Genomic DNA, 226,431 nt, shown 5'->3' on the forward strand with positions numbered 1-226,431 from the left:
TGGATCTGTACGCGGTGGAACCGCTCTAGCACCTCCCTGGCGTGACGGATTTCGGCCCAGCGTTTTTCTGCGTCCCAGCCCAGCGGACCGGCGAGCACCTCACACACCTCGTTGAGCAGCTCGCCCGTGACCAGCCCCCGAAAGGCAAGGGACGTACGTCGGATGAGGACATCTACAAGATGTCCGATCTGCTCATGCCCGGCCATGTACTCCAGTTCGCGGACGCTGAGCTCACGGGTTGAGGAGAGCATCCGGTCAGGACCGCCGTCCAGGTAGCGGATGACGTCTCCGGCACGGGTGCCGTAGCGCGTCAGCAGGACCTCAGTCCTTGCGGCGTCGCGGGTCTCCGATACGTGGGCCTTGATCCATTTCTGGATCCCGGCCTGGTCCGCGGGGAATCCGGCGCCGCCGCCGATGGCAAGCGACGCCGTCGATACGGTCCGTTCGGTACCCAGCTCTGCCAGCACCTTGTCTGTCAGGTGTTCGGCGAGGGCGCGGAAGGTTGTCCACTTGCCGCCCACCAGGCTGAGTACGACGGCGCCTGTGACGCTGTCCTGCCGCTCGATGCGGTAGTCCCGGGAGACAAATCCGGGCTGGGTTGCGTCGTGACGCGGCAGCGGGCGGACACCCGAAAACGTGTAGACGATATCTTCAGGCTTTACCGGGATGTCCGGAAAGACGTGGCCAATGAGTTCGAGGAAGTAGTCGATTTCCCCATCCGTGCACACTGCGTCTTCGCCCATGTCGGCATCCACGTCGGTGGTGCCCACGAGGACCCGGTCCCCCATGGGATAGATCAGGACAATCCGGCCGTCGGTGTGTTCAAAGAAGATCTCCCGGCCCTGGCACGCGTCAAGAAGTTCCGGGTGGTCCAGCACGATGTGCGATCCCTTGGTGCCGCCCATGAACGTCGACGCGGCGCCCATGGCCTGGTTGGTCAGGTCCACCCACGCCCCGGTGGTGTTGACGATGACGTCCGCCGTGAAATCAAAGACGCCGCCGGTGAGTTCGTCACGGAGCCGGACCGTGCTGCCGGAGGGGCTGCTGCCGGCAGCAGCCCCGGCGGTGCCCGGAACCATGGACTGGAGCGACACATAGTTGCTGGCCCGCGCCCCGGTCTGCGCGGAAACACCGCGGGACTGTCCGGCCTTTTCGCCGTCCTGGAGCACGTCGAGGGTGAGCCGCTCGGGATTGTGCACGGAGGCATCAAAGTAGGTTGCGGCGTACTTGATGCCGGGGTGGAGGCGCGGGAGTTCGGCCAGGGCACGCTTCCGGCCGCGGAACTGGTGGCGCGGGACGGTGCCGCCGTCGCGGGAAAACGAGTCGTACAGGCTGAGCCCCAGCTTGATCAGGAAAGCGCCGCGTTCCTTCGGCTTGCCCTGTTTGTGGGTCAGGAACCGCACGGGTGCCGAAAGTACACCGGAGAAGGTGCTGAAGATGGGGATGGTGGTCTGGAGCGGCTTGACGTAGTGGGGGGCAATCCGCAGGAGCCGGTTACGCTCCACCACCGATTCCTGGACCAGGCGGAATTCACCGTTCTCGAGGTAGCGGATGCCGCCGTGGATCATGTGGGACGAGGCGCCGCTGGCACCTTGGCAGTAGTCGCCGCGCTCAACCAGGGCAACATCCACACCCTGCAGGGCCAGGTCCCGGAACGTGCCGACGCCGTTAATACCGCCGCCGATGATCAGCACTTTAGCGTGCGGCCGCTCCCGGAGTGCCTCCAGCGAGGCTCGTGCATTTTTGGCGGGAGACGGCATGGCTCCACCGTGGCCGAATAAGTTCCTGGGTCCCAAAAACTGCTCCTTGGGTTTAGTCCTTGGGGCTACCTTCGCAGGTCAGCCGCCCTTCTTCAACTATTGTTTGGACTAATGGAAAATGGAGTCAAGCTCTATGCACAAACGTGCAGAATGGAAGCGATATGACGCTCTCACGCCACTCGGATGCGCTCCGGGCTGCACAGATGTATTACCTGCAGGACCTGACCATGGATGCGATCGCCAGGGAGCTCCGAACGTCCCGGTCCACTGTTTCCAGGCTCCTTTCCGCCGCCCGCGACACAGGCCTTGTCCAGATCCAGATCCGCAACCCCCTGGACACGGGCCCCGAGCTGGAGAGCATCATCCGCAGGGAGTACAACGTGGACGTCCACGTTGTCCCGGTGCTTGAATCCCTCAACGAGGCCGAAACCCTGGACCGGGTGGCCCTGCAGGCCGCGCGCACCATCGGCCCGCTCGTCGACTCCAACGCGATCATCGGCGTCGCCTGGGGGTCCACGCTTAGCGCCGTCAGCAGGCACCTGACACGGAAGATCACCCATGACACGGTGGTGGTCCAGCTGAACGGAGCCGGAAACATGCACACCACTGGCATTACATACGCCAGCGACATCATGCGCCGCTTTGGCAGTGCCTATGGCGCCCGGGTGGAACAGTTCCCCGTGCCGGCTTTTTTTGACCACGCCGCCACCAAGACCGCCATGTGGAATGAGCGCAGCGTGCAGCGCATCCTTGCCCTGCAGGCCCGGATGAGCATCGCCATTTTCGGGGTTGGTTCCGTTGAAGCCGACTACCCCAGCCACGTATACGCCGGCGGCTACCTGGACGAAAACGACCTTCGGATGCTGGCCAGTTCGGATGTGGTGGGCGATGTTGCCACCGTGTTCTTCCGGCGCGACGGATCCTCCCACGGCATTGTGCTCAACGAACGCTCAACAGGACCGGCACTCTCGGAGCTGCGGCAGGTCCGGCGCCGGATCTGCGTTGTGTCCGGGGCATCGAAGATCAACGGGCTCCGTGGTGCACTCTCCGCAGGCCTCGCCACGGACCTGATCCTGGACGAAGCCACAGCGCGCCGACTGGTGGGTTTCGGCGGGGTCTTGTCATCGAATGGGTAAAGTCAGTCGTATGAAACCCTCTCCCCGCCTCAGTCTCAACAACGGCGTGCTGATCGACCAGTTGGGTTACGGGCTCTACAAGGTTCCGGCCCACGACGCGTCATCGCTGGTGGCCATTGCCCTGGGCACCGGCTACCGCCATCTCGACACCGCCGCGATGTACGGCAACGAAAGCGGTGTGGCGAAAGCACTGGGCGCGGCGATTGATGCCGACGGCGGCAGCGGAGGTTCCGGGGAAGCCTCGCCGGGGCTCCGGCGTGAGGACGTCTTTGTCACCACCAAGGTCTGGAACGATGACCACGGGTACGACGCCACGCTCCGGGCCTTTGACACCTCCATGATCAACCTGGGCCTGGATTACGTGGACATGTACCTGATCCATTGGCCCTGCGCCCGGCGGGGTCTTTTCGCCGAGACGTACAGGGCCATGGAAACGCTTTACCGTGAAGGGAAGGTCCGGGCCATCGGGGTCTGCAACTTCCAGCCGGTGCACCTGGACCGGCTGCTCGAGAGCGCTGAAGTGGTGCCGGCGGTAAACCAGATTGAACTGCACCCCTGGCTGCAGCAGGCGGAACTCAGGGAAAAGCACCACAGCCTGGGGATCCTGACGGAAGCCTGGAGCCCGCTGGGCCGCGGGCAGGTGCTGGCAGATCCCGTGGTGCTGGCCCTGGCGGCTGAACACCGCAGGACAGCTGCCCAGATCATCCTTCGATGGCACATCCAGCTCGGGAACATCGCCATCCCCAAAGCAAGCTCCGAGGCCCGGATCCGGGAAAACCTGGACGTCTTCGGCTTTGCCCTGTCAGACCGCGACATGGCAGCTTTGGCTGAACTTGACCGCGGGCAGCGCACCGGCTCCCACCCTGACAACGTCAACTAGGACCGAGGGTCATGAAAACAACTGCCCACCGGCCATCCGACGCGCCGTCCTACTTCAGTGCCGGGCTGGCAGCCCGGACCCGGGCCGCCGAGATCGAACTTAACGGCAGCACCGTGGCCTACTGGACCTACGAACCAGTGCAGGCCACCGACGACACCCGCACCATCCTTGTCATCCATGGATTCCGTGGCGACCACCACGGCCTGCTCCGCGTGGCTGACCGGCTGCCGGAAATGCGCATCATCATGCCCGACCTTCCGGGCTTCGGCAGCTCCGCCGCGTTCGCGGCCGTTGAACATTCGGTGGAACAGTACGGCGCGTTCATCAGCAGGTTCATGGCTGCACTGGGGCTGGGACCCGAAACCGTCCTGCTGGGGCATTCCTTTGGCTCAATCGTCGCCGCCCACTTCGTGGCTGCCCATCCCGGGACGGTCACGCCGCTGATCCTCATCAATCCAATCGCCGCGCCGGCCCTGGAAGGCCCCAAGGGCATCATGACCAAGCTCGCCGTGCTCTATTACCGGCTGGCTGCCCGCCTGCCCCGCACACTGGGGCTGGCGCTGCTGCGCAGCCCGCTGATTGTCCGGGTCATGAGCGAGGCCATGGCCAAGACCGGCGACAAGGACCTGCGCCGGTTCATCCATGGCCAGCACCACTCCTACTTCAGCGCATTTGCGGACCGGGACAGCCTGCTTGAGTCATTTACGGCCTCTGTCAGCGGCCACGTCGCTGAAGTCGCAGCGAAGCTCACGCTGCCCGTCCTGCTGGTGGCCGGGGAAAAAGACGAAATTGCCACCCTCCCGGACCAGCACCACCTTGCCACGCTCCTCCCGGACGGGGTCCTCAAAGTCATTCCCGGCGTCGGCCATCTCATTCACTACGAGACGCCGGGACCGGCCGCCGGTTTCATCCGCAGCTTCCTTAAGGACCACCCCGCGTGAAGATTGTCATCGATGCACGGTTCACCAGGCTTGACCACCACGACGGCATCAGCCGCTACGGGGCCAGCCTGATTGCCGCGGCGGCCAAGCTTGCCGACGTCTCCATGCTGATCAGCGATACGCGGCAGCTGCCCCTGCTCCCCGACGTTCCGTACACGCTGATCAACAGCCCGCTGTCTCCGCTGGAGCTGTTTGTGGCACGCAAAATCAATCCCCTCGGCGCGGATGTGGTGGTCTGCCCCATGCAGACCATGGGCAGCTGGGGACGCCGGTACGGCCTGGTGCTGACCCTGCACGACCTCATCTACTATGAGCACCCCGCTCCCCCGGGCTTCCTTCCGGCACCGGTGCGGGTGCTGTGGCGGCTGTACCACAAGGCCTTCTGGCCCCAGCGCCTCCTGCTTAACCGCGCAGACACCGTGGCCACCATCAGCCGCACCACTGAAGCGCTGATGACCAAATACCGGCTGACGAAGCGGCCCGTGCGGATCATCAGCAATGCTCCCCAGCCAGCGCAGGACCCTCGTGATCCTGCGGCCGGGGCGGACCATTCGCTCGTGTACATGGGTTCGTTTATGCCCTACAAAAACGTGGAGACCATGGTGGCCGGCATGGCCGGACTGCCCGACTTCACCCTGCACCTGCTGAGCAGGATCACGCCTGAACGGCGGGCCCAGCTGGAAATCATGGTTCCCGCCGGCGCCAAGGTGGTCTTCCACAACGGTGTTACTGACGACGAATACGCTGTCCTGCTCAAGCGCGCCACCGCCTTGGTGAGCCTCTCCCGCGCCGAAGGGTACGGGCTGCCCCTGGTGGAGGCCATGTCCTTGGGCACACCCGTGATCGCCAGCGATATCCCGATTTTTCGGGAAGTCGGCGGCGACGCGGCCTCCTACGTTGAGCCCGGCTCCGCCACGGACTTCGCAGCCGCCGTCAAGACCCTGCGGGATGAAGAGCACTGGCAGGACGTGTCACGCCGTTCCGTGGCCCGCGCGGCGGAGTTCAGCTGGGACGAGTCGGCCCGTCAGCTCGTTGACGTGGCCCACGACATTGTGGCCACCCGTTCACCCCGCAAGCTTCCGCGCTAAAGGACGTCCACGCCGTCGAGCCGGACCTGCACCGGTTCGTCGCTCCTCTTGGCGGCCGCGGCAGCCTTTGTGGCGCGCAGTACACGCGTTACCGTCCCGGCCTGGCCGTAGGGAAAGAACAGCAGGGTGCGGACGTCGTCACCCTGCAGAGCCGCCGCAGGGCCGACGAGGATCACCGGTGCCGGACCGACACTCCGCAGCGTCACGCCGGACCCGGCCAGCTGCTTTTGCACCGCCGCAGTGAAATGCGCGACGGCGGTCCGCGGGCCCGTTACGGAAGCAATCCGGACAGCAGGCGGCAGCTGGAGTTCCATCCGGAGCTCTAGCTCACGCCTGGCGTACCCGGCCGGGTCCCACCGCAGCAGCGCACCCACGGCTGCGCTCTCCGTTGCCGTGATGACCACCAGGCCACCGTCGGATGCCGGACGGACCAGCGCTGCGGCGTTGAACCAGCGGCGGACGGTGTCCTCGCCGGCCCGGAGGTTCTCCCGGCGCAGCAGCGAGTCGCCGTCGAGCAGCAGCGCAGCAGCGTAGCCGCCCTCGGCGACGGGCTCGGCTCCTACGGTGGCCACCACCAGCGCACCGGCGCTGCCGACAGCGGCCTTGACATGGTCGCCGGAGGATGTGATGACAGGCTTTCCCGGGAACGCACGGCCCAGTTCCTCGGCGGTCCGCAGGACTCCGGTAGCGCCTTTTCGCAGCCTGCGCCCCGAGCAGTGCGGGCACTGCCAGGCCGGAGCCGGGGTTGAACACCAGCGGCACTGCGGGATGGCCGAGCTCCCAGTGGCGCCGGCCAGGGCCAGTGGCCCTTGGCAGGACTGGCAGCGCGAAGGCTCGCGGCACGTCTCACACACCAGCGAGGGCGCATAGCCGGCCCTGGCCACCTGGACCAGCACCGGCCCGCGTTCCAGGCCGTCCTTGGCGGCCCGCCAGGCGGCGCCGGGAAGACGCGCCACAAGGGCCAGCGGGTCGCGTTCCTGTTCAAAACTGTCGGCGGTGTTCAGGACGCGCGGAACCGTCCGGCGGACGATGGTCCGCTCCGCCTCGACGGGCATTGCCCATCCAGCCTCCACCAGCCGCTGCAGTTCGGTGCTCCGTGCGTGACCTGCCATCAGGCAGGCCGTGCCGTCCTGGTCAGCGCGCAGCAGGAGTACCTCCCGGGCGTGGGCGTACGGGGCCCGCTGTTCAATGTGCAGGTCGTTGCCGTCATCCCAGCAGGCCACAAGGCCGAGGTCCCGGACGGGAGCGAACGCTGCGGACCGGGTTCCGATAGCCACCCGCGCGGATCCGGCCAGCAGGCGCAGGAAATTCCGGTAGCGGGGAGTTGGTCCGTCGTCTGCGGTCAGGCGCGCGATGTCAGTTTCGGGCAGCACCTCGAGGAGTGCCTGTTCGAGTTGGTTGAGATCGCGGTAGTCGGGCACCACCACCACGGCGCCGCGGCCGGAGGCACGCACCGCGGCCACTGCCTCCGCGATCAGCCGCGGCCAGGCGCCGGGACCGTACCCCTGGAGAGGGTTGAAGACTGCCCGCGGGGATCCGCCCTCCCGCAGGTGGCGGACAAAGGCGGGCCCGTTGCGGTAGCCCGTCCAGCCAGTGGCGGGCGGGGCATCGGCGGCGGGGCCAGCGGATACTGCTGATGCTTCCGGTGCGGCGGTTGCTTCGGATGCGTTTTCCGCAGCGCCGTAAGGCACGGCACCGTACGGCGCAGCACCGGCGAGGAAGTCCTTCTCCAGCCGTGCCATCCTCGGCGGCACGGCAACGCGCAGGACGTCGCTGACCGTTCCGGCGTACCGGGCCGCAACAGCGGACACCAGATCCCGTACGGCGGGCGTGAGGACGGCGACCGGGGAAATCACTTTCTGCAGCGGCACCAGGGTGTGGCCGGCGTCGGACTCTGCGGTGCGTTCAATAATGAAGCCGCTGAGTTCCTGGCCACTGAACCGGACCTTGACGCGGACACCCGCCTGCGCAGCCTGATCGAGGTCGGCGGGCACACTGTAGTCAAACGGCCGGTCAAGGTGCGGCAGGGGCGTCTCGACGATGACCCTGGCAACCGGAAGGTGCGCGGCCAGCAGGGGTCCGTCCGATCGGGCGGCGGACGGAAACCCCTGCAGCAGCGACGGCTGGGCTAAGCCGGGAAGGGCAGTCTCACGAGAGGCCATAACAGCGCAGCCTACGCGTTAAAGAAGGCCTTCAGGTCGTCCACGCGGTCCAGCCGCTCCCAGGTGAAATCGGGATCGTCGCGGCCGAAGTGGCCGTGGGCGGCAGTCTTGGCGTAGATGGGGCGCTTGAGGTCCAAAGCGTCGATGATGGCGCGCGGGCGGAGGTCGAAGATTTCCGCGATGGCAGCACTGATCCGTGCGGGGTCCACAGTTTCCGTACCGAAGGTCTCCACATAGGTACCCACCGGGCGGGCCTGGCCGATCGCGTAGGCGATCTGGATCTCGGCGCGCTTGGCCAGGCCGGCAGCCACCACGTTTTTCGCAACCCACCGCATCGCGTAGGCCGCGGAACGGTCCACCTTCGACGGGTCCTTGCCGGAGAAGGCGCCACCGCCATGGCGGGCCATGCCGCCGTAGGTGTCCACGATGATCTTGCGGCCGGTCAGCCCCGCGTCACCCACGGGTCCGCCGATGACAAACTCGCCGGCCGGGTTGAGGATGTTGGCTGCCCGGGAGATGTCCAGGTTGGCGGCGGCCAGCACGGGCGCAATCACGAACGAGGCGAGGTCGGCGCGCAGCCTGTCCAGGCTGGTGCCTTCGGCATGCTGGCTGGAAATGACAACCGTCTCAACGGAGACAGGCACGTCTTTGTCGTAGCCGACGGTGACCTGGGTCTTGCCGTCGGGACGGAGGTAGGACAGTTCACCGGACTTGCGCACTTCGGTGAGGCGTTCGGAGAGGCGGTGCGCCAGCCAGATCGGCGTCGGCATGTACGAGGGGGTTTCGTCGCTTGCGTACCCGAACATCAGGCCCTGGTCGCCGGCGCCCTGGAGGTCGTAGTCGTCCTCCTGGCGGCCTTCGCGGGCTTCAAGGGAGTTGAAGACGCCGCCTGCGATGTCGTTGGACTGCTGGCCGATGGACACGGAGACACCGCACCGGGCGCCGTCGAAGCCGTTCGCCGAGGAATCGTAGCCGATGCCGAGGATGGTCTCGCGGACAATCTGCGGAATTTCGACGTAGGCGTCGGTGGTAACCTCACCGGCAACATGGACCAGGCCGGTGGTGGCCATGGTCTCGACGGCAACGCGCGACTCGGGATCGGCGGCCAGCAGGGCGTCGAGGATGGCGTCACTGATCTGATCGCAGATCTTGTCCGGATGGCCCTCGGTCACGGACTCGGACGTGAAGAGCCGGAGGGCGGAGGGCGTGGCCCCGTGGGTGTGGGGAATGTGCAGCGGTAAAGTCACTCAACTACCTTACTGGTTGGGAACCGGGCGTCCGGCGGCGTGTGTCCCCGTGCTAAGGAAACGTGGCATGGCTGTCCGGTCAGGCGCGGGGTGAAACGTGGGCCAGCTCCTGGCTGACCCTCGCGATCACGGCGGCCGAGACCTCCGCTTTGGAGCCGGCCGCCTGTTGTGCTTCGGCGCCCGAGCGGGCAAGGATGACTACCGAGTTGGTGTCCTGGCCAAAAACCTTGTCTGTGCCCACATGGTTGACCACCAGGAGGTCACAGCCTTTACGCTTCAGCTTCGCCTCGGCATAGGCCAGGACATCTCCCTGCCCGTCACCGGTTTCCGCCGCAAAACCCACAATCAGCTGGCTGCGCCGGGCTGCCTGGTTTTCCGGGGCGTTGCGCGCCTCCACCAGCTCCTGCAGGATGTCCGGGTTGCGGACCAAGGTAATGACCGGGTCCGCAGTGTCATCGCGTTTTTTGATTTTTGTGCCGGAGATCTCCGCCGGGCGGAAGTCCGCCACCGCGGCAGCCATGATTACGACGTCGGAACCGGCAGCCGCTGCCAGCGCGGCTTCGCGAAGCTGCAGGGCCGTTTCGACCCTGATCACGTCGACGCCGGCCGGGGCCGGTACATCCATGTGGGCGGCGATGAGCCGCACGGTGGCACCGGCGTTGCGGGCCGCTACGGCCAGTGCGACGCCCTGCTTGCCTGAGGAGCGGTTGCCGAGGAACCGGACAGGATCCAGGGGTTCCCTGGTGCCGCCGGCGCTGATGGTCACTGTCCTGCCCGCCAGTGGCAGCTGGTAATCGGCCTGGCCATGGGCAAGGGCCATGGCGGCGTCGAAGATGGCCTCCGGCTCGGGCAGGCGGCCGGGACCGGAATCCGTACCGGTGAGCCGGCCGCTGGCCGGTTCCAGGACGGCGACGCCCCTGCTCCGCAGGGTTTCAACGTTGGCGCGGGTGGCGGCGTGCTGCCACATTTCGGTATGCATTGCCGGCGCGAAAAGGACTGGTCCGCCCGCCATGAGGAGCGTGTTGGTGAGGAGGTCATTGGCCTGCCCGGTTGCAGCGCGGGCCAGCAGGTCAGCCGTTGCCGGTGCCACCACGATCAGGTCCGCTTCATGGCCGAGCCGGACGTGGTTGACCTGGTGGACGTCGTCGAAGACGCTATTGCTGACCGGGTTGCCGGACAGAGCCTCCCACGTTGCGACACCCACAAAGCGGGTGGCCGCCTCGGTGGGAATCACCGTGACGTTGTGGCCGGCTTCAGTAAAAAGCCGGAGGAGCGATGCGACCTTGTAGGCCGCAATCCCTCCCCCGACTCCGAGGACTATGCGCACGTGACCTCCGTCAACAGGCAGTCTTGCTTACTCTGCAGCTTCGATCGGCGTGGAAACGAGCTTGCCTTCGTTGATCTCGCGCAGGGCGATGGACAGCGACTTCTCGTTCAGCTTGGTGTCGACCAGGGGGCCAACGTACTCGAACAGGCCCTCGTGCAGCTGCGCGTAGTAAGCGTTGATCTGACGTGCACGCTTGGCGCCGAAGATCACCAGGCCGTACTTGGAATCAGCTGCCTCCAGCAGTGAGTCGATCGGCGGGTTGATGATGCCTTCAAGGTTCGTGGACACGAATTCTCCAAATTCTAACGGGCTGGCCCGGACCGGCTACTGGTGCGGGTGCGGGGTCAGCCCCATGAGTGAAACAAGCTCGTCCGCTGCCCGGCGAATGTCATCGTTAATAACGGTGTAGTCAAACTCCGGCTCAGCGGCAAGTTCCAGTTTAGCGGTTTCCAGGCGTCGCTGCTGCTCGTCGGCACTTTCGGTGCCGCGGCCCACAAGCCGGCGCACCATTTCATCCCACGTGGGTGGCGCCAGGAAGACGAACTGCGCGTCCGGAACGGCCGCTTTGACCTGGCGGGCACCTTGCAGGTCTATTTCCAGCAGCACGGACTTTCCATCCGCAATGGCCTGGTTCACCGTGCTCTTGAGTGTGCCGTACGTGTTCTCGCCGTGGACCACGGCCCACTCCAGCAGTTCGCCCGCCGCCACGAGGGCTTCAAACTCTTCCTTGGACTTGAAGAAGTAATGGACCCCGTCCTGCTCACCGGGGCGCGGAGCGCGCGTGGTGGCTGATACGGAAAGCCAGACTTCGGGGTAGTTATCCCGGATGTAGGTGGACACGGTGCCTTTGCCAACAGCCGTCGGACCAGCGAGGACTGTCAGTCCCGGTTTCTTGCTCACGTATTCCTTTGCGGCGGTGTATGAATCGGCGAAGAGTGGTTCGCCCTACTTCTCGTCTATAAAATCTACCAGCGCCTGGCGTTGGTGGATGCCCAGGCCCCGGACCCGCCGGGACGCCGCGATCCCCAGCTGTTCCATGATTGCCGCTGCCCTGACTTTGCCGATGCCGGGCAGGGCCTCCAACAGTTCGGCCACCCGCATCCGGGCCAGGGCATCGTCCGTGGCTGCCGAGCTGATGATGTCCGCCGCTGAGGTCTCGCCGTTCTTGAGCCGCTCCTTGACTGCGGCACGGGCTGCCCGGGCCGCAGCAGCCTTCTGCAAGGCATCAGCGCGTTCTGACGCGGATAAGGGTCGCAGGCTCATGGCGGACACCCCCGGGGAGTTCAGATGCGTCCAAGGCGGCCGCCGTTGGACATGTCCTGAAACTACCCTTTGGTGCCCTTTGAATCAATGGACCACGGCAATAACGGGGAGGGCGTCAAGCAGCACAACCGCAGGTCAGCCCGCGCGAAGCCCATCCAGGGTCCGCCGCGCCGCACTCTGGAGGCCCCGGACACCGGGACCGGCGGCCAGGATGTCCCGGCTCGATGTTCCCAGTACCTGCGGGTACGCAGCGCCGAACGTTCGGCGAAGGTCGGCCGGGGTTGCCCCCTGTGCGCCCAGCCCCGGCGCCAGGATGGGGCCGCGGACGGCTTCCAGGTCCAAATGCAGGTCAGTCAATGCAGAGCCCACTGTTGCGCCAACTACCAGTCCCACCGAGCCCAGGGACCCTTCGTACCGGCCGTTTTCTGCTGCGGCCGCTTCCGTGATCCGGCGCGCCACGGAATCGCTGCCGCCAACGTGCTGGACGGAGGCGCCCTCCGGGTTGGAGGTCAAGGCCAGGACAAACACACCCCGGCCGGACTCCGCTGCCAGGTCCAGGGCCGGGCGGAGTGACTCAAAGCCCAGGTACGGGCTGAGTGTCACCGAGTCGGCGGCCAGCGGCGAGCTGTCCCGGAGCCACGCATCCGCGTAGGCGGCCATCGTGGAGCCAATGTCTCCGCGCTTGGCGTCGGCAATGGTGAGCACCGATGCGTCCCGGGCCTCGGCAAGGAGTTCCTCAAGGACGGCCATCCCGGCGGATCCGTGGCGCTCGTAGAGCGCCACCTGCGGCTTGACCGCGGCAGCGAGCGAACCCACCGCCTCCAGGACGGTCAGCGAAAACCGCCGCAGCCCGGCGGCGTCGTCGTCCAGTCCCCAGCTCTTCAGCAGTGCGGGGTGCGGGTCAATGCCCACACAGAGCGGGCCGCGGGCAGCCATGGCTGCCCCCAGCCGGGAGCCGAAGGACTCCCGGCCGGGGGCAGCTGCCGGTGTGAAGCCGTGCTCAGGCATTCTGCGTTACCTGCGCAGCGGACTGTGCGGCGGACTGCGCAGCGGCCGTGGACGCGATCAGCGCGGCCGCGTGCTCCTGAAGGCTGGTCACTGACCACTCGTACGTGCGCATGGCCTCGATGGCCTGCACCGCTGCGTTGATCTCGGCCACCGTGGTGATGCAGGGAATGCCGATGGACGTCGCCGCGGCGCGCAGGGCATAGCCGTCGCTGCGTGCTTCCCCGCCGGAGGGCGTGTTGAACACCATGTCGATCTCGCCGGCGATCACCAGGTCCGCGATGGTGCCCTCGCCTTCGGCGCTGCTGCCTTCGGCGACCTTGCGGACCGTGCTGGCCTGGATGCCGTTGCGGCGCAGGACATCGGCGGTGCCGCCGGTGGAGACAATCTCGAAGCCAAGATCCGAAAGTCGCTTGATGGCCATGATGACCGCACGCTTGTCCCGGTTGGCCACGGAGACAAAGATCTTGCCCTCAGTGGGCAGCGCGTTGTTTGCGGCTGCCTGGCTCTTGGCGAAAGCGGTGTCGAAGTGCTTGTCGATGCCCATGACTTCACCGGTGGAACGCATCTCAGGGCCGAGCAGCGAATCCACCACCTTGCCCTCAGGCGTGCGGAAGCGGCTGAACGGCAGCACGGCTTCCTTGACCGAGACGGGAGCGTCCAGCGGCAGTGTGGAGCCGTCGCCGGTCTCCGGCAGCATCTTGTACGCGGTGCGCAGCTGGTTGATGGTGACGCCGGTGCCGATCAGGGCAGCGGCCTTGGCCATCTGTACGCCGGTGGCCTTGGAGACGAACGGCACGGTCCGGGAAGCACGCGGGTTCGCTTCCAGGACGTAGAGCACGTCCGAGGCCAGCGCGAACTGGATGTTGATCAGGCCACGCACGCCCACACCCTCGGCGATGGCGCGGGTTGCCGTCCGGACACGCTCGATCACGTTGTTGCCCAAGGTGATCGGGGGCAGCACGCAGGCGGAGTCACCGGAGTGGATACCGGCTTCCTCGATGTGCTCCATGATGCCGCCGAGGTACATGTCCGTGCCGTCGAAGAGTGCGTCGACGTCGATTTCGACGGCGTCTTCCAGGAACCGGTCGATCAGGACCGGGTGGTCCGGGGTGATTTCGGTGGCGTTCGCGATGTAGCGGGAGAGGTTGGGCTCGTCGTAGACGATCTCCATGCCGCGGCCGCCAAGAACGTAGGACGGACGGACCAGGACCGGGTAGCCGATTTCGTCGGCGATCTTCTTGGCGTCTTCGAAGGACACGGCGGTGCCGTTCTTCGGAGCAATCAGGCCGGCGTTGTCCAGGACGCGGGAGAATTCGCCGCGGTGCTCGGCGAGGTCGATCGCTTCCGGGGACGTGCCCAGGATGGGGACGCCGGCGTCGGCAAGCTGCTGCGCCAGCTTCAGCGGGGTCTGGCCGCCCAGCTGGACAAACACGCCCATCACGCCGCCGGTGCGCTCTTCGGCGGCGATGACCTCCAGGACGTCTTCTAGCGTCAGCGGCTCGAAGTACAGGCGGGTGGAGACGTCGTAGTCGGTGGAGACGGTCTCCGGGTTGCAGTTAACCATCACGGTCTCGTAGCCGGCCTTGCGCAGCGCCATGGAGGCGTGCACGCAGGAGTAGTCGAACTCGATGCCCTGCCCGATGCGGTTGGGCCCGGAGCCCAGGATCAGGATGGAGGGCTTGGAGTGCAGCGCAATCTCGTCCTCCTCGTCGTAGGACGAGTAGTGGTACGGGGTGTACGCGGCGAACTCGGCGGCGCAGGTGTCCACAGTCTTGTAGACCGGGCGGATGCCGAGGGCCTGGCGGACACCGCGGACCACGGCTTCGGAGTTGTGCGTCAGGGCACCGATCTGCTCGTCCGAGAAGCCGTGGCGCTTGGCGCGCTGGAGCATCTCCACGGTCAGGGCCCCGGCCTTGCGGATCTCGTGCGAGATTTCGTTGAGCAGCTGCAGCTGGTCCAGGTACCAGGGATCGATCTTGGTGGCTTCGAAGAGCTGTTCCACAGTGGCACCGCCCAGCATGGCGCGCTGGACCTGGTGGAGGCGCTCCGTGGTGGGGCGCTTGGCCTTCTCGATGAGCTCAGGGACTTCCCATTCGGGGACGGAGCTGAAGTCCAGCTGCGAGCCCTTCTGTTCGAGGGAGCGCAGTGCCTTCTGCAGGGCTTCGGTGAAGTTGCGGCCCATGGCCATCGCTTCGCCGACCGACTTCATGGTGGTTGTCAGGGTGTCGTCTGCCGCCGGGAACTTCTCGAAGGCGAAACGCGGGACCTTGACCACGACGTAGTCCAGGGTGGGCTCGAAGGACGCGGGGGTCTTCTGAGTGATGTCGTTCGGGATCTCATCCAGCGTGTAGCCGAGGGAGAGCTTGGTGGCGATCTTGGCAATCGCAAACCCCGTGGCCTTCGAGGCCAGCGCAGAGGAGCGGGAAACGCGCGGGTTCATTTCGATGACCACAACACGGCCGGTGTCGGGCTCGACGGCGAACTGGATGTTGCAGCCGCCGGTGTCTACGCCCACTTCGCGGATGACGGCGATGGAGATGTCACGCAGCCGCTGGTATTCGCGGTCGGTGAGGGTCAGCGCGGGGGCCACGGTGATGGAGTCGCCGGTGTGGACGCCTACGGGATCGAAGTTCTCGATGGAACAGACAACCACCACGTTGTCGTTCTTGTCCCGCATCATCTCGAGCTCGTACTCCTTCCAGCCGAGGATGCTCTCTTCGAGCAGCACCTCGGACGTGGGGCTGTACTGCAGGCCCTGGCCGACGATCCGGCGGAGGTCGCCTTCGTCATAGGCCAGGCCGGAGCCGAGGCCGCCCATGGTGAAGGAGGGACGGACCACCATGGGGTAGCCGAGGTCCTCGGCCGCCTTGAGTGCCTCGTCGATGGTGTGGATGATGTGGCTGCGGGCCGATTCGGCGCCGCAGCGTTCCACCACGCCCTTGAACTTTTCGCGGTCCTCCCCGAGCTCGATGGCGGCGATGTTGGCGCCGATGAGCTCCACGTTGTACTTTTCCAGCACACCGTTCTTGTCCAGCGCGATGGCGGTGTTCAGCGCGGTCTGGCCACCCAGGGTGGGCAGGATGGCGTCCGGCCGTTCCTTGGCGATGATCTTCTCCACCACCTCGGGGGTGATGGGCTCGATGTACGTGGCGTCGGCAAACTCGGGGTCCGTCATGATGGTGGCCGGGTTGGAGTTCACCAGGATGACCCGGAGGCCCTCCTCTTTCAGGACACGCAGTGCCTGGGTGCCGGAGTAATCGAACTCAGCGGCCTGGCCAATGACGATGGGGCCGGAACCAATGACGAGGACGCTCTTGAGATCTGTACGTTTCGGCATTACTTCTTGTCCTCAGTCTTGGAGTCGGTGGTGTTCTTTGCGCCGTCGGTTTTTGCTTTGGTTTCCGCCATCAGGTCGATAAAGCGGTCGAACAGGTAGGCGGCGTCGTGCGGGCCGGCGGCGGCTTCGGGGTGGTACTGGACCGAGAAGGCGGGGATGTCGAGGCAGGCGAGGCCTTCCACGACGTCGTCGTTCAGGCTGATGTGGCTGACCTCAACCCGGCCGTAACGCTCTTCAGGGGCCTGGGTGGCGCCGTCCAGCGGGGCATCGACGGCGAAGCCATGGTTCTGGGAGGTGATCTCCACCTTGCCGGTGCGGCGGTCCATCACGGGCTGGTTGATGCCGCGGTGGCCGTAGCGGAGCTTGTAGGTGCCGAAGCCGAGCGCGCGGCCAAGGATCTGGTTGCCGAAGCAGATCCCGAAGTATGGGATTCTCGCGTCCAGGACAGAGCGGAGCAGCTTGACCTGCGGGTCGGCGGTGGCGGGGTCGCCGGGACCGTTGGACATAAAGAAGCCGTCCGGGTTGACCGCCTTGACGTCCTCAAGGGTGGCCGTGGCGGGCAGGACGTGGACACGCACGCCGCGCTCGGCGAAGCGGACGGGGGTCATGGATTTAATGCCCAGGTCCACCGCGGCGATGCTGAAGGCGGGCTCGCCTTCCCAGCCGTGGTCCTTGGGGTCCACAACGTAGGCCTCATCGACGCTTACTTCCTCGGCAAGGCGGGCACCTTCCATCGGGGCACTGGCCAGGACCGCGTCCAGGAGTTCCTTGTCCGCGACCTTGGCTGCGTCGCCGGAGAAGATGCCGGCGCGCATGGTCTTGTGCTCGCGCAGGTGGCGGGTGATGGCGCGGGTGTCCACACCCTGGATGCCCACGATCCCCTGCTCAATGAGTTCCTCGTCCAGGGGCCGTTCGGAGCGCCAGTTGGAGGGGCGCCGGGCGGCGTCGCGCACGATGTAGCCGGCCACCCAGATCCGGCGCGATTCGGCGTCGTCACTGTTGACGCCGGTGTTGCCAATGTGCGGGGCCGTCTGGACTACGAGCTGGCGGGCGTAGGACGGATCCGTGATGGTTTCCTGGTAGCCGGTCATGCCGGTGGCGAACACGGCCTCGCCCAGGGCGGTGCCTTGGGCGCCGTAGCTGGTGCCGCGGAACATGCGGCCGTCTTCCAGGACGAAAACCGCCGGGGTGGACGGAGCCGAAGCCGCTGGGTTTGCTGTCACTGTTTCTGTCACTGTCTTACTTTCCACTCTGGGGATCCTGGGAATGTTCCTGGCGGGCTGCGGCGATCAATTGCCGCAGGGAGTCATGGAGGGCTTCTTTGTCGGCGGCCCTGCGGGTCCGGAAGCCGGTGTCAAGGGTGTGGGTTCCGAGGTCCCAGGTCAGGACCAGGAGGCCTTCCTTTTCCACGAACTTGCCGGCCATGCCGCTTTCCTGGCGGACACCGGTCAGGCTCGCGGCCGGGATGTAAACGGCGGGGGCACCGGACCGGTCCAGGAGCACGCCGTGGGAGTACACGCTGAGTACGGCGTTGGTCCTGATGCCGAGGCTGTGCACGGCGATCCGGTCAAGCCAGTCACCGGCGGTGGTGGAGGCAACGTACTGGCCTTCGGCCCGGGCGCTTGGCACGCCCGGTTCCAGGGGCACCTCGGGCAAGGGGTCGACGTCGGCCTGCCGCCTGAGGCGGTTACGCCAGCCGAACCCGATCATGACCAGCACAACGGCGATGATCGCCAGGGTGCTGACCAGCGTAAGCATTTGGGTGTCCATCAGGAGGCGCCTGCCGCAGCTGCCGCCGATTCCCGGTACGGGGTGTTGAGGCGGCCGTCCAACACGGTGGGGTGGCCCTTGTAGAAGGTGGCCACCACCTTGCCCGGCAGCTCCAGGCCGGCAAACGGGGAGTTGCGGCCCATGGTTGCCATGGTGGCGGGGTCAACGGTCCAGCGTGCGGCGGGGTCCACCAGGATGACGTTGGCGGGCTCGCCGGCGTCCAGCGGACGGCCCTGGTCCGCTACCCGGCCAATCCTGGCGGCCGCGCTGGAGGTCACGCGGGCGAAGCCGGCCCAGGTCATCAGGCCGGTCTCGATCATGGTGTGCTGGACGACGGACAGGGCAGTTTCCAGTCCGGTCATGCCCATGGCGGCCTGCGCCCACTCGCATTCCTTATGCTCGCTGGGGTGCGGGGCGTGGTCGGTGCCCACCACGTCGATGGTTCCGTCAGCCAGGCCGGCGCGCAGGGCCTGCACATCGGCGTCCGTGCGCAGCGGCGGGTTGACCTTGTAGACGGGGTTGTAGCTGCGGACCAGGTCATCGGTCAGCAGCAGGTGGTGCGGGGTGACTTCGGCCGTGACGTTGATGCCGCGTTCCTTGGCCCAGCGGATGATCTCCACGGAACCGGCGGTGGAGACGTGGCAGACGTGCAGGCGGGAGTCCACGTGCTGTGCCAGCAGGACATCGCGGGCGATGATGCTTTCCTCTGCCACTGCGGGCCAGCCGGTGAGGCCCAGGACTGCGGAGACGGCGCCCTCGTTCATCTGTGCCCCGGCGGTGAGGCGGGGTTCCTGCGCATGCTGGGCCACCACGCCGTCGAACGCTTTGACGTACTCCAGGGCGCGGCGCATCAGCACCGGATCGTGGACGCAGATGCCGTCGTCAGAGAACATCCGTACCTGCGCGCGGGAATCAGCCATGGCGCCAAGTTCGGCGAGCTGCTCCCCCGCCAGGCCAACGGTCACGGCACCGACCGGACGGACGTCCACCCAGCCGGCTGCGCGGCCCAGGCTGTGGACCTGCTCCACCACGCCGGCCGTGTCTGCCACCGGGTTGCTGTTGGCCATGGCGTGGACGGCGGTGAAGCCGCCCAGGGCTGCGGCGCGCGTTCCGGTCTCGACTGTTTCGGCGTCTTCGCGGCCGGGTTCGCGCAGGTGGGTGTGCACGTCCACCATGCCGGGCAGGGCTACCAGTCCGGCGGCTTCGATGACGTTGGCGTCCTTCGCGTCGGGGTGCGTGGCCGCGCCGGCGCCGCGGGCGGCGATCACGCCGTCACGGATGAGCAGGTCCTCGGCGTCGCCGCCCAGGATGGCCGCACCGCGGATCAGGTACGTTCCGTTGTTGTCTGCCATTAGTTGCTCTTCTCTGTGGAACGGTATGCGTTGGTGGGGGCTGTGCCGATGTGGGCTGCGCCCGCTGTGGCTGGTTCGCGGGTGTCCCCGGAGAGCAGCAGATACAGGGCGGCCATGCGGACCGAGACGCCGTTGCGCACCTGTGCGAGCACGGTGGAGCGGGGCGAATCGGCGGCCGCTGCTGAAATTTCCAGGCCGCGGTTCATCGGGCCGGGATGCATGATGATGGTGTCCTTCAGCCCGAGGCTGTCCAGTGCCCGGAGCCTGTTGTCGTCGAAGCCCCAGCGGCGGGAGTATTCGCGGGTGGACGGGAAGAATGAGGCGTTCATCCGCTCGCCCTGCACCCGGAGCATCATCACCGCGTCCACGCCCTTTTCGAGGGTCTCGTCCATGTTGTAGCTGACTTTGCAGGGCCAGTGCCCGACGCCGATGGGCAGAAGGGTGGGCGGCGCCACGAGGGTCACCTTGGCACCCAGTGTGCGGAGCAGCCAGACATTGGAGCGCGCCACGCGGGAATGCAGGACGTCGCCGGCGATGGCGACGCGCATTCCCTTGAGGTCCGCACCGATGGACCCGTTGCCGGACAGCCTGGCCCAGTGGCGGCGCATGGTGAAGGCGTCCAGGAGGGCCTGGGTGGGGTGTTCGTGGGTGCCGTCGCCGGCATTGATCACGGCGGCGTCGATCCAGTCGGTCGCGGCGAGCCGGTGCGGGGCGCCGGAGGCCCAGTGACGGATGACGACGGCGTCCGCGCCCATTGCTGCCAGCGTCTGGGCGGTGTCCTTGAGGGATTCGCCCTTGGAGACGGAGGAGCCCTTGGCGGCGAAGTTGATGACGTCAGCGGAGAGCCGTTTGGCGGCCGCTTCGAAGGAGATCCGCGTCCGGGTGGAGTCTTCGAAGAAGAGGTTCACCACGGTGCGACCGCGCAGGGCCGGGAGCTTCTTGACTTCGCGGTCCCCTACGGCTGCCATTTCTTCGGCGGTGTCGAGGATGCGGATGGCGTTGGTGAGGCTGAGGTCTTCGGTGGAGAGGAGGTGTTTCACGCGCCGCCCTCAATGACCACTTCGTTGACCTTGGCACCGTCAGCGGCGGTGTCCGTTTCCTCGAGCCGGACCCGTACCTTCTCGGCGGACGAGGTGGGAAGGTTCTTTCCCACGTGGTCGGCCCGGATGGGAAGTTCACGGTGGCCGCGGTCGATCAGCACGGCAAGCCTGACAATCCTGGGACGGCCCAGGTCGATGATGGCGTCCAGGGCGGCCCGGATGGTGCGGCCTGAGTACAGGACGTCATCAATGAGCACCACAACCTTGTTATCGATTCCCGTGCGCGGGAGCTGGGTGGGGTACGGCGGCCTGGTGGGCTGGTGCGAGAGGTCGTCGCGGAACATGGTGACATCGAGTTGGCCAACAATTGCCGTGGCGTCCACGGTGGGGTCCGCTGCTGCGATTTTGTGGGCCAGGCGAAGTGCCAGCGGGTAACCGCGGCGCGGGATGCCCAGCAGGACCAGGTCCTTGGAGCCTTTGTTGGCTTCGAGGATTTCGTGGGCGATACGAGTAAGGGCACGGTCAATATCGGCCTGGTTGAGGACAACCCTGGCTGGAACCGGTGCGCTTGTGACTGAAGTCAACGCTCGTCTCCCCTTTCCCCGCCTCACAGGACGGAATTAAAAAAGGATCATGTGCGGTTCAAAATTACCACATTGGCGCCGGGCATTAGGCTTTCCCGTATGTCCACCAACCCTTATCAGCAGGGCCCCGGCCAGCCAGGCGGCCCCGCCGGACCCCGGGAACCTTTCCCCGGCCAGGCGAACCCCAGCTGGATGGGCCGGATCGAGCCCGAGTACTACCGGCCGGCGCCGGGAACCTACACGGCTCCCCTGCCCGCCCTGGGACCTCCGCAGCCAGGCAGGGCCGGCTCAGGCATGCGGGCGGGCGGCCTGCTGGCCCTCACGATAGGGGGCGCCATGCTGGCGTTCCTGAGCCTGCTGCTGGTGGTTCCGTTCCTGGTGGCGAACACCGGTGTGGGCGGGTTCATTGTGGGCTTTGTGGTTTCGCTCATCCCGCTGTCCGCTGTGCTCCTGACCGTCCACGCCATCGACCGCTGGGAACCGGAACCCAAACGGCTCCTCTTCTTCGCGTTCACCTGGGGCGCGGCGGTGTCAGTTGCCGTCACACTCCTGATCCAGCCGTTCTTTGCCCTGACCTTTCAGTTCAGTGACGTGGCTGACCTGCCGACCTACATGGCCACAGTCCAGGCCCCGGTGGTGGAGGAGTTCGCCAAGGCTTCGGGCCTTCTGCTGCTCCTGCTGCTGGCCCGGAAACACTTCGACGGCCCGGTGGACGGTGTGGTGTTCGCTTTTACCATCGCCGGCGGTTTCGCCTTCACGGAAAACATCCTCTACTTTGGCCGCGCCATCGCGGAATCAGTGAGCCCGGCCACTGACCTGGCCCAGATCTTCCTGCTTCGAGGTGTGATGTCGCCCTTCGCGCACGCGATTTTCACGGGGACAACGGGCCTCATCATGGGTTTCGCGGCACGGCGCTGGCATTCGGGGGCCTCTGTGCTGGCCTTTTTCGTAGGACTGGTCCCGGCGATGATCCTGCACAACCGGTGGAACAGCATGGGTGCAGGGTTCCTGGCCGAGTACATCCTCATCCAGGTGCCCATTTTTGTGCTGGCCGTGGTGGGAATCATCCTGCTGCGCGTCGCGGAAAACCGGCTCACGCGCCAGCGGCTCATGGAGTACTCCGCGGCCGGCTGGTTCAGCTCCGCGGAGGTGGACCTGCTGGCAACGCCACGCGGCCGGCGTACCGCCCTGCACTGGGCAGCCGGCTACAACCGCAGGCCGCAGATGAAGGCCTTCCTGCACGCCGCAACCCAGCTCGCGTTCATCAGGCAGCGGATCCTGAGCGGCCGGGACGTCCCGCTCCACCAGGCCGAGGAACAGCAGCAGCTGCAGCGGATCCTGGCGTTGCGCGCCGCCGTCGCGGGCTGAACCCCGCCCGCCCAAACAGAAGGGACCAGCGTCCACCGTGCGGTGGCCACTGGTCCCTATTTGTGGTGTTGTGGGTCTGAAGAATCCTCAGGCGAGCAGTGAGGGCTTCAGCTGCTGCAGGCGGCCCAGGAGGCCGTTGATGAACGACGGCGATTCGTCAGTTGAGAGCGTCTTGGCCAATGCCACTGCCTCGCTGACGGCAACGCCGTCGGGCACGTCGTCGTTGTAGAGCAGTTCCCAGGTGCCGATCCGCAGGATGATCCGGTCCACAGAAGGCATCCGCTCCAGTGTCCAGCCCTGGGAATAGGTTTCCAGGAATTCGTCAATGGCGGTCTGCTGTGAGACGACGCCCTCGACGATTTCGAGGGTGTACGGGTTGATGATCTGATCAGTCTTTTCCCGCCGCGCCCGCAGCACGTCAAAAGCCGAAACCGAGCGCTGCTCAGCTTCGAAAAGTACATCCAGAGCCCGGTTCCGGGCCTTACCGCGGGCGCTCACTACTCGCTGACCCGGCCGAGGTAGCTTCCGTCGCGGGTATCAACCTTGACCTTGGTGTTGTTCTCGACGAACAGCGGAACTTGGATTTCGTAACCGGTTTCCAGGGTTGCGGGCTTGGTGCCGGCCGAGGAGCGGTCTCCCTGCAGGCCGGGTTCGGTGTAGGTGATCTCCAGGACAACGCTGGCAGGGAGTTCGATGTAGAGCGGGTTGCCTTCGTGGATGGCAATGTTGACCATCTGGTTTTCCAGCATGAAGTTGGTGGCATCGCCCACAGTTGCACCGGGAACGGTGATCTGGTCGTAGTCGGAGGTGTCCATGAACACGAAGTCGGCGCCGTCCTGGTACAGGTACTGGTAATCGCGGCGGTCAACCGTGGCGGTCTCGATCTTAAGGCCGGCGTTAAACGTCTTGTCCACAACCTTGCCGGACATCACGTTCCGCATCTTGGTCCGTACGAAGGCGCCACCCTTGCCGGGCTTGACGTGCTGGAATTCGATGACGTTCCAAAGCTGGCCCTCGAGCTTCAGGACGGTGCCGTTCTTGATGTCGTTAGTGGTTGCCACAGGTTTCCTTTGGTTTCTACAGTCCGGTGAGTTATCAGACGTTTATGCCGGCCGGACAAGCCAGGAGGCCAGCCAGCGCGTGTTTGTCAAAAATCCAAGAACTATTCTACCGGTAAAACGGGTAGTGCCCGTGTTCCGGGGTCCGGGGGCCGCTCAGCAGGCGAGGTCCAGGACGTCACGGGCCCGCTGCAAAGCCACCGTGGACGAGTAAATCTGGGCGGCATCTGCCGACTGCGCCACACGCAGGTCCAAAGCCCGGGCGAAGGCCTCCACGGCGGCGGCGATGTGGCCCGAGGAGTACTGGACCTTCCCCATGTAGTGCAGGATCAGTGCTTCGCGGTCGGTTCCCTGGAACTCCGCAAGCAGCTGGCGGAACAGCTCCAGTGCACGGTCAGGGCGGTGCGAGACCCGCAGGACTTCGGCTTCAAAAGCCCTCAGCCGGAACGACTCGGGGTCCTTGAACCGGGCTTCAGCCAGCAGCTCGGCTGCCTCGGCGGCATGTCCTTCCACGATGAGGACGAAGATGTGGTCCGCGGGGTCGGTGGACCCCGCGAGGGCCGTGCTGCAGGCATCCTCGTTGACGACCTCGGGCAGCAGGGTCATCGGGTTGATCCTGACGCCCGGGAAGCCTGCCTCAGGCCATTCGCTGGTGCCGGCCAGGTCGCCCTGCATCAGGAGGCAATTTCCTGATAGGCGGCAAATAGCAGGGAGGTGTCCGGGACATCCAGGATGCCCGGCTTCGCGATTCCGTCGAGCACCACGAATCTGAGGAGGTCTCCACGCGACTTTTTGTCCCGGCGCATGCCGTCCAAAAGCCCCTGCCAGCGGTCCCTGCGGTACGTGACCGGGAGCCCGAGGGTATCGAGGATGCTGCGGTGGCGGTCGGCGTCGGCGTCGCTGAGGCGGCCCACGCTGCGTGCAAGCTCAGCGGCAAACATCATGCCCACAGACACGGCCGCACCGTGCCGCCAGGAGTAGCGCTCCACCAGCTCGATGGCGTGGCCCAGGGTGTGGCCGTAGTTCAGGATCTCGCGCAGGCCGGATTCCTTGAGGTCTTCGGAAACCACTTTTGCCTTGACGGCGATAGCCCGTTCAATAAGTTCACGCAGGACATCCGATCCGGGATCGGTGGCCGCCGCGGCATCCTTTTCCACAAGCTCGAGGATGGCGGGATCTGCAATGAAGCCGCATTTGATGACTTCGGCCATCCCGGAGATGATCTCGTTCCGGGGCAGGGTATTCAGCGTGTCCAGGTCCACCAGCACTCCGGCCGGCGGGTGGAAGGAGCCCACCAGGTTTTTGCCTTCTGCGGTGTTGATGCCGGTTTTGCCGCCCACGGAAGCGTCCACCATGCCCAGCAGGCTGGTGGGCATTTGGATGACCTTCACGCCGCGCAGCCACGTTGCCGCCACAAATCCGGCGAGGTCCGTGACAGCGCCGCCGCCCACGGCCACGATGGCGTCGGAGCGGGTGAAGTCGTTTTGTCCCAGTACCTGCCAGCAGAACGCGGCAACCTGGACGTGCTTGCCCTCTTCGGCATCCGGGATTTCGGCGGTCAGCGAGGTGAAACCCGCAGCTGCCAGTTCATCACGGACGGTATCCCCGGTGAGGCGCAGAGCGCGGGGGTGGATAACCAGCACCCGGCGGACCCGCTCGCCCAGCAGGGCCGGAAGGTCTCCCAGCAGGCCGCGGCCGACGACGACGTCGTAATTCTGCCCTGCGGATTCGCCGGTGACCTTGATGATGGTTGATTCGACGCTCAATGTTCAACTTCCTGTTTGGCAGCTGCGTATTCACGCAGCGCAACTTCAAGCCGGTGTCCCAACTCGGTGATGGAGCCGTGACGGACGTCCAGGACCAGGTCGGCCAGCCGTTCGTAGACCGGTTTCCTGGTGGCAAAGAGTGCTGACCAGCGGGCCATGGCATCGCCCGCCAGCAGCGGGCGCCCCGAGTTCCTGGCGATCCTCGAAGCAACGGTCTGCGCATCACATTCGAGATACACCACGGTGCAGCGGGCCAGGACCTGCTGGGTCCCGGAGTCAAGCACGGCCCCGCCGCCAAGGGAAATCACGGCGGGTGTGACTTCAGCATGCTCCACGGCAACTGCAACTGTCCGGGCTTCAATTTCCCGGAATGCATGCTCACCGCGGCCGGCGAAGATGGACGGGATGCTGCCATGAGCCTCCACGATGAGAACATCCGTATCGACGTGCGGCACGTCCAGGCGTTTGGCCAGTTCGTGGGCAATCGCGGACTTGCCCACTGCCATGGGCCCGATGAGGACGATGGGCCGGTTACCCGGCACACCGTTTTTGCTGCCCCGGGGCACTACTGGCCGATCGAGTCCAGGGATGCCGGAATGTTGTCCAGGTAACCCTTGATGTTGCGTGCGGTCTCCGCAACGGAGTCGCCGCCAAACTTTTCCGTCACGGCTTCCGCGAGGACCAGGGCCACCATCGCCTCGGCGACCACGCCGGCAGCCGGGACGGCACACACGTCGGAACGCTGGTGATGGGCTTTGGCGGGCTCCCCTGTGCTGACGTCGACGGTGCGCAGGGCGCGCGGCACCGTTGCGATCGGCTTCATGGCGGCGCGGACGCGCAGGACATCGCCGATGCTCATGCCGCCTTCGATGCCGCCCGCACGGTTGCTGGTGCGGATAATCCGGCCGTCCGAATCCTTGACGATTTCGTCGTGGGCAGCCGAGCCGCGGCGCGCCGCTGTCAGGAACCCGTCGCCGACTTCCACGCCCTTGATCGCCTGGATGCCCATCAGGGCGGCTGCCAGCCGTGAATCGAGCCGGCGGTCCCAGTGGACATAGCTGCCCAGTCCGGGCGGCAGGCCGTAGGCGAGGACCTCTACCACTCCGCCGAGGGTTTCGCCTTCCTTGTGGGCGGCGTCCACCTCGGCCACCATGGCGTCGGAGGTCTCGCGGTCAAAGCAGCGCAACGGGTCTGCGTCGAGGGCGATCACGTTGGCCGGAACAGGCAGCGGACGGCCTTCCGGAACGGTGACGCTGGCGATCGAGACGGTGTGGCTGACCAGTTCGATCCCCAGTTGCTTGAGGAACCGGGACGCCACGGTCCCCATGGCCACCCGGGTTGCCGTTTCCCGGGCGCTGGCGCGCTCCAGCACCGGACGGGCTTCGTCGAAGCCATACTTCTGCATACCGGTGAAATCTGCGTGGCCCGGGCGGGGCCGGGTCAGCGGTGCGTTGCGTGCCTGGTCGGCAAGGATCTCAGGGTCAACGGGGTCGGCAGCCATGATCTGTTCCCACTTGGGCCACTCGGTGTTGGCCACCTGGACGGCAACCGGCCCGCCCTGCGTGAGGCCGTGGCGGACGCCGCCCAAAATAGTCACCACGTCCTGCTCAAACTTCATCCGGGCGCCCCGGCCATAGCCCAGGCGGCGGCGAGCCAGTGATTCGGCGATCTGACCGCTGGTGATCTCAACACCGGCGGGGACGCCTTCAATAATTCCCATCAGAGCCGGACCATGGGATTCACCGGCTGTCAACCAACGCAACATAATTTCCATCCTGCCACGTATGGCCGTTAGAACGCCCGTCGGGGAAGGCCGACTGAGTCGCACATCACATCTATGACAGCCGCATTAACCTCTTCGCCGCGGCCAGTGAACAGGCGAACCTGTTCCACCGCCTGGTAAAGCAGCATTTCCAGGCCCGGCACCACAGCACCGCCGCCTTCCTGCCACACCGTGGCAATCCGGCTGGGCCAGGGATCGTAGGCCACGTCGAGCAGGACGCCGTGGGTTCCGGTTCCCAATCCGGCGATCTCATCAGCCAGGCTGTCCGCTGCGCGCGGCGGGAGCGTGGAGATGACGACGTCGGCACTGGCCGTGGGCGTGGCAGCCTGCGTCATCGGCCGGACGTCGATGGCAAGGCCGACGCCTGCGGCGGCAGCCCGCGCTTCGGCTGCCCGCGACGTGTCCCGGACGAACACCTGAGCCTTTGCCGTACCCAGCTCCTTCAGCGCGGCGACCGCGGCCGCCGCCGTTCCGCCGCCGCCCAGGATGACGGCTGACGGGCTGGAGACCACCCCGGCGTTGAGGACCGCGTTGACGATTCCCGCGACGTCGGTGTTGTAGCCGATCCGCCGGACGGAACCGCCGGCTTCCTCAAAGGCGACAGTGTTGACCACGCCCAGGGTGCCGGCCACGCCGCGGACTTCGTCGACTTCCGAAACCATGCCGGTTTTCAGCGGCATGGTGACTGAAAGTCCGCACCACCCGTCCTGGTTCCTTACCCGCTGCATAAAGGCCGGCAAGGCCTGCTCGGTCAGGTCCACAGCCGTGTACCCGATGTCCACCCCCAGTTTGGCGTAGGCCGCCAGGTGCAGGGCCGGTGACTTGGAGTGGCTGATCGGATGGCCCAGGACGGCAGCCCGCAGGCTCATGCGCAGCGGCCCACGTTGGCCTTGCACCAGGTGTTGTACTGCTCGACGTACGTGTTGTGCTCAGCGAGGGTCTTGGAGAATTTCGTCTCCTTGGTGTCCAGGTTGATGGTCACCCAGTACAGGTAGTCGTTGGTCTTCGGCTTTGCAGCGGCATCGATAGCGGTCTTGCCGGGCGAGCCGATGGGGCCCGGCGGCAGGCCCGGGTTGGCATACGTGTTGTAGACGTTGGACTTGTCCTGGCGTTCTTCTTCCGTGAAGTTGAAGCTCCTGGTTCCCAGGCCGTAGGTCACGGCGGAGTCCACCTGCAGGAAACCGGACGTCTGGTCATTGGGCTTGAGCCGGTTGTAGATGGCACCGGCGACGTCGCCGTACTCGGCCTGGCCGCCTTCGGCCTGAACAATACTGGCCACAATAACCGCCTCGTACTGCTTGGCGGGATCGGTGATGCCCTGGGCCACCAGTTCGTCGGTGGTCGTCTTGACCAGGGTCTGGAGGATGTCCTTTGCCGGCGTACCCAGCGGGAACCTGTACTCCCCGGGGTGGAGGAAGCCTTCCAGGTTCTTCGCGCCGGCCGGGAGGCCAAACTGCTGCGGGGAGTCGCTGAATTCCTTCAGCTGCTGCACCCGGATGCCTGATCCATCGGAAATCGCCTGCAGGGATTCGTCAATCCGCAGGCCCGCGCTCAGGGCGAAGTAGATGACCTTGGCCTTGTCCTGGCCAAGCAGCACGTCTACAGCATCGGAGTTCTTCATCTCAGACTTGAAGGTGAAGTTCCCCGGTGACAGCGTCGCGCCTGAGGCTGTGAATGCCTGCAGGAAGGTGTCTGCATTTGCCACGACCCTGTTGGCTTCCAGTTTGGCGGCCAACGAGCGCGTGCCCTCGCCGGGCTCGACCGAAACCATGACTTCGCCGGAGCCGGGCCCGGGATAGTCACTCGCCTTGTCACTTCCCAGCAGGGGCTTGAGGAACTGCGCACCCACGGCAATAGCGGCCACAAACACCACCAGCGTCAGGAACAGGGCCAGGAGACGCCGCCTGCGCCGTACCTTCTTCGAGGGCTTTGTTACCACTGCCGCCCCGGCCGCACCGCCGAGAAGCCCGGTGTCAGGGTGGGTCTCATGTGTGTCGTCGACGAAATGCCCATGGGGATCGTGTTCGTCGTAATGGTGGTCCTCGTAATGGGCGTCAGCGTAGTGCGGGTCCTGGTAGACGTGACCGTCCTCAGCGTGGGCGTAGCCGGTCGGGTGCCCCTCGAAGGGCTCGGCATCCCGGGCGTAGGCTGCCGGCCCGGCGTTGAATTCCTCCACAGGCTCAGGGTGAACATCATGAACGGTTTCCGGTTGGTGGTCTTCCCCGCCGGGTGCGGTTTCCTGGATGGACGGCTGAGTATCCGGCAACGAGGGCACAACCGGCTGGGGTGCCTGAACGGGCTCGGCGACCTGCCCTGCCGCCGGCTCGGCAACCGGCTGGGCAGGCACAGCAGGTTCGCGCGCCGGCACCTCCGGTGCAGCATCCGCTGGAGCTGGAGCTGGAGCTGGAGCGTCGAAAGCGTCAGGCTCGTGCGCTGGTACCGGCGGGTACTGGCCTGTCTGGTAGGCCTGTTCCGGAACCGCGTTGGTGTCGTCGGTGTGCTTCTCCAATGCGCGGAGCTCTTTTCGGGTCAGCGGCCTGGCGCCATCGTGGTTGGTGGCGCCTGAGGCGTCGTCGTTATTGGACGGGCTCACTGTAGCCTTCCGTGTTCTGAGATCGAGACTTGCCTTCGGCGGCCGCGGTGCCAGCATGCGCTGACTCCCCCGGCCCGGAAGGCTGCGGACGGGGCGGCACGCTCACGCGGCTCCCAACGTCCGTTCCCCTGGCTTTTTGCATGTCAATGGCGTGCTGGAGAATACCTGCCGCTGCAACCTGATCCACTACTTTACGGTGGTTCCGGCTGCTCATGCCAGCTTCGTGCAGGTTACGGTGGGCCGTGACACTGCTGAGCCTCTCGTCAACGAGGTTGACGGGCACGTCCAGGCCGCGGCCTGCCAGTTCCGCAACAAGCAGCTCCGCGTACTCGGTGGCCATCCGGGCGGAGGCGTGCTCCTCCCCCTTCATGGTGCGGGGCAGTCCCACGAAGATCTGGCGGGCGCCGAGTTCCTGCGCGAGCGAGGCGATCACCCTGACGTCGGAGTTCTTTTTCGCGTTCCGGTCCAGGGTCTTGTACGGCGTGGCCAGGATGGCATCGCGGTCGCAGACGGCGACACCCACCCGGACGGTGCCCACGTCTACCCCCAGTTTGATGCCCTGGGGGTAGCCGACGGCTGCAACGGGTTCAGTCATGGGGCCCTAGCGCCGGGTAATGGCGTCCACGACGGCGCTAAGCGCCGGGGCAACCTTGGTAGCGTCAGTACCGCCACCCTGGGCCACATCGTCCTTGCCGCCGCCGCCGCCGCCCAGGATTCCTGCCGCGAGCCGCACCAGGGCGCCTGCTTTCACGCCTGCTGCCCGGGCGGCCTCGTTGGTGGCCACCAGGATCATGGGACGGTCATTGCTGACACCGGCCACTGCCACGGTGGACGCTTCGGAACCGAGCCGGTTGCGCAGGTCAAGGGCAAGGTTGCGGACGTCGTCGGCACCGCCAATCTGGCCGGCGTCGTGCGCGATGACCTTAACCCCGGCGGCATCCCTGGCGGTGCCCACAAGGTTGGCTGCCGCAGCGGTGAGCTGTTCCTTGCGGAGACGGTCAAGTTCCTTCTCGGTGGCCTTGAGCTTGTTCAGCGTACTGGCGATCCGGTCGGCGAGCTGCCCGGACGGGACTTTGAGCATCTCGGTGAGCTCGGTCACCAGCGCGCGCTCGGCGGCCAGGTGGCGGAAGGCATCCATGCCCACGAAGGCTTCAACACGGCGGTTGCCTGAACCGACCGACTGTTCACCGAGCAGCGACAGGCTGCCGATCAGTGACGTGTTGGCAACATGCGTGCCACCACAGAGCTCACGGGACCACGCGCCGTCGATCTCCACAACACGTACTTCGCTGCCGTAGTTCTCGCCGAACAGCGCCATGGCGCCCAGGGCCTTGGCCTCGGCCAGGCCCATGACCTTGGTGTCCACCCGGAAATTGTTGCGGATGGCCAGGTTGGACACTTCCTCGATTTCCGAGCGGGTGGCGGTACTCAGGCCTTCGCCCCAGGCGAAGTCGAAGCGCAGGTACCCGGCCTTGTTGTAGGAACCGCGCTGGGTGGCCTGCGGGCCGAGGATCTGGTGGAGGGCTGCATGCACGATGTGCGTACCGGTGTGGGCCTGCTCTGCAGCGTGGCGGCGTTCACGATCGACGGCGGCGCGAACCAGGGCGTCCGAGGAGATCTCGCCTTCGCGGACAATCGCTTTGTGCACGCTCAGGCCCTTGACGGGGCGCTGGACGTCCAGGACTTCCACGACGAAGCCGTCTCCGGTGATGAGCCCGGTGTCAGCGGACTGGCCACCGGCTTCGGCATAGAAGGGGGTTTCGTTGAGGACGAGTTCGATTTCGTCTCCGGTAGCGGCGTGGGCAACACGCTGGCCGCCGCTGAGGAGTCCGCGGACGCGGGATTCGCCGTCGAGCTCTCCGTAGCCGGTGAAGACGGTCTCGCCCTCCCCCAGCATCTCCTGGTAAGCGCTGAGGTCGGCGTGGCCGCCCTTTTTGCCCTTGGCATCGGCCTGGGCGCGCTGGCGCTGTTCCAGCATGAGGGCGCGGAAACCGGCCTCGTCCACCTTGAGCCCGGCTTCCTCAGCCATCTCCAGGGTGAGGTCGATCGGGAAGCCATAGGTATCGTGCAGGGCGAACGCATCGGCGCCGGACAGCGGTGTGCCGGCGGCCTTGGACACCGTCACGGCATCCTCCAGGCGGGCCGTGCCCGAAGCAATGGTCCGCAGGAAGGCCCGCTCTTCGGCATAGGCAATCCGGCTGATGCGGTCGAAGTCCGTCTCCACGATCGGGTAGACGCCCTTCATCGCATCGCGCGAGGCGGGCAGAAGGTCCGGCAGGCAGGCCTTTTCGACGCCGAGCAGGCGCATCGAGCGGACTGCACGCCTGATGAGGCGGCGCAGGACGTAACCACGGCCTTCGTTGGATGGCGTCACGCCGTCGGCGATCAGCATCAGGGCGGAGCGGACATGGTCGCCCACTACACGCATGCGGACATCGTCCGTGTGGTGCGGATCGTCCGCCGTTTCGGCTGAGGTGTACTCCCGGCCGGACAGCTCGGCGGCCTTGTCGATCACAGGCCGGACCTGGTCGGTCTCGTACATGTTCTCGACGCCCTGCAGGATCATGGCAAGTCGTTCCATGCCCAGGCCGGTGTCGATGTTCTTCTTGGGCAGTTCACCCACGATGTCGAAGTCGTCCTTGGAGCGGACATTGTCGATCTGGTACTGCATAAAGACGAGGTTCCAGATTTCGACGTAACGGTTCTCGTCCGCGAGCGGGCCGCCTTCAGCACCGTAGGCGGGACCGCGGTCGTAGTAGATTTCCGAGCACGGGCCGGCGGGACCGGGCTGGCCGGTGTGCCAGTAGTTGTCAGCCTTGCCCATGCGCTGGATCCGCTCAGACGGGACGCCGGTGTTCTTCAGCCACAGGTCCCGGGCTTCGTCATCGTCCTGGTACACGGTGACCCACAGGAGTTCGGCCGGCAGGCCGTAGCCGCCGTCGTCCACGCTCTTGGTGAGCAGTTCCCAGGCGAACTTGATGGCGTCTTCCTTGAAGTAATCGCCGAAGGAGAAGTTGCCGCACATCTGGAAGAACGTGCCGTGGCGGGCAGTCTTGCCCACTTCCTCGATGTCACCGGTGCGGATGCACTTCTGGATGCTGGTGGCGCGCGAGTACGGGGCCTCTTCGCGGGCAGTCAGGTATGGAATGAACGGAACCATGCCGGCAACGGTGAACAGCAGGGAGGGGTCGCTGGAGACCAGCGAGGCGGAGGGAACCGCTGTGTGGCCTTTGCTGACAAAAAAGTCCACCCAGCGCTTTGTGATCTCCTGCGACTTCATGAGCTGTTTATTACCCTTCTTGGATCACGCGGACAGACGCGTGACGGTTTGATTCAGACGGCAGTACCGGCAACCGGAAACTGCTGGTTTAATTCTCGCGCGTTTTCCGGCCGCTTAGCGCCGGGCCACTTCCTGGGATTCAACACCAAGGGCGGTACGGAGGTCCGCTTCACGCTCGTGCATGCCGGACCGGACGGCGTCGGCAAAGTCGTAGAGGCCGTCGGCCAGGCGGCCCACAGCCCTGTTCAGGCCCTCGGGCCCCAGATTCGATTGGGCTTCGGTGACCTTTCGGAACGCGATGACTCCGATCGCGACGCCGATTCCCATCCAGACAAGTCGTTTCATGTTCTGTTCTTCCGTCGCTTAGCGGCTGCGGCGGCCGGCCGCGGGCTTCTTGCGGTTGGCAAGGGCTGTGCGCACGCCGTAGCTGAAGGCGGCCACCTTGATCAGCGGCGAGCCCACCGTCGCTGCAACGAGGGAGGACAGCGCGGAGAGGTTTGCTGACGCATCAGAAACGTTGGAGGCGATGCCGTCCACCTTCTTCAGCTGCTGGTTTGTGGTGGTGACTGTGGCGGTGACCTCGTCCATCAGGGGCGTGGCGCCGTCGCTGATGGACCGGATGGAGGTCCGGATCTCTTCCAGGACACTGCCCAGCTTCAGGATCGGTACGGCGAGCAGCAGCACCAGGAGTGCAAACACCCCGGCCGCGATCAGGCCGGCAATATCGCCACCAGACATAGACGTTCAACTCCTTGAAACTGACGTGGATTTCTTCGCACCGCGCACGCTGCCTTTTTGCGTTCCGCAGATGTCCCCCAAGTACCTTACATACAAAGAAGCCCGTGGCGCTTGCCACGGGCTTCTTTGTATACGCTGCTGGGATTTAGCGTGCGTAGAATTCGACGACGAGCTGCTCTTCGCAGGTTACGGGAACCTCGGAGCGCTTCGGGCGACGGACCAGGCGTGCCTGCAGGGCGTCAAGCTTGACGTCCAGGTAGGCCGGAACCTGGGGCAGGACGTCGCGGTGCGCGCCGGCTGCTGCAACCTGGAGCGGAACCATGGTTTCGCTGCGGCTGTGGACGTGGACCAGCTGGCCCTCGCCGACGCGGAAGGACGGGCGGTCAACGCGGATGCCGTCAACCAGGATGTGGCGGTGCACAACCAGCTGGCGGGCCTGGGCGATGGTGCGGGCGAAGCCGGCACGCAGCACGAGGGCGTCGAGACGCATTTCGAGCAGTTCGATCAGGTTTTCACCGGTCAGGCCCTTGGTGCGGCGTGCTTCTTCGAAGGCACGGGTCATCTGGGCTTCGCGGATGCCGTACTGGGCGCGCAGACGCTGCTTTTCGCGCAGGCGTACGGCGTAGTCGGAGTCCTGCTTCTTGCGGGCACGGCCATGCTCACCGGGGCCGTACGGGCGGCGCTCCATGTACTTGGCGGCCTTAGGGGTCAGAGCAATGCCGAGTGCACGCGAGAGGCGTGCTGTACGGCGAGCACGAGTGTTGTTAGCCACTTGTGTCCTTCCAATATCTGCGGTGTGTCAGTGTTACTGGCCTCCACGATGGAGAGCATCGGCCAACCGCTGCCTTTTGCTACTGGGCACAGTGCTACCCCGACATGAAGCAGTGAATACTGAAAAATGTGGGAGATTGCGTCCGTGCCTTGCCAGACAACGAACCATCTTAGCAGGATTTCCCCTGCAATCCCCCATTCGCCCCTGCCAGGTGCTGCCAGGCTCAGGTGCCGCGGATGATCTTCCGCAGCCGGTCCAGGCGGACTGCGATGTCCCGCTCCGCGCCGTTGGCGGTGGGCTCATAGTAATCACGGCCCACGAGGTCGTCCGGCGGGTACTGCTGGCTTGCCACTGAGTGCGGCGCATCGTGGGCGTACTTGTAGCCCTTGCCGTGGCCGAGCTGTTTCGAGCCCGGGTAATGCGCATCGCGCAGGTGCGCCGGAATTCCGTTGCCCAGGCCCGCGCGGACGTCCGCGATGGCCTTGTTTATCCCCATGTACGCAGCGTTCGATTTCGGTGCCGTGGCGAGATGCACCACGGCTTCGGCCAGGACGATCCGGCCTTCAGGCATGCCGATCAGCTGCACGGCGGTGGCCGCGGCCACGGCCGTCTGCAAGGCAGTGGGGTCGGCCATGCCCACGTCCTCTGCGGCGGAAATCACAATGCGCCGGGCAATAAAGCGGGGGTCCTCCCCCGCCTCAAGCATTCTGGCCAGGTAGTGCAGGGCGGCGTCCACGTCGGAGCCGCGGACTGATTTGATGAAGGCGCTTGCCACGTCGTAATGCTGGTCGCCGGCCCGGTCGTACCGCACGGCCGCCACATCCAGGGCGCGTTCGGTGTGCTTGAGCTCAACGGTGACCGGCGAGTCCGCGTCGGCGTCATCGGCGTCACCGAATGCGACTCCGGCGGCTGCCTCCAGGGCGGTCAGCGCCCGCCGGGCGTCGCCGCCGGACAGCCTGACGAGGTGGCCCAGCGCCTCCGGGCTGAGCTCCACCTTCCCGTTCAGGCCCCGCCCGTCCGCGACGGCGCGCTGCAAAAGCCCCTCGATGTCCGCGTCCGTCAGTGGTTTCAGCGTGAGCAGGAGCGACCTGGACAGCAGCGGCGAGACGACTGAGAAGGACGGGTTCTCCGTCGTTGCCGCCACGAGGACAACCCAGCGGTTTTCCACGCCGGGCAGGAGCGCATCCTGCTGTGCTTTGTTGAACCGGTGGATCTCATCCAGGAACAGCACGGTGGTGGTCTTGTAGAGGTCACGCGCCGTGAGGGCTTCGTCCATCACACGCCGGACATCCTTGACGCCGGCGGTGATCGCGGAGAGTTCCACGAATTTCCGGCCCTTGCCCTTGGCAATGACATGCGCCAGCGTGGTCTTTCCGGTTCCCGGGGGTCCCCAGAGGATCAGCGAGCTCGGTCCCGCCGGCCCTACGGCGTCGGTCCCGGCCGCAAGCTGACGAAGTGGCGAGCCCTGGCCGAGGAGGTGCTGCTGTCCCACAACGTCGTCAAGGGTGCGCGGCCGCATCCTGACGGCCAGGGGGCTCCGCTGCGCCGCGCTGCGGCTTGCCGCCGCGCGGTCGGCCGGCGACGGTTCGTCACTGCCGTCGTCGTCATTGCCGGGCACTTGGCCGAAGAGATCATCCACATAGATAGGCTACTCATAGTTCACCACTACGATTTCGCACCGCTCAAAGGACCGCCATGACCGCTCGCAGCACCGACAGTCCGCGCCGTGCGGGATCCGGTGGCGCGGGCTCCGGCCGCGCGGGGTCGGTCAGGACGGCTTTTGTGCCGGCCGCGCGCCTCGCCGGGTGGACCGGGCGCTTCAGCGCCGCGCACGGCGGCTTTCGGCTCAGCGATGACGACGACGGCGTGCGGCTTCTGGCGGCCGACGGCACCGTCGCGCTGCTCCAGGCACCGTGGCCGGCAGACGGGCGGCCGGGTCGCGGCGCCGATCCGCTGGAGCGCCTGGCGTCCGTGGCCGGCCAGCCCCGGACTGTGGGCCTGGTGCTGGTGCGGCGCGGCGGCTATGCAGCGGCCGTGGTGCAGGAAGGCGCCGTGCTGGCGTCAAAGACCGGGTCCGGCTATGTGCAGTCACGGTCCGCGGCCGGCGGCCAGTCCCAGCAGCGGTTCGCCCGCCGCCGGGCCAATCAGGCCGACGGGCTGGTGGAGAAGGTGGCAGTCCACGCGGCAGCAGTCTTTGGCGACCACGTCATCGAGTACCTGGCCCCCGGCGGTGACCGGACCCTGGCGGGTCTGGTCATGGACGAACCTGTCATGAGGCCCTGCGCCTCACTCTCCCGGCTGGCGTTCCTGGATGTGGCCGACCCCAACGGCTCAGTCCTGAAGAAGGCCGCATCGGATGTCTGCGCCGTGCGGATCCAGGTTACGGACCCGTGACTCCTACGTCAGGGTCCAGGAGCGCTTCGACAAGCCGTACCAGAAGCCGTCGATGGCAGTTTTAGCATTCAGGTCACCGGAGCCGTAGGCTGCGCCGAGCGCCACGTACAGCGGAGCCCAGTGCTCACTGCGCGGGTGCGCCTGACGGGCGGCCGGGGCTTTGTTCAGGAAGTCGAGGATTGCATCAACGTCGCCCCGCGCCATGGCTTCTTCAGCCCAGTGGTCAAACTCGCTGGAGGCCGCCGGCGGAGCACTGTCCGGGCCGCCGGCAGGGTTGAACCAGCGCAGGTTGTGCGTCGTGAACCCTGAACCGACAATCAGGGTGCCGCGCTCGCGCAGCGGTGCCAGCGTCATGCCGAGGTTGAACAGGCCCTGCGGATCCAGTGTGGGCATGGACATCTGGACGACCGGCACATCGGCGTCCGGGAACATCTCCTTGAGCGGCACGTAGGCGCCGTGGTCGAGCCCGCGGCTCTCATCGCGCTCGACGTGGTGGCCATGGACGGCAACAAGCCGCTCCACCTCCGCAGCGAGCTCCGGAGCCTGCGGCGCGTCGTATTGAACCTCGTAGTACTTCTGGGCGAAACCGCCAAAGTCATACACAAGGCCGGGATCCCGCTGCGTTGCACTCAGGGTTACCGGGGCATTCTCCCAGTGTGCCGAGACCATCAGGATGTCCTTGGGCTTCGTGAAGGTGCCGGACCAGTCGTGCAGCTGGCGGGTCCAGGTGGCGTCGTCGGCAAGCGGCGGCGCACCGTGGCTGAGGAAGAGAACCGGGGGCTGGCCAAGTGTCTGTGTCATGGATTCATACTAACCGGTTTTCATTGAAGCTTCAAGTATAAGAAGATCCCCTCATCCAATGCGGAGTCATTTGTCGCCGGATAGGCGGTGCTTAGGGGGCGGAAAGTGACCCCGGGTTGCATCCGACAGCGGGCGCCGGCCCGGTTTCAGCAGCCGGTCAGGTGCCGCTTCAGCCGGTCCTGGCGGTAGAGATAGCGCCCGGCTTCGCTGAATCCCGCGCCGGCATAGAGCTGCTGCGCTCCCTGGTTCGCGGCAGTGACCAGCAGCCAGTACCCGGCCAGCCGGCGTGCAGTGCCTTCGTTCAGGAGTGCCTGCATGATCTGACGGGCGTAGCCGCGGCGCCGGGCATCGGGGCGGGTGGCCATGCCATACAGCCCGCCCCAACGAGCTGCTTCGCCGCCAAGGACCTCTCCCCTGCCGCCGGGCCGGCCAGGCGGCAGGGCGAGCCGGCCGACGGCGGCGGCAACCCCGTCATCGGACCTCACCAGCGCGTATATCGAGGGGCAGCCCGTCAGAATCGTGCGCGCAGTGGCGAGCTCGGCGCCGCCACCGCGGCCGTCCACCTGCCACCACAGTTCCAGCCACTCGGGCGAGGGTTCTGCGGAGAGTTCGACGCCGGACACCGGCACCGCCGGTTGGGGCACGGCTGGTTGCGGCACGGCTGGTTGCGGCACGGCTGGTTGGGGCACGGCTGGTTGCGGCACGGCTGGTTGCGGCACGGCTGGTTGGGGCACGGCTGGTTGCGGCACGGCTGGTTGGGGCACGGCTGGTTGCGGCACGGCTGGTTGCGGCACGGCTGGTTGGGGCACGGCTGGTTGGGGCACGGCTGGTTGGGGCACGGCGCTGTCCGCGCTGGCGGGTGTTGTTCCCGCGTCCCGCCACATCACCAGGGTTTCGGATTGGCGGGTGAAGCCTTCCGCGTCCAGGAAAGCATGCAGCCCGGCGGAGCGGGGATCATCAAACAGCTGGAAGATCAGCGGCAGCCGGCGGTCGCGGTACCAAAGCCGGGCCGCCCGCAGTGCCGCATGGCGACCAGGGGAATCGCTGCCCGGCTCGCGCGGCCAGACCGAGTTGGCCCGCTGCGTCACTCCCGATGCCGCCCGCAACACCCAGCCGTTGGCTTCAGCACGGTCCGGAGCAGGCCAGGCAGCGTCCATCAGCGCTTCAAGGTCCCGCAGAGATGGCGCTGTCATGTGATCCTTCCGCGACGAAAAGCCCCCGGGTGTGAACTGGTCCAGTTCACACCCGGGGGCTTGGTCATTACCGTGCCTGAATTACTCGGCCTTTTTGGGCTCGTCCGGTTTCGTCTGTGGCTTGAAGTCCACGCCGGCTTCCTTGCGCTGCTGCGCCGTGATGGGCGCCGGAGCCTGGGTCAGCGGGTCATAGCCGTTGCCGGTCTTCGGGAACGCGATGACGTCGCGGATCGACTCGACGCCGGCCAGCAGTGCCACAACGCGGTCCCAGCCGAAAGCGATCCCACCGTGCGGAGGTGCGCCGAACTTGAAGCCTTCGAGCAGGAATCCGAACTTCGTCTGTGCGTCTGCCCGGTCCAGTCCCATAAGTTCGAACACGCGTTCCTGGACGTCGCGCTCGTGGATACGGATGGAGCCGCCGCCGATTTCGTTGCCGTTGCAGACAATGTCGTAAGCGTAGGACAGCGCCGATTCCGGGTCCTTGTCGAACGTGTCCATGAACTCCGGCTTGGGCGACGTGAAGGCATGGTGGACGGCAGTCCAGGAGCCGCCGCCAACGGCCACGTCGCCGGAGGCAACCGCAGCGGCAGCAGGCTCGAACATCGGCGCGTCGACCACCCAGCAGAAGGCCCAGGCCTCGGGGTCGATCAGGCCGGTGCGGTGGCCGATCTCCACGCGCGCGGCGCCGAGAAGGCCGCGGGCGGCAGATTTCTCGCCCGCGGCGAAGAAGATGCAGTCGCCCGGCTTGGCGCCCACGGCGTCGGCCAGGCCGGCACGCTCAGTGTCTGTCAGGTTCTTGGCTACCGGACCGGCCAGTTCGCCGTCCTCCTTGAAGAGGACATATGCCAGGCCCTTGTGGCCGCGCTGCTTGGCAAATTCCTGCCAGCCATCCAGGGTGCGGCGGGGCTGGGAAGCACCGCCGGGCATCACCACTGCACCGACATACGGGGCCTTGAAAACGCCGAAGTTGGTGTCCTTGAAGAAGTCCGTAAGCTCCGTCAGCTCCACGCCGAAGCGAAGGTCGGGCTTGTCCGAGCCGTACCGGGCCATCGCATCCGCGTAGGTGATGCGCTGGATAGGCGTGGGGATCTCGACGTCGATCAGCTTCCACAGTGCCTTGACGATGTTTTCGCCGAGGGCAATGATGTCGTCCTGGTCCACGAAGCTGGCTTCGATGTCCAGCTGGGTGAACTCCGGCTGGCGGTCGGCGCGGAAGTCCTCATCGCGGTAGCAGCGCGCGATCTGGTAGTACTTCTCGAAACCGCCCACCTGCAGCAGCTGCTTGAAAAGCTGCGGGGACTGCGGAAGTGCATACCAGGAACCCGGTGCCAGGCGTGCGGGGACCACGAAGTCGCGGGCGCCTTCCGGCGTCGAACGCGTCAGCGTGGGCGTCTCGATCTCGACGAAACCGTCCTGGTGCAGCAGTTCGCGGGCAACCCGGTTGGCTTCGGAGCGCAGCCGCAGGTTCCGGGCGGGGCCGGGGCGGCGAAGGTCCAGGTAGCGGTGCTTCAGGCGGGCTTCCTCGCCTACTTCGACGTGCTCGTCGATCTGGAACGGCAGCGGATCAGCGGTGTTCAGGATGACCACCTTATCCGCCATGACCTCGATGCTGCCGGTGGCCAGGGCGGGGTTCTCGTTGCCCTCGGGGCGCTGGGAAACGGTGCCCGTGACCTGCAGGACGTACTCGTTGCGCAGGCCGTGGAAGACCTCTTCTTCACGGACCACAACCTGGGCCACGCCGGACGCATCGCGGAGATCCACGAATGCAACACCACCGTGATCGCGGCGGCGGCCTACCCAGCCGGCCAGGGTTACGGTTTGTCCAATGTGCTCGGAGCGAAGGGATCCGAGGTCATGTGTGCGCAGCACAGCACGCCTTTCTGAAGAGACAGCAGGGAAAACTAAAGACTTAAAGATGCATAGGATCATTCCGGGAACAATCCCGTTCGAGTTTACCCGCTGGAAAGGCCCGCCTCCCCCATGAACCAGCACCGCCAGCTTCAACGGAGGCTCGGCGTGTTTGACGCCACCTCCATCGGACTCGGCTCCATGCTCGGCGCCGGAGTTTTTGTTGTCTTCGCTCCGGCGGCCGGCCTGGCCGGAAATTTCCTTGTGCTGGCCGTACTCCTCGCGGGAGCCGTTGCGTACTGCAACGCTGTGGCGTCGGCTGAATTGGCTGCCCGTTATCCGGCCAGCGGCGGGACCTACGTGTACGGCCGGGAGCGGCTCGGCGACTGGCCCGGATTCGTGGCTGGCTGGGGATTTGTCAGCGGAAAGACGGCTTCCTGCGCTGCCATGGCCCTCACCTTCGGCCACTACGTCGCCCCTGGCTACGCGGTTCCCGTTGCGGTGGCAGCAGTGGTTGTGCTGACGGCGGTCAATCTCTTCGGGATCACACGCACGGCATTGCTCACGCGGATCCTACTGTGCGTGGTGCTGGCAACCCTGGTGTTCGTGGCTGTCGCCGCCCTCGTGGGGCCGCATCCATCCGGGGCCCCCTCCGCCCCGGGCCGTTCCACGGGCGGGCTCGGCGGCGTTCTGCCGGCGGCCGGCCTGATGTTCTTCGCTTTTGCCGGCTACGCCCGCATCGCGACGCTGGGCGAGGAAGTCAAGGATCCGGCCAAGACCATTCCACGCGCCATCCTTGCCGCGTTGGGCGGGGCGTTCGTCATTTATCTGGGACTTGCCGTCGTGCTTCAAACCCACTTGCCGGACGGCCGGCTGGCGGCAACCGCGGTTCCGCTTCTGGAGGCCGTGGTCAATTCACGGTTCGCGGCCGGTGCCCCGCTGGTCCAGGCCGGCGCCGCAGCGGCGTGCCTCGGAGCACTGCTGGCGCTCATCACAGGGGTGGGCAGAACTGCATTGGCGATGGCACGGGAGCGGGACCTGCCTTCGCCGCTGGCGCGGGTGGGCGGCAGGCACACGGTGCCGTTCGTCGCGGAACTCGCGGTAGCCGCCGTCGTCATCCTGCTGCTCCTGACCACGGACGTGATGACCGTGGTGGGCTTCTCCAGTTTCGGTGTACTGATCTATTACGCTGTCACCAACGCTGCGGCCTACACGCTGGATGAACACCCCTACCATGCGCCCAGATGGCTGAACGTTGTTGGCTTTGCCAGCTGCCTGCTGCTGGCGTTCACACTGCCGCCCGCTTCGGTGCTGGGGATGGCGGCAGTCCTTGCCTTGGGGGTGGCCGTGAGGTTCCTCGTGCTCAGGCTGCGCCGCTAGCCAACCGTGCCCGCCGCGCCGCAGGTAGACGTCTGGTCAGGCGGGGAGGGCTGCTGCCGTTGTTACCTGAACGGTCAGATCTTCCGACGGCGGTGTCCATAGTGCGGGATCGGCAGGGGTCTGGTCTCCGGAGCGGATGTCCTTGACCTGGTGATTGCCGTCGTCGTCCGTGAACCAGACGAACGGGATGCCCCGGCGGTCCGCGAACTTGATTTGCTTGCCGAACTTCTCAGCCTTCGCCGCAACTTCCGTGGCGATGCCCCGGCTTCGGAGCTGAGCCGCGACATCCTGCGCGGCGCCCCAGCTATCGTCCGTGGTCAATGCCACCAGCACGGCGGTGGGAACGGACCGCGAGGCCTTGGCCAGGTCCTGGCTGAGGATGCGCGACACCAGCCGGGTGACGCCGATGGAGAGTCCGACGCCGGGGAACTTGCGGTTACCCTTGCTCGCCAAGGCGTCATAGCGGCCGCCGGAGCAAATCGATCCGAGCTGCTCGTGGCCCACCAGGACAGTCTCAACCACGGTGCCCGTGTAGTAGTCCAGCCCGCGGGCAATGCTGAGGTCGGCAATCACCTTGCCGGGCGCGCGCTGCACGGCGGCGTCGATGACCTGCTCCAGTTCGTTGAGGCCCTCTTCCAGCAGGTCATTGGTTACGCCGAGCGCGCGGACCTGGGCCACAAACGAAGCGTCTTCAGTGCGGATCCCGGCCAGCTTCAGGGCCAGCTCTGCCTGCCCGTCGGTGGCACCGAGCTCCGATTTGAGCAGTTCAGCGACCTTGGACGGACCGATTTTTTCGAGCTTGTCGATGCTGCGAAGCACGCCGGCGGTGTCGTCCAGGCCGATCCCGCGGTAGAAACCTTCGGCGAGTTTACGGTTGTTGATGCGCAGGCGGAAGTCCGGGATGGGGAGGGCACTGAGGGCCTCGGCAATCACCAGTGCAATCTCCACGTCATAGCGGAAGGGCAGCTCGCCGTCCCCTACGACGTCGATGTCAGCCTGCGTGAATTCGCGGGCGCGGCCTTCCTGCGGGCGTTCGCCGCGCCAGACTTTCTGGATCTGGTAACGCCTGAACGGGAACGCCAGGTAGCCGGCATTTTCGACGACGTAGCGGGCAAAGGGCACCGTCAGGTCGAAGTGCAGGGCCAGGGCGTGCGGATCGGACTTTCCCGCCTTGGTTCCTTCTGCCGAGTCAGCCTCGTCATCCTGGAGCCGGCTGAGGCCATAAACCTCTTTGTCGATCTCGCCCTTGCGGAGCAACTGGCTGACGGTTTCCACGGCGCGGGTCTCGATGGACGCGAACCCGTGCAGTTCAAAAACCTTGCGCAGGGTGTCCAGCACGTGCAGCTCCACCAGCCGCTCCTCGGGAAGCCACTCTGGGAATCCGGACAGGGAGGCGGTGCGTGCCATGGTGGAAGTTCTCCTCTTGATGAAGGGCGCCTGGGACTTTCCCGGCATTCCGCCCGAAACGGGCCAGGAACGGCGGCTGTCCAGCAACTCGTGCATAAACTATGTGCGGCAGTCAGTTTATGCGCCTTCCGCCTGCATCTCTAATACGCCGGCAGGGTGCTGCGATGACTGCCGGCAGACAACTGTGCCCGGACCTTGCCGGCCGGGCCGCAGACCGACATACAGGAGGACCCTTGGCGGCCAGTTCACGCAGTGCACGCGAGGCCAAACGGCGCATCCAGCAGATGGAGGCGAAGCGCGGGCTGCGGCGGGACCAGGAAGCACGGCGTAAACGCGACAATATTATCGCCGCCGGTGCCGGAACCGCCGCCGTGGTGCTCGCCGTCGTGCTTCAACTCACTGCCTTTGCAGGCAACCCCACGGAAGACGAATTCGCAGCTCTTGAGGCAGGGCTCACCACGCCCTCAGCTTCCCCTACTGCCTCGGCGCCGCCCACCAATGCTGCCAACATACCGGCACCTGAAACAGCCGCCGGGAAGGTGTTCACCGGGGAGCTGGCGTTGAACCGGGGTGCGGTGGGCGTCGAACTTGACGGCACTAAAGCGCCCCAGGCTGCCGCAGTCTTCAAGTCCCTCAGCGACGAAGGCTACTTCACCGGCAAAACGTGCCACCGGCTGACCACCAGTGAAAGCTTCGGCGTCCTGCAGTGCGGATCCGCCGATGGCCAAGGCAGCGGAAATCCCGACTACACCTGGGGTCCGCTGGAAAACGTCCCGGCCGACAACGTCTATCCCGCCGGCACCATCGCCGTTGCGAGGACCGGCAACAATGCCTACGGAAACGGGACGCAGTTCTTCATCGTCTATAAAGACACAACGATTCCCGCGGATGCTGCCGGCGGCTATAGCGTGGTGGGCAAGGTGACGTCGGGACTGGATGTGGTGTCCGGAATCGCTGCGGCAGGTATTACTCCGGGCAGCAGCGACACGGACGGCGCCCCCGTCGAACCAGTCACGATAGACTCGTTCTCTCTGAAGTAGGAAGCCCGGCCTCACGGCTGCGGTGCAGTATGTGAGTATTTTCCTCCAAGCGAAAGACTTTTAGCGGTGACAGACAGTCAGAAATCCGACGAAACAGCAGCAGACCTGACCGACGCAACGGCCCCCGAGGCCGAGCAGTCAGTAGCTGACCAGGCAGTGGCCGATAACGCAACGGCCGATGACGCCGCCGCGGAGGCACCCGTGGCCCATGAGGCGGTGACTGAGGAAGCACCAGTTGAGGCGCCCGTCGCTGACAAGCCTGCGGCTGACGAGACAGCGGCTGACGAAGCGGTGGTCGAAGAGGCCGCCACTGACGCGTCCGTGGGTGGAGAGCCTGCGGCCGAAGAGGCCGCAGCTGACGCGTCCGTCGCGGAAGAGCCCGCGGCTGCGCAGCCCGCTGCACCCGCCCCCGCTCCCCGTCCGGCTCCATCACCTGCCGCCTTCGCCGCCAGGCCCAAGCCGGCCGCTGCCGCACCGGCTGCGGCCGCTGCGCCCGTCGCGTCTGCGACCTCGCTGGCCGAAGCTGCACGCTGGGGCCGCGTCGAAGGCGACGGCCACGTGTTCCTGACGATCGACGGCGAAGAGCACCCGGTGGGCCAGTACCCCGGCGTAAGCAATGACGAGGCGCTGGGGTACTTCGCGCGGAAATATGACGACATCGTGGCGCAGGTCCTGCTCCTCGAGCAGCGTGTCAGTTCCAAGGCGCCCAGCACCGACATGCAAAAGACTGTCACCCACCTGCGTGAGCAGCTGGCAGAGCGGAACATGGTGGGGGATCTCCGCTCGGCGGAAGCCCGCCTGGATGCCGTTTCCGCCCAGATCACCGAGCTGGAGAAGACAGAGAAGGCGGAGCATGATGCCGTTCGCACAGCCGAGCTGGCAGCCCGCGAAGCAATCGTTGCCGAAGCCGAAAGCATCTCCGGCCAGGATCCGGCGCAGATCCAGTGGAAAACCTCCAGCGCGCGCATGAATGAACTCTTCGAAAGCTGGAAGACGGCCCAGAAGAGCGGCGTCCGGCTTGGCCGCAGCAACGAGGACGCACTGTGGAAGCGGTTCCGTGCTGCACGGACTGTTTTCGACCGCCACCGCCGCGCGTACTTCTCCCAGCTGGACAGCACCAACTCCGCGGCGAAGTCGGCCAAGGAAAAGCTCATCGCCGAGGCCGAGGCACTGTCCTCATCCACCGACTGGGGCTTCGCCGCCGGCGAGTACCGCAGGCTGATGGACGAGTGGAAGGCGTCGCCGCGCGCGAGCCGCAAGGACGATGACGCCCTGTGGGCACGGTTCCGGGCGGCCCAGGACGTGTTCTTCACGTCCCGGCAGGCGGCCAACGAGGAGATCGACCAGGAATACGCGGCCAACCTGACTGTGAAGGAAGCCCTCCTGGTGGAGGCCGGCGCCATCCTGCCGGTCAAGGACCTGAACGCCGCCAAGAAGGCGCTCCAGTCCATCCGTGACCGCTGGGAAGAGGCCGGGAAGGTTCCCCGCGCCGACATGGGACGGATCGAAGCCGGCCTGCGCAAGGTGGAGGACGCTGTCCGTCACGCTGAAGAGGAAAACTGGCAGCGCTCCAACCCCGAAACCAAAGCGCGCACCAACAGCGCACTCTCGCAGTTGGAAGCAGCAATCTCCGGCCTCCAGGACGATCTCGCCAAGGCAGAGAACGCCGGCGACCAGCGCAAGATCAAGGCAGCCCGCGAAGCCCTCGAGGCGAGGCAGGCCTGGCTTGACCAGATCCAGCGTTCCGCCAGCGAGCTCTCCTAACGCGCCAGGCAGTACCGCACAGGCCCCGTTCCGGTTATCCACATAACCGGAACGGGGCCTGTGTGTTTAAGGACCCGCGCGGCAGGATGGGTGAATGGCCACCACGTCACTGCCCCAGCACCCGGACATGTACTCGCCAGGGCAACCCTTTACGTGGACCGAACTGCAGACGCTGGCGACGGATGGTGTCCTGTCGAAGTTCCACCACCAGGGCTACACCCTGCCCGATGTCCAGGTCTCGGCCCAGCTCAGGGCCAGGGCCGCGGCCGCTGCGGTCCCGGCTGCTGTCCGGCAGCGGGTAGTGGCCGGCAGGATGACGGCGGCCTGGATCTACGGCTGCGCTGACGAACCGGACCGGCTGGCGCTGCTTGTGGATGCGAAACGGCGGATTTCGAGTCTCCGCAACACCCGGGGCTGCACACTCCATGAAGTCAGGCTCGGCCCTTTCGACGTCGTCAGCATGGGCGGGCTGATGGTCTCAAGCCCGCTGAGGACGGCCGTGGATATTGCGCTGCACGTTGACGCACACCGTGCCATACCGGCGCTGGCGGGACTGCTGGCGCGCCCGCAAAAGGACGTACGGCTCCGCCTGCTCGTTCTCGCCATCGAAGCCACGCCCCGGGTCCCGCACAAGCGCGCAGCCCTGGAGAAGCTCGCCCTGCTAGCTCCGGCGCTTGTTGCCGGTCGTCCGGTAGACGTCGAACACCCCGTCGATGCGCCGGACGGCGCTCAGGACGTGGCTGAGGTACTTGGGATCGCCCATCTCGAAAGCAAACCGTGAGATGGCCACCCGGTCGCTGGAGGTGTTCACGCTGGCGGCCAGGATGTTGACGTGGTTCTCCGACAGGACCCGCGTCACGTCCGAGAGAAGCGACTTCCGGTCCAGCGCCTCAACCTGGATCTCCACCAGGAAAACGCTCGACTGCGTGGGGGCCCAGTCAACATCCACGATCCGGTCCGGCTGGTCCTTGAGGTCCGAGATGTTGGTGCAGTCCGTACGGTGCACCGAAACACCGGAGCCGCGGGTGACGAATCCCAGGATCGGGTCCGGCGGAACGGGCGTGCAGCAGCGGGCGAGCTTTACCCAGACATCGCCGACGCCCCGCACCACCACGCCGGAGTCCGAGAACTTGGTCTTGGCCACCTGCGTCGGGATGCTGACTTCGGTGATGTCCTCGTCGGTGCTCTCGTTGCCGCCCAGGCTTTCGACAAGCTTCTCCATGACGGACTGGGCTGAGGTGTGTCCATCGCCGACACCGGCATAGAGGCCGGAGATGTCCACATACTTGAACTCGGCGGCCACCGCGGCGAGGGCCTCGTGTGTCATCAGGCGCTGCAGGGGGAGGTTCTGCTTCCGCATGGCCCGGGTGAGGAGCTCCTTCCCCCGGTCGATTGCCTCTTCGCGGCGTTCCTTGCTGAACCATTGACGGATTTTGTTCCGTGCGCGGGCACTCTTGACGAAATGCTGCCAGTCCTGGCTCGGGCCGGCGCCCTCGGCCTTGGACGTGAAGATCTCCACCCAGTCGCCGTGGTTGAGCTCGCTGTTCAACGGAACCAGTTTGCCGTTGACCCGTGCGCCGATGGTCCGGTGGCCCACTTCGGTATGGACGGCGTACGCGAAATCGACAGGGGTTGAGCCGGCAGGCAGGGCCATGACTTCACCCTTGGGAGTAAAGACAAACACTTCACGCGCGTTGATCTCGAACCGCAGGGAATCCAGGAACTCACCCGGATCCGACGTCTCCTGCTGCCAGTCAACCAGGGACCTCAGCCACCCCATGTCGCCGTCGCGGGGGCTTCCGGGGCCAACGGCCGTGCGGTTGGGCTGGTCCTTGTACTTCCAGTGTGCGGCCACACCATACTCTGCCCTGCGGTGCATCTCGTGCGTGCGGATCTGGATCTCAACAGGCTTGCCGCCCGGGCCGATCACCGTGGTGTGCAGGGACTGGTACATGTTGAACTTGGGCATGGCAATGTAATCCTTGAACCGCCCCGGCAGCGGGTTCCAACGAGAATGCATGGTGCCCAGCGCTGCATAGCAGTCCCGCACCGAATCGACCAGCACACGGACGCCCATGAGGTCGTTGATGTCGTCGAAGTCCTTGTCCCGGACCACCATCTTCTGGTAGATCGAGTAATAGTGCTTCGGCCGGCCGGTGATGGTGGCCTTGATCCGAGCTTCCCGGAGGTCCTCGGTAATCTGGTCACGGATGACGCCGAGGCTCTTCTCGCGCTCCGGCGTGCGGTCCCCCACCATCCGGACGATCTCTTCGTACACCTTCGGATACAGCGCAGCGAAGGACAGATCCTCCAACTCCCACTTGATGGTGTTCATGCCGAGGCGGTGGGCAAGGGGCGCGAAAATTTCCAGGGTTTCACGGGCTTTGCGGGCCGATGACTCTGCTGAGACAAAACGCCAGGTCCGGGCGTTGTGGAGCCTGTCCGCAAGCTTGATCATCAGGACCCGGATGTCCTTGGCCATCGCCACAACCATCTTGCGGACGGTCTCGGACTGGGCGGCCTCACCGAAGCTGACCTTGTCCAGTTTGGTGACGCCGTCCACCAGCATGGCGACTTCGGGCCCGAAGTCCCTTTTGAGGTCCGCCAGGGTGTACGGGGTATCCTCAACCGTGTCATGGAGCAGGGCAGCGGCCAGGGTGGTGCCGCTGAGGCCCAGTTCGGCAAGGATGGTGGCGACAGCGACGGGGTGGGTGATATACGGATCACCGCTCTTGCGCTTCTGCCCGCGGTGGCTGTTCTCAGCGACGTCAAAGGCGCGCTGGATCAGGTCGAAATCCTCTTTGGGGTTGTTCGCCCGGACGGTACGGAGCAGCGGCTCAAGGATGGGTGAATACGTGGGGGCTCCGCGGCCGGTCAGGCGGGCCAAGCGGGAGCGCGTGCGTTCCCGCCGGCCGGGGAACGTTGGCCGGGCACCCGAATTGTCCACCGGGACAACCGGAGCAGGGCGTGGGAAAGCCGTCAACCCGGCCTGTACTCCGCGGCCGGATGTCTCGTCCCCGCCTGCCATTGGCACCGATGCCGAACGTTCTTCCAATGAAGCACCCCTCACGACCTGTTTAACTACCCAGTCTATTCCTCCGCCCGTTCACTTCTGTAACCGGCGCTTAAATGCGTACGGGCCAGGCAGCGTGGTTTCCATCGCCGCCCGGCCCGTAGCGTTTTTTGTCGTCAGGCCCCTGCGGGTGCTGCCGGTTCTTCCGTCCGGACAGCGGTCCCGGCGCGGCGGTGTTCAACGCGTTTGGCCTGCTTCACCAGGTCGGGTTCGTTCTGGCGCAGCCACGCATACATGGGGGCTGCCACAAAGATCGTTGCAGCCGTACCGATGAAGATGCCAACGAACAGGGCAAGCGACAAGTCACGCAGCGTGCCCGCCCCGAGGAGGCCGGCTCCGATGAACAGGATGGCGCCGACCGGAAGGATGGCGACCATCATGGTGTTGATGGAACGGACCAGGGTCTGGTTCACCGCGAGGTTGACCTCCTCTGCGAAGGTCCGGCGCGTCGACGCATCCAGGTCGGCGGTGTTTTCCCGGATCTTGTCAAAGACCACCACCGTGTCATACAGCGAATAGCTAAGCACCGTCAGGAACCCGATGATGGCTGAGGGTGTCACCTCGAAGTCGCTCAGGGCGTACACGCCCGCGGTCACGAACATGGTGACGAGCATGGCCGTCAGAGCTGACACCGACATCTTCCAGGTCCGGAAGTAGAGGGCCATCAGCACGGCCGCGAGGGCCACAAAGACGAGCAGACCCATCAGCGCCTGCTTTGTCACATCCGCACCCCATGTGGGGCCGATGAAGGTCGAGGTCACTTCGTTGTCCGTGACGCCGTAGGCGGAAGCGAGGCCTTCCTTGATCCTGAGCGTCTCGTCATCAGTGAGCTTGTCGGTCTGGATCCGCATGGTGGTGCCTGCGACATTCGCAACCCGGGGCACGCTGCCGGCCACCACGTCTTCGACCACAGTTTCCCCAAGCGCGGAGTCGGTGTCCTTCACGTTGGACACAGTGAATTCCGAACCGCCCCGGAATTCGATGCCCAGGTTGAAGCCGCCTTTGACCAGGGGAATCAGAATGGACAGCGCAACCAGGACAGCCGCGATCAGGAACCAGATCTTCTTGGCCCCCACGAAGTTGTAGGAGCGCTTGCCCGTGTAGAGCTCGTTACCGAATGTGGAAAAGCTGGACATTACTTGTTCTCCTTGGCTGCGCTCTTGGAGGAGCCGGTGAGCTGCTCCTGCTTTTCCGCGAGGCGGCGTTCCGCGATGGTCATGCGCCGCTCAGCTTCCGCGGCCGCGCCGGTGTTCTTTGCCCGGACCACGGCAGGCTTTGCCTCCCGCGTACGGAGGCGGCCTGCGCCGCGGTACAGCGGGACGGCACCGAGGCGCTTGGGGTCAAGGCCGGAGAACGGGTGGCCTTCCCCAAAGAACTTGGTGCGGGCCAGGAGCTGCAGGGTCGGGTGGGTGAACATAAAGACCACGATGAGGTCGGCGATGGCTGTCAGGCCCAGCGTAAAGGCGAACCCGCGGACGTTCCCGACGGCCACGAAGTAGAGCACCAGGGCGGCGAGCAGGTTGACGGCTTTGGAGGCCAGCACGGTCCGCTTGGCTCGCTTCCACCCGTTCTCCACTGCGGAGACAAGGCCGCGGCCTTCGCGGAGCTCATCACGGATTCGTTCGAAGTACACAATGAACGAGTCAGCGGTCTGGCCGATGGCCACGATGATGCCGGCCACGCCGGCGAGGGACAGCCGGTAGTTCTCCGTCCAGCCCAGGATGGCGATGGCCAGGTAGGTCAGTGCCCCTGCCACCACGAGGGAGGCGATGGTGACAAAGCCCAGGGCGCGGTACTGGAAGAGGGAGTAGACCACAACCAGGAGCAAACCGATGACGCCGGCGAGGAGGCCCATTCGCAGCTGTTCGCCACCGAGTGTTGCGGAGATCTGCTGGTCGCTCTGGATTTCGAAGCTGATGGGCAGCGCCCCGAAGCGAAGCTGGTCCGAAAGGGCCTTGGCCGTCTGCTCGGTGAAGCCACCGGTGATCTGCGGACGACCGTCGGTGATGACTGCAAGGGACCGGGGCGCGGAAATGACCTGGTCATCGAGCACAATGGCGAACTGCGCCTTCGGATCGGTGCCGGTCTCGCCGCCGGCGGCCACGTAGAACTGGTTCAGCCGCTCGGTGACCTCTTTGAACTTGGCGGTGCCTTCGTCGTCGAACTGGATGTTGACGGCCCACTCGTTGGTGACGGCGCCCTGGGCACCCTGCTGCAGCTGGAAGGAGGACGTGACGATGTTGCCGCCCTTTACCTCCACAGGTCCAAGGATGTACTTGATGGCAGGCGTCGTGGCGGTAGCCGGTTCGCAGGTCACAAGGGGCTTGGCGGGATCGGAGGCCTCAGGGCTTTCCGGTCCGGGGTTGTTGCAGTCCAGGGTTTCAAACTGTCGGTACACCTCGGGGCTGATCCAGTTGACGTCGCTGCTGTTGGCGGGTTCCGCAGTGGGCTTGGGCAGCTGGTCCTCGGGCGTCAGGGCCTCAGTAGGGACGGCTGCGCCGTCACCGTTGAGCAGGACCGGGCGGAAGTTCATGTCCGCGGAAGCCTGGATGAGGTCGCGGGTTTCCTTGGTGGGTGTGCCGGGAAGGCTGACCACCACGTTGCGTCCGGACTGGGTGCTGATCTCTGCTTCGGCAACACCGGAGCCGTCAACGCGCTGACGGATGATGGCCACGGCCTGGTTGAGCTGCTCTTCGTTAATGTCCGAACCGCCCTCAACCTTGGGCGCCAGGATCATCTGGGTGCCGCCTTCGAGGTCCAGGGCGAGCTTTGGTGCCCAGCTGGCCTGACCGGCGAGGTTGCCACCTGCCAGGACAGCGGTCAGCACGGCGAGGATTACGCCGAGCCACACCAGTACCCGCAGGCCTGGGATTTTGGGGCCAGTTCGTGCCATTGTCGATCTTTCTCTTATTACGGAGGAACCGCCGATGCGAGCCTGTTGCTCCCACCGGCGGCGGTCCGCGGCCGTAGAGGTGTTGTGAAGCCTGGTGCCGGGAGGCAGCGGGGCTAGTTGTCCTTTTTGCCCTCGTCATTGAGGCGCTTCAGGGTCTCGTCCGGGGTTTCGGCGGTCGGGGCCGGCGTGCCCAGGTCCTGGGAAGTCAGTGACGAAGCGTCATCGGGAACAACAGCGGGCTCGTCCTCGGCGACGACGGCAGGTTCCACGATCTTGGTTACTGCCTGGCGGTGAACTGTGGCGAGGTTTCCGGGAGAAAGCTCCAGGACCACCTTGTTTTCGGCGTCGTCCATGGAGACGATCCGGCCGAAGAGGCCAAAGCTGGTCATGACCTCGACACCGGGAGCGAACTGGGACTGCAGCGTGGCCTGCTGCTCCTTGGTCTTCTTGTTGCGGCGGAACATCATAAAGATAAAGATGCCGAGCATTGCGAACAAGACGATGTTCATGGGATCCACAGGGAAGTTTCCGATCTGTACTGGCGTATCTGGTGTGTGGCAGCGTCCGCTTCGTTCCGCCATGCAGATGTTCGTGCTGGCCGGCTACGGCCCCTCGGAGCCGCCGGCGGGAACAAAGACCCGAACGTGCCGGGTGTCATACCCAGTCTAAAGGGAAAAGCTGAAAGGACGGGCTTATTGGCTGTTCGGCGCCCAGCCGGCCTCGACGTCACTGCTGTCCGGGTCCGTTTCGAAGAGGTCCAGGGGTTCCTGTCCGAACACACCGGCCGGTACGGCGTAACCCAGATGGGTCCAGGCCGGGGCCATGGCGATGCGGCCCCGGGGTGTCCGGCCCAGGAGTCCTTCACGGACCAGAAACGGCTCGGCCACGGTTTCGACGGTCTCGGTTTCCTCCCCCACGGCGATGGCCAGGGTGGACAGTCCGACGGGACCGCCGCCGAACTTGGTGATCAGGGCTTCGAGGACGGCACGGTCCAGCCGGTCCAGGCCCCGTTTGTCCACTTCGTACATATCCAGGGCTGCTGATGCTGCACGTGAATCGATCTGCTCTATCCCGTGCACCAGGGCCCAGTCCCGGACCCGGCGCAGCAGGCGGTTGGCGATTCGGGGCGTGCCGCGGGAACGGCCGGCTATTTCACTGAACCCCGCGGAGTTGACCTTGAGATCCAGCAGGCCGGCGGAACGGCGAAGCACCAGCTCGAGTTCAGCCACGCTGTAAAACTCCAGGTGCCCGGTAAAGCCGAACCTGTCCCGCAGCGGCCCCGGCAGCAGCCCGGCGCGGGTGGTTGCTCCCACCAGGGTGAAGGGCGGGAGTTCCAGCGGGATGGCGGTGGCCCCGGCCCCTTTACCCACCACGATGTCCACCCGGAAATCTTCCATGGCCATGTAGAGCATTTCCTCAGCAGGCCGGGACATCCGGTGGATTTCGTCCAGGAAGAGGACCTCCCCTTCCGACAGGGAGGAGAGGATGGCTGCGAGGTCGCCGGCATGCTGGATGGCCGGGCCGCTGCTGATCCGCAGGGGCGCGTTCATCTCGGCCGCCACGATCATGGCCAGGGTGGTTTTACCCAGCCCGGGCGGGCCGGAAAACAGCACGTGGTCCGCGCTGCGGTTCCGCATCCGGGAGGCTTGGAGCACCAGGGAGAGTTGCTTGCGGACCCGGTGCTGGCCCACAAAATCGTCAAGGTTCTTTGGCCTGAGGGCAGCTTCGATGACCCGTTCCTCGGGCTCCTCCCCCGCCGCAACAACGGACGGCTCAGCCACGGCTGCCTACGCGGTTGCCGGCCCGCGCGCCATCCTGGCCGAGCCAGCGGAGTGTGGTCCGCAGGATTTCAGCGACATTTCCGCGGAACGACACCTCGGGATCGTCGGCCAGGGCCTTGTCGATACTGGCCGTGGCATCTTTTTCGGACCAGCCGAGGCTGGTCATGGCGGCCACCACCTGGGGCTTCCAGGCGGCTTCGGCAGCGGTGGCCGGCGCGGCCGTACCGGCAGTGCCGTGCGGCACCAGCTTGCCGGCGAGTTCCAGCACAATCCGGCCAGCCACTTTCGGACCGATGCCGGGCACCTTGGTGAACGTTTTGCTGTCGCCGGTGTGGGCCGCAACCCGGATGGCTTCGGGCTCGTGGACCGCAAGGACGGCAAGCGCAAGACGCGGACCCACGCCGCTGACGCTGAGCAGGACATCGAAGACTTCGCGTTCGTCGTCGGAGGCAAAACCGAACAGGGTCAGCGAATCCTCGCGCACGATCAGCGACGTGAAGAGCTTGCCCTCTTCGCCGGTGCGGAGGCCGCTCAGCGTCTGGGGCGTTGCGTTGACACTCATTCCGGCGCCGTTGAGGTCAATCACTGCTGTGGAAAGGCCAACGTGCGCCACGGTCCCGCGAAGGAAACTGATCAAAACCCTGGCTCCTGGTGTACTGCCGGGTCCCGAGGGGCGCAACCGGCTATCCGAACATATCTACGAATACCCTAGCAAGCACCGCGGACATTCAGCGTGCGCGGCGCGCCTTCGCCTCGGCATCGGCCCATGCGCGCTGCGCTGGTGTCAGGGACATGCTGCCCGGGCCGGTTGTCGCTATGGCGGCCCCGCTGCCGGCCCGCCAGGCGTGGGTGATGGCCAGCGCCAGTGCATCCGCGGCATCGGCCGGGCGGGGCGGCGCATCCAGCCGGAGAATCTTGGTGACGAGCTTGGTCACCGCGTCCTTATTGGACGTGCCGCTGCCGGTGACGGCCGCTTTAACTTCCGACGGCGTGTGGAGCGCCACCGGGATCCCGCGGCGGGCCGCCGCGGCAATCACCACGCCGGACGCCTGCGCCACGCCCATCACGGTACTGACATTCAGCTGTGAGAAGACGCGTTCGACGGCGAGGACCTGGGGTTCGTAGCGGTCCAGCCAGTCGTCGATGGCGAGGGCAATGACAAGAAGCCGCTGGTCCAGGGTTTCCTCCGGGGAGGTTCCCACCACGCCGACGGCCACCATCGTGGCCCGCCTGTTCCGCTCGACGTCCACCACACCGATGCCGCAGCGGGTCAGGCCCGGGTCAACGCCGAGTACGCGCAGCGTCACGCTCCCCCAACCGCCCTAGGCTGCAAGGCGGTGGTTCACTCAGATTCCAGGGCGGCCTGGACTTCGTCGCTGAGGTCGGCGTTGCTATAGACGTTCTGGACGTCGTCGAGCTCTTCGAGTGCGTCAACCAGCTTCATGAACTTCTTGGCGGCCTCAAGATCAAGCGGCACTTCCATGGACGGGACAAATTCCGCCTCGTCGGTGTCGTACTCGATGCCGGCTTCCTTCAGTGCGTCACGGACGGCCTGGAGGTCCTTCGGGTCCGAGTGGATGTCGAATGTGTCGCCGTTGTCCTTAACTTCCTCGGCGCCAGCGTCCAGGACTGCCATCAGGACGTCGTCCTCGGTGAGGTCCTTCTTCGGCAAGGACACCACGCCCTTGCGGCTGAAGAGGTAGCTGACCGAGCCGGGATCGGCGATGGTGCCGCCGTTGCGGGAAATGGCCAGGCGGACCTCGGAGGCGGCACGGTTCTTGTTGTCCGTCAGGCACTCGATGAGCAGGGCTGAACCCTGCGGGCCACGGCATTCGTACATGATCTCGGTGTAGTCAACCACTTCACCGGTCAGGCCGGCGCCGCGCTTGATGGCGCGGTCAATGTTGTCCGCCGGAACCGAGGTCTTCTTGGCCTTGGTCACGGCCAGTTCCAGGCCGGGGTTTCCCTGGAGGTCGGGGCCGCCCATCCTGGCCGCAACTTCGATGTTCTTGATCAGCTTGGCGAACGATTTGGCGCGGCGGCTATCGAGGATGGCCTTCTTATGCTTTGTTGTTGCCCATTTGGAGTGGCCTGACATGCTTTACGCGTCTCCTCTGATCATCCGGATAAAAAGTTCGTGTACGCGTTTCTCCCCAGTCACTTCCGGGTGGAAGGAGGTGGCCAGCAGGTGGCCGGAACGCACTGCAACAATTCTAGCTGTCCCGGGCAGGGCCGCGGCGTGGGACGCGTGTTCAGGATCCGCCGGCTCCACCTGGGCTAGAACCTCCACACCCGCCCCGACGCGCTCCACCCACGGGCCTCGGATGAACACCGCGTGAACCGGAGCCACCCCGGATTCCGTGGCACTGAAGTCCAGGCCCTTGAAGTCCAGATCGGTTTCGAATGATTCGCGCTGCCGGCCGAACGCGTTACGCCGCACGGTAATGTCGAGGCCGCCGAAGGTCTGCTGCGGGTTGCCGGCAAGGTCCGTGGCCGGATCCGCGATGTCGTTGGCCAGGAGGATCATGCCGGCGCAGGAACCGTACACCGGCAGTCCGCCATGGATGCGGTCCTTCAGGGGTTCGGCCAGTTCAAAGGCGCGCGCCAGCTTGTCGATGGCAGTGGATTCGCCGCCCGGAATGATGAGCCCGTCCAGGCCGTCCAGTTCCTTGGGCCTGCGGATCCCGACGCCGGCAGCGCCGGACGCTTCGACGGCACGAAGGTGTTCGCGGAAGTCACCCTGGAGCGCCAGGACACCGATCCGAAGGCCTGCGCCCAGGCGTGCGGAAGCGGCCGAAAGGGGGTTTGTCATCCATTCAGCATAATGTGCCATCGGCCCGGAACCGTGCGGGCCGCCCTCCCCGCGCAGGGTTCTATGCCGTTGCTGGGATATATTACAGAGCATGCTTTACATCAGTGTTCCGCTCGGCAAGCTGGTCCGCCGGGTGTCCCGGCTCAGGGGTGGCGGCTCCGCCCTGCCCGGGCTGGTGGTCGAAAAAATCGACCCCGGCTTTATGCAGCGGACACTCGCCACCCTCCCTCACGGCGTGGCCGTCGTGAGCGGAACCAACGGCAAAACCACCACCACCAAAATGGTGGTGGAACTCCTGGAAAGCCAGGGCCTGAAGGTATTCACCAACCGCACCGGAAGTAACTTCACCCGTGGCGTGGCGGCTGCGCTGCTCGGCGAGGTGGACTGGCGCGGCCGGCTCAAGGCCGATGTCGCCGTCCTGGAACTGGACGAAGCCCACGCCGTGCATTTCGTGAACCGTGTCCCGCCGCGCTACAGCCTCCTGCTCAACGTCCTGCGGGACCAGCTGGACCGCTTTGGTGAAATCGACAAAACGGCCCAGCTCCTGCAACACATCGCTGCCAAAACCACCGGAACGGTGGTCCTCAACCGGGAGGACCCGCGCGTGGCCCGTATCGCGGACACACTGACCGGCGGCCAGGACGTCCAGTACTTTGGCCTCGACGATTCGCTCCTCAGCACCTTTCCGAACGACGACGACATGCGGGCAGCCCCCGGCAGCCCCGCGCCCGCAGCGCCCTCCCACAAGCCGCCCGCCGACGTCGTACTCCGGAGGGTGGGTCCGGACACCGCAGATTTCGAGTACGACGGCGTCACCGTCACCACAGCGATGAAGCTCCGCGGCGTCTACAACATCTTTAATGCCGCGGCGGCGCTGGTCCTGGCGCGCAGCATCTGCGGCGGCGGCGCCGCCACGGCAGACCACGCAACACTGCTGACCGCGCTCTCCCAGGTGGAGCCCGCGTTCGGCCGCGGCGAAAGCCTCACGGTGGACGGCCAGCCCCTGGACCTGGTGCTGGTCAAAAACCCCAGCGGTTTCCGGCTGGGACTGAAGTCATTCCCCGCAGGCGGCTACGCCACCATGATCGCCATCAACGACAACTATGCCGACGGCCGGGACATGTCCTGGCTGTGGGACGTGGAGTTCGATTCACTTCGCGAGGGCGGCGTTGACCAGCTGACCGGGTCCCGAGCGTACGACATGGCCCTGCGGCTGCAGTATGACGAGGTGCCGATCGGCGCGGTCCAGACGGACATCGCCCCGGCGCTTGCTGCTTTCATCCGTGAAGGCAGGGGCAAGCCGAAGCGGATTTTCTGCACGTACACAGCCATGCTGGCCATCCGCCGCGAGCTGTCCAAAATAACCGAAGTGGAGGTGGTCTCGTGAGCATCGAACCAAGCGGAACCGCTCCGGAGAGCAAGGGCGCCCTCCGCGTCCTGCAGCTGTATCCGCGGGACATGAACATCTACGGTGACTGGGGCAACGCCCTGGTCCTGAAGCAGCGGATCAGCTGGCATGGCTATACGCCGGAACTGCTTGAGTACAACGTGGGTGACGACTTTCCCGCCGACGTGGACCTCATCGTGGGCGGCGGCGGCCAGGACAGCGGTCAGCTGGTCATCCAGAATGACCTGCACTCACGGGCCGACGTCCTGACCGGACTCGCCGAGGACGGCGCACCCATACTGGTGATCTGCGGGCTTTACCAACTGTTCGGGCGCTTTTTCAAGACCCACCTGGGTACGGTCATTCCGGGCATCGGTATCCTGGATGTCGAAACCCACGGCACGGACGAACGCCTGATCGGCAACGTCAAGGTGTCCACCCCGGAGTTCGGCGAGGTGCTGGGCTACGAAAACCACAGCGGCCAGACAACGCTCGGGCCCGGCGTCCGGCCCCTCGGAACCGTGGCCAAGGGGACCGGCAACAACAGCAGTGACGGCCACGAAGGCGCCCGCTACAAGAATGTGGTGGCCAGCTACCTGCATGGTTCCCTGTTGCCCAAGAACCCCGCCATCGCCGACTTCCTGATCCGTACCGCTGCGGAACGCAAGTTCGGGGCTTTCGTCCCGGGCACTCCTGATGACAGCTTCGCGGTGCTGGCCCGCGAACACGCCGCCCGGCGTCCGCGCTGACTCTTTAGGGCAGCGGTTCGGGCCGCACACGGGGCTGGGCTGCGGGTTCCTTGGTGATCAGCAGTTCGTGCGCACCGGCAGCCGCCGCGCCCATCGACTCCACCACGGTGCTGGTCCGCAGCCTCGTGGCGGCGTCAGAATCGGGCGTTGCGCAGACACCCTGTGGTGCGTCGGATGCCACTGAACACCAGCGGTACGGATCGCGGACGATGACCGACGGAGCCCAGGCAAGGTCCGACGCCGTCCAGTTGCCGGCCGCATCCTGGCTGAACTGCGCACGGACCAGCAGGCCCTCGTTGTTCACCGCGTACCAAGGCGACAGTTCGGTCACCCCGTTGCCCAGGCCGTAGGCGATCCATGTGCCCTTGTAGTTCTCGATCGGCAGCACCGAATGTGTGTGATGGCCGTAGATCATGCTGAACTGGCCGCTGTCCACCAGGGCGCGGGCCGTTTCCTGCTGCTGGGTATTCGCTGCGCCGGCGTACTCATCCCCCGCGTGCATGGCGCCCAGCACAATGTCGGCGCCGAGGGCACGTGCCTTGACGGCCTTGGCTATCATGGTGGGCGCGTCCAGCATGTCCACCTGCCAGCTGTACTCCGGGTACAGCCCGTTGAGCCCGTAAGTTCCCTGGATGATGGCGACTTTTGCGGCTCCGGTCTGCAGAATCAGGATCCCCTCCGATTCGGTTTCGGTGCGGTAGGACCCGGTGTGTTTAAGCCCGGCAGCGTCCAAAGCGTCCAGGGTGCGCAGCAGTCCGTCCGTGCTCCGGCCGATGCTGTGCTCGCTCGCGGTGGTACAGGCCTGGTACCCCACGGCCTTTGCGGCACTGATGACCTGCGGCGGAACGTTGAAGGACGGGTACGCCGCGAACGGGCCGTCGGACCCGGCCACGGGTGTCTCCTGATGGCAGATGGCCAGGTCGCTTCCCCGGATGTACCGGCGCTGGCCTGCCAGGAGCGGGGTGAAGTCGAGGCCGGGTTTGCCTGCCGCAGCGGCGTCGTCGCCGGCCTGCTGCCAGAGCCCGGCATGGACCAGCATGTCCCCGGTCATCAGGACGGACGTGCACCGGAGCGTTGGGCACGCCGGTCCTGCACCCGGCGTGGGGGTGGGGGTTGGAACCGGTGAGGGCGTCGGGGTTTGCTGTTCCGTCCCGGAACGGGCGCCCGGCACCGTGCTGGAGGACGGCGGGTTCCGTTCGGCAACCAGGCCGCACGCCGCGAGCAGCACGGCCATCGTGACAGCCATGAGCACGGCCCGGATTCGGGCAGCGGCAGTGCCGGATGTGTTCCCCATACGCGCCATTGTAGGTTTGGCCACCCGCAAAACCGGGACGCCGCGCATTGAGAAGGATGCGCCGGTATGAAAGGTTAGCGTGATGACGAATCCACTCCTCAGCACCAGTGACCTGCCCTACGGGCTGCCGCCGTTTGCCCGGCTCGGACCAGCCGAATACTCCGAGGCAGTGGCCGCCGGTTTTGCAGAACACCTGGCCGAAATCCAGGCGATCGTGGACAACGCCGCGGACGTGACCTTCGAAAACACCGCCGTGGCCATGGAGAAATCCGGCCAGCTGCTGCAGCGGGCCGCGGCTGCTTTCTTCACCCTTGTCTCCGCCGATGCAACTGACGCGATCCGGGACCTGGAGACCGAACTTTCCCCCCGGTTCTCTGCCCACCAGGACGAGGTCTACCTCAACCGGGCCCTCTTTGACCGGTTCGCCGCCATTGATGTCTCCGGTCTGGATCCTGAATCCGTACGCCTCGTGGAGGAATACCTGAAGGAGTTCCGCCAGACCGGCATCCAGCTCGATCCGCCCGGGCAGGAGCGGCTGAAAGGAATCAACGCAGAGCTGTCACGGCTTGGCACGGAGTTTGGCCAGCGGGTCAAGGAAGGCATGAAGTCTGCGGCCCTGCTGGTGGACAGCGCCGGGGAACTGGCGGGGCTGCCCGCGGACGATCTCGCCAGCGCCGCTGAGGCGGCCCGCGAGGCTGGCCACGGGGACAAATTCCTCCTGACACTGATCCAGCCCAGCAACCAGCCCGCGATGGCTGCGCTCGAAAACCGGGACGTCCGCCGTCGACTGTTTGAAGCATCGCTGGCCCGGGGCAGCGACGGCGGCACCCTGGACGTCATGGACCTGGTCAGGTCCATGGCCGGGCTGCGGGCTGAAAAGGCCGCCCTTCTTGGCTTCGCCAACTATGCCGAACTCGTGGTGGAACGCCAGACGGCCCCCAGCTTCGAGGCGGTCCAGTCCATGCTGAACAGGATGGCCCCCGCAGCCGTCCGCAATGCGGACGCCGAGGCGGCCGCCCTGGCCGAGGTCGCCGGGCACCCGCTGGAGGCCTGGGACTGGGCGTTCTACTCAGCGAAAGTCCGCCGGGAGAAATACTCCGTGGACGAACAGGGGCTCCGCCCCTACTTCGAGCTGGACCGCGTCCTCCGGGACGGCGTCTTTTTCGCTGCCACATCCCTCTTCGGCATTACCTTCCACGAACGCCATGACCTTGACGGATACCACCCCGACGTCCGGGTCTGGGAGGTTCGGGACCAGGACGGTGAGGGCCTCGGACTGTTCCTGGGCGACTACTACACCCGCGAAACCAAGCGGGGCGGCGCGTGGATGAATTCGCTGGTGGAACAGTCGGCCCTGCTCGGCAATAAACCTGTGGTGATCAACAACCTCAACATCTCGAAGCCCCCGGCGGGTGAGCCGACCCTCCTGACGCTGGACGAGCTGCGGACCACCTTCCATGAGTTCGGCCATGCGCTCCATGGCCTGTTTTCCAACGTGACGTATCCGCGTTTCTCCGGGACCGCGGTCCCCCGGGACTTCGTGGAATACCCCTCGCAGGTCAACGAGATGTGGATCCTCTGGCCCGAGGTGCTGGCGAACTATGCCCGGCACCATCTCACGGGCGAGGCGCTCCCCCAGGACACCGTGGACCGGCTCAATGAATCCCGGCTGTGGGGCGAAGGGTTCGCCACCACCGAATACCTGGGCGCCGCGCTGCTGGACCTGGCCTGGCATGTGCTGGACGAAGCGGGAATCCCGGACGATGTGCTGGCTTTCGAGGCTAAGTCACTGGCCGCAGCGGGCGTGGCCCACGCCCTGATTCCACCGCGCTACCGAACGGGCTATTTCCAGCACATCTTCGCCGGCGACGGCTATGCGGCCGGCTACTACTCGTACATCTGGAGCGAGATCCTGGACGCCGAAACAGTGGACTGGTTCACCGAGAACGGCGGCCTGGACCGCACCAATGGCGAACGCTTCCGCCAGGAGCTCCTGTCCCGCGGCAATAGCCGCGACCCGCTGGAATCACTCCGAACGCTCCGGGGCTGCGAAGCGAAGCTGGAGCCCCTCCTCAAGCGCCGCGGCCTCGACTAACCCCTCATCGATTGCTCCGTAACGGCCGTTTTGAGGCCCCATAACGGCGGTTACGGAGCAATCGATGGGGAAACAACGACGGCGGGTGGCCGCCTTCGAAAAGGTGGCCACCCGCCGTCGTACTGCTTATGGAGCTGTTACCAGCCGCGCTCAGCGAGGCGGTGCGGCTGCGGGATCTCGTCCACGTTGATGCCCACCATGGCTTCGCCCAGGCCGCGGGATGCCTTGGCGATGACGTCGGGGTCATCGAAGAACGTGGTGGCCTTGACCACGGCAGCGGCACGCTGGGCCGGGTTGCCGGACTTGAAGATGCCGGATCCGACGAACACGCCGTCGGCGCCGAGCTGCATCATCATGGCTGCGTCGGCCGGGGTGGCGATGCCGCCCGCGGTGAACAGCACCACGGGGAGCTTGCCGGCGGCGGCGACTTCCTTGACCAGTTCGTACGGGGCCTGCAGTTCCTTGGCCGCGACGTAGAGCTCATCCTCGGGCAGGGCTGCGAGCTTGGCGATCTCGGCACGGATCTGGCGCATGTGGCCGGTGGCATTGGAGACGTCGCCGGTGCCGGCCTCGCCCTTGGAGCGGATCATGGCCGCGCCCTCGTTAATGCGGCGCAGCGCCTCACCGAGGTTGGTGGCGCCACAGACGAAGGGAACCTTGAAGTTCCACTTGTCGATGTGGTGGACGTAGTCGGCCGGGGTCAGGACCTCGGACTCGTCAATGTAGTCCACGCCCAAGGACTGCAAGACCTGCGCCTCCACGAAGTGGCCGATCCTGGCCTTGGCCATGACCGGGACGGAGACGGCGTCGATGATCTTGTCGATCATGTCCGGATCGGACATGCGGGACACGCCGCCCTGGGCTCGGATATCGGCCGGAACGCGTTCCAGCGCCATCACTGCAACGGCACCGGCATCTTCGGCGATGCGGGCCTGTTCGACGTTAACGACATCCATAATGACGCCGCCCTTGAGCATCTCAGCCATGCCCCGCTTGACGCGGTTGCTGCCCGTGACGCTGTTCGCGGACGAACCGGCGTCGCTGCTTACATCAGGTGTAGACACAAAAACCCCTATGGGTAGATAGATGATCCTCGCCGGACGTGAAGGCGGCAGGAAGCCGAGGAGTACACGCACCGGGTTGCCGGATCCATTGACCGGGCAGTCACAATACTAGTCCCACCGCGGGCAGCGGACTTAATCACGCTTAATCAGAGGCGGCGGATGCTGCCATGGCCTGGCGGTGAACGGTCCCTATGCGCTGGCAAATTGTGATGAGGCTGGCCAGGGCCAGCAGTCCGAGCGTCACAAGCAGAACCACCGGAGGCAGCCCGAGGCCTGTGAACCCGGTGACCACAAGAACCGACACGAGCCTCTCGGCGCGCTCGGCGATGCCTACATTTGCCGTGAAGCCCAGGGACTCTGCTTTGGACCGCGCATACGAGACCACCATGCCCAAAACGAGGCACAGCATGGCCGCGACGGCGATCGCGTAGTCCGCTCCCCCGGTGAAGAACCAGATAGCCACGCCCGCAAACAGCGCGCCGTCAGCGATCCGGTCCAGCGTGGAATCCAGGAAATTGCCCCACCGTCCCCCGGCGTCACGCATGCGGGCCATGATGCCGTCAAGCACATCCGAGAAGATGAACGCCGTAATGAACAGCGTGCCCCACCAGAGCTGGCCAAGGGGGTAGAACACCAGGGCGCCTACCACCACGCCGGCGGTGCCGACGATGGTCACCGCATCCGGAGAAACACCGATTTTCAGGAGCCAGCGGGCAAGAGGGGTGAACAGCGCGGTGAAAAACCCGCGCGCGTGCCTATTAAGCATCCGTCTCCCCGGGCCAGGCTTCGGCAACCAGCTGACGTACCTCATCGAGGGTCTGCGTGATGGCCTTGGTCTGGGCGATGATCGGGAAGAAGTTCCCGTCGCCGCCCCACCGCGGAACAATGTGCTGGTGCAGGTGGGCTGCGATGCCGGCGCCACCCACCACCCCCTGGTTCATGCCCAGGTTGAAGCCGCCCGGGTTGGAGACTTTACGGAGGACCCGCATGGCCGTCTGGGTGATGTCAGCAAACTCCGCAGTCTCCTCCACGGTGAGGTCCGTGTAATCCGGGACGTGCCGGTACGGACAGACCAGGAGGTGGCCCGGGTTGTACGGGAACAGGTTGAGGACCACATAGCAGGTCTTGCCCCTGTAGACGATGAGGGCTTCCTCGTCGGTCCTTCCCGGCCCCACGCAGAACGGGCAGTCATCCTCGTTCTTGAACTGGTGCTGCCCGCCCTTGATATAGGCCATCCGGTGGGGAGTCCACAGGCGCTGGAACGCGTCCGGTACGCCCGCGAGATCAAAGTCATCGGTCACGCCGGCATCCCCTGGATATCCTGCGCCTGTGTTCTCCTGCACCGTGTTCTTTTCCGTTTCCGCTAGCTGGTCCGGTTACGGACGGCTTCCGTGATCCGCTTGACGGCCTCGGCCACGGGCACGCCGTTGTCCTGGCTGCCGTCCCGGAACCGGAAGGACACAGCCCCGGCCTCGGCGTCGTCTCCGCCGGCGATCAGGACAAAGGGAATTTTGTCCTTGCTGGCGGTGCGGATCTTCTTGGGGAACCTGTCCGACGACGTGTCCACCTCGGCGCGGATGCCCGCGGCCTTGAGCTGGTCAACGACGTCGAACATGTACTCGTTGAAGGTTTCGGCCACCGGGATGCCCACTACCTGGACGGGGGAAAGCCACGCCGGGAAGGCACCGGCGTAGTGCTCCGTGAGCACACCCATGAACCGCTCGATGGAACCGAAGAGTGCGCGGTGGATCATGACGGGCCGCTGGCGGGTGCCGTCGGCTGCCTGGAATTCCAGCTCGAACCGTTCGGGCAGGTTGAAGTCCAGCTGGATGGTGGACATCTGCCAGGTCCGGCCGAGGGCGTCCTTCGCCTGGACGGAGATTTTTGGACCGTAGAAGGCAGCCCCGCCCGGATCGGCGACCAATTCCAGGCCGGATTCCTCGGCCACCTCGGCCAGGGTCCGGGTGGCTTCGTCCCATGCGGCGTCCTCGCCGACGAACTTCTCCGGGTCCTTGGTGGAGAGCTCGAGGTAGAAGTCGTTCAGGCCGTAGTCCTTCAGCAGGTCAAGCACAAACGTCAGGGTCTTGGTGAGTTCATCCTTCATCTGCTCGCGGGTGCAGTAGATGTGGGCGTCGTCCTGTGTCATGCCCCGGACGCGGGTCAGGCCGTGCACCACACCGGATTTTTCGTACCGGTAGACGGCGCCGAATTCGAAGAGCCGCAGCGGCAGTTCACGGTAGGAACGTCCCCGTGAACGGAAGATCAGGTTGTGCATGGGGCAGTTCATCGGCTTGAGGTAGTAGTCCTGGGCAGGCTTGCGGACCGTACCGTCTGCGTTGAGTTCCTCGTCCACTCGCATGGCCGGGAACATGCCCTCCTTGTACCAGTCCAGGTGTCCCGAGACTTCGTAGAGGTGGCCCTTGGTGATGTGCGGGGTGTAGACGAACTCGTACCCGGCGTCGACATGGCGCTGCCGGGAGTAGTCCTCCATTTCCTTGCGGATGATCCCGCCCCTGGGGTGGAAGACCGGCAGGCCGGAGCCAAGCTCGTCCGGGAAGGAGAAAAGGTCAAGTTCGACGCCGAGCTTGCGGTGGTCGCGCCGCTCAGCTTCGGCGATGCGCTCCTGGTAGGCCTTCAGCGCGTCCTTGGTGGGCCAGGCTGTGCCGTAGATGCGCTGCAGCTGCTGGTTCTTCTGGTTGCCCAGCCAGTAAGCGGAGGATGACCTAGTGAGGGCGAACGCGTTGGAGATGAGCTTGGTGTTGGGCAGGTGCGGGCCGCGGCAGAGGTCGCACCAGACGGTGGTCCCTTCCTTGCGCTCCACATTGTCGTAGATGGTGATGTCGCCGGCCCCGACCTCCACGTTAACGCCTTCAGCTGCTTCGGCGGCATCATTCTTTTTACCCAGGAGTTCGAGCTTGTAGGGCTCGTTTTTCATGGCCTCGCGGGCTTCATCCTCGTTGACCACGCGTCGGACGAACTTCTGGTTCTGGTTGATGATCTTCTGCATCATCTTCTCGAGGGTTTTGAGGTCCTCGGGGGTGAACGGCTCGGCAACGTCGAAGTCGAAGTAGAAACCGTCGGTGATGTACGGCCCGATGCCAAGCTTGGCATCGGGGCGGAGCTGCTGCACGGCCTGGGCCATGACGTGGGCGGTGGAGTGGCGCAGCACGTTCAGGCCGTCCGGGGAATCGATGGTGACGCCCTCAACCTCCGCGCCCTCGGGCAGCTCCTGGTCCAGGTCCTTCAGCTCGCCATTAACGCGGGCCACAACAACTTCGCGGCGCTCAAAGAAGAGTTCCGCACCGGTTGTCCCGGTAGTCACCTTGGTCTCTTCGCCATCGACGATGAGGGTGATCTGCTGGGCATCTGACACGGGTGTCTCCTATTCAAAGTTTTAGGCTTCATAGCTTGCGGCATACGGGGACCACAGCCAGCCATCGTCAATGCTATCGGTTCCGCCAGAGGCCGACCAACGGGACCCGCGGGCTCCGCCGACCTACGGGATGACCTTCGCAGCGTGGCAGCAGCCCCTCAGCCGCCCATCCCGGTGATGGCGAGGCTCCGGCTGATCCCGTCCAACGGATGCGGGACATCCGTGCTTTCCACCCGGTTGCCGGGGAACGGCAGGGATTCCACGCGGCTCAGGTCCCAGGCCATGCTGGCACTCAGGCTGATTCCGCGTGGACCTGTCCGGCGTGTGGTGCCGCGGATGAGCAGCAGCCTGGTTCCGAACAGGAGCTGGCCCGCCTGTTCCTGGGCTTCGTGGAAGAACACGGAGTCGATGCAGCCTGTGCCGTCATCGATGCTGATGAACACCACCCGGCGGCCGCCGCGCATGGGAGGGGTCTGGGTGGCAATGCGCACGCCGGCCACCAGCACCTCGGTGCCGTTGCGGAGGCTGAGCAGTTTGTCCGCAGTGGTGACCCCCAGCCTGTTCAACATGGGGCGGTGGCTTTCCATCAGGTGGCCGCTGACGTCGAGGGCCATAAGGTCGAGTTCGGCCCGGACGTTTTCCACCAGGGTTGGCTGGGGAAGCCCGGGCTTGACGTTGCGCAGTTCCACGTCCCCCAGCGGCAATGAGAGCTGCCCTTCCATGACCTCAGCGCCCTTACGGGTACCGCCGGCAGCATGGAGTTGGTTCAGATGCTGGACGAGGTCTGCACGGTTTGCCCCGCTGCCCGCCTCCCGGTGCAGGGAATCAAAGGCGCCTAATTGGGCGAGCCGCTTAATGCTCGGTTTGCTCAGCCTGGACCGTGCCCGGAGATCCGCCAGGGAGTCGTAGGGCTGGCCGGCGACAATCCTCTTGAGCTCAGCCCCGGAGAGGCCGTAAATCCCGTTGAGGCTCAGCCTGATCCCCAGCTTGCCCGCATCCGGCCCGTCCGCAACCCGTTCCACCCGGTACTCGGCATGGCTGCGGTTGATATCCAGCGGCAGGATGGGTATTCCAAGCCTTCGGGCTTCGGCAACCAGCAGCCGCTTTGGATACATCCCGGGATCGTGCTCCCACAGCCCGGCCAGGAACGCCTCGGGATGATGCGTCTTAAGCCAGGCTGACTGGTAGGTGGGGACGGCAAAGGCCGCTCCATGCGCCTTGCAGAAACCAAAACTCCCAAACGCCTTCAAGGTCCCCCAGACCTTGTCCACCACGTCCGGGGAATAGCCCTTGATCCTGGCCTCCCTGCGGAAGAACTCTTCCACTTTCAGTTCGAGGACCTCGTGACCGAGAGCCCGCCGGAACTCGTCTGCCTTTGCCAGCCCGCACCCGGTCATCACGTTGAACGTTTTCAGGATTTGCTCATGGAAGACGGTGACACCATGTGTTTCCTGCAGCACGGGTTTCAGGTCAGGATGCGGATAGACCTCCGGCGCAAATCCGTGCCTGTGTTCCAGAAACGGCCGCACCATGTCAGATTTCATCGGCCCTGGCCGGAACAGCGAAATGTCGATGATGAGGTCATTGAAGTCACGCGGGGCCATCTTGCCGATCAGCTCACGCTGTCCCGGTGACTCGATCTGGAAGCATCCCAGGGTGTGGGTGCTGCGGATCAGTTCGAAGGTGGGCTCATCATCCAGCGGCACGGCGTTCAGATCGATGTGGCCGTTGTCGGCGATGTAGTCCGGACCTGTACCTTCAGGCCCGGCAGGGTGGGCCCCGGCCGCGACCACTTCTGCTTTGGATGAATGGATCCGGATGACTTCCCGGACGGCAAACGCCATGGCGCTCTGCATCCTCACCCCCAGGACATCCAGTTTGAGCATGCCCATGGGATCCATGTCGTGTTTGTCGAACTGGCTCATGGGCAGCCCCAGTCCGCTGGGCTGGACAGGGGTCCGGTCAAGGAGAGTGGCGTCGCCCAGGATCACCCCGCAGGGATGCATGGAAATATGGCGGGGCAGCCGGTCCAGCCGTTCGGTGAGGTCCACCAGCAGGTCAAGCTGCTGGTTTTCTGCAAAGCCGCGCTGCTCCACCCTGCCTGCGAACTCCCGCAGCTCAGGTTTTTCCACCAGGGCTTCACGGAATTTGCGGGCTGAGAACCGCCACAGCTGCTTGGCGATCTCACCGACGTCGCCATCATCCATGCCCAGCGCCATGCCTGCATCCCGGACGGCACCGCGGGCCCGGTACCCGTTCTGCATGCTCATCAGGGTCACCCGCTCGGCACCAAACCGGTCAAAGATCTTCCGGTACACGTTGTGCCGCTCGGCGCTTTCGACGTCGATGTCAATGTCAGGCAGTGTGGCCCGGTCCTGCGACAGGAAACGTTCAAAGATCAGATCGTGCTGCAGGGGGTCCACCTGGCTGACGTCGATCAGATAATTGACCAGGCTGGAGGCACCCGAGCCGCGGGCAGCCGCCCTGACCCCCATATCCAGAATCATCCGGGAGACCTCGGCGACAGTCAGGAAGTAAGAGGAGAAGCCGAGGTTCCGGATGATCCCCAGCTCGTGCTCCAGCCGCGAGCGCATGTCCTTGCCGGCCGAACCGGATATTCCCGGGAACCGCCTGCTGATCCCGGCCTCACAGCGCTGGACCAGTTCTCTATGCGGATCCTGGCTGATGCCTATGACTGATGCCTCTGGGACCACAGGCTGCTTCCATCCCATATCAGCCACCGGGTCTATCCTGCAGAAGTCGGCGAGCGCCTCGGTCTGGGCCATGAGCTGTTTTAGGTCTGCTGTGCCATACCCCGCGGCGCGGATGATTTCTTTGCCCAGCAGAAGCATTTGCCCTGCGGATTTGAGCCAGCCCTGCCCGTTGGGCTGCAGCAGCGGTTCGGCAGCAAGTTCCGGCAGTGATTTCAGGGTCCGGGCGGAGTCGAGGACGTCAGCCGTGGCGGCACCGTCTTCGGCGCAATAACGGACTGCGTTGGTCAGCACAGCCGGGACATGGTGTTCTTCGGCGAGTTTGAGCATCCGCACCGCATGGGCAGTGCTCAGAGGCGCTCCCGGGGCAGTCAGCTGGGAAACCACTTCGGCAACAAGGGTTCCTGCCGGCATGGCGTCAAGCCATCGTTTGAAGAGTGTGCGCGGGCGAAGGTAGCGCCGCCCGCCCATGGCTCGTCCGACGTCGGAATCCGGTCCGATCAGGACTGTCAGCACCGGCTTCAAGGTATTGGGGTCAAGCGTCCGTGAGGCGAGTTCGGCACGGGTGACCGCAACAGGCACCGCTCCCCCGGCTTTTCCTGTGGTGCGGGCATGGGCATCGGAGACAAGCCTGCACAGGGCGCGGTAGCCCGCTCCGTTGTTATTGCCCCGGGCGAGTACCACCACCCGGCCGGCGAGCTGCGTACGGTGATCGCCGTCGTCGTCGAAGACCGCAAGGTCCACCCCCGCTATGGGGTCGATGCCTGCCGCCATGCAGGCTTTGAGGTGCTTGACTGTGCCGTACAGTCCGTCCCGGTCCGTGCAGGCAAGCGCTGTGGCGCCGTCCGCGGCGGCTGCCTGGGCCAGTTCCTCAGGCCAGGACACTCCATAGTGCGCGCTGAAGGCGGTGGAAACGTGGAGATGGGTGAAGCTCATGCGGTTTTGGGGTGGAGTCCGTCGTGGAGACGCATGAGCCGCCAGCGGCCGCTGCCCAGGTGCCTGCTGAGGTCCAGGGTGAGCGTGTCCGCGGTATCGAGGGAATCTGCCCGTACCTGGACGCGCCAGATCTCATGGTCCACCAGTCCCGGTCCGCTGCCCAGCGGAGCCCGACGCTCCTCAGCCCACCACTGCCTGCGTTCGTACCACCGCACAGGTTCGGCGCACACCGTATAGTGCCGCCCGGCCCATTGAAGTTCAAGCGGCTGCCCTGCAGGGGTGCAGACGACATCCAGGGACTCGCTGAACATACCCATGGGCGCCTCCTGTACTGAACTGAGCCAATGCAAAATGCTGCTGCACAAGGCTGCCGCAAAAAACAGGCATTCGAATACATGTTCGAATAAATCCAGTCTACGACGGTACCCCGGCAAAACCTAGACAGGGGTGGACGGACGGCCAGCAGGGGGGGCAGGATTGTGGCATGAGCTCCCAGAACGCACTCCTCAAGCACGTAAGCATCAAAGCCCAGGACAACACACTCGTGGCCAACTTTGATATCGACGGCAACATACCGGGGGCAGGTGCGTACGTAGTAGGACTGGTGGCTTCAAGCCCGGACTATTCGTCCCAAAGACGGCTGGGCATTGAATTCTTGAACGGGGAGGCGATCGCCTTCTACTCGTTCTGCCATGACCAGACCACCGAAGAAAACTATGACCTGTCCGGAGTGACCCATTCAGGCAACACCATCACGGGAAACTTTCCCATGGCAGCCATTCAGGGGCTGGGCAAAGGGCACAACATGACAGCGTTCAGCGAGGCTGATGGCCGCGATTTCCAGGGCGGCGTCCCGGTCGAAGAAGCGCTCTAGCTTCAGCTGTTCTCTTTATGGACCTTCATCTCGAGTTCAATGAACCCCGAGATCATGGCCCGGTACGTTGATTCAACGATGTCCGGGTCTATGTCCTTCTTTTCCGCGGCGCCGCGGACGTGCTCAATGACCCGCTCCACCCTGCCCGGGGCCCGGACTTCAGCGTCGTCCCCCTTGAGGGTTCCGGCGATCCTGATCAGGCGTTCCCGCCGGGCAATGAGGGTGACAATCTGATCGTCAACTTCGTCCACCGCAATCCGCACGGCAGCGAGCTGCTCTTTGTCCGCCAAAGCATCCCGGTCGTTTCCTTGAATAGTTGCCATCTTCTGACAGTATCGAAGCATGCAGCCCAGAGTCGACTTCATCTCACTAGGCGTCCGCAGCGTTGACGCCTCCCGCCGCTTCTATGTGGAGGGACTCGGGTGGCCGGTGCACCGTGAAATGCCCGGCGATGTGGTGTTCATCCAGGTCAACCACGGCCTCATTCTGTCCCTGTGGGATGCCGGGCAGATGCACGCCGAAGCCGGGGTTGGCACCCCTGGACCGGTCCCGTGCATCACCCTTAGCCATAACCTGACCACCACGGAGGAAGTGGACCAGGTGATGGCCGAAGCCCGGGCGGCCGGCGCGGAGATCGTTGCCGATCCTGTCACCCAGCCGTGGGGAGGGTACAGCGGCTATTTCGCTGATCCGGACGGCTTCCGCTGGGAGGTTGCATACAACCCCTCGTGGGCAGTGGACGACGACGGCAAGGTCACCGTCTAGAAACACGGTGCCTCCGCAGCCCGCCGGCGGCAACGGTCATCGGATCAGAAAAGCGCCTCTACCGGCCGGATGAGCTCCGGGGAATTGTTACGCACGTTCCCTACCTCAGTACCTACTGAGTCCACATGCCAGTCAGCGGCGACTTCCTTCACATGGGCCCGGACCAGGTCCACGAGGAAGGCGGCGTCATCGATCTGCGGGTCCAGCCACGACGCCATCGTGGCCCGGTCCATTGGCAGCGGCACCCGGTCGTGCAGCTCCGTGAGTTTGCCAAACACCGTGGACTCGGCACCCGGCGGCGGGGTGTCAGCCGTCAGGATGGATGTGGAGAGCAGCCACCGGCCAGGATCGCCGTCGGCCTTGGAAGGGTCCTTCCACCACTCATAGAGGCCGGCGAAAACCAGCCCCTGCTCAGACCCCGGATGCACGTAGTAGGGCTGCTTCGCCTTCCCGGTCCCCTGCTTCCACTCGTAATATCCATCGGCCGGCACAGCGCAGCGGCGTGACTTGACGGCTTTGCGGAAAGCCGGCTTTTCCAGCACGCTCTCGCTCCGGGCGTTGATCATCTTGGCACCGATTCGCGGATCCTTGGCCCAGGAGGGCACCAGGCCCCAGCGGGCCACATGCAGCTGCCGCACCGTGTTGTCCTCGATCAGCCGCTCCAGGACAATGGGCACATCGTCGGTGGGCGCCACATTCCACGATGGAGGAAGGTGAACATCCTCCTCCAGGCCGGCATCAAATTCGGCCAGCAGGTCACCCACGGCCCGGGCCATCACATAGCGTCCACACATGGATCCAGCATGCCATTACCGGTATGCCTTGTCAGCGTTGCTGTCATCCGTCGTCGCTGCCGCGGGGGAATAGCCTGCCCCGGGTTACGGTTGTGGAGACTGAACCCCTTCAACTTACACAGGAGAGCTCCGTGGACTTTACCCCCGAGAACGGCACCATCACCATGTTTTCCACCACCTGGTGCGGCTACTGCACCCGGCTGAAGAAGCAGCTGGACGCCCAGGGCATCGGTTACACGGAAATCAATATCGAAGAGGTGGACGGCACCGCCGAACTCGTGGAACAGCTCAACGGCGGCAACCAGACCGTCCCCACCGTGCTCTTCCCGGACGGCACCGCCGCCACCAACCCTTCCCTGGCTGAGGTAAAGAGCCGCCTCGCAGCCTGAGTCCGGCAGCTCATGTGGTAGACAGAACGGGACCAACTTCAGTGTTGGTCCCGTTCTTGTCTATCTGCATTGAGGGAGCCTTCCGTGGTCCATAAAGTCAAAGGTGTCGTAGCCCGTACCAAGGGCGCCCCGGTCACTCTGGAGACCATCCTGGTCCCTGAGCCGGGTCCGGGCGAGGCCCTGGTGGACATCCTCACCAGCGGCGTCTGCCACACCGACCTGCATTACAAACTCGGCGGAATCAGCGATGATTTCCCGTTCCTCCTGGGCCACGAGGCCACCGGCGTGGTCAGCGCCGTAGGCCCCGACGTCACCAATGTGGCCCCGGGCGACCGTGTTGTCCTGAACTGGCGCGCCGTCTGCGGGGAATGCCGCGCCTGCGCCAAGGGACAGCCCCAGTACTGCTTCAACACCCACAACGCCACCCAGAAGATGACCCTTGAGGACGGCACAGAACTCTCTGCCGCTCTCGGCATCGGTGCGTTCATCGAGAAGACCCTCGTGGCCGCCGGCCAGTGCACCAAGGTGGATCCCGACGCCGACGCTGCCGCCATCGGCCTCCTCGGGTGCGGCGTGATGGCCGGCATCGGCGCCGCCATTAACACCGGCGGCGTCAAGCGCGGCGATTCCGTCGCCGTCATCGGCTGCGGCGGCGTGGGAGTTGCGGCCATCGCCGGCGCCGCGCTCGCCGGCGCCACCACCATCATCGCCGTCGACATCGACGCCAAGAAGCTGGACCGCGCCCTTGAACTTGGCGCCACCCACACCGTGGACTCCTCGGACTCTGACCCGGTGGAGAAAATTCGGGAACTGACCGGCGGGTTCGGCGCTGACGTGGTGATCGACGCCGTCGGCCGCCCGGAAACGTACAAGCAGGCGTTCTACGCCCGCGACCTCGCCGGAACTGTAGTACTGGTGGGCGTCCCGACGCCGGACATGACCATCGAACTGCCCCTCCTGGATGTCTTCGGCCGCGGCGGTTCGCTGAAGTCCTCCTGGTACGGTGACTGCCTGCCGTCCCGGGACTTCCCCATGCTGATCAGCCTCTACCGGCAGGGCAAGCTCGATCTGGATGCCTTTGTGACCGAGCGGATCACCATCGACCAGGTGGAGGAAGCGTTCGGGAAGATGCATTCCGGTTCGGTACTGCGTTCGGTGGTAGAGCTGTGACCGCACCCGCTGCCGGCGGCGCGCCCGGCACCGGCGGCCCGCTCCGGATCGACCGCCTGGTCACCTCCGGCACGTTTTCCCTCGACGGCGGCACCTGGGATGTGGACAACAACGTCTGGATCGTGGGCAACGACGCCGAATGCGTCGTGATCGACCCGGCACACGATGCCAAGGCGGTTGCCGCGGCGGTGGGTGGCCGGAAGCTCAAGGCGATCCTGCTGACGCATGGCCACGACGACCACATCCGTTCGGTGGGCGACTTCCGGGATCTCGTCCAGGCCCCCATTCACCTGCATGAGGCGGACTGGATGCTCTGGAAGAACGTCTACCCGGATATGGAACCGGATGTCCGCATCAGCCACGGCGACGTGGTGGACGTGGCCGGCGCCAGCCTGACCGCCCTGCACACGCCGGGGCACTCGCCGGGTTCGGTGTCCTTCCACCTGGCTGACGGACCCGACGGCGAGGGCACCGTTTTCAGCGGCGACACCCTGTTCCAGGGCGGCCCGGGAGCCACCGGAAGGTCCTACAGCGACTTCCCCACCATCATCGAGTCGATCAGGACGTGGCTGCTGCCGCTCCCGGCCGGCACGGTGGTCCGGACCGGGCACGGCGACACCACCACCATCGGGGCCGAAGCCCCGCACCTGCAGGAGTGGATTGCCCGCGGCCACTAGGCCGGGCGAAATGCCCCTCACAGAGGGCCAGCCGAAGCGGTCTAAGCTTCCCTGCCGTACACGCTGCTGAAGTCGGCGTGGCGCAGGGAAGCGTGGCCCGCGTACTCGGCCAGCACCGCATCCTCGACAGCCCCCACAGTGAGCCCGGGTACAAGATCGTTCGCTGCCCCGGCAGTGGCCGGGTCCCAGTCCAGGCCCAGCGCCGCATAGCTGTCCGTCAGGACAGCGCGGATGGGGGCGGAGTTCTCCACCACAATCACTGAGCTGAACAGCCAGCCGCCACTCACCACACGCTGGGCGGTGCCGATCAGTTTGATCCGGTGCGCGGGGTCGGCGGTGCCGGCGCCGTGGACGCTGTACTCCCCCGGGCAGTACTCGCCCGGGATCTCCCCGACGGCGGCATGCACCCCGACGTTCCGCAGGGCCTTGGCCAGCAGCTCACCAAAGAAACTGAACCGGCTCCGGGAACCGGCTATCGCATCCGCGTCGGGCATGATGTGGTCTACCACCAGGGTGCCCTCATGGTAGGCGGCAGCCCGGCCGCCGGCTTTCCGCACCAGGGGTTCAAAGCCGTGGTCCCGGCAGGCACGGGCGGCCGCATCAAAGCCCGGCAGCCGGGTGTCGCGCTGGCCGAAGGCGACAGTCGGGGCCGGACGGTACAGCCGAAGGGTGGGGCCGATCCTGCCGGTCTTCGCCATGGCCAGCAGTTCGAGGCCGAATTCCAGGTCCCGGGCGGCGCCCAGCGTATGATCCTGCCGCACCACGGTGAGCGTCCGGAGTCCCGCTTCGACGTCCCGCATGTTGCTAAGCTCCCTTATGTTCATTTTGCAATTCCTTGTTGTCGCCGCGGCATTCGCGGTTATTGATGCCATCTGGCTCAAGACAATGAACCCGTTCTACCGCAGCCACATCGGTGACCTGCTCGCTGACAAGCCACACTTAGGTTACGCCGTGGCTTTCTATGTCATGTACATCGCCGGGATCCTCTTCTTCGCACTGCGGCCGGCGCTCGACGGCGGCAGCTGGCTGACTGCCCTCGGCTACGGAGCGGCCCTGGGCGCCTTCGCCTACGCCACTTATGACCTCACCAACGCCGCCACGCTTAAGACGTGGCCGCTACAGCTCATCGTGGTGGACATCCTCTGGGGCGCCGTACTAACCGCGCTGTCCACGCTCGCAGGCTGGCTGGTGTTCCGCACCACCTGACGGTACTCCCGGCAAAAGCGGCCTGACACGAACGGACTTTTACGCTTTATCCCATCGCCCGGTGACTAAACTCGGAAACCGGATGCAACCCCACATACTCCCTCAGGAGAGGCAATCCACTGATACGAGTCATTAGCTACAACCTTCGTAAGCACAAGGCCAGCGGGGAGCTGGTTGCCTTGGCCGAGGACTTCGGCGTGGACGCGCTGTGCCTGCAGGAATGCGACACCACCGACCTGCCGGACACCCTGGGTCAGCTGCAGCTGGCCGATTCAACCAAGGGAAACCGGCTCGGGCTTGCCATCTACTACCGCAAGGACCGGTTCACCTCTCACGGCACCAGGACCTTTGCGCTGAAGAAGTCACTGCATGACATGGTGCTGGCCCCTGCGCATGAGCGGCTGATCGGCACCCGGGTTCGGGACAACGAGACCGATCACGAGCTTGTCATCGGCTCGTTCCATGCCGCGCCGCTGACGGCCACCAACTCGCTGCGGCGGAACCAAATCAACGCGGCGCACAAGGAGCTGCTGGGCATGGGGACGGGCCTGATGACGCTCATGGTGGGTGACTTCAACTACCCGTTCTTTACGAAGAACCTCACCGAACACATGAAGGACTCCGGCTACGAACTCTCCCTGAGCAACCGCCGGACGTATACGCGGTACAAAATGTTCAAGGGCCACTTCGACTTCGCCACCTCCCTGGGCCTGAACATTGACAACGTGGAAACGCTGCCCCGCGGCGCCTCCGACCACTTGCCCATCCTGGTCACGGCCGAATACGGTCAGGAATCAAGTCCCGCGCAGGAGCCCCTGGCTTCCTGACCTAATCTGTTTGGAGGCGGGCGTGCGGCGCGACTGGATCAGCAGGGCGGTTCCTGGCGTTGGCGTGGCCCGCAGCTATAAGAAGGCCTGGCTGAAGCCTGATCTGGTGGCCGGGGCAGCCTTGAGCGCGGCCCTTGTGCCAGCCGGCATGGCCTACGCCGAGGCCAGCGGCCTTCCGGCGGTAAACGGGCTGTACGCCTCCGTGGTGCCGATGATCTTCTACGCGCTGTTCGGACCGTCACGGGTGGTCATAGTTGGGCCTGACTCATCGCTGGCACCCATGATCGCCGCCGCAATTCTTCCCTTGGCCGGACGTGACCCGGAGCAGGCCGTGCCCATGGCAGGAGTCCTCGCTATCCTGATCGGCGCTTTCCTGTTTGCCGGGCGTCTGTTCAATCTGGGATTCGTCACCGGCCTGCTCTCCAAACCGATCCGGGTCGGCTACCTGAACGGCATTGCGCTGGCCGTCACGGTCAGCCAGCTTCCGAGGCTGCTGGGCATCGACAGCTCCGGAGATTCCTTGGTGGACCGCCTCGGCTCCCTGGCCGGGGCCGTCCTCAGCGGCGGCATCAACCCCGTCGCATTGGCCGTCGGAGCAGGGAGCCTGGCCGTCATTGTGGCCGGACGATTCCTCCCATGGAAAGTACCGAGCGTGCTGATTGCCGTGGCAGGCTCCATCGCCGTGGTGGCAGCCATGGGACTGGCCGGACAACTCCCCATAGTCGGCGCACTGCCGCAAGGACTTCCTAACCCTTCCCTGGGTGGCATTGGAATGGACGATGTCCTCTCGCTCCTGGGCCCGGCAGCGGGCATCGCCCTGATCGCCTTCGCGGACACCTCAACTCTGTCCAAGAGCCTCGCGGCGCGGCGCGGACTGAGAGTCAACGGCAACGAGGAAATGGGCGCACTGGGGATCGCCAACATTGCCACCGGCCTGCTCAGTGGCTTCCCGGTCAGCGGAAGCTCATCGCGCACGCCCATTGTGCTCGATGCCGGCGGGAAGTCACCGCTCAGCGGAGTGGTAGCGGCTCTGTTGGTGGTGCTGTTCATGATCCTCATCCCGGGCATCACGGCTTTCCTGCCCACCGCGACGCTCGCTGCCGTGGTGATCGTCGCCGCTGCGTCGCTCGTAGACGTCAAGACGCTCATCCGGCTGGTCAGGATGAGCCGGATGGAAACGCTCCTGCTGGTGGTCACCTTCCTGGGCGTCGCCTTTGTGGGGGTCCTGGAGGGAATCGTGGTGGCGATCGGGCTGTCCCTGGTGGCCTTCGTCCGGCGTGCCTGGGATCCGTACCGGACCGAACTCGCCAGCGTTGACGGCATCCCCGGCTTCCACGACCTCGACCGGCACCCTGAGGGGAAGCGGGTTGAGGGCCTGGTGATCGCACGCTTCGACGCCCCGTTGTTTTTTGCCAACGGCGAAGTGTTCGCGGACCACATCCGCAGCCTGGTGGACGGTGCCCCGTGGCCGGTGAAATGGGTGCTTGTGGCCGCCGAGCCCATCACCGGCCTGGACACAACTGCACTTGAGGAGGTGGTGCAACTGGACGATGAACTTGCCCGGGAAGGCATTAGCCTGGTCTTTGCCGAAATGAAGGGACCCATTAAGGACCGTCTGGTCCGCTTCGGCGCCAGTTCAAGGTTCAGCGCAGACCATTTCTATCCCACTGTCCACAACGCCGTCCGCGCTTACCGGGAAGCGACAGGAATGGATTAGATCCACCCATAATAACTGTCCCTTGGACGGCATCCAGGGGCAGATAGGGAGCCTGCCAATGCCGGCCGTCGCTGGAGCAGGCGCGGTTGTCGCCAAGCAGCAGCAGGTGCCCGGGCGGGATCCGGAAAGTGCCGCACGGGCCTCCGGTGTGCATAACATAGGGCTCGGGGAAGAGTCGTCCATTGACCCGGATGCCGCCGGCGGCCTCGATCACCACCTGCTCCCCGGGCAGTCCCAGGACCCGCTTAACGACGGTTCGGCCCAGCTCCTGGGAACTGACCACAAGGACATCTCCGCGCCGGATCAGCCCCGGATGCGTCAGACGCCGGGTCAGCACGTAACGTCCCGGTGCCAGGGCGGGGACCATTGACACCGACTCTATTTTCGTCAGAAACACCAGCCACCGGCGAACCGCCAGTCCGGCCAGGACGGCGGCCAGCAAGGCGGCCAGCACGACGGCTGAAGCAATGGCCGGCTCAACAACCACGGGCCACCATCCCGTCAGTGCCCGTGTCCGGCGTGTACGTGGTGGCCGCCGGCTTCCTCGCCTTCAGCAAGCTTGACGAAGCTGACGTAGGCACCGACGTAGGCCCGGCCGGCGTCAAGATCGTCCACGTCGTAATTCCTGTGCGCCAGCACCGTCGCCAGGGGCGCCTCCAATTGCCGGAGTCGTTCAGCCGGCATCAGGCCGTCCAAGGCCCGCAGGGTTCCGGTTTCGACGCAGCGGTCCGCGGCAAGCACCTTTTCATCGATGGACCCGTCCGAAGGTTTCAGGCCCGTATAGGGTTCGCCTTCACCAGCACGGTGGATGCGCACAAGATTCTCCAGGAACCAGCGGTCGGCAACCTGTTGAGCTTCCTGACCGTGTGCCCGTGCCGCCTTCGCGAGAGTGAAAATCTCGAGCAGCTCGCCCTCATGGCCTGCGTCGATCCATTTCAGGGCGTGATTGGGATTGCCGGTCGCCAGCGCCCGCCTGCCGTCCTGGGCGGCGGGCCCGTCAAGGGTGTCGCAGTGCGCACTGGCCCGCACCGGGCTGAGGACCACCACCGCAATGATTACCACGGATGCAATAAGAACCAGGAACAGAGCCGTCACGTGTCTTCTCCTCACCTGAGTGGGACCGGCAGGTGCTATCAGTGTGCATCGATCTCACCGCTTCGACCAGTCCCTGACCCTCGCCCAACAATCCACGGGACCGGGCCTCAATCATGGGTTTCAGGTTTGGGCCGGTCACGGAGGTAGTTACGCAGCAGGGGCAATTCGATTCGCACATGGTCGTCCAGGTCCGCCGTGAATTCGGCTGTGAAGTACAGCCGCAGAAGCGGATCCAGCACCCGTCCGATCCCTGGCCAGCCGGCTGTCACGGTGTGCTGCACACACACGCCGTCCTGTGTCGGCGAGAACACCAGGGACAACCTCGCAGGAAGAGGCACGATCTTATGAAACCGCCACACTATCCGCCGTCCCGGCTCGAAGGCCTCCACAACTCCGCGCAGGCGCAACCGGCGCCGGCCGACGAATTCGTCCATCACCATGACATCCCCTTCGCCGCCCGTGGCGCCGTTGAGCACATGAAGCCGGAGGTGGGTGCCCGGCCACCATTGACGGTACTGCTCATCCGTGCAGGACATCATGAAGTCACTGACATCCTGGCCTGTCAGCCCTGGAACTTTAACTTTTGATGTGACGGCCAGCATCAGCGTCCCTGCGTGATGGAATGACGGGGTTCTTGTGGAGTTCGTTCAGTAAGGTCAGGTACGGCGGAGGGTCAGGATCTGTTCGGCACGGCCAAAGGGTCCCTGGAGGTCATGGAGGACAGTGGACGTGAGGCCGATACCGTCGGTGCCGAAGGAGACGGCATTGTCCAGCCCAAGCCACTGGCCGCCGGGCCTGCGGACATGTGGATCTGCAGGTCCAGGTTGGGGAAGGCATAGCTCCCCTCGCCCGGCATAACCCTGGCGGCGATCCCGTTGGCCGTGTCCACCAGGCCCATCAGGCGGACAAAGTCGCTGCTGTCCGCCTTGTCCGTCAGCGGGTGCCCGGTCCTCAGCCACACTGTGCCGGCTCCGTGCCGGTGCCCCTCGGCCACGCGCATCTCCAATGACCGGATGTAGCCGCCGGGCCAGATGACGGCGCCGTCGAACGGCTTGCAGTCATCCGGCGCGGGGATAGTGATGTCCTCGACGGCGGCCACCGCCGACGTGTCACTGGTGATCATCCGCCATGCTGTCGCCCGGATGGCCACACGCCCGTTTGCCACGAGTTCTGCCTGCAGCAGCTCAATGGTCCGGCCGGGGCGGAGCGTGGTGGTTTCGATGTGGAAGGTGCCTCCGGGAATGAGGCCCAGGATCTCGTAGCTCAACCGGGCCATCCGCATGTCCGTGCGGGGCTCGTGCCGCTCCAGGCTGTCAGCCATCAGTCCTGCGGCCGGCGCCATGTGCTGTTCGTGCTCGTTCCATGCCCCCTGGGCGTGGATGGTGGAACGGAAGCGGCCGTCGCCCAGCGACTCGTAGTAGAAGTTTCCCTGGGCAAGCTCAGGCAGTTCCTTGGTCAACGGTGACCCCTTCTGACGGTTGGGTGAATGAATATTAACTCTAACCCGGTGCCAACGGAGCCGGGGTGACGAGGGAGGCAAAGACGACAAGAAACAGGCGGCCAGAGGAAAGCTCTGGCGCTAGACTCTGAAACTGGCCCTGTCCGCGACCCTCGAAGCGAGGTGCTCCCACCAATGCGCGTCATCAGCTACAACCTTCGCAAGCACAAAGCGAGCGGCGAACTCCTCGCGCTTGCACGGAATTTTGCCATCGACGCGCTGTGCCTCCAGGAAGTCGACTCGGCCGACCTGCCGGACACGCTGGGGCCGCTGCACCTGGCGGACACCACCAAGGGCAACCGGCTGGGCCTGGCCATCTACTACCGCAGCAGCCGGTTCACGGCGCTTGACACGCAGTCATTCGCTCTGAAGAAATCCGTCCACGACAGGGTGCTTGCACCAGCCCATGAACGCCTGATCGGCACGCGGGTAGTGGACAACGAGACCCGGCACGAGCTGGTGATCGGCTCGTTCCATGCGGCGCCGCTGACCGCGTCAAATTCGCTGCGCCGGAAACAGATCCACGCCGCCCATGCGGAGCTGCTCAGCATGGGCAGCGGCCTGATGACACTGATGGTTGGCGACTTCAACTACCCGTTCTTCACCAGGAACCTGCACGCGCACATGAAGAACTCCGGGTACGCGCTCTCGCTCAGCAACCGCCGGACCTACACCCGCTACAAGGTGTTCAAGGGGCACTTCGACTTTGCCACGTCACTGGGACTGGACATCACAAGCGTTGAAACCCTTCCGCGGGGCAAGTCCGATCATTTGCCCATCCTGGTTAATGCTGAGTACGGCGAAGACCACTGACGCCGGCTACAGGCCACGCCCCGAATGATTCAGGAGGCCGGGCCGCAGATCCGGCCAGGCTTTGGCGAAACCGGGATGCAGTTCCTTGCCTTCCACGTCATCCAGCGGGACCCACTCCAGTTCGAGACTTTCCGGATCGCTGATCACGGGATCAAAGGGCTCAGTCACCAGGACCACAACGGTGGTGTAGCTCCAGTAGCCGAGGTCCAGCACCGAGGTCCAAAGCACGTCCACATTATCCGCCGGCACAGCAGCCTCCTCGTATGCTTCGCGGAGGGCGCCGATCACGGCATCCTCACCCTGGTGCAGGGCACCGCCGGGCAGCCCCCAGGTTCCGCCGTTGTGGCTCCACAGGGCGCGGTGCTGGAGGAGGACCCCCTTGCGGGGATCGTAGGCCAGGACACCTGCCGCGCCGAACCTGCCCCAGAACCTGCCGCGGTCCCCCTCCACCCATGCATCACCGGGATTCCGCGGACCCTTGTGCGGCGGCGGAGACTGGCGGTTGGCGTCAGGGGTCGTGACAGTCAGGGAGTGATCCATAGCTCCAGTCTGACAGGTGCCCGGCCGCTGTGCCGGGCACCTGTCACACTGGCTCAGCCCGGCTGGCCTCCCTGAACGCGTTCGACGGCGAAATCACCGCCGGGGTACATTACAGTTTCGTGTCCGTCGTCGAAGCGGACGACGTACGGCGGGTGTCCTTCCTGACCGCGAACTTCCACGATCACCCCGTGCCGGTCCGACGAGCCGACTGTCCGTCCGTGAACGATGATCCTGTCGCCCTGCGCTGCCTCCATGGCAATCACCTCCAGCCCCAGAGTACGACGCCGCAGCGGGCAGTAACAGGGGCTGCGTGGCAGGATTCAGATATGCCGCTGCGCCTCCTCCTCGTCTCAGACACGCACGTCCCCAAGCGGGCCCGTGAACTGCCCGCCCAGGTGTGGGCCGCCGTCGACAGCGCTGATGTGGTGTTCCATGCCGGTGACTGGGTGAACACGGAATTGCTGGACGGGTTCGAACGGCGGAGCCGCCGCCTCGTGGCGGTCTACGGCAACAATGACGGCCAGGAACTCCGCCGGCGGCTTCCCGAAACAGTGAGCGTGGTGCTGGAAGGCGTGCGGTTCGCCATGGTGCATGAGACAGGCACGGCGAAGGGCAGGAACGAACGCGCGGAGGAACTCTTCCCGGATTCGGATGTGCTGGTTTTCGGCCACAGCCACATCTCGTGGGACACAACGTCGCCGCGGGGACTGCGTCTGCTCAACCCCGGCTCCCCCACTGACCGCCGGAGGCAGCCTGTGTGCACGTACATGACTGCGCTGGTCGACGCAGGACGCCTGCGGCAGGTTCAACTGGTGGAAGTCCGGAAGGACTGATCCGGCTTCGCAGCCCTGCGGAAAAGGGCTGACCTGAACGCGCGGGTCAGTCCCTGGCCGCGGCGAGCAGTTCGTCGGTGGCGGCATCAGGTTCGCCGTCAAAGAACCTCGCCAGGACCGTTTTGAAAACAGTCTCGCCGGGTGCCGCCCGCAGAAACAGCGTCATGGAGGAGTGCAGCTTCATGGCGTCAGTCCTGCCCAGGATGTCGACGGCGGAGCGCCCCGTGTGGGCGGCTATTGCCGTGCTGCACTCGAGCAGCCGCGGCCCCAGGACGTCATGCTCCAGGTACGCCTGTGCCTCGGCGAGGGAGGAGATGGCGTACTTCCGGGACGTGGGGCTGCTGCCGAGGCCTGCAACCTGCGGAAAGACGAACCACATCCAGTGGCCCCTCTTGTCGCCGAGTTGCAGCTCGGACAGTGCCTGTTGGTATGTTCCGCCGCTGTCTTGGGCCTCAACGAAGCGTTCCAGGTTGAAGGGGTGTTCCATGTGCGTCTCCTTGTCGTCGGCGTGCGTGGTCTCAGGCGGTGCGTGGCCGGGCAGTTCCAGCGGTGATCCCATCGATCAGGGCCGCCGCGTGGCGGACCCAGGGGTCAGGGTCATCGTGCCAGCGCGCCATCACCACGGCGGCCCGCTGGCGGTCGGCACCATCGAGCGCTGCAAGCAGGGGAATAACGACGTCGGCGGTCAGGGGGTTCACCAGCTCGGCAGTGTGTGCCGACCGGATAAAGCCCTCCAGCCGGGTCAGGTCGGAGTGGCGAAGCAGTGCCGCCCGTGACTGCAGCAGGACCACGGCGGCGAGCCGGCGCTCATAAACGGGCCGGCGGCCGGGACCCGGCTGTCCCCAGAGGCGCGATGCCAGCGCTGTCACGTCGTCGTGGCCTAGGCCTTTGAACTTCCTGCCGGCGTCCCGGATGGTTCCCCGCACAGCCCCCACAGACGACCCGTAGGAACCCAGTGTGCCGCCCAGGCGGGATTCCACTTCCTCAGCCCGGTACCAGGCGCCCTCGTTCTGCAGGGTGGCGTCAATAAAACCTGCAGCGTCCTGGACTGTCTGGTTCATGGGTGCCCGTGCCGGCCCCGGCGTCCGGCTGCGGCGTGGTCAATGCAGTACGGCGTCCACGGGCGCGCCTCCAGGCGGCCTTCGGCGATCGGCCGGCCGCAGACGGCACACATCCCATAAGTGCCCTCGGAGATTCTCTGCAGCGCGGATTCAACCTCAGCCAGCCCGGCGCTGCTCTGATCCAGCAGTGCCGAGGCCTGGGACAGCTCAAAGGCTATGGTGGCACCCTCCGGATCATGTTCATCGTCAACATTGGAATCCTGGCGGGCGGCATTGGCCGACGAGATGTCCGCGCGGAGGGCCGGAAGCAGCGCCAGTTTCCTGCCGCGCTCTTCCTCCAGCAGGACCCGGAACCGTTCGAAGTCAGCCATGGGAAAAGCCTAACGCGGCCCCGTCCGCCGTTCTCCCATCCTGTGCCGCAAACAATCGCGCGCCCGAGAAAGTGCCCGCGGAAGCGCCAGCGGAAATTGGGGATCGACAAGCGTCCCGCCACGGAGCATGCTGGCACTCGTAAGAGCCGCAGATACCGTCTGGCAGCCAGGGACAGGCGGCGGGCAAGCGCACCATCCCAGGAAAAGGCCGGCACACCATGCCTACAAACCACGTCAACCAGCTGGCATCGAAATCCCATGACGCTCCCGACGAGAAGCGCCGCCCGGACAAAACAGAAGTGGACGTCGTCAACCTCGGCGATTACACCATTGGCCGGTTTACGTTCCAGCCCGGCTGGCGCTGGTCGGAGTGCATCAAGCCGGTGGTGAAAACCGAATCGTGCCAGAACAGCCATGTGGGGTACTGCGTGTCCGGGGCCCTTGCGGTAAAAACCGAAGACAGCCAGATCAATATCAGCGCCGGTGATTCGTACACCATCCCGCCCGGCCATGACGCCTGGGTAGACGGCGACCAGCCATTCGTCGGCATCGAATTCCTCAGCGCTGCGGAGTTCGCCAAGCCGGCCGGCGGCTGAGCGCGGCCGGGATCGGTCAGCGGCGGGAGGCGGTCAGTACCAGTTCCTGATTATCGAGTGGTTCCACGCGGCGCAAGGTGAATTGTAGCGGTCAAGGATATAGGCGAGTCCCCAGTCCACCTGGGTCCGGTAGCTGGTGAGCCAGTCGCTTCCCGCGCTCGCATACTTACTGGCCGGCAGCGCCTGGGCGATGCCGTACGCACCTGAGTCCGGGTTGGTGGCCGTGGTCAGCCAGTTGGATTCCTTCGTCCAGAGCTGCGCCAGGCACTGGAACTGGTCCTGGCCCCACCCGTAGGCGGACAGCCTCCCGGCAGCGTAGCTCCTGGCGCCTGCGGGGTCGTTGACCCCGCCGCCCGGAACAGAGGGGACGACGACGGGCGGCGGCTTTGGCGTCGGACTTTCAGCAGGAGGTGCCGGGGCAGGCACTCCGGGAGCAGGATTCTGCGGGGCAGGGGCGGCCGGGGCTGGCTTCGCCGGGGTCTGGGCCGCAGCGATCGCTGCGGTCGCTGCCTGGCGGCGTGCCTGCTCTTCCGCCGCCGCACGCTTTGCCGCCTGCGACACTTCGAAGGCTGCCAGCGCGGCCTGACCCTGACGGAACTCACCCTCCACTGCAGCCGTTGTTCCCTTGAGCGAGGCGAGCTGGGCGGTGAGTTCGGTGCTGCGTTCCTGTTGCTCCGCGACCTGCTGCGACATCGCCTGCTGGGCCGACCGGGCTGCGGCCAGCTTCGTTTGCGCTTCCCCGGCCAGCCGTTCGCGTTCGGCTTTGGCCGCGCGCTCCTGGCCGGCGAGCGCCTCCGCCGCCTTCTCAGTCTCTGCTGATTTGTGGACCAGGGACGCCGTCTTGTCACTGACGATCCGGACGATGTTCAGCCCGTGCATGCTGTTGGTCTGCACGGCGTCGAGCGCCACGAAGAACCCGATGTTTGTCCCGCCGGTCTTGTACGACTGTGCTGCGAGCGCACCAATTTCCTTCTTATGACGGGTTGCATCCTCCTGCGCACGGGCCACCTGCGCGGCCAGGGCATCCACCCTCGAACTGACCGCCTGAAGCTCAGCCCCGGTCACCGCATACTCGGCGGCGGCGGTGACGGCGGCATTTCCGAGGGCTTCGGACCGGGTCTGCAATCCGCCCAGCAGGTCGCCAATCCTGGCGACTTCCGCTGAGGTGCCGGCCTCGGTTTGCCTGGCTTTCTCCACGTCCTGCCATGAGGGGTATCCATCGGGCGGGGTGTCGGCGGCCGCGTATGCAGGCGTGCCGCATAACGAACCGGCGACGGCCAGTACGAGGACTGCGGCCACTGCGGACGGCCGCCTGTTTTGTGGGATCGGACACATAGTTGGTGAGCTTACCGGGCATATATCGGTTTCGGGGCCTGACCTGCGATGCTATTACCACAACCAGGAAACATTGCTGGCACCTTCAAGCGTGTTTTTGCCCTACATTCCGTTATCGGAATGTGACATTTGGGAAAACCAGCGGCTATGGTCGTTCGGTGCCCTGGTTCAAAGCCAGGACATTCCCGTCAGTATGCCGAGCCCTGCCGCTGACCCGGGACCCCAGCGCAATTGAACTGGCAGGGACGGGGGAACCACATTTTCACGGCTTCAGCTGAGGCCTTGGGGTTAAGTCGTTTGCGTCCCGTCCTGCACGGTGGCGCACGGCCGGGTGTCTCCGACCCGAACCCGACAGCTCACCCCGCAGGCATGGGAGAGGCAATCAACCATGTCCAAGAAGTACACTGCCGCACGCCATCGTGCCGCCACCACCCCTACTACGTCCCTTGCCCTGACGATCGGACGGCCGGCCCTTGTTGTCGCCGCCGCTTCAGGCCTGTTTTTCGGTTTCAGCGCTCCGGCCCACGCCGGGGTCAGCGGACCGGACAACTCCGGCACGGGTAACGTTCAGGCACAGTCCAGCGCACCGGCAGCAGCCGTCGCTCCGGCCCCGGCCCCCGCAACGGCCAATGTCCACACCGTCGTCTCCGGCGACACGCTGGGCGAGATCTCTGCCGCCAACGGCGTAGCCCTCAACGATGTCCTGGCCGCCAATGGCCTGGCGCTGTCCTCGATCATTTACCCGGGCGACCAGATCCAGATCCCCGCCGCCGGTCAGGCAGCCCCGGCAGCCGCCCCGGCACCGGCAGCACCCGCAGCCCCGGCAGCCGCCCCGGCTGCTCCCGCCAACACCGGCATCCAGCTGGCGTCAACCTCCGCACCGGTCCAGGCTCCCGCCCCTGTCCAGGCCCCGACCGGCGCTGCCGGCTCGGCAATCCTGGCCGCGGCCTACGGCCAGCTCGGAGTACAGCAGGACTGCACCGCCATGGTGGAGAAGGCCCTTCGCTCGGTCGGTAAGAGCGTTGGAGACCTGGCCCCGGGCCAGTTCTACCAGTACGGCAGCGTTGTTGGCTCGCCTGCCCCGGGTGACCTTGTCATCACTGCCGGTCACGTTGGCGTCTTCGCCGGCAACGGCCAGGTTGTCAGCGGCGGCGTGGACGGTTTCAAGACCGAGGTCCACTCCATCAGCTGGCTCCAGGGCGCTTCCTTCGTCCGCGTAGCGTGACCCCAGGCCGTTGGACGGCGGCGGTCGGCACACAGCCGCCCGCCGCCGTCGGCCGCTGCTGCATCCTCAGACGTGCTGCCCAAACCAGGACAGCGTGTCATTCCACGCAGCGGTCGCCCGGGCCTCGTTATAGCGTTCCCCGGTGTCATTGTGGAAAGCGTGGTCCACGCCCGGGTAGACGGTGAGCTGATGCGTCACAGTGGTGGCGGCCAAGGCATCGCGGAGGGCCGGCATCGCGCCGGTGATCCGCTGGTCCAGTTCGGCGTACACCCCGAATGCGGCAGCTTTGATGGCCGGCACCTTGTTCAGGTCCGGAGCCGGACCATAAAACGCTGCGGTGGCTTTCAGGCCCGGCAGCTCGGTAGCCGCCTGCCAGGTAATGCCGCCGCCGAAACAGTATCCGTTCATGGCAATGCGTCCGGACTCCACGAAGTCCTGGGCCTGGAGGTAGTCAAAGGCTGCCGCGAAGTCGCCTACATGACGGGCCGCCCCTGCCTTGGTCAGCGCCCCCGAAACGGCGTCCGAATCGAGGCTGGCAGTTCCCCCTTCCCTGCTCAGGAGGTCCAGGGCCAGCGCGGTGTACCCTGCCTTCGCGAACCGGCGCGCCACGTCCTGGATGTGCGGTGTCAGCCCGCGGTTCTCGTGGCAGACCAGCACGGCCGGACCTGCTCCGCCGGAGTCCGGCCGCGCGAGGTAACCGCTGATGTCGGTTCCGCCCGCAGCCAACCGGACTGTCGCCGTCGTTAGCCCTGCAGCGCCTTCGGGAACGGACAACGGGCTCTTCGCCCCCGGCACAGGTCCCGTCGATGCGGTGGCAGTGCCTGTCGTGGAACCCGAGGGCGTGGGCATTGGGTCTGTGCTGCGCGGGACTTCCTCCGGTGTGCACCCCACCAGCAGCATCGCTGCGGACGCCGCTGCCATGCTGCCCATGATGAAGGCTACGCGGCGGGTAAACGTGCGGTGTGTCATCTCACCGGCACGGTAGTCGTCGAAGAATTCCTCAATCAGGTACCGCTCAAACTTTCCAAGCTGGACCATGGCCGGCCTCCTCGCGTGAGGCTAACATCCTGCTCCGAACCAGGCTGTCCCGCAAGGGGTGGCCTTACTGGCCTGCCCCGGGCGCCTGCCGCCGGTTCGGAAACGGTATCCGGTCCAGGTCGTTGGCTGCGATCACGGCTGCACGGCCCGAGCGCTCCCGCGCCTGCTCCTCGAGCCCGGTGACATCGTCGCCGTAGCGTGAGGAGAAGTGGGTAAGGATAAGCGTCCCGACGGCGGCGCTGGCCGCCAGCTCCCCGGCCTGCCCGGCGGTGAGGTGCGAGTACTGAGTTGCGAGCCCGCCGTCGTCGTTACTGAACGTGGACTCCGCAACCAGCAAATCCACGCGGTCAGCCAGTTCCCCGGCACCGGCGCACGGTGCGGTGTCCATAACAAATGCGAAGCTCTGCCCCCGCCGCGGAACGCTTACATCCTCCAGCCGGACGCTGCCCAGAACCCCGTTACGCTGCAGGCGCCCCACGTCTGCGCCGTGAACTCCGGCCGCCGCGAGCCTGTCCGGCAGGAGGCTGCGGCCATTAGGTTCATCCAGCCTGTAGCCGTAGGTTTCAATGCGGTGCTTCAGCGGACGGACCTGAAGGCCCGGCGCTACCGTGCCGGCGCTGCCGTGCGGGTGCAGCCTAAGGTCGATCCCGGGGGTGCTGACGGACACGAGGGCGCGGACCATATCCTCTCCAGAAGCCGGATAGTGCAGGTGGACCGGGTGGGCCACACCGTCCAGGGCCATCCTCGAAAGCACTCCCGGCAGCCCGAAGCAATGGTCACCGTGCACATGGGTCAGGCAGATCCGCGTGATCTGCGTGGCAGGCACGCCGGCGTGGATCATCTGGCGTTGTGTTCCCTCGCCGGGGTCAAAGAGCAGGCCCTCACCGTCCCACCGCAGCACGTAGCCGTTGTGATTGCGTGTCCGTGTGGGGACCTGGGAGGCTGTGCCGAGGGCAATGAACTCACGCATGAAACCGAGTGTCCCATTGCGGTCCGGCTACCACCATAAGTCCCTTCTCCGAACCTTGCCTGACTGCTAGATTGTGACGGCCAAGCCGGACCACAGCTGGTTCAGCCGGTCACCACGGAAGGACACATTATGCTCTCGGACACTTCCCGCCCCGTCATCCAGGCAACGCTGCCTGTGGTGGGGGAAAACATCGAAGAAATTGCCAAACGGTTCTACAAGCACATGTTTGACGCGAGACCGGACCTGCTCGATGGCCTGTTCAACCGGGGAAACCAGGCCGACGGCCGTCAGCAACAGGCCCTGGCCGGGTCTATTGCCGCCTTCGCAACCTACCTCATCGAAAAGCCGGACCAACTGCCCGATCATCTGCTGTCCAGGGTTGCCCACAAGCACGTCTCTCTGGGCCTGAGCCCGGACCAGTACCAGATTGTTCATGACCATCTGTTCTGGGCCATCGTGGATGTGCTCGGTGATGCTGTCACGCCGGAGGTTGCGGCCGCCTGGGATGAGGTCTATTGGCTGATGGGGAACATGCTGATCAACAAGGAACGCGGCCTCTACGGCGCGGTGCACCTCTCGCCGGAGACCATCTGGCGGACCTGGCGTGTGGCCCGGCGCATCCAGGAGACACCGGATGTGGTCACCTTTGTTGTGGAACGGACCGACGAACGGGACGTCAAGCCCTCGCTGCCCGGGCAGTACGTCACCATCAAAATGCTGATGAAGGACGGTGTCCACCAGCCGCGCCAGTACAGCCTGACGCGCGCCGACGACGGGCAGCACCGGCAGTTCGCAGTCAAGAGGGTCCACGGACTCGCCACACCCGACGGCGAGATGTCCAACCTGCTGCACAACGACGTCAAGGTGGGCGACGAAGTGGTTCTCTCTGCCCCGTTCGGCGACGTCGTGCTTGAGTACACTGACCGGCCGGTGGTCATGGCCAGCGCCGGCATCGGCATCACGCCGATGGCCGGGATGCTCTCGCACCTCGTGAAGGCAGGTTCCCAGCGGCACGTGATGCTCCTGCATGCCGACGACAGCCCGGAGTCTTTCCCCCTCCGCCAGCAGGTGACCGAGGACATCGGCCTCCTGTCGGAAGCTTCGCTGCACAGCTGGTTCCTGAACCGGGCTGGTGACCAGGGGGCGGCGGAGTCCTCCTTTACCGGGTTCATGGACGTCAACGCCGTCGAACTGCCCATAGATGCCGAGTACTATCTTTGCGGTCCGCTGCCGTTCCTCCAGGCAGTGCGGAGCGACCTCATCGCCAAAGGCGTCCCCGCCAGGGACATCCAGTACGAGGTATTCGGCCCGGACCTGTGGCTGGCAGACTTCCAGTAGTTTTCAAGCCGCTAGAACTGCTCCGCCGGAATAGTAAATCCGAGGTCCAGGAGTCCCCTGCCTGCCTGTTCCAGGATCGGGTCCATGGTCAGCGAGGCGTGGTTGAGCAGCACGTTGACGTCGCGTTGGATCCGCTGGAGCGGGTGCGTCAGGCGGTGCACGCTGCCACCTGAGCCGGTCAGGATGAGCCGGACAGCCTCAGCCGAAGCCTGGCCGCTCAGGCCGAGGGAGAGCCTGTACCGGGCGCGCTCCGCATCGGTGAAGGCGACCGGCTGCCGGTCAAAGGAGGCGGCCACCAGCCTGACCGCTTCGTCCCAGTGCAGCCGTGCGGTGGCAACCTGGCCATAGGCCTGCGCGTATCTGGCCTGGGCCAGCGGCGAATCGGCCTGGCGTTTCTCCACCGTCTGTTTGACCTTGCGCACCATCATCAGCTCCCGGAACTCTTCCAGGGCATGCTCGGCGGCTCCCAGAGCAGCTGCCGGGGCAACCATGTTCAGGAACGTGGCCATGGGGACGTGGATGCCCGGGTCCGGGTGGATGCGGCTGCCCGGATTGTCGGCGGCTGCCAGCAGACTCCATTCCAGGGCGCGGTGGGCGGGGACAAAGAGGTTCTCGGCGCGGAGGTCATTGCTTCCGGTCCCCCGCAGGCCCGCCGTGTGCCACACGTCCAGCAACTCGAGATCAGCCATCGGGACCAGGCATTGCATCCGGACACCGCCGTGCTGCACTGCCAGCAGCGCCCAGTCGGAATGCATCACACCGGAGGCGAAGCTCCAGCGTCCGGTGATGGAGTAACCGCCGGGCACCTTCTCCGCTGCCCCTGGCGGGGCGCCGGTTGCGGCAGCCAAGGGGGCCGGGCCGGCGGCGAACACTTCGTCCTGCGCCTGCTGCGGCCACCGCGCCAGCATCCAGACGTGCTCTACGAGGTGACCCACGGTCCAGGCCGTGGAAACACAGCCCCGGGCAAGGCTTCGCACCATCTGTACATAACTTTCAAGCCCCATTCCGAAGCCACCCACGGCTGCCGGAGCGAGCATCTGGAAGACTCCGGCCGCCTTCAGTTCGGCAACGGTTTCCTCGGGGAGGCACCGGAGCTCTTCGGTCTCGCCGGCACGCTCACGCAGCCGGGGAATGAGCGCGTCCACCCGGGCCAGCAGCTCGTCATGTGTGGGGACGGCGGCACCCGCGGCAGGGAGGTCTGCGGCAGTGGGTCTTTCCGCAGGTAGGCGTTCGCCCGGAAGCTCGATGGTGTGCGAGGTGTGATGCTTCTTGGCTTCCAGGTAGCGGAGGTTTGCGTCGGAGAGATGCACCCCCGTGGGGACCTGCTCCGTCACTTCAACGCCCAGGGAAGCGAGTTGCCCCACCTTGTCCGGGTTGTTGGTCAGGAGGCGGACGCGGCCGGCGCCGAGCGCGCCAAGCATCTGGGCGGCAGCGCCGTAGTCCCGTTCGTCCTCGCCGCGCCCCAGGGCCACGTTGGCTTCGTACGTATCAAGGCCCGTGTCCTGCAGGACATACGCGTCAAGCTTGGCGTACAGGCCGATGCCTCGCCCTTCCTGGCGCAGGTACAGGAGGAAACCCCCGACGGCGGCAATCTGCTCAACTGCCTCGCGCAGCTGCGGACCGCAGTCGCAGCGCTCGCTGCCGAACACGTCACCGGTGAGGCATTCGCTGTGCAGCCGGACCAGCGGTGCGGCGTTTTCGGGCCCCTGGTCCAGGAGCGTCTGTTCCCACTGGCCCAGTCCAAGCAGGAGGTGCTCCTTGCCATCGGCCAGGCCGTGGAAGGTCATGACCTCAGCGGTGGCCGCGAAGCCGTCCGGGAAGCGTAGCGGGACAGTCACCTGGCTCCGGACGGTGGCAGGCTGTTCATATGGCCGCGCGACGGTCTCGGTCATAACGGTCATCTGTGCTCCTCTGGAAAGCAGGCAGTACTTGAATATTAAAGTAAACAGTACCGCCCAATACTTCACGACGCAAGCGATTAGGAGGACTTAAAACTTCACCCATGAAGTAAATATCGTAGACTTGGCCTATGGAAAACCCCGGAGAGCCCCGCTGGCTGGACAGTGACGAACGCGAGGTCTGGCTGACCCTTGTGGGCGTGATGACAAAGCTGCCCGGCGCACTGGACGCGCAGCTGCAGCGGGATGCCGGGTTGAGCCACTTTGAGTACATGGTCCTTGCCGGCCTGTCCGAAGCACCGGAACGAACCCGCCGGATGAGCGATCTTGCGGGTTTCACCGAGTCAGGCCTGCCCAGGCTGTCCCAGGTGGTGGGTCGGCTGGAGAAGCGCGGCTGGGTAAGCCGCTGCACGGACCCTACCGATGGACGGATTACGCTGGCCACACTCACCGACGAGGGGCTGGCGAAGATCGCAGATTCCGCCCCCGGCCACGTGGAAGCCGTCCGGAAGCTCGTTTTTGATCCACTTACCAGGGCTCAATCACGGCAGCTGGGAATCATCGGCAAGCGCATCATGGGCGCCGTCGACCCCGCGGACCGCTGCCTGCAGGGCATGGCCAGGAGCCAAGGTTCCGGGCATGCAGAATCACGGCGAGGATGATCAGCGGCACGTGGATTGCCGGAAGATTGTGCGCAAACCACCTCGGCAAATAGATATCAGTGACGGACCCGGTGGGGTCACCCAGGCGCCGCGCCAAGGGCGTGAGCGGACAGTGAAATCCATTCGCCGCGAAGATCAGCGTCTCACCGGCCACCACGGCGGCGGCCTTTCCTGCCCTCCGGTCGCTCTGGCCCCGGATCCCTGAGTACAGCACATAAATCATGCAGGCCTCGATGGTAAACCAGGCGAAGGTATGGAAGGCCTTGACGGCCTTCAGTTCCCACTGATGCTCCCTCATACGCACATGAAACACCCGGACCGCCAGCCCGATCAGGGGCCTTTGTCCCATTCTGCACATTTTCCTGCCACGCCTGCTTCTATCGGCCGCGGCGGCGCCACTGTGGCGGTGCCGCCGCGGCGGTCACGGAAACCCGACTGGAAGAAAGCGCCAAACGTCCGCCGCGCAGCGGTACCGTGAAGCAGAACCCGCACGGGTGAATCACCGCGGACATGCTGCGGTGCAGACGGAGAGGAACTCAACATGGCACAGTTCACCGGCAAGGTTGCCCTGGTTACCGGCGGTGGCTCCGGTATTGGCGAAGCTGTCTGCAAAGAGCTCGCCACTAAACGCGCCAGCGTGGTTGTCACCGACATCAACCTGGAGGCTGCCCGGCGCGTCGCCAAGGAGATTGTCGACGCCGGCGGTACGGCTTCGGCGGTCCGCCAGGACACGGCCAGGAAGGAGGACTCCGAGATGGTGGTCCGCCACGCCGTCGATACGTACGGCGCCCTGCACCTTGCGGTGAACAACGCCGGCATCGGCGGCAAGCAGGCGCCCGCCGGTGAAACCGATCTGGAAGAGTGGGACAAAGTCGTCGGCATCAACCTCAACGGCGTGCTGTATGGAATGCGCTACCAGATCCCGCAAATGCTGGCGGCCGGTGCAGAGAACTGCGCCATCGTGAACATGGCCTCAGTGCACGGCACTGTCGCCGCCCCGGGCAACGGCGCCTACACGGCGGCCAAGCACGGTGTTGTCGGAATCACCAAGAACGCCGCCGTCGAGTACGGACCCCAGGGCCTGCGCGTCAACGCCGTTGGGCCCGGCTACATCCGGACACCGCTACTGGAGGGCGCCCTGACCCCCGAAGTCCTTTCGGTGATCGAAGGCAAGCACGCGCTGGGCCGGCTCGGAACAGCCGAGGAAGTGGCCCACCTGGTCAGCTTCCTGCTGTCGGAGGAAGCATCCTTCATCACGGGCGGTTACTACCTTGTTGACGGAGGCTACACGGCCATCTGAGGCTACACCGTCGTCGGAGGCTAAGGCGTCGGCCGAGGTATCCCGCGGGGATCAGTCGCCCACAGCGTCGCGCCCGCGGCGCACAATCAGCGGGTCGGGCTGCCGGACCGCTGACGCATCCTTGCCGTCGTAGTCGAACTGGCTCAGGAAGAAGCGCATGGCATTGATCCGTCCCCGCTTCTTGTCATTGGACTTGATGGTCATCCACGGTGCATGGTCCGTGTCCGTGCGCAGAAACGTCTCTTCCTTTGCCCGGGTGTAGTCCTCCCAGCGGTCCAGCGACGCCAGATCCACCGGTGAGAGCTTCCACCGCCGGACGGGGTCTATCTGGCGGATGGCGAAGCGTGTGCGTTGCTCGTGCCTTGTCACGGAAAACCAAAACTTTGTCAGGTGGATCCCTGAGTCCACCAGCATCTTCTCGAACAAGGGGGCCTGGTCCATAAACGTCGAGTAGTCGCGGTCAGTGCAGAAATCCATGACCCTTTCCACATTGGCCCTGTTGTACCAGGAGCGGTCAAACAGCACGATCTCCCCTGCCGTGGGCAAATGCTGGATGTAGCGCTGGAAATACCACTGCCCCTGCTCGCGGTCCGACGGTTTGCCCAGCGCGACGGTCCGGGCAGCCCTCGGATCCAGATGCTCGGTAAAGCGTTTGATGGTGCCGCCCTTCCCGGCGGCATCCCGGCCTTCGAAGACCACCACGTTCTTGAGCCCGTGGTCCTGGCCCCAATACTGGAACTTCAGCAGTTCCACTTGCAGCCGGTATTTCTCCAGTTCGTATTCTTCCCGGGACATCCGCTCTTCGTACGGATAGTCCTCACGCCAGGTCTGCATGGCGGAGCCACCAGGATCGATCAGTTCCGGATCCTCGCCCTGGCCGCCGCGCACCGTGTACCCCAGCTGCACCAGCCGGTCAATGGCCTCACGCAGGTTGTCCCGTACCCACCACGGGTCCGCCGGCCGCCATGCCTCCCTGTCCAGCATCACCAAGCTCTCCTCCCGGTCATATCCGGATCGTCTCACGAACACACAGGCCGGAAAAGTGTCTGATTACGCAGCGCGCCATCGATGATCCGCCGTAAAATTTAAGTAGACCGGCGGCGGCCGAGCATCGGTTGTTCCCCCAACAACCGCAGCTGCTCACCCCCCAGTCCGCCGCCGGTCCTGGATCCGCCCCTCGGCACGGACCTTGAGTCTCACGGACGCGACCGCATGATCGGCGGGTTGAGGACGGCCTTTGTTGGTTGGCCTGGTGCCGGGCGGGCTGCCGGCGCAAGCCGGAAAAGTGCTGCCGGACGGCCGGTATCGCCCGCCGTCATCCGGCCGGTGTCTTCCAGGAAATCGGGGGTCCCTGTTGCCTTGCGGTGAAAATTCCGCGGGTCCAGGCGTGTATCCCAGACGGCCTCGTAGACGGCCCGGAGCTGGGCGATGGTGAATTCCTCACCGCAGAAGGCAGCGCCCAAGGGCGAGTACTCGAGTTTTGACTTCGCCCGCTCCACGGCGTCCGCCATGATCCGGTCATGATCAAAAGCCAGCTGCACAGTGCCGCTCTGGACCTCGCGGACGGGGTACCAGGCTGCGTGCTCGGCATCGCTCCCTGCCGACAGCACGGGAAAATCAGGCGCGAGAAGCAGGTGGGCAACGGTCAGGATGTCACCGCGCGGATCGCGTCCCCTGGGACCGTAACTGCCCAATTGCTCCAGGTAGCCGGGGAGATGCTCGACGCCGGTCTCTTCCGCAAGTTCCCGGGTTGCCGCCTCCAACAACTCTTCTCCCGCCAGGACGAAACCGCCCGGGAGGGCGGGCTTCCCGCGGAAGGGTTCTAAAAGACGATTGATGAGCAGGACGCTCAGTTCGCCGTCGCGCACGGTGAGGGCGACGACGTCGACCGTTACCGGAAAGCGCGCGGGCTCCTGGTGGGTTGCTGGCATGAAGCCATCCTAAATACTTATCGTCACCTTGACAATAAGTCGTCATGGAATCTATCGTCTAGTTATCGTCAGCTTGACGAAAAAGCGATCAGAGGAGAACACCATGGCCAGCATCAAGCGCTACCCCTGGATCAGCCACTTCCTGGGCAGCCCCACCGGTTACGTCGTCCACCTGCAAAAAGGCCAGGTCAGGCATCAGGGGGTGGGCCAGGCGTTCTGGTTCCGGCCGGCGAACTCCGTGCTCAGCGAGGTTCCCGTTGATGACCAGGAACTGCCCACGCTCTTCCACGCCATCACCCGGGACCACCAGGATGTCAGCGTCCAGGCCAACGTGACCTACCGCTTTATCGACCCCGTGTCCGTATCCAGCCGGCTCGACTTCGGGCTCCAGCCTGCCGGTTCAGCACCGGCCACCGGACGCGAGCAGGTGGCCACCATCATCGGCCAGCTGTGCCAGAGCCACGCGATTGACCAGATCGCCACCACCACCCTCGCCGAGGCGCTTGAGCGCGGGGTGAGCCAGCTCCGCACTGTCCTCACCGGAGCGCTGCGCACCGACGCGCGTCTCCTGTCCACCGGCATCGAAATCCTCGGCGTGCAGGTCCTGGCGGTCCGGCCGGAAGCGGACGTCGAACGGGCCCTGCAGACGCCGGTCCGCGAACAGCTCCAGTCCGAAGCGGACCGTGCCGTGTACGAACGCCGGGCGGTCGCCGTCGAACGTGAACGCACGATCTCCGAGAACGAAATGGCAAGCCAGATCGAACTGGCCACGCGGCGCGAACACCTGGTTGCCCAGGAGGGTGCCAACGCTCGGCGCCAGGCGGAGGAAAAAGCCGCCGCTGGACTGATCGAGGCGCGTGCCTCGGCCGAACGCCAGGGCATCACCACCACCGCCGAAGCTAACCAGATCCGGCTGGTCGGTGAGGCCGCAGCCGCGCGCGAGGCCGCAACAATGGAGGTCTACCGGGACATGGAGCAGGCCACGCTGCTGGCCCTGGCCCTCCGTGAGGCAGCAGGATCACTCCCCAGCATCGGCAACCTCACCATCACACCGGATCTCCTCAGCGGGGCGCTTGCGGGTCTGTTCCGGGAGCCGGCGGGGGCAGGAGCACCTGCTGCCAGCGCCACCGGCCGGCTCGAAAAGTAGGGCCCCTCGTGGCAACTCCCCGTCTCGTCTTCGTTCACCGGCGCACCGAGCTCCAGGAATTACTGGACCGGCACGCCACCCGGGGCCAGGCCGAATTCTTCCTCCGCACCCGGGGCCGCAGCATCCACGACGTCCAGGAGCGCCATGACCGGCTCACCGCTGCCCTGGCCTCCCTCCGGGCCGCGGTCCCCGCCGAATGGCGGCACGCTGAAGTGGAACGCGCGGACCTGAGCCGGTTCCTGCTCACCCCTGAAGACATCATTGCCGTGGTGGGTCAGGACGGGTTGGTGGCCAACGCGGCGAAGTACCTTAGCGGCCAGCCCGTTATAGGAGTCGACCCTGAGCCGGGAATCAATCCGGGTGTCCTGGTCCGGCACTCGCCTCAGGCTGCGGCAAGACTCCTGCAGCGCGCGGCCCTGGCCGGGCCGGTGGAACAGCTGCGCTGCCAGGAACTCACAACGGTAACCGCGCGGCTCGACGACGGTCAGGAACTGTCGGGCCTCAACGAAATATTCATTGGGCACGCCTCGCACCAGTCTGCGCGTTACCGGCTCACCACACCGGGCGGCCAGGCAGAGCGCCAGTCCTCGTCCGGACTGATCGTTTCCACCGGGACAGGCGCCACAGGCTGGTGCGCATCAATCGCCCTCGAACGCGGCGGACGCCCGCTGCCGGCACCCACGGACGCCCGGCTTGCATGGTTTGTCCGCGAGGCATGGCCCTCTCCCGTTACCGGCGCCTCCCTGACCGAGGGTGTGCTGGCGGCGGGGGAAGGACTCCGCATCACCGTGGCCTCCGACCGGCTGGTGATCTTCGGCGACGGAATGGAAGATGACCGACTGTCGGCATCATGGGGCCAGGAAATCACGGTGCAGCTGGGCGAGAGGCCGCTGCGCCTGGTGGCGTAATCCTTCTACGCCGCCCTCACCGGGCTCATCCGTGGGGGGAAGTCACGGCGTGCCACTGCCCGGGACTAGGCAGTAGGCTTAGCGAGGTCGGCTGCAATGTGATCCGTCCAGGCATTGACGTCCGCCCAGTTCCGCAAGTCGCCGAATCGGCCGCCCGCAAGCCGGAACACGATCCTGAGCGGTGCCGGCATCTGATCGGACTGGTACACACCGGAGAAGATCACGTGGCCGCGAAGCGGAACTTCCGGGGGCAGCAACTCCCCTACTCTTTTCAGCTGGAGTGCCGCAGCGTGCTTGCGGAACGGCTTTGGCAAAGCGTCGGCCATTCCTACGCTGAAGGCCCAGACAGGACGTGTCGCCAGCTCGGGTGCAAGGCGGCTGAAGAACGCCGCGGCCGGGGACAGCCATGCCTGGTTATGGATGGCGCTGCCCACTATGACGGCCTCATAACCGGAGACGGACTCCACCTCTTCCACGGAACGGCATTCGACAGCGTCCACGGCAGCCGCAAGACGGGACGCCATATGTTGGGCTATCTCCGCCGTGGAACCCAGCCCGCTCGCGTAGGCAACAAGGACAGTCATCGCAGCCTCCTTCGCTTCCCAGTCTCACGGAAGCCGGCCGGTTCGAACGTGCCATAAGTCCCGCCGCGGGATTGTTATTCGGGCGGGTAGTCCTGCATCTGCGAAACGAGTACTCACTACTCGTGTATCGGCCCCTGCCTTCCTCCTAGTGTGGACATCGGGGCCGGCGGTGTGTGGTGCGTACCGAGACCGTGCGCACTGCCCCCAGCCACCGTCGGCCCCCTTTACTCGCTCAGCAGTGCACAGGAGCGTTGAACATGAACGATCCAACAGCCCGAGCCATCTCAGCGGTATCCGGCCGTGCAGCACGGCTGGCTTCGATCCCCTCTTACCAGCGCGTTGACGCTTACCTCAGGGAAACCAACGCGCGCCGGAAGAGCCACGCGGGAGGCTGTGATTTCACGCTTGGCAACCCGCACCAGATGCCGCCGGACCGCTACGTCAATACGCTGCGCGAGGCTCTCACCCCGCTGAACGACCAATGGTTCGCCTACCAGACCAACGGCGACGCCGCCCGGGAGGCTGCCGCGGAATCCCTCCAGCAACTGCTCGGAGTAGCATTCCGCCCCGAGGACATTTACCTCACCACCGGAGGCTTCGCCGCGATCGCGTTGGCGCTGAAAACCGTAGCCGATCCGGGCGATGAAGTTATCTACAGCCTGCCGCCATGGTTCCTGTATGAGCCGCTGATCCTTGAAGCCGGCCTCGTCCCGGTGAAGGTCAACATCGACACAACGACGTTTGATCTGGATCTCGACGCGATTGAGGGTGCCATCACTGAGCGGACAAGGGTTCTGATCGTCAATTCACCCAACAATCCCACGGGAAGGATATATCCGCCCGAGCTGCTGGTCAGGGTGGCAGAACTGCTGGAGAGGGCCTCGGCACGGATCGGACGGCGGATCTACCTGGTCTCGGACGAGGCCTATAACCGGATTGTGTATGACGGCCTGCGCTTCCACAGCCCGGTGGAGTTCTACCCGCACACCCTGCTGGCCTACTCCTATGGCAAGACCCACCTCTCGCCGGGGCAGCGCGTGGGATATTTGGCGCTGCCGCCTACGCTGCCGGAGCGCGAGGAGATGGGACCGGCCATCACCGGCCTGCAGGTGGCCATGGGCTGGGTGTATCCGAACGCCCTGCTCCAGCACGCGCTTCCCAAGCTGGAGCAGTTCACCATCGACGTCGGCCAGCTGCAGCGCCGACGGGATCGCCTGATCGATGCGCTCGGCAGCATGGGGTACCGTGTCTGGCGCCCGGAGGGCACGTTCTATCTCTATATTCCTTCGCCGACTCCGGACGACGTGGCGTTCACCGAGTCGCTCGCCGGACGGGACGTTTTCGTATTTCCGGGTGTTTTGTTCGAGACGCCGGGCTTTTTCAGGATCTCCCTGACCGCCAACGAGGACATGATCGAACGCAGCCTGCCGGCCTTCGAAGCGGCAATGAAGGGAAGCCATGCGTGATTCCTGACCGCGAAACGTGACCCGGGAAATTAGTAAGCCTTACTTACAGTTCGGATCTAGACTTGACCATGGAGACGGTGCCAGCGGTTGTTCTCGTTATCGGCGTGGCCATCGCATGGCTGGGCATCACGGCCTTCGTCATCGTGCGGTTCCGGCGCAGGAGGAGTGGATCCTCGCTTGTACGGTCGGCGCCGGCTTCCGGTGAACTTGCCGGCAAACGTCGCGGCAGGACGCCTCGCCGCGTACGCGTTGTCGCCGGCGACAGCACCGTGACTTCGGCGAGGCGGCTCAGCCTGCGAGTCAGGAAAGTCCGCCGGTAAGCCCTGCGGGAACCCCCTCCAGGCAACACTGTCCGGGCCGCACGTTCAGTCCTTGGGCCGGGGAAGCAGCCCCCCGATGAGTCCCGCGAGGGCTGCCGGCAGGGCGATGAGAGCGGCGATCTGTGGAGTCAGCGACGGTGGCGTCATGATCATCGTGGCCAGGCCCACCAGTGCTGCCGGAGAGGCAACGCAGAGGGTGACCCACAGCGGGTTGCCCCGGATCTGGGACCAGACGGCTGCTGCCAGCGATGCGGCAGAACCGGCGAGCATCAACAGCCTGCCCACCCGCACCCGCTCGATGAACTCCGGGCCGGGCACGTCCGCCAGGAACGCCGTTCGTTCCAGGGCAGCACCTGTGACAACGATGGCGACCAAGACCAACGCCGCCCACGGCAGTGACCGGCCCTTCCACCATGGAAGGACGACATAGCGTTCGTTGCCGTTTTGCGAACTCATCACAAGGCGAGCCTAGCGGCCCCGGCCTGGCGCGGCACGCAACGCTGCCTGGCTGGTGCAGGCAACGCACAGCCTTGCGGCCACCGAAAATTCATCCCGGTGTCATCCCGGGATGCTAGTGTCCGGCCATGGATGAACTGATGCTGGTACCCGACGCCGTTGGCGCCCGGGATTTGTCGGACCGGGCTGGATTCGATGTCAATTTCCTCGGGCTTCCGGTGCCCGTGCCCCCTTTGGCAGGCGTGAAGACGGTCCTCCTGCCCTACACACACTTCTCCGTTTTGATGCGGTTGGACAAGCGGCTGGCCGCGGTCACGGCCCTTGGGATCGACGGGCAGAGGCTTATGGATCTGGACCGGTCCGGCATCAGGTGGCGGCTGGATCCCCGGCTCACTGAAGACCAGCAAACCGGTGAGCGGCTCTACGCCCGGAACGACCTGGACCGCGGGCACCTCGTGCGGCGTGCCTCCGCTGTCTGGGGTGCCACGCGTGACGAGGCAGCACAGGCGAACGAGGACACTTTTCACTACACCAACGCTGCACCGCAGGCGGCGAAGTTCAACCAGGGCCTGGATCTGTGGCTTGGCCTGGAGTCCTACCTGCTGGAGCATGCCGCAGATTACGGCCGGCGGCTGGTTGTGTTCACCGGGCCCATCTTCGGGGATACCGATCCGGTGTACCGGGGCGTGGATATTCCGTTGCTGTTTTTCAAAGTGGCCGTGTTCCTCCAGGACGGTGAACTCTCCGCCACCGGCTATGTTGTGGACCAAACACCGCAGCTTGCCGATTTGCCTGACGTGCCGCAGCCCGGGGCAGTCGACGAGGCTCCCCCGCTGGGTCCGTTCCGGACTTTCCAGGTCCCCATCCGGGACATCGCGGCCCTGACGGGCCTGCACCTTGACCAGCTCATAGCGGTGGACCGGATGCCCATCGCGTCAGAACTGCCCACCGCCCGGGTCACGTCGACCTGGCGGAGGCTCCTCTCCCCCGAGGACCTGGACCTGGACTTCGACCTGAACGGCGACTAGGCCCTGCTGCCGCCCATGCTAAGACCACGGGTTCCCGGCCGCCTGGCGGCGGGATTCCCTGACGTGGGCCATGGCGGGCTCCCAGATGCCGAAGGCACCGGCGATGTCTTCCCCGGTGCCAGTGCCGATCAGATGCCCGACCTGCCGTGGGCTGAGGCCTGGCATCCGGTGCCCGTGCGCGGCTGCTACGGCGAGCGCCGTCGAGATCCGTTCAATGGCCTTCCAGTTCGCGTCGGCGACGGAGAGTGCTACCGCCAGCACGGCCGGATCGGCTTCCGCCGGCTCGGGATGGCCGCCGGCGTACGGGTCCGAGGATCCCGCTTGGTATTGAGCCCAGATCCACTCCGCAGCGTGCTGCACCGGAGTACCGGACCTTGTTGCGAGCACGGCTTCGGCTGCGGGACCGGTCCAGCAGAGCAGAGCCCAACTGAAGTGATCAGGCACGCGCTTCAGTCCAAGCGGAGTACCCCGGCATACCTCCCCGGTCACTGCACTATGCAGGGACAGCCCGGCTGCGTAGCACCCCACAACATGCCCGGCGTTGTGGACGGCGGCGGTGAGCGGTTCGTTAGGGCTCTGGTACGGCCCGACGGGCAAGGTCACGGATTCCCCTCTGACTGATGCCGGTGCCCGGTCCGGGCAGGGCAACCTCCGCCACCTGCGGATGAGGCCACCATCGAACCGGGGAAAGCCGCACGGCAGACGGGAACAAGCCACGAAGGGCAGACTGGAAAGGGTCCGCGGTGCAGACCCGGGGCCACCCCGTGCCATCGCTCCGGGGCTGCCGAACTTCATTTTAGGTCAGGTAAGAAGCTCCGGGAAGAGTGCATGGAGCCTCTTGGTGCACTCGGCTGCAGCCACACAATTCAGCCGCCAGGGAAGTGGACCCAAACCCGAGGGGCCCTCAAGGGGGCCATAACACTATTCACCGCTGTTCCGTTATTCACTGCGGTGAGCGAAATCACTCAATGTGCAGTGCGGCGGACGCAGTAGGTACTGTTCTCCGGGTGCTAAAGGACAAGAAACATATCACTGCCTCCGTAATTACCCTCACCCTGGCCGGTGGACTGCTGATTGGCGCGTCCACCCCTGCCGGCGCCGCCTCCTGGCCTGTGGACTGGTGGAACTGGATCACGGCCAGCGAACAGTCCCCGGCACCTGCGACGCCTTCCGCAGCTCCAACCGCCTCGACGCCCGCAACCGCTCCGCCAACGTCCGCTCCTGCAACGTCGTCTCCCGCTGCGGTTCCCGCGGCTGAGGCGCCGGTTCCGGAAGAGTCGGCTCCCGTGCAGGTTCCGGTGCCCGCAGCTCCGGCACCGGCGCCAGCGGTCCAGCCCCCCGCCCCGGCACCCGCTCCGGCTCCAGCCCCGGCTCCGGCCCCCCTTCCGGCCCCGCCGGCTCCCGCGCCTCCGGCAGCGGGTGGCGCGCCGTCCAACGCCGTAGCGCAGCGGTCCTTCGAGCTCGTCAATCAATACCGGGTAGCCAACGGCCTCGCCGCGCTGCGCTACAACGCCGGTCTCGCCAGTGTGGCGCAGAGCTGGTCTAACACCATGATGAGTGATATTAACGCCCAGGGCAGCGCCGGCTTCCGGCACAACCCGGACGCAGCCGCCCAGATCCCGTCCGGCTGGACCCGTTCCGCGGAGAACATTGCGGTAAACGCCGACGCCGATGCGCTGTTCGCCGCGTGGAAGGCCTCCCCGGGCCACAACGCCAACATGCTCAACGCCGGCCTGACCGACTTTGGCTTCGGCTCAGCCCGGCTCGCCTCCGGCTCCCCCTACGGCGCGCAGTTGGTTGCCACCCAGAACTTCGCCACCTACGGGAAGTAAGCAAAGGAACGACGGCGGCCAGCCGCCGTCGTTCCTTGTTGGTCACGCAACGTGCCGGTACATCACATTGAGACCCGAGAATTGGCATCCACGCTGCCCGGTACCGAACTGCTCGAAGCCGAGCTCCCTCAGGACCTGACATCATAAACCCGGCTAGCCTCGGAGGCGCCCAACTCTCACGTAGCTCCTGCCCGGGCTTCCGGCGTACGGGATAGTGCGAGCGCCCATCCGCCGGCCACACCAATGGCGAGCAATACGGTCAAGAACCCGATCGCTTGTGCGCTCGCCCATGTCAGGGCGTCACCGTACCGCAGCAGGGCAATCGCCTGCAGAATAACGAACACAACGGAGGTCAGGGCCACGGGGCGAACGGTGCGGCGGTCGCCGCTCAATTGGCCCTGCGCGGCAGACCAGCCCAGACCGACCAGCCACGCTCCGACCGCCCTCGCAGTGAGCTCGGACAAGGGCCACGGCCACCACGTCGCGGCCTGAACAGGAACTGCCAGGAGCGCCACGCCATATACCAGCAGCACCCCGGCGATTCCCATCAGGAGCAAGCGGAGCGCGGTAGGCAGCACCGGACGTCGCGCCGCCACGGCCTGTGGGGCAAGACGCCGGGACCGGAGTTGCATCCAGCTGATCACGAGCATCGCCACGGGCACGATGGCATAGATTGCCAGCCACGCCCAGGTGGCAACTTGGGCAAGGGGGGCAGCGTCCGGCGACAGGTGGAAGCGGTCGAGATGAAGCAGAGTGACTCCCAAGGTCAATGTCGTGAAGACGAACACGGGCCAGACCGCCAGCCTCGCTGACTCCCAACCCGCTGAGCGGGCGCCGGTCACCTCCAGGCCGGCGCTCGACCAGTAGGCCGCCCCGAGGAAAACCGCGGTCATGGGCGGATTGACTGTCCACGCGAACCATTCCGCTGTCCGGAGCGGAAACACGAATAACACGAGCCCGGCGAGAAACACCAGAAATGCAGCGACGTAGAGCAGCCAGCGCATCTGCGGGATCAACGGTGAGATTTCAGTTGATGCGGCCATCACCGGGCAGCTCCTCGGGTGCGGCTGTCTCGCCACTGGCCGGGGGCGGGGCAGGCAGTGGGTTTTCGGCCAGGTACGCGTGAAGCATAGAGACCACCGTGGCACCGTCCCCCACTGCGGTAGCCACTCTTTTGATCGAACCGGACCGCACATCTCCGATCGCGAATACGCCAGGCATGCTGGTTTCCAGCGCCAATGGCTGCCTGCCCGGTCTGATGGACGCGGCGTCGCCGGCCTCCCGGCTGGCCCCGGTACGCAGGAACCCGGCCGGGTCGCACTGTATGGTGCCGGGCAGCCAGGAGGTCCGCGGCACCGAACCAATCAGCACGAACAAGCCGCCCGCTTCGATCTCCTCACCCGGGGTTCCGTCGGCCGCTCCGGACGCGGCGACCCTGACGGCGGAAAGGAACCCGTCCTGATCGCGGGCCCCCACCAAGGCCGTGCTGTAACGGATAGAAACATTCCGGGTGGCCTCCAGCTGGGCTATGAGGTATTCCGACATGCTGACCGACAGAGTGGGTCCGCGCACCAGCAGCGTCACCTTCTTTGCGTACTTCGCAAGGTGCAGAACCGCCTGTCCGGCCGAGTTGCCGCCACCCACCACACAGACGTGCTTTCCGGCCATCGACGGCGCCTCGGAGACTGTGGCCCCGTAGAAAACGCCTCTGCCGACCAGATTCTCAAGCTGAGGTATGCCGAGGCGACGGTAGTCCACGCCCGTGGCCACCACAACGGCACGGCACCGTACGACGCTACCGTCGGAAATCGAGACTGCGTACAACCCCCTGTCTACGCCGAGCCCCTCCACCGTCCGCATAAACAGGAAGTCCGTGCCCAAAGTCCAGGCCTGGTGAAACGAGCGGTACGCCAGGTGGGCGCCGCTCACGCCGCGGGAGAAGCCCGGGTAGTTGCGGATCAGTGAACTGGTGCCGGCCTGGCCTCCTACAGCTTCTCCCTCCACCACCATGGTGGAGAGGCCCTCGGAGGCGGCATACACTGCGGTGGCCAGACCGGAGGGACCGGCTCCGACCACCACCACATCGAAGATCTTGTCCGCCGGCGGCGGCCGCGTCACCCCCATCGCTTGGGCGATCTCCAGGTCACTCGGGTTCTCGAGGACAATTGGTGAAGCGGTGAACTGCAGCACCATGACGGGCAGCACGGGATCGCGCAGGCCTACGCTTTCCAGCGTCCGTTCCGCCGTCTCGGACCCGGCAGGGTAGAAGCCGACCGGAATGTGGTTCCGGCTCAGGGAGTCGCGCAACGTATGCGTCCTTTCGTCTCCCATCTCCCCGATCAGCCGGACCGCCTCGAACCCGACCCCCTGGGCCAGGTGCCAGTCGTCGAGGGCGTCGGTAATCGCCCCATGGAATTCTTCATCGCGCGATCGTTCGGGACGGATGATCATCAATTCGGCGTACCCCTGGGCGATCGCCCGGAACACAATGGGGGCGCTCGCGAAATCCCCCCATATCACCACCACACCACGCTTGGCAGCCGGGTGAAAGCCATAGGCACGCCGCAGGAACTCGAGTCCACCGTGGTCATCCGGTCCGTAGCATCCGAGGATGAGGGCAACCTGGCGCTTCCAACGCCGCAGACCCTCAAGCACCGCCCGTCCGTGGGCGTAGTCGGCGCAGGTCACCACCTCGTAATCGGCCCCGTACCGTCGGCGTAACTCATCTCCGAGAATGCGCCGGGAGGCCGGGTCCGTGGTGGCAATCAGCATGACCGGAACCGAGTGATCCATGGCCGCCGTCTTTCGGTTCAATGGTTCGGTGGCGCCCACGATACTCGCGCTGGGACAGTGGGGACAAGAGCGCGGGGATTCTGCCAGAATGGCTCCCGACGGCGGGGCAAGCGGATGTCCTGAGCCGACCCGGAGCGAAGGAATGGAGCATCCTATGAAGGACCACGCCATTCCGGGAATCAGCCTCACCGCCACTCCCAGTGGAACCGGTTGCCTGGAGTGCCTTGACGGTGACGGCCCGGGATGGTGGCTGCATCTTCGACGCTGCGCCCAGTGCGGCCACATCGGATGCTGCGATTCTTCCCCGTCACAGCATGCCAGTGCCCACGCGCGCACGGTCGGCCACCCGGTCATGAGGTCGTTTGAGCCCGGGGAGAGTTGGTTCTACGAGCACACCACAAAGAAGTTCTTTCGCGGCCCCCGGCTTCCGGATCCTCAGTCCAGGCCACCGGAGCAGCCGGCGCCTGGCCCGGCAGACAAGGTCCCCGCAGACTGGCGGGAGCACCTACACCGGTAACCGCGGCTGCAGAATGGTTAGGCTGGGTGAATGGCAACAGTTATTCTCGTACGGCACGGCCGCACCACAGCCAATGCCACTGGACTGCTGGCCGGCAGGGCCGCCGGTGTCAGCCTGGACCAGGTCGGGCGCGGGCAGGCGGCTTTGACCGGAGAGCGGCTCGCGGCCGTGCCCGTAGTGGGGGTGGTATCGAGCCCTCTCGAGCGTTGTCAGCAGACGGCCCGGTTCATCCTTGACCGCCAGGCGGGCACGCCGTACGCGCCGTTGGAATCCGATCTCACCGAGTGCGATTACGGCCAATGGCAGGGCCGCACGCTCAGTGAACTCGCCACGGAAGATCTGTGGTCTGCTGTGCAATCGCAGCCGTCCGCCGTCACTTTTCCCGGCGGTGAATCCATGGCCGCGATGCAGGCGCGGGCGGTAGCAGCAATTCGACGTCACGATGCCGCTTTCGAAGCGGAGTACGGGCCAGGAGCCGTATGGGTGGCGGTGAGTCACGGTGACGTCATCAAATCGGTTATCGCCGACGCGCTCGGCCTGCACCTCGACCTGTTCCAACGCATTAATGTGAACCCGGCCTCCGTCTCGATCGTGCGTTACGGAGCCAGCAGGCCGAGCGTCTACGCGACCAACACCGACGCGGGAGATCTGTCGTGGCTGTCAAACGGCATCCGCTCTGCCGACGCGCCGGTGGGCGGCGGTGCAGGACAAACGGCGCCATGAAGCTTATATGCCTAAAATGCTCATATGCATACACGTGTTCATGAGTTTGCCTGGCCTGATCGGGTCGTCGTTGGCACCATTGGCCTTCCGGGGGCACGCACGTTCTACCTGCAGGTGCGGGCGGGGACCCAGATCGTAAGTATCGCCATGGAGAAGCAGCAGTCGGCACTGCTCGCCGATAAAATCGACGAAATCCTGGACCACCTACTCGCCGTCGAGGGCAACCCCCACAGCGTTCCCACCAGCACGCCCATTGAATTGGTTGACAATGACCAGCTCGAGGCCGTTCAGGAGCAGTTCCGGACCGGCGCCATCAGTTTAGGTTGGGACCCGACAACGGCGCAGGTGGTGATAGAGGCCTACCCGATCACCGATGCTGACGCTGATGGCAACGACGAATCGCTTGATGAGGATGACGCTGACGTGCCCGAAATGCTGCTGGTGCGGATGCCGGTTGGCACCGCCCGCGCGTTCGCTAAGCGCACGCGTGAGGTTGTGGGCGCCGGGCGTCCCGCTTGCCCGCTCTGCGGTTACCCCGTCGACCCCGACGGGCACGTCTGCACTCAGCCCGAGGCCTGATGCCGGCGCCCGACCTGTTGACCGCCGAGCTGACGCTCACCGGACGCATCACGACGGCGTCGAACGCCACCTTCCTGGGCAGCATCGGGGACACGACAGTCGTCTATAAGCCGATAGCAGGGGAGAAACCGCTGTGGGATTTCCCGAGCGGCTTCCTTGCCCACCGGGAGGTTGCCGCCTACCTGGTTTCGGAAGTTCTCGGCTGGAACGTGGTGCCACGCACCTGGCTGCGGGACGGCCCGTTCGGCGAAGGGATGGTGCAGCTGTGGCAGGAGACAGACCCCGGGCAGAACCCGGTGGACCTCGTTGCGTCTGACGCTGTGCCGGAGACCGGCTGGAAACAGGTCCTCGAGGGTCAGGATGAGAATGGACGGATGGTCGCCCTCATACACGAGGACTCTCCGGCGCTCAGGCGCATGGCGGTGTTCGACGTCGTCGTGAACAACGCTGACCGTAAAGGCGATCACATCCTTGCCATGACGGACGGGCACCGGCACGGCGTGGACCACGGTCTTACCTTTCACCGCGACCACAAGCTGCGCACGGTGCTGTGGGGGTGGCTGGGAGACGCTCTGACCGCCGAGGAACTTGCGGGCATCGATCGCGTCAGCGACGGACTGGACGGTGAGCTGGGCCGAAACCTGGCGGACCTGCTCAGCGCCGATGAAATTGCCTCGGTCGCCGCGCGCTGCGCCCGGGTGCGCCTGGCGCGTCGGTTCCCGGCTCCGAGCGGTGAGATGTCGGCGGTGCCCTGGCCGCTGTTCTAAGTAAATCGAGTACTACAGTGGATGCATGGCTGCCAGCCGCAATCCGCTCGATGACCTGCGCGAAACCATTGGTCACCTGACCGATCAGCTCAGGCTGCACGGTTCGGAGCGCGTTGATGACCTGGTCGGCGATCTCATCGGCGGGAGGCCCGGGCCTGCCCGGCCGCTGTCCGAGGTGCAGGCCGAGCTCGATGCGCTGGTCGGACTGGAGACCGTGAAGGAACAGGTGCGGGCGCTCGTGGCACTGCTCCAGGTCCAGGCCCGCCGTAAGGCGCACGGCCTGCCGGAGGTGGCCACATCACAGCATCTGGTGTTCCTCGGAAACCCGGGCACAGGCAAGACCACCGTGGCGCGGCTCCTGGCCGAGATGTACCGCGCGGTCGGTCTGCTGCAGAAAGGCCACATGGTCGAGGTCGACCGTTCGGGCCTGGTGGGACAGTACGTCGGCGCGACCGCCATCAAGACGGACCGGGTGATCCGGCGTGCGCTGGACGGCGTCCTGTTCATCGACGAGGCCTACGCGCTTGCCCCGGAGGACGGCCGGATGGACTTCGGCCCCGAGGCGATCGAGATCCTGCTCAAGAGGATGGAGGACCACCGCCACCGACTGGTCGTGATCGTGGCCGGGTACCCGCGGCTGATGGAGTCCTTCTTGCTCTCGAACCCCGGACTGCGCTCCCGGTTCGCCCGCGAGATTACGTTCCCCGACTACTCGGTCGACGCACTCCAGACGATCTTCCACCAGATGCTGGCCCAGCACGAGTACACTCTTGGGCCGGGTGCGGACCAGATACTGCGTCGCATCTTCACCGGGCTCCACGCGGGTGAGGACTCCGGCAACGCACGGTTCGCCCGCACGCTGTTCGAGCAGGCGCTCAACCGCCAGGCGCTGCGGCTGTCGCTCGACGAGGAACAAAGTCTCGACGCGCTCGATCGTGAGGCCGTCATGACGCTCACCGCGGACGACATCGTCGAGGCCGCGCTGGCCTTGGGCGAGAAGCCGGAACCGGAACCGACGCCTGAACCTGAGCGGTCACGCTGGTGGCGCTGGCTGGTCTGACCGGATCCGCGGCGGCTGTCTGGCCGGGGCTGACCCGCCGGGCCGGTGAGGTTCAGCGGGAGATGGCTCCCAGAGTTTGCTTTGACAGGGACGCATGGTCTGAGAGTATCCAGAGCCACGCGCCGGCGGTCACCACTCCTATAACCAAACCTCCCAAGAGCCCAGTGACGAGGTGCTCGGTTCGCCAATCGCCCCCGGAAACAAGGACACGGCAAAGCCACAGCCCGACGGACCAGGATAAGGCGGATGCTGCCAACCAGGTGAGTCCATACCGTGCAGGCCAGCGAACCGCCCACCACTGCAGGGCCCCAATGACCAGTCCTCCCAAATTGAACATCAGGGGCAGCGCGACGCTGTCGGGAAACGTGTCTCCTACGGCGTGGATGAGCCACAGGGCAAAGGTACTTACTGCCGCCCAACGCCAGGAGTTCGGGATGATCTTCCGGATCAGATACCTCTGGCTGATCCCCACCAGAATGCCGGTCCCGAGCCCGTTGACCACGGCACCGGCGATTCCTGCCCAGCTAAACGCCTCCCCGTTGTTGGGCGGAAATGAACCTGGAAAGTGGAAGATGATGCCGGAAATGCCGTAGGCGGCCACCGTGATCAGGAACCACGAAGCTGCATAAAGCCTAGCTTTCCGAGCCGATACCGCTTCCACCTCACGCCTCCTACCGGCCAGTCCGGCAACGAGTGTCGGCGGTGCCGCGCCAGATGGGGACCAGGAAGCCCTCCAGCTGCTTCTCAATCTGGAAGGCGCGCTGGTCCTCGCCGACGGCGGCTAGAAGTCCCAGTCGTCATCTTCAGTGTTGACAGCCTTGCCGATCACATAAGACGAACCGGACCCCGAGAAGAAGTCGTGGTTCTCGTCGGCGTTCGGTGACAGCGCCGACAGGATCGCCGGGTTCACGTCGGTGACGGAGGCCGGGAACATCGCCTCGTAGCCCAGGTTCATGAGAGCCTTGTTGGCGTTGTAGTGCAGGAACTTCTTGACGTCCTCGGCCAGGCCCACGGAGTCGTAGAGATCGTGCGTGTACTGGACCTCGTTCTCGTAGAGCTCAAAGAGCAGCTCGAACGTGTAGTCCTTGATCTCCTGCTTGCGCTCCTCGGACAGGCCTTCGAGGCCCTTCTGGAACTTGTAGCCGATGTAGTAGCCGTGCACGGCTTCGTCGCGGATGATCAGGCGGATCAGGTCAGCCGTGTTCGTCAGCTTGGCGCGTGAGGACCAGTACATCGGCAGGTAGAAGCCCGAGTAGAACAGGAAGGACTCCAGCAGGGTGGAGGCCACCTTGCGCTTCAGGGGGTCATCGCCCTGGTAGTAGTCCATCACGATCTGCGCCTTCTTCTGAAGGTTCGCGTTCTCGGTGGACCAGCGGAATGCCTCGTCGATCTCCTTGGTGGAGGCCAGCGTGGAGAAGATGGAGGAGTAGCTCTTTGCGTGCACCGACTCCATAAAGGCGATGTTGGTGTACACGGCTTCTTCATGCGGTGTCAGCGCATCCGGGATGAGCGACACAGCGCCGACGGTGCCCTGGATGGTGTCCAGCAGGGTCAGGCCCGTGAACACGCGCATGGTGAGCTGCTGCTCGTCCGGCGTCAGCGTTGCCCACGACTGCACGTCGTTGGACAGCGGGATCTTCTCCGGCAGCCAGAAGTTGTTGACCAGGCGGTTCCAGACGTCTACATCCTTGTCGTCCTGGATGCGGTTCCAGTTGATCGCCTCAACATGGCTGAGAAGCTTTACTTTTTCTGTCATGACTCCGACTCGCTTTCTGAAGAGAGACTTGGTTTGGCTGAGTCCTCGACGCAATACTTGCAGTCGGCTTTCTCTACGCCTTTATTGATGTGATGTCTGGTGTGGGCACTGCGCTGGCTGGACGGCATCGGACGGCCCTTCCGTACTGCTGACATCTTCGCACGCGTCTCCGCGCTGGCCTTCTTGCCGAAGTTGGGGTTGCCCGCACCTTTCTTCGCTTCCGAAAGTGCCCTACGGGTCTCTTCGCTGACCGTATGCCCAAAACCCGGGTGGTCTGGACCGAACTTCCCAAAGTTCGGGTTTTCATCTCCCGAATACGAGCCCTTACGGTCTTCTGCCCACCTTCTGCGCTGCTCTACGGTGTGCTTTCCGCCGTAAAACGGATTTTCAGCTCCTGGCCGGCTAAGACCCTTTCGGCCCGTTGACCGCAACCGGGCGGCTTCGCGCTGCGCTTCCGTCCAGACAACACCGGTCGGACCGAGTCCTCCATCCGCAAGGTTTAGCAGGCGGTCCCCTTCGCGTCGCAGGTAGCTGATCCAATCAATCTCGGCCTGGCCAAGCTCAGACAGGCCTTCGATCCAATCAAGCTCGTCTGCGATGACGTCTGCAGGGTCCTGCTTTCGGAGCCAATCATAGAAGGGTGTTTTGCGTCCTTCCGCGGCCACGCGGAGGTGCTGATGGAAACGACGACTGGCCGTCTTTGTGGTGATACCGATATAGCGGTACTCAACTTCCCGCCGAAGCCGGACGCCGTAGACCAAGCCGCCCGCCGTCGTCGTTTCCATCATTTTCATCCCCTCGTGAAAATCAACCGATTCTGATTGTCAGAGCATGCATGAAACGCAGTTGTCCACCTCGGTCCCTTCCAGCGCGAGCTGGCGGAGACGGATGTAGTAGATGGTCTTAATGCCCTTCTTCCAGGCGTAGATCTGGGCCCTGTTGATATCGCGCGTGGTGGCGGTGTCCTTGAAGAACAGCGTCAGGGAAAGGCCCTGGTCCACGTGCTGGGTGGCGGCGGCGTAGGTGTCGATGACCTTCTCGTAGCCGATCTCGTACGCGTCCTGGTAGTACTCCAGGTTGTCGTTGGTCAGGTACGGCGCCGGGTAGTACACGCGGCCCAGCTTGCCTTCCTTGCGGATCTCGATCTTGGACGCCACCGGGTGGATCGAGGAGGTGGAGTTGTTGATGTAGGAGATCGAGCCCGTGGGCGGCACGGCCTGCAGGTTCTGGTTGTAGATGCCGTGCTTCATGACCGAGGCCTTCAGCTCGCGCCAGTCATCCTGGGTGGGGATGTGGATGTTCTTGAACAGCTCCGCAACCTTCTCAGTCTGCGGCACCCACTCCTGCTCCGTGTACTTGTCGAAGAACTCGCCCGAGGCGTACTTGGACTTCTCGAAGCCGCCGAAGGTTTGCCCGGTCTGGATGGACAGCAGGTTGGAGGCGCGGATGGCGTGGTACACCACCGAGTAGAAGTAGATGTTGGTGAAGTCCAGGCCCTCTTCGGAACCGTAGTGGACCCGCTCGCGGGCCAGGTAGCCGTGCAGGTTCATCTGGCCCAGGCCGATGGCGTGGCTCTGGTCGTTGCCGCGGGCGATGGAGGGCACCGAGGTGATGTTGGACATGTCCGAGACAGCGGAGAGGGACCGGATGGCCGTCTCGATGGTCAGGCCGAAGTCCGGGCTGTCCATGGTCTTGGCGATGTTCAGTGAACCCAGGTTGCAGGAGATGTCCTTGCCGGTCTGGTCGTAGGACAGGTCATCGTGGTACGTGGTGGGCTGCGAAACCTGGAGGATCTCCGAGCACAGGTTGGACATGATGATCTTGCCGTCGATCGGGTTCTCCCGGTTCACGGTGTCCTCGAACATGATGTACGGGTAGCCGGATTCGAACTGGATCTCGGCGAGGGTCTGGAAGAACTCGCGCGCCTTGATCTTGGTCTTCTTGATCCGGGAATCGTCCACCATCTCGTAGTACTTCTCGGTGACCGAAACGTCGGAGAACGGCATGCCGTAGACCTTTTCGACGTCGTACGGGGAGAACAGGTACATGTCCTCGTCCTTCTTGGCCAGCTCGAACGTGATGTCCGGGATGACTACGCCCAGCGAGAGGGTCTTGATGCGGATCTTCTCGTCCGCGTTCTCGCGCTTGGTGTCCAGGAAGCGGTAGATGTCCGGGTGGTGCGCGTGCAGGTACACGGCGCCGGCACCCTGGCGGGCACCGAGCTGGTTGGCGTAGGAGAAGCTGTCCTCGAGGAGCTTCATCACGGGGATGACGCCGGAGGACTGGTTCTCGATCTGCTTGATGGGGGCGCCCACTTCGCGGATATTGGTCAGCGCGAACGCCACACCGCCGCCGCGCTTGGAAAGCTGCAGCGCGGAGTTGATGGAGCGGCCAATCGATTCCATGTTGTCTTCGATGCGGAGCAGGAAGCAGGAGACCAGCTCGCCGCGCTGCTTCTTGCCGGCGTTCAGGAACGTGGGCGTGGCAGGCTGGAAGCGGCCTTCGATGATCTCGTCCACCATCTGCAGCGCGAGCTTTTCGTCGCCGCGGGCCAGGTGCAGGGCCACCATGCAGACGCGGTCCTCGTAGCGCTCCAGGAAACGCTTGCCGTCGAACGTCTTCAGTGTGTAGGACGTGTAGAACTTGAACGCGCCCAGGAAGGTCTCGAAGCGGAACTTCTTCTTGTACGCGCGGTTGTAGAGCTCGCGGATGAAGTTCATCGTGTACTGGTCGAGCGTTTCGCGCTCGTAGTACTCGTTCTTAACCAGGTATTCGAGCTTCTCTTCCAGGTCATGGAAGAAGACGGTGTTGTTGTTCACGTGCTGCAGGAAGTACTGGTGAGCGGCCTCGCGGTCAGCGCCGAACTGGATCTCCCCGTTCGGGCCGTACAGGTTCAGCATGGCGTTGAGCTCGTGATAGCCCAGCCCCTTGTAGGCAGCCGGCATCTCGGGCTTCTCGACGGCGGCACTCAGCTTTTCAGCTGCTGCGCCCTGGCCTTCGGCCCTGGTTACTTCTGTGTCTGCGACAGTCGTGTCCAAAACGTGTCCAATCCATTGTTTACGCGGGCCACGTCTTCTGGCGTGCCCATAAGTTCAAAGCGGTAGAGCCGGGGTACCTGGCATTTCGCCGCGATGATGTCCGCGGCCATGCAGTAGTTGTCCCCAAAGTTTGTGTTGCCTGCACCGATGACCCCGCGGATCAGTTGCCTGTTCTGCGGGTTGTTCAGGAAGCGGATGACCTGTTTGGGTACCGAGCCCTCTCCCCCGGTGCCACCGTAGGTGGGCACCACCAGCACGAACGGCCGGGTGGCAAGAAGGGGTGCGTCCTTCGCATGGAGCGGAATCCGTGCCAGCTCCCGTCCCAGCTTCGCTACGAAGCGGCTGGTGTTCTCGGAGGTGGAGGAAAAGTAGATGAGCTGGCTCTGCGTGGTGACAGGCGGTACCTGGGCCACTTGGGCCCCGGCCACTGCCAGTGCTGCCACGGGAGTCACCTCATGTGAGTGTTGGAAGATTGCCGGTTGGCGGAAAGCGGTGGCCTCAGGCCACGGAGGAAACGGCAGACAGTGCCAGTTCCTCGATCTTGTCAGGGCGGAAGCCTGACCAGTGGTCCTGGTCCGTGACCACAACAGGTGCCTGCATGTAGCCCAGCGCCTTCAGGCGCTCGAGTGCATCGGCGTCCTGTGAGATGTCAACGCTCTGGTAAGCGATGCCATTTTTGTCCAGCGCACGGTAGGTGGCGTTGCACTGCACACATGCAGGTTTTGTGTAAACCGTAACGGTCATGGTTCCCTGTCCCCTTTATCGAAATCTACGCTCGTCTTTGTCCCGCCCAAGCTGTACGTCGATACTACATGTAGTGCAGACGGCTCTTCGGAACCCCAAGATGATGTATTACAAGTATGTCATTTTATGCACCTTTAATCCACAGGCGGAGGCCTTCAAAATGTCCGGATTCCAGCGTTTTTTGCAGACGAAATCCACACCCTGTGGAGTACTTAGCCACAATTAACGCCCTGCGTGTCGCCTGGTAGACGGGCGTGTCGCACCCTCTGGCCAGGCCCTGTCAACGAGTCCCGGAACACTACATGTAGTGGCCCATGACATCCGACGAGGCGCGGAACAGGGTGCCGCGCCTCACAGGCTCAGCCTCTCGCCGCGAGGTTGTCCCGGATCTCCCGGCGCAGGACTTTGCCAATGAGCGAACGCGGCAGGGAATCGAGCACCACTACCCGGCGCGGCACCTTGTAGGCAGTCAGCTGCTCCCGGGCAAAGGCCAGAAGCGCATCAGGATCGATGGTGGAGCCCGGGATCGGAACCACGGCGGCTACGACGTCCTCGCCGCCGCCGGGCCGCGGCAACCCCACCACGGAGACCTCCGCAACGCCGGGGAAGGTGGCGATGACGTCCTCCACCTCGCCGGGCGAAACGTTGAACCCGCCCGTGACGATCAGTTCCTTGATCCGGTCCCTGATGGTCACGAAGCAGTCATCATCCACCGAGACGATGTCCCCTGTGCGGAACCAGCCGCCGTCGAGCAGGGAATCTTCAGTCTCTTCCGGACGGTTCCAGTATCCGGCGAACACCTGCGGCCCGCGGATCAGGAGTTCCCCTTCCTCGCCCGGGGCACGGTCCAGGGCCACATTCTTCGGATCCACCACCCGGATGTCCGTCAGCGGGAAGGGCACCCCCACGGTGCCGGGCTTTCGGCTTGGTCCGAAGGGGTTGCCGATGGCGATGGGAGAAGTTTCGGTCAGTCCATAGCCTTCGATGAGGTGGCCTCCGGTCGCCCTCTCCCAGGTCTCCACAGTGGCTGTGGGCAGGTTCATGGCCCCGGAGATGGAGAAGCGGATGCTCTCCAGCCCGATGCCGCGCTCCGCGGCGGCAGCAGCAAGACGGTCATAGATCGGCGGCACGGCGGGTAGGAAGGTCGCGGGAGACTTCCTGTGAGCCTTCAGGACAAGGTCCACGTCGAACTTGGGGAACAGGACCAGCTTCGCGCCGATGCTGAGGGCGAACGTCATGCACAAGGTCAGGCCGTAAGCATGGAACATCGGCAGCACCGCATACACGGTCTCCCTGCCATCCTTCAGCCCGGGAACCCAGGCCCGGCCCTGGGCGGCGTTGGCCTGCAGGTTCGCGTGGGTGAGCATGGCTCCCTTGGGCAGGCCAGTAGTGCCGGACGTGTACTGAAGAACAGCAAGGTCCCGGGCAGTGGGACGCGGCTGCTTCTTCTTGAGCTCCCCGGCTTCGAGGAGCTGCCGCCATGGCAGCACCGGGCGAACAACGGGCGCTGGCCTACCCCTCGGCTCACCCCTGCCGACCGTGAGGGCGGCGCGGGCCTTGCGGGCGGCGGGTATCGGGAGCTTCAGCGCCAGCCGCTGCGGCAGTGGCATCGCGGGGATGAGTTCCACCGAGACAATGGTGCGGAGTCCGACGTCGGCCGGCAGCTGACGGACCCGCTCCACGGCCTTGTCCCAAACGATCGCGACGGCGGCCCCATGGTCTTCGAATAAGTGCCGCAGTTCCCGGTCCGTGTAGAGCGGATTGTGTTCGACCACCACAGCGCCGAGACGCAGCACGGCGTGAAAGGCGATCACGTGCTGCGGGCAGTTCGGCATCACGAGGGCCACCCTGTCACCGGCTTTGACGCCCAATTTCTTCAGGCCGGAGGCGGCCCGGCTGATCAGTTTTCCCAGCTCACGGTAGCTGGTGCGTGCGCCGAAAAACTCAAGGGCAGTTTTGGAACCGTAGCGACGCACGGACTGGTCCAGGAGGTCCACCAGTGATCCCTTGGGCAGCTCCAGATCCGCCGGCACACCCGGCCCGTAGGAACTCGTCCACGGGCGCTCACTCCAGGGCTGCCCCGGCTGTGACGCGCCACGCTGCCCCGCCCCGCCGTCGGACGCCTTCCTTGTGATTCTCTTCATCATCAGTCCTTGCCGCTGGAGTCTGCGAGCTTACCTGCGCGCCGCAAGAAGCCTACCGGTGCGGCCTGCAACGCCCGGCCGAGCAAGGCCGGGACGGTCTTTACCAGCGGTCTCGGTTGAATGTCAGACCCCCTTGTCATGATGGGTATATGAGGAATCCGGTGGTGGCGAAGGCGTATGCGGATATCACCGCTGCCGTTGCTGTGCTCACCGGAGTGGTCAACGGCGTGCTCACCGGTGAGGCGGGCGAATCCGGCCCTGGTGGACTTTCTCCGGGGGTCGATCCGTTGCAGGAATTGTCCGGGGATTGCCTGGATATCCTGACCGGGGCCGCGGAAGCGGACGCGCAAATTGCCGGATTGAAAGCCCATGCGGCCGCGACATTTGTTGCGGCCGCGGACGCGGCGGCCCTACCGGAGGCTTCGCCACAGGCCCGGGAGATGGCAGTCACTGCCGAGGTCGCGTGTGCCCTGACCATTGGCGGCCGGGCGGCCGGTTCGTTCCTGGCCGTGTCCCACGCCCTGACCACTGCTTTGCCGCTGACGTTGGCGGCCCTGCAGGCAGGCACGATTTCGTGGCAGCACGCGCGGGTCATGGCGGACGAAGCCGCCACCCTCGACCCCGCCGGCGCCGCGGCACTGGAGGCCCACTTCCTGGACCCTGACGCGCCGGGCGCGGCCAGCGGCTGTCCCGCCGGGGAAATGCCGGCGTCCCGGTTCCGGCACCGGGCCCGGACCTGGCGCGAACGCCACCACGCCGAAAGCCTCGAGAAACGCCACGCCAAAGGCCTCCTGGACCGGCGGGTGGAGTACTGCCCGGACCAGGACGGCATGGCCTGGCTCTCGGCCTACCTCCCCGCAGACCAGGCCGCGGCAATCTGGAACCGGACCACCGCGATCGCCCGCGGCCTGCAGGGCCCGGACGAGGACCGCACCCTCACCCAGCTCCGCGCCGACGCCTTCGCCACCGCCCTCCTCAGCCACGGAAACCAACTCAGCCACGGAAACCACGAAGGATTCGATCCGGGGCGCGTTCCGCCGCCGCGGGCCCAGGTCCTGGTGACGGTCCCGGTGTTTTCCCTGCTCGGCGTCACCGAGGAACCGGCGATGCTGGACGGCTACGGCCCGATCCCGGCGTCGATGGCCCGGGACCTCGTGGCGAACGGGGCCGGCTCGTTCTACCGGGTCCTGATCGATCCGCGGGACGGGGCGCCGCTGGAAATCGGCCGGACAAGTTACCGGCTCACCAAAGCCATGCGGAACTGGCTGCGGCTGCGGGACGGCAAGTGCTCCTTCCCGGGCTGTAACAACCAGTCCCTGGACAACGAAGCGGACCACCTCCTCGCCTGGGCCCAAGGCGGGACCACCGGCATCAGCAACCTCGGCCAGGCCTGCCCGGCCCACCACAAACTCCGACACACCACACCCTGGACCCCCACCCCGGCCACCCAAAACGAACCACCCGGCTGGATCTCACCCTCCGGCCGACGATACCGAAGCGAACACCAGGACTGGGAACCACCACACTGGCCCACCCAACTCAACCAGCCAGACCCACTCAAACAGCCGGACCTGCTGAAACAGCCGGCACGACCACGGGGCGGATCGCCGGACTTCGTCCACCTCGGGGTATCCCTCGGCGAAGACGGCCTCGAACGCCTACTCCACGCCCGCGCCTGAGACTGGCCAGAACAGGCTTGAGATGGACCGCCGGGCGGCACCGCAGCTACAGTTGCGCCTCCCGGCGATCCAGCACAATCTGCTGCACATCCAGGTAGCCGGACTGGAAGCCCGCCCGGGAGTAGCACAGGTAGAACAGCCACATCCGCTGGAACACGGCGTCGAATCCCAGTTCCCCTACTTCCTGCGAGCGCGCTACGAACCTCTCCTCCCAGAGACGCAGCGTCGCCGCGTAGTGATCGCCCATGCCCATCCGTTCGCGGACCCGGAGCGTGGTGTGCTGCTGGGTCACGCCTTCAATTGCCCGCACGGAGGGCAGGAACCCGCCCGGGAAGATGTACTTGTGTACCCAGGTGTAGGCGTTGCGCGTGGCCAGCATGCGGCCGTGCGGCATGGTGATCGCCTGGATGGCCACCTTCCCGCCCGGGGCCAGCACCCGGTCGATGGTCTGGAAATAAATGGGCCAGTATTCATAACCCACCGCTTCGATCATTTCCACTGAGACAACGGCGTCGAACTCGCCTTCCACCGCCCGGTAGTCCTGCAGCGCCACCGTCACCTGGTCCGCGTACCCGGCGGCCGCGATGCGTTCCTGTGCCAGTGCCCGCTGTTCGCTGGACAGCGTCACGCTGTAAACAGTGGCGCCGCGGGCAGCCGCACGCAGCGCCAGTTCGCCCCAGCCGGTCCCGATCTCAAGCAGCCGCGTGCCGGATCCGACGCCGGCCTGGTCCAGCAGCCTGTCGATCTTCGCCTGCTGCGCCTCTGCCAGGACCTCCCAGGGAACGGACTCCAGCGCGCCCTCATTCCGCGGGAACAGGGCGGAGGAGTAGCTCATGGTGGTGTCCAGGAAGTTCGAGAAGAGCTCGTTGGACAGATCGTAGTGCCGTGAGATGTTGCTGCGCGTGTTCTGCTCTTCGTTGCGTTCGTGCCGAGGCGTCCGGGGCAGGTACAGCGTCCGGAGGGTCTGCAGCGGCTTGGGAATGAGTGTGCCCACGGATCCCGCGAAGACCTCCAGCACCCCGGCCAGATCAGACGACTCCCAATCCCCCGCCATGAACGACTCGCCCAGCCCAATCAGGCCGTTGTCTCCGATCCGCCGTTCAAACGCTTCCGGCCTGAGCAGGGTCATGACCGGCGCCTCGGTGCCGCCGGTGCCCAGGACCGACCCGTCCGGGTAGGCAACACGCAATGGCAAGCGCCGGACGGCTGCCTTGAACAGCAAGCCTGCGGCTTTGCCTGCGATGACGGATTTAGTGCCCGACGGCGCGTGGGCAACTCCCGGCCAGATGTCCGGATCGATGGTGGCCGGCGACGCCGGTACCCCGGCGGCGCTGTTGCCTGCCAGCGGGTGCCGCGCGGACTTCCCGGCGGGAACCTGCGCAGCGGCCGTTCCGTTCTCGTCGGTCATTGTCATTGAACTGCCTCCTGTGAGGGGTGATGTGGCCTTTTGACGACGGGCAGACGCCTTGCCCAGAGTTTAACTCCCTGAAACCTGATCAGGGCGGATACCAGCAGCGGCGCGGCCGGAACAGCGACGGCGGCTGCCAGGACGTTCCTGGTGGTGGCCGGGCGCCGGTCACCGTCCATGGTTGCGACGAAGGGCCGGTGCCCTTCCCGCTCCAGGATGATTGAAACGTTGAGGCGGTCCTCCGGAGCCGGCACCTTCATCCGGTATTGACCGTCCACATCGTTGAAGGGTGAGACGTAAAAAGCTTTGGGAACGCTGGCCCTGCCGGACGCATCCGTCTCCAGGAGGTAGCAGTGGCGTTCGCCGTAGGTGTTGTGGACCTCGGCTACAACACACTGCAGTTCGCCGGACTCCCGGTAGCACCAGAAAAGCGTCAGCGGGTTGAATACATGGCCAAAGACCCTGGCGCTGGCCAGCATCCGGATGGGCCCGCCGTCGGGCTCTATTCCACGGCTCCGGAGGAACCGTTCCACGTTGCTGCGAAATGTGGCGGCGGGATCGCCGAGGTGGTCGGCGGCACGGAAGACCGCCAGCGGCCGCAGCAGCCAAGGAAGGTTAGGCAGCCGGTCCACGTCCACAAACCAGCTGTAGCTCCGGTAAGTGAACGCATTCTTTAGCGGAGTCTGCCGCACATGGGAGATCGATGTGCGGTAGATCGCGGCCGTTGGGCTCATGTTCCCTCCGCGGCTGTCATGAGATCCGGTGCGTAGGGTTCCGCCTCCGGAGCGGCCCAGCTGCGGCCCAGGCTGGCGGCGGCACGGACGCCGGACAACGCGCCGTCCTCGTGGAACCCCCACCCCAGATAAGCGCCTGCGTAGGCGATGCGGTAATCGCTCAAGGCTGCGATCTTCTGCTGCGCACGGAGGGATTCGGGTGTGTATTGCGGGTGCTCATAGACCATACGTTCCAGAACACGGTCCTCCCGGATCAGGTCGGACTCCCCCAGGCTGACCAGATACGGCTGGCCGTCGGCGGGCTGCAGACGCTGCAGCCTCGTGAGGTCATAACTGACCAGGACCTTGTCCGGCCGGGCATCGCAATCCGGAAGCCGGTAGTTCCAGGATGCCCGGGCGTTCTTTGCCACGGGCATCACGGCAGGGTCCCGGTGGAAGACCGTCTGGTTGACCGAGTAGGGCATGGCCCCGAGTGCTTCCTTTTCAGCCGGGGTGGCATCTGCCAGGAACCCGAGGGCCTGAGCGGGATGTGTGGCGATAACCACCGCCTCGAAATCCTCCACGCCGTCAGCGGTGTCCACTTCGACGCCGAGGGCGTGCCGCCGGATGGCTGTGACGGGGCTGTTCAGCCGGATGTCCGGCAGCGTGGCGGCCAGCTTCTCCACGTACCGCCCAGACCCGCCGGTGACGGTCCGCCACTGCGGCGAGCCCTTGACGCCCAGCATGCCGTGGTGGCCCAGGAAGGTGAAGAGATAACGCGCCGGGTAGGACAGTGCCGTGGTGGGGTCACAGGACCAGACCGCGCTGACCACCGGGGTCATGAAATGGGAGATGAAGTAGGGGCTGAACCGTTCCTTCGCCAGGAATTCGCCCAGGGTGAGCTCGGCACCGTTGGTGCCCAGGCCGCCGTCGGACGCTTCCCCCGCATCGATCAGGGCCCGCGCCCGGCGGTAAAAGCGCATAACCTCAGCCAGCATCAGCAGGTATCGGCCACGCAGCAGGCTTGACGGCCGGGCAATGATCCCTTTCCCGCCGTCGCGCGCACCCGCGAATTCCAGGCCGCAGCCATCGCAGCGGATGGACATGCTCATTTCAGAATCCTGAGTCTCCACGCCCAGCTCGGCGAACAGCCGCAGCAGGGTGGGATATGTCCGCTCGTTGTGGACGATGAAGCCCGTGTCGATGCCGAAAGTGGAACCGTCCGGCTGCGGGACGCTGTGCGTGTGGGCGTGGCCGCCCAGCCTGCCGTCGGCCTCGAAGAGCGTGACGTGGTCGTGCCGGTTCAGGACGTAGGCGGCCGTCAGGCCCGCCACACCACTGCCGATGACCGCAATGCGCCTTCTGGCGCCTCCACTCCATACTGGGGTCGGTGACAACCTTTGCTCCTCTGCTGAACATCTGCCATTGGATAGACACCGGCAATTCGGAACCGTGAGCGCGTTGGATGGGTGGGCCGGCAGGGATCTTTTTCATCCAACGGGCCTGCAGCAGTAGGGTGGGCGGGTGGTCAATCCCGTACACCTGAAGACCCTCCTTGAGGTTACCCGGCTGGGTTCGTTCGCTGCCGCCGCGGCACGCCTGGGTTACACCGCCTCGGCGGTCTCCCAGCAGATGTCCGCCCTCGAACGCGAGGCAGGCGTGATCCTCTTCCAGCGCTCGGCCCGCAGCGTGATTCCCACGGAGGCCGCGATGGTGATGACACGGCACGCGGCAAAGGTGCTGACCGACATCGAGGCCCTGATGGCAGCCGCCGCCAAAACCCACGACAGCACCAGCCAGGAACTCAGGCTCGGCATCTTTCCCAGCCTTGCCACATACGTCCTGCCGCGCATCCTGAAAAATCCGGCCTGGAAAGACCTGGGCATCGACCTCCGCGTCTCGGTAGCGGAACCATCCCAAACCATCCAGGGGCTGCGCACCGGCGGAGAACTCGATGTGGCGCTCGTCTTCCAGGTGGGCCAGTCCGGGCTGGCCTGGCCCCACACCATTAACCGGCAGTGGATCGGCGACGACAACTTCCGTGTGGTCCTTCCGGCGGGCTGGGGCTTCGGCGCGGAAGCAAAGGTGGCAGCGGACCACCTCTCCGAGCTGCCGTGGATCATGCACCACCCCGGAACCCCTGATGCCGTGGTGATCGAACGGCTCTTCGCCAGCTGCAACCTGCACCCCCGCGTGGTGGCCCACAGCGACGACTTCCATGCCAGCCTGGAAATGGCTGCGGCCGGACTGGGCGCCGCGCTCGTGCCGGAACTTGCGTTACTGAACCGGCCGGCGGGTGTGGTGGTGCTCGATGTTCCGGAGATCCGGCTGGCACGGAACGTCTTCGCGCTGCTGATTAATGAGAAGAAGACCGCCCGGGTGCAGCTGTTTGTGGACCTGCTCGCGGAAACGCTGGCGGGCCTGGGAGCTGTAGGCAAATAGCTCCGAACGCTGGAATGCACAGCGCTTCGGGTCTATGTTGAAGGTATGAACAGGGTAGCGAGCCAGCACTTTGGAGAAATCGAGCTCAACCACGGCAGGGACCACAACGTCGCTGCCAGACATGAGCTCGGGGGCCAAACGCTGGAACTCGACCTGAACATCAACGCGCATGACCATTTCGACGAAGCGGCCATGCACAAGGTGGATTACCGGCTCAGGTTCCTCCCCGAACTCGTGGACGAGGTCCGGCAGATGATCGCCGACGAACTGGAGCAGGAAGGCACCAGCCCCCAGGAGTACCTCCGCTTCCACTGCAGCGCCCTGAAGGACGAACACCTGCAGAAGGTGTTCGGCGTGGAGGACCGCAGCCAGCTCACCAACGACGTCTTCCTCAAGGCCCTCAAGCTCGGCCACGTGGGCATTTTCCCCGGCCAGCCTGAGCGCTACTTCGTCCTGGACTTCACCCTCGGCGCCCACTTCACCGACGAGGTGCTGGTTGCCTCCGCGGACGAAGACGGCGTCGTGGACGACGAAATCCTCTGGGAGTCCTAAGCCCAACCGACCCGCCCCATGAGCCATGGATAAGCGCAGACGTTGGCGGCTGGCGGCGGAGCTGCTGCTTGCCGGCGTGGTGGTATCCCTGCTGGCGGGCCTGCTGCATGCTGAAGCAGGCGATCCCAATGACCACACCGCCTCCTTCGCGGCGTACGCGGCGAGCGGGATCTGGACAGCGGTGCACCTTGGCCAGTTCCTTGGCATGGCGCTGCTGACCGCCGGGCTGTTTGTGCTGCTTCCCGCCCTCATCGTCCGGCCGGGGCTCCTCGCCGTGACCGCCCGCTTCGGGGCACTGGCGGCGGCCACGGCCCTGGCACTCTACGGAGCGCTCCAGGCTGTGGACGGCGTCGCCCTCAAGCAGGCCGCGGATGCTTGGGCAGCCGCCGCCGAGCCTGAGAAGTCCATGCGGTTCGCTACCGCGGAAGGCATCCGCTGGCTCGAGTGGGGACTGCGCAGCTACCAGAGCTTCCTGTTGGGTACCGCCCTGATACTTTTTGGCATCGTGGTGGCGGCGACTCGGCACGTATCCCGGCTCATCGGCTACCTGATGGGCCTGTCCGGGGTGGCGTACCTGGCCCAGGGCTGGATCATCGGGGCATCCGGTTTCGCCGCCGCCAACACCTGGCCCACCCTGTTCGGGATCGTGGTGACCGTCGTCTGGAGTGTGTGGCTGCTCGTCAGTGCGCTGCGAATGTCATCGAGTGCTCCGTAAGCGCCCTTTTGAGAGCTCAAAAGGGCGGTTATGGAGCAGTCGATGGGTTAAAGCGCGACGGCGGCCGGTCACCTGGGTGACCGGCCGCCGTCGTTGTGGTTCTTTGGGTTACTTCGCGGCTTGCAGCAGGCCGGCGCGGACGGTCTTGGTGGCCTTGACCAGGTTGCGCAGGGACTCTTCGGTCTCGGCGTAGCCGCGGGTCTTCAGGCCGCAGTCCGGGTTGACCCACAGCTGGCGGGACGGGACGTGCTTGACGGCGGTGGCCAGCAGTTCAGTGACTTCGGCCTCGCCCGGAACTCGGGGCGAGTGGATGTCGTAGACGCCCGGGCCGACGCCGCGGCCGAAGCCGTGGGACTCGAGGTCGTGGACAACCTCCATGCGTGAGCGTGCGGCTTCGATGGAGGTCACGTCGGCGTCGAGGCCGTCGATCGCGTCGATGATCACGCCGAACTCGGAGTAGCAGAGGTGGGTGTGGATCTGCGTGGCATCGGCAGCACCGGCGGTGGCCAGGCGGAAGGAGTCAACGGACCATTTCAGGTACGCGGCGTGATCGGCCTTGCGCAGCGGGAGGAGTTCGCGCAGGGCGGGCTCGTCCACCTGGATGACCTTGATGCCGGCTGCTTCGAGGTCGGCGATCTCGTCGCGCAGTGCCAGGCCGACCTGGTTGGCGGTCTCGCCCAGCGGCTGGTCGTCGCGGACGAAGGACCATGCCAGGATGGTGACCGGACCGGTGAGCATGCCCTTCATGGGCTTGTTGGTCAGCGACTGGGCATACTCGGCCCATGCCACCGTGATGGGGGCACTGCGGGTGACATCGCCCCACAGGATGGACGGACGCGTGCAGCGTGAGCCATAGGACTGGACCCAGCCATGGACCGTGACGTCGAAGCCTTCGAGGTTCTCGGCGAAGTACTGGACCATGTCGTTGCGCTCGGGCTCGCCGTGCACCAGCACGTCGTAGCCGAGCTCTTCCTGCAGCTCCACAACGCGCTTGATCTCGTCCTTCATGAGCTGCCCGTACTGCTCGTTGGTGAGGTCGCCCTTGTTGTTACGGGCACGGGCCGAACGGATTTCGGAGGTCTGCGGGAAGGAGCCGATGGTAGTGGTGGGCAGCGGCGGCAGGTGCAGGGCCTCTTCCTGGGCGGCCTCGCGGACTGCGTATTCGGAGCGGCTGAAGTCGGCGGCGGTCAGGGCCCCGGTGCGGGCGCGGACGTCGGTGCGGTACACACCGTTAGCGGCAGCACGGGCTGCGATGACGGCGGATGCCTCGTCGATGGCGGCCTTGGCCGAGGCGGGGTCTGCCAGGTAGGACGCGAGGGTCCTGACCTCAACAGCCTTCTGGTCAGCAAAGGCGAGCCAGCTGCGGAGCTCGTCGGAGAGCTGGCCCTCTTCGGTGACATCGTGCGGAACGTGCTGGGTGGACGTTGAGGTGCTCACTGCAAGCTTGCCGGCAGCAGCCTTTAGTTCATCCAGCTTGGCGGCGGAGACGGCGAGGTCGTTCCGCCAGATGTTGTGGCCGTCAACGACGCCGGCAACCAGGGTCTTGTCCCCCAGGGCAGCAAGTGCCGCTGCGGAGGGAACGGCCCCCTTGAAGGCGTCGATGTGGAGGGCATCGATATTGGTGGCGGCCAGCGTACCGAGCTGACCGTCCAGGGCGCCGTACGGGGTGGAGACAAGGATCTGCGGGCGCGCGGCGGTAGCGGTGAGCACCTCATAAGCGCGGGCAACGGCGGCTTCAATTTCGGCGGCCGGGGTGTCCTGGTCAACTACCAGGGCGGGCTCGTCAAGCTGGATCCAGCCGGCGCCTGCAGCGGCGAGCTTTTCGAGCAGCTGCACGTAGACCGGCAGGACGTCCTCAAGGCGGGACAGCGGGGCGAATCCTGCGGGGGCGTCGTCGGACGCCTTGGAGAGCAGCAGGTAGGTGACCGGGCCAACGATGTACGGGCGGGTCTCGATGCCGTTGGCCAGGGCGAATTCGAATTCCTCCACGATGCGGTTGGAGGCCAGGGTGAACGCGGTCTCGGGGCCGATCTCCGGCACGAGGTAGTGGTAGTTGGTGTCGAACCACTTGGTCATTTCCAGCGGCTGCTGTTCCTTGGTGCCGCGGGCCAGGGTGAAGTAGCCGTCGATGTCCAGCTGGCCCTCGGCGTTGAGGAGGTTACCGAAGCGGGCCGGGACTGCGCCGAGGTGGGCAGTGGCGTCCAGCACCTGGTCGTAGTAGGAGAATGTTCCCGGTACGGCAGCGGCCTCGGTGAGGCCGAGTTCCTGCAGGCGCTTGGCGATGGTCAGCTGGATGTCCTTGGCGGCGGCGTCCAGTGCCGCTGCGTCGATGGTGCCGGCCCAATAGGCTTCGACGGCTTTCTTCAGTTCGCGGCGGCGGCCGATGCGGGGGTAGCCCAGGAGGGAAGCGGCCGGGAACGGGGTGCGGGCGGTGTTGTTTTCAGGCATGGGAAATTCCTTGGAGGTTGAAGCTGGAAGTGGTGTGAAAGTGCAGGCGGTCAGCTGGCGAGCCGGGCGTGCCTTGTGGCGTTGGAGCGGACAGCGGCGCTGCGGCGGCCAACTGAACGGACGTGGCGCGGAAGTGCCAGTTTGTCCAGCACCTCCAGTGCGCTCACGTGTTCATTGAAGGTGTAGAGGTGGATGCCCGGCGCGCCGGAGTCCAGCGCCGCGTTGGCCAGGTCAACGGTGGCGCGGACGCCGATCCGGAGCCGCTCGGCCTCAGTGTCGGCCCCGGCCAGGCGGGCCAGGAGCTCCGGTGCCGGCTGGACGCCTGCCAGCTCGCCGAGGCGGGTGACGCGGCGCAGGCTGGTCAGCGGCATAACACCCGGGATGATGGGGATGGTGACACCCGCACGACGGGCCCTCGTGATGAGGTCCGCGTACTGCGCGGTGTCGAAATAGACCTGCGTGATGGCGAAGTCCGCGCCGGAGCGCTGCTTTGCGAGCAGCACCTCAACGTCATGCGCCTCGCTGGGTGACTCCGGATGCCTGGTGGGGTAGGCGGCCACTCCCACGGCGATCTTGCCCGCGCACAGCAGCGCTGAACGCCGCTGCTCAACCCGGCGGATGAGTTCGATCAAATCCTGGGCATACCGCAACGAACCGGCAACCGGCGGTTCGCCGTCCTGGGGACGGTCGCCGCGGAGCGCCAGGATGCCGCGCACCCCGGTGTCCAGCAGGTCCCCGATGATTTCGGCCAGCTCGTCCGGCGTGTTGCCCACACAGGTCAGGTGGGCGAGCGGCCGGAGCGTGGTTTCCAGCACGAGCCGGTGGATGAGTTCGACGGCGGTGTCCCGGTTCGAACCGCTGGCACCATACGTGACGGCGACATAGTCCGGCTCGGTGGCCTCGAGTTCCCGGATGGTGGTCCAGAGGGACTCTGCGGCCGCCGGAGAACGTGGCGGGAAGAGTTCATAGGAGAGCGCCACGGGGGCCGTCTCGGTCAGGTTTGGATGTGTTTCTATAAGGCTTGGCGGTGACATTTGCGTCCTTGGCTTTGTACCATTGACGGCTACCGGCCAGCAGATGTGGCGGTGGTGCCGCAATGAATTGAGTTTGGGGAACACGGAAGAACTCCACAAGGACGCAGCCGCGACTGTTACGCCTGGAATGAAGTTGTCCGTGAGCAAATGTCAGGCCCACATGGGGGCACCCACACCCTCCATAGCGGAGGATCGCTGACACGTTACCTCGGTAACTTGTATAGAACTCTAGGATCCCAAGGGACGCCGTTCAAGTCCACCACCGAATTAAGACGCGGGTTTACGCCTTATTGCGTCACACTGCAGAATTTTGTTCGTCACCAGGGCTTGTCAGGACCCGCACCGAAGTCATCGTCGCTCAGGTACTCGTCCCGTTCACGCCCCGAATTCCGTTCACTTTGGGCATCGCGGGTGCTCTTGTTGAGCTCCTCGAGCCGGCTCTGGTGTCCCGGCTCGGCAGGAGTGTCCTCCTGCCCGGGTGAAGATCCCGGGTCCGGCGCAGTGCCGGCGGCCGCTTCTGCAGACTTTTGGGTTAGCCGCTCCGCTGCCTGTTCCAGCTTTTCCCCTGTCTCGGCCTCGGCACGCTCCGCTCCCCCGCCTGCTCCCCCGCCTGCTTCGGCGGCTGCGTCGAAGCAGCCGGCCGGCGCAGCCTCCACCACCGCCAGGCCTTCGGTGAAGAGCCGGGCAGCCGCCGTCGGATCCCCTGCAGCGGCCCGGGCATCACCGAGGCGCTCTATGCTGAGCGCAAGATTGACCCTGATGACGCATTCGTCATCCTGGCCCGCCACCTCCAGCGCTTCCTCGAAACGCTGCCGGGCTCCGGCGAAGTCGCCGGCGAGGAACAGGCCGTCACCTTCCGCGAACGGCGCCTTGTGCGGTTCAGTAAAGTTGGCGATGCGCAGCCCCGCCACGGCCTCTGCCACTGCCCGCGGGTCGCCTGCTTCGAAGGCCCGTGCAGCGTTGCCGGCCAGCACACCCACGCTGAGCAGCTTGGCAGCCAGGCACAGTGTCAGCAGAACAGGCAGCAAAGACCACCAGAGCAGCCGACGGCGGCTCGCGAGCCTGTGCCCGGACGGCACCTGTGCGGGGTGCGTCATTTCCGTGCCTCCTCTGCGTGCCGGACTGCGGCTTTCTGTGCGTCGTCAGGCACCACAGACGCACGCGGGAGCCGCCGCCAGTGGAGCAGCAACAGGAACGCCTCGCGCAGGCCCAGCAGGAATGCCCCGAACGCGAGGATCCAGTAGAACTCGGTCCGGCCATCAGGTCCGGAACCTTCCGGAGCCCGCTGCAGCTCGCCCGGGTCCGCGGCCTGCATCATGGGCGCCACCGCGTCTCCGGCCGAACGGTGGACATAGGGGATGCCGAGCTGGTCCGCGATCCACTGGAGCCGGCCCTCGTCGATCACAGACAGTGCGTCCCTGCCGCTCCCGGTGGTGCGGTCCTGGATGTATCCGCCGTCAGTGCCGGAACGCTGACCCGTGTTCTCCTTCATCCGGCCACCTTCGGGCGTGCCGTAGCCCAGCACCGCTCCCCCGTTGACCAGTCCGCCGTCGGGCTTGATCGCCTCCGGTGCCGCTGCACTGGTTTGTTCCCCGTCGCCGAGGTAGTAGACCAGCCGGGGCCGTTCGGGGTGGCTGTCCCGGGCGGCGCGCAGCCGCTCTGTCAGCAGCTTCCCGGCGGCGGTAACGCTGCTTCCCTTCGAAAAGGCGGTCACCTGGGGCTGCAGTATTGCGACGGCCGTGTCCAGCGCCGTCGTGTCCGTGGTGAGGGGCATCCGGACCACGGCGCTGCTGTCGAACGTCAGCAGGGAGAACCGGGCTCCGGCGAGTTCACCGGCGACGGCCATGATGTCCCGGCGCACGCCGTCCAGCCGGGGCGAGCCGCTTCCGTAGTCTTCGGCCACGATGCTGCTGCTGGTGTCCACCACAAAAAAGACATTGACGTCGGCGGTGGCGGCCTGGCTGCTCCCGCCGGGAACACCGGGGCGGAGGGCCGCAGCAAGGAGCAGCAGTACCATGGCGCTCCGGAACAGCCACTCCCGCCGCTGCCGGCTGCCGGCCGGTCCGCGGGACGCCACGGCCAGCCGCCAGCCAAGGAAAACCGCCGACGCGGTGACGAGGATGGCCATCAGCCACCAGGGAAGGATCGGCTGCAGGGTCATGGCCTCAGCCGCCAGGATGCGCCGGCCAGCACCAGGCCGGAGAGCAGTGCCACTGTCAGCGGCACATCAGGAACGTCCGTGACAACGGCGCGGGGGGCGCCCTGCAGTGCGGCGGCTTCCGTGTCCTGCACGCGCCGCACAATGTCCGCCACGGCATCGGGAGTGTCCAGCGCGTAGTAGGCACCGCCGCTGGCATCGGCTGCCGCACGCAGCGTGGCCCCGGGCTGGTCAGGGTCAGGGCCGTAATCGAAGTCCCCGGGATTCAGCGCGTACACACGCACGCCGGCCTCCTGTGCCAGGACACCCGCCTGTTCAAGGGTGAAAATCGGGTCGCCGGAGAGGAAGTTGTCTGTCGCGAGGACAACGGACCGCGAGCGCTGCTGGCTGTCGGCACCACCCGACCCGGCGCCGGGGAAGCCGTTGACGCAGGAGGCCAGACCGTCGCCGATCAGCGACGATCCCCGGCCGCTCCACGTGCCGTCCAGGAACCCCGCACTGCCGGGGTCGCCGTCGAAGGCATCCTTGGCAAGCGTGAGTTGTTCCTGCACGTACTCGTAGTCGTCGGTGAGCGGGAAGACCTGGACGGCGCTGCTGTCGAAGATGGTCAGGCCTACGCGTTCGCCGTCAAACTCCTTCGCCAGGACGCCGAAGACCTCCACCACGGCAGCGTCGGCGCTGCTCATGGAGCCGGAGGTGTCCAGGCACAGCATGATGTCCCGGTTCCGCTGCCCGGGGCTGATGGTGGTCAGTTCCGCCGGCCGGGCAGCGGCGGCCACGGCGGACACCAGCAAGGTGGCTGCTGCGAGCGCGGCCACGGCGAGCCAGCGCCGGTGGCGCCGCAGGGCGGCCTGGTATTCGGGCAGGGCGGTGAGGCGGTCCGCGTTGGCTACCAGCCGTCGTCGTTCGTTTGCCTGCGGGTCAGGACGGTACGCACGCCAGAGTGCTGCACCAGCAAGAACGGCGGCCGGCGGGATCAGCCACCAGAACATCAGTTCCATTGCCACACCGCCTGGCGCGCCGTCTCGGCCGATTGCTCAACCTGCGGCAGCGGCTCCAGCCCGAACTCACCCGGGTAGATCCTGCGGACGGCTTCAGCAACCGCCGGCAGAGGGTGGGCGTGCAGCTCAGCCAGCGTCATGCGTGGAGCATCAACACCCGTGACGTCACGGGCGAACCTGCGCACCAGCAGGCTCAGCTCAAGGTGCGACTCCCGGGCAGTCAGGAGCCCGGCGGCGGCATCGGCCGTCACGGCGTCGATCCTGTGCACGTAGGCCGCCTTCAGGTCGTTAAGGTCCGACGGCGGGGTGAACCGGGCCAGCGGCGGGGGTGACCTGCGCGGCCGCGTGCTGAGGAGCACAAAGCCGTACCAGGCCAGGATCACGGCGAGAAGGGCCAGGCCCGCCCACAGCCAGCCCGTGCTGTACGGGAGCGGTCCGATGATGCCGGGGTCAGCCTGCACGCCGGTGCCTTTCCAGGAGGGCGAACAGTTCAGTCATGACCGTGCTGCTTCCGGTCACGTGGCCTTGGGTGATGCCGGTCCGGCGGAACATGGCCTGCCTGCCGGCGTCCCGCTCCTCCGCGGCCCTGGCGTAGGCCGCGGTGACAGCTGCGGAAGCAGCCAGGTGCCCCAACAGCGCGGAGGAGTCGGCCACGTTCAAGGCGTCCTGCGGGATGCTGCCGTCCCCGGCCAGGTCAGCGTCCCGGACGGTGAGCCACAGGATCTCATGCTGGGCGCGGAGCCGGCGCAGCAGCTGCTCAGTGCCCGGGCTGGCGGCCAGCTCGTCGGCCACCACAAACAGCAGGAACCTGCCCTTGACCGTGCGGGCCACGTGGTCGAGATGGTCATCAATCCTGCTGGGGCCGGAGTCCGGGCCGGCAGCCGAGTCGACGTCCCGCAGGAGCCGTTCCAGGTGCGCTTCGCCGGCCTTGGCCGGAACCGTGCGCGTGCCGTTGGCGTCACCGTGGACCAGGCCCACCACATCGCCGTGCCGGTGGGCCAGGTACCCCACCACACCGAGGGCCATCACGGCGATGTCCTTTTTGGTTTCCCCGTCGCGGGCTTCAGCCGCCATGTTCCGCCCGGTGTCGGCGATCAGCAGGACTGTCTGGCGGCGAACTGCAACATACCTCTTGATGAGCGGGGAGCCATGGCGGGCGGAGGCCTTCCAATCAATATCCCGTACGTCGTCGCCGGGAACGTAGGCGCGGAGATCGTCAAAGTCCAGGCTGCGGCCACGGAAGACGGAACCGTATTCACCGTCGAGCATGCCGCGGGCTTTCCGGTGGGCGAAGATAGCCATCTTCGACTTCACACGCTGGAGGAGACTGGTCACCGCCGGGCTCAGGGGGTCTGGACGGACGCCACAATGGCGTCAATGATGGCCTCCACCGGCACCTGCTCGGCGACGGCGTCGAACCCCAGGATAAGGCGGTGCCGCAGGACGCGGTGGGCGAGGGACTTAACGTCCTCCGGGATGACGTGGTCCCGGCCGTTGAGCAGCGCAACGGCCCGGGCGGCCTGGCTGAAGGCGATGCTGGCGCGCGGGCTGGCGCCGAATTCTATAAAGCCGGCCAGACGGGGTTCGATGTACTGCCCGGCATTGCGGGTGACAAACACCAGGCCCACGATGTAGTTGATGATGGCCGGGTCGATGTAGATCCGCCGGACCAGGTCCTGCACTCCCACCACGGCATCGAGGGAGGCCGCGGCTGCTGGTTTCTGCTCCACCGTGAAGACGCCGGCGTCAATCCGACGGAGGATCTCCGTTTCCTCTGCCGGCGACGGATAGTCCAGCACATCCTTGAGCATAAACCGGTCCATCTGCGCCTCCGGCAACTGGTACGTGCCCTCCTGCTCGATCGGATTCTGGGTGGCGAGCACAAGGAACGGTGCGGGCAGTTTGTATTCCTGGCCCCCAATGGAGGTCTGCCGTTCCTGCATGGCTTCGAGCATGGCGCTTTGGGTCTTGGCGCTGGAGCGGTTGATTTCATCAAGGAGGACGATGTTGGCATGCACGGGGCCCAGCTGCGTGATGAAGGTGCCCTTGGCGGCGTCGTAGATCTGCGTGCCCACGATGTCGCTCGGCAGCAGGTCCGGGGTGCACTGGATCCGGCGGAACTCGGCGCTCACGGCCTCGGCCACGGTCTGGGCGGCGGTGGTTTTCGCCAGGCCCGGAACACTCTCCAAGAGGATGTGCCCGCCGGTCAGGAGACCCACCAGCAGGGATTCACGCAGCCGTGCCTGCCCCACCACCTTGGCGTCGAAGCTGCGCGAAATATTCGCCACAACCTGCTGTGCACGGGCCAGTTCCGCCGGTTCGATGCGTGCGGGCGCACTGGTCTGAAGCACTGGATTTCCCCCTGATGGTGGTGCCTGATGACGATGGACTGATGGTGTTGCCTGCCGGCTGCACTCCGCCCGCCATCCTATCCAAGCCACCTGCGGATATACCCGCAATGGGGACCCCTCCCCATGGCGGGTCCGCGGGTCTATCCTGTTGCAATGAAGGAGCTTCCAGCCAGTTACCAACAGTTTCTCGCCGACAAAAGCGAGATCTTCGTCCTCGCCGTCAAGCCTGTGCTGCAGCAGTCCGCTGCTGACCAGCTTCACGGAGTGCGGGTGACGTACAACATCGGTTCCACCGGCCATCAGGCCCACCTCGATGACAGCATCCCCTACGGGGTTATCGTTGAGGACATCGACTGACTTCCTTGCCCGGCCGGGTCAGCCTTTGACTGCTCCCGACAAGGCGAAGGAACTGCCGGCGCCCCTGGCCACAATCACGTAGAGGGCCAGCACCGGTACTGAGTACAGGATGGAAAATGCGGCCAGCTGGCCATATGCCACGGCGCCGTGCTGTCCGAAGAAGCTGAAGATCGATACCGCTGCCGGCTGCCTTGCCTCGGACAGGAGCAGGACGAACGGGACAAAGAAGTTCCCCCAGGCCTGGATGAACACAAAGATGAACACCACGCCCAGCCCTTGGCGCATCAAGGGCAGCACGATGGTCCGCAGCGCCGTCAATCCGGACGCGCCGTCCACCCAGGCCGCCTCTTCCAAGGACACCGGCACCGCGTCCATGAAGTTCTTCGTCATCCAGATGGCCATGGGCAGCGTGGTGGTGGCCATAAAGAAGATGGTTGCCGCCATGGAATCCAGGAGGTCCAGCTGCACAAACAGCCCGTAGACCGGGACCATAATGGCGGTGATCGGCAGGCAGGTCCCGAACAGGATGGTGTACATAAACGGCCTGTTGAACCGCGACTGGTACCGGGAGAGCGGGTAGGCAGCCAGGACAGCTGCTATCAGGTTGACGGCCGCGGTCCCGGCAGAGAGCAGCATGCTGTTCCACAGCGGCTGGAACAGCAGGCCAGGGGTCATAATCGCAGCGAAATTATCCAGCGAAACCCGGGCGGGAAGCCGTGCCTCGTGACCGGCCGAGACGTCAAGGGATGCAAGGACCAGCCACAGCAGCGGCAACACAAAGCAGGCGCCGATCAGGATCAGGGCTGCATCCGCCGGCACCCGGGCACGATGCTGCGCGCGCGAAACAGCACCCGCTCCCGCCCGCCGCCGGGCCCCCGGTGACGCCCGCGCCGCCGTCGTCATCCTTTTGACCCGCGGAGCAGCCGCACGTAAGCCGCGCCGAAGACCAGGCCGATAAGGATCAGCACGGATGCAACCGCCGTTCCGTACCCGATATCGCCGAACTTGAAGGCTTCCTGGTACGCCAGCACAGGCAGCGTGGTGCTGGCGTTGGCGGGTCCCCCCGCCGTCATGACCCAGATCAGGGTGAACACCGCCAGCGTCTGCAGCGTGATGAGCATCAGGTTCGTAGCGATGCTGCTGCGGATCATGGGGATGGTCACGTAGGCCAGTCGCTGCCAGCCACTGGCGCCGTCCATCAGGGCGGCCTCCGTGACCTCACCGGGAACATCGTCCAGCGCCGCGCGGTACACCAGCATGGAGAACGCGGTGCCGCGCCAGATATTGGCCAGCATGATGGCCACCATCGGGAACGAATACAGCCAGTCAGGCTGGCCGAATCCCAGGCCACCCAGGATCTGGTTCAGGGTGCCGTCGCGGCTGAAGTAGGCGTAGGCGGCGAAGGCTGCCACGATCTCCGGCAGCACCCAGGCCGCTACCACCGCGGTTCCGACAACTGCGGCCACCGGCCGGCGTGCCCGCTTCATCAGCAGCGCGAGGGCAAGTCCCAGCAGGTTTTGCCCCAGGATGGCCGAGCCGCCGACGAAGACGACGGTCAGCACGAGGGACAGCGGGAGAACGGGGTCGGTGATGAGGCGCTGGTAGTTCTCGAGCCCCACCCAGCCCGGACTGCGGGCGTTGCGGCCGGTCAGCGCAGCGTTGGTGAATGACGCGTGGAACGCCCACAGCACGGGCCCGGCCAGGAACACCAGCAGAAGCAGCACGGCCGGCAGGACCGGCAGCAGCCGTGCCTGCCGCCGGAGATGGGGATGAAGCCGGTTTACTGTCCGCAGCCGCTGGGGAGTGGTTGTGGCCACAGGCTACTTCGCGGCGGTTTTGGCGTCACCTACGATGCCTTTCACCGCCGTGTCATAGTCCGCTGCCGCCTGCTCAGGGGATTTCGCCCCGGTGATCACAGCTTCGGTAGCTTCCTGGACCGCTGCCGAGATCCGCGGATAATCTGCCGTGGCCGGGCGGTAGTGGGTGACCGCCACGAGTTCGGACACGTCTTTCACAAAGGGGTTGGCCGCCTGGTAGCCGGAATCCGCGGCGACGTCCTTCCGGACGGCAATCTGGGAACTGGCAATGTTGAACGCCAGTGAGTTCTTCCGGTTCAGGGCTGTGGCCAGGAAGCCGAAGGCCAGGTCCGGTTCCTTGGTTCCGGCCCCGACCGCCAGTGTCCAGCCGCCGGACATGCTGACACCGCCGGGCGCCTGGCCGTTCTGCGTGGGGAACGCTGCCACCCCCATGTCCTCTGCATACCCCGGCCATTCATAGCTGCCGCCCTTCTGCCAGAAGGAGGGCGTGTACGAGCCTTCCACGGTGGCGGCCATCTTGCCCTGCGGGAGCCATTCCCCGAAGACCTTCTTCCACACATTCGCGTCGAGGGCCTCGGCCGGGGAGACGGCCAGCTGTTCGTCGTAGAGGGTTTTGAGGAAGGCCAGCGAGTCCGTGAACCCCTGGGAACCCACTACCCACTTCTTGGCGTCAGCGTCGTACAGTTCAGATCCGGTTCCATAGAGCAGTTCGTAGAAGCTCTGCATCACCGTGCCTTCTCCGGTGGCCTTTCCGGCGTACATGTTGAAGGGCACCACGCTGGGATCGCTGGCCTTGATTTTCCGCGCGGTATCCAGGATCTCCTGCCAGCTTCGTGGCTCCCACGGGACACTGACGCCCGCAGCGGTGAGGACTTTTTTGTTGTACCAGATGGCCCGGGTGTCCGTGCCCAGCGGGACAGCGTACGTGCCGCCGTCGTCCGCCAGCCCTGCCGCCTTGGCTCCCTCATCGAAGGTGTCCCAGTCCGTCCACCCTTCAAGGTGGCTGTCCAGTTTCAGGAGATAGCCGGCATCAACGTCGGACCGGACCTTGAAGGTGTCCTCGTAGAAGACGTCCGGAGCGGTGGACGGCGACCGGAGGGCCAGGGCAAGCTTGGTGCCGTAGTCGTCGTCGTTTGCCTGGATGGGTTCCAAGGCAACTGTGACCCCTTGGTTGGCGGCTTCAAACTCCTGTTTGGCGGCCTGGAAAAGATTGTCCAGCGCGCTGAAGGAATCGGTCTTTTGGTAAACCACCTTCAGTGTTTTTGCCTCGTCCTGCGGGGCGGCCGGTGAACAGGCTGTCAGCATCAACGCTGTTGCAGCGATGAGGGCGGTGATTTCAAAGACCCGACGACGCATGGTGCTCCATTCAAATCAATGGCTGCCGTCCCCTTTGACTGCGGGCCCCCAGCCGCGGTGATATCCACATGCTAGATGGGGCTCCCGCCACAGGCAAGAAGCCCCCGTTCAGACCTCCAGGAGAAGCCTTTGCGCCCGGGGCGCGAGGGTATGTTCCAGGACCAGGCAGGCAGCACCAATGGCGCCCACGTCCTCACCGACGCCTGTGCCGACAACCTCGATGGTATGGATCTGGCGGGCGGCGCTGCTGGCGTCCACCAGGGCCGGGATCTTCTCCAGGTAGCGGTCCGCGATCCGGCTCCAGAAGGGGCCCCCGAACACCACCCGCTCCACATCGAGCGTGTTGGTGACCACGGAAACTGCCCGGGCAACGAGCACGGCAGACTTGTCGATGATGGCCAGGGCCCTGGCGTCTCCGGCATCAGCGAGGTCGCACAACTGCGCGAAGCTCTGCTGCACCTCAGCTCCGCTGGTGTGCTTTCCCGGGCCGTCAAGAATGCCTGCCTCGATGGCTTCGGCCACCAGAACCTGCGGGATGGCCGATGACTTCACGCAGCCCCGCAGGCCGCAGTCACAGGCCGGGCCGTCAGGGTCCACGATGATATGGCCGATCTCGCCGGCGTTCCCCGACGTTCCGCGCACAACTTCGTCGTTGAGCACAATGCCGCAGCCGATGCCGGTGCCCATGTACATAAACACAAAGCTGCCCGCGCCGCTGGGGCCGCCGGCCCACGTTTCGGCGACGGCGGCGCTGGTGACGTCCTTGTCCACGAGGACGGAGTAGCCGGTGGCCTTGCCCAGGGCGTCCCGGAGTTCCACGCGGTCCCAGCCGGGCAGCAGCGGCGGGTCCACCACGGTGCCGTGATCGAGGTCGATCGGCCCGGGAGCCGCGAGGCCCAGTCCGGCGATCCTGCTGGTGTCCACGCCGGACCCGGCGACCAGCTGCTCAATCTCGGTGGCCATGGTTGCGATCACGGCGGCAGGATCGTTCCCGCCGGGTGTTTTGATCCGGGAGTGCTGGACCACGGAGCCCACCAGGTCCAGGACCACGAAGGTTGTCACGGCAGGGTCCAGGTGCACCCCGACCGCATACATGCCCGCCGGGTTGAGCCGGAGCATGGTGCGCGGCTTGCCGGGACCGCTGCCTTCCTTGCCGGCTTCGACAATCAGGTGCTGGTCCAGCAAACGGCGCGAGATATTGGAAATGGTCTGCGGCGAAAGCCCGACGATCTGGGCGAGCTCAACACGGCTGAGGCCACCGGCTGACCGGCGAATGGCATCGAGAATCACTGTGAGGTTAAAGTCCCCCATGCGCGGCAGGTTGGTACCGCGCCGTGGCGCCGAGGGCTGGCGAGTTTCTGGCACGGTCTCCCCTATGGTTAGCGGCCTCGTAGTGATGATGTCTGAATGGTACGTTACCGCCTGACGCACGCCCAGAGCCGGAGGCAGGCCACGAAGCGGGCCCGTGGCTAGGGGCGCCTGGCGCTGACTGCCACGGTGAATTTCGGGTTGCTGCCCTTGACGGTGGTGGGGCCCACCAGCCGCTCCAGCGCCGGGAGGTACTGAAGGTGGCGGTTGAAGACCGTCCACAGTTCGCCGCCGGGCGCCAGTACCCTGGCAGCTGCCTCGAAGAGCTTGATCCCGGCGCCGGCATGCACGCTTGCCCCCAGGTGGAACGGCGGGTTCAGCAGGACCAGGTCGGCACTGGCATCGGGCAGGGTGCTCATGGCGTCATCCTGGAGCGTGGTGATCCTCTCCGCCAGGCCGTTGGCACGTGCGGTGCCCAGCGCCGAGGCGACGGCGGCGGCTGACCGGTCCGTGGCCGTGACGCGTGCTCCGGGGTTCTGGCGGGCATACATGGCAGCCAGGATCCCGGAACCGCAGCCCAGGTCGATGGCATGCCGTGCGGCGGGCATCTCCGGGAGGAACGTCAGCAGGAACCTGGTGCCGATGTCCAGCTTCGCGCCGGCGAACACGGCGCCGTGCGCTTCAACATCCAGGTCCAGTTCGGCGATGTGTTCAAGAGTGGAATGCCCGACGGCGGGGTGCCCGGGGTTGCCCTCCCGGACCGCTCCGGCGGCGACGAGGAGCCTGGACTTCTGCCGCGCCAACTGCGGCCGGACATCCTGGAAGTGGCGCTCCAGCACCGCATTCATCCCCAGCGACATGTGCTTGATGCGTCCGCCTGCAAGGAGCACAACATCCGGGGCGGCGTGCCGGGCCACGGCAGCGGCGATTTCTTCGAGCTCCGCCAGGGTCCGGGGAAGCTGCAGCAGCACGGTCTGTGCACCGGCGAGCAGCTCCGCCCCCAGCGGCAACTGCTCAAAGCCTGCCAGCCCCAGGGCACCGGCATTGTTCTGCAGGGCCCGTTCTCCCGTGATGAGGTCCTCATGCACACGGACCCGCCGGACTCCGAGCGTGCCCAGCGCGCCGAGGGTCAGGGCGCCGTAACGGTCGCCGATCACCGCCAGGCTGCTGTCCGGACCCACGCGGCCGGCTGCGGCTTCAAGCAGGAGCCTGTCCGTTGCGTCCCAGGCCTGAAGGTTGGGCGCTTCGACGTCCGGGTACCGCCTGAGCATGCCGAAGATGTCCTCAAGGCTTTTCTCTGCCACGTGGTTCCTGCCGTCGTTGTTCTGGTTGATGTGTGTTTGTGGTGCGCTGCTTGGGGGGGCGTTCAGGGCTGCAGCGCGGGGAGCTTGAGGATGGCGGCCACGGCCGCCCGGCCCGCCCGGTTGGCGCCGATGGTGGACGACGACGGGCCGTAGCCCACCAGGTGCACGCGCGGTTCGGCTGCCACCTGGGTGCCGTCCATGGCGATTCCGCCGCCGGGACCGCGGAGGTGCAACGGCGCGAGGTGTTCCAGCTCGGCCCGGAACCCCGTGGCCCACAGGATGATGTCCGCCCGGAGCAGGCTGCCATCGGTGAGCCGGACGCCGTCGGGCTCGATGGCTGTGAACATGGGCCGACGCTCAAGCGCCCCGCGCTTTTCTGCCGCGCGCAGGGCGGGAGTCCGGATGAGCCCGGTCACCGCCACAACACTCTGCGGCGGCAGTCCCTGCCGCACGCGTTCTTCCACGAGGGCAACGGCGTTGTGCCCGGCCTGGGCGTCGAACGTCGCGTCCCGCCAGTCCGGTTCGCGCCGTGTGAACCAGCTCGTGGTTGTGACCTGCGAGATCTCGTCCAGCAGCCCGACAGCGGAAATACCGCCGCCGACAACGATGACGTGCAGCCCGCGGAACTCCTCAGCTGAGACGTAGTCGGCCACGTGCAGCTGACGGCCCAGGAAAGTGGAGCGGCCCGGGTAGATGGGCCAGAACGGCCGTGTCCAGGTGCCGGTGGCGTTGATGACGGCCTTCGCGGACCACCCGCCGCGGCCGGAACTGACGCGCAGGTTTCCGGCCGGATCCGTATCTTCCCTGGCAACGGAGCTGACTTTGACCGGTCGGAAGACCTCGATCCCGACTTCGCGCTCGTAGCCGCCGAAGTACCTGCTCAGGAATTCGGAGCTGGGTTCGGCGGGGTCCACGTCGGGCTTCGCGATTCCGGGAAGGTCGCTGATGCCGTTGACCGTTGCCATCACCAGGCTTTTCCAGCGATGCCGCCACGCACCGCCCGGGCCCTGCTCTGCGTCGAGGACCGTGTACTCAAGTCCCCGGCGCTGCAGATGGTAGGCGGCCGACAGGCCCGCCTGCCCCGCGCCGATGACCACAACATCGGTGCTTGCGTCTTCCATGGTTTGCCTGCCGGTTCCGCTAGACCTTCTTCACCACGGAGGATTTGAGCTGCATGGGCCCCACGCCGTCCACTTTGCAGTCAATGTCATGATCGCCCACGCCGTCCATCAGCCTGATGCCACGCACCTTGGTCCCCACCTTGATGACGCTGGAGCTGCCCTTGATTTTCAGGTCCTTGATCACCGTGACAGTGTCGCCGTCAGCGAGCACGTTGCCCACGGCATCCTTGATCACCCGCGGTCCGGCCTCTTCGGCTTCCGCGGCTGATTCGGCTGACCACTCGTGGCCGCACTCGGGGCACACCAGGAGTGCACCCATCTCATACGCGTAGGTACTGGCACATTCGGGGCACGGCGGCAGGGACTCATTCACTCCCCCATGATAATCGGGGCGGTGCACTGACAGGTGCGCTCCGCCGTCGTACTGTTGGGCCATACCGGTAGAAAGGCGCAGACCATGGCAAGAGACAACGGAGCAGCATCGCTGCTGGCCAAAGCGTTGGGAATCGTCCTGGGGACGTCCGGGATCCCGCTCCGGCTCCGCGCGTGGGACGGTTCCGAGGCAGGTCCGCCCAACGCACCCATCCTTGAGTTCAGGTCGCGCCGGGCGCTGCGCCGGATCCTTTGGTCGCCCGGGCAGCTGGGGCTGAGCCGGGCGTACGTGGCCGGGGACATCGATGCGCCGGGTGACATCTTTGAGGCCTTCACGGCGCTGAGCTCGGCAGGCAAGTTTTCCGAACCCGGCCCATTCCGGCCCCTGACCCCGCGCGAACTGGGCACGTTGGTCAGTGCGGCCGTCCGGCTGGGAGCCTTGGGCCCTAACCCTGCGCCGCCGCCGGAAGAGGCAAGAGTCGCCCGAAAGGGCCGGCTTCATACGCGGCGGCGGGACGCTGCGGCGATCTCGCACCATTACGACGTCGGCAACGACTTTTATGCCCTCGTGCTGGGCGGGTCGATGGTCTACTCGTGCGCCGTATGGGACGAAGGTTCGTCCGTTGACAACATCGGGCTTGCGGCCGGACTGGACGGAGCCCAGAGGGCCAAGCTGGACCTGGTCTGCCGGAAGCTTGGCCTCAAACCCGGGATGAGGGTCCTGGACGTGGGCTGCGGCTGGGGCAGCTTTGCCCTGCATGCCGCACAGCAGTACGGCGTCACAGTGGTGGGCGTAACCCTGTCCGCGGAGCAGGCAGTGCATGCCCGAAAGCGGGCGGCGGATGCCGGGCTGACGGAGAACATCGATATCCGCGTCCAGGATTACCGGGACATCGCCGACGGACCCTTCGATGCGATCAGCTCCATCGGCATGTCCGAACACGTCGGCCGGGAACAGACGCCCCGCTACGTGGAGACGCTGCATGGGCTGCTCCGTCCGGGTGGCCGGCTGCTCAACCACGCCATCTCCTGGAACGCAGGACGCACCAAGCCTGACCCGGACTCGTTTATTCCGCGCTACGTGTTCCCGGACGGCGAGATGCTCAGCCTCGGCGAGATGGTCACCGCACTGGAATCCGGCGGATTCGAGGTGCTGGACGTCGAGGCGCTGCGCCGGCACTACGCCCTGACCCTTCGCGCGTGGGTGCGCCGGCTGGAGACGAACTGGGACGAAGCCGTCAGGCTGACCAGCCTGGGGCGGGCGAGGGTCTGGCGGCTGTACATGGCATCGAGCGCCCTGGGCTTTGAAACCGGCCTTACGGGCGTGAACCAGATCCTGGTGCAGCGTGCCGGCGGGGGCCAGCCGCCGCTGCGCCGAACGGACTGGATCTAGGACGCTGGTGACGGGCAGCCGGATTTGCGGCTGCAGCCACGGTAGCCGGCTAGCCAAAAGAGCCGGCAAACCAAAAGAGCCACCCCGCGGGGTGGCTCTTTTGGGTGGACACTGTGTCCGGTTTGGTGGAGCTGAGGGGACTCGAACCCCTGACCCCCTGCATGCCATGCAGGTGCGCTACCAGCTGCGCCACAGCCCCAAACCGTTGTTCCGTTGGCCACTCGGGCCGCTCGAAGCAACCTGATCAGCTTAATAGAAATCCGCGCCCGGCGCCAATCGGGAGCCCGGTCCCGGTAATTCCGGGCTGGTTCGCACACCAGGACCTTCAGTTCACGGTGCGGCGAACTCCCCCGCCCAGGTCTTATCCCCCGCGGACGCCAACCGAAAAGACCTTGTGCGGGGGAAATGATTCACCGCTCAGGCGGGAATCCCGGGGCAAACAAAAAAGTCCGCCGGAATCTTTCGATTCCGACGGACTATCCGGTGGAGCTGAGGGGACTCGAACCCCTGACCCCCTGCATGCCATGCAGGTGCGCTACCAGCTGCGCCACAGCCCCGGACCTTCGCCGCTCCGGTGATCTCCGAAGCAACTCAAATATCTTAGATCACCGTTTCCGAAAATTCCAAATCGGGCATATTCGGGACCCGTGAGGGCCTCTTATTCGCTTTCAGCAGCGGCCGAAGCCTTGGCTGAAGCGTCGTCGGCAAGCTGCAGGTCAACGACGGGGCAGTCCTTCCAGAGGCGCTCCAGGGCGTAGAAGACGCGGTCCTCTTCATGCTGGACGTGGATGACGATGTCCGAGTAGTCAAGCAGCACCCAGCGTCCGCCGGAACGGCCCTCGCGGCGGACCGGACGGAGGTCCTGCTTGGAGAGTTCTTCCTCGATGCCGTCCACAATCGCGTTGACCTGGCGTTCGCTGGGCGCTGAGGCGATGAGGAAGACGTCCGCCAGGGCAAGGCGTTCGCTCACGTCGAGCGCCACGATATCGTGGGCGATCTTGTCCGCAGCGGCCTTGGCGGCGTGGCGGGCTATGGCGATGGATGAATCTGATGCAGTCACGGGACTCCTTGTAGTTTTCTAAAGCTTCGTAAAGGGTGCGCAGCCGGTCAGCGGGACATGCCGCTGGCGATGAGGATGACGCCGGAAATGAGGGCCACGATCCCGAAGGCCAGGACCAGGACCTGCATGAGCCTGAGCCGGTTGGCGCGGGCCAGCCCTGCCGTGGCCGCATCCAGCGGCTCCAGGCCATGGGCGGACCGGGCCGGGATGCGGGGCAGGTCCGCGAAGAGGTCGTCAGACTCCCCCGCCCGGGCGTCCGGGGCAGCGGGAATTATTCGCTTGGGCTCGGTGGCGGCACGGGCGGCTGCTTCGGCCCGGGCGATGACCCGGGAACGGCCTGCCGGAGCGCCAGGAGCAGCAGCCGACTGCCTGGACGCGGCGGACTGCCGGCGGTTTTTGGCACCCGGCCGGACTTTGGCTCCCGGCTGGGTCTGAACCGGTACGTAGGACGTCGCCGGGGGCTTCATCACCGGCCTGTCGACGCCGGGTACCTGGACAAATTCAAGCGGCGTCACCATGGCGAGGTTGTCCGCGGTGGCCGGCCCTGACTGACCGGTTGCCGGCTGGCCTTTTGCTGACTGGCCTTTTGCCGGCTGCGCGCTTACAGGCTTTGCGCTTACAGGCCTGGCGCTTACGGGCTTCGGGCTTGCCGGCTGTGCGGTTACGGCCTGCTGCGGTGTGCCCTGGACGGCCGGGGCCTGCGATGCAGGTGGTGCGGCTTGCTCGGCCAGCTTCTGCTTGGCCATGGCCCGGCGGTTCAGGACGGCAGCCCGCTCGGCAAGGGCGATCTGTTCGGCCAGGATGTCCGGGTCCACGGCTTCGGGGTCGAGGGAGGCGATATGCTCCATCTTGGCCAGCTGGTTCTTGGCCTGCTCGGCAATGAGGGTGCGGGCCGCGAGTGCCTGCTCCACGCTCATGCCCTCCGGAATGCCCGGACCCTTGCCGGATCCTGCGGGTGCCGGTTTGGCGATCGCCGGGGACCCGACGGGGCCGGAGGGACCGGTGGGACCGGTGGGACCGGCGGATCCAGGAAGCGGCTTGCCCATCGGGGCCGGAATCGGCTGGCCCGTAGAGGAAAGCGGCTGCCCCATCGGGGCAGGAACCGGCTTGCCCGTGGATGGCAACGGCTTGCCCATCGGGGCCGGAATGATGGGGTTGGCCGACGTGACAGCCTGTTCTTTAAGCTGCTGGAGCCGCAACTGCCTGCGCGTGGGAGGGCCGCCGGCAGAAAGCTGCCCTTCCTTCTCCTCAAGTTCCTTAATGGTGCGCAGTGCGGCACGGTCGCGGGCACGGATCTGCGAGGACCGCTGGGCCTGGGACTGTTCCGGGACAGAGTCCACGGGGGCGTCGGCTGCTCGCCGTTGTTTTGAGGCAGGCGAAACCTGGCCCGGGCCCGTCGGGCCGGTAGCCGGCTTCTCATCTCTGGCCTGCCGCAATTCGCGGCGGCTGCGGACGGGGGGCTGTTCCTGACTCATTGAGAACTCATTCAGTACTGGCTGGCTCGTCTGTTTCGGTTGTTCGGACATCTTTGGGCTGTGTTCCCTCGGCGTACAGTCCGTATTTGGCGATGTACTGCACCACACCGTCCGGCACGAGGTACCAGACGGGGTTGTTCCCGGCGACCCGCGCACGGCAGTCGGTAGAGGAAATGGCCATGGCAGGCACCTCCAGAAGGCTGACGTCTTCCCGGCCCATGCCATCGAGAACGTGCCCGGGACGGGTCACACCGACAAAATGCGCCAGCGACCACAACTCGTCGATGTCTTTCCAGGACAGGATCTGCGCCAGGGCATCGGCACCGGTGATAAAGAACAGGTCGGCATCCGGACGCTGGGTCCGGAGGTCGCGCAAGGTATCAATGGTATACGTGGGACCCGGCCGGTCAATATCCACCCGGCTCACGGTGAAGCGCGGGTTTGATGCCGTGGCGATCACTGTCATCAGATAGCGATGCTCGGGCTCGCTGACGTGCTTGTGCGTTTTTTGCCACGGCTGCCCGGTAGGGACAAACACCACTTCATCCAGGCCGAACTTGTCAGCCACTTCGCTTGCTGCCACGAGGTGGCCGTGGTGGATGGGATCGAACGTCCCACCCATCACGCCCAGCCGCAGCCGCCTTTGCGCACCGCGGTTCAGAACACGGGAAATGTTAGTGGCCCTGGCCGTGATCGTGCTTGTTGGGGTGCTGGCGGTGCGGATCGGCGTGTTCTTCCGTGGCCGTGTGCCGGTTGCCCAGGTTGGAGTAGGACAGCGTGACGAACATCATGGCCAGCAGGATGGCAAACATGACGATCCCGAAAACCCACGGATCGGCCCAGAGCGGGGCAAGTTCGTGTTCTTCGCCTTCTGCGGCAACGGTCATGGCGATCTGCTGGAGCAGCATTTTCTCCCCTAGGGTTCAAGGATGTGGCAGCGGATCTTCCCGCCGTTCCGGACTTCTGTCTATGTTACCGCGTTGCTACCCGCGGACTTGGCCCTCGCCCTGCACGATCCACTTTGTGGTGGTGAGCTCGGTCAGGCCCATCGGGCCGCGGGCGTGCAGTTTCTGCGTGGAGATGCCCACTTCGGCACCGAGTCCCAGCTCTCCGCCGTCGGTAAAGCGTGTGGAGGCGTTGACGATCACGGCAGCCGAATCCACCTCGGCGATGAACCGCTCCGCGTTGGCTAGGTCATTGGTGAGGATGGCTTCGGTGTGGCCGGTGGACCACGTGCGGATGTGCCTGACGGCGTCATCCAGGCTGTCCACCATAGCCACAGCCAGGTCGAGGTCCATGTACTCCGTTGCCCAGTCCTCGTCCGAGGCTGGAGTGGATTCGATGGAGGAAGGCAGTGCGGCGCGGATCCGCTCGTCGGCGTGCAGCGTGACACCGGCGCCACGAAGCGCGGCGGCAACGGCTGGCAGGACGGTGGACCGGGAGTGGACCAGGAGCGTCTCTACGGTGTTGCAGACGCTTGGCCGCTGGGTCTTGGCGTTCAGGAGGATCTCCACCGCCATGTCCTCGGAAGCGGATTCGTCAATGAAGATATGCACGTTGCCTTCACCGGTTTCGATAACCGGCACGGCCGCGTTCAACACTACGGACTGGATCAGGTCCCGGCCGCCCCGGGGAATCAGGACATCCACCCGCCCGCGTGCCCGCATCAGGGCGTTGGCACCTTCACGGCCGTACTGGTCCACCGTCTGCACGGCATCGGCGGGCAGGCCCACGCTGTCCAGGGCGTCCCGGAGAACCTGGACCAGGGCCTCGTTCGTGGCTGCCGCGGCGGTACCGCCGCGGAGGATAACGGCGTTTCCGCTCTTCAGTGCGAGGCCGGCAATATCTACTGTGACGTTGGGGCGGGCCTCGTAGATGGCGGCCACCACACCCATGGGCACGTTGACCTGGCGCAGGCGCAGGCCGTTGGGCAGGGTCTGGCCGCGGACCACGTTACCCACGGGGTCCGGCAGGTTGGCGAGGTTCTCCAGGGCATCCACGAGTCCGGTAATCCGGGCGTCAGTCAGTGTAAGGCGGTCCAGCATGGCCGCGGACGTGCCGTTGGCCTTGCCGGCCGCTACGTCCTTGGCGTTAGCTGCGAGGATGCGGCGCTTTTGTTCCAGCAGGGCGGCCCCGATGGCACGCAGGCCACGGTCCTTCCACGCCCGGTTTGCCCGCGACATACGCCGGGCGGCGTGCCTGGAGCGGTCCGCGATGGCATGGACAGCGGCCTCCACATCCTGCGGCGACTGCGGCACTGCCGTCTCCGGCGAGGTCAGCTCCGGCTCCATGGTGGCAGCGGAAACTGCGGTGTTGTCGCCGGAAGTCGCAGCAGTGGTGTGGGTCAGTGCCTCAGTCATGATCCAAGTTTAGGCGAGTTGCGGGCTCAGACCAGCACCAGGTCATCAACGTGAACAACTTCACGGTCGTAGCCGCGGCCCAGTGCCTTGCCCAGTTCCTTGGTGGACCGGCCCAGCATCTGGGGCAGTTCGGCCGCGGAGTAGTTGACCAGTCCCCGGGCAATGACGGTGCCGTCGGCACTGACCATCTCGACGGCGTCGCCTGCCTCGAAATCGCCGTCCACCGCGGAGATGCCGGCCGGGAGCAGGGAGGTGCGGCGGTGGCGCACTGCCTTGACGGCGCCGTCGTCGAGAATCAGTTTGCCGTGGACGGAGGCCAGGTGCGCGAGCCAGAGCAGGCGCACGGGTTTGCGTGCCCCGTTGACGGTGAACCAGGTGCCTACGTCCTCGCCGGCCAGCGCGGCTGCTGCGTTGGCGGTGGAGGTAACCAGCGCATGGATGCCGGAGCCGGCCGCAATCGTTGCGGCTTCCACCTTGGTGGTCATGCCGCCGGTGCCCACACCGGCTTTCCCGGCCTTGCCGATGGTGACGCCGTCGAGGTCGTGCGGACCTTCCACGAGGGGAATCCGCTTGGCACCGTGCGACGGCGGACCGTCGTAGAGGGAGTCGACGTCGGAGAGCAGCACCAGCGCGTCAGCACGGACCAGGTGCGCCACAAGGGCCGCCAGGCGGTCGTTGTCCCCGAAGCGGATCTCGTGGGTGGCCACGGTGTCGTTTTCGTTGACTACCGGGACCACGCCCAGGTTGAGGAGGCGGTCCAGGGCGCGGAAGGCGTTGGTGTGCTGGCTGCGGCGCATCAGGTCGTCCGCCGTGAGCAGCACCTGGCTGACCGTCACGCCGTGCGCGCCGAACGCCTGGGTGTACCGGGCCATCAGCAGGCCCTGCCCCACGCTGGCCGCGGCCTGCTGCGTGGCCAGGTCCCGGGGCCGCTTGGCCAGGCCAAGCGGTGCCAGGCCTGCCGCGATGGCGCCGGAGGACACCAGGATGATCTCCGCACCGGCGTTGCGCTTGGTGGCAAGGGCATCAGCCAGGGCGGTGAGCGCTTCCTCGGAGATGCCGCCCTTGATGCTGGTGAGCGACGACGAACCGACCTTAACAACGATCCTGCGGGCATGCGCGAGCACGCTGCGGTCCGCGGTCCGCGGGTGCGACACCGCGGTGGCGGCGCTACTGGTCATCGTCTGCGCCCAGTCCACTCTCCTTGAGCGGCTTGGCGACACGGCGGCTGCTGACCGATTCGGTCCAGATCCCGGCCTTGCGCTCTGCTTCGAGCTCGGCGCGGGCGGCTGCCTTGGCATCCTTGCGTTCCTGCTGCTCTTCGCGCTTCTGCCCGCGGGTGGGGCGGTCGCCGATATCCGCAAAGCGGACGTCGGTGCCGCGGGGGGCAGCGAGCAGTTCCGCACCGGCCATCATGGTGGGCTCCCAGTCGAAGACCACGCCGTCGTCCTCGCCGATCACCACGGTGTCGCCTGGCTTGGCGCCCTGCTTGAAGAGTTCGTTTTCCACGCCCAGCTTGGCGAGCCGGTCCGCGAGGTAGCCAATGGCTTCCTCGTTGGTGAAGTCGGTCTGCTTGACCCAGCGCACGGGCTTGTCGCCGAGGACCCGGAACAGCGGTTCGAGGTTCTTTTCCTCGCGGCGGATCTTGAAGCCGGACTCGTTCACGGCACGGGGCCGCAGGACAGGCGGCTGGACCTTCGGCGGGGCAGCCGCAAGGGCGTCGCGGGCGGCCTGGACAATTTCCGCCATGGCAAAGCCCAGCTGGCGGAGGCCCTCGTGGCTGGTGGCAGAGATCTCGAAGACCCGGTAGCCGCGTGATTCCAGTTCGGGGCGGACGAATTCGGCCATGTCCTTGCCGTCCGGCAGGTCCACCTTGTTCAGGGCGACGAGGCGCGGCCGGTGGTTCAGGGGTACAACCTCGCCGTCCTGGCCTGCGTAGCTCATGTCCACGGCGTACTTTTCCAGTTCCGCTTCGATGATGGCAAGGTCCGAAAGCGGGTCGCGGTCTGCTTCGAGGGTGCCGCAGTCGAGCACGTGCACCAGCGCGGCACAGCGCTCCACGTGGCGCAGGAAGTGGTGGCCCAGGCCCTTGCCTTCGCTGGCACCTTCAATGAGGCCAGGAACGTCAGCGATGGTGAAACGGACGTCGCCGGCCTGGACAACGCCAAGGTTGGGGATCAGCGTGGTGAACGGGTAATCGGCAATCTTGGGCCTGGCAGCGGACATTGCCGCGATCAGGCTGGACTTGCCGGCAGAGGGGAAACCCACCAGGGCAATGTCTGCAATGGACTTCAGTTCCAGCACGATGTCAGCGGCGTCACCCTCGATGCCCAGCAGGGCAAAGCCCGGGGCACGGCGCTTCTGCGAGGACAGTGAGGCGTTGCCGAGGCCGCCCTGGCCGCCGGCGGCTGCTACGTATTCGGCGCCTTCGCCGACGAGGTCGGCAAGGACGGTTCCGTCCTTGGCCTTGACCACGGTGCCGTCCGGGACCGGCAGGATCAGGGTTTCGCCGCTTTTGCCGCCGCGCCAGTCACCCATGCCCGGGCCGCCGTTGGTGGCGTGCCGGTGCGGGGCGTGGTGGTAGTCCAGCAGTGTGGTGGTCTGGTGGTCAACGCGGAGGATGACGTCGCCGCCGTCACCGCCGTTGCCGCCGTCGGGACCGCCGAGAGGCTTGAACTTCTCCCGGTGCACGGAGACACAGCCGTGGCCGCCGGTACCGCCGGATACATGCAGTACTACCCGGTCTACAAAGCTCGCCACGTGGATCTCCTCAGTGCTGTTTCCTGGACGCCCTAGGCGCCAAGATGATTGTAATGCGGTTAAAAGAACAGTGGAGCGGACCAAATGGCCCGCCCCACCGCTTCAGAACTATGAGTTACTCTGCAGCTGCAGCAGCAACGATGTTGACGACGCGGCGACCGCGGCGGGTGCCGAACTCGACAGCTCCCGGGGTCAGTGCGAACAGGGTGTCGTCTCCGCCACGGCCAACGCCGGCGCCCGGGTGGAAGTGGGTGCCGCGCTGGCGGACGATGATCTCGCCAGCGGAAACTACCTGGCCGCCGAAGCGCTTGACGCCGAGGTACTGGGCGTTGGAGTCACGACCGTTGCGAGTGGAACTCGCGCCTTTTTTATGTGCCATTTGAAATGCCTGCCTCTAAATTCTGGGGAATCTGCTGAAAACCTGAACAGTAACGAAGGTTACTTGATACCAGTGATCTTGACCTTGGTCAGTTCCTGACGGTGACCCTGGCGCTTCTTGTAACCGGTCTTGTTCTTGAACTTCTGGATGACGATCTTCGGACCACGGAGGTCATCGAGGATCTCAGCCGTAACAGTTACCTTGGCCAGGTCCGCAGCGGCGGAGGTGACCTTGTCACCGTCTACCAGGAGCAGTGCGGGCAGCTGAATGGTGCTGCCGGCTCCACCGGGGACGCGGTTCATGGTAACGAAGTCTCCAACGGAAACCTTCTCTTGCCGGCCGCCTGCGCGGACAATCGCGTACACCACTTGGGAACTCACTTCTCTCGACGTTTATTACTAGATTTGCGTGCGGAACCTGGGCCAATGTTTGACTGGGTTCCCGCTGTGCCTCAACGCCGTGGGGTCGTAACCCAAGTGTTGGCGTAAGCACCGAAGATCTAGAATACGCTAATTTCGCCTTCGGCCGCAAATGAGGCTGGTTACGGCCGTTTGACTGTGATAGGTCCCACTAATGGGAACAACACTGACAATCCGAAACCGTGCCCGACTATCGTACCGGCTGCGTGGCCCTTCGGCGTTCAGGCATGCAGCCGCGGCGCGTCGAAGAACTCCACTTCGAACCGGCTTGAGTGCTTGAAGGCCTGAACCATGGCAGCCCGCTCGTCCCCGGAGGCCTTTCGTCCGGCGTCGTCAACCAAGGCGATCGCGTCCCGCGTGGCCTGCGCGAAATCCTCGTCCGCGTACGTCCGCAGCCATTCGGCATAAGGGTGCTCCGCCGGAGCGCCTGCCGCAAGGAACCGGGCGTGGAGTGCCTTGCCCGCCTCGGCGTACAGCCAGAAACACGGCAGCAGGGCCGCCACCGCAACTCCGTAGCTGCCGGAGGCTGGGGCGGCCAGCAGATGGTCCACATAGGACTTGGTGACCGGGCCCAGGACGTGCTCCACGGTGCGGGTGCTGAGCCAGTTGCGGTGCAGTTCGGATTCGACGTCAAGGCATTGCTGGGCAGACCTGGCCCAGAACAGCTGCGCGGCTTCTGTCGGCGCCAGCGCGCTGGCGCGGGCAAGAACCCGTGAATAGCCGTTGAGGTAGATGGCATCCTGGGCGAGGTAGTAGGCGAACTGTTCCTCTGCCAGCGAGCCGGCCGTCAGGTCGCGGATGAATTCCAGCCCGTAGATAGCCTCCAGGTAAGGGGCCGCCGTCCGCTGCAGGAGTGCAGCGAATTCCCCGGCAGCGGGAGGCTGCTGTACATGGTGGAAGTGGTGGACCGGGCCGTTGCCGCCGCCGACCCCCAGTTGGCCGGATGCCCGCAGCGCGCCGGCAAGCCACGGCTTCACCAGCAGCAGGGACGCCTCCCAATCCCCCAGCCGGGCCTGTGCAGTTGCCATGGCCGAGGACAGCGAGCAGCCCGTGCCATGACTGTTGCGCGTGGCGATCCTGTCTCCCGTCACTTCCACAACCGGCCGGGAAAGCAGTCCCCCGGCATTGACCAGGGCATCAGGGCACGTGTCGCCGTCGAGATGGCCTCCCTTAACCAGGACCGTGGCGCCGGTAGCCGCGGCCAACCGTTTTCCCTGCTCCAGCGCCTCCGCCCAGTCCCGGGCCTGGGGCTCCCCTGCCAGGATGGCGAGCTCCGCAAGGTTTGGTGTAATCAGGTCCGCAAGCGGCAGCAGGGCCCGCATGGCCGTCTCGGCCGGCTCCTGCAGCAGCCGGTCTCCACTGGTTGCCACCATCACCGGATCGAGGACCACGACGGCGGGACGTACCTTTTCCAGCCAGCTGCGGACCGCATCGATCACCTCCGCGTTGCCCAGCATGCCGATCTTGACTGCATCGATGGTGATGTCGTCGCTGATGGCGTCAAGCTGCTGGCGCAGGAACGCAGCGGGGGGAACGTGGACTGCCTGGACGCCGAGTGTGTTTTGAACCGTCAAAGCGGTGATGGCTGCCATGCCGTATCCGCCCATGGCGGCAATGCTTTTGAGGTCAGCCTGGATCCCGGCTCCCCCGGACGGATCCGAGCCGGCAATGGACAACACCCGCGGGGTATCAGTCAGAACATCCGCTGCGGCCGATGGCGCAAAGGCGGTGCCGGCGGCCGGGGCTGCTGGTCCCGGGGCTGTCAGTGGCGGCAGGGCCGCTGGAAGATCGGGGGTTGCGGGAGGAAGGACATAAGTCGAAGCCAAGGAGACATCCCTTCGCCGGTGCTAACCGGACAGGTTCTACGGGTCTGGATCTCAGCCGGCTTTCTGCCGGCACCCCGTGTCAGTCACCCAGCCTAGCCTTTCTTTGGTGCCGCTGCCCGAAGATGAAGCCGGGACGCAGAATGCCCGGACGCGCCCCCAATGAAGGGCGTGTCCGGGCATTCCGGCCTATGTCCGGCGAAGGATCAGAGTTCTGAGGCAGGAACCCCTACACCCAGGATGATCGGCGCGCTGGTTTCGACCGGTTTGGCACTTGCGGGAGCCTTGGCGGGCTCCGGCGCCTTGGCCGCGTGCGTGTGCCCGGCCGCGGCTGCAGGGACAGCTTCGTGATGCTCCACCGTGGTGGCATTGGCTGCGCCCTGGGCCCGGCTGGCACTGCGGTTCCGCCGCGGCCGTCGGGTGGCGGGCTGCTGGGTGTGATCCGAGTAGTCCCGTTCAACAACGGCGGGAACCTGGCGGGCAGGGGCTGCAGCGGGCGCGCTGACGGCCTGCCGGCTCACTTCCGGCTCTGCCTGCCTGACCTCGGCGGGCTGGCTTGCCTCCTGACCGCTTTCGGTTTCAGGGGCCGGACCGCCGAGCCTGGCGAAGGCCTCCGCCAGGCGGTCAAGGGTCAGGGCAGGGGCTTGCGGCTGGTCCTCGTGGTGCTCGACAAACGGCAGCACTACCTGTTCACCGCCGAAAGTCAGCACGGCGGCCGGGCGGCCGGTAATTTCGCCTTCCGACCGTTCCGGCGCAGGGGCGGGGGCCTCCGTGCCGGCGGCCCGGGCCGCCGCAGCAGCCTGGGCTACTTCGTCGTCATGCAGGTGGGCCGCGTGTGCTGCGGCAGCAATATTGGCCAGAGCTGCCCGCGTGGCCTCCGCCTTGGCGTGGCGCTCGGCGTCGCTGGGGTCCGGGTGGACCGTGTGGATCTGCACCGGAGCTGCCGGTGCCACCTCCAGGGGCTGGCCGCCACGGCCGCGGCGGCGCTTCCGGTCGGTCCGGCCGCCCTGCTGTGCGTCCGGACGCTGGGTGTCGCTGCGCTGGCTGTCCATCCGCTGGGTGTCCGGGCGGCTGTCCGTGCGCTGCACGTGGTGCTCGGCGGCGACAGTGTTGGCGCGACGGTGCTCCACAGGATCGTCGTGGGTGACGATTCCGCGGCCGGCGCAGGTTTCGCACTGCTCGCCGAAGACTTCCAGGAGCCCTGTGCCCATGCGCTTGCGTGTCATCTGCACCAGTCCCAGGGAGGTCACTTCGGCCACCTGGTGCTTAGTGCGGTCACGGCCCAGGCATTCCACCATGCGGCGGAGCACCAGGTCGCGGTTGGACTCAAGGACCATGTCGATGAAGTCGATGACAATGATGCCGCCGATGTCCCGGAGGCGGAGCTGCCGGACTACTTCTTCGGCCGCTTCGAGGTTGTTCTTGGTGACGGTTTCCTCGAGGTTTCCGCCGCTGCCGGTGAACTTGCCGGTGTTGACGTCCACCACGGTCATGGCTTCGGTCCGGTCAATGACCAGCGACCCGCCGGAGGGCAGGAAGACCTTGCGTTCCAGGGCCTTGTGGATCTGCTCGTCGATCCGCCAGGCGGCGAAAATGTCCTGGTCCTTGGTCCACTTCTCCAGCCGGCCCACCAGGTCCGGGGCAACGTACGTGACATAGGCCTCGATGGTGTCCCAGGCCTCTTCACCGGAGACGATGAGCTTGGAAAAGTCCTCGTTGAAGACGTCGCGGACCACCTTGATGGTGAGGTCCGGTTCGCCGTAGAGCAGTTCCGGCGCCAGCACTTTGGTGGATGTGGACTGGCTTTCGATGCCCTCCCACTGCGCCCGCAGCCGGTTGATGTCGTGGGTGAGTTCCTCTTCGGAGGCACCCTCGGCAGCGGTGCGGACAATCACACCGGCATGCTCGGGCAGGCGGTCCTTGAGGATGCGCTTGAGGCGGTTGCGTTCGACGTCGGGCAGCTTGCGGGAGATCCCCGTCATGGAGCCGCCGGGAACGTAGACGAGGTAACGGCCCGGGAGGGAGATCTGGCTGGTCAGGCGTGCGCCCTTGTGGCCGACCGGGTCCTTGGTGACCTGCACCAGGACGGTGTCGCCTGATTTCAGCGCGTTCTCGATCCGGCGCTGTTTGCCTTCGAGGTTGACCGATTCCCAGTTGACTTCACCGGCGTACAGCACGGCGTTGCGGCCGCGTCCGATGTCAACGAACGCCGCTTCCATGGAGGGCAGGACGTTCTGCACCTTGCCAAGGTAGACGTTGCCGATCAGGGAGTCCTGCTGCGTCTTGGAAACAAAGTGCTCGGCCAGGACGCCGTCTTCGAGGACGCCGATCTGGATTCTGTCGTCGCGCTGGCGGACGATCATCTGCCGGTCCACTGATTCCCGGCGCGCCAGGAACTCCGCTTCGGTGATGACGGTGCGGCGGCGGCCCGTGTCGCGGGATTCGCGGCGGCGCTGCTTCTTCGCTTCGAGCCGGGTGGAACCCTTGACGCTGGTCACGCGGTTGTTGACGGGCGCCTCGGTCACGGCGCGCGGCGCGCGGACCCGGGTCACGGTGTTGGGCGGATCGTCGCCCTCTCCACCGGTCAGTTCAAGATCCTGGTCGCCACGGCGGCGACGGCGGCGACGGCGGGACGTCACTCCTTCGTCACCCTGGCCGATGGACTCTTCCTCGTCTTCAGCGCCACCGTCCTGGTCGCCGTCGGAACCCTCGGCGTCGGCGTCAGCTTCGTTGTCTCCGGTGCGCGTGCGCCCGCGGCGGCCGCGGCTGCGGCGCCTGCGGCGGCTGTTGGCGTCGTCCGCTTCGCCTTCTTCGGCGTCGTCCTCTTCCGGCTCTTCCGCAGCCGCGGCGGGAGCAGGACGGACAACAGTGGTCAGGTCGGGGGCCTGGAAGAGGACGGACGTGGCCGAACCCGGCTCCAGGAACAGCGAACCGAAGGGGCTGGCAGGCGCGGCGGCAGGCTCTTCCGCCGGAGCGGCGGCCGGGGCCGGAGTTTGTGCGGCCGCCGGGGCCGCTGCTTCAGGAGGTGCTGCGGCGGCGGCGGCTTCGGGCGCCGCCTTGGCCTGCGGGGCAACGGCGGCAGGGGCCGCTTCTTCCGCCGGCACGGCGGCGACATCCAGCGCCGCAACGTCCGGCGCTGAAGTTTTGCGGGTGGCTACCCGACGGCGGCGGACGGGCTTTGCGTCGGCTTCCCCCTCGGCTGCCGGGGCATCGGCTGCGGGCTCAACGGCAGAGGCGCCCGCTGCTGCAGCCGGCGCTTCGGTGGCGTCGCCGGCGAAGGCGGGCAGCGGCTCCGCGCCCTCCGGCTTCTTGCGGGCACGCGTCCGGCGAACGGGAGTTTTGGTTTCCGGTGCAACCTCCACCACAGCCACTCCCTCAAGGACGGCAGCGGTCTCGGCGTCGCGCTGTTCCCCGGCGTCGGTGAGGGTCCCGGCGTCAGCCGATGCTGCGGCGTCGGCGGCCTTCGGCGCTGCTTTACGCCGCGTCCTTACTGCCCTTTTGGGCGCTTCGGCGGCTTCGGGGGCCGTTGCTTCAACGTTAACGGCTGGTACTTGTTCATTTTCCATATGTGGCAACACTCCTGCCCCTGACGTACCGCCACATCCGGCACCCATTGGGGCACATATTGTCAAAACCCGCAGGCGTTGACAGAAGTCAAGTGGATACTCCCAGGTTCGCACCGGCATTGGGGTGCGGCAGCCCGTGGGAGCCGTCGGCTGTGTCCTGAAACCCGTTGTTCTACACGCCACAACCAGGTGCCGACCAATGGAGTTGCGGGAAACCGGATCAGAGAATCCGAAGCCTGCCCTGCTCATCATTGGCGGTCTTGAAACAAGCCACCGGACCGGAGTCCGAATGTGGGTCGGCCTCCAGCCACGTTCATTCTCTCATACCCGCACTGAAACGCCGCGGAGGCCGGGGTATCCGATCCGCAAATGTGCAGCGGGCCGGAGCCGCTGAAAACAGTCTTCAGGTGCCGGCGTTACAATCGGGCGAGGAGCACCCGAAGCAAAGGACGCTAGACCATGCCCAGCATTTCCCCGCACGGCACCGATACGCCGGCAGCCTCCCCCGCGGCAGGGACATTGACCGCACAGTCCTCCAGCGTTCCGCTCATGACGCGCAACCGGCCCCTGGGCTGGCTCATGGTCATTACCGGTGCCATCGGCTGGCTGGCCTCGGGAACCCTGGTCCTTGAGAAGCTCGAGGTCCTCAAGGATCCCAACCACACCACTGTCTGCGATGTGAATCCATGGATTTCCTGCGGCCAGGTGATGCAGACGTGGCAGAGCTCGGTTTTCGGGTTCCCCAACATGTTCATCGGAATCGTGGCGTTCGCCATCATCATCACGGCGGGGATGGCCCTGCTGTCCGGCGCCACGTTCGCGCGGTGGTACTGGGCGGGCCTTCAGGCCGGCGTCACCCTCGGCTTCGCGTTTGTGGTGTGGCTGTGGTCCCAGGCCCTGTACGAAATCCACATCCTCTGCCCGTTCTGCATGGTGGTGTGGGCAGCCATGATTCCGCTGTTTGTCTGGGTGACCATCCGGAACGTCAGCCACGGGATCATCCCCGCACCCGCAGGCGCCGCACGTGTCCTGGGCGATTCGGGCTGGATCATCACCGCGCTGCTCTACGTCGCGGTGATCGCCACCATTTTCTTCGCCTTCATCCAGGTGTTCGCCGGAACCTCAGGCTTCTAGGAGCAACCGCCACCGGAACGAGGTGACAGAAAAGGCCAGTGTCCGCGCAGGACATTGGCCTTTTCTGTCACCTCGACGAGGCGGGAGGGTCCAGGTCCTAGTCCTGGAACCAGATCTTGATTTCGCGCTCGGCCGAGTCCACGGAATCGGAGCCGTGGACCAGGTTCTGCTGGACCTTCAGGCCCCAGTCGCGGCCGAAGTCGCCACGGATGGTACCCGGAGCGGCCGTGGTGGGATCGGTGGTTCCGGCCAGGGACCGGAAGCCTTCAATGACGCGGTGGCCTTCGAAGATCGCCGCCACTACCGGACCGCTCAGCATGAATTCCACCAGCGGCTCGTAAAACGGCTTGCCCACGTGCTCCTCGTAGTGCTGCTCCAGGAGTTCGCGGGTGGCGTCCACCTTCTTCAGCTCGGCCAGGGTGTATCCCTTGGCCTCGATGCGGCTGAGGATCGCGCCGCTGAGGTTGCGGGCCACGCCGTCGGGCTTGATCAAAACGAGGGTGCGCTCAATGCTCACGGTTGCTCCAATACTTGGTGGGGGTTTCGGGACAAGTCTACGAGGCCGGCGGGGTGTCCCCGTGCGCCGCATTCCATTCCGCCTGTTCGCGTTCGCGCTGCGCGGACTCCGAGTCGAGCCGGATGCCGGTGCGGATCCCGTACCACCAGGCCATGCCGAACATGCCGCCCACAAGGAACATCATGGGTTCCACGATTCCGGTGAGGATCAGGACAATCTGCAGGATCCAGCCCAGGCCCACACCCCACGGCCTGGACAGCACCGCACAGGCAAAGATCATGATCAGGCTGAGGGCGATGCCGGTTCCCAGGATCAGGGCCGGCGGGAATTCGCCGCGCTTGAGCCCGAATACGGCCAGGGTGGCAAAAAAGACCACAAACGCCTCGAGCAGCAGGACCGTGGAGGCAAACATCACCTTGGTGGAACGGCGCTTCCTGGGCATCCCCGGACGCCATTCACGCTGGGCTTTTGTCAGCTTGGCCATGGCTAGGCCTCCGTCTTTCCGAGCAGGATCCGCGCCTCTGCCACCAACGTGATGGAACCGGTCACCAGCACGCCGCCGGACAGGTCATCGTTGGCTTCGGCACGCTCCACGGCCCATTCCAGGGCATCATCGAGCTTCTCCGCGATGTGGATGTTGTCTTCGCCGAAGCCCATCTCCACGGCCAGTTCCGCCAGTTCTGCCGCAGGTACAGCCCGCGGGGAGTTGGACTGGGTGAAGCAGTATTCCTCGGCCATGTCGCCCAGGGATTCCTTGAGCTGGCGCAGAATCTCTTCCGCGTCCTTTTCCTTGAGGACACCCACCACCGGAACGAGCCGGGTGAACGTGAAAGCCTCCTGGATGGCCTCGGCGGAGACCCTGATGCCGTCCGGGTTGTGCGCGGCGTCCACGATGATGGTGGGAGCCGTCCGGACAACTTCGAGCCGGCCCGGTGAGGTGACCGAAGCAAATGCTTCCTGCAGCACCTCGGCGTCCAGTTCTTTTTCCCCGCCGAAGAAGGCCTCGAGCGCCGCAACGGCCACGGCCGCATTCTGGGCCTGGTGGGCACCGTGCAGCGGGAGCAGCAGGTCGGGGTAGCGGCCGGCGATGCCCTGGATGCTGACCACCTGCCCGCCCACGGCTACGGTCCGGGATTCAACGCCGAATTCCACGCCCTCGAACCGGAACGGTACTGCCACGTCCTTGGCCTTTTCCAGCAGGACCTGGGCGGCATCCACCGGCTGGGACGCGCTGATGAGGTAGCCGCCGGGCTTGATGATGCCGGCCTTTTCGTACGCGATGTCCTCTGTGGTGTCCCCCAACAGGTCTGTGTGGTCCAGCGAGATGGGTGTGATCACCGAGACCAGGCCGTCGCCCACGTTGGTGGCATCAGTGATGCCGCCAAGGCCCACTTCGATGACTGCCACGTTGACTGGCTGGTCGGCGAAGATGGCAAACCCCAGGATGGTCAGGCATTCAAAGTAGGTCAGCCTGGGCTCCCCCGCGGCTTCCAGCTCGGAATCCACGATCTGCAGGTAGGGGCGGATCTCATCCCAGATCCGCACAAACGTTTCATCCGATACGGGATGCCCGTCGATGCTGATCCTTTCGGTGACCTTGGACAGGTGCGGGCTGGTGTAGCGGCCCGTGCTCAGGCCGTGGGCACGCAGCCCGGCTTCGATCATCCGTGCCGTGGAGGTTTTGCCGTTGGTTCCGGTGACATGGATGATCGGGAACGCCTTGTTGGGCTCCCCCAGCACATCCATGGCGCGGAACAACGGCGCCAGGCGCGGTTCCATCTTGTTTTCGGGCGCACGGCCCAGCAGTTCGGCGTAGACACTCTCTACGGAGAATTCGTCGGTCATATCCTAGGCCTCTGTCTTTTCGACGGTAATGCGGGGGTCGCCGGACTCTGCCGGGACGGTGTCCAGCGCAAGGGTCAAGGTTTCGGTCTTGACCAGTCCGGCATTGGCCAGGAGGGCATCAAGCACGGCCTGGGTGGCAGTGACGCTTGTCCGGATGCGGTCGCTGACGTTCAGCCCGGCGTCCTTGCGTGCCTGCTGGATGGCACGGACCATGTCGCGGGCGGTTCCTTCGGCTTCAAGCTCCGGCGTGACCTCGGTGTTGAGCACCACAAACCCGCCGCCCGGCAGCACGGCGGCCGCCCGGGATCCGGCGCCGTCCGCGGACTCTGCCACCACGGTTTCCAGGCTGTACTCCTGCGGTTCCAGTTCCAGCCCGCCCGCGGTGACAACACCCTCATCGGAGACAGACCAGTCACCCGACTTCGAGCCCTTGATGGCCTGCTGGACGTTTTTGCCGAGGCGCGGCCCGGCTGCCCGGGCGTTGACCACCAGTTTCTGCTCGATGCCAAACTCCTCCGGGGAAGCGTTCCCGGCGTCGAGCAGGCGGACGGACCGGATGTTCAGTTCATCGGCGACGACGGCGGCGAAACCTTCCAGCGCATCCGCGCCGGGTGCCACCACAGTCAGTTCCTGCAGCGGCAGGCGGACGCGAAGGTTCGCTGCCTTGCGGAGTGAGGACCCGGTGGAGCAGATCTGCTGCACGCGGTCCATCGCTTCCACCAGCGACGCGTTCGACGGGAAGAGCTCCGCTTCGGGCCAGTCGGCCAGGTGCACGGAACGGCCGCCGGTCAGGCCGCGCCAGATCTCCTCGGAGACCAGCGGCAGCAACGAGGCGGCCACGCGCGAGACGGTTTCCAGGGCGGTGTAGAGCGCGTCGAACGCGTCGGCGCTTTCATCGAAGAAGCGCTGGCGGCTGCGGCGGACGTACCAGTTGGTGAGCATGTCCAGGTAGCTGCGCAGCTCGTCGCAGGCACCGGAGATGTCGTAGCTGTCCAGCTGGGCGGTCATGTTGCGGACCAGGTCACCGGTGTTGGCCAGCAGGTACTGGTCCAGCGTGTCGGCGTAACCGTCGTAGCGGAGCTTCGCGTCGTACCCGGAGCCGCCATCGGCGGCGTTCGTGTACAGCGTAAAGAAGCTGTACACATTCCACAGCGGCAGGATGACCTGCCGGACGCCGTCGCGGATTCCCTGCTCGGTGACCACGAGGTTGCCGCCACGGAGGATGGGGCTGGACATCAGGAACCAGCGCATGGCGTCGGAGCCGTCGCGGTCCAGGACCTCGGAGACGTCCGGGTAATTCCGCAGGCTCTTGGACATCTTCTGACCGTCGGAGCCCAGCACAATGCCGTGGCTGATGACGTTGCGGAACGCGGGCCGGTCAAACAGCGCGGTGGACAGGATGTGCAGCATGTAGAACCAGCCGCGGGTCTGGCCTATGTACTCCACGATGAAGTCGGCCGGGTTGTGGGTATCGAACCAGGCCTCGTTCTGGAACGGGTAATGCACCTGGCCGTAAGGCATGGAGCCGGAGTCGAACCAGACGTCCAGGACGTCCTCGACGCGCCGCATCACGGACTGCCCCTCTTCGGGGGTCCGGGGATCGTCCGGGTTGGGGCGGGTCAGTTCATCGATGAAGGGGCGGTGCAGGTCGACCTGGCCGGCCTTGTTCAGCGGCAGGCGGCCGAAGTCGGCTTCGATCTCGGCGAGGGAGCCGTAGACGTCGGTGCGCGGGAATTCGGGGTCGCTGGACTGCCATACCGGGATGGGGCTGCCCCAGTACCGGTTGCGGCTGATGGACCAGTCGCGGGCATTGGCCAGCCACTTGCCGAACTGGCCGTCCTTGACGTTGCCCGGGATCCAGTTGATGTCCTGGTTCAGTTCGGACATGCGGTCCTTGAACTTGGTGACTTCCACGTACCAGGAGGACACGGCGCGGTAGATCAAGGGGTTGCGGCAGCGCCAGCAGTGCGGGTAGCTGTGTTCGTAGCTGGCCTGGCGGACCAGCCGGCCCTGCGCACGGAGCACCTGGGTGATCGGCTTGTTGGCTTCGAAGACCTGCAGGCCAACGATGTCATGAAGGTCGCCGTGGCTGAAGAGCGGCAGGAACTTTGCGCCCTCGTCCACGGACAGGACCACGGGGATGCCGGCCTCTTCACAGACCTTCTGGTCGTCTTCACCATAGGCGGGAGCCTGGTGGACGATGCCGGTGCCGTCGGTGGTGGTGACGTAATCGGCCACGAGGAAGCGCCAGGCGTTCTGTGTACCGAATTTTTCGGTGTCGCTGAAGTCGTTCCAGAGCGGCTGGTACTGCAGGCCTTCAAGGTCCGCACCGGTGTGGGTGGACGTCACGGCTGCCTCAGCGGCGTCAGCGTCCTCGTAGCCCAGGTCCTTGGCGTACGTGGCCAGCAGGTCCGCGGCCAGCAGGAAGCTGCCGGTGACCGGTGCGTCCGGCGACGCGGCCTTGATGCCGTTGGGTCCGGCGGGGAGCACGGCGTAGGTGATGGCGGGCCCGACGGCGAGCGCCAGGTTGGTGGGCAGCGTCCAGGGGGTGGTGGTCCAGGCGAGCGCCTGCACACCCGAAAGCTGCTGCGACAGCGCCGACTCCCCCGCCGTGATGGGAAACGTGACCGTGACGGTCTGGTCCTGGCGGTTCTTGTAGACGTCGTCGTCCATGCGCAGTTCATGGTTGGACAGCGGCGTCTCGTCCTTCCAGCAGTACGGCAGCACGCGGTAGCCGTTGTAGGTCAGGCCCTTCTCGTGCAGCTGCTTGAAGGCCCAGAGGACGGACTCCATGTACTCGACGTTGAGTGTTTTGTAGTCGTTGTCGAAGTCCACCCAGCGGGCCTGGCGGGTGACGTAGCTCTTCCACTCGTCCGCGTACTTCATCACCGAAGCGCGGCAGGCGTCGTTGAACTTATCGATGCCCATGGCTTCGATCTGGGTCTTGTCCGTCATGCCCAGCTGCTTCATGGCTTCCAGCTCGGCGGGCAGGCCGTGGGTGTCCCAGCCGAAGCGGCGTTCAACACGGCGGCCGCGCTGGGTCTGGTAGCGGCCCACCAGGTCCTTGGCGTAGCCGGTCAGCAGGTGGCCGTAGTGCGGGAGCCCGTTGGCGAACGGCGGGCCGTCGTAGAAGACGAATTCGTTGCTGCCGGGTTCCCCGCCCGGGGCGTCCGCGCTGCGCTGGTCGATGCTGGCCTGGAAGGTGCCGTCCCGGTCCCAGTACTTGAGGATGCGCTCTTCGATCTCCGGGAACTTCACGGAGTGGGAGACGCCGGCGGCAGCGCCGTTTGCAGCAGTGGCTGAGGCTTTGGGGTAATACGTCATTCTCGACATCCTGGGTTGAGCTGGTGAACCGGCCAGCCGTTGCTGGATGGTTCCGTTCAGGATGCGAGGACGGCTCCTGTGCAGCCGTATGACTGCACGCTTACCGCGGTACCACCTCACTTACCGGCATTCCGTCCGCTCCGCGAAGGAGAAGTGGAGTTGCCGGCCGCTCATTACAGCTGTGACGGGCATACCCGTCCGGTTCTAGTGACACCGACTGCCAGGTGGCGGGTCGGTGCGTTCTTCCGGAAGCTCACCGGTGATAGCCGGATCATAGCCATCACTGAGTCTACTATCGCCTGCCCGTCCACCGCCATTCCCCGCCGGGCGCAAGCATGGGGGCGGATGGGCATGCCGGGCAAAGGGTCACTCCCTAGACTCGGAGCTATGACTGCTTCAGCCCAGGGCTCCCCTACCGCGCCGCCGCACACCGGGATCAGTGCTCCACAACCGCCCTCCCCGGCGGCAGCCGGCAGACCGGTCAGGAGTTTCCTGCAATCGGCTTGCCGGTGGCTGGCAGTCCTGGTGGCCATGCCTGTACTGGTGCTGTCCGTATTCCGGGCAGTCCCTGCCGAATGGCCCGTCCTGGCAGTCCAGCTCCTGTCCTTCACGCCATGGCTGACCATTCCTGCCGCGGTGGCCGCGGCCCTGGCGCTGCTGGGCCGGAGCAGATGGCTGCTGGCGATTGCTGCACTGCTGTTGGGATGCCAGCTTTTCTGGCTCCTCCCCTTCGATGCCGCCCGTCCTGCCCCGGCATCCGGCGCTGATGCGGCTGCCGGTTCGGTGGCCGCTGTGGACCTGACGGCGATGAGCATCAACTCGGAGTACGGGCAGGCGGACGCAGCCGGCATCGTCCAACTGGTCAAGGACAACAGTGTTGGCCTCCTGGCCATCCAGGAACACACCCGGTCACTGGAGGAACGCCTCACAGCCGAAGGCCTGGACCTGGTCCTCCCCCACCGCGTCAGCGACCCTACGGACGACGCAGCCGGCAGTGCCGTGTACTCCAGCTATCCCCTCGAACCGGTAGGGCTCATCCCGGACACGCCGTTCCGGATGCCGACGGTCCGGCTGACAGCCGCTGACGGCGCGGCCACAGCAGTCCTGGAAGTAACCAGCGTCCACACCCTGCCGCCGGTGGATGTGAGGGTCGACCAGTGGCGGAGCGACCTTCGGGCGATAGCCCGGCTGGCGGAGCGTCCAGGCAACAGGCTGCTGATCGGTGACTTCAACGCCACTTACGACCATGCAGAGTTCCGGGAACTCCTTGCCACGGGAGGGCCGGACGGCCCGGGGCTCGTTGACGTGGGCGCAGCCTCTGGATCGCGGCTGACCCCCACGTGGCCGATGGACGGGTCCCTGCTGCCGGGGATTGCCATCGATCATCTGGTCACGACACCCGGGATTTCCAGCACCGGCTACCAGGTCCGGTATCTGCCGGGCACGGACCACGCAGCGGTCCTTGCCTCCCTCGCCATCCCGGCCGGCTGACCAGTCCGCCAGGCGCTGCCGGCAGGCGGCCCGTCGGGCTGCCTGCAGCCGCCAACCTGCCGGCAGATCAGCCCTTGTGGTCACCCCTTCGGATCAGCCCTTTCGGATCAGCTTGTGGTTGGCGGCCTGGGCAACAGGCCTGATCACGATCTGGTCCAGGTTCACGTGGTGCGGTGCGCTGACGGCATAGCGGACCACTTCGGCTACGTCTGCCGCGGTGAGCGGCTTCTCCACGCCTTGGTAAACCTTCTCCGCCGCGGCCTCGTCACCCAGCCGGTTGAGGGCGAACTCCTCTGTCTGCACCAGGCCCGGCGCCACCTCGATGACACGGAGATTGTGCTCAACTTCCTCCAGGCGGAGAGCATTGGTCAGCGCGTGCTGGGCAAACTTGGCCGCGTTGTACCCGGCACCGCCCTCGTACGCGGCCAGGCCTGCCGTTGAGGTCAGATTCAGGACGGTCCCCTCACCGTTTGCCCGGAGCATCGGCAGGAACGCGCGGGTGAGCTTCATGGTGCCCAGGACGTTGACCCGGTACATCCACTCCCAGTCCTCGGTGTTGGCGGCACCGATGTAGTCGGCGCCGCGGGCCCCGCCGGCGATGTTAATCAGCGTTCCCACCCCGCCCGCTTCGGTGACACGGGCAAGCAGCCGGGCCACGTCGTCGTCCTCGGCGATGTCAGCGGGAATCCCGACGGCGCCGGTCTCAGCTTCCAGCGCAGCCAGCCGTTCAGCGCGGCGCGCCACCGCGAAGACCGTCCAGCCCTCCGCCGTCAGGGCACGGACTGTCGCCTCGCCGATGCCTGTGCTGGCGCCGGTCACAACAGCGCCCCGATTCTTTAGCGGATCGATTGGTGATGCCGGGGTCTGCGCGGTTTTGGTCTGTGAATCGTCAGTCATGGCACCACCCTAACGGCCCCGGTACGACGGGTGCCGTTGTATGAACTCCGGCAACGTGTCCCTGAGCTGTGATGCGTTTACTCCCAAAAGTCTCCGCCGCCGCGCCCCCACGCCGCATGGTGCTGCAGTCCCGTAGCCGCGGGGCGGATGAGTCCATGAAACAATTGCCAAATGGCTGAAGACACTCAGGGTACAGACACGCCCTCCACCGCCCCTATCAACGTTCCGGATAAGCCCGCCCTTGAAGGGCTCGAAGCTGCCCTGACGCAGCGCTGGCTTGCCGAAGGGACCTACAAGTTCAACCCGGACACCACCCGGGAGCAGGTCTACTCGATCGACACTCCCCCGCCCACCGCGTCCGGCTCGCTGCACGTGGGGCACATGTTCTCCTTCACACAGACGGATGTGCTGGCCCGCTACCAGCGCATGATCGGCAAGAACGTGTTCTACCCGATGGGCTGGGACGACAACGGCCTGCCCACCGAACGCCGAGTACAGAACTACTATGGCGTCCGGTGCGATCCCGCCATCGCCTACAACGCCGACTACCGGCCGCCGGCGCAGCCTGCCAAGAACCAGCGCGATTTCGACGTCGTCTCACGCCGGAACTTCATCGAGCTGTGTGAAGAACTGGCTGTGGAGGATGAGAAAGTCTTCGAAAGCCTGTTCCAGCAGCTCGGCCTGTCCGTGGACTGGCAGCTGACCTACCGGACCATCGATGACGCGTCCCGTGAGGTCTCCCAGCGCGCCTTCCTGGCCAACCTGGCAGCCGGCGACGCCTACATGGCCGAAGCCCCCACGCTCTGGGACGTCACGTTCCGCACCGCCGTGGCACAGGCCGAACTCGAAGACCGGGAAGTGGCCGGCTCGTACTACCGGTACCCGTTCTTCACCGAAGACGGCGAAAAGATCTTCATCGAGACCACCCGTCCCGAACTGCTGGCCGCGTGTGCCGCGCTGGTGGCAAACCCCGACGACGAGCGCTATAAGCCGCTGTTCGGTAAAAAAGTCACGTCCCCGGTCTTCGGTGTCGAGGTTGAGGTCAAGGCCCACCCGCTGGCGAAGGCGGACAAGGGCTCGGGCATTGCCATGGTGTGTACCTTCGGTGACCTGACCGATGTCACCTGGTGGCGTGAACTCCAGCTCCCCACCCGCGCCATCGTGGGCCGCGACGGCCGGATCATCGGCGAGACCCCGGACTGGATCACCACCGGCGCCGGCCGCACCGCCTTCGAAGCCATTGCCGGCAAGACCGTCTTCAGTGCCAAGGAAACCGTGGTGGAGCTGCTGGCTGCCGAGGACCTGATCGACGGCGAGCCCAAGAAAATCATGCACCCCGTGAACTTCTACGAGAAGGGCGACAAGCCCCTCGAAGTGGTCACATCGCGCCAGTGGTACTACCGCAACGGCGGCCGCGAGGAGGACCGCCGCGAACGCCTCATCGCGCGCGGCCACGAAATCGACTTCCACCCGGCCTTTATGCGGTCCCGGTTCGAGAACTGGATCTCGGGCCTGAACGGTGACTGGCTGGTTTCCCGCCAGCGCTTCTTCGGCGTGCCCATCCCCGTCTGGTACCCGCTGGACGCCGACGGCAACCCGCAGTACGACACCCCCATCGTGCCCAAGGATGAGCAGCTGCCGGTGGATCCTGCCGCCGACGCCGCACCGGGATACGACGAGGCGCAGCGCGATGTTCCGGGTGGCTTCACCGGCGACGCCGACATCCTGGACACCTGGGCGACATCCTCCCTGACACCGCAGATTGTGGGCGGCTGGAGCCGGGACGAGGACCTCTTCGCCAAGGTGTTCCCGTTCGACCTGCGTCCCCAGGGCCACGACATCATCCGAACCTGGCTCTTCTCCTCCGTGGTCCAGGCCGACGCGCTGCAGAACGTGGCCCCGTGGAAGCATGCCGCCATCTCCGGCTGGATCCTTGACCCGGACCGGAAGAAGATGTCCAAGTCCAAGGGCAACGTGGTGGTTCCCACCGACGTGCTCGACGAATTCGGTTCCGACGCCGTCCGGTACTGGGCCACGTCAGCCAAGCTCGGCGCCGACACGGCGTACGAGATCGCGCAGATGAAGATCGGCCGCCGGCTGGCCATCAAGCTGCTGAACGCTTCCAAGTTCGTCCTGAACCTCGGTGCCACCGAAAAGTCCGTGGTCTCCACGGACCTCTCGGTCCTGACCAATCCCCTGGACCGCGCTGTGCTGGCACAGCTGGCTGATGTGGTGCGGCAATCCACCAAGGCGTTCGAGAACTATGACTACGCCCGGGCCCTGCAGATCACCGAGAGCTTCTTCTGGCAGTTCACGGACGACTATGTGGAGCTCATCAAGGACCGCGCCTACGGTGCCGCCGGCGAAGCGGAGCAGGCATCTGTCCTGGCCGCCCTCGCCACGAGCCTGGATACGCTCCTGCGACTGTTCGCCCCGTTCCTGCCCTTCGCTACCGAAGAAGTCTGGGGCTGGTGGCGTCTCGGATCCGTGCACCGCGCCGAATGGCCTGCCGCCGTTGAGGTTGACGGCGACACCACCCTGCTGGCCACCGTGGGTACCGCCCTCAGCGGCGTCCGCAAGGCGAAGTCCGAAGCGAAGGTCAAGCAGCGCACCGAGGTCCTGTCCGCCACCATCACGGCGTCGGAGTCCCTGACCACGCAGCTGAAGGCCGGGCTGGGTGACCTGAAGGCAGCCTCGAACGCCCGTGAGCTGACCCTCGTAGCAGGCGACGGCGAGTTGACGGTCAGCGACGTGGTCCTGGCGGCTCCTGAAGAGCAGCCGGCCGTCTGATCCCTGGCCGGACCTTTCCAGGTTCCCGCTAAGGACACCTCAGCCTGTTTTTGGGCAAAGGGGAAGCCCCATCAGCGTTTTGCCGTTGGTGGGGCTTCGACTTTTCGGCCATCCGGTGACGACTTGATGGTCTGGCAGAATCCTTGGAATTTCAGGTCTTCCTACCACGTCACTGGTAGCTTATATCTAACTTTGCCGAAGGCTGCGTCGGATACATATCACTGAATCTTTGGTTCCTGCGTCCCGCTTCTTTCGAAGTGGGTAAGAACTATTCTGGTCCCGCCCCCGGCGAAGCGCAAGAGCCCCGAATGAACTACATCACAGTAATTCATTCGGGGCTCTTTGCTGCCCGATATTGCCAGGCGGCAGGCCGGCATCAGTCGAAGGCAGGGCTCTCGCTGCGGCTGCGCTTGATCTCGAAGAAATGCGGGTAGGAGGCCAGCGCGACCGTGGCATCCCACAACTGCCCGGCCTGCTCCCCGCGCGGGATGCGCGTCAGCACAGGACCGAAGAAAGCCGTGCCGTTAAAGGCCACAACCGGCGTGCCCACATCCTGGCCGACCAGGGAGATGCCCTTTTCATGGCTGGCCCGAAGCTGGGGGTCGAAGGCGTCCGAGTCAGCGGCGTCCGCCAGGTCTGCCGGCAAACCGCACTCGGCCAGCGCTTTGGTGATGACGATGCCGAAGTCCTTTTCGCCGCCGACGTGGATCAGGGTGCCCATGGCGTCGTACAGCGGCTTCACAACCTGCTCGCCGTGCTGCTCTTTGGCAGCAATGATGACCCGGACTGGGCCCCATCCGTTGTCCATCGCTTCCCGGTAGCCCGGATCAAGTTCCCGGCCCTCGTTCAGGACCGAAAGGCTCATCACGTGCCAGGCCGTCCTGATGCTGCGGACCTCCTCCACCTCGCCGATCCAGCGGGACGTGATCCAGGCGAACGGGCACAGCGGATCGAACCAGAAGTCGGCTTGGTTGGTGGTGGTTTCAGACATGGGTCAGTCCTCGGAGGTAGTCAGTATGGGGCTGGAATACGTCAGGGTCAGGCGGACTTGCGCCGTTTGGTCACGTGCGGGATCAAGGTGGGCTCGGCCTTGCTCAGCACCACATCAGCGGTGATGACCACGCTGGCAACGTCCTCGCGGCTGGGCAGGTCAAACATGACCGGCAGCAGGACTTCCTCCATGATGGCGCGCAGGCCACGGGCGCCGGTGCCGCGCTCCAATGCCTGCTCGGCGATGGCGTTGAGGGCCTCCTCGTCGAAAACGAGTTCCACGCCGTCGATCTGGAACATCTTCTGATACTGCTTGACCAGCGCGTTCTTGGGCGTGGACAGGATCTGGATGAGGGCGTCCCGGTCCAGGCTGGAGACCGTGGTGATTACGGGCAGCCGGCCGATGAATTCGGGGATCAGGCCGAATTTCAGAAGGTCTTCGGGCATCACCTCGCCATAGGAATCCACCTTGTTGCTGGCATCGTTGAGCGGGGCGCCAAAGCCGATGCCCTTACGCCCGGAGCGCGAGCCGATGATCTCTTCCAGGCCGGCAAAGGCGCCGGCCACGATGAAGAGGACATTGGTGGTGTCAATCTGGATGAATTCCTGGTGGGGGTGCTTGCGTCCGCCCTGCGGCGGGACCGAGGCAACTGTTCCTTCGAGGATCTTCAGCAGGGCCTGCTGGACGCCTTCACCGGAGACATCCCGGGTGATGGACGGGTTTTCGCTCTTGCGCGAAATCTTGTCGATTTCGTCGATGTAAATGATGCCCTGCTCGGCCTTCTTGACATCGTAATCCGCTGCCTGAATCAGCTTCAGGAGGATGTTCTCGACGTCTTCGCCCACGTAGCCGGCCTCGGTCAGCGCGGTGGCATCAGCAACGGCGAACGGAACGTTAAGCCGCCGCGCCAGGGTCTGGGCGAGGTAGGTTTTTCCGCAGCCCGTGGGGCCGATCAGCAGGATGTTGGACTTGGCGATCTCGACGTCGTCGTGGTGGCCGCCGTCGGCGAGGCTGCCGCTCTTCGGCGCGTGACCGGCCTGGATCCGTTTGTAATGGTTGTAGACGGCGACGGCGAGGGACCGCTTGGCAGGTTCCTGGCCGATGACGTATTCCTGGAGGAAGTCAAAGATTTCGCGGGGCTTGGGCAGTTCGAAGCTTCCCAGATCGGCGACTTCGGCGAGCTCTTCCTCAATGATCTCGTTGCAGAGCTCAATGCATTCGTCGCAGATGTAGACACCGGGCCCGGCTATAAGCTTCCGCACCTGCTTCTGGCTCTTTCCGCAGAAAGAACACTTCAGCAGATCCGTGCTCTCGCCAATCCGAGCCATATGTGAACCCCTTTAGTATCTTGCTGCCAGGCAGCTGTGCACCGTTGCTGGAATCGTGGCGGGCCTGGGAGGACCGGCCGTGACACCTTCCACTCTAGGTCACAATTGCCCGCAAGGGTGGAAAGCGAAGGCCGGTGCGGCCCAAATTACTGGACCGCACCGGCCGTTGAAGAGCCTTGTTACCGGGTGATGGCCTGGGGCTTCATCTTGCGGGAATCAAGCACCTGGTCAATGAGGCCGTAATCGAGGGCCTCGGCGGCGGTCAGGATCTTGTCGCGCTCGATGTCGTTGTTGACCTGCTCCGGGGTGCGGCCCGAGTGGTGGGCCAGCGTGTCCTCAAGCCATGCGCGCATCCGCATGACTTCCGCAGCCTGGATCTCAAGGTCCGAGGCCTGGCCGCCCTGGCCGCCGGACAGGGCCGGCTGGTGGATCAGGACACGGGCGTTGGGCAGGGCGAGGCGCTTGCCGGGCGTGCCCGCTGCGAGGATCACGGCGGCAGCGCTGGCGGCCTGGCCAAGGCAGACGGTCTGGATCTCGGGCCGGATGTACGTCATGGTGTCGTAGATCGCGGTCATAGCGGTGAAGGAGCCGCCCGGGGAGTTGATGTAGAGCGTGATGTCGCGGTCCGGGTCCGTGGACTCGAGAACCAGCAGCTGTGCCATCACGTCGTCGGCCGAGGCGTCGTCGATCTGGACACCGAGGAAGATGATGCGGTCCTCGAACAGTTTGGTGTACGGGTCCTGGCGCTTGAAGCCATACGGCGTGCGCTCTTCGAACTGGGGAAGTACGTAGCGGCTGGTCGGAAGGTTACCGGCAGTCGATCCGAAGTTGTAGGTCATTTTGTTGCTCCTGATCTGAATGTTCGAAAGTGCCGGGTTTACTTCTCGGATGCCGGCTCGCCGGAGGTGCCGTTGGCGGTGCCGCCGCCACCGGAGACGGAACCGGCATGCGCCGCGATCTTGTCAAAGAAGCCGTATTCGAGGGCTTCGGTGGCGGTGAACCACTTGTCGCGGTCGTTGTCCTTAAGGATGGTTTCCACGCTCTGTCCGGTCTGGTCCGCCGTCAGTTCCGCCATGACCTTCTTCATGTGCAGGATCAGCTCGGCCTGGATCTTGATGTCCGAGGCCGTGCCGCCGATGCCGCCGGAGGGCTGGTGCATCAGGACGCGGGCGTTGGGGGTGGCGTAGCGCTTGCCCTTGGTTCCGGACGAAAGCAGGAACTGGCCCATGGAAGCTGCCAGGCCGGTGGCAACGGTGACGACGTCGTTCGGGATGAACTGCATGGTGTCGTAGATGGCCATGCCTGCGGTCACGGAGCCGCCGGGAGAGTTGATGTAAAGGTAGATGTCCTTTTCCGGGTTCTCGGCCGAGAGGAGCAGCAGCTGGGAGCAGATGGCGTTCGCATTGTCGTCACGCACCTCGGAGCCCAGCCAGATGATCCGCTCCTTGAGGAGGCGGTTGTAGATGTAGTTGTCCTGGGCCGCCGGATCGACAGTCGCCATCCGGGGGGTCTCTGCGTGCTGTGACATGTGTACTTACCTCTCGCTGGTGACGGTGACATCACTGAACTTCACTACTTGGACACTAACCGGTTTGATCGCCGATTTGTTCGCCGGAATCGCGCTGTTCGCTGACGGCGCACGATGCTGTGGCGGCGCGTCCTGCCCGAGTGATGCAGGGCCAATAACGAAGGCAGCCCCCGGACCGGTAGGTCCAGGGGCTGCCTTCACTCGCACTGCCAGGGGCGTGCTAGAACTTCACGGCTGCCGGGTCGTCACTCGAGGTGGCTTCAGTCTCTGCGGTCGCCTCTTCAGCGGCCTCTTCCTCAACGGCCGGAGCTTCTTCTTCGCCGCCGGGGCGGACGAAGTCGCTGAGGTCAACGGCCTTGCCGTCGGTGTCGGTCACAGTGGCCTGGCCGAGAACAACGGCCAGCGCCTTACGGCGGCGGACCTCGGAAACCATCATGGGGACCTGGCCGCTCTGATCGATGATCTGGGCGAACTGGTTCGGATCCATGCCGTACTGGCTGGCGGTGGAGACGATGTAGTCGATCAGCTCGTTCTGGCTGACGTTGACCTCTTCCTTTTCGGCGATGGCGTCGAGGATGATTTCGTTCTGGAAGGCGCGGGCGGTGTTGGCCTTGACCTCTTCGCGGTGCTCCTCGGTGTCGTGCTCGCCTTCACCGTGGCCGTTGCCCTCCTTGAAGTGGGCTTCGAGCTGCTCTTCAACCACAGAGTCCGGAACCGGAACCTCAACGAGCTCAACGAGCTTGTCCAGCACCTTGTCGCGGGCCTCTACGCCCTGCTCAACAACCTTGGAGTCTGCAGCCTGCTTGGCCAAGTCTTCGCGGAGTTCGGCCAGGGTGTCGAACTCGGACGCCAGCTGGGCAAAGTCGTCGTTGGCCTCGGGGAGCTCGCGCTCCTTAACGGCCTTGAGGACAACCTTGACCTGGGCGGACTCGCCGGCGTGGTCGCCACCCACCAGGGTGGTGTCGAAGATTGCATCTTCGTCGACGCTGAGGCCGGTAACGGCTTCGTCCAGGCCCTCGAGCATGGTGCCTGCGCCCACCTGGTAGGACAGGCCGGACGCGGAGTCAACGTCGGCGCCGTCAATGGTGGCCGTGATGTCGATGGTCAGGAAGTCGCCATCGGCAGCCGGGCGGTCCACGGACTTGAGCGTGCCGAAGCGGCCGCGCAGTTCGTCCAGGGCCTTGTCAACGTCTTCGTCAGAAGACTCGGCAGCGGCAACCTCAACCTTGATGCCGGCGTAGTCCGGGAGTTCGATCTCCGGGCGGACATCAACCTCGGCGTGGAACTTCAGTTCCCCGTCCGTGGAGGTGGGGTCCGGAACTTCGGTGATCTCAACCTCGGGGCGGCTCAGGGGGCGGATGCCGGATTCCTGGACTGCTGCCTGGTACCAGCCGTTCAGGCCTTCGTTGATGGCCGTCTCCAGGACGTAGCCGCGGCCGACCCGCTGATCGATCAGCTTGGACGGGACCTTGCCCTTACGGAAGCCAGGGACCTGGATCTGCGAAGCAACAGTCTTGTATGCCTCGTCGATGCTGGGCTTCAATTCCTCAAAGGGGACCTCAACATTGAGCTTGACCCGCGTGGGGGTGAGGTTCTCGACAGCGCTCTTCACGGTCTAAGTACTCCTGGGTTTGTGGGAATGGGTATCTGCAACGCATTTCTGCCCAGACCGCGTAGACGGTCCAGGCCGCAGAGTCGGGGTGACAGGATTTGAACCTGCGACTTCCTGCTCCCAAAGCAGGTGCTCTAGCCAAGCTGAGCTACACCCCGTAAGTGCACAGGCAAGTCTACGGTGATTCCGGCCCTGAATGCACATTTGACACGTGGGGCATGAATTAGGTTTAGTTGTATCCGGCTTCAACAGCCAGCCCGAAGAAACGCAGACAGCCCGGAAATACGGCTAAGCTGGACTTCTCCGGGGACGTAGCTTAATGGTAAAGCCTCAGTCTTCCAAACTGATTACGCGGGTTCGATTCCCGTCGTCCCCTCCACGGCGATATCAACAGACAAAAAGCAGGGCCCCTCGCGAGGGGCCCTGCTTTTGTGTCACCAGCTTGCATCACCGGCGCCTACTGCTGGCAGACCGGGCACCAGTAAAGCTTGCGTCCCACCAGTTCCGTGATAGCCACCGGCGCCTCGCAGACCCGGCAGGGAAGCCCTTCACGCTTATAGACGTAATGGGCGTCCTCACCGGAGGGAAGCGCGGCTCCTTCCGCCCAATATGCCGCCGGTGTGGTGATGATCCGCCCGTCACGAACGCCGTCGGCCATCAGCGCTGCGGTATCGTCCCACAACAGTCCGGCAGCTCCCGCCTGCAGGGCGTTGCCTGGCAGCCACGGATCCAGCCGCTGCCGAAAGAGCACTTCAGCGCGGTAGACGTTCCCGACGCCGGCGATCACCTTCTGGTCCATCAGCAGGGCTGCGATGGGCGTCTTGCGGGTCAGCATGCCCGTCACAAAGCGGGACCTGGCCTCGGGCTGGTTCCGCAGCGGGTCAGGTCCAAGCCTGGCCAGGACGGCGCGCGCCTCGGCCTCAGTAATGGCGGCGCAGGTGGTGGCACCGCGCAGGTCAGCCCAGCCGTGCCCGCTGACAAGCCGGACGCGGACGGCGCCACGGGGTTCGGGCGGACCGGCGTACTCGGCGCTCCCGCCGTCGTCGAAGACCTCCCGCTCTCCGATCTTCCGCGGCGCGCCGATGCTGGAAGCACCCAGGAACGTGGCATCGCCGCCGAAGTCCCAGGCACCGTAGAGCCCCAGGTGGACGTGCAGCACCACCGCGTGGTCAAAGTGCAGGAAGAGGTGCTTGCCGTGGGCGCGGGAGTGCGTCAGCACGTGGCCGTCCAGCAGGGCAGCGCCGGCGGTAAACCGGCCCTGCGGACTGCTGACAGAGAGTGCTTCGCCGGTAAAAACATCGCCGAACTGCTGCGCGAGGCGACGGACCGAGTGGCCCTCGGGCACTACTCCACAACCTCGCCGGTTGCTTCGTAGGCAGCGATCTTGCCGATCCGGCGGACGTGGCGTTCGTCGTTGCTGAACGGCTCGGTGAGGAAGGCTTCGATCAGTTCCGTGGCTTCCTCGACCGTGTGCTGGCGTCCGCCGACGGCCACCACATTGGCGTCGTTGTGTTCACGTGCCAGCGTGGCCGTGGAGTGGTTCCAGGCGAGGGCTGCACGGACACCCTTGACCTTGTTGGCGGCAATCTGTTCTCCGTTGCCTGAGCCGCCCAGGACGATCCCCAGTGCATGGACGCCTGCCTGCTGGTCTGCCACCACCGCGAGCGCCGCGTTGATGCAGAAGGAAGGGTAGTCATCCTGTGCGTCGTATTCCTTGGGGCCGTGGTCCACCACGTCGTAGCCTTTGGCCGTGAGGTGGCTGACCAGGTGGGCGCTGAGCTCCATGCCTGCGTGGTCGGTGGCGATGTGGACCCGCGGGAAGGCAGGGGAAGAAGTCACAGCAGTATCCGTTCGTTTCGGCGCCGGGGCCAGCGGGGGCTGGGTCAGGCCAGGGTCAGATCAACACGGACAAGGTTACTAGGACTCAGGCTCCGCGGCACCCGCGCCGGGACCGCCGCCGCGCGCCCTGGCCGCGACGCGTGTCAGCACTTCTGCCAGCCGGGCCGCCGTCGCAGGACTTCCGCCGCTGACCGCCACGTTGTGTCCGTCCGTTTTGCGGACGACGACGGCGGGACCGCTGCTGACCAGCATCGCCGCGGTGCCGCCGTGGTTCCGGTAGCCCCAGCCGCCGTAGTCGGCGGCGCGGACCTCCGCGGCACTGGCGGCCGAAATCGCGGCGGCGGGGACATCCATGACCGGCAGCACGCCGGCCACCAGCACGCGCAGGCCCCGGCGGTCCGCCTTGATCCGTGCGAAGAGGAAGGCAGCCGCCACCACGGCACAGACTGCCACAAGGGCGCCAAGCCAAGGCAGCGCCACGGCAATCAGCGCGGCAGGAAAGAGGCTGGCCACAGCGATCATCACAAACACAGAGCTCCGGGCGTGTACCCAGAGGCGGTAGGTGTCCCCTGCCAGGTCGGGATCCAGCTCGCGCGCCAAGGCAAGCTGGAGGGCGCGGTCATCCTCCGGCGACCATTGGTTGTCGGCCTTGAAGACAAATCCCATGATGACTCCGAGCGACACCGCCGCGCCGCTGCCAAGCGCAAGGACGATCATGTCCACATGGGACTCGCGGGCATCGGCAAGCCCGGTCTGGCCTACCAGTCCCGCGGCGAGGACAGCGGTGATGAACAGGCTCAGGAACAGTCCGGTCCCCATCATGATCCTCCGCATGACCGCAGGCCGGGACACGGGCACGGCCTGGGACAACACCAGCCACCCGGCGGCGACGATCAATGCCGCCCCGCCCCACGCGTACGCGCCGAACGGCGCAAAGTAGGCGCCGCCGTCGGCCGTCCAGCCAATCGCCACGGGGTCCGGAAGGTCGGCACGCAGCAGAAAAGCACAAAACACAAAGGCACCGGCAAGTAGCACCGGAAACCCCACCGCAAAGCGCAACGCCTTGGCATCCACCGAATCCCGGAACTTACCCATGCATTAACGCTACTCCCGCCGGCGGCCGTGACAGAATGACTTCACTTGTGCCGGCGCAGGTCACCGCCCGCCGGCAACCGAACCCTTCTGGAGGCCCCACTTGCCAGGTATGAACCTGACTCGCGCCGAAGCCCGCGAGCGTGCCGAACTCATCAACGTTGACTCCTACGATGTCGTCCTGGACCTCACCCGGGGCGGGAAAGTCTTCGGGACCACCACCACGGTGAAGTTCACGGCAGTAACCGGTTCCTCCACATTCATCGACGCCGTGACGGACACCGTGCACAGCGTCACCCTCAACGGCCGCACGCTGGACCCCGCCTCCGTCTCCGACGGCGTCCGCATCCAACTGCCGGATTTGGCAGAGTCCAACGAGCTCACGGTGGTGGCCGACGCGCCGTACATGAACACCGGTGAGGGACTCCACCGGTTCGTCGATCCGGTGGACAACGAGGTGTACCTCTACACCCAGTTCGAGGTGCCCGATTCCCGGCGGATGTTCGCGGTTTTTGAACAGCCCGACCTCAAGGGCACGTTCGCCTTCACCGTCACGGCGCCGGCGCACTGGGACGTCATCTCCAACTCCCCCACGCCGGCGCCTGTTGAAACCGCGCCGGGAGACGGCGGCGCCCGCTCGGTCTGGACGTTCGCCCCCACCCCGCGGCTCTCTTCCTACGTCACGGCACTCATCGCAGGCCCGTACCAATCGGTTCGCAGCGAAGTTCACAGCTCTGACGGCCGCGTCATCCCGCTGGGCGTCTTCGCACGGAAATCCCTGATGCAGTACCTGGATGCGGACAACATCTTTGACCTGACCCGGCAGGGCTTCGAATTCTTTGAGGCCCAGTTCGGCTGTGCGTACCCGTTCGAGAAGTACGATCAGCTGTTTGTGCCCGAATTCAATGCCGGCGCCATGGAGAATGCGGGCGCCGTGACCATCCTGGAAGGCTACGTTTTCCGCAGCAAGGTCACCGGGGCGCAGATCGAGCGCCGGGCCATCACCGTGCTGCACGAACTCGCCCATATGTGGTTCGGCGACCTCGTGACCATGCGCTGGTGGAACGACCTCTGGCTCAATGAGTCCTTCGCGGAATACATGTCCCACCTCGCCGCGGTGGAGAACACGGCCTTCACCAGCGCGTGGACCACTTTCGCCTCCGTGGAAAAATCCTGGGCCTACCGCCAGGACCAGCTGCCCACGACCCACCCGATCTTCGCCGAGATCAACGACCTCCAGGACGTGGAGGTCAACTTCGACGGCATCACCTACGCCAAGGGCGCCTCGGTGCTCCGCCAGCTGGTGGCCTGGGTAGGCCCGGAACAGTTTATGGCCGGCGTCCGCGAATACTTTGCCAAGCACGCCTGGCAGAACACCGAACTCAGCGACCTCATGATGGAACTCGAAAAGGCCAGCGGCCGCGATCTTGATCACTGGGGCCGGCTCTGGCTGGAGACGGCCGGGGTCAACACCCTCACGCCGGAACTCGAGGTGGACGCCGACGGTACCCTGACCGCCTTCAGCATCGTCCAGTCCGCCGTGGACGAATGGCCCACCATCCGTCCGCACCGCCTCGCCGTCGGTTTCTACAACCTGAACGGCGCAGGCAAGCTCGAACGCGTACACCGTGAGGAGCTCGACGTCGACGGCGAGCGCACCGAGGTGCCTGCCCTCGTGGGAATGGCACAGCCGGACCTGATCCTGGTCAATGATGACGACCTTGCCTATGCAAAGGTCAGGCTGGACGAGAAGTCCCTGGCCACGGCCACAGCGCACCTGAAGGACTTCAGCCAGAGCCTGCCCCGGACCCTGGTGTGGAACTCCGCCTGGGACGCGGCGCGCGACGGCGAGACCCCCGCCCGCCGCTATGTGGAACTGATCCTGGCCAACGTCGCTGCCGAATCGGATTCCTCCGTGATCCTCGTCCAGCTGCGCCAGCTGGCCACCACCCTGAACTTCTACGTTGCCGAGGAACACCGGGAAGCCACCTCGGTTGCCGCTGCGGACACCCTGTGGGACCTCGCCAGCGCGGCGCCGGGCGGCTCGGATGCCCAGCTGCAGTTCGTGAAGTCTTTTGCCCTGCTGACTTCCAGTGGAGCCCAGCTGGACACCGTGGCCGGCCTGTACGACGGATCGGCTGCGCTGGCCGGGCTGGCCGTGGACCAGGACCTGCGCTGGGAACTGCTCGCGTCACTCGTGGCGGGCGGCAGGCTGGGCCAGGAACAGATCAACGCCGAACTCGAACGGGACAACACGGCCAGCGGACAGAACGCTGCCGCGCTGGCCCGGGCCGCGCTGCCCACGCCCGAGGCCAAGGCTGCCGCGTGGGAATCGATTGTGGTCACAGGGGAGCTTTCCAATGCACTGCAGGGTTCGGCAGTCACGGGCTTTATGCGGGTGCTGGACCGGACGCTCCTGGAGCCCTACGCGGAAAAGTATTTCGAGGCCGTTCCCGGGATCGTGGCCAACCGCACGCACGCACTCGCCCAGCAGATCGTCGTCGGGCTCTACCCGGCACTGCTGACAACGCAGGCAACCGTGGACCGGACGGACCGTTTCCTGGCCGGACTCCCGGCGGACAGCTCCGCGCTGCGGCGGATGATGCTGGAAAACCGCGACGGCGTGGCGCGGGCGCTGCGGGCACGCGCGGCGGACGTCCTCCCGGGTGGGGCCTAGGCTAGTGGCATGGGACTGAGCGAGCACCACTATGCGCTGACGGTACGGTGGACCGGAAATCTTGGCGACGGGACAACGTCGTACCGCGGCTACTCGCGGGAGCATGACATCGTGATCCCCGGGCTGCCCGTCCTCAAGGGGTCGGCCGATCCGACGTTCCACGGGGACCGCGAACGCTACAATCCGGAGCAGCTGCTCCTGGCCGCGCTCGCCCAGTGCCACATGCTGTCCTTCCTGCACGTGGCTGTCCGGCACGGCGTGGTGGTCACCGACTACCGCGACGACGCCACGGGCCAGCTGCGCCTGAACGGGGATGGCAGCGGCCAGTTCGAGTCGGTCACCCTGAACCCGCGGGTGACCGTGGTGGATCCGGCACACGTGGCCCTTGCGGAGCAGATGCACCGCGAAGCCAATCAGGTCTGTTTCATCGCCCGGAGCGTCAATTTCCCGGTGCGGCATTCCCCGGTGACGGTGGCAGGATAGGCACCCCAACTAGGTAGCGCTAACTGTCGTTTTGAAGGTCCAAAACGACAGTTAGCGCTACCCAGTTTCGCCTGTTTGGGGGTCAGCGGCCTAGGAGTTCCCCGGCCAGCCGGGCCTCCGTTGCCGGCGTGAGACCCGCCTTCCGGTGACGCTCCAGGCCCTGGCCGCGCTCGTACGCGAGCGTGTCCGCCAGCGTCTCCTGCCATGGCCTCGTCTGCAGGCCCGCAGCGCGCGCCGCCTGGTTGCTGCGTGTGCAGAATCCGTCGTGGCCGGGCGGCAGCCACAGCGGAAGGGAATCCGGCCCGGACCAGTAGTCGACGCCATGCTCCACGAGCCAGCCCTCCGAAGCGGTGAGCACTTCGCCACCGAACGCGGCCACCGTCCGTGATTCCTCTATGTAGGTTCCGAACGGCACCCTGTCGCCCACCGCGTTCAGCGCGCCGGTCACGCCCCGCTCCGCTGCCGTGAGGATCCAGCCGGCCAGGTCGCGCACGTCGATGACCTGGGTGGCATGGCCGGCTATGTCAGGGACGACGGCGGGCCGGTTGTCCCGCGCGAACCTTGCCGGCCAGTAACCGTAGCGGTCGGTTCCGTCGCCTGGACCGCCGATCAGGCCCGGGCGGCAGATGTGGACCTTGCCTGCGGCCAGCCTCAGGGTTTCCTGCTCGATGGCGGCCTTGGATTCCCCGTAGGTTTCGGGCGTGGACTCAGTTCCGCGCGGCAGCGGCGGCAGGATTTCGGCTTCTTCCCTTGCGTCCGGCGTTGAGTGGTCTGCGTAGACGGAGCAGCTGGACACAAAGGTCCAATGCCCGGTCCGGTCAGTAAGGGCCTCCAGGGCATCCGCTGCCGGCGCCGGATCACGGGCCACATCGATGACCGCATCCCAGTCCCGTGCCACGCCGGCGTAACTGTCCGCGCCACGGGAACGGTCCGTTTTCACCCAGGTGACCCCGGCCGGCGGCTCCGCTGCCGAACCCCGGGCCAGGCAAGATACCTGATGACCTGCGGCGACTGCCTGTCGGGCAATTTCCGCGGAGAGGAAGACGGTGCCGCCGAGTATCAGGATGCGCATGGGTCCACGGTACGACGCTAGGGTTAAGGGAGGACAGAGCCTTAAGCGCCGGGCGAACCGCGCGCTGGCCTTCGTTATCCCCGGCCGCCGCCGGAAACCCCAAGGAGTCTCACCCTTTATGTTCAGCATGATGTCGATTGCCCCCTCCCTCACCGCCGATCCCGACGGTGTCAGCGTCGCGGGCATCGCGATCAGTCTCGGTGTCGGTGTCACCATCTGGCTGGTGGCGACGTTCCTGATTTCCCGGATCAGCAAGCGGGTCGCGTCGGGCAGCAACTTCTTCAAGAAAGCGCATTTCAAGTGGGTTGCCCCGGCCATCCGGGCATTGGACCACGAGCGGCGCGTGCAGCGGGCCGAAACCATCGGTTCGCTGCTCAACAGCATCGTGGGCGTCCTGGTGGCCGTCATTACCACCATGTATGTCCTGCAAAACCTGGACATCAACATCGCACCCCTGCTGACCAGCGTCGGCATCCTGGGTGTGGCCATCGGTTTTGGCGCCCAGCAGCTGATCCGCGACTTCCTCGCCGGCATCTTCATCACCATCGAAGACCAGTACGGAATCGGCGATGTCATTGAAACCAGCGAGGTAGTGGGCGTTGTGGAATCCATGGGGCTGCGCATCACCCGGGTCCGCTCCGAGGACGGCGCCATCTGGTACCTCCGCAATGGCGAGATCCTGCGTGTGGGCAACCGGTCGCAGGGAAACTTTGTACCCGTCCCGGATACCCCGGTTAGCGGTCCTGACGCTGCGCTGCACCAGCCTGCCACGGAGGCCAATAAGAGTGCCCAGAAAGCTGGAGAATAGAGCCATGACAATGCCCATCGAGCCGCAGAGGCCACGCCAGCTTATGCAGAACGATCCCTTTAGCCAGCCCGGCTATACGGACAATTTCTACGACGCCGTGGGCGGGCACGAGACCTTCGTCAAACTGATCGATGTGTTTTACGACGGCGTCGCGACCGATCCGCTGCTGCGCCCGATGTACCCGGAGGAAGATCTCGCCCCCGCCAAACGCCGCTTCCTGATGTTCCTGGAACAGTATTGGGGCGGGCCCACAACTTATGGGGAAGAACGCGGCCACCCGCGCCTGAGGATGCGGCACATGCCGTTCCGGGTCACACCCGAGGCCAAGGAGCGCTGGCTGTTCCATATGAGGACGGCCGTGGACTCCCTGGCCTTGCCGCCCCTGCATGAGGGAACCCTGTGGGATTACATGGAACGCGCCGCGCTGTCCATGGTGAACAGCCCTTCGGAAGCCTAGAGTCCGCTGCCGCTTCGCACGAGTACGTGCCCGCGCGGGCCGCTGAGACGGTACCACCGGCCCGCCCTGTAGAGCACCTGCTCACCGTCAGCCAGGAAGCCGAGCGTGAGGGCCGCGAAAGCTGCCCCGGCCGGGAGCCCATCGTCGTTCAAGGGGCGCCCCCACACAGCGGCGCGGGCGTTATTGACAATCAGCGCTCCGGGCTGCGCGGGCACAATTCCGGCAACTTCGGTAATGCCGGTTTCGGCCGCCCGCCGCAGTTCGGCGTCCGGGAGCGTGCCCACAAGCTCCCAGCCCGTCCGCGGCGCGCCGACACCCGTCCACGATTCGGTGACGGTGGACGGCGGAACCGGCAGCTCGACGTCGTCCTCTCCTGCCCTGGCCAGCCGGTCAAGGACGGCTGACAGCGAAACAGTGACATCAATCATGGACGGTTCGGCCAGCCCGATGGTTCGAAGTCCCAGGATGGTGGGGGTGGACTCGCCCAGCAGCCGCGGCCGCAGGACACACACGTACGCCGCCAGAACGGAGCCGGAAGCCTGGAGCCGGATGGCGCCGTCGTCGACGGTTTTGGCGCGCGTGGCGAACGTGCGCAGGTCGGCGAGATCGCGTGGATCTGCGAAGCGGAAGGACTCGGTGAGTAGATCAGACACACTATGAACACTACCGGCTGCGCCTCGGTTGAGCGGTGCCGGGGCGCCGTCTAGAGTCGAACCATGACTGAAGCCGAAACCGGACTGCTGGCGCCGCCCAGCGGTGACCCTACGTCCACGCTCATCCGGCTCCTTGACCTGGGAGAGCTGGAGGGGGCCCGGACGGATGAAGACATCTTCCTGGGACCGTCGTGGCAGCCGCAGCCCCGTGCGCGCGTGTTCGGCGGCCAGGTGCTGGCGCAGTCGCTGATCGCCGCCATGCGAACGGTGGACCCTGACCGCAATGTCCACTCGATGCACGGTTACTTCCTGCGGCCAGGCGACGCCAACAAGGCCATCACGTTCGGCGTCCAGCGGCTGCGGGACGGCCGGTCGTTTTCGGCCCGCCGTGTCCACGCCTACCAGGAGGGCGTGCCCATCCTGTCGATGATCGCCTCGTTCCAGGACCCGGACGAGGGCCTCGACCATGAATCCACGATGCCTGCCGGCATTCCCGGTCCTGAGTCGCTTCCCAGCACCGCCGAACTGCTGGGCAAATTTGACCATCCCATCGCCCAGCACTGGGCCTATGAACGGCCCTTCGATATCCGGCACGTGGACCCGCCCATCTATGTCTCGGCCAAGGGTAAGCAGGAAGCCCGGAACGCCGTCTGGATGAAGACTTTCGGCCCCATGCCGGACGATCCCAACCTTCACCGGGCCGCCTTGGCCTATGCGAGCGACTACACCCTGCTTGAATCCATCCTGCGCCGGCACGGGCTGAGCTGGATCACGCCCGGCATGAGCGTGGCCAGTTTGGACCATGCCATGTGGTGGCACCGGCCCGCCCGCGTGGATGAGTGGCTTCTTTACGTCCAGGAATCCCCCAGCGCCCAGGGTGCGCGCGGCCTGGCCACCGGAAAAATCTTCAACCAGGCCGGCCAGCACGTTGCCTCGGTAGCCCAGGAAGGCATGGTCCGCGTGCCCACTGACCTGAAGAACAAAGTAGTGGGAGCCGTCCAGTCCAAACTGCTGCAGCACCAGATCCGCAAGGCCGTCCGGGACTGACCTGCCCCTGACGGCCGAAAGGCCGGCACCCCGTAAGGGATGCCGGCCTTTCGTCTGCCCGGGCCCAATTTCAGTCCATGACGCGGCGCGGGCGGATCAGTCGCGGGTAAGGCGACGGTGCGTCACGCGGTGCGGCTTGGCCGCATCGGGGCCGAGCCGCTCGATCTTGTTCTCCTCGTAGGACTCGAAGTTGCCTTCGAACCAGTACCACTTGGAGGGGTTCTCCTCGTCGCCTTCGTAGGCGAGGATGTGGGTGGCCACCCGGTCCAGGAACCAGCGGTCGTGCGATACCACGACGGCGCAGCCGGGGAACTCCAGCAACGCGTTTTCCAGGCTGCTGAGGGTTTCGACGTCGAGGTCGTTAGTGGGTTCGTCAAGAAGCAGCAGGTTTCCACCCTGCTTCAGGGTCAGCGCCAGGTTCAACCGGTTGCGCTCACCGCCGGAGAGAACGCCGGCCTTCTTCTGCTGGTCCGGTCCCTTGAAGCCGAAAGCGGCAACGTAGGCGCGGGACGGCATTTCCACCTGGCCGACCTGGATGTAGTCCAGGCCGTCGGAGACAACTTCCCACAGCGTCTTGTCCGGGTCGATGCCGCCGCGGCTCTGGTCCGCGTAGGAGATCTTGACCGAATCGCCAACCTTCAGCTCGCCGCCGTCGAGCGGTTCCAGCCCCACGATGGTTTTGAACAGGGTGGATTTGCCCACACCGTTGGGACCAATGACACCAACAATGCCGTTGCGCGGCAGGGTGAAGGACAGGCCGTCGATCAGGGTCCGGTCATCGAAGCCCTTCTGGAGGTTCTTGGCTTCCAGGACCAGGCCGCCCAGGCGCGGGCCCGGCGGAATCTGGATCTCTTCAAAGTCGAGCTTGCGGGTACGGTCTGCCTCGGCAGCCATCTCTTCGTAGCGGGCCAGGCGGGCCTTGGACTTGGTCTGGCGGCCCTTGGCGTTGGAGCGGACCCATTCGAGTTCCTCGGTGAGGCGCTTGGCCTGCTTGGCGTCCTTCTTGCCCTGGACTTCCAGGCGGGCGCGCTTCTTCTCCAGGTACGTGGAGTAATTTCCCTCGTAGGGGTACAGGTGGCCGCGGTCAACCTCGGCGATCCATTCCGCGACGTGGTCCAGGAAGTACCGGTCGTGGGTGACGGCCAGGACGGCGCCGGCGTAGCTGGAGAGGTGCTGTTCCAGCCACAGGACGCTTTCGGCGTCGAGGTGGTTGGTGGGCTCGTCCAGGAGCAGGAGGTCCGGCTTCTGCAGCAGGAGCTTGCAGAGCGCCACGCGGCGGCGCTCACCGCCGGAGAGAAGCGTCACGTCAGCATCCGCGGGCGGGCAGCGGAGCGCGTCCATGGCCTGCTCAAGCTGGGAGTCGAGGTCCCAGGCGTCCGCGTTATCAATGGCTTCCTGCAGCCGCCCCATTTCTTCGAGGAGTACGTCGTAGTCAGCGTCGGGGCTGGCCATTTCCTCGGAGATCTCGTTGAAGCGCTGGATCTTGCCGTAGATCTCGCCGACACCTTCCTGGACGTTGCCCAGGACGGTTTTGTCCTCGTTCAGCGGCGGCTCCTGCAGCAGGATGCCCACGGTGTAGCCGGGGCTGAGCCGGGCCTCGCCGTTGGAGGGGGTGTCCAGGCCGGCCATGATCTTCAGGATGGTGGACTTACCGGCACCGTTCGGGCCAACAACACCAATTTTGGCGCCCGGAAAGAAGGACATGCTTACGTCGTCAAGAATGAGTTTTTCGCCAACAGCCTTACGGGCCTTGGTCATTGTGTAGATAAATTCCGCCATGGTTCCAAATCTAGTGGGTTGGCGGGCATAACTCACATTCGGCGACTCAGAGCGCTGCGCCCACGAAGCACTTGCCACTGGCCAGGACCGGGAGGACGGTGACAGTGACAGTGCCGTCACGGATGTGGCCAAGCACGCAGTCCGTGCCCTGCAGCACGGCGGACTCGATGGCGTCAGCCTCCAACCCCGTGGGCGTGCGGCTGGCCGATACTTCCAGCACGGCCGGGGCAACCCCGGCCCCGGTGAGGGCCTCCGCCACCTGGGCCGTGGCCGGCTTGGGGGTCCCGGCCGCGAGCCGGTTCAACGCATCCGTCACCGTCTGTTTCATTGCCGCCGTGGCGGCGCCCTCAGCGGGTGCGCCCACGGACTGCCCGCCGGCAGGTGCCGCACTTCCGCCCGTTCCATCAGGACCTGGCCCGGTGGCCGTAGCGGTGCCACGCCCGGTGGAGGCCGGCTCCGTCACCGCCGGCGACCCGCCGGTGCAGGCCGTCAGCAGGAGTGCTGTCAGAAGTCCGGCTGCAAGGCATGCCGAGCCCTTGCCCGGGAAGTTTAGGCGCCGCCGGGAAAGTACCGGCAGGCTGGTGACGGGGGTTACCTGCCGGTCTTCGGTCGCGCGCATCATGCCGCCATTCTGCCACGGGGCCTTGCCTGCACCGGAACTGCCGGGGTGCCTGCGGACGGCCGGCACCCCGGCAGCGGCCGTGTTCAACGGTGTTTGCCATCCGCACGGTCAGAGGGCAGAGTCGACGAGTTCGCCGGTTTCGGCGTCCAGTGGGACGTAGTTGCCATCTGCGTCCTCGACGAAAACGGATGACGCCGCGTCGTCGCCGTCAACGGGCTCGCCCTCCTCCGGCTCCCCGCCCTCCCCGTCGGGGTCGGAGGAGCCTCCCTCAGCAACCTGGAGCGGTCCGTTGTTGACCGTCCGGTTGTAGTTGGCCGAACCCCACATGAGGTCGTGCCCAACAGACTCTGCGTCAATCTCGTGCGCGAAGTAGACCCGGCCTTCCTTCTCCCAAGTCCGCAGTTTAAGCCGGCCCACCACAATGACGCGCTGGCCCTTCTTGATGCTGCAGCCCATGTTCCCGGCCAGCTGGCGGTATCCCTGGACGGTAAACCAGTTGGTGTGCGTGTCCACCCAGGTGTTGGTCGTGCGGTCGAAGCGCCGGGCCGTTGACCCGAGGCGGAACGAGGCGGTCCCCACCCCGGTAGTGGTGGTGGAGGTCTTGATATCGGTGGCTACAAAGCCCCGGAAGGTCATGTAATCGCTCATTGTCTTGTCCTGTCTCGGAAGGTGGTGCCTTAGCGGCAGAACCAGCTTCGCGCGTATGCCGGCAGGCCCGGGAGGGCTACGTTCCCGTATGTGCACAACCCGGCCGCGAATCGCTGTGTTGAGGACAAGTGCCACTGGCGGTGTGGCATTGACCCAGCGGCACGCAGGGCAATGTAAACTTTTTTAGGCGCCGGATTTCAGGTCGTGGCGCCACGTGCCCCAGTAGCTCAGGGGATAGAGCAGCGGCCTTCTAATCCGCCGGTCGGGGGTTCGATTCCCTCCTGGGGCACCAATGTGATGAGTCGGGACCTCCTTCACGGATGAGTCGCGACAGACAGGAACACCCCGGTCTTCGGACCGGGGTGTTCCTGTCTTCAGAACGGCAGCGCCAGGCGCTGAATCAGGTCAGGCGTAAGGCAACACAAGTTCCGCGTAACGTGCCTTGACCGTCTCAATCACAGTGTCGCCGTCGGCGTCCCAGATCTCCTGGTTGAAGATCTCGACCTCGATATCGCCCTTGTACCCGGCGTCCCTGACCCAGGTGGTGATGGTGGCGAAGTCAATGACGCCCTCGCCCATAAATCCCCTGGACAGCAGGGGGTCGGCCGCAATGGGCATGTTGAAGTCGCAGACCTGGTAGGACGCAATGCGGTTGTCCCGGCCGGCGCGTTCGATCTGCGCCTTCAGGTCCGGGTCCCACCAGACGTGGAAAGTATCCACGGCAACGCCGACGGACGCCGCGTCAAAGGGCGCCGCGAGGTCCAGCGCCTGGCCCAGGGTGGAGATCAGGGCCCGGTCAGCGGCGTACATCGGGTGAAGTGGTTCGAGAACCAGCCGGATACCGTTCCCGACGGCGAACGGGACAAGATCGGCAAGGCGGTCTGCCACGCGCTGACGGGCCGCCACCACGTCCTTCTCCCCCGGCGCCAGCCCGCCCACCACCAGGAAGAGCTCCGTGGTGTCCAGGGCGGCGGCTTCGAGGATCGCGGCGCGGTTGTCGGCCAGGGCTGCAGCCTGGCCTTCAGTGTCGGCGGCCGTCAGGAACCCGCCTCTGCACAGCGAGGAGACCCGGAGGCCGGCGTCCCTGATTAGTTTGGCGGCCTTGTCCACACCGATTTCTTCAACCCGGTCCCGCCACGGGCCGATGGCGGGGACCCCGGCGCGGACGCAGCCGTCAACAACCTGGGCCAGGGTCCATTTCTTGGTGGTCGCGCTGTTGAGTGCCAGGCGTGCGAAAGGGGACGGCTCTGCAGTGAAGGTCATACTCCCACCCCGTTGATGCGCAGGAAATCGGACATCCGGAAGGCAGCCAGGGCCGGGTCTTTCAGCAGCCCTGCCTTGTCAGCCAGCTCGAACGTTGTGGACAGGTGGCACACGGACCGGCCGGAATGGAGGCCGCCCACCATTTGGAAGCCGGGCTGCCTGCCGTTTAGCCAGGACATAAAGGCGATCCCGGTCTTGTAGTAGAACGTGGGTGCACTGAAGATGTGCTTGCCCAGTTCGCGGGTGGAGTCCAGGATGGCCCGCGCTTTGGCGTCGTCCCCGGCGTCGTAGTGCTGCAGTGCCACGGACGCAGCAGGGTAGATGGCGGCAAAGATGCCCAGCAGTGCGTCCGAGTGGTGCGTGCCGTCCCCGTCGATGAGCTCGGGGTAGTTGAAGTCGTCGCCGGTGTAGAGGCGGACGCCTTCAGGCAGCGCGGCACGCAGCGCCACTTCGTGCGACGCGTCGAGCAGCGAAACCTTCACACCGTCCACCTTGTCCGCGTTTTCCCGGATCAGCGCCAGGAACGTTTCCGTAGCCTCGGCGACGTCGTCCGAGCCCCAGTAGCCGGCCAGGGCGGGATCAAACATGGTCCCGAGCCAGTGCAGGATAACCGGCTGGTCCACCTCGTGGAGCAGCGTGGAGTACACCTTCAGGTAGTCTTCCGGACCGCCGGCAACGCGGGCGAGGGCACGGGAGGCCATCAGGATGACTTTGGGTCCGGCTTCGGACACAACGGCAATCTGCTCGCGGTAGGCCTCAAGGACGGCCCGGAGTCCGGCCTCACCGGCAGGCAGGGATTCAATGTCCAACTGGTCGGTGCCAGCACCGCAGGAGACGAGATCGCGGACCGTCTTACCGGCCGTGGCGGCGTTACCGGAGGCGACCACCGAAGCAGCCTCCACGCCGGTGCGTTTGATGAGCTGCTGGGTGGCTGTCCAGTCCAGCCCCATGCCGCGCTGGGCGGTGTCCATGGCGTCGGCCACACCCAGTCCGTAGGACCACAGTTCGTGCCGGTACGCCATGGTGGCATCCCAGTCGAGGCGGGCCGGAGCCCCGGGTGTGTTGTCCGCGAGGGCTTCGGGGATGACATGCGCGGCGGCGTAGGCGCGGCGGGAGGTGAGCGGGGCTGCGGGGCGGGCCCAGGAGGTGCCGCCCCGCAGGCGGTACTCGCGCGTGCCGCCGTCGTGCGTGGGAAGGATCAGGGAAGTCATCAGAGCGTGATCTCCGGGATGTCGATGGTGCGGCGTTCGTCGTTGGACTGCAGTCCAAGCTCGGCGAGCTGGACACCCCGGGCCGCAGACAGCAGGCCGAAGCGGTGCTCCCTGCCGGCCACAACGTCGCGGAGGAACTCTTCCCACTGCAGTTTGAAGCCGTTATCCAGCTCAGCATTCGCCGGGACGTCCTGCCACTGGTCACGGAAGGATTCGGTGACGGGCAGGTCCGGGTTCCAGACGGGCTTGGGCGTGTGCGCGCGCTGCTGCGCAACGCACTTGTTCAAACCGGCGACGGCGGACCCGTGCGTTCCGTCGATCTGGAACTCCACCAGTTCGTCGCGGTAAACGCGGACGGCCCAGGAGGAGTTGATCTGCCCGATGACCGGCTCCCCGGCAGGGGTTTCGAGTTCGAAGATGCCGTAGGAAGCGTCGTCGGCCGTGGCCTTGTACTCCTTGCCCGCTTCGTCCCAGCGGGCCGGGATATGGGTTGCAGTTTTGGCGCTGACGCTCTTGACCTTGCCGATGATGCCCTCCAGGACGTAGTTCCAGTGGCAGAACATATCCGTGGTCATGCCGCCGCCGTCTTCCTTGCGGTAGTTCCAGGACGGGCGCTGGGCCGCTTGCACATCGCCTTCGAAGACCCAGTAGCCGAATTCGCCGCGGATGGACAGAATGCGGCCAAAGAAGCCCTCGTCCACCAGGCGGCGGAGTTTGACCAGCCCGGGAAGGTACAGCTTGTCGTGGACAACGCCGGCCGTGACGCCGGCCTCCTTGCCGATGCGTGCGAGCCCGATGGCTTCCTCAAGGGTTTCAGCCGTGGGCTTTTCGGTGAAGATGTGCTTGCCCGCCAGCATTGCCTTCCTGAGCGTGGCGGCACGCAGGCTGGTCATGGAGGCATCGAAGATGATGTCCACGGTGGGGTCGGCGATCACGGCGTCAAGGTCAGTGGTCCATTCGGACACCTTGTGAAGCTCCGCAAGTTCCCGGATCCTGGCTTCATTCCGGCCCACCAGGATCGGCTCGACCTGGACTTTCGTGCCGTCCTCGAGGGTGAAGCCACCGGCATCCCGGATGGGCAGGATTGAACGCAGGAGATGCTGGCGATAGCCCATCCGGCCGGTGATGCCATTCATGGCGATGCGGATTGTTTTTGTTTCGAAGCCCATGTGTCCTCCACGGTGAGTTGTTCTCAAACTGAATGGGAAAGCGCATTCCCGCTGCCAACCATGATGCACCAGCGTGCTGATTGTTGGCAAGCGCTTTCCCAATGATTCTGAAACTGCCATACTGGTCGGGCACCATTAATTGCCCGATTCCGCCCAACAGGAGACACCGTGGTTGCAAGTACCCTCACTGAGGTGGCACGCCTGGCCGGCGTATCTCCGGCCACCGCTTCGCGCGTCCTCAACGGCTCCGCCAGGAAGCCCGGCCCGGACATCGCGGAAAGGGTACGCAAAGCTGCCGATTCCCTGGGCTACATCCCCAACGCCCAGGCCCAGGGCCTTGCCAAGTCAAGTTCGGGCCTGATCGGCCTGATCGTCCACGACATTGCCGACCCCTACTTTGCGGCCATCGCACGCGGCGTCCAGGAGGCCGCGCGGGAGCAGGGCCGCATGGTGCTGCTGGCCACCACTGCCGGTGCCCCGGCGGACGAAAAGGAAGCGGTGGCCGCCTTTGCCGCCCGCCGTGCCGATTCGATCGTGATCGCCGGATCCCGCTCCGCGCGCCCCGAGGACCAGGACGGCAATACCGAACTGGCCGCCGAACTGGACCGCTACTGCCGCAATGGCGGGCAGGTGGCGGTGGTGGGTCACGCGGTGGTCGGCGCGTCGGTTTCCGAGGGGTACCACGTACTCACCGTGCCCAATGAGGAGCTGGCCGCCGCACTGGCCACGGAGCTGGCCGGCTCGCGGGATGATCACTTCGTCATCATCGGCGGTCCGGACGGCCTGTTTACCTCGGACGACCGCATACGCGGATTCCAGCGCGGGCTGACCGCGGCCGGGATGCCGCCGGCAGAAGTCATCCGCACGGATTTCAACCGCTCCGGCGGGTTTGAGGCCGGCCTTGCCCTGGCGGCCCGGATCAAAGCTGCCCAGTCAGACAGCGACGCTCCGCAAGACAGCCAACGGCTCTGCATCTTTGCCGTGAACGATGTTATGGCCATCGGGGCAGCCGCGGCGCTGCGGTCAGCGGGGCTCCGCATTCCCCGGGATGCCGCCATTGCAGGCTTTGACGATATCGAGACCCTCCGTGATTTCCGCCCCGCCCTCTCCACTGTCCATCTCCCCCTGGAGGAAATCGGCCGGCAGGCCACGCGCCGGGCAGCGGGAACGGACAATGACGACGCCGCCCCGCCCGTGAGCGGTCATGTCACGCTGCGGCGAAGCACAGACGTGACCCTCCAGCCCGGCGCTGCGGACTAGCCGGCCACCATGAACCCCGGGACTCCTCCCGGCCTGTCAACGGCCGCCGCGCAGTGGACGGACGTCGAGCGACTGTTCGGCGGCCCGGGCGAGCCGTCCCGCTGCTGGTGCCGGTACTTCGCGCTCACCGGTCCTGAGTACTCCGCTCTGGATCCGGCAGCCCGGAAGGAACAGCTCAAGGAAAAGTTCGACGGCGGTTCGCCCGCGCCCGGTGTCCTCGCCTACCGTGACGGCCAGCCTGTGGGCTGGTGTGCAGTGGAGCCGCGCGAATGTTATCCACGGGTCCTTCGCTCCCGGGTCCTACGGTCGGCTGAGGCCTCGATCAGGGCGGATGCTTCAGCCGCCGCTGCCGAAGCCGCAGCACCGGACAGTTCAGATCGGACGTGGGCCATAACCTGTTTTGTGGTCGCGGCCGGACACCGCCGCAGCGGCTTGGCAGCCGCCCTGCTTCGCGCCGCCGTCGACCATGCCAGGCTGCATGGTGCGGACGTTGTGGAAGGTTACCCGGTGGACCGCGCGCAGCGGCCCAAAGCAGGCGCCGCCGACCTGTACCACGGCACGCTGGGCCTGTTCGTGGGGGCTGGCTTTGAGGTGGTCAGCACCAGCGTCCCTGGGCGGGCGGTGGTACGCCTGCGCCTCGGCGGTGGCCGCCGTCGTCAATGATGCACCGCGGCCACCGTGGCGCTGGGGCGCGGCGGGCTGACGTGCCGAGCGGGGACATGCCGGGGCTGGCTAGAGTGGCAGGATGGTGAACCGCGAGGTCCTGGCCGCGATCCGCACAGCGCTTATGGAGCAGTCCGATCCCGTACGTGCCGCGGGGGCACAGGCGTACATGAAATCTGACATCCTGTCGCTCGGTGTCAGGGTGCCCGAGGTCCGCCGCCTGGTAGTGGCCGCAGCCGCTGCCTTTCCGTTTGACTCCCCCGAACAACTGCGTGCCACCGTCCTGGAACTGTGGCGGTCAGCGCAGTGGAGGGAAGAACGATATGCCGCGATCGATCTCACCGGGCTGCGGCTGGTTGCCAAAGATCCCCTGATGCTGCCGGTGTACGAGGAAATCATCCGCACGGGAGCCTGGTGGGACTTCGTGGACGGCGTGAGCCAGCGGATCGGGGCGTTGCTGCAGGCACACCGGGCCACAATGGCACCGGTTCTGCGGACCTGGAGCACCGATGAGGACTTCTGGATCCGGCGCGCCGCCATCACCTCGCAGCTGAAGGCTAAAGGCGCAACTGATACCGGTCTGCTGCGTGAAGTGATCGAGGCCAACCTTGCCGATCCAGAGTTCTTCATCCGGAAGGCCATCGGCTGGGCGTTGCGCGAGTACGCAAAAACCAATCCTGCCTGGGTGCGGGGCTTCGTAGCGGAGCATGGCGCCCAGCTGAGCCCATTGTCCCGGAAGGAGGCCCTGCGCCATCTGAACCCCGGCGGAGCACTGGCCGGGTCCAACGAATCAAGGCAGGGCAGCTAGCCCGGCCGCCCGGGATTTCAGATGACGGGGCGCTCGATAACCGGCTCGCCCGTTTTGCGGAAGAGCCGCTTGGTGAGCGGATCCATAAAAATCAGGTACAGGCCAAAAAGCAGGCCTGTAATGGCGGCCGCAATCCGGGCCAGGACCAGGGCAAGCCCCAGATCCTCTGTCTGGAGATAGGGAAAGACTTCCAGCTGGTCGGAGATGGCGTAAATCATAAAGAACGACACGATGAAGTACAGCGCCTTGACCTGCCAGTCGTTGCGGATGCCCGTCACGGCAAACAGCGGGATCAGCCACACCACGTACCAGGACTGGATCATCGGGGCCAGCACCACCACCGCTGCGAAGGCCAGCGTCAGGCGCCGGATCAGGCGCTCGTGCTCACCCCTGAAAATCAGGAACGCGACGATGCCCACGGCCAGTACCTTGCCGGCGTCGAACACCCAGCCTGCCAGGGTCCACCCGTCGAGCCCGAACGCGTTCGAGATCGTGGCGACCACCAGGCCCACCAGCCCAACCGGCGCGTACCAGATGAAGATGCTGCCGGGGGCGGAAAGGCCGTTGATCCAGCCGAAGCCGAAGCCATTGACCAGGCTCAGGGCGTACAGCAGGGCAAGGCTTAGCCCGCCGGTGAGCGCCCAGAAGAGGAACTTTCGGCCCCAGCCGGCGTTTTTTCCGGCCCAGATCAGTCCGATGAACGGCAGGAAGACCACGGTGATGGGCTTGACGGAGATGGAGAGCGTCACCAGGACGATTCCCAGCACGACGCGTTTGGTGGCGGCGTAATACAGCCCGGCCAGCGCCAGTCCGATCATCAGGGCGTCATTGTGGACGCTGGCAATGAAGTTGGTCAGGAACAGCGGGTTTGCCGCGGTGAGCCAGAGCGCCCGGTGCGGATTGATGCCGTGGAGCTCGGCAAGCTTTGGCACGTAGATGATGCAGAGCACCACGCCGGCCAGCGCTACGAGCCGGAACAGCATCACGCTGGCTTCGGGATGGACGTTGGTGGACCACACCACAAACTGCTCAATCCAGAGGAAAAGTTGCCCGTACGGAACGGGGGCTTCGGTCCACAGCCGGTCAGCCCCAAGCTGGAAGTAGTTGGACAGCGCCGAGATGCCGTTCTCATACGGGTTGAAACCCTCCACCATCAGCCTGCCCTGGCCGATGTAGGCGTACACGTCGCGGCTGAACAGCGGGACACTGATCACCATCGGAAGTCCCCAGGCCGCGACCGCCTGCAGGGTCGCCCTGCGGGCTGCGGGTCCCCAGACCCGGACGCGCTGGCCCAGCCGAAGCCAGGCGCGCACCAGGAGCATGCCGCCGATGGCAACAAGCACAATGGACAGGGCAACCCCGATGGCCTCAGTGCGCATCCAGATAAATACCGGCACCCTGCGGAGTTCGGAGACCGGCGCCAGCCAGCCGACGCCTATTGATCCGATCGCCATAAAGACCGAGCCGAGGAAACCGGCCAGGATCGGGGAGCGGGGGTTGTCCACTTCGGCCGCAGCCGGCCCGGGGATCACAGCGGCGGCCATCTCCCCCGTTGCAGGCACACGCGCCGTCATCTCAGGATCGTCCCATCTCTTTGCTTCAGCGCTTCGGCCCGGCGGGCCGCGGCAGCCGCCCGGGCCGCGCAAGGCATGTACAGCGGCCGGAGTACCAGCCCCTCTGTACCCGAAATCCTAGCATCGGACCGTTGCACGGAAGCTAAACGGTAGGCTGGTCCGGTGCCTATATCTAACGAACGCATCGTCTGGATCGATTGCGAAATGACCGGCCTGGACATTAAGAACGACGCCCTGATCGAGGTGGCGGCGCTGGTGACAGACTCGGAGCTGAACATTCTGGGCGACGGTGTCGACGTGGTGATCAAACCCGAGGATGCCGCCCTGGCCCAGATGAACGACTTCGTCCGGGACATGCACACGCGGTCCGGGCTGTTGGAGGAACTGCCGCACGGAAAGACCATGGCCGAGGCCGAGGCCGCCGTGATGGAGTACATCGAAAAATGGGTGCCGGACCCCCGCAAGGCCCCGCTGGGCGGCAATTCCGTGGGCACCGACCGTGTCTTCCTTTCCCGCGACATGCCCGCCGTCGTCGAACACCTGCACTACCGGGTGATTGACGTCAGCACCATCAAGGAACTCTCACGGCGCTGGTACGCCCGGGCATATTTCCAGTCGCCGGCTAAGAAGGGCGGCCACCGCGCCCTCGGGGATATCAAGGATTCCATCGACGAATTGCGCTATTACCGCGAGGCCGTGTTTGTGCCGGCGCCGGGACCCGACAGCGCCACAGCACGCGGGATCGCCCAGCGGGTGACCGGCGGGGCGTCCACACCGAGAGAGTAATCTCCGTCACGTTCCAGGGAATTTTCCGTGAAAACCCCAAAAGTGGCGCAAGCATCCCTTAACAGCAGGTAAGCTATTTGAGTTGCCTTTCCAGGGGACCGGGTCACCGGAACTCCTGCAGGGCACATGGTGGGCTTAGCTCAGTTGGCAGAGCGCCTGGTTGTGGTCCAGGAGGTCGCGGGTTCAACCCCCGTAGCTCACCCTTAGAAGGCGGCAGCAGCAGCCGTCCGATTGGAGGCCGTACCGGATATCCGGTACGGCCTTCTTTTTTGCACAAATACCGGCGTTACGCCGCCCGCACGAAAGGTCATCAGCAATGACAGTTCTGCCGATCACGATCTGGGGAGAACCGGTGCTCCACCGCCGCGCCGCCGAAGTGGAAGTGTTCGACGACGAACTGCGCACCCTGATTGCCGATATGTTCGAAACCAACGACGCGGCCAACGGCGTGGGCCTGGCCGCCCCGCAGGTTGGTGTGGGTAAAAGAATCTTCGTCTATAAATTCGCCAACGACGACGGCGCTCCCCCAGCCGGAGTGCTCGTCAACCCGGTGCTGACGCTCTCCAAGGTTTCCGGTGCGCTGCCCGACCCCGATGAAGAGGAAGAAGGCTGCCTCTCTTTCCCGGGCGGCCAATACCCGCTCAAACGCGCCGAATGGGCCAAGGTGCAGGGCTTCGACGGCCACGGACAGCCGGTCGAGTTCGAAGCTACTGGCTGGTTCGCACGCGTCATCCAGCACGAGTACGACCATTTGGACGGCAAGCTCTATGTGAACCGGCTCCTGGACCGCTACTCCCGGAAGGCCATGAAGCTGGCCAAGAAGAGCGGTTGGGGCGTACCCGGACTGACCTGGATGCCCGGCGTGGACCCCGACCCGTTCGGCCACTAGGGCACACAGGCAGAGGATCCTGCCTTAACGTTCACTGTGCCGCGATGGTGGGCTGCTCCGGACACGAGTCCAGGACCCTGTTCATGGCATCCTTCTCAGGCTGGGTGACCCACAGCCCGTACGACGCCTTCACGGAGATCTGGCGGGCCACGTAGTGGCAGCGGATATTCTTGTTCTTCGGCAGCCAGGTGGCTGCGTCCCCCGCACTCTTTTGCTGGTTGGCGGGACCGTCTGCGGCGATCAGGTTGAGCGGATCGTTCGCCAGGCTGAGGCGCTGCTGCGGCGACAAGGACTGGGCGCCTTTCTGCCACGCGTCACCGAGCGCCACGACGTGGTCGATCTGGATTTCCTTGCTGCTCTCCGGTCCGCGCCGGAAATCCACGGCCTTGCCCGTGTACGGCTCCACAATGGTGCCCGAAGCGACACGGCATTTTGACCCCTCCATAAAGCCGACTGACGCGAGGTCGCGGCGGAGGATGTCATTGCGGGTATCGCAGCCGTTTCGGTCGACATCCTGCCACGCCTGCCCGAATGCCTCGCGGGAGTAGTGGTCCTTCGGTGCACGGCCTTTGACACTCAGCCCGGCCAGGGCCGCACGGGCGCTCCCCTGCGGGACGGCGTGCACGGGCACCACCGGCTTCATCCAGCTGCCGTCAAATACGGGTGCATGGCCGGGTCCGTCAGCAGCGGGCTCCGCGGCGGCGAACTGGCCGGCGGTAAAAAACCACACCGCAGACCCCAGCACGGACACCGCAAGTGCCGCGAGCAAAGCCCAGGCCTGCCGCGAGCGGCGCCGGGCACGACGGTAGGCGCCCCAACTGACCGTCATGGGCAACAGACTATTCCGGGAATCCCGTGCACCAGAAGAGCCTAGGCCACCCCACTGACAGCCGGAGGGTTATCCACAGTGGGGAGGAAGAGTGACCCGGATCTATAGCTCCCGGGACACCCGCCGGAGATCCTCTTCCGCCAGGTGGAGGAGGCTCTCCAACTGCCGGACGCGGTCCTCGCCGACATCGCCGGCAGCCAAGGCAGCTCGTGCCTGCTCCAGTAGCCTGACGGCCTCTTTGTGGTTGGCCTTGGCGACGTCGAAGGCGTGTTCAAGGGTGGTGTCGTGGAGAGTTTCGTTATCCATGGCACCAGTGTGGTCCCGATTCCCGGCTGATTCCAGCGAATCAGCCGGGAAGTCGAAACCTTGAACGGCTAAGGCGCCCTTTAGACTGCGATTGCGGCCAACGCGGCAGCCGGTTCCTTCGCGGGGAACGACGGCGGGTTGACCCCGGCCATCTCTTCCATGACCCGGACTACCTGGCAGCTGTAGCCGAACTCGTTGTCGTACCAGACGTAGAGGATGACGTTCTTGTCATTGGAGATGGTGGCTAGGCCATCCACGATGCCGGCCCGGCGTGAGCCGACGAAGTCGGTGGACACAACCTCGGGGGAATCGATGTAGTCGATCTGCTTGCGCAGGTCCGAATGCAGCGACATCTGGCGCAGGTAGTCGTTGACTTCCTCTTTGGTGGTGCCGTTTTCCAGGCTCAGGTTCAGGATGGCCAGCGACACGTCCGGGGTGGGGACGCGGATGGAGCTGCCGGAAAGCTTGCCCTGAAGTTCGGGCAGTGCCTTTGCCACAGCAGTGGCCGCGCCGGTTTCGGTGATCACCATGTTCAGCGCCGCGGAACGGCCGCGGCGGTCACCCTTGTGGAAGTTGTCGATCAGGTTCTGGTCGTTGGTGAACGAGTGGACGGTCTCAACGTGGCCGTGGATGACGCCGAACTTGTCGTTGATGGCCTTCAGGACCGGGGTGATGGCGTTGGTGGTGCACGACGCGGCGGAGACGATCTGATCCGAGTCCAGGATGCTGCCGTGGTTGATGCCGTGCACGATGTTCTTCAGCGCGCCCTTGCCCGGTGCGGTGAGCAGGACTCGGGCCGCGCCCTTGCTCTGCAGGTGCTGGGACAGGCCCTCGGCGTCGCGCCAGCGGCCGGTGTTGTCCACCACCAGGGCGTCCTTGATGCCGTAGGCGGTGTAGTCGATGGTGGCGGGGTTGTCCGAGTAGATGACCTGGACCTGCACGCCGTTGGCGGTGATGGTGTTGGCTTCCTCGTCCACACGGATGGTGCCTTCGAAGGATCCGTGGACGGAGTCGCGGCGCAGCAGGCTGGCACGCTTGGAGAGGTCCTTGTCCGAGCCGCGGCGCACCACGATGGCGCGCAGGCGCAGGCCGTGGCCGCCGCCTGCCTTTTCGATCAGGAGGCGGGCCAGCAGGCGGCCGATGCGGCCAAACCCGTACAGCACAACGTCGGTGCTGGTGCGGTTGTCAGCCCCGCGCTTGCCAACAACATCGGCCAGTTCGGCGCGGAGGAACTCCTCCAGGGAAGCGCCGTTGCCTTCAAGCTTGTACTTCTCGGTCAGGCGTGCCACGTCGATGGCTGCTGCGCCAAGTTCCAGCTCCGCCAGGGTGTTCAGCAGCGGTGCGGTTTCCTCAAGCAGGAGCTCGCTGTTGCTCATGCGGCGGGCGAACCGATGCGCTTTGAGGATGTTCATAGTGGACTTGTTGATCAGGCTGCGGCCGTGGATGCTCGTCACCACGTTATTTTCGCGGTACAGCCGGCCAATCACCGGAATCATGGCCTCGGCGAGAGCCTCCCGGCCCATCCACGTATCAAGACAAGAATCTGACGTCTGGCTCACAGAACTACCTTCCTCGGTTCAGCCGCATACGTCCTCGTATGCGGTTGTCGGCCACCTGACGTTGTCCAGGGGCTCTGGCACCGGCGGGGTTCTGCCCCGGGTGCCGTGGAGAAGCGCAAAGAAAAACCACCGGCTGCGAACGCAGACCCGGTGGCAGAACTTCTACGTTCGCTCTCTATTCTAAGCCGGGGCACCGCACTGCGGGACGCCGTGGGACGTGAAGTCACTCACATGCCCTGCGGCGGGAGGTTGTGGGATGGGTTGACCGATACGCCGGGTTCTGTGCTCCCGTGCCGTTACCAGCGCGGGAGTAGCGGCCATCCATCTACGGACGCCGTTGCCGACGCCCTCCAGCGGCCTACCCGGACACTCGGGCGGGCAGCCCTCAAACGTGTCCTGTCTGGCCTTGCTCCGGGTGGGGTTTACCTAGCCTTCCCGGTCACCCGGGAAGCTGGTGGTCTCTTACACCACCGTTTCACCCTTACCTGCTGCCTTCCGTTGCCGGCGGACGCAGGCGGTCTGTTCTCTGTGGCACTGGCCTGCGGGTTACCCCGAGTGGGTGTTACCCACCACCCTGCCCTGCGGAGCCCGGACGTTCCTCGAGCCACTTGCGTGACGCGCGGCCGCCTGGTCAACCCATCCGGAACCCAGTCTACCGGGGAAGGAGGCGCCGCCGTCGCCGGTAGGATCGTACGGTGCTGATTCTGCTTCCCCCCTCTGAAGGCAAGACCCCCGCGGTCCGGGGATCCGCCGTCGACTGGCCTTCCCTGAGCTTTCCGGCCCTTAACACGCACCGGGCCGCCGTCCTTGAAGCGCTGGGTACGGTCAGTGCGCATGAGGATGCCCTCGCTTTGTTGGGCGTCGGCGCATCGTTGAGGGACGACGTCGACCGCAACACCCGGCTCCACGCGGAACCGGCGGCGCCCGCGCACCAGATTTATACGGGTGTCCTGTACGACGCCCTGGGGTACAAAACGCTGACGCCGACGCAGCGCCGCAAAGCCGACGAATCAGTTCTGGTGGTGTCCGCGTTGTGGGGCGTCATCCGTTTCGCCGACCGGGTGCCCGCGTACCGGCTGTCGATGGGAACTGCACTGCCCGACGTCGGCCGCCTTGCCTCGTTCTGGAAGCCGCAGCTTTCGGAGGCCCTCACTAAGGCGGCGTCCGGGCACCTGCTGGTGGACTGCCGCTCCAGCACCTACGCGGCGGCGTGGGCGCCGCCGCCCGCGCACACCGTAGCGGTCAACGTATTCACCGAGGTGAACGGCGTGCGCAAGGTGGTGAGCCACTTCGCGAAACATACCCGGGGCGAGCTGGCACGGCACCTGCTGGCCCGCCGCGGCCGCGCCCCGGAGACCGCGGCGCAGCTGCTCAAGGCGGCCCGCGAAAAGTGGGAAGCGGAGCTCGCGGAGGGCTCAGCGCGGAAGCCGCACGCCCTGAACATCATCCTCCCCAACTGAGTAGCGCTATCTGTCGTTTTGACCTCTCAAAACGACAGATAGCGCTACTTAGTTGGGTGCTAGGCAGTCGGGGCGGGTGCGTTCCACTCGGCCGAGCGCACCAGGATGGCGCCGGAATCCGGGCAGAACACGATGTCGTCCTCGGCGGCGGCCTTGATCTCGGCGAGGTCCCCGGGGCTCAGTTTCATTCCTGAGGCCTCCGACGTGCCGTGGAACAGTCGGGCCGCGCCCACACCGCGCTTGGCGAGGGTCTTTTCGTAGACTGCCAGCATCCCCGCATCGAGTCCGGCGGCGAATTCATCACGCTGGGCGCGGACGACATTCGCTTCAGCATCCACCTCGGCCAGGGCTTCGTCGAGCTCGGCACGGATGCCGCTGAAGGAGCCCTGGATGTCATCAACGATCTGCTGTTGGGCGGCCTGCCGGGCGCGCAGGGAGTCGAGGCGTTCCAGCACTTCGAGCTCAACGTCCTCAAGATCTGACCGGCGCTTGTTCAGCGAGGCAATATCCTTCTGCAGGGCTACGAGATCCTTGGACAGTCCCGTTCCGCTGTTAAGCCGGGCTTCGTCGCGTTCAATCCGGGAAGCCACCTGCTCCACGTCGGCCTCGGCCCGCTTGAGTTCGGCTTCAGCGTCATGGACGGCCACCTTGGCGCCGCCCAGTTCACCGTTGGCCACCGAGAGCGCGGCCTCGAGGTCGGTGATCCTCGGATCGTTGCTAAGGGTACGGCGGCGGTTCTGCAGGGACTTGAGCTTCGCGTCCAGCCCTTGCAGTTCGAGCAACTTCAACTGTTCCGCCGGTGCTGCCTTAGCCAACTGCTACCTCCGTTTGTTTCCTGCCGGCCGGAACCGGGCACCCGATCGGCGCTGTATAGACTCTAGCGCCTGGCCCGCTCCCCTGCCTCGCATCCCGGGCTTAGCCCGGAGTCAGAATGAAGTCCCAGGGGTCACTGTTGGTGTTGCTCACCTGGATCTCGACGTCGTGCCCTTGATCGGCGAGCACGTTGCCCAGGGCTGATGCGGCGGCCGGCAGCCAGAGCCACTCGCTGGCAAAGTGGGAAACGTCGATCAGGTACGGCCTGCCGTCCACCGCCGCTTCGCGGGCTTCGGAAGCGGGATGGTGGCGGAGGTCGGCTGTGACATAGACGTCAGCGTTACTGGCCCGCACCTCGTCGAACAGGGAGTCACCCGCGCCGCCGCACACCGCAACGCGGCGCACCAGGCCGTCTTTGTCGCCGGACACACGGACTCCCCCGGCCACTGCGGGAAGGATGCCGAAAACCCGTGCGGCGAAATCGCCCAGGCTCATCACGTCGGCGAGATCCCCCACCCGGCCGATGCCTTCTTCGGGCAGCCCGTTCGCGGCCACGGTCAGCGGGGCCACGTCCTCCAGCCCCAGCGCATCAGCCAGGACATCGGAAACCCCGCCCACGGCCGAATCACCATTGGTGTGGACGGTCAGCAGTGCCGTTCCGGACTCAATGAGCCGGTGGATGGCCTGCCCCTTTGCAGTTGTGGCAGCCACCGAGGTGACGCCTTTGAGGAGCAACGGGTGGTGAGTGATCAGCAGCTCTGCGCCCCACTCCACGGCTTCCTCGATCACCGCAAGGGTGGGATCCACGGCGAACATCACCCGGGTGACCTGTGCGGCGGGATGACCGGCCACCAGGCCCACCTCGTCCCAGTTTTCAGCCAGCGACTCCGGCCAGAGTTCCTCGACGGCCAAAAGCACCTGTCCCAGGGTGGGAGCCGGGGACTCCGCGGGGGCGTCGCCGCCGGATCCGGTGCCGCCGCTGCCCGCATCTGTAACGCCGGTGTCTGCAGATTCCATAGACTCAGTTTTACCCCATCGGGCGGTTTAGCCGGAGTGTGTCGCCGTCTCGTAGGGTGGTCAGGGAATCATCCGGGGCACTCAACCATTGAAGAGGTCATGAAAACTTTTGTTCTGGGCGGAGGCTGCTTCTGGTGTTTGGACGCTGTCTACCAAAAAACCAGGGGCGTCTCCTCGGTAATTTCCGGCTATACGGGCGGCCACGATCCGCACCCTGACTACTATTCGGTCTGCAGTGGAACCACGGGCCACGCAGAAGCAGTGGCGGTGACCTTTGACGAAACAGTCATTCCGCCCGAGGTCATCCTGGACATGTTCTTCGCGCTGCACGATCCCACCACGCTCAACCGCCAGGGGTACGACGTCGGGACCCAGTACCGCTCGTCCATGTTCTACGAGACCCTCGAAGAGAAGATTCTTTTCGAGGAGGCCATTGATCGCAACCAGGCGCTGTGGTCCCACCCGATAGTCACAGAGGTCAGCCGGTTGTCACGGTTCTACGTAGCTGAGGACATCCACCAGGACTACTACGCCAAGTTCCCCGAGCAGGGCTACTGCCAGGTGATCATCAACCCCAAGCTCGCGAAGGCCCGGAAATATTACTCTGCATGGCTTAATGCTTAGCAGGGGCCAGCAGGCCATCGTTAGGCTGACCTCAGCATTCACTCTTGAGAGATAGGCATATCCCCATGGCACGGATCTATGACGATGTAACGCAGCTGGTCGGCGGCACCCCGCTGGTCCGCCTGAACCGGCTCACCGAGGGCCTGGGTGCCAGCGTGGCCGTCAAACTTGAGTTCTACAACCCGGCCAACAGCGTCAAGGACCGCATCGGCGTGGCCATCGTCGACGCCGCCGAGAAATCCGGTGCCCTCAAGCCCGGCGGCACCATCGTCGAAGGCACCTCCGGCAACACCGGTATCGCCCTGGCCATGGTGGGCGCTGCCCGCGGTTACAAGGTCATCCTGACCATGCCCGAAACCATGTCCACCGAGCGTCGCGTGATGCTCCGTGCGTTCGGGGCCGAGATTGTGCTGACCCCGGGCTCCGAGGGCATGCGCGGTGCCGTGGAGAAGGCCCAGGAAATCGTGGCCAACACGGAGAACTCGATCTGGGCCCAGCAGTTCGCCAACGAGGCCAACCCGGAGATCCACCGCACCACCACGGCCGAGGAAATCTGGTCCGACACCGACGGCAAGGTGGACATCTTCGTCGCCGGCATCGGCACCGGCGGAACCGTCACCGGCGTCGGGCAGGTCCTGAAGGAGCGCAACCCGGACGTCCAGATTGTTGCCATCGAACCGAAGGACTCCGCCATCCTGAACGGCGGCGCTCCGGGGCCGCACAAAATCCAGGGCATCGGTGCGAACTTCATCCCCGAAATCCTGGACACCAACGTTTACGACGAAGTCCTGGATGCCACCCTCGAAGACTCGGTGCGCGTTGCCCGTGACCTCGGCGTCAAGGAAGGCATCCTCGGCGGCATCTCCTCCGGCGCCATCGTCTGGGGCGCCCTGGAACTTGCCAAACGCCCGGAGAATGCGGGCAAGCTGATCGTCGCTGTCGTGTGCGACTTCGGTGAGCGTTACATCTCCACCGTGCTCTATGACGACATCCGCGGCTGATTCAGCCTTTGTCGCCTCGTTTCCTGTAGAAAGAACTTTGTGCGCTTTTTCGCAAGACTGAAGGAAGACCTCGACGCCGCCCGGTCACACGACCCGGCGGCTCGAGGTTCTTTTGAGAACTTTTTCGCTTATTCAGGGCTGCACGCCATCTGGATCCACAGGCTGACGCACCGCCTGTGGCAAACCCCGGGCCTGCGTTTCCCGGCCCGGCTGGTGTCCCAGCTGGGGCGCTTCCTGACGGGCATCGAGATTCATCCCGGCGCCACCATCGGACGCCGCTTCTTCATTGACCACGGCATGGGTGTGGTCATTGGGGAGACCGCCGAAATCGGCGAAGACGTCATGATCTACCACGGCGTTACCCTCGGTGGCCGCTCCCTGGCCAAGGTCAAGCGTCACCCCACCATCGAGGACCGGGTGACCATCGGTGCCGGCGCCAAAATCCTGGGACCCATCACCATCGGGCGGGACAGCGCCGTGGGCGCCAACGCCGTTGTGGTGAAGGACGCGCCGCCGGAATCGATCGTGACCGGAGTCCCCGCCAAGTGGCGTCACCGGGACGCGCAGCGCGAAACGAAACCCGCGGTGGACCCGGCCGAGTACGACATCGAATACCGGATCTGACCCCTACGTGTTCGTGGTGGCCGTATGGCCGCCGGCCACCCGCTTCAGCACCAGCATGACCACCGGGTCGAACAGCCTGTCGGGCAGTATCCGCCTCAGGGCAAGGATGGCCCGGGCCCCGCTACCCACCGGGTAACGGGTCCGGGGCCGCGCCGCGGTGGCCGCATGCAGCACCGCTGCGGCAATGACCTGTGGCTGTGTCGATGTCCCCGCCCGGCCCGTGGACGCCAGCGCGCCGGCCGCCAGCTGTGCCTGGGAGGCATACGGACCTGCACCGCTGGTCTCCCGAAGCCCCTGGGCGGCGATACTTCCCCACTCGGAGATGGTACTGGCCGGCTCGATGATCGAGACGCTGATTCCGTGTGGCTTCAGCTCCAGCCGCAGCGAGTCGCTCAGACCCTCGACAGCGAATTTCGAGGCGTGGTACCAGGAGCCAAGCGGCTCGTAGAATTTTCCGCCGATCGATGAGACGTTGATGATGCGTCCGCGGCCGGCCAGCCGCATCGCGGGCAAAACCAGCTGCGTCATCCTGGCCAGCCCGAAAACATTCACCTCAAATTGGCGCCGGCCTTCGGCCAGGTCCACCTCTTCGAGCGCTCCGTAGGATCCGTAGCCGGCGTTGTTGACCAGGACGTCTATCCGTCCGCGCTCTTCAAGGACGCGGCCGACGGCGGCGCGCATCGAATCATCGTCCGTCACGTCAAGTGCCAGGACCTGGATTCCGAGCGCAGCCAGCGGCTCCATCCGGTCCGTCCGGCGGGCTCCCGCATACACCAGGAAACCGTGGCTTCTGAGGTGTTTGGCCGCCTCGAACCCTATTCCGGTGGAGGCTCCGGTGATGAATGCGACTGGTTTGGGCACCTTGGACTCCTTGGCTGGACGGACACCGCTGGTGCCGTGAAACGCCAACGGCCGGCAGCTCCAAGAATATCCTTGGCGGTGCCGGCCGCAGGGGCAGTAACGCGGGTGTTAGTGCGTGTCCACTGCTTCGATTTCGGACTTGTCCTCGCCCCAGAGGGTGTGGAAAGTGCCCTCTGCGTCGACACGTCCATAGGTGTGGGCACCGAAGAGGTCGCGCTGGCCCTGGATCAGGGCGGCTGCTACGCGCTTGCGGCGCAGGCCGTCGTAGTACGCCAGGGAGGAGGAGAATACCGGTACCGGGATGCCCAGCTGGACGGCGGTGGCAACGACGCGGCGCCAGGCCGGGAGTGCGTCAGCAATTGCCTGGGTGAAGGCCGGTGCGAAGAGCAGGTTTGCGGGCTTTTCGTCAGCGGCGTACGCCTTGGTGATGTCCTTAAGCAGCTCGGCACGGATGATGCAGCCGGCCCGCCACAGGGATGCGATCTCGTCCAGCTTGAGGTCCCAGCCGTATTCCTTGGCGGAGGACGTCAGCATGTCCAGGCCCTGCGCGTAGGAGACCAGCTTGGAGGCGTACAGCGCCTGCCGGACGTCCTCAACGAAGGTTTCGGGGATTTCCACGGCGGCTTCTCCGCCGGCCAGCAGCTCCTGGCCGAGCTTGCGCTGCTCTGCCTGGGAAGAAAGTCCACGGGCGAAGACGGACTCGGCGATGCCGGATACCGGGGAGCCGAGTTCAAGGGCGGATATGACGGTCCAGCGGCCGGTGCCCTTCTGGCCTGCGGCGTCAACCACAATGTCCACGAACGGCTTGCCCGTCTTGGCATCAACGTGGGCCAGGACCTCGGCGGAAATTTCGATCAGGAATGAGGACAGGTCGCCCTTGTTCCACTCGGTGAAAATCTTGGCCTGTTCGGCGGGCTCGATGCCTGCACCTGAACGAAGGAGGTCGAAAGCTTCGCCGATGACCTGCATGTCGGCGTATTCGATGCCGTTGTGGACCATCTTGACGAAGTGGCCGGCGCCGTCGGTGCCGACCCAGGCGCAGCACGGCTCGCCGTCAACCTTGGCGGCAATCTTTTCAAGCAGCGGGCCCAGGGCCTTGTAGGACTCCTTGGAGCCGCCCGGCATGATGGAGGGGCCGTTCAGTGCGCCTTCTTCGCCGCCGGAAACGCCGACGCCTACGAAGTGGAGGTCCTTCTTGGCCAGCGCGGCTTCGCGGCGGCGGGTGTCCTCGTAGTGCGAGTTGCCGGCGTCGATGATGATGTCCCCGGCTTCCAGCAGCGGCTCAAGCTGCTCGATGACGGAGTCAACCGGCTTGCCGGCCTTGACCATGATCAGGACGCGGCGGGGCTTCTCCAGGGAGTCCACCAGTTCCTGCAGGGTTTCGGTACGGATGAAGTCGCCGTCCGTGCCGTGCTTCTCGAGCAGGGCGTCGGTCTTTTCCACCGACCTGTTGTGCAAGGCAACCGTGAAGCCGTTGCGGGCCAGGTTGCGGGCCAGGTTTGCTCCCATCACCGCAAGGCCGGTGACACCGATGTGTGCAGACATCAAAAACTCCAATTCATTGTGTGCAGTGGATGTGCAGATGGCTCCGCAATCGCTGCGAAGCACACTCTGACGAACCGATGGATCCTAATAAAGCATATATATTCGAGGCGCCGAGGGGAAGCACTGCCCACTTTGTGGAACGCAGCGGGTCATTCCCCGTCTAGGCTTGACGTCATGTCCACCAGCCTGCACCACCGTGCCATTGAGAATGTTGGCACCCGAATCATCACGGGCGATCTCCCCCCTGGCCACGTTATGCTGGCCGAGCAGTTGGAGGAAGAGCTGAAGGTTTCCCGCTCCGTGGTCCGCGAAGCCGTGCGCGTCCTTCAGTCACTGGGCCTGGTTGAAACTATCAAACGCGTTGGCATCCGGGTCCTGCCGCCCAGCCGCTGGAACCCCTACGATCCGCAGGTCATCCGGTGGCGGCTGTCCAGCGAGGGCCGCGGCGCCCAGCTCAGGTCGCTGATCGAGCTGCGATCCGCCGTCGAGCCGGCCGCTGCTGAGTTGGCAGCGAAGAATGCGCCTGCGGCGCTGCGCACCGAGCTTGTGGACATTGCCCATGCCCTGCGCGATGCCGGCCACAGTGGTGACGGGCAAAAGTTCCTTGACCTGGACATCGCCTTCCACTCCGTGCTGCTCTCCGGATCGGGCAACGAAATGTTCGCCAACCTGATGGGCCAGGTGGCCGAAACCCTGACCGGCCGCACGGTCCACGGCCTGATGCCTGACCATCCCCACGAAGGCGCGCTCCAGTGGCATGTGGACCTCGCCGAGGCGGTTGCGGCCAGCGACGCCGCCGCAGCCCGGAACGCCTCCGAACAGATCATGCGCCGCACGACGTCCCGGCTCTCCGGAACATGGACAGATCAGCCGCGGGTGTTCATTCCCGTTCGCAGGAACTGAAAATTCGCCAGAGCTGACCCGACGGCGGCGTTTACTGCTCCTGTGGTTTGAAGTTGAGGAGGACTTTGCCGGATTGGGCGGAGTTTTTGGCGGTGGTGAAGGCGTCGAGTCCCTGGCTGAGGGGGTAGTCGTGGGTGATGACGGGCCCGATGTGCAAGGTGCCGTCGGCGAGGGCGGTGATGACGTCATCGATCTCGTCGTTGAACCTGAATGAGCCTTTGAGGTCCAGTTCGCGGGTGATGGCCAGGGAGATCAGGACCGGCTGGGGTCCGGTGGGCAGCAGCCCGACCATGACCACGGTCCCGCCGCGGGCCGCGCCCCGGATGGCCGAGGCCAGGCCGTGGTGGCTGCCGGAGGATTCGATCACGATATCGGCCTGCACGGCCGCGATCGTGTCCGCGTCCGGTGCCTGCAGGACCGCGTCCGCCCCGACCGCTGTGGCGATCTCCAGCGGCATGGGGTGCATGTCGACGGCGGTGATCCGGGCCGCGCCGGCACGTTTGAGGACCGCAACACACAGCGCCCCGATCGGGCCGGACCCGATCACCAGGGCGCTCTTGCCGGCCACGTCCCCGGCCCGGGCCACCGCATGCCAGGCCACACTGGCGGGTTCGATCAGCGCCGCGGTGCGCAGGTCCAGGGTCTCCGGCAGGGCCCGGAGCATCCGGGCGGGCAGGTTCACGTACCGGGCGAACGCCCCGTCGGTGTGCGGGAACTGCGCCGCGGACCCCAGGTAGGTGCAGCCCGGAGACAGGTTCGGCCGGCCCGCCGGGTACCGGACCGCCGGGTACCGGACCGTCCCGTCACCGGGGCCGGGGGTCGCCGGGTGGACCGCGACCGGGGTGCCCGCGGCCGGGCCCGTCCCGTCCGCCGCGGCGACCACCACAACACCGGAAATCTCGTGCCCCAGCACCATCGGGGCCTTCAGGATCGACTCGCCGGCCGCGCCGTGGAGCCAGTAATGCAGGTCCGACCCGCAGATCCCGCCGTACGCGACCTCCACCACCGCCTCATCCGGTCCCGGCACCGCGAGCGGCACGTCCTCGATCCGCAGATCCCCCGCCGCGTACGCGAGCACGGCCGGGCCGGAGACGGGCAGGGCTGTCCCTGCTGCCGGGGCTGTCCCGTGGGTTTCCCGGGCTGACCCTGTCACCGCTGAGACCTCCATCAGACCACCACCGTCATGCCGCCGTCGATAAAGATCGTCTGCCCGTTGACAAAATCCGACCCGTCCGAGGCCAGCCACACCGCGGGCCCGGCCAGGTCCTGCACGGTCCCCCACCGGTGCGCCGGGGTCCGGCCCAGGATCCAGGCATTGAACTGCTCATCGTCCACCAGGTTCTGCGTCATTTCCGTATGGATATACCCCGGCGCGATCCCGTTGATCTGCAACCCCGAGCCCGCCCACTCGGCCGTCATTGCCCGGGTCAGGTTCCGCAAACCGCCCTTCGCCGCCACATACGGGGCGATCGTGGGCCGGGCCAGGTCCGTCTGCACCGAACAGATGTTGATGATCTTGCCCTTCCCGCGCGGGATCATGAACCGGGCAGCCGCCCGGCCCAGAAGGAACGCGCTGGTCAGGTCCGTGGCGATCACCCGCTCCCAATCCGCGACGTCCAGCTCCAGCATCGGCACCCGGTGCTGGATCCCGGCGTTATTCACCAAAATCCGCAACGGGCCCACATGCTCCTCCACCCACGCCACACCCCGGGCAGCCTCCGCATCACTGGTGACATCAAACGCCACACTATGGACCCGGCCCGGCGCGAAATCGGCAGCCAACGCCGCCTCCGCGGCCTTCAACCGCTCCGGATTAATCCCGTTCAACACCACCGTCGCCCCGGCCTCAGCCAACGCCCGCGCCAACGCAAAACCAATCCCCCGGCTCGACCCCGTCACCAAAGCAACCCGACCCGTCAAATCAAAAAGCCCGCTCATGCACTGTCCCTTTCGTAGCGCTGTCCGCTGCTGCGTCGCTGAGTTGTGAAATTGCCTGGCGGACCACGGCAAGGTCCTTCTCGCCCAGGCCCTGCCGCTTCAGTTCCGCGTAAAGTTCGACGCCGGCAGTCGCCATGGGCACGGCAGCACCGGCCGCCCGGGCTGACTCGAGCACAAAGGAAAGGTCCTTGTGCATGAATTTCGCCGGGCCCGTGGGAGTGTAGTCCTTGCGGACCAGCCGCGGCCCCACATTGTCGAGCACGCGGCTGCCGGCCAGACCGCCGGCCAGGACGTCAAAGAGTGCTGCCGGATCCATGCCGGAACGCTCAGCGAGCTCGGCCGCCTCGGCGAGTGCCGCCGTCGTGGTTCCCACGATGAGTTGGTTGCACGCCTTGGCCAGCGACCCCGAGCCCAAGGGCCCCATGTGCCGGACCGTGGTTCCCATCGCCGCAAAGAAGGGCATGAGCCGCTCGAAGTCATCGGCTGCACCGCCTGCCATGATCGCCAGGGTGCCGTCGGCTGCCCCCTTGGTTCCGCCGCTGACCGGAGCATCCACCACCACGGCGCGGCCGCCGCTCGCCTCACGGACGCGGCGGCCGAAGTCCTGGACCCTGGCCGGCGAAACAGAGCTCATGACCACCACCGCGGTGTTGGCATTCGGTGGCGTGTCGGCCCAGCTCGCCAGCAGCCCTCCCGCTGCCTCCTCGATGAAGGACAGGTCAGGCAGCATAAACGCGATAACCGGCAGGTCCCGCAGCGCTGCAACATCCGGTGCCTGGCGGCCGCCCTTTAGCGCCAACTGCCGCAGGGGTTCGGCGGAACGGTTCCAGGCAGAAACGTCCCAGCCGGCGCGGAGCAGATTCTCAGCCATGGGCAGTCCCATCAGTCCAAGGCCCACAAAGCCCGCTCGTTTGTCTTCCATCAATCGGCCTCGACTCACATCGTTGTGTGGTTAATGTAGGGAAATCTGTCCAATATCCTAGCCGCTATTCAGTATGATGAACAGTATGACGACTCAAACCACCGTCGCGATCGCCGTCCCGCTCGAAGCAGAGCTCGTGGACCGCATCCGCGCAGTAGACCCCTCCGTGACCGTCCTCTATGAGCCGGACCTCCTTCCGCCCGAACGCTTTCCTGCCGACCACTCCGGGGATCCGGACTTCAAGCGGACGCCCGCGCAGGAGGAGCGGTACTGGGACATGCTCACCAAAGCACAGGTGCTGTATGGCCTGCCGAATGAAAGCCCGGCCGGCCTGGCCCGCATCGCCCGCGAGAACCCGCGGCTCCAGTGGGTTCACGCCATGGCCGCCGGAGCCGGCGGAGCTGTCAAGGCATCCGGGCTGGACCAGGAGACACTGCGGAAGTTCAAGGTGACTACATCGGCCGGCGTCCACGCTCTGCCCCTCGCCGAATTCGCCGCCCTGGGGATCCTCAACGGCTTCAAGCGCAGCGGCGAGCTGGTCCAGGACCAGGCCGCCAAGGTGTGGCCCGAACTGCGAACCCCCACCCGGCTGGTCAGCGGTTCCACGCTGGTGGTCACCGGACTGGGCGAGATCGGACTGGAGACCGCGCGGATCGCACGGGCCCTGGGCATGAAGGTCAGCGGCACGAAGCGCACAGTGGAACCCATCGAGGGAATCGAGCAGGTTGCGGACAACGACGGACTCGCCGGGCTCCTTGCCACGGCCGATGCCGTGGTGAACACCCTGCCAGGCACGCCGTTTACGGAGAAGCTGTTCAACCGTGACGTCTTTGCCGCAATGAAACCCGGAACGGTGTTTGTGAACGTCGGCCGCGGCACCGTGGTGGACGAGGACGCGCTCCTGGAGGCCCTCAACAACGGCCAGGTGTCCTACGCCTGCCTGGACGTCTTCGCCGTGGAGCCTCTTCCCCGGGACAGCCCGCTGTGGGACCATCCGAAGGTCCTGGTGTCACCGCATACCTCGGCCCTCAGCGCAGCAGAAAACCGCCTGATCGCAGAGCGTTTCGCCAGCAACCTCCGTACGTTCCTCGACGGCGGCGACCTGCCCCACCTTGTGGACCCGGTCCACTTCTACTAAAGAACCGCCCCGTTTCACCTTTGAGCCCCTGCCGGACTCCTGGCACCAGGATCCGGCAGGGGCTCTTGGCGTCCCCTGACTTTTCGGCTCGAGTGCAGCCTCCACCTGCGAAGTGCCGGACATCGACCAGGAGCCGGTCAGTGACCCGGCCCGGCATCCACCCCCTCCCACGAAACACTGAAAGGCGGCCTCCCCGTTTCCGGGAAGGCCGCCTTTCGCCTGTTGGGGCAGGCTTAGCTAGCTTGCATCCTCCACAAGGACCAGGTCACGGCCGTTCGTCTCGGGTGTAAAGAACGTGGTTCCGAAGGAGATCAGCGCCAGGACCAGCGAGTAGATCGCGGGGACCAGCCAGGAGTGGCCGGTGGCGGCCAGGAGGGCCACACCGATCATGGGAGCGAAGCCGCCGGCGAGGACGGCTGAGAGTTCCCGGCTCAGGGCCACGCCCGTAAAGCGGTGCTGGGCGCCGAAGAGTTCCGGCAGCAGGGCGCACTGCGGGCCGAGCATGGACTGCACACCCAGGGAGATGCCGACCACCATAACAACCCAGACCAGGGTGACGTTGCCCAGGGTGACCAGGTAGAACGCCGGCAGGGCGATGACGGCCTGGAACAGGGCGCCGTAGCGGTAGACGGGCACCCGGCCGAAGCGATCGGACAGGGCGCCGAAGGTGACCACCATGACTGCCGCGAACCCGGCGGCGATGAGCAGGCCCGTGGGGCCAATGAACTTGTCACCGGCGAAGATGCCGGCCGGCATGCTGATGAAGGACACCAGGAGGGCTGAGTAGATGGACGAGTTGCCGTTTTCACCCATCCGAAGGCCAATGCCGATGAGCACGTTCTTCTTTGAGTGCTTCCAGATCTGCGTGACCGGGTTCTTCACCACGGCCTTGTGCTTCTCAAGCTCCTGGAACACCGGGGTTTCCTTGAGGCGGAGCCTGATGAAGACCGCGATGACAATCAGGATGACGCTCGCCAGGAAGGGTACGCGCCACAGCCAGCCCTGGAGCACTTCCTTGTCGGCCAGTGCCATGAGGGCGAAAGTGCCTGCACCCAGAAGTGTGCCGAGCTGGATGCCAACGAAGGGCAGGGAAGCGAAGAACCCGCGACGGCGGCGCGGGGCCACCTCTGAAATCAGCGTGGTGGCACCTGCCTGCTCGGCACCGGCGCCCAGTCCCTGGAGGATGCGGAGGGCCACCAGGAGGACAGCCCCAAGCATTCCGGCCTGCTCGAAGGTGGGCAGGAGCCCGATGGCGAAGCTTGCCATCCCCATGAGGCCAATGGTCAGGATCAGGACCATCTTCCGGCCGAACCGGTCACCGATGTAGCCGAAGACGATGCCGCCGAACGGCCGGGCGGCAAAGCCCACGCCGTAGGTAGCAAAGGACGCAATGACAGCACCGCTTTCGCCGAGTGGCGAGAAGAACAGCGGCCCGAAGATGAGAGCGGATGCCAGGCCGTATATGTAGAAGTCGTAGTACTCCAGGGCGGAGCCCACTGAGCTGGCAAGAGTTGCCCTTCGCAGCTGCTCCGGATCGACGACGGCGCCGTCCGCGTCAGCCTGCGGTGATTTAGTACGAGTTGTCACAAGAACTCCCTCAAAAACACTCCAGGCCCCCGTTGGCCTGGTGGGTTAGCGACGACACCTGTTGTGCGGATCACTATACTGAACAGAGTACAGCAAGTTGAACAGGTTGCAAGAGATCTTCTCGAATGTTGCTGCGGCAGAGCGGCTGCAGGCTGTGGGCGGGCAGCCGGCGGACTTACCCCATGGGATTGCCCAGGGACTGGGCGAGCTCACTCAGCTCCTTGACCATCTGGGACCCCTGCTCCTCGGTGTAGGTCGCTTTCAAGGCCGTGACGGACAGGCCCAGGCTCGGCCCGTGGGCACCGCGGGTGGGGACAGCCACCGCGAGGCACACAACACCTGTGGTGGATTCTTCATCCTCGAAGGCGTAGCCCTGCTCGCGGATGGTTCGCAGCTGGCCCTTCAGCTCAGCGCCAGTGCGCAGCGATTTGGGCGTGAGGACGGGCAGTTCCGCGTCGTCCGGGAACATGGCGTCAATGTCATAGTCATTGAGCCGCGCGATCAGTGCCTTGCCCACGGCGCACAGCGAGACCGGCATCTTGTCGCCGATATTGGAGGTCAGGCGGACTGCCGGGTGCCCCTCATAGCGGGCCAGGTAGATGACGTTGCTGCCATCGAGCATGGCAATCCGGACAGTTTCCCCCGAAAGTGTGGGCGCCTGCTCACAGAAGCGGTAGAACTCCTGCACCTCATCGAGCCGGCTCAAATACGCGGCACCCAGCTCCACCAGCTTGCGGCCCAGCGTGAACTCGGCGCCCTGGCGGCTGATGAGCCGTGCTTCTTCCAGTGCCAGCAAAAGGTTCGATGTTGACGACTTCGGGATCCCCAGCTCGCGGGCCAGGTCGCTCAGCGTCAGGCGCCCGGTGGAGGAAGCCGCCAAGGCATCCATGACGGCAGCAGCCCTGGTGACCGCCGGCGCCGGCGAGGTGCTCCCCAGGCCATCGGAGGAACGGGGTGTGCGGGAATCGGCCATGATTCTCCTTCAATCGGCACGCCGGGGCGCTTCACGTTTATGTGTCCAATCCACTGAACACTAACCATCATAATGGCTGCAGGCTCATCGGGCGGCGGTGAAACTTTGCGACGCTCCTGCGGCTCGGACACGAAATGACGGGCATTTGTTTGTTTCCGGAAGTTCACTGTATATTCATGGAAGACCCTCCACCGCGGCATCCCCCAATAGTCGCGGTGGAGGGTTTTCCAATGCCCGGACAACCGGGCTCCGGGCCTCAGGCCGCATCGGCGGCCGCCTCCCGCAGCCGCCAGCCGCCGCCCAGGCCATCCCGTTCCAGCACCATAGTGGTCAGCGCGGACTGTGGGTTGCGTCCCAGCCTCACCTGGACCTGGAGGACCTCTATATCCACGCGGCCCAGGCCCTTGGGCATCCGACGCTCCTGCTCCCACCAGCTCACACGTTCAAACCATCTCACCGCTTCGGCACCGACGGCCCATTCCCTGCCGTTGCTGACAACCGACGTCGGCGTCCCGTCCCGGGACGTCTTGACCACCACAAATTCCATACGGGGAACACTAGGGACGGGCACTGACAATCAAGCGCAGGCGTCGAGGCAGCCCCTTATGGGGAGCAACGAAAAACCCCGTCTGTTCCGGCCGCAGGGGCCTGGAACAAACGGGGTTTTGGTGGTGGGTCCTACCGGGATCGAACCGATGACATCCACGGTGTAAACGTGGCGCTCTACCAGCTGAGCTAAAGACCCGAACGGCCGGTTTCCGCAGTTCAGCGCGTCAACCAACGAACATAAACTCTACCCGATGCACTGGAGCAAAAGCCAATCCGCCGCCCCCCGGCACAGGCCGTAGCAGTGGTTCGGCGGAATCAGAGATCGGGAAGTTCGTTTGCCAGCCACGTCAGGGACTCGCTGACGCCGGCGTGAAGCTTGATGGTGGCCTGGGGGTCTCCGCGGGTCTCCCCGCGGTTGATGATGACCACCGGCTTACCGGACTTTGCAGCGTGCCGGACGAACCGCAAACCGCTCATCACCGTCAGTGACGATCCCGCCACGAGGAGGGCCCCGGCGTCGTCCACCATCGCGTAGGCGGCTTCCACCCGGTCTTTCGGCACATTCTCCCCGAAGTAGACGAAGTCGGGTTTGAGCGTTCCGCCGCAGGCGGGGCAGCCCGCGACAACAAAACCGGAGATGAGGGCGGCGTCGTCAACAGTAGCGTCAGCGTCGGGTGCGATTTCCACCATGCCGGATTCGGTGGCACGCTCCAGGAACCCGGGGTTCAGCTCTGAAAGCACCCCGGCCAGCAGGCGCCGGCTGTAGGTCCGCCTGCACTCCAGGCAAACTACCTGGTCGTACCGGCCGTGGAGGTCGATGACTTTGATGCTGCCGGCGTCTTCGTGGAGCCGGTCAACGTTCTGGGTGATGAGGCCGGTCAGCAGCCTGCGCCGTTCCAGTTCTGCCGCTGCCCGGTGCCCCTGGTTGGGATCGGCGTGGCGCATGTGGGACCAGCCGATGTGATTCCTGGCCCAATAGCGCTGCCGGTTGGCGGCGTCGCGCACGAATTCCTGATAGGTCATCGGTGACCGTGGCGCAGCGTCCGGACCGCGGTAATCCGGTATGCCGGAATCCGTGCTCAGCCCGGCACCGGTCAGCAGCGCCAGGGGCTTGCCGGCCAGCAGCAGCCGGACTTTCTCCAGACCCTGAAGGTGCTCAGCGGAAAGTGCCGCGGGGGCAGCGGCGGGCAGGCTGGCGAAACCCGTCAAGCCAACGCCGACACCCTGCCGCTGCTGGTCCATACGGCTTCAGGCCTGTTCCAGGCCCGTCAGAACGTCGCGGTATGCGGACAGCTCGCGGGCCTGTCCACGCGGATTCACCACGACATAGCGGATGATGCCCGCTGCATCGATGATGAACGTTCCGCGCCCGGCCATCCCGGTCTCCTGATCGAAGACGCCGTAAGTGCTTGCCACTGCCCCGTGGGGCCAGAAGTCAGCCAGCAGATCGAAGCCGTAGGCTTCCTTTTCGGCATAAGCGCGCAGACTGAACTTACTGTCAACGGAGATCGCCAAGACCGTAGCGCGGGCGTCCTCGAACAGTGCCAGGTTGTCGCGGATTTCACACAGTTCGCCGGTGCAGATGCCCGAAAAAGCGAACGGATAGAACACCAGGACAACGTTCTGCCCGCGGAAGGAGGACAGCCGTACAGGCTCCCCGAACTGGTTGACCAGCTCAAAATCCGGGGCGGACTCCCCCACCGCGGGGACAGGCCCGGCGGCGACGGAAAGCGCTGCCGTCACTTGTTCTTCTTACTGACCAGCCGGGTGGCGCTCCAGTCCTTGGAGACACCGGCCGAGGTGGTCAGGTGCAGGCCGGCCGTGGGAGCCGCTTCCTGGATTTCCGCCGGCGAGACGTAGCCCTGCCGCCCGGACTTGGGCGTAAGCACCCAGACGACTCCGCCTTCACTGAGCGTGGTCAGCGAATCCATGAGGGTATCCACCAGATCGCCGTCGCCCTCGCGCCACCAAAAAATGACGGCGTCTACAACGTCGTGATCGTCTTCATCCAGGAGCTCGGACCCGGTCAGGTCCTCAATATCCTCACGCAAGTCGAAATCGACATCATCGTCGTAACCGAACTCCTGAATCAGATCCCCGTTTTTGAAACCCAATTTTTCCGCCACATTTACCGAAGTGGCGGCGTCGGCCTCGCTCACGTGTTCCTCCAATGCCTAATACATGCATAACGCATAGTGATTTCCATTACTCCAAGCCAACACCCTTTGTGCCTGCGCTTCAAGCTGCCCGCCCCGCGATCCGCCATATTCTGCGTCACATAACGGGCCGTCAGCCTGCAGTGCAGCGGCTTTCGTCACACAACCAGTATGACGGCGAAATACAACTGCAGTGCCACGGAGGCGGCTACGCATCGCGCTTGAGTCGGAGCTAGAGTGGCTGATGACAACTATGCCTGCGGGGCGACCGCCTGGAATGGAATGCAGACATAGGCGTGATAGGACCCTGCCCGGCGCACATGACCGGGCTTGTTGTAACCGATACGTCGCACACGTCGCACTCATTCCGGACAGTCACCCTGCCCGTTGTGAAGGCGCCGATGCATGCGCGCAAAGAGAGGTTGGACGTGGCTGCAGGAGAAGATACCTCCCATATCCTCAGCGGGTTGACTAACCAGCTGCCTGATCGTGATCCGGAAGAGACCGCCGAATGGGTTGAGTCCCTGGATGCGCTGATCAGGGAACAGGGCACCGAGCGTGCCCAATACATCATGCGGAGCCTGCTGCAGCGTGCCGGCGCGCAAAGCGTGGGCGTGCCGATGGTGACCACCACGGACTACGTGAACACCATCCCGGTGGACCAGGAAGCGCAGTTCCCCGGCAACGAGGAATACGAGCGCCGGTACCGGGCGTACATGCGCTGGAACGCGGCCATCATGGTGCACCGGGCGCAGAAGGCGAACATCGGCGTGGGCGGGCATATTTCCACCTACGCCGGGGCCGCGACGCTGTACGAGGTGGGCTTCAACCACTTCTTCCGCGGCAAGGACCACCCCGGCGGCGGGGACCAGGTCTTCTTCCAGGGCCATGCCTCCCCCGGCATGTACGCCCGGGCCTTTATGGAAGGCCGGCTGACCGAGCAGGACCTGGACGGATTCCGGCAGGAGAAGTCCAAGGAAGGCCACGCGCTCTCTTCCTACCCGCACCCGCGGCTGATGCCCGGGTTCTGGGAATTCCCCACCGTGTCCATGGGCATCGGGCCGATGAACGCGATCTACCAGGCCCAGTCCAACCGGTACCTGCACAACCGCGGCCTGAAGGACACCTCGGACCAGCAGGTCTGGGCGTTCCTCGGTGACGGGGAAATGGACGAGCCCGAGTCCCGCGGCCTGCTCCAGCTCGCCGCGAACGAGAACCTGGACAACCTGAACTTCGTGATCAACTGCAACCTCCAGCGCCTGGACGGACCGGTGCGCGGCAACGGCAAGATCATGCAGGAACTCGAAGCGTTCTTCCGCGGCGCGGGCTGGAACGTCATCAAGGTCGTCTGGGGCCGGGAGTGGGATGACCTGCTCACCCAGGACACCGACGGGTCGCTCGTGAAGATCATGAACGAGACCCCGGACGGTGACTACCAGACCTACAAGGCAGAATCGGGCGGGTTCGTCCGGGAGCACTTCTTCGGCAAGACCCCGCAGACCAAGGACATGGTCGCGGACCTTTCCGATGACGATATCTGGAACCTCAAGCGCGGCGGGCACGATTACCGCAAGGTCTACGCCGCGTACAAGGCAGCCACCGAATTCAAGGGCAAACCCACCGTCATCCTGGCCAAAACGGTCAAGGGCTACGGCCTCGGACCGCACTTCGAGGGCCGCAACGCCACCCACCAGATGAAGAAACTCACCCTGGATGACCTGAAGAAGTTCCGCGACCACCTGCGGATTCCGGTCACCGACGAGCAGCTGGAAAAGGACCTGTACTCACCGCCGTACTTCCACCCGGGCAGTGATGCACCGGAAATCAAGTACATGATGGAGCGCCGGGCCGAGCTCGGTGGCGCCGTGCCGGAGCGCCGCTCCAAGCACCAGGACATCACCCTCCCGGACGCCAAGTCCTATGAGGTGGCCAAGCGCGGCAGCGGCAAGCAGCAGGCCGCGACCACCATGGCGTTCGTCCGGCTCCTCAAGGACCTCATGCGGGACAAGAACTTCGGTAAGCACATCGCCCCGATCATCCCCGATGAAGCCCGCACGTTCGGCATGGACGCGTTCTTCCCCACGGCCAAGATCTACAACCCCAAGGGCCAGAACTACCTCTCCGTGGACCGGGACCTGGTCCTGGCCTACAAAGAATCGGCCCAGGGCCAGCTGATCCACCCCGGCATCAACGAAGCCGGCGCCGTCGCAGCGTTCACCGCCGCCGGCACCGCCTACGCCACCCACGGGGTGCCGCTGATCCCGGTCTACGTGTTCTACTCCATGTTCGGCTTCCAACGCACCGGCGACGCCTTCTGGGCAGCCGGTGACCAGATGGCCCGCGGCTTCATCATCGGCGCCACCGCCGGCCGGACCACCCTCACCGGTGAAGGCCTCCAGCACGCCGACGGCCATTCCCCGCTGCTGGCCTCCACCAACCCCGCCGTGGTCACCTACGACCCCGCCTACGGGTACGAAATGGGCCACATCATCCGCGACGGCATCGAACGCATGTACGGGCCGGACTCTGAAGACCGTAACCTCATGTATTACCTGACGGTCTACAACGAGCCGATCACCCAGCCCGCGGAGCCCGAGGACCTTGATGTTGAAGGGGTCCTGAAGGGCATCTACCTGGTGGCACCGGCCAAGATCGACGGTCCCCGCACCCAGATCCTGGCCTCCGGCGTCTCCGTCCCCTGGGCCATCGAAGCCCAGCGGCTCCTCGCCGAAGACTGGGGCGTCTCAGCAGATGTCTGGTCCGTCACGTCCTGGAACGAACTGCGCCGCGACGGCATGGCCGCCGAGGAAGAAGCGTTCCTGAACCCGGGCAAACCCGCCCGCGTACCCTTCGTGACCGCCCAGCTCGCAGGCGCCACCGGCCCCGTAGTCGCCGTCTCGGACTACATGAAAGCCGTCCCGGACCAGATCCGCCAATTCGTCCCCAACGAATTCGCAACCCTCGGCGCAGACGGCTTCGGCTTCTCCGACACCCGCGCAGCAGCCCGCCGCTTCTTCAAGAACGACATCCACTCCATCGTGGTCCGTTCCCTGGAGATGTTGTCGCGCCGCGGTGAAGTCGATGCCCAGGCTCCGGCCCAGGCCATCGAGAAGTACCGCCTGCACAACGTCAATGCCGGTTCCACCGGCAACGCAGGCGGCGAATCCTGAGGCAATTCCTGCTGAGGTTCCGGCAGCGGAAATGAACGACGACGGCGGCCCCCACCCGAAGGTGAGGGCCGCCGTCGTCGTCTGCCGGCTTCCCCCGCGCAGCGCCGGGCTGTGACGCGGCTCCACCCGCGTTGTAGCCTTTGCACAAATGGAGCTTGGGCGGCGGGCACCGTATGCTCAGAAGATGCCTGAGCCCACCACCCCTACTGCGAAGCGCAAGCCAACCTCGCGCAGCACCACTCCGGAGAAATCCGAAACCCTGAAGAAGCTCCGGGCAAGTGTTGGCCAGCTGTCCACCACCACGCTTCGCCAGCTGGAGAAGTCGCTCCCCTGGTACTCCCGGCTCAGCTCGGAAGAGCGCTCGGCCCTGGGCATGGTGGCACAGAACGGCATCGCAGCGTTTGTCACCTGGTACGAGCGTCCCAGCTCGCCGTCGTGGATCCTCACCGACGTCTTCGGGACTGCCCCCACAGAACTGACCCGGTCCATCAGCCTGCAGAAGGCCCTTCAGCTCATCCGGATCGTGGTGGAGGTGGTGGAAGACCAGGTGCCGGTCATCGCGCCGGAAGCGGACCAGCCCTCCCTGCGCGAAGCGGTCCTTCGGTACTCCCGTGAGGTGGCCTTCGCCGCTGCGGATGTCTACGCCAGGGCAGCTGAGTCGCGCGGATCGTGGGACACCCGGCTGGAAGCGTTGATCGTGGACGCCATCCTCCGCGGTGAAAACACCGATGCCCTCCGGTCCAGGATTGCAGCGCTCGGTTGGAAAGCCCAGGAGCGGTTCACTGTCATGGTGGGGAATTCGCCATCGGAACCGAGCGCCAGTTACGTCAGCGAACTGCGCCGGCTGGCAGGCCGCTACGCGGAAGACGCGCTGGTGGGCATACAGGGCGACCGGCTGATCCTGATCCTGGGCGGTGTCCAGGACCGCGAAACCGCGTACCAGAAGCTCAGCGAAATGTTCGCCCCGGGACCGGTGGTCTATGGCCCGGAAGCAGGGTCCCTGCTGGAAGCCAGCAGCTCGGCCCAGTCTGCTTTTGCCGGCCTCACCGCCGCGCGGGCCTGGCCTTCCGCGCCCCGGCCGGTAGCCGCCGACGACCTGCTGCCGGAACGCGTCATTTCCGGTGACGAAGCCGCGCGGCGTTCCCTGGTCAAGAACATCTACCGCCCACTTGTTGCCGCCTCAAACGGGCTGGTGGAAACCCTGGGAACCTACCTCGAACTGGGCCACTCCCTTGAGGCGACGGCACGGGAACTGTTTGTCCACGCCAACACCGTGAGGTACCGGCTCAAGCGGGTCTGCGATGTTACGGGCTGGGATCCGCTGCTTCCCCGCGAGGCGTTTGTGCTGCAGGCGGCCCTTGTGGTGGGACGGCTTTCAGCGCCGCCAAAAGCGCCCGCCGAACGTCATCCGGCGCGGAATCAGGTCTGAGTGGTTGTAGACTTCCTACAATCTGACCCCTTGAGCTTGGTGCAGAGAAACACCGCTGGATGACACAGTAATTTGGAAAGCTGGATACGTGCTTGCAATAGTCTGCCCTGGACAGGGCTCACAGACCCCGGGTTTTCTGGCCCCTTGGCTGGAACTGCCTTCGGTAGCAGGCCAGCTGGCCTCCCTTAGCGAGATTGCAGGCATCGACCTGACTGCTCACGGGACCACCTCCGATGAAGAAACAATCAAGGACACCGCCGTTGCGCAGCCCCTGATCGTTGCCGCCGGGCTGGTAGCCGCCGCGTCCCTCTTCGACGTCGAACTAGGCTCACTTCCCGTGATCCTTGCCGGCCACTCGGTGGGTGAGATCACCGCCGCCGCCCTGGCCGGTGTGCTCACCGAGAATGAGGCCATGACGTTCGTCCGTGAACGGGCCAACGGCATGGCTGCAGCCGCAGCCGTGACGCCCACCGGCATGAGTGCCGTGGTAGGAGGGGACCCGGCCGAGGTCCTGGCCGCCATTGAGGCCGCGGGTGCAACTCCCGCCAACGTCAACGGCGCCGGCCAGACCGTAGCCGCGGGCACCTTTGAACAACTCAAGTCCCTTGCGGAGAACCCTCCTGCCAAGGCACGCGTCATCCCCCTGAAGGTGGCCGGAGCTTTCCATACTTCGCACATGCAGCCCGCAGTCAGCGCGCTTGAGGCGCTGAAGCCGCACCTCAAGCCGCAGAAGCCGCTGGTGCCCTTGCTGTCCAATTTCGACGGCCGCGAAGTGACTGACGGCGATGCCGCCGTCGAGAGCCTCATCGCCCAGGTCTCCAGGCCGGTCCGCTGGGATCTGTGCATGGAAACCCTCGTACAGCGCGGCGTCACCGGTGTGATTGAACTGGCGCCCGCAGGCACACTGGCCGGGCTGGCGAAGCGCGGCATGCCCGGCGTCAAAACAGTTGCAGTCAAAACCCCGGACGACCTCACGGCCGCACTGGCACTCTTCGCAGAATTGGAGGGAAATGCATGAGCGTTCCCACGCTGAACCAGCTTCCGGTCAACCAGTACAGCCGCATCCTCGGCCTGGGCGCGTTCCGGCCGGATGTCATCGTCACCAACGAGGACGTCTGCCAATGGATTGACTCCTCGGACGAATGGATCCGCCAGCGGACCGGCATCATCACCCGCCACCGCGCCGCCGCCGATGTCAGCGTCATCGACATGGCCGAAGGCGCAGCCCGGGAGGCCCTGCAGAAGGCAGGCATCGAAGCCTCACAGCTCGGTGCCGTGATCGTTTCCACGGTGACTCACCCGTATGCCACGCCGTCGGCTGCTGCCGCCCTGGCTGATCGCATCGGTGCGACGCCGGCCCCCGCCTTCGACATCTCGGCCGCGTGTGCCGGTTACTGCTACGGGATCGCCCAGGCTGATGCCCTGGTCCGTTCCGGTACCGCCACCTATGTCCTTGTGGTCGGGGCGGAAAAGCTTTCGGATGTCATCGACAACCGGGAACGCACCATCTCCTTCCTCCTGGGTGACGGCGCAGGCGCCGTTGTCATCGGCCCCTCCGACACCCCCGGCATCGGCCCCTCAGTGTGGGGTTCGGACGGAAGCAAATGGGACGCCATCGGTATGACGCGTTCCATACTGGACGTCCGCGACCTGAGCATGGCTGCCCGTCAGTCGGATGAGTCCGGCGACTTCGCCCTCCTGGAAGAAGCGCAGGAGCTGTACCCCACACTTCGCCAGGACGGACAGACGGTCTTCCGCTGGGCGGTCTGGGAAATGGCCAAAATGGCCGAGCAGGCCCTTGAGGCCGCCGGCGTCAAGGCGGAAGACCTGGTCGCGTTCATCCCGCACCAGGCCAACATGCGCATCATCGACGAGATGGTGAAGAAGCTCAAGCTGCCCGAGTCCGTCACCGTGGCCCGAGACATCGCCGACGCCGGCAACACCTCCGCGGCCTCCATTCCCCTGGCAACCCACCGCCTGCTCCAGGAAAAGCCTGAGCTCAGCGGCGGCCTCGCCCTCCAGATCGGCTTCGGCGCCGGCCTGGTCTTCGGCGCCCAGGTTATCGTCCTTCCTTAGGAACGTCCCATACAGTCCGCACCCGCGGGCTGAACCGTTTCCGGCACTTCCTGCCGGCAATAACAAGAAAAGGAGCCGTCAATGGCTAGCAACGAAGAGATCCTGGCCGGTTTGGCCGAAATCGTCAACGAAGAAACCGGCCTCGCCCCCGAGGCTGTGGAGCTGGACAAGTCCTTCACCGAGGACCTGGACATCGACTCCATCTCCATGATGACCATTGTGGTCAACGCCGAAGAAAAGTTCGGCGTGCGTATCCCGGACGAAGAGGTCAAGAACCTCAAGACCGTGGGCGA

General features: G+C 65.4%; 214 protein-coding genes, 7 tRNA genes, 1 other RNA gene, 1 pseudogene and 2 riboswitches (2 of these 225 cut by a window edge). Of the genes and pseudogenes, 73 read left to right on the top strand and 150 right to left on the bottom strand.

The genetic code is table 11. The annotated features are described in order from the left end of the window. A protein-coding gene (locus IDT60_RS09910; RefSeq protein ID WP_191081751.1) for a glycerol-3-phosphate dehydrogenase/oxidase crosses the window boundary here: on the bottom strand, positions 1-1,760 show its 5' portion. The gene continues 16 nt to the left of window position 1, outside the view; only the first 1,760 of its 1,776 coding nucleotides appear in the window; its start codon is at positions 1,758-1,760; the stop codon falls past the left edge of the window. 161 nt (positions 1,761-1,921) lie between these two features. Here IDT60_RS09910 and IDT60_RS09915 point away from each other — a divergent pair, with 161 nt between their 5' ends. Genes IDT60_RS09915 through IDT60_RS09930 form a run of 4 tightly spaced genes read left to right on the top strand, consistent with a single transcriptional unit; the run spans position 1,922 to position 5,805 of the window. After that, the gene (locus tag IDT60_RS09915) at positions 1,922-2,896 is read left to right on the top strand and encodes a sugar-binding transcriptional regulator (RefSeq protein ID WP_164199614.1); all 975 of its coding nucleotides are present in this window, start codon (positions 1,922-1,924) and stop codon (positions 2,894-2,896) included. 10 nt (positions 2,897-2,906) lie between these two features. Beyond that, positions 2,907-3,776, top strand: coding sequence for an aldo/keto reductase (locus tag IDT60_RS09920; RefSeq protein WP_164199612.1), 870 nt, complete (start codon positions 2,907-2,909; stop codon positions 3,774-3,776). 11 nt (positions 3,777-3,787) lie between these two features. Then, a complete protein-coding gene (locus IDT60_RS09925; protein ID WP_164199610.1) occupies positions 3,788-4,717 on the top strand; it encodes an alpha/beta fold hydrolase in 930 nt (309 codons plus the stop codon). Continuing rightward, on the top strand, positions 4,714-5,805 hold the full coding sequence (locus IDT60_RS09930) for a glycosyltransferase family 1 protein (RefSeq protein ID WP_191081752.1): 1,092 nt from the start codon (positions 4,714-4,716) through the stop codon (positions 5,803-5,805). Before IDT60_RS09925 ends, IDT60_RS09930 begins: the two co-directional genes overlap by 4 nt. Here IDT60_RS09930 and IDT60_RS09935 read toward each other — a convergent pair. The 13 genes from IDT60_RS09935 to pyrR form a co-directional block, all read right to left on the bottom strand. Beyond that, positions 5,802-7,967, bottom strand: a complete 2,166-nt coding sequence (locus tag IDT60_RS09935; RefSeq protein WP_191081753.1) for a primosomal protein N' — start codon at positions 7,965-7,967, stop codon at positions 5,802-5,804. The genes IDT60_RS09930 and IDT60_RS09935 overlap by 4 nt on opposite strands. Positions 7,968-7,978: 11 nt before the next feature. Beyond that, positions 7,979-9,214 carry a methionine adenosyltransferase gene (gene metK, locus IDT60_RS09940; protein ID WP_164199605.1) on the bottom strand — a complete coding sequence of 412 codons (1,236 nt, stop codon included), beginning with the start codon at positions 9,212-9,214 and terminating at the stop codon, positions 7,979-7,981. Positions 9,215-9,293: 79 nt separating this feature from the next. Continuing rightward, a complete protein-coding gene (gene coaBC / locus IDT60_RS09945) occupies positions 9,294-10,541 on the bottom strand; it encodes a bifunctional phosphopantothenoylcysteine decarboxylase/phosphopantothenate--cysteine ligase CoaBC (protein ID WP_191078978.1) in 1,248 nt (415 codons plus the stop codon). A 27-nt stretch (positions 10,542-10,568) separates the two neighbouring features. Then, a complete protein-coding gene (gene rpoZ / locus IDT60_RS09950; RefSeq protein ID WP_003800778.1) occupies positions 10,569-10,829 on the bottom strand; it encodes a DNA-directed RNA polymerase subunit omega in 261 nt (86 codons plus the stop codon). Between the two features lie 36 nt (positions 10,830-10,865). Then, complete coding sequence (gene gmk, locus IDT60_RS09955; RefSeq protein WP_164199601.1) at positions 10,866-11,441, bottom strand: guanylate kinase; 576 nt, start codon at positions 11,439-11,441, stop codon at positions 10,866-10,868. A gap of 45 nt (positions 11,442-11,486) precedes the next feature. Further along, positions 11,487-11,804, bottom strand: a complete 318-nt coding sequence (gene mihF / locus IDT60_RS09960) for an integration host factor, actinobacterial type (RefSeq protein WP_191078979.1) — start codon at positions 11,802-11,804, stop codon at positions 11,487-11,489. 135 nt (positions 11,805-11,939) lie between these two features. Beyond that, positions 11,940-12,812, bottom strand: coding sequence for an orotidine-5'-phosphate decarboxylase (gene pyrF / locus IDT60_RS09965; protein WP_191078980.1), 873 nt, complete (start codon positions 12,810-12,812; stop codon positions 11,940-11,942). Continuing rightward, positions 12,805-16,149 (bottom strand): carbamoyl-phosphate synthase large subunit, encoded by a 3,345-nt coding sequence (gene carB / locus IDT60_RS09970; protein ID WP_191078981.1) that lies wholly within the window; start codon positions 16,147-16,149, stop codon positions 12,805-12,807. The genes pyrF and carB overlap by 8 nt, the downstream gene beginning before the upstream one ends. Continuing rightward, complete coding sequence (carA, locus tag IDT60_RS09975) at positions 16,149-17,408, bottom strand: glutamine-hydrolyzing carbamoyl-phosphate synthase small subunit (protein ID WP_191081897.1); 1,260 nt, start codon at positions 17,406-17,408, stop codon at positions 16,149-16,151. Before carA ends, carB begins: the two co-directional genes overlap by 1 nt. After that, on the bottom strand, positions 17,389-17,919 hold the full coding sequence (locus IDT60_RS09980) for a hypothetical protein (RefSeq protein WP_164199594.1): 531 nt from the start codon (positions 17,917-17,919) through the stop codon (positions 17,389-17,391). Before IDT60_RS09980 ends, carA begins: the two co-directional genes overlap by 20 nt. Further along, on the bottom strand, positions 17,919-19,271 hold the full coding sequence (locus tag IDT60_RS09985; RefSeq protein WP_191078982.1) for a dihydroorotase: 1,353 nt from the start codon (positions 19,269-19,271) through the stop codon (positions 17,919-17,921). The genes IDT60_RS09980 and IDT60_RS09985 overlap by 1 nt, the downstream gene beginning before the upstream one ends. After that, positions 19,271-20,311 (bottom strand): aspartate carbamoyltransferase catalytic subunit, encoded by a 1,041-nt coding sequence (locus IDT60_RS09990; RefSeq protein ID WP_223883677.1) that lies wholly within the window; start codon positions 20,309-20,311, stop codon positions 19,271-19,273. Before IDT60_RS09990 ends, IDT60_RS09985 begins: the two co-directional genes overlap by 1 nt. Beyond that, complete coding sequence (pyrR, locus tag IDT60_RS09995) at positions 20,308-20,895, bottom strand: bifunctional pyr operon transcriptional regulator/uracil phosphoribosyltransferase PyrR (protein ID WP_191078983.1); 588 nt, start codon at positions 20,893-20,895, stop codon at positions 20,308-20,310. Before pyrR ends, IDT60_RS09990 begins: the two co-directional genes overlap by 4 nt. Before the next feature lie 99 nt (positions 20,896-20,994). Between pyrR and IDT60_RS10000 the strand changes: the two genes are divergently transcribed. Continuing rightward, entirely contained in the window at positions 20,995-22,263 is a 1,269-nt protein-coding gene (locus IDT60_RS10000) for a PrsW family intramembrane metalloprotease (protein ID WP_191078984.1), read from the top strand. A gap of 87 nt (positions 22,264-22,350) precedes the next feature. Here the strand turns inward: IDT60_RS10000 and nusB are convergent, their stop codons facing one another. From nusB to IDT60_RS10070, 14 genes are all read right to left on the bottom strand, one after another. After that, positions 22,351-22,761, bottom strand: coding sequence for a transcription antitermination factor NusB (gene nusB, locus IDT60_RS10005; protein ID WP_164199586.1), 411 nt, complete (start codon positions 22,759-22,761; stop codon positions 22,351-22,353). Next, positions 22,761-23,324 carry an elongation factor P gene (efp, locus tag IDT60_RS10010; RefSeq protein ID WP_164199584.1) on the bottom strand — a complete coding sequence of 188 codons (564 nt, stop codon included), beginning with the start codon at positions 23,322-23,324 and terminating at the stop codon, positions 22,761-22,763. Before efp ends, nusB begins: the two co-directional genes overlap by 1 nt. A 153-nt stretch (positions 23,325-23,477) precedes the next feature. After that, positions 23,478-23,996 (bottom strand): tetratricopeptide repeat protein, encoded by a 519-nt coding sequence (locus IDT60_RS10015; RefSeq protein WP_191078985.1) that lies wholly within the window; start codon positions 23,994-23,996, stop codon positions 23,478-23,480. Next, positions 23,996-25,087 carry a 3-dehydroquinate synthase gene (gene aroB / locus IDT60_RS10020; RefSeq protein WP_191078986.1) on the bottom strand — a complete coding sequence of 364 codons (1,092 nt, stop codon included), beginning with the start codon at positions 25,085-25,087 and terminating at the stop codon, positions 23,996-23,998. The genes IDT60_RS10015 and aroB overlap by 1 nt, the downstream gene beginning before the upstream one ends. Then, a complete protein-coding gene (locus IDT60_RS10025; RefSeq protein WP_191081898.1) occupies positions 25,084-25,593 on the bottom strand; it encodes a shikimate kinase in 510 nt (169 codons plus the stop codon). The genes aroB and IDT60_RS10025 overlap by 4 nt, the downstream gene beginning before the upstream one ends. A gap of 59 nt (positions 25,594-25,652) precedes the next feature. Further along, entirely contained in the window at positions 25,653-26,852 is a 1,200-nt protein-coding gene (gene aroC / locus IDT60_RS10030; RefSeq protein ID WP_164199579.1) for a chorismate synthase, read from the bottom strand. Positions 26,853-26,878: 26 nt separating this feature from the next. Beyond that, a complete protein-coding gene (locus tag IDT60_RS10035) occupies positions 26,879-27,739 on the bottom strand; it encodes a shikimate dehydrogenase (RefSeq protein ID WP_164199577.1) in 861 nt (286 codons plus the stop codon). Then, positions 27,736-29,463, bottom strand: a complete 1,728-nt coding sequence (gene mltG / locus IDT60_RS10040; protein ID WP_191078987.1) for an endolytic transglycosylase MltG — start codon at positions 29,461-29,463, stop codon at positions 27,736-27,738. Before mltG ends, IDT60_RS10035 begins: the two co-directional genes overlap by 4 nt. Then, complete coding sequence (gene ruvX, locus IDT60_RS10045; protein WP_191078988.1) at positions 29,447-30,058, bottom strand: Holliday junction resolvase RuvX; 612 nt, start codon at positions 30,056-30,058, stop codon at positions 29,447-29,449. The genes mltG and ruvX overlap by 17 nt, the downstream gene beginning before the upstream one ends. A 6-nt stretch (positions 30,059-30,064) precedes the next feature. After that, the gene (gene alaS, locus IDT60_RS10050; RefSeq protein WP_191078989.1) at positions 30,065-32,743 is read right to left on the bottom strand and encodes an alanine--tRNA ligase; all 2,679 of its coding nucleotides are present in this window, start codon (positions 32,741-32,743) and stop codon (positions 30,065-30,067) included. Between the two features lie 114 nt (positions 32,744-32,857). Then, the gene (locus IDT60_RS10055; protein ID WP_223883678.1) at positions 32,858-33,088 is read right to left on the bottom strand and encodes a DUF6167 family protein; all 231 of its coding nucleotides are present in this window, start codon (positions 33,086-33,088) and stop codon (positions 32,858-32,860) included. An 18-nt stretch (positions 33,089-33,106) separates the two neighbouring features. After that, positions 33,107-33,481, bottom strand: coding sequence for a DUF948 domain-containing protein (locus IDT60_RS10060; protein ID WP_164199570.1), 375 nt, complete (start codon positions 33,479-33,481; stop codon positions 33,107-33,109). 145 nt (positions 33,482-33,626) lie between these two features. Next, the gene (gene rpsD / locus IDT60_RS10065; RefSeq protein ID WP_111905420.1) at positions 33,627-34,253 is read right to left on the bottom strand and encodes a 30S ribosomal protein S4; all 627 of its coding nucleotides are present in this window, start codon (positions 34,251-34,253) and stop codon (positions 33,627-33,629) included. 223 nt (positions 34,254-34,476) lie between these two features. Continuing rightward, the gene (locus tag IDT60_RS10070; protein WP_164199568.1) at positions 34,477-35,892 is read right to left on the bottom strand and encodes a replication-associated recombination protein A; all 1,416 of its coding nucleotides are present in this window, start codon (positions 35,890-35,892) and stop codon (positions 34,477-34,479) included. Between the two features lie 56 nt (positions 35,893-35,948). Here IDT60_RS10070 and IDT60_RS10075 point away from each other — a divergent pair, with 56 nt between their 5' ends. Next, the gene (locus tag IDT60_RS10075; RefSeq protein WP_191078990.1) at positions 35,949-36,647 is read left to right on the top strand and encodes an acVLRF1 family peptidyl-tRNA hydrolase; all 699 of its coding nucleotides are present in this window, start codon (positions 35,949-35,951) and stop codon (positions 36,645-36,647) included. A 3-nt stretch (positions 36,648-36,650) separates the two neighbouring features. Here the strand turns inward: IDT60_RS10075 and IDT60_RS10080 are convergent, their stop codons facing one another. After that, positions 36,651-37,448 (bottom strand): dioxygenase, encoded by a 798-nt coding sequence (locus tag IDT60_RS10080; protein ID WP_191078991.1) that lies wholly within the window; start codon positions 37,446-37,448, stop codon positions 36,651-36,653. A gap of 146 nt (positions 37,449-37,594) precedes the next feature. Then, positions 37,595-38,062: pseudogene (locus IDT60_RS23535) on the bottom strand (GNAT family N-acetyltransferase); the annotation flags it as partial. Between the two features lie 77 nt (positions 38,063-38,139). Here IDT60_RS23535 and IDT60_RS23540 point away from each other — a divergent pair. Next, complete coding sequence (locus IDT60_RS23540; RefSeq protein ID WP_370590745.1) at positions 38,140-38,358, top strand: pentapeptide repeat-containing protein; 219 nt, start codon at positions 38,140-38,142, stop codon at positions 38,356-38,358. Between the two features lie 364 nt (positions 38,359-38,722). On the opposite strand, the gene aspS is transcribed toward IDT60_RS23540, so the two are convergent. Beyond that, entirely contained in the window at positions 38,723-40,510 is a 1,788-nt protein-coding gene (gene aspS / locus IDT60_RS10090; RefSeq protein ID WP_164199560.1) for an aspartate--tRNA ligase, read from the bottom strand. Between the two features lie 111 nt (positions 40,511-40,621). On the opposite strand from aspS, the gene IDT60_RS10095 reads away from it, so the two are divergent. Then, complete coding sequence (locus IDT60_RS10095) at positions 40,622-41,869, top strand: APC family permease (RefSeq protein ID WP_191078992.1); 1,248 nt, start codon at positions 40,622-40,624, stop codon at positions 41,867-41,869. A 36-nt stretch (positions 41,870-41,905) separates the two neighbouring features. Here IDT60_RS10095 and hisS read toward each other — a convergent pair whose 3' ends face one another. Then, the gene (gene hisS, locus IDT60_RS10100; RefSeq protein ID WP_191078993.1) at positions 41,906-43,276 is read right to left on the bottom strand and encodes a histidine--tRNA ligase; all 1,371 of its coding nucleotides are present in this window, start codon (positions 43,274-43,276) and stop codon (positions 41,906-41,908) included. Between the two features lie 233 nt (positions 43,277-43,509). On the opposite strand from hisS, the gene IDT60_RS10105 reads away from it, so the two are divergent. The 3 genes from IDT60_RS10105 (at position 43,510) to IDT60_RS10115 (ending at position 46,861) form a co-directional block, all read left to right on the top strand. Then, positions 43,510-44,316: a peptidylprolyl isomerase gene (locus tag IDT60_RS10105; protein WP_191078994.1), complete on the top strand. Its 807-nt coding sequence runs from the start codon at positions 43,510-43,512 to the stop codon at positions 44,314-44,316. Between the two features lie 66 nt (positions 44,317-44,382). Beyond that, positions 44,383-46,080, top strand: a complete 1,698-nt coding sequence (locus IDT60_RS10110) for a DUF349 domain-containing protein (RefSeq protein WP_191078995.1) — start codon at positions 44,383-44,385, stop codon at positions 46,078-46,080. A gap of 94 nt (positions 46,081-46,174) precedes the next feature. After that, positions 46,175-46,861: a type IV toxin-antitoxin system AbiEi family antitoxin gene (locus IDT60_RS10115; RefSeq protein WP_191078996.1), complete on the top strand. Its 687-nt coding sequence runs from the start codon at positions 46,175-46,177 to the stop codon at positions 46,859-46,861. Here the strand turns inward: IDT60_RS10115 and IDT60_RS10120 are convergent. The 9 genes from IDT60_RS10120 to pdxT form a co-directional block, all read right to left on the bottom strand. Beyond that, positions 46,742-49,135: a bifunctional (p)ppGpp synthetase/guanosine-3',5'-bis(diphosphate) 3'-pyrophosphohydrolase gene (locus tag IDT60_RS10120; protein ID WP_191078997.1), complete on the bottom strand. Its 2,394-nt coding sequence runs from the start codon at positions 49,133-49,135 to the stop codon at positions 46,742-46,744. The genes IDT60_RS10115 and IDT60_RS10120 overlap by 120 nt on opposite strands. A gap of 134 nt (positions 49,136-49,269) precedes the next feature. Next, positions 49,270-50,289, bottom strand: a complete 1,020-nt coding sequence (gene secF, locus IDT60_RS10125) for a protein translocase subunit SecF (RefSeq protein WP_164199549.1) — start codon at positions 50,287-50,289, stop codon at positions 49,270-49,272. Beyond that, on the bottom strand, positions 50,289-52,046 hold the full coding sequence (secD, locus tag IDT60_RS10130; RefSeq protein ID WP_191078998.1) for a protein translocase subunit SecD: 1,758 nt from the start codon (positions 52,044-52,046) through the stop codon (positions 50,289-50,291). The genes secF and secD overlap by 1 nt, the downstream gene beginning before the upstream one ends. A gap of 113 nt (positions 52,047-52,159) precedes the next feature. Further along, on the bottom strand, positions 52,160-52,555 hold the full coding sequence (gene yajC, locus IDT60_RS10135) for a preprotein translocase subunit YajC (RefSeq protein ID WP_191078999.1): 396 nt from the start codon (positions 52,553-52,555) through the stop codon (positions 52,160-52,162). Positions 52,556-52,738: 183 nt separating this feature from the next. Then, complete coding sequence (gene ruvB, locus IDT60_RS10140; protein ID WP_164199543.1) at positions 52,739-53,827, bottom strand: Holliday junction branch migration DNA helicase RuvB; 1,089 nt, start codon at positions 53,825-53,827, stop codon at positions 52,739-52,741. Continuing rightward, positions 53,820-54,464 (bottom strand): Holliday junction branch migration protein RuvA, encoded by a 645-nt coding sequence (gene ruvA, locus IDT60_RS10145; RefSeq protein WP_164199541.1) that lies wholly within the window; start codon positions 54,462-54,464, stop codon positions 53,820-53,822. Before ruvA ends, ruvB begins: the two co-directional genes overlap by 8 nt. A gap of 91 nt (positions 54,465-54,555) precedes the next feature. Continuing rightward, entirely contained in the window at positions 54,556-55,134 is a 579-nt protein-coding gene (ruvC, locus tag IDT60_RS10150; protein ID WP_191079000.1) for a crossover junction endodeoxyribonuclease RuvC, read from the bottom strand. Positions 55,135-55,169: 35 nt separating this feature from the next. Then, positions 55,170-55,925, bottom strand: a complete 756-nt coding sequence (locus tag IDT60_RS10155; RefSeq protein ID WP_191079001.1) for a YebC/PmpR family DNA-binding transcriptional regulator — start codon at positions 55,923-55,925, stop codon at positions 55,170-55,172. A gap of 3 nt (positions 55,926-55,928) precedes the next feature. Next, positions 55,929-56,639, bottom strand: coding sequence for a pyridoxal 5'-phosphate synthase glutaminase subunit PdxT (pdxT, locus tag IDT60_RS10160; protein ID WP_191079002.1), 711 nt, complete (start codon positions 56,637-56,639; stop codon positions 55,929-55,931). A gap of 91 nt (positions 56,640-56,730) precedes the next feature. Here pdxT and IDT60_RS10165 point away from each other — a divergent pair, with 91 nt between their 5' ends. Together IDT60_RS10165 and IDT60_RS10170 are read left to right on the top strand one after the other, a co-directional pair. Then, complete coding sequence (locus IDT60_RS10165; protein WP_164199533.1) at positions 56,731-58,026, top strand: Mur ligase family protein; 1,296 nt, start codon at positions 56,731-56,733, stop codon at positions 58,024-58,026. Continuing rightward, a complete protein-coding gene (locus IDT60_RS10170; protein WP_191079003.1) occupies positions 58,023-58,775 on the top strand; it encodes a type 1 glutamine amidotransferase in 753 nt (250 codons plus the stop codon). Before IDT60_RS10165 ends, IDT60_RS10170 begins: the two co-directional genes overlap by 4 nt. Before the next feature lie 4 nt (positions 58,776-58,779). Here IDT60_RS10170 and IDT60_RS10175 read toward each other — a convergent pair whose 3' ends face one another. Then, positions 58,780-60,069: a CapA family protein gene (locus IDT60_RS10175; protein WP_223883679.1), complete on the bottom strand. Its 1,290-nt coding sequence runs from the start codon at positions 60,067-60,069 to the stop codon at positions 58,780-58,782. Positions 60,070-60,151: 82 nt separating this feature from the next. On the opposite strand from IDT60_RS10175, the gene IDT60_RS10180 reads away from it, so the two are divergent. Further along, on the top strand, positions 60,152-62,164 hold the full coding sequence (locus IDT60_RS10180) for a M3 family metallopeptidase (protein WP_191079004.1): 2,013 nt from the start codon (positions 60,152-60,154) through the stop codon (positions 62,162-62,164). Between the two features lie 137 nt (positions 62,165-62,301). On the opposite strand, the gene pdxS is transcribed toward IDT60_RS10180, so the two are convergent. The 6 genes from pdxS to IDT60_RS10210 all read right to left on the bottom strand — a co-directional run bounded on the left by pdxS (position 62,302) and on the right by IDT60_RS10210 (position 70,565). Next, entirely contained in the window at positions 62,302-63,228 is a 927-nt protein-coding gene (pdxS, locus tag IDT60_RS10185; protein ID WP_191079005.1) for a pyridoxal 5'-phosphate synthase lyase subunit PdxS, read from the bottom strand. Between the two features lie 142 nt (positions 63,229-63,370). Continuing rightward, on the bottom strand, positions 63,371-63,994 hold the full coding sequence (gene pgsA / locus IDT60_RS10190; RefSeq protein ID WP_191079006.1) for a phosphatidylinositol phosphate synthase: 624 nt from the start codon (positions 63,992-63,994) through the stop codon (positions 63,371-63,373). Further along, positions 63,987-64,571: an HIT domain-containing protein gene (locus IDT60_RS10195; RefSeq protein ID WP_191079007.1), complete on the bottom strand. Its 585-nt coding sequence runs from the start codon at positions 64,569-64,571 to the stop codon at positions 63,987-63,989. The genes pgsA and IDT60_RS10195 overlap by 8 nt, the downstream gene beginning before the upstream one ends. A gap of 20 nt (positions 64,572-64,591) precedes the next feature. Beyond that, a complete protein-coding gene (gene thrS, locus IDT60_RS10200; protein WP_191079008.1) occupies positions 64,592-66,601 on the bottom strand; it encodes a threonine--tRNA ligase in 2,010 nt (669 codons plus the stop codon). Between the two features lie 158 nt (positions 66,602-66,759). Beyond that, a complete protein-coding gene (locus IDT60_RS10205) occupies positions 66,760-70,248 on the bottom strand; it encodes a DNA polymerase III subunit alpha (RefSeq protein WP_191079009.1) in 3,489 nt (1,162 codons plus the stop codon). Further along, positions 70,245-70,565, bottom strand: coding sequence for a DUF6504 family protein (locus tag IDT60_RS10210; RefSeq protein WP_191079010.1), 321 nt, complete (start codon positions 70,563-70,565; stop codon positions 70,245-70,247). The genes IDT60_RS10205 and IDT60_RS10210 overlap by 4 nt, the downstream gene beginning before the upstream one ends. 167 nt (positions 70,566-70,732) lie before the next feature. Here IDT60_RS10210 and IDT60_RS10215 point away from each other — a divergent pair, with 167 nt between their 5' ends. Beyond that, complete coding sequence (locus IDT60_RS10215; RefSeq protein ID WP_164199515.1) at positions 70,733-71,122, top strand: hypothetical protein; 390 nt, start codon at positions 70,733-70,735, stop codon at positions 71,120-71,122. 2 nt (positions 71,123-71,124) lie between these two features. On the opposite strand, the gene IDT60_RS10220 is transcribed toward IDT60_RS10215, so the two are convergent. Beyond that, complete coding sequence (locus IDT60_RS10220) at positions 71,125-71,445, bottom strand: chorismate mutase (RefSeq protein WP_164199512.1); 321 nt, start codon at positions 71,443-71,445, stop codon at positions 71,125-71,127. 19 nt (positions 71,446-71,464) lie between these two features. Here IDT60_RS10220 and IDT60_RS10225 point away from each other — a divergent pair, with 19 nt between their 5' ends. Next, positions 71,465-71,887, top strand: coding sequence for a VOC family protein (locus tag IDT60_RS10225; protein WP_191079011.1), 423 nt, complete (start codon positions 71,465-71,467; stop codon positions 71,885-71,887). 44 nt (positions 71,888-71,931) lie between these two features. On the opposite strand, the gene IDT60_RS10230 is transcribed toward IDT60_RS10225, so the two are convergent. Continuing rightward, positions 71,932-72,681, bottom strand: coding sequence for an SOS response-associated peptidase (locus tag IDT60_RS10230; protein WP_164199508.1), 750 nt, complete (start codon positions 72,679-72,681; stop codon positions 71,932-71,934). A 131-nt stretch (positions 72,682-72,812) separates the two neighbouring features. Between IDT60_RS10230 and IDT60_RS10235 the strand changes: the two genes are divergently transcribed. The 3 genes from IDT60_RS10235 (at position 72,813) to IDT60_RS10245 (ending at position 74,917) form a co-directional block, all read left to right on the top strand. After that, complete coding sequence (locus IDT60_RS10235) at positions 72,813-73,070, top strand: mycoredoxin (RefSeq protein WP_164199506.1); 258 nt, start codon at positions 72,813-72,815, stop codon at positions 73,068-73,070. Between the two features lie 84 nt (positions 73,071-73,154). Then, positions 73,155-74,240 carry an S-(hydroxymethyl)mycothiol dehydrogenase gene (locus IDT60_RS10240; RefSeq protein WP_191079012.1) on the top strand — a complete coding sequence of 362 codons (1,086 nt, stop codon included), beginning with the start codon at positions 73,155-73,157 and terminating at the stop codon, positions 74,238-74,240. Beyond that, positions 74,237-74,917 carry an MBL fold metallo-hydrolase gene (locus IDT60_RS10245; RefSeq protein ID WP_191079013.1) on the top strand — a complete coding sequence of 227 codons (681 nt, stop codon included), beginning with the start codon at positions 74,237-74,239 and terminating at the stop codon, positions 74,915-74,917. Before IDT60_RS10240 ends, IDT60_RS10245 begins: the two co-directional genes overlap by 4 nt. Positions 74,918-74,958: 41 nt before the next feature. Here IDT60_RS10245 and IDT60_RS10250 read toward each other — a convergent pair whose 3' ends face one another. Beyond that, the gene (locus IDT60_RS10250; RefSeq protein WP_370590680.1) at positions 74,959-75,741 is read right to left on the bottom strand and encodes a biotin/lipoate A/B protein ligase family protein; all 783 of its coding nucleotides are present in this window, start codon (positions 75,739-75,741) and stop codon (positions 74,959-74,961) included. On the opposite strand from IDT60_RS10250, the gene IDT60_RS10255 reads away from it, so the two are divergent. The 3 genes from IDT60_RS10255 to IDT60_RS10265 all read left to right on the top strand — a co-directional run bounded on the left by IDT60_RS10255 (position 75,734) and on the right by IDT60_RS10265 (position 78,667). After that, complete coding sequence (locus IDT60_RS10255; protein ID WP_191079014.1) at positions 75,734-76,123, top strand: DUF2177 family protein; 390 nt, start codon at positions 75,734-75,736, stop codon at positions 76,121-76,123. The two genes, IDT60_RS10250 and IDT60_RS10255, sit on opposite strands and share 8 nt — an antisense overlap. A gap of 122 nt (positions 76,124-76,245) precedes the next feature. Continuing rightward, positions 76,246-76,950: an endonuclease/exonuclease/phosphatase family protein gene (locus IDT60_RS10260; protein ID WP_191081902.1), complete on the top strand. Its 705-nt coding sequence runs from the start codon at positions 76,246-76,248 to the stop codon at positions 76,948-76,950. A 22-nt stretch (positions 76,951-76,972) separates the two neighbouring features. Continuing rightward, a complete protein-coding gene (locus tag IDT60_RS10265; protein WP_191079015.1) occupies positions 76,973-78,667 on the top strand; it encodes a SulP family inorganic anion transporter in 1,695 nt (564 codons plus the stop codon). Here IDT60_RS10265 and lepB read toward each other — a convergent pair. The 4 genes from lepB to IDT60_RS10285 form a co-directional block, all read right to left on the bottom strand. Next, positions 78,594-79,154: a signal peptidase I gene (gene lepB, locus IDT60_RS23545; protein ID WP_191079016.1), complete on the bottom strand. Its 561-nt coding sequence runs from the start codon at positions 79,152-79,154 to the stop codon at positions 78,594-78,596. The two genes, IDT60_RS10265 and lepB, sit on opposite strands and share 74 nt — an antisense overlap. Before the next feature lie 14 nt (positions 79,155-79,168). Further along, positions 79,169-79,762 (bottom strand): DUF6448 family protein, encoded by a 594-nt coding sequence (locus IDT60_RS10275; RefSeq protein ID WP_191079017.1) that lies wholly within the window; start codon positions 79,760-79,762, stop codon positions 79,169-79,171. A gap of 107 nt (positions 79,763-79,869) precedes the next feature. Beyond that, positions 79,870-80,364 carry a hypothetical protein gene (locus IDT60_RS10280; protein ID WP_191079018.1) on the bottom strand — a complete coding sequence of 165 codons (495 nt, stop codon included), beginning with the start codon at positions 80,362-80,364 and terminating at the stop codon, positions 79,870-79,872. A 71-nt stretch (positions 80,365-80,435) separates the two neighbouring features. Continuing rightward, the gene (locus tag IDT60_RS10285) at positions 80,436-81,221 is read right to left on the bottom strand and encodes a thioesterase family protein (protein WP_191079019.1); all 786 of its coding nucleotides are present in this window, start codon (positions 81,219-81,221) and stop codon (positions 80,436-80,438) included. Between the two features lie 174 nt (positions 81,222-81,395). Here IDT60_RS10285 and IDT60_RS10290 point away from each other — a divergent pair, with 174 nt between their 5' ends. Then, positions 81,396-82,073: an endonuclease/exonuclease/phosphatase family protein gene (locus tag IDT60_RS10290; RefSeq protein WP_164199488.1), complete on the top strand. Its 678-nt coding sequence runs from the start codon at positions 81,396-81,398 to the stop codon at positions 82,071-82,073. 6 nt (positions 82,074-82,079) lie between these two features. Here IDT60_RS10290 and IDT60_RS10295 read toward each other — a convergent pair whose 3' ends face one another. Further along, the gene (locus tag IDT60_RS10295) at positions 82,080-82,613 is read right to left on the bottom strand and encodes an NUDIX domain-containing protein (RefSeq protein ID WP_164199486.1); all 534 of its coding nucleotides are present in this window, start codon (positions 82,611-82,613) and stop codon (positions 82,080-82,082) included. 53 nt (positions 82,614-82,666) lie between these two features. Next, entirely contained in the window at positions 82,667-82,867 is a 201-nt protein-coding gene (locus IDT60_RS10300) for a DUF1918 domain-containing protein (protein WP_191079020.1), read from the bottom strand. Between the two features lie 72 nt (positions 82,868-82,939). Here IDT60_RS10300 and IDT60_RS10305 point away from each other — a divergent pair, with 72 nt between their 5' ends. Beyond that, complete coding sequence (locus tag IDT60_RS10305; RefSeq protein WP_191079021.1) at positions 82,940-83,446, top strand: metallophosphoesterase; 507 nt, start codon at positions 82,940-82,942, stop codon at positions 83,444-83,446. Between the two features lie 46 nt (positions 83,447-83,492). Here IDT60_RS10305 and IDT60_RS10310 read toward each other — a convergent pair whose 3' ends face one another. From IDT60_RS10310 to IDT60_RS10320, 3 genes are read right to left on the bottom strand one after another with little or no spacing between them, the layout of a single operon-like run. Continuing rightward, positions 83,493-83,933 carry a DUF1810 domain-containing protein gene (locus IDT60_RS10310; RefSeq protein ID WP_191079022.1) on the bottom strand — a complete coding sequence of 147 codons (441 nt, stop codon included), beginning with the start codon at positions 83,931-83,933 and terminating at the stop codon, positions 83,493-83,495. A gap of 31 nt (positions 83,934-83,964) precedes the next feature. Next, positions 83,965-84,507, bottom strand: coding sequence for a DNA alkylation repair protein (locus tag IDT60_RS10315; protein WP_164199478.1), 543 nt, complete (start codon positions 84,505-84,507; stop codon positions 83,965-83,967). Continuing rightward, on the bottom strand, positions 84,504-84,878 hold the full coding sequence (locus IDT60_RS10320) for a TraR/DksA C4-type zinc finger protein (protein ID WP_191079023.1): 375 nt from the start codon (positions 84,876-84,878) through the stop codon (positions 84,504-84,506). Before IDT60_RS10320 ends, IDT60_RS10315 begins: the two co-directional genes overlap by 4 nt. Positions 84,879-85,096: 218 nt before the next feature. Between IDT60_RS10320 and IDT60_RS10325 the strand changes: the two genes are divergently transcribed. Then, entirely contained in the window at positions 85,097-85,474 is a 378-nt protein-coding gene (locus IDT60_RS10325; protein ID WP_191079024.1) for a cupin domain-containing protein, read from the top strand. Between the two features lie 33 nt (positions 85,475-85,507). On the opposite strand, the gene IDT60_RS10330 is transcribed toward IDT60_RS10325, so the two are convergent. Then, positions 85,508-86,773: a lytic transglycosylase domain-containing protein gene (locus tag IDT60_RS10330; protein ID WP_223883680.1), complete on the bottom strand. Its 1,266-nt coding sequence runs from the start codon at positions 86,771-86,773 to the stop codon at positions 85,508-85,510. 220 nt (positions 86,774-86,993) lie between these two features. Then, a riboswitch (cyclic di-AMP (ydaO/yuaA leader) is annotated at positions 86,994-87,194 on the top strand. 3 nt (positions 87,195-87,197) lie between these two features. Between IDT60_RS10330 and IDT60_RS10335 the strand changes: the two genes are divergently transcribed. Next, complete coding sequence (locus tag IDT60_RS10335) at positions 87,198-88,034, top strand: LysM peptidoglycan-binding domain-containing protein (RefSeq protein WP_191079026.1); 837 nt, start codon at positions 87,198-87,200, stop codon at positions 88,032-88,034. 66 nt (positions 88,035-88,100) lie between these two features. Here IDT60_RS10335 and IDT60_RS10340 read toward each other — a convergent pair whose 3' ends face one another. Together IDT60_RS10340 and IDT60_RS10345 are read right to left on the bottom strand one after the other, a co-directional pair. Further along, positions 88,101-89,072 carry a dienelactone hydrolase family protein gene (locus IDT60_RS10340; RefSeq protein WP_191079027.1) on the bottom strand — a complete coding sequence of 324 codons (972 nt, stop codon included), beginning with the start codon at positions 89,070-89,072 and terminating at the stop codon, positions 88,101-88,103. Between the two features lie 64 nt (positions 89,073-89,136). Then, positions 89,137-90,042, bottom strand: coding sequence for a ribonuclease Z (locus tag IDT60_RS10345; protein WP_164199468.1), 906 nt, complete (start codon positions 90,040-90,042; stop codon positions 89,137-89,139). Between the two features lie 129 nt (positions 90,043-90,171). Here IDT60_RS10345 and IDT60_RS10350 point away from each other — a divergent pair, with 129 nt between their 5' ends. Continuing rightward, positions 90,172-91,380, top strand: a complete 1,209-nt coding sequence (locus tag IDT60_RS10350) for a globin domain-containing protein (RefSeq protein ID WP_191079028.1) — start codon at positions 90,172-90,174, stop codon at positions 91,378-91,380. An 11-nt stretch (positions 91,381-91,391) separates the two neighbouring features. Here the strand turns inward: IDT60_RS10350 and ribA are convergent, their stop codons facing one another. Continuing rightward, a complete protein-coding gene (gene ribA / locus IDT60_RS23550; RefSeq protein WP_370590681.1) occupies positions 91,392-93,281 on the bottom strand; it encodes a GTP cyclohydrolase II RibA in 1,890 nt (629 codons plus the stop codon). A gap of 128 nt (positions 93,282-93,409) precedes the next feature. On the opposite strand from ribA, the gene IDT60_RS10360 reads away from it, so the two are divergent. Both IDT60_RS10360 and IDT60_RS10365 read left to right on the top strand, forming a co-directional pair. After that, complete coding sequence (locus tag IDT60_RS10360; protein WP_191079029.1) at positions 93,410-93,940, top strand: MarR family winged helix-turn-helix transcriptional regulator; 531 nt, start codon at positions 93,410-93,412, stop codon at positions 93,938-93,940. A gap of 541 nt (positions 93,941-94,481) precedes the next feature. Next, positions 94,482-95,240: an SDR family NAD(P)-dependent oxidoreductase gene (locus tag IDT60_RS10365; RefSeq protein WP_164199462.1), complete on the top strand. Its 759-nt coding sequence runs from the start codon at positions 94,482-94,484 to the stop codon at positions 95,238-95,240. Between the two features lie 51 nt (positions 95,241-95,291). Here the strand turns inward: IDT60_RS10365 and ppk2 are convergent, their stop codons facing one another. Then, a complete protein-coding gene (ppk2, locus tag IDT60_RS10370; RefSeq protein ID WP_164206159.1) occupies positions 95,292-96,224 on the bottom strand; it encodes a polyphosphate kinase 2 in 933 nt (310 codons plus the stop codon). 212 nt (positions 96,225-96,436) lie between these two features. Then, entirely contained in the window at positions 96,437-97,171 is a 735-nt protein-coding gene (locus IDT60_RS10375) for an NUDIX domain-containing protein (RefSeq protein ID WP_191079030.1), read from the bottom strand. 103 nt (positions 97,172-97,274) lie between these two features. Between IDT60_RS10375 and IDT60_RS10380 the strand changes: the two genes are divergently transcribed. Together IDT60_RS10380 and IDT60_RS10385 are read left to right on the top strand one after the other, a co-directional pair. Then, positions 97,275-98,318 carry an SPFH domain-containing protein gene (locus IDT60_RS10380; protein ID WP_164199459.1) on the top strand — a complete coding sequence of 348 codons (1,044 nt, stop codon included), beginning with the start codon at positions 97,275-97,277 and terminating at the stop codon, positions 98,316-98,318. A gap of 8 nt (positions 98,319-98,326) precedes the next feature. Further along, on the top strand, positions 98,327-99,226 hold the full coding sequence (locus tag IDT60_RS10385; protein ID WP_191079031.1) for a hypothetical protein: 900 nt from the start codon (positions 98,327-98,329) through the stop codon (positions 99,224-99,226). A 65-nt stretch (positions 99,227-99,291) separates the two neighbouring features. On the opposite strand, the gene IDT60_RS10390 is transcribed toward IDT60_RS10385, so the two are convergent. Then, on the bottom strand, positions 99,292-99,810 hold the full coding sequence (locus IDT60_RS10390; protein ID WP_191079032.1) for a flavodoxin domain-containing protein: 519 nt from the start codon (positions 99,808-99,810) through the stop codon (positions 99,292-99,294). 257 nt (positions 99,811-100,067) lie between these two features. Between IDT60_RS10390 and IDT60_RS10395 the strand changes: the two genes are divergently transcribed. Together IDT60_RS10395 and IDT60_RS23215 are read left to right on the top strand one after the other, a co-directional pair. After that, positions 100,068-101,276: an aminotransferase class I/II-fold pyridoxal phosphate-dependent enzyme gene (locus tag IDT60_RS10395; RefSeq protein ID WP_191079033.1), complete on the top strand. Its 1,209-nt coding sequence runs from the start codon at positions 100,068-100,070 to the stop codon at positions 101,274-101,276. A gap of 68 nt (positions 101,277-101,344) precedes the next feature. Next, positions 101,345-101,596 (top strand): hypothetical protein, encoded by a 252-nt coding sequence (locus IDT60_RS23215; RefSeq protein WP_164199451.1) that lies wholly within the window; start codon positions 101,345-101,347, stop codon positions 101,594-101,596. A 45-nt stretch (positions 101,597-101,641) separates the two neighbouring features. Here the strand turns inward: IDT60_RS23215 and IDT60_RS10400 are convergent, their stop codons facing one another. Further along, positions 101,642-102,052: a hypothetical protein gene (locus tag IDT60_RS10400; RefSeq protein ID WP_191079034.1), complete on the bottom strand. Its 411-nt coding sequence runs from the start codon at positions 102,050-102,052 to the stop codon at positions 101,642-101,644. A gap of 128 nt (positions 102,053-102,180) precedes the next feature. Here IDT60_RS10400 and IDT60_RS10405 point away from each other — a divergent pair, with 128 nt between their 5' ends. After that, positions 102,181-103,080 (top strand): DNA/RNA non-specific endonuclease, encoded by a 900-nt coding sequence (locus tag IDT60_RS10405; RefSeq protein WP_191079035.1) that lies wholly within the window; start codon positions 102,181-102,183, stop codon positions 103,078-103,080. Between the two features lie 18 nt (positions 103,081-103,098). On the opposite strand, the gene IDT60_RS10410 is transcribed toward IDT60_RS10405, so the two are convergent. Then, positions 103,099-103,683, bottom strand: a complete 585-nt coding sequence (locus IDT60_RS10410) for a hypothetical protein (protein ID WP_191079036.1) — start codon at positions 103,681-103,683, stop codon at positions 103,099-103,101. 404 nt (positions 103,684-104,087) lie between these two features. On the opposite strand from IDT60_RS10410, the gene IDT60_RS10415 reads away from it, so the two are divergent. After that, a complete protein-coding gene (locus IDT60_RS10415) occupies positions 104,088-104,912 on the top strand; it encodes a CAP domain-containing protein (protein ID WP_191079037.1) in 825 nt (274 codons plus the stop codon). 176 nt (positions 104,913-105,088) lie between these two features. Here the strand turns inward: IDT60_RS10415 and IDT60_RS10420 are convergent, their stop codons facing one another. Together IDT60_RS10420 and IDT60_RS10425 are read right to left on the bottom strand one after the other, a co-directional pair. Further along, positions 105,089-105,955: a hypothetical protein gene (locus tag IDT60_RS10420; protein ID WP_191079038.1), complete on the bottom strand. Its 867-nt coding sequence runs from the start codon at positions 105,953-105,955 to the stop codon at positions 105,089-105,091. After that, positions 105,939-107,705, bottom strand: a complete 1,767-nt coding sequence (locus tag IDT60_RS10425) for an FAD-dependent oxidoreductase (RefSeq protein ID WP_191079039.1) — start codon at positions 107,703-107,705, stop codon at positions 105,939-105,941. The genes IDT60_RS10420 and IDT60_RS10425 overlap by 17 nt, the downstream gene beginning before the upstream one ends. A 154-nt stretch (positions 107,706-107,859) precedes the next feature. Here IDT60_RS10425 and IDT60_RS10430 point away from each other — a divergent pair, with 154 nt between their 5' ends. The 5 genes from IDT60_RS10430 to IDT60_RS10450 are packed head-to-tail and all read left to right on the top strand — an operon-like array spanning position 107,860 to position 111,351. After that, complete coding sequence (locus IDT60_RS10430) at positions 107,860-108,222, top strand: UBP-type zinc finger domain-containing protein (protein ID WP_191079040.1); 363 nt, start codon at positions 107,860-107,862, stop codon at positions 108,220-108,222. A 30-nt stretch (positions 108,223-108,252) separates the two neighbouring features. Continuing rightward, positions 108,253-108,945, top strand: a complete 693-nt coding sequence (locus tag IDT60_RS10435) for an MSMEG_4193 family putative phosphomutase (protein ID WP_191079041.1) — start codon at positions 108,253-108,255, stop codon at positions 108,943-108,945. A 24-nt stretch (positions 108,946-108,969) separates the two neighbouring features. Continuing rightward, positions 108,970-109,524 carry a DUF3090 domain-containing protein gene (locus tag IDT60_RS10440; RefSeq protein WP_191079042.1) on the top strand — a complete coding sequence of 185 codons (555 nt, stop codon included), beginning with the start codon at positions 108,970-108,972 and terminating at the stop codon, positions 109,522-109,524. Then, the gene (locus tag IDT60_RS10445) at positions 109,524-110,291 is read left to right on the top strand and encodes an SCO1664 family protein (protein ID WP_191079043.1); all 768 of its coding nucleotides are present in this window, start codon (positions 109,524-109,526) and stop codon (positions 110,289-110,291) included. The genes IDT60_RS10440 and IDT60_RS10445 overlap by 1 nt, the downstream gene beginning before the upstream one ends. A 25-nt stretch (positions 110,292-110,316) precedes the next feature. Next, positions 110,317-111,351: an AAA family ATPase gene (locus IDT60_RS10450; RefSeq protein WP_191079044.1), complete on the top strand. Its 1,035-nt coding sequence runs from the start codon at positions 110,317-110,319 to the stop codon at positions 111,349-111,351. 52 nt (positions 111,352-111,403) lie between these two features. Here the strand turns inward: IDT60_RS10450 and IDT60_RS10455 are convergent, their stop codons facing one another. The 7 genes from IDT60_RS10455 to IDT60_RS10485 all read right to left on the bottom strand — a co-directional run bounded on the left by IDT60_RS10455 (position 111,404) and on the right by IDT60_RS10485 (position 119,033). Continuing rightward, complete coding sequence (locus IDT60_RS10455; protein ID WP_191079045.1) at positions 111,404-112,012, bottom strand: hypothetical protein; 609 nt, start codon at positions 112,010-112,012, stop codon at positions 111,404-111,406. A 120-nt stretch (positions 112,013-112,132) separates the two neighbouring features. Next, positions 112,133-113,107, bottom strand: a complete 975-nt coding sequence (nrdF, locus tag IDT60_RS10460) for a class 1b ribonucleoside-diphosphate reductase subunit beta (protein ID WP_191079046.1) — start codon at positions 113,105-113,107, stop codon at positions 112,133-112,135. Next, positions 113,104-113,895, bottom strand: a complete 792-nt coding sequence (locus IDT60_RS10465; protein ID WP_223883681.1) for an NUMOD3 domain-containing DNA-binding protein — start codon at positions 113,893-113,895, stop codon at positions 113,104-113,106. Before IDT60_RS10465 ends, nrdF begins: the two co-directional genes overlap by 4 nt. Before the next feature lie 36 nt (positions 113,896-113,931). After that, positions 113,932-116,052: a class 1b ribonucleoside-diphosphate reductase subunit alpha gene (gene nrdE, locus IDT60_RS10470; RefSeq protein WP_191081905.1), complete on the bottom strand. Its 2,121-nt coding sequence runs from the start codon at positions 116,050-116,052 to the stop codon at positions 113,932-113,934. Between the two features lie 62 nt (positions 116,053-116,114). Beyond that, positions 116,115-116,588, bottom strand: coding sequence for a class Ib ribonucleoside-diphosphate reductase assembly flavoprotein NrdI (gene nrdI / locus IDT60_RS10475; protein ID WP_191079047.1), 474 nt, complete (start codon positions 116,586-116,588; stop codon positions 116,115-116,117). Positions 116,589-116,643: 55 nt separating this feature from the next. Then, positions 116,644-116,889, bottom strand: coding sequence for a glutaredoxin-like protein NrdH (nrdH, locus tag IDT60_RS10480; RefSeq protein WP_191079048.1), 246 nt, complete (start codon positions 116,887-116,889; stop codon positions 116,644-116,646). 359 nt (positions 116,890-117,248) lie between these two features. Beyond that, positions 117,249-119,033 (bottom strand): long-chain-fatty-acid--CoA ligase, encoded by a 1,785-nt coding sequence (locus tag IDT60_RS10485; RefSeq protein ID WP_191081906.1) that lies wholly within the window; start codon positions 119,031-119,033, stop codon positions 117,249-117,251. Positions 119,034-119,182: 149 nt separating this feature from the next. Between IDT60_RS10485 and IDT60_RS10490 the strand changes: the two genes are divergently transcribed. Beyond that, the gene (locus tag IDT60_RS10490; protein ID WP_191079049.1) at positions 119,183-120,712 is read left to right on the top strand and encodes an HNH endonuclease signature motif containing protein; all 1,530 of its coding nucleotides are present in this window, start codon (positions 119,183-119,185) and stop codon (positions 120,710-120,712) included. A gap of 46 nt (positions 120,713-120,758) precedes the next feature. Here the strand turns inward: IDT60_RS10490 and IDT60_RS10495 are convergent, their stop codons facing one another. Genes IDT60_RS10495 through IDT60_RS10505 form a run of 3 tightly spaced genes read right to left on the bottom strand, consistent with a single transcriptional unit; the run spans position 120,759 to position 124,230 of the window. Continuing rightward, positions 120,759-122,126 carry a class I SAM-dependent methyltransferase gene (locus tag IDT60_RS10495; RefSeq protein WP_191079050.1) on the bottom strand — a complete coding sequence of 456 codons (1,368 nt, stop codon included), beginning with the start codon at positions 122,124-122,126 and terminating at the stop codon, positions 120,759-120,761. After that, positions 122,123-122,854, bottom strand: coding sequence for a DUF1365 domain-containing protein (locus IDT60_RS10500; protein WP_191079051.1), 732 nt, complete (start codon positions 122,852-122,854; stop codon positions 122,123-122,125). Before IDT60_RS10500 ends, IDT60_RS10495 begins: the two co-directional genes overlap by 4 nt. Beyond that, positions 122,851-124,230 (bottom strand): NAD(P)/FAD-dependent oxidoreductase, encoded by a 1,380-nt coding sequence (locus IDT60_RS10505; protein ID WP_191079052.1) that lies wholly within the window; start codon positions 124,228-124,230, stop codon positions 122,851-122,853. Before IDT60_RS10505 ends, IDT60_RS10500 begins: the two co-directional genes overlap by 4 nt. Positions 124,231-124,357: 127 nt before the next feature. Between IDT60_RS10505 and IDT60_RS10510 the strand changes: the two genes are divergently transcribed. From IDT60_RS10510 to IDT60_RS10520, 3 genes are read left to right on the top strand one after another with little or no spacing between them, the layout of a single operon-like run. Then, on the top strand, positions 124,358-125,275 hold the full coding sequence (locus IDT60_RS10510; protein ID WP_164199411.1) for a LysR family transcriptional regulator: 918 nt from the start codon (positions 124,358-124,360) through the stop codon (positions 125,273-125,275). A 45-nt stretch (positions 125,276-125,320) separates the two neighbouring features. Next, positions 125,321-125,827: a DUF2004 domain-containing protein gene (locus IDT60_RS10515; protein ID WP_164199409.1), complete on the top strand. Its 507-nt coding sequence runs from the start codon at positions 125,321-125,323 to the stop codon at positions 125,825-125,827. A 25-nt stretch (positions 125,828-125,852) separates the two neighbouring features. Continuing rightward, positions 125,853-126,542, top strand: a complete 690-nt coding sequence (locus IDT60_RS10520) for a hypothetical protein (protein WP_191079053.1) — start codon at positions 125,853-125,855, stop codon at positions 126,540-126,542. Between the two features lie 108 nt (positions 126,543-126,650). On the opposite strand, the gene metE is transcribed toward IDT60_RS10520, so the two are convergent. From metE to IDT60_RS10560, 8 genes are all read right to left on the bottom strand, one after another. Next, positions 126,651-128,990 (bottom strand): 5-methyltetrahydropteroyltriglutamate--homocysteine S-methyltransferase, encoded by a 2,340-nt coding sequence (gene metE, locus IDT60_RS10525; RefSeq protein WP_191079054.1) that lies wholly within the window; start codon positions 128,988-128,990, stop codon positions 126,651-126,653. A 50-nt stretch (positions 128,991-129,040) separates the two neighbouring features. Further along, entirely contained in the window at positions 129,041-130,024 is a 984-nt protein-coding gene (locus IDT60_RS10530; RefSeq protein WP_164199403.1) for a methylenetetrahydrofolate reductase, read from the bottom strand. A gap of 317 nt (positions 130,025-130,341) precedes the next feature. Then, positions 130,342-131,121 carry a hypothetical protein gene (locus IDT60_RS10535; protein ID WP_191079055.1) on the bottom strand — a complete coding sequence of 260 codons (780 nt, stop codon included), beginning with the start codon at positions 131,119-131,121 and terminating at the stop codon, positions 130,342-130,344. Further along, positions 131,118-132,185, bottom strand: coding sequence for a VWA domain-containing protein (locus IDT60_RS10540; protein ID WP_191079056.1), 1,068 nt, complete (start codon positions 132,183-132,185; stop codon positions 131,118-131,120). Before IDT60_RS10540 ends, IDT60_RS10535 begins: the two co-directional genes overlap by 4 nt. Further along, entirely contained in the window at positions 132,182-133,183 is a 1,002-nt protein-coding gene (locus IDT60_RS10545) for a VWA domain-containing protein (protein ID WP_191079057.1), read from the bottom strand. Before IDT60_RS10545 ends, IDT60_RS10540 begins: the two co-directional genes overlap by 4 nt. Further along, the gene (locus IDT60_RS10550) at positions 133,174-133,644 is read right to left on the bottom strand and encodes a hypothetical protein (RefSeq protein WP_191079058.1); all 471 of its coding nucleotides are present in this window, start codon (positions 133,642-133,644) and stop codon (positions 133,174-133,176) included. The genes IDT60_RS10545 and IDT60_RS10550 overlap by 10 nt, the downstream gene beginning before the upstream one ends. Beyond that, positions 133,634-134,518: a DUF58 domain-containing protein gene (locus IDT60_RS10555; protein WP_191079059.1), complete on the bottom strand. Its 885-nt coding sequence runs from the start codon at positions 134,516-134,518 to the stop codon at positions 133,634-133,636. Before IDT60_RS10555 ends, IDT60_RS10550 begins: the two co-directional genes overlap by 11 nt. Before the next feature lie 8 nt (positions 134,519-134,526). After that, the gene (locus tag IDT60_RS10560) at positions 134,527-135,534 is read right to left on the bottom strand and encodes a MoxR family ATPase (protein ID WP_191079060.1); all 1,008 of its coding nucleotides are present in this window, start codon (positions 135,532-135,534) and stop codon (positions 134,527-134,529) included. Between the two features lie 153 nt (positions 135,535-135,687). On the opposite strand from IDT60_RS10560, the gene IDT60_RS10565 reads away from it, so the two are divergent. Then, positions 135,688-135,891, top strand: coding sequence for a hypothetical protein (locus IDT60_RS10565; RefSeq protein ID WP_223883683.1), 204 nt, complete (start codon positions 135,688-135,690; stop codon positions 135,889-135,891). An 18-nt stretch (positions 135,892-135,909) separates the two neighbouring features. Here the strand turns inward: IDT60_RS10565 and IDT60_RS10570 are convergent, their stop codons facing one another. The 7 genes from IDT60_RS10570 to IDT60_RS10600 all read right to left on the bottom strand — a co-directional run bounded on the left by IDT60_RS10570 (position 135,910) and on the right by IDT60_RS10600 (position 143,170). Next, entirely contained in the window at positions 135,910-136,794 is an 885-nt protein-coding gene (locus tag IDT60_RS10570) for a carbohydrate ABC transporter permease (protein WP_191079062.1), read from the bottom strand. After that, positions 136,791-137,708: a carbohydrate ABC transporter permease gene (locus IDT60_RS10575; RefSeq protein WP_370590682.1), complete on the bottom strand. Its 918-nt coding sequence runs from the start codon at positions 137,706-137,708 to the stop codon at positions 136,791-136,793. Before IDT60_RS10575 ends, IDT60_RS10570 begins: the two co-directional genes overlap by 4 nt. Positions 137,709-137,711: 3 nt before the next feature. After that, entirely contained in the window at positions 137,712-139,064 is a 1,353-nt protein-coding gene (locus tag IDT60_RS10580; protein ID WP_191079063.1) for an extracellular solute-binding protein, read from the bottom strand. A 108-nt stretch (positions 139,065-139,172) separates the two neighbouring features. Next, a complete protein-coding gene (locus IDT60_RS10585; RefSeq protein WP_164199385.1) occupies positions 139,173-140,375 on the bottom strand; it encodes an ROK family transcriptional regulator in 1,203 nt (400 codons plus the stop codon). A 158-nt stretch (positions 140,376-140,533) separates the two neighbouring features. Beyond that, entirely contained in the window at positions 140,534-141,643 is a 1,110-nt protein-coding gene (locus IDT60_RS10590) for a class I SAM-dependent methyltransferase (protein ID WP_191081908.1), read from the bottom strand. Between the two features lie 95 nt (positions 141,644-141,738). After that, entirely contained in the window at positions 141,739-142,797 is a 1,059-nt protein-coding gene (locus IDT60_RS10595; protein ID WP_191079064.1) for an FAD-dependent oxidoreductase, read from the bottom strand. 19 nt (positions 142,798-142,816) lie between these two features. Continuing rightward, positions 142,817-143,170, bottom strand: coding sequence for a zinc ribbon domain-containing protein YjdM (locus IDT60_RS10600; protein ID WP_223883685.1), 354 nt, complete (start codon positions 143,168-143,170; stop codon positions 142,817-142,819). Positions 143,171-143,254: 84 nt separating this feature from the next. On the opposite strand from IDT60_RS10600, the gene IDT60_RS10605 reads away from it, so the two are divergent. Next, entirely contained in the window at positions 143,255-144,562 is a 1,308-nt protein-coding gene (locus IDT60_RS10605; protein ID WP_191079066.1) for a cyclopropane-fatty-acyl-phospholipid synthase family protein, read from the top strand. A gap of 123 nt (positions 144,563-144,685) precedes the next feature. Here IDT60_RS10605 and IDT60_RS10610 read toward each other — a convergent pair. From IDT60_RS10610 to IDT60_RS10670, 13 genes are all read right to left on the bottom strand, one after another. Next, positions 144,686-144,761: transfer RNA gene (locus IDT60_RS10610), tRNA-Ala, on the bottom strand. Between the two features lie 285 nt (positions 144,762-145,046). Continuing rightward, a tRNA-Ala gene (locus IDT60_RS10615) sits at positions 145,047-145,119 on the bottom strand. A gap of 101 nt (positions 145,120-145,220) precedes the next feature. Beyond that, positions 145,221-145,622, bottom strand: a complete 402-nt coding sequence (gene rsfS, locus IDT60_RS10620; protein WP_164199377.1) for a ribosome silencing factor — start codon at positions 145,620-145,622, stop codon at positions 145,221-145,223. Positions 145,623-145,669: 47 nt separating this feature from the next. Then, complete coding sequence (locus tag IDT60_RS10625; RefSeq protein WP_191079067.1) at positions 145,670-147,097, bottom strand: hypothetical protein; 1,428 nt, start codon at positions 147,095-147,097, stop codon at positions 145,670-145,672. 7 nt (positions 147,098-147,104) lie between these two features. Continuing rightward, positions 147,105-147,734, bottom strand: coding sequence for a nicotinate-nucleotide adenylyltransferase (gene nadD, locus IDT60_RS10630; protein ID WP_255527092.1), 630 nt, complete (start codon positions 147,732-147,734; stop codon positions 147,105-147,107). Positions 147,735-147,771: 37 nt separating this feature from the next. Next, positions 147,772-148,005 carry a hypothetical protein gene (locus tag IDT60_RS10635; protein ID WP_164199373.1) on the bottom strand — a complete coding sequence of 78 codons (234 nt, stop codon included), beginning with the start codon at positions 148,003-148,005 and terminating at the stop codon, positions 147,772-147,774. 75 nt (positions 148,006-148,080) lie between these two features. Then, the gene (locus IDT60_RS10640) at positions 148,081-149,457 is read right to left on the bottom strand and encodes a glutamate-5-semialdehyde dehydrogenase (protein WP_191079068.1); all 1,377 of its coding nucleotides are present in this window, start codon (positions 149,455-149,457) and stop codon (positions 148,081-148,083) included. A gap of 26 nt (positions 149,458-149,483) precedes the next feature. Next, positions 149,484-150,635: a glutamate 5-kinase gene (gene proB / locus IDT60_RS10645; RefSeq protein ID WP_191079069.1), complete on the bottom strand. Its 1,152-nt coding sequence runs from the start codon at positions 150,633-150,635 to the stop codon at positions 149,484-149,486. After that, on the bottom strand, positions 150,625-152,214 hold the full coding sequence (gene obgE / locus IDT60_RS10650) for a GTPase ObgE (protein ID WP_164199366.1): 1,590 nt from the start codon (positions 152,212-152,214) through the stop codon (positions 150,625-150,627). Before obgE ends, proB begins: the two co-directional genes overlap by 11 nt. Positions 152,215-152,329: 115 nt before the next feature. Beyond that, positions 152,330-152,593 (bottom strand): 50S ribosomal protein L27, encoded by a 264-nt coding sequence (gene rpmA / locus IDT60_RS10655; protein ID WP_009372867.1) that lies wholly within the window; start codon positions 152,591-152,593, stop codon positions 152,330-152,332. Between the two features lie 59 nt (positions 152,594-152,652). Next, positions 152,653-152,961: a 50S ribosomal protein L21 gene (gene rplU, locus IDT60_RS10660; protein ID WP_164206145.1), complete on the bottom strand. Its 309-nt coding sequence runs from the start codon at positions 152,959-152,961 to the stop codon at positions 152,653-152,655. A 272-nt stretch (positions 152,962-153,233) separates the two neighbouring features. Then, positions 153,234-154,709, bottom strand: coding sequence for a bifunctional hydroxymethylpyrimidine kinase/phosphomethylpyrimidine kinase (gene thiD, locus IDT60_RS10665; protein ID WP_223883968.1), 1,476 nt, complete (start codon positions 154,707-154,709; stop codon positions 153,234-153,236). Positions 154,710-154,828: 119 nt separating this feature from the next. Further along, a riboswitch (TPP riboswitch) is annotated at positions 154,829-154,925 on the bottom strand. 116 nt (positions 154,926-155,041) lie between these two features. Then, on the bottom strand, positions 155,042-158,401 hold the full coding sequence (locus IDT60_RS10670) for an Rne/Rng family ribonuclease (RefSeq protein ID WP_191079070.1): 3,360 nt from the start codon (positions 158,399-158,401) through the stop codon (positions 155,042-155,044). A gap of 459 nt (positions 158,402-158,860) precedes the next feature. On the opposite strand from IDT60_RS10670, the gene IDT60_RS10675 reads away from it, so the two are divergent. Beyond that, positions 158,861-159,535 (top strand): vitamin K epoxide reductase family protein, encoded by a 675-nt coding sequence (locus IDT60_RS10675; RefSeq protein WP_164199363.1) that lies wholly within the window; start codon positions 158,861-158,863, stop codon positions 159,533-159,535. Between the two features lie 97 nt (positions 159,536-159,632). Here IDT60_RS10675 and ndk read toward each other — a convergent pair whose 3' ends face one another. From ndk to ileS, 4 genes are read right to left on the bottom strand one after another with little or no spacing between them, the layout of a single operon-like run. Beyond that, positions 159,633-160,052, bottom strand: a complete 420-nt coding sequence (gene ndk / locus IDT60_RS10680) for a nucleoside-diphosphate kinase (protein WP_164199361.1) — start codon at positions 160,050-160,052, stop codon at positions 159,633-159,635. Positions 160,053-160,089: 37 nt separating this feature from the next. Further along, positions 160,090-160,536, bottom strand: a complete 447-nt coding sequence (locus tag IDT60_RS10685) for a DUF4233 domain-containing protein (RefSeq protein ID WP_191079071.1) — start codon at positions 160,534-160,536, stop codon at positions 160,090-160,092. Between the two features lie 2 nt (positions 160,537-160,538). After that, positions 160,539-161,897 carry a folylpolyglutamate synthase/dihydrofolate synthase family protein gene (locus IDT60_RS10690; protein WP_191079072.1) on the bottom strand — a complete coding sequence of 453 codons (1,359 nt, stop codon included), beginning with the start codon at positions 161,895-161,897 and terminating at the stop codon, positions 160,539-160,541. A gap of 3 nt (positions 161,898-161,900) precedes the next feature. Further along, positions 161,901-165,221, bottom strand: a complete 3,321-nt coding sequence (gene ileS, locus IDT60_RS10695) for an isoleucine--tRNA ligase (protein ID WP_191079073.1) — start codon at positions 165,219-165,221, stop codon at positions 161,901-161,903. 387 nt (positions 165,222-165,608) lie between these two features. On the opposite strand from ileS, the gene IDT60_RS10700 reads away from it, so the two are divergent. Further along, the gene (locus tag IDT60_RS10700) at positions 165,609-166,712 is read left to right on the top strand and encodes an endonuclease/exonuclease/phosphatase family protein (protein ID WP_191079074.1); all 1,104 of its coding nucleotides are present in this window, start codon (positions 165,609-165,611) and stop codon (positions 166,710-166,712) included. A 93-nt stretch (positions 166,713-166,805) separates the two neighbouring features. On the opposite strand, the gene IDT60_RS10705 is transcribed toward IDT60_RS10700, so the two are convergent. After that, a complete protein-coding gene (locus IDT60_RS10705) occupies positions 166,806-167,531 on the bottom strand; it encodes an SDR family oxidoreductase (protein ID WP_370590746.1) in 726 nt (241 codons plus the stop codon). Positions 167,532-167,780: 249 nt separating this feature from the next. Here IDT60_RS10705 and valS point away from each other — a divergent pair, with 249 nt between their 5' ends. Then, positions 167,781-170,399: a valine--tRNA ligase gene (valS, locus tag IDT60_RS10710; RefSeq protein ID WP_191079076.1), complete on the top strand. Its 2,619-nt coding sequence runs from the start codon at positions 167,781-167,783 to the stop codon at positions 170,397-170,399. A 376-nt stretch (positions 170,400-170,775) separates the two neighbouring features. Here valS and IDT60_RS10715 read toward each other — a convergent pair whose 3' ends face one another. The 6 genes from IDT60_RS10715 to IDT60_RS10740 form a co-directional block, all read right to left on the bottom strand. After that, positions 170,776-171,390, bottom strand: coding sequence for a disulfide bond formation protein DsbA (locus IDT60_RS10715; RefSeq protein ID WP_191079077.1), 615 nt, complete (start codon positions 171,388-171,390; stop codon positions 170,776-170,778). A gap of 47 nt (positions 171,391-171,437) precedes the next feature. Beyond that, positions 171,438-172,718, bottom strand: a complete 1,281-nt coding sequence (gene clpX, locus IDT60_RS10720) for an ATP-dependent Clp protease ATP-binding subunit ClpX (RefSeq protein WP_164199345.1) — start codon at positions 172,716-172,718, stop codon at positions 171,438-171,440. Between the two features lie 179 nt (positions 172,719-172,897). Further along, positions 172,898-173,557, bottom strand: a complete 660-nt coding sequence (locus IDT60_RS10725; protein ID WP_056340578.1) for an ATP-dependent Clp protease proteolytic subunit — start codon at positions 173,555-173,557, stop codon at positions 172,898-172,900. 38 nt (positions 173,558-173,595) lie between these two features. Further along, complete coding sequence (locus tag IDT60_RS10730; protein WP_191081910.1) at positions 173,596-174,219, bottom strand: ATP-dependent Clp protease proteolytic subunit; 624 nt, start codon at positions 174,217-174,219, stop codon at positions 173,596-173,598. A 247-nt stretch (positions 174,220-174,466) separates the two neighbouring features. Further along, positions 174,467-175,858 (bottom strand): trigger factor, encoded by a 1,392-nt coding sequence (gene tig / locus IDT60_RS10735; protein ID WP_191079078.1) that lies wholly within the window; start codon positions 175,856-175,858, stop codon positions 174,467-174,469. 83 nt (positions 175,859-175,941) lie between these two features. Continuing rightward, positions 175,942-176,016: transfer RNA gene (locus tag IDT60_RS10740), tRNA-Pro, on the bottom strand. A gap of 147 nt (positions 176,017-176,163) precedes the next feature. Here IDT60_RS10740 and IDT60_RS10745 point away from each other — a divergent pair. Further along, positions 176,164-176,237 (top strand) — tRNA-Gly (locus IDT60_RS10745). Positions 176,238-176,315: 78 nt separating this feature from the next. Here IDT60_RS10745 and IDT60_RS10750 read toward each other — a convergent pair. The 3 genes from IDT60_RS10750 to IDT60_RS10760 form a co-directional block, all read right to left on the bottom strand. Next, complete coding sequence (locus tag IDT60_RS10750) at positions 176,316-177,203, bottom strand: Fpg/Nei family DNA glycosylase (protein WP_191079079.1); 888 nt, start codon at positions 177,201-177,203, stop codon at positions 176,316-176,318. Then, positions 177,203-177,697 carry a ribose-5-phosphate isomerase gene (locus IDT60_RS10755; RefSeq protein ID WP_191079080.1) on the bottom strand — a complete coding sequence of 165 codons (495 nt, stop codon included), beginning with the start codon at positions 177,695-177,697 and terminating at the stop codon, positions 177,203-177,205. Before IDT60_RS10755 ends, IDT60_RS10750 begins: the two co-directional genes overlap by 1 nt. Positions 177,698-177,775: 78 nt before the next feature. Next, positions 177,776-178,792, bottom strand: coding sequence for a hypothetical protein (locus IDT60_RS10760; RefSeq protein WP_191079081.1), 1,017 nt, complete (start codon positions 178,790-178,792; stop codon positions 177,776-177,778). A 109-nt stretch (positions 178,793-178,901) separates the two neighbouring features. Between IDT60_RS10760 and pepN the strand changes: the two genes are divergently transcribed. Then, on the top strand, positions 178,902-181,466 hold the full coding sequence (gene pepN, locus IDT60_RS10765) for an aminopeptidase N (RefSeq protein WP_191079082.1): 2,565 nt from the start codon (positions 178,902-178,904) through the stop codon (positions 181,464-181,466). 9 nt (positions 181,467-181,475) lie between these two features. Then, positions 181,476-181,949 (top strand): OsmC family protein, encoded by a 474-nt coding sequence (locus tag IDT60_RS10770; protein WP_191079083.1) that lies wholly within the window; start codon positions 181,476-181,478, stop codon positions 181,947-181,949. Between the two features lie 82 nt (positions 181,950-182,031). On the opposite strand, the gene IDT60_RS10775 is transcribed toward IDT60_RS10770, so the two are convergent. Continuing rightward, complete coding sequence (locus IDT60_RS10775) at positions 182,032-183,021, bottom strand: NAD-dependent epimerase/dehydratase family protein (RefSeq protein WP_191079084.1); 990 nt, start codon at positions 183,019-183,021, stop codon at positions 182,032-182,034. Between the two features lie 118 nt (positions 183,022-183,139). Here IDT60_RS10775 and IDT60_RS10780 point away from each other — a divergent pair, with 118 nt between their 5' ends. Beyond that, positions 183,140-183,829 (top strand): mechanosensitive ion channel family protein, encoded by a 690-nt coding sequence (locus IDT60_RS10780; protein WP_164199329.1) that lies wholly within the window; start codon positions 183,140-183,142, stop codon positions 183,827-183,829. A gap of 4 nt (positions 183,830-183,833) precedes the next feature. Then, the gene (locus IDT60_RS10785) at positions 183,834-184,286 is read left to right on the top strand and encodes a globin (RefSeq protein WP_164199327.1); all 453 of its coding nucleotides are present in this window, start codon (positions 183,834-183,836) and stop codon (positions 184,284-184,286) included. Here IDT60_RS10785 and IDT60_RS10790 read toward each other — a convergent pair. Continuing rightward, positions 184,283-184,939, bottom strand: coding sequence for a hypothetical protein (locus IDT60_RS10790; RefSeq protein WP_191079085.1), 657 nt, complete (start codon positions 184,937-184,939; stop codon positions 184,283-184,285). The genes IDT60_RS10785 and IDT60_RS10790 overlap by 4 nt on opposite strands. Positions 184,940-185,002: 63 nt before the next feature. Here IDT60_RS10790 and IDT60_RS10795 point away from each other — a divergent pair, with 63 nt between their 5' ends. After that, positions 185,003-185,986: an acyl-CoA thioesterase II gene (locus IDT60_RS10795; RefSeq protein WP_164199323.1), complete on the top strand. Its 984-nt coding sequence runs from the start codon at positions 185,003-185,005 to the stop codon at positions 185,984-185,986. A 96-nt stretch (positions 185,987-186,082) separates the two neighbouring features. Here IDT60_RS10795 and ettA read toward each other — a convergent pair whose 3' ends face one another. The 3 genes from ettA to IDT60_RS10810 form a co-directional block, all read right to left on the bottom strand. Then, positions 186,083-187,765, bottom strand: a complete 1,683-nt coding sequence (ettA, locus tag IDT60_RS10800; RefSeq protein WP_191079086.1) for an energy-dependent translational throttle protein EttA — start codon at positions 187,763-187,765, stop codon at positions 186,083-186,085. 46 nt (positions 187,766-187,811) lie between these two features. After that, positions 187,812-188,387 (bottom strand): hypothetical protein, encoded by a 576-nt coding sequence (locus IDT60_RS23220; RefSeq protein ID WP_223883686.1) that lies wholly within the window; start codon positions 188,385-188,387, stop codon positions 187,812-187,814. A gap of 108 nt (positions 188,388-188,495) precedes the next feature. Next, positions 188,496-189,035 (bottom strand): single-stranded DNA-binding protein, encoded by a 540-nt coding sequence (locus tag IDT60_RS10810; protein ID WP_191079087.1) that lies wholly within the window; start codon positions 189,033-189,035, stop codon positions 188,496-188,498. A gap of 216 nt (positions 189,036-189,251) precedes the next feature. Between IDT60_RS10810 and IDT60_RS10815 the strand changes: the two genes are divergently transcribed. Beyond that, positions 189,252-189,327 (top strand) — tRNA-Arg (locus IDT60_RS10815). A 113-nt stretch (positions 189,328-189,440) separates the two neighbouring features. On the opposite strand, the gene IDT60_RS10820 is transcribed toward IDT60_RS10815, so the two are convergent. The 3 genes from IDT60_RS10820 to IDT60_RS10830 are packed head-to-tail and all read right to left on the bottom strand — an operon-like array spanning position 189,441 to position 192,678. Beyond that, on the bottom strand, positions 189,441-190,298 hold the full coding sequence (locus IDT60_RS10820; RefSeq protein WP_191079088.1) for a sugar phosphate isomerase/epimerase: 858 nt from the start codon (positions 190,296-190,298) through the stop codon (positions 189,441-189,443). Continuing rightward, positions 190,295-191,509 carry a dihydrodipicolinate synthase family protein gene (locus IDT60_RS10825; RefSeq protein ID WP_191079089.1) on the bottom strand — a complete coding sequence of 405 codons (1,215 nt, stop codon included), beginning with the start codon at positions 191,507-191,509 and terminating at the stop codon, positions 190,295-190,297. Before IDT60_RS10825 ends, IDT60_RS10820 begins: the two co-directional genes overlap by 4 nt. After that, positions 191,509-192,678, bottom strand: a complete 1,170-nt coding sequence (locus tag IDT60_RS10830; RefSeq protein WP_191079090.1) for a Gfo/Idh/MocA family protein — start codon at positions 192,676-192,678, stop codon at positions 191,509-191,511. Before IDT60_RS10830 ends, IDT60_RS10825 begins: the two co-directional genes overlap by 1 nt. Before the next feature lie 168 nt (positions 192,679-192,846). Between IDT60_RS10830 and IDT60_RS10835 the strand changes: the two genes are divergently transcribed. The 3 genes from IDT60_RS10835 to IDT60_RS10845 all read left to right on the top strand — a co-directional run bounded on the left by IDT60_RS10835 (position 192,847) and on the right by IDT60_RS10845 (position 195,409). Continuing rightward, entirely contained in the window at positions 192,847-193,938 is a 1,092-nt protein-coding gene (locus IDT60_RS10835) for a LacI family DNA-binding transcriptional regulator (protein WP_191079091.1), read from the top strand. Positions 193,939-193,947: 9 nt separating this feature from the next. Then, a complete protein-coding gene (locus tag IDT60_RS10840; RefSeq protein ID WP_191079092.1) occupies positions 193,948-194,601 on the top strand; it encodes a GNAT family N-acetyltransferase in 654 nt (217 codons plus the stop codon). Between the two features lie 82 nt (positions 194,602-194,683). Continuing rightward, positions 194,684-195,409, top strand: coding sequence for a DNA alkylation repair protein (locus tag IDT60_RS10845; protein ID WP_191079093.1), 726 nt, complete (start codon positions 194,684-194,686; stop codon positions 195,407-195,409). A gap of 17 nt (positions 195,410-195,426) precedes the next feature. On the opposite strand, the gene mptB is transcribed toward IDT60_RS10845, so the two are convergent. After that, the gene (gene mptB / locus IDT60_RS10850; RefSeq protein WP_191079094.1) at positions 195,427-196,983 is read right to left on the bottom strand and encodes a polyprenol phosphomannose-dependent alpha 1,6 mannosyltransferase MptB; all 1,557 of its coding nucleotides are present in this window, start codon (positions 196,981-196,983) and stop codon (positions 195,427-195,429) included. Positions 196,984-197,145: 162 nt separating this feature from the next. Here mptB and orn point away from each other — a divergent pair, with 162 nt between their 5' ends. The 3 genes from orn (at position 197,146) to def (ending at position 198,658) form a co-directional block, all read left to right on the top strand. After that, positions 197,146-197,769: an oligoribonuclease gene (gene orn, locus IDT60_RS10855; protein WP_191079095.1), complete on the top strand. Its 624-nt coding sequence runs from the start codon at positions 197,146-197,148 to the stop codon at positions 197,767-197,769. A gap of 129 nt (positions 197,770-197,898) precedes the next feature. Next, a tRNA-His gene (locus tag IDT60_RS10860) sits at positions 197,899-197,971 on the top strand. Positions 197,972-198,085: 114 nt separating this feature from the next. Next, a complete protein-coding gene (def, locus tag IDT60_RS10865; RefSeq protein WP_191079096.1) occupies positions 198,086-198,658 on the top strand; it encodes a peptide deformylase in 573 nt (190 codons plus the stop codon). 31 nt (positions 198,659-198,689) lie between these two features. Here the strand turns inward: def and IDT60_RS10870 are convergent, their stop codons facing one another. From IDT60_RS10870 to rnpB, 4 genes are all read right to left on the bottom strand, one after another. After that, a complete protein-coding gene (locus IDT60_RS10870; RefSeq protein WP_164199300.1) occupies positions 198,690-199,487 on the bottom strand; it encodes an HNH endonuclease family protein in 798 nt (265 codons plus the stop codon). Positions 199,488-199,589: 102 nt separating this feature from the next. After that, a complete protein-coding gene (locus IDT60_RS10875; protein ID WP_164199298.1) occupies positions 199,590-199,793 on the bottom strand; it encodes a hypothetical protein in 204 nt (67 codons plus the stop codon). Between the two features lie 80 nt (positions 199,794-199,873). Beyond that, positions 199,874-201,352: a glyceraldehyde-3-phosphate dehydrogenase gene (locus IDT60_RS10880; protein ID WP_191079097.1), complete on the bottom strand. Its 1,479-nt coding sequence runs from the start codon at positions 201,350-201,352 to the stop codon at positions 199,874-199,876. A 253-nt stretch (positions 201,353-201,605) separates the two neighbouring features. Next, positions 201,606-201,991, bottom strand: an RNA gene (rnpB, locus tag IDT60_RS10885) — RNase P RNA component class A. A gap of 56 nt (positions 201,992-202,047) precedes the next feature. Between rnpB and IDT60_RS10890 the strand changes: the two genes are divergently transcribed. Next, positions 202,048-202,812 (top strand): YaaA family protein, encoded by a 765-nt coding sequence (locus tag IDT60_RS10890; protein ID WP_191079098.1) that lies wholly within the window; start codon positions 202,048-202,050, stop codon positions 202,810-202,812. A 59-nt stretch (positions 202,813-202,871) separates the two neighbouring features. Here IDT60_RS10890 and IDT60_RS10895 read toward each other — a convergent pair whose 3' ends face one another. Together IDT60_RS10895 and IDT60_RS10900 are read right to left on the bottom strand one after the other, a co-directional pair. Next, positions 202,872-203,627, bottom strand: a complete 756-nt coding sequence (locus tag IDT60_RS10895; protein WP_164199292.1) for a zinc ribbon domain-containing protein — start codon at positions 203,625-203,627, stop codon at positions 202,872-202,874. Positions 203,628-203,727: 100 nt separating this feature from the next. Next, positions 203,728-204,642: a Nif3-like dinuclear metal center hexameric protein gene (locus IDT60_RS10900; protein ID WP_164199290.1), complete on the bottom strand. Its 915-nt coding sequence runs from the start codon at positions 204,640-204,642 to the stop codon at positions 203,728-203,730. Positions 204,643-204,741: 99 nt separating this feature from the next. Between IDT60_RS10900 and msrA the strand changes: the two genes are divergently transcribed. The 3 genes from msrA (at position 204,742) to epsC (ending at position 206,891) form a co-directional block, all read left to right on the top strand. Continuing rightward, a complete protein-coding gene (gene msrA, locus IDT60_RS10905) occupies positions 204,742-205,266 on the top strand; it encodes a peptide-methionine (S)-S-oxide reductase MsrA (RefSeq protein WP_164199289.1) in 525 nt (174 codons plus the stop codon). 65 nt (positions 205,267-205,331) lie between these two features. Beyond that, positions 205,332-206,267 carry a cysteine synthase A gene (gene cysK, locus IDT60_RS10910; protein WP_164199287.1) on the top strand — a complete coding sequence of 312 codons (936 nt, stop codon included), beginning with the start codon at positions 205,332-205,334 and terminating at the stop codon, positions 206,265-206,267. Between the two features lie 39 nt (positions 206,268-206,306). Next, positions 206,307-206,891, top strand: coding sequence for a serine O-acetyltransferase EpsC (gene epsC, locus IDT60_RS10915; protein ID WP_191079099.1), 585 nt, complete (start codon positions 206,307-206,309; stop codon positions 206,889-206,891). Between the two features lie 3 nt (positions 206,892-206,894). Here the strand turns inward: epsC and IDT60_RS10920 are convergent, their stop codons facing one another. Together IDT60_RS10920 and gndA are read right to left on the bottom strand one after the other, a co-directional pair. Then, complete coding sequence (locus IDT60_RS10920) at positions 206,895-207,752, bottom strand: oxidoreductase (protein ID WP_191079100.1); 858 nt, start codon at positions 207,750-207,752, stop codon at positions 206,895-206,897. Positions 207,753-207,860: 108 nt separating this feature from the next. After that, entirely contained in the window at positions 207,861-209,297 is a 1,437-nt protein-coding gene (gndA, locus tag IDT60_RS10925) for an NADP-dependent phosphogluconate dehydrogenase (RefSeq protein WP_191079101.1), read from the bottom strand. 174 nt (positions 209,298-209,471) lie between these two features. On the opposite strand from gndA, the gene IDT60_RS10930 reads away from it, so the two are divergent. Then, positions 209,472-210,200, top strand: coding sequence for a FadR/GntR family transcriptional regulator (locus tag IDT60_RS10930; protein ID WP_191079102.1), 729 nt, complete (start codon positions 209,472-209,474; stop codon positions 210,198-210,200). Positions 210,201-210,231: 31 nt separating this feature from the next. Here IDT60_RS10930 and IDT60_RS10935 read toward each other — a convergent pair whose 3' ends face one another. Genes IDT60_RS10935 through IDT60_RS10945 form a run of 3 tightly spaced genes read right to left on the bottom strand, consistent with a single transcriptional unit; the run spans position 210,232 to position 213,060 of the window. Continuing rightward, the gene (locus tag IDT60_RS10935) at positions 210,232-211,368 is read right to left on the bottom strand and encodes an L-idonate 5-dehydrogenase (protein WP_191079103.1); all 1,137 of its coding nucleotides are present in this window, start codon (positions 211,366-211,368) and stop codon (positions 210,232-210,234) included. After that, a complete protein-coding gene (locus tag IDT60_RS10940) occupies positions 211,368-212,138 on the bottom strand; it encodes an SDR family oxidoreductase (RefSeq protein ID WP_191079104.1) in 771 nt (256 codons plus the stop codon). The genes IDT60_RS10935 and IDT60_RS10940 overlap by 1 nt, the downstream gene beginning before the upstream one ends. Then, positions 212,122-213,060: an NAD(P)-dependent oxidoreductase gene (locus IDT60_RS10945; protein WP_191079105.1), complete on the bottom strand. Its 939-nt coding sequence runs from the start codon at positions 213,058-213,060 to the stop codon at positions 212,122-212,124. The genes IDT60_RS10940 and IDT60_RS10945 overlap by 17 nt, the downstream gene beginning before the upstream one ends. 73 nt (positions 213,061-213,133) lie before the next feature. Here IDT60_RS10945 and IDT60_RS10950 point away from each other — a divergent pair, with 73 nt between their 5' ends. Further along, a complete protein-coding gene (locus IDT60_RS10950) occupies positions 213,134-214,198 on the top strand; it encodes a D-2-hydroxyacid dehydrogenase (protein ID WP_191079106.1) in 1,065 nt (354 codons plus the stop codon). A gap of 237 nt (positions 214,199-214,435) precedes the next feature. Here IDT60_RS10950 and IDT60_RS10955 read toward each other — a convergent pair whose 3' ends face one another. The 7 genes from IDT60_RS10955 to IDT60_RS10985 form a co-directional block, all read right to left on the bottom strand. Then, on the bottom strand, positions 214,436-215,785 hold the full coding sequence (locus IDT60_RS10955; RefSeq protein WP_191079107.1) for an MFS transporter: 1,350 nt from the start codon (positions 215,783-215,785) through the stop codon (positions 214,436-214,438). Between the two features lie 175 nt (positions 215,786-215,960). Further along, positions 215,961-216,758: an IclR family transcriptional regulator gene (locus IDT60_RS10960; protein ID WP_191079108.1), complete on the bottom strand. Its 798-nt coding sequence runs from the start codon at positions 216,756-216,758 to the stop codon at positions 215,961-215,963. Positions 216,759-217,014: 256 nt separating this feature from the next. Beyond that, positions 217,015-217,305 carry a hypothetical protein gene (locus tag IDT60_RS10965; RefSeq protein ID WP_164199265.1) on the bottom strand — a complete coding sequence of 97 codons (291 nt, stop codon included), beginning with the start codon at positions 217,303-217,305 and terminating at the stop codon, positions 217,015-217,017. Between the two features lie 122 nt (positions 217,306-217,427). After that, positions 217,428-217,503 (bottom strand) — tRNA-Val (locus IDT60_RS10970). A gap of 119 nt (positions 217,504-217,622) precedes the next feature. Further along, complete coding sequence (locus IDT60_RS10975) at positions 217,623-218,549, bottom strand: Sir2 family NAD-dependent protein deacetylase (RefSeq protein WP_191079109.1); 927 nt, start codon at positions 218,547-218,549, stop codon at positions 217,623-217,625. Between the two features lie 6 nt (positions 218,550-218,555). Then, positions 218,556-219,050: a peroxiredoxin gene (locus tag IDT60_RS10980; protein WP_164199261.1), complete on the bottom strand. Its 495-nt coding sequence runs from the start codon at positions 219,048-219,050 to the stop codon at positions 218,556-218,558. Beyond that, the gene (locus tag IDT60_RS10985; protein ID WP_164199259.1) at positions 219,047-219,466 is read right to left on the bottom strand and encodes a DUF3052 domain-containing protein; all 420 of its coding nucleotides are present in this window, start codon (positions 219,464-219,466) and stop codon (positions 219,047-219,049) included. Before IDT60_RS10985 ends, IDT60_RS10980 begins: the two co-directional genes overlap by 4 nt. Before the next feature lie 398 nt (positions 219,467-219,864). Here IDT60_RS10985 and aceE point away from each other — a divergent pair, with 398 nt between their 5' ends. The 5 genes from aceE to IDT60_RS11010 all read left to right on the top strand — a co-directional run. Next, the gene (aceE, locus tag IDT60_RS10990) at positions 219,865-222,633 is read left to right on the top strand and encodes a pyruvate dehydrogenase (acetyl-transferring), homodimeric type (protein WP_191079110.1); all 2,769 of its coding nucleotides are present in this window, start codon (positions 219,865-219,867) and stop codon (positions 222,631-222,633) included. A gap of 184 nt (positions 222,634-222,817) precedes the next feature. Next, the gene (locus tag IDT60_RS10995; protein WP_164199255.1) at positions 222,818-224,062 is read left to right on the top strand and encodes a CdaR family transcriptional regulator; all 1,245 of its coding nucleotides are present in this window, start codon (positions 222,818-222,820) and stop codon (positions 224,060-224,062) included. An 88-nt stretch (positions 224,063-224,150) separates the two neighbouring features. Further along, positions 224,151-225,080, top strand: a complete 930-nt coding sequence (locus IDT60_RS11000; RefSeq protein ID WP_191079111.1) for an ACP S-malonyltransferase — start codon at positions 224,151-224,153, stop codon at positions 225,078-225,080. Continuing rightward, positions 225,077-226,138: a beta-ketoacyl-ACP synthase III gene (locus IDT60_RS11005; RefSeq protein ID WP_191079112.1), complete on the top strand. Its 1,062-nt coding sequence runs from the start codon at positions 225,077-225,079 to the stop codon at positions 226,136-226,138. The genes IDT60_RS11000 and IDT60_RS11005 overlap by 4 nt, the downstream gene beginning before the upstream one ends. An 81-nt stretch (positions 226,139-226,219) precedes the next feature. Next, on the top strand, positions 226,220-226,431 hold the 5' portion of the coding sequence (locus IDT60_RS11010; protein WP_009359314.1) for an acyl carrier protein. The gene runs 34 nt beyond the window's last position; the window shows 212 of its 246 coding nt (coding positions 1-212); the start codon lies at positions 226,220-226,222; its stop codon lies off the right edge, out of view.

The organism is Pseudarthrobacter sp. BIM B-2242, from assembly GCF_014764445.1.
Taxonomy (GTDB): domain Bacteria; phylum Actinomycetota; class Actinomycetes; order Actinomycetales; family Micrococcaceae; genus Arthrobacter; species Arthrobacter luteus_A.

What these genes read in the sequence shown, in the direction of transcription:
- IDT60_RS23220 (WP_223883686.1), bottom strand. Translation starts at nt 188,387, where the DNA reads ATGATGCGCGCGACCGAAGACCGGCAGGTAACCCCCGTCACCAGCCTG.
- secD (WP_191078998.1), bottom strand. Translation starts at nt 52,046, where the DNA reads ATGGCACGAACTGGCCCCAAAATCCCAGGCCTGCGGGTACTGGTGTGG.
- IDT60_RS10310 (WP_191079022.1), bottom strand. Translation starts at nt 83,933, where the DNA reads ATGGAACACCCCTTCAACCTGGAACGCTTCGTTGAGGCCCAAGACAGC.
- IDT60_RS10080 (WP_191078991.1), bottom strand. Translation starts at nt 37,448, where the DNA reads ATGACACAGACACTTGGCCAGCCCCCGGTTCTCTTCCTCAGCCACGGT.
- IDT60_RS10015 (WP_191078985.1), bottom strand. Translation starts at nt 23,996, where the DNA reads ATGCAGGGCGACCTGGCCGGCACCAGCGAATGGCCTGAGGCAGGCTTC.
- ileS (WP_191079073.1), bottom strand. Translation starts at nt 165,221, where the DNA reads ATGACGTATTACCCCAAAGCCTCAGCCACTGCTGCAAACGGCGCTGCC.
- IDT60_RS10520 (WP_191079053.1), top strand. Translation starts at nt 125,853, where the DNA reads ATGGATAAGCGCAGACGTTGGCGGCTGGCGGCGGAGCTGCTGCTTGCC.
- IDT60_RS10295 (WP_164199486.1), bottom strand. Translation starts at nt 82,613, where the DNA reads ATGGATCACTCCCTGACTGTCACGACCCCTGACGCCAACCGCCAGTCT.
- IDT60_RS10700 (WP_191079074.1), top strand. Translation starts at nt 165,609, where the DNA reads ATGACTGCTTCAGCCCAGGGCTCCCCTACCGCGCCGCCGCACACCGGG.
- IDT60_RS10810 (WP_191079087.1), bottom strand. Translation starts at nt 189,035, where the DNA reads ATGAGCGATTACATGACCTTCCGGGGCTTTGTAGCCACCGATATCAAG.
- IDT60_RS10875 (WP_164199298.1), bottom strand. Translation starts at nt 199,793, where the DNA reads ATGGATAACGAAACTCTCCACGACACCACCCTTGAACACGCCTTCGAC.
- IDT60_RS10770 (WP_191079083.1), top strand. Translation starts at nt 181,476, where the DNA reads ATGGGACTGAGCGAGCACCACTATGCGCTGACGGTACGGTGGACCGGA.
- IDT60_RS10430 (WP_191079040.1), top strand. Translation starts at nt 107,860, where the DNA reads ATGAAGGACCACGCCATTCCGGGAATCAGCCTCACCGCCACTCCCAGT.
- IDT60_RS10565 (WP_223883683.1), top strand. Translation starts at nt 135,688, where the DNA reads ATGAAGGAGCTTCCAGCCAGTTACCAACAGTTTCTCGCCGACAAAAGC.
- IDT60_RS10640 (WP_191079068.1), bottom strand. Translation starts at nt 149,457, where the DNA reads ATGACTGAGGCACTGACCCACACCACTGCTGCGACTTCCGGCGACAAC.
- IDT60_RS10395 (WP_191079033.1), top strand. Translation starts at nt 100,068, where the DNA reads ATGAACGATCCAACAGCCCGAGCCATCTCAGCGGTATCCGGCCGTGCA.
- IDT60_RS10570 (WP_191079062.1), bottom strand. Translation starts at nt 136,794, where the DNA reads ATGACGACGGCGGCGCGGGCGTCACCGGGGGCCCGGCGGCGGGCGGGA.
- IDT60_RS09925 (WP_164199610.1), top strand. Translation starts at nt 3,788, where the DNA reads ATGAAAACAACTGCCCACCGGCCATCCGACGCGCCGTCCTACTTCAGT.
- IDT60_RS09985 (WP_191078982.1), bottom strand. Translation starts at nt 19,271, where the DNA reads ATGGCAGACAACAACGGAACGTACCTGATCCGCGGTGCGGCCATCCTG.
- IDT60_RS10685 (WP_191079071.1), bottom strand. Translation starts at nt 160,536, where the DNA reads ATGGCCAAGCTGACAAAAGCCCAGCGTGAATGGCGTCCGGGGATGCCC.
- yajC (WP_191078999.1), bottom strand. Translation starts at nt 52,555, where the DNA reads ATGAACATCGTCTTGTTCGCAATGCTCGGCATCTTTATCTTTATGATG.
- IDT60_RS10180 (WP_191079004.1), top strand. Translation starts at nt 60,152, where the DNA reads ATGACGAATCCACTCCTCAGCACCAGTGACCTGCCCTACGGGCTGCCG.
- IDT60_RS10870 (WP_164199300.1), bottom strand. Translation starts at nt 199,487, where the DNA reads ATGACGGTCAGTTGGGGCGCCTACCGTCGTGCCCGGCGCCGCTCGCGG.
- IDT60_RS10670 (WP_191079070.1), bottom strand. Translation starts at nt 158,401, where the DNA reads ATGGAAAATGAACAAGTACCAGCCGTTAACGTTGAAGCAACGGCCCCC.
- IDT60_RS10155 (WP_191079001.1), bottom strand. Translation starts at nt 55,925, where the DNA reads ATGTCAGGCCACTCCAAATGGGCAACAACAAAGCATAAGAAGGCCATC.
- IDT60_RS10840 (WP_191079092.1), top strand. Translation starts at nt 193,948, where the DNA reads ATGAACCCCGGGACTCCTCCCGGCCTGTCAACGGCCGCCGCGCAGTGG.
- IDT60_RS10605 (WP_191079066.1), top strand. Translation starts at nt 143,255, where the DNA reads ATGGCAAGAGACAACGGAGCAGCATCGCTGCTGGCCAAAGCGTTGGGA.
- mptB (WP_191079094.1), bottom strand. Translation starts at nt 196,983, where the DNA reads ATGACGGCGCGTGTGCCTGCAACGGGGGAGATGGCCGCCGCTGTGATC.
- IDT60_RS10000 (WP_191078984.1), top strand. Translation starts at nt 20,995, where the DNA reads ATGTCCACCAACCCTTATCAGCAGGGCCCCGGCCAGCCAGGCGGCCCC.
- IDT60_RS10900 (WP_164199290.1), bottom strand. Translation starts at nt 204,642, where the DNA reads ATGGAATCTGCAGACACCGGCGTTACAGATGCGGGCAGCGGCGGCACC.
- IDT60_RS10930 (WP_191079102.1), top strand. Translation starts at nt 209,472, where the DNA reads ATGTCCACCAGCCTGCACCACCGTGCCATTGAGAATGTTGGCACCCGA.
- IDT60_RS10515 (WP_164199409.1), top strand. Translation starts at nt 125,321, where the DNA reads ATGAACAGGGTAGCGAGCCAGCACTTTGGAGAAATCGAGCTCAACCAC.
- cysK (WP_164199287.1), top strand. Translation starts at nt 205,332, where the DNA reads ATGGCACGGATCTATGACGATGTAACGCAGCTGGTCGGCGGCACCCCG.
- IDT60_RS10175 (WP_223883679.1), bottom strand. Translation starts at nt 60,069, where the DNA reads ATGGGGAACACATCCGGCACTGCCGCTGCCCGAATCCGGGCCGTGCTC.
- ppk2 (WP_164206159.1), bottom strand. Translation starts at nt 96,224, where the DNA reads ATGCTGGACAGGGAGGCATGGCGGCCGGCGGACCCGTGGTGGGTACGG.
- IDT60_RS10975 (WP_191079109.1), bottom strand. Translation starts at nt 218,549, where the DNA reads ATGGACCAGCAGCGGCAGGGTGTCGGCGTTGGCTTGACGGGTTTCGCC.
- alaS (WP_191078989.1), bottom strand. Translation starts at nt 32,743, where the DNA reads ATGAAGTCGCAGGAGATCACAAAGCGCTGGGTGGACTTTTTTGTCAGC.
- IDT60_RS10960 (WP_191079108.1), bottom strand. Translation starts at nt 216,758, where the DNA reads ATGGCCGATTCCCGCACACCCCGTTCCTCCGATGGCCTGGGGAGCACC.
- IDT60_RS10035 (WP_164199577.1), bottom strand. Translation starts at nt 27,739, where the DNA reads ATGAGCCTGCGGGCTGCCGTCCTGGGCCATCCGATCAGCCACTCCAAG.
- secF (WP_164199549.1), bottom strand. Translation starts at nt 50,289, where the DNA reads ATGTCCAGCTTTTCCACATTCGGTAACGAGCTCTACACGGGCAAGCGC.
- IDT60_RS10315 (WP_164199478.1), bottom strand. Translation starts at nt 84,507, where the DNA reads ATGAACCAGACAGTCCAGGACGCTGCAGGTTTTATTGACGCCACCCTG.
- IDT60_RS09915 (WP_164199614.1), top strand. Translation starts at nt 1,922, where the DNA reads ATGACGCTCTCACGCCACTCGGATGCGCTCCGGGCTGCACAGATGTAT.
- IDT60_RS10635 (WP_164199373.1), bottom strand. Translation starts at nt 148,005, where the DNA reads ATGCTGCTCCAGCAGATCGCCATGACCGTTGCCGCAGAAGGCGAAGAA.
- IDT60_RS10250 (WP_370590680.1), bottom strand. Translation starts at nt 75,741, where the DNA reads ATGAACATAAGGGAGCTTAGCAACATGCGGGACGTCGAAGCGGGACTC.
- IDT60_RS10785 (WP_164199327.1), top strand. Translation starts at nt 183,834, where the DNA reads ATGACAATGCCCATCGAGCCGCAGAGGCCACGCCAGCTTATGCAGAAC.
- IDT60_RS10280 (WP_191079018.1), bottom strand. Translation starts at nt 80,364, where the DNA reads ATGCTGGCCGTCACATCAAAAGTTAAAGTTCCAGGGCTGACAGGCCAG.
- gndA (WP_191079101.1), bottom strand. Translation starts at nt 209,297, where the DNA reads ATGTCTGCACACATCGGTGTCACCGGCCTTGCGGTGATGGGAGCAAAC.
- IDT60_RS10580 (WP_191079063.1), bottom strand. Translation starts at nt 139,064, where the DNA reads ATGCGTCGTCGGGTCTTTGAAATCACCGCCCTCATCGCTGCAACAGCG.
- IDT60_RS10205 (WP_191079009.1), bottom strand. Translation starts at nt 70,248, where the DNA reads ATGAGCTTCACCCATCTCCACGTTTCCACCGCCTTCAGCGCGCACTAT.
- IDT60_RS10935 (WP_191079103.1), bottom strand. Translation starts at nt 211,368, where the DNA reads ATGGAGGTCTCAGCGGTGACAGGGTCAGCCCGGGAAACCCACGGGACA.
- IDT60_RS10490 (WP_191079049.1), top strand. Translation starts at nt 119,183, where the DNA reads ATGAGGAATCCGGTGGTGGCGAAGGCGTATGCGGATATCACCGCTGCC.
- IDT60_RS10165 (WP_164199533.1), top strand. Translation starts at nt 56,731, where the DNA reads ATGCTTTACATCAGTGTTCCGCTCGGCAAGCTGGTCCGCCGGGTGTCC.
- IDT60_RS10255 (WP_191079014.1), top strand. Translation starts at nt 75,734, where the DNA reads ATGTTCATTTTGCAATTCCTTGTTGTCGCCGCGGCATTCGCGGTTATT.
- IDT60_RS10210 (WP_191079010.1), bottom strand. Translation starts at nt 70,565, where the DNA reads ATGGGTATGTTCAGCGAGTCCCTGGATGTCGTCTGCACCCCTGCAGGG.
- IDT60_RS10530 (WP_164199403.1), bottom strand. Translation starts at nt 130,024, where the DNA reads ATGTCACCGCCAAGCCTTATAGAAACACATCCAAACCTGACCGAGACG.
- aceE (WP_191079110.1), top strand. Translation starts at nt 219,865, where the DNA reads ATGCATGCGCGCAAAGAGAGGTTGGACGTGGCTGCAGGAGAAGATACC.
- ettA (WP_191079086.1), bottom strand. Translation starts at nt 187,765, where the DNA reads ATGGCGGAATTTATCTACACAATGACCAAGGCCCGTAAGGCTGTTGGC.
- IDT60_RS10215 (WP_164199515.1), top strand. Translation starts at nt 70,733, where the DNA reads ATGAGCTCCCAGAACGCACTCCTCAAGCACGTAAGCATCAAAGCCCAG.
- IDT60_RS10075 (WP_191078990.1), top strand. Translation starts at nt 35,949, where the DNA reads ATGACCGCTCGCAGCACCGACAGTCCGCGCCGTGCGGGATCCGGTGGC.
- nrdF (WP_191079046.1), bottom strand. Translation starts at nt 113,107, where the DNA reads ATGACAGAAAAAGTAAAGCTTCTCAGCCATGTTGAGGCGATCAACTGG.
- IDT60_RS10230 (WP_164199508.1), bottom strand. Translation starts at nt 72,681, where the DNA reads ATGTGTGGACGCTATGTGATGGCCCGGGCCGTGGGTGACCTGCTGGCC.
- IDT60_RS10405 (WP_191079035.1), top strand. Translation starts at nt 102,181, where the DNA reads ATGGATGAACTGATGCTGGTACCCGACGCCGTTGGCGCCCGGGATTTG.
- metE (WP_191079054.1), bottom strand. Translation starts at nt 128,990, where the DNA reads ATGCCTGAAAACAACACCGCCCGCACCCCGTTCCCGGCCGCTTCCCTC.
- IDT60_RS10300 (WP_191079020.1), bottom strand. Translation starts at nt 82,867, where the DNA reads ATGGAGGCAGCGCAGGGCGACAGGATCATCGTTCACGGACGGACAGTC.
- IDT60_RS10940 (WP_191079104.1), bottom strand. Translation starts at nt 212,138, where the DNA reads ATGAGCGGGCTTTTTGATTTGACGGGTCGGGTTGCTTTGGTGACGGGG.
- IDT60_RS10495 (WP_191079050.1), bottom strand. Translation starts at nt 122,126, where the DNA reads ATGACAATGACCGACGAGAACGGAACGGCCGCTGCGCAGGTTCCCGCC.
- IDT60_RS10540 (WP_191079056.1), bottom strand. Translation starts at nt 132,185, where the DNA reads ATGACCCTGCAGCCGATCCTTCCCTGGTGGCTGATGGCCATCCTCGTC.
- IDT60_RS10590 (WP_191081908.1), bottom strand. Translation starts at nt 141,643, where the DNA reads ATGCTCAGGCGGTACCCGGACGTCGAAGCGCCCAACCTTCAGGCCTGG.
- pepN (WP_191079082.1), top strand. Translation starts at nt 178,902, where the DNA reads ATGAACCTGACTCGCGCCGAAGCCCGCGAGCGTGCCGAACTCATCAAC.
- IDT60_RS10715 (WP_191079077.1), bottom strand. Translation starts at nt 171,390, where the DNA reads ATGTCTGAAACCACCACCAACCAAGCCGACTTCTGGTTCGATCCGCTG.
- def (WP_191079096.1), top strand. Translation starts at nt 198,086, where the DNA reads ATGACAGTTCTGCCGATCACGATCTGGGGAGAACCGGTGCTCCACCGC.
- proB (WP_191079069.1), bottom strand. Translation starts at nt 150,635, where the DNA reads ATGACCAGTAGCGCCGCCACCGCGGTGTCGCACCCGCGGACCGCGGAC.
- IDT60_RS10290 (WP_164199488.1), top strand. Translation starts at nt 81,396, where the DNA reads ATGCGCGTCATCAGCTACAACCTTCGCAAGCACAAAGCGAGCGGCGAA.
- IDT60_RS10595 (WP_191079064.1), bottom strand. Translation starts at nt 142,797, where the DNA reads ATGGAAGACGCAAGCACCGATGTTGTGGTCATCGGCGCGGGGCAGGCG.
- IDT60_RS10730 (WP_191081910.1), bottom strand. Translation starts at nt 174,219, where the DNA reads ATGGCGACTGTCGATCCGGCGGCCCAGGACAACTACATCTACAACCGC.
- IDT60_RS10425 (WP_191079039.1), bottom strand. Translation starts at nt 107,705, where the DNA reads ATGGATCACTCGGTTCCGGTCATGCTGATTGCCACCACGGACCCGGCC.
- IDT60_RS23215 (WP_164199451.1), top strand. Translation starts at nt 101,345, where the DNA reads ATGGAGACGGTGCCAGCGGTTGTTCTCGTTATCGGCGTGGCCATCGCA.
- IDT60_RS10500 (WP_191079051.1), bottom strand. Translation starts at nt 122,854, where the DNA reads ATGAGCCCAACGGCCGCGATCTACCGCACATCGATCTCCCATGTGCGG.
- IDT60_RS10830 (WP_191079090.1), bottom strand. Translation starts at nt 192,678, where the DNA reads ATGGGCTTCGAAACAAAAACAATCCGCATCGCCATGAATGGCATCACC.
- IDT60_RS10360 (WP_191079029.1), top strand. Translation starts at nt 93,410, where the DNA reads ATGGAAAACCCCGGAGAGCCCCGCTGGCTGGACAGTGACGAACGCGAG.
- msrA (WP_164199289.1), top strand. Translation starts at nt 204,742, where the DNA reads ATGAAAACTTTTGTTCTGGGCGGAGGCTGCTTCTGGTGTTTGGACGCT.
- IDT60_RS10675 (WP_164199363.1), top strand. Translation starts at nt 158,861, where the DNA reads ATGCCCAGCATTTCCCCGCACGGCACCGATACGCCGGCAGCCTCCCCC.
- IDT60_RS10435 (WP_191079041.1), top strand. Translation starts at nt 108,253, where the DNA reads ATGGCAACAGTTATTCTCGTACGGCACGGCCGCACCACAGCCAATGCC.
- clpX (WP_164199345.1), bottom strand. Translation starts at nt 172,718, where the DNA reads ATGGCTCGGATTGGCGAGAGCACGGATCTGCTGAAGTGTTCTTTCTGC.
- IDT60_RS10780 (WP_164199329.1), top strand. Translation starts at nt 183,140, where the DNA reads ATGTTCAGCATGATGTCGATTGCCCCCTCCCTCACCGCCGATCCCGAC.
- IDT60_RS10055 (WP_223883678.1), bottom strand. Translation starts at nt 33,088, where the DNA reads ATGAAACGACTTGTCTGGATGGGAATCGGCGTCGCGATCGGAGTCATC.
- IDT60_RS10825 (WP_191079089.1), bottom strand. Translation starts at nt 191,509, where the DNA reads ATGACTTCCCTGATCCTTCCCACGCACGACGGCGGCACGCGCGAGTAC.
- IDT60_RS10375 (WP_191079030.1), bottom strand. Translation starts at nt 97,171, where the DNA reads ATGCCAGCAACCCACCAGGAGCCCGCGCGCTTTCCGGTAACGGTCGAC.
- IDT60_RS10095 (WP_191078992.1), top strand. Translation starts at nt 40,622, where the DNA reads ATGAACCAGCACCGCCAGCTTCAACGGAGGCTCGGCGTGTTTGACGCC.
- IDT60_RS09920 (WP_164199612.1), top strand. Translation starts at nt 2,907, where the DNA reads ATGAAACCCTCTCCCCGCCTCAGTCTCAACAACGGCGTGCTGATCGAC.
- IDT60_RS10445 (WP_191079043.1), top strand. Translation starts at nt 109,524, where the DNA reads ATGCCGGCGCCCGACCTGTTGACCGCCGAGCTGACGCTCACCGGACGC.
- IDT60_RS10690 (WP_191079072.1), bottom strand. Translation starts at nt 161,897, where the DNA reads ATGACCGACGAATTCTCCGTAGAGAGTGTCTACGCCGAACTGCTGGGC.
- carB (WP_191078981.1), bottom strand. Translation starts at nt 16,149, where the DNA reads ATGCCGAAACGTACAGATCTCAAGAGCGTCCTCGTCATTGGTTCCGGC.
- IDT60_RS10465 (WP_223883681.1), bottom strand. Translation starts at nt 113,895, where the DNA reads ATGATGGAAACGACGACGGCGGGCGGCTTGGTCTACGGCGTCCGGCTT.
- IDT60_RS10545 (WP_191079057.1), bottom strand. Translation starts at nt 133,183, where the DNA reads ATGGAACTGATGTTCTGGTGGCTGATCCCGCCGGCCGCCGTTCTTGCT.
- IDT60_RS10365 (WP_164199462.1), top strand. Translation starts at nt 94,482, where the DNA reads ATGGCACAGTTCACCGGCAAGGTTGCCCTGGTTACCGGCGGTGGCTCC.
- IDT60_RS10440 (WP_191079042.1), top strand. Translation starts at nt 108,970, where the DNA reads ATGCATACACGTGTTCATGAGTTTGCCTGGCCTGATCGGGTCGTCGTT.
- IDT60_RS10380 (WP_164199459.1), top strand. Translation starts at nt 97,275, where the DNA reads ATGGCCAGCATCAAGCGCTACCCCTGGATCAGCCACTTCCTGGGCAGC.
- aroC (WP_164199579.1), bottom strand. Translation starts at nt 26,852, where the DNA reads ATGTTGCGTTGGTTGACAGCCGGTGAATCCCATGGTCCGGCTCTGATG.
- nrdE (WP_191081905.1), bottom strand. Translation starts at nt 116,052, where the DNA reads ATGCCGGCTGCCTACAAGGGGCTGGGCTATCACGAGCTCAACGCCATG.
- pgsA (WP_191079006.1), bottom strand. Translation starts at nt 63,994, where the DNA reads ATGCTTAATAGGCACGCGCGCGGGTTTTTCACCGCGCTGTTCACCCCT.
- IDT60_RS10995 (WP_164199255.1), top strand. Translation starts at nt 222,818, where the DNA reads ATGCCTGAGCCCACCACCCCTACTGCGAAGCGCAAGCCAACCTCGCGC.
- IDT60_RS10725 (WP_056340578.1), bottom strand. Translation starts at nt 173,557, where the DNA reads ATGACCTACAACTTCGGATCGACTGCCGGTAACCTTCCGACCAGCCGC.
- rpmA (WP_009372867.1), bottom strand. Translation starts at nt 152,593, where the DNA reads ATGGCACATAAAAAAGGCGCGAGTTCCACTCGCAACGGTCGTGACTCC.
- ribA (WP_370590681.1), bottom strand. Translation starts at nt 93,281, where the DNA reads ATGACCGTTATGACCGAGACCGTCGCGCGGCCATATGAACAGCCTGCC.
- IDT60_RS10485 (WP_191081906.1), bottom strand. Translation starts at nt 119,033, where the DNA reads ATGAAGAGAATCACAAGGAAGGCGTCCGACGGCGGGGCGGGGCAGCGT.
- ruvX (WP_191078988.1), bottom strand. Translation starts at nt 30,058, where the DNA reads ATGACTGAACCCGTTGCAGCCGTCGGCTACCCCCAGGGCATCAAACTG.
- IDT60_RS10535 (WP_191079055.1), bottom strand. Translation starts at nt 131,121, where the DNA reads ATGACGCACCCCGCACAGGTGCCGTCCGGGCACAGGCTCGCGAGCCGC.
- IDT60_RS10775 (WP_191079084.1), bottom strand. Translation starts at nt 183,021, where the DNA reads ATGCGCATCCTGATACTCGGCGGCACCGTCTTCCTCTCCGCGGAAATT.
- valS (WP_191079076.1), top strand. Translation starts at nt 167,781, where the DNA reads ATGGCTGAAGACACTCAGGGTACAGACACGCCCTCCACCGCCCCTATC.
- nrdH (WP_191079048.1), bottom strand. Translation starts at nt 116,889, where the DNA reads ATGACCGTTACGGTTTACACAAAACCTGCATGTGTGCAGTGCAACGCC.
- IDT60_RS10305 (WP_191079021.1), top strand. Translation starts at nt 82,940, where the DNA reads ATGCCGCTGCGCCTCCTCCTCGTCTCAGACACGCACGTCCCCAAGCGG.
- IDT60_RS10390 (WP_191079032.1), bottom strand. Translation starts at nt 99,810, where the DNA reads ATGACTGTCCTTGTTGCCTACGCGAGCGGGCTGGGTTCCACGGCGGAG.
- IDT60_RS10945 (WP_191079105.1), bottom strand. Translation starts at nt 213,060, where the DNA reads ATGGAAGACAAACGAGCGGGCTTTGTGGGCCTTGGACTGATGGGACTG.
- IDT60_RS11005 (WP_191079112.1), top strand. Translation starts at nt 225,077, where the DNA reads ATGAGCGTTCCCACGCTGAACCAGCTTCCGGTCAACCAGTACAGCCGC.
- IDT60_RS10025 (WP_191081898.1), bottom strand. Translation starts at nt 25,593, where the DNA reads ATGGCAGTGGGCAAGTCCGCGATTGCCCACGAACTGGCCAAACGCCTG.
- IDT60_RS10760 (WP_191079081.1), bottom strand. Translation starts at nt 178,792, where the DNA reads ATGGGTAAGTTCCGGGATTCGGTGGATGCCAAGGCGTTGCGCTTTGCG.
- IDT60_RS10225 (WP_191079011.1), top strand. Translation starts at nt 71,465, where the DNA reads ATGCAGCCCAGAGTCGACTTCATCTCACTAGGCGTCCGCAGCGTTGAC.
- mihF (WP_191078979.1), bottom strand. Translation starts at nt 11,804, where the DNA reads ATGAGCCTGCGACCCTTATCCGCGTCAGAACGCGCTGATGCCTTGCAG.
- IDT60_RS10450 (WP_191079044.1), top strand. Translation starts at nt 110,317, where the DNA reads ATGGCTGCCAGCCGCAATCCGCTCGATGACCTGCGCGAAACCATTGGT.
- pyrF (WP_191078980.1), bottom strand. Translation starts at nt 12,812, where the DNA reads ATGCCTGAGCACGGCTTCACACCGGCAGCTGCCCCCGGCCGGGAGTCC.
- hisS (WP_191078993.1), bottom strand. Translation starts at nt 43,276, where the DNA reads ATGGCACGCACCGCCTCCCTGTCCGGATTCCCAGAGTGGCTTCCCGAG.
- IDT60_RS10625 (WP_191079067.1), bottom strand. Translation starts at nt 147,097, where the DNA reads ATGAGTCAGGAACAGCCCCCCGTCCGCAGCCGCCGCGAATTGCGGCAG.
- IDT60_RS10420 (WP_191079038.1), bottom strand. Translation starts at nt 105,955, where the DNA reads ATGGCCGCATCAACTGAAATCTCACCGTTGATCCCGCAGATGCGCTGG.
- IDT60_RS10060 (WP_164199570.1), bottom strand. Translation starts at nt 33,481, where the DNA reads ATGTCTGGTGGCGATATTGCCGGCCTGATCGCGGCCGGGGTGTTTGCA.
- IDT60_RS10965 (WP_164199265.1), bottom strand. Translation starts at nt 217,305, where the DNA reads ATGGAATTTGTGGTGGTCAAGACGTCCCGGGACGGGACGCCGACGTCG.
- IDT60_RS10320 (WP_191079023.1), bottom strand. Translation starts at nt 84,878, where the DNA reads ATGGCTGACTTCGAACGGTTCCGGGTCCTGCTGGAGGAAGAGCGCGGC.
- pdxT (WP_191079002.1), bottom strand. Translation starts at nt 56,639, where the DNA reads ATGACAAACCCCCTTTCGGCCGCTTCCGCACGCCTGGGCGCAGGCCTT.
- IDT60_RS10400 (WP_191079034.1), bottom strand. Translation starts at nt 102,052, where the DNA reads ATGAGTTCGCAAAACGGCAACGAACGCTATGTCGTCCTTCCATGGTGG.
- IDT60_RS10345 (WP_164199468.1), bottom strand. Translation starts at nt 90,042, where the DNA reads ATGCGTGAGTTCATTGCCCTCGGCACAGCCTCCCAGGTCCCCACACGG.
- IDT60_RS10220 (WP_164199512.1), bottom strand. Translation starts at nt 71,445, where the DNA reads ATGGCAACTATTCAAGGAAACGACCGGGATGCTTTGGCGGACAAAGAG.
- IDT60_RS10845 (WP_191079093.1), top strand. Translation starts at nt 194,684, where the DNA reads ATGGTGAACCGCGAGGTCCTGGCCGCGATCCGCACAGCGCTTATGGAG.
- IDT60_RS10325 (WP_191079024.1), top strand. Translation starts at nt 85,097, where the DNA reads ATGCCTACAAACCACGTCAACCAGCTGGCATCGAAATCCCATGACGCT.
- IDT60_RS10585 (WP_164199385.1), bottom strand. Translation starts at nt 140,375, where the DNA reads ATGGGGGACTTTAACCTCACAGTGATTCTCGATGCCATTCGCCGGTCA.
- IDT60_RS10950 (WP_191079106.1), top strand. Translation starts at nt 213,134, where the DNA reads ATGATGAACAGTATGACGACTCAAACCACCGTCGCGATCGCCGTCCCG.
- IDT60_RS09980 (WP_164199594.1), bottom strand. Translation starts at nt 17,919, where the DNA reads ATGGACACCCAAATGCTTACGCTGGTCAGCACCCTGGCGATCATCGCC.
- IDT60_RS10335 (WP_191079026.1), top strand. Translation starts at nt 87,198, where the DNA reads ATGTCCAAGAAGTACACTGCCGCACGCCATCGTGCCGCCACCACCCCT.
- IDT60_RS10820 (WP_191079088.1), bottom strand. Translation starts at nt 190,298, where the DNA reads ATGACCTTCACTGCAGAGCCGTCCCCTTTCGCACGCCTGGCACTCAAC.
- IDT60_RS10795 (WP_164199323.1), top strand. Translation starts at nt 185,003, where the DNA reads ATGACTGAAGCCGAAACCGGACTGCTGGCGCCGCCCAGCGGTGACCCT.
- IDT60_RS10340 (WP_191079027.1), bottom strand. Translation starts at nt 89,072, where the DNA reads ATGGTCCAGCTTGGAAAGTTTGAGCGGTACCTGATTGAGGAATTCTTC.
- IDT60_RS09935 (WP_191081753.1), bottom strand. Translation starts at nt 7,967, where the DNA reads ATGGCCTCTCGTGAGACTGCCCTTCCCGGCTTAGCCCAGCCGTCGCTG.
- IDT60_RS10115 (WP_191078996.1), top strand. Translation starts at nt 46,175, where the DNA reads ATGGCCACCACGTCACTGCCCCAGCACCCGGACATGTACTCGCCAGGG.
- IDT60_RS10350 (WP_191079028.1), top strand. Translation starts at nt 90,172, where the DNA reads ATGCTCTCGGACACTTCCCGCCCCGTCATCCAGGCAACGCTGCCTGTG.